Annotated in this window: 197 protein-coding genes, 8 tRNA genes, 1 other RNA gene and 6 pseudogenes (2 of these 212 running past the window's edge); 138 read left to right on the forward strand and 74 right to left on the reverse strand. The window is 40.1% G+C overall.

The features are described from left to right. Both hisD and hisC read left to right on the forward strand, forming a co-directional pair. Positions 1-1260 carry the 3' portion of a histidinol dehydrogenase gene (hisD, locus tag M5E07_RS03050; protein ID WP_165495574.1) on the forward strand. It extends 42 nt beyond the left edge of the window, so 1260 of the gene's 1302 nt are visible here — the last part of the coding sequence; its start codon lies beyond the left edge, outside the window; its stop codon occupies positions 1258-1260. 157 nt (positions 1261-1417) lie between these two features. After that, positions 1418-2509 (forward strand): histidinol-phosphate transaminase, encoded by a 1092-nt coding sequence (hisC, locus tag M5E07_RS03055; protein WP_252221794.1) that lies wholly within the window; start codon positions 1418-1420, stop codon positions 2507-2509. Here the strand turns inward: hisC and pabB are convergent. Then, entirely contained in the window at positions 2506-3843 is a 1338-nt protein-coding gene (pabB, locus tag M5E07_RS03060; protein ID WP_252221797.1) for an aminodeoxychorismate synthase component I, read from the reverse strand. The two genes, hisC and pabB, sit on opposite strands and share 4 nt — an antisense overlap. A gap of 257 nt (positions 3844-4100) precedes the next feature. Between pabB and filA the strand changes: the two genes are divergently transcribed. From filA to filF, 6 genes are all read left to right on the forward strand, one after another. Further along, a complete protein-coding gene (filA, locus tag M5E07_RS03065; RefSeq protein WP_252221800.1) occupies positions 4101-5090 on the forward strand; it encodes a putative pilus system protein FilA in 990 nt (329 codons plus the stop codon). 199 nt (positions 5091-5289) lie between these two features. After that, the gene (gene filB / locus M5E07_RS03070; protein WP_116762808.1) at positions 5290-6123 is read left to right on the forward strand and encodes a putative pilus system C39 family peptidase FilB; all 834 of its coding nucleotides are present in this window, start codon (positions 5290-5292) and stop codon (positions 6121-6123) included. Between the two features lie 41 nt (positions 6124-6164). Then, positions 6165-7259, forward strand: coding sequence for a putative pilus system protein FilC (gene filC, locus M5E07_RS03075; RefSeq protein ID WP_252221803.1), 1095 nt, complete (start codon positions 6165-6167; stop codon positions 7257-7259). 12 nt (positions 7260-7271) lie between these two features. Next, positions 7272-8936, forward strand: a complete 1665-nt coding sequence (gene filD / locus M5E07_RS03080) for a putative pilus system OmpP1/FadL family transporter FilD (protein ID WP_044740840.1) — start codon at positions 7272-7274, stop codon at positions 8934-8936. Between the two features lie 32 nt (positions 8937-8968). Beyond that, a complete protein-coding gene (filE, locus tag M5E07_RS03085; RefSeq protein WP_252221805.1) occupies positions 8969-10327 on the forward strand; it encodes a putative pilus assembly protein FilE in 1359 nt (452 codons plus the stop codon). A 22-nt stretch (positions 10328-10349) separates the two neighbouring features. Then, positions 10350-12278, forward strand: a complete 1929-nt coding sequence (gene filF, locus M5E07_RS03090) for a putative pilus system protein FilF (protein ID WP_252221808.1) — start codon at positions 10350-10352, stop codon at positions 12276-12278. Between the two features lie 72 nt (positions 12279-12350). Here the strand turns inward: filF and M5E07_RS03095 are convergent, their stop codons facing one another. Then, positions 12351-12899, reverse strand: coding sequence for an NUDIX hydrolase (locus tag M5E07_RS03095; RefSeq protein WP_252223665.1), 549 nt, complete (start codon positions 12897-12899; stop codon positions 12351-12353). A 122-nt stretch (positions 12900-13021) separates the two neighbouring features. Here M5E07_RS03095 and M5E07_RS03100 point away from each other — a divergent pair, with 122 nt between their 5' ends. The 8 genes and pseudogenes from M5E07_RS03100 to fghA all read left to right on the forward strand — a co-directional run bounded on the left by M5E07_RS03100 (position 13022) and on the right by fghA (position 19626). Further along, positions 13022-13651, forward strand: a complete 630-nt coding sequence (locus tag M5E07_RS03100) for an NUDIX hydrolase (protein ID WP_434087793.1) — start codon at positions 13022-13024, stop codon at positions 13649-13651. Positions 13652-13653: 2 nt separating this feature from the next. Then, positions 13654-14184, forward strand: a complete 531-nt coding sequence (locus M5E07_RS03105) for a gamma carbonic anhydrase family protein (RefSeq protein ID WP_252221814.1) — start codon at positions 13654-13656, stop codon at positions 14182-14184. 132 nt (positions 14185-14316) lie between these two features. Continuing rightward, positions 14317-14985: a tRNA (adenosine(37)-N6)-threonylcarbamoyltransferase complex dimerization subunit type 1 TsaB gene (gene tsaB, locus M5E07_RS03110; protein ID WP_252221817.1), complete on the forward strand. Its 669-nt coding sequence runs from the start codon at positions 14317-14319 to the stop codon at positions 14983-14985. Between the two features lie 8 nt (positions 14986-14993). Next, positions 14994-15815 carry an undecaprenyl-diphosphate phosphatase gene (locus tag M5E07_RS03115; RefSeq protein WP_116762790.1) on the forward strand — a complete coding sequence of 274 codons (822 nt, stop codon included), beginning with the start codon at positions 14994-14996 and terminating at the stop codon, positions 15813-15815. Then, the gene (locus tag M5E07_RS03120; protein ID WP_165815721.1) at positions 15815-16627 is read left to right on the forward strand and encodes a class I SAM-dependent methyltransferase; all 813 of its coding nucleotides are present in this window, start codon (positions 15815-15817) and stop codon (positions 16625-16627) included. The genes M5E07_RS03115 and M5E07_RS03120 overlap by 1 nt, the downstream gene beginning before the upstream one ends. Before the next feature lie 117 nt (positions 16628-16744). Continuing rightward, positions 16745-18154, forward strand: coding sequence for a C13 family peptidase (locus M5E07_RS03125; protein ID WP_116762788.1), 1410 nt, complete (start codon positions 16745-16747; stop codon positions 18152-18154). A gap of 13 nt (positions 18155-18167) precedes the next feature. Beyond that, a pseudogene (locus M5E07_RS03130) lies at positions 18168-18608 on the forward strand (alpha/beta hydrolase-fold protein); the annotation flags it as partial. Positions 18609-18801: 193 nt separating this feature from the next. After that, complete coding sequence (gene fghA, locus M5E07_RS03135) at positions 18802-19626, forward strand: S-formylglutathione hydrolase (protein ID WP_252221820.1); 825 nt, start codon at positions 18802-18804, stop codon at positions 19624-19626. Between the two features lie 186 nt (positions 19627-19812). On the opposite strand, the gene drt3b is transcribed toward fghA, so the two are convergent. The 3 genes from drt3b to M5E07_RS03150 all read right to left on the reverse strand — a co-directional run bounded on the left by drt3b (position 19813) and on the right by M5E07_RS03150 (position 23753). Next, positions 19813-21777 carry an antiviral reverse transcriptase Drt3b gene (gene drt3b, locus M5E07_RS03140; RefSeq protein WP_252221823.1) on the reverse strand — a complete coding sequence of 655 codons (1965 nt, stop codon included), beginning with the start codon at positions 21775-21777 and terminating at the stop codon, positions 19813-19815. 9 nt (positions 21778-21786) lie between these two features. Next, positions 21787-23040, reverse strand: a complete 1254-nt coding sequence (gene drt3a, locus M5E07_RS03145) for an antiviral reverse transcriptase Drt3a (protein WP_252221826.1) — start codon at positions 23038-23040, stop codon at positions 21787-21789. 209 nt (positions 23041-23249) lie between these two features. Beyond that, positions 23250-23753: a hypothetical protein gene (locus M5E07_RS03150; protein WP_252221829.1), complete on the reverse strand. Its 504-nt coding sequence runs from the start codon at positions 23751-23753 to the stop codon at positions 23250-23252. Between the two features lie 75 nt (positions 23754-23828). Between M5E07_RS03150 and M5E07_RS03155 the strand changes: the two genes are divergently transcribed. Continuing rightward, positions 23829-24038: a helix-turn-helix domain-containing protein gene (locus M5E07_RS03155; protein WP_252221832.1), complete on the forward strand. Its 210-nt coding sequence runs from the start codon at positions 23829-23831 to the stop codon at positions 24036-24038. 30 nt (positions 24039-24068) lie between these two features. On the opposite strand, the gene M5E07_RS03160 is transcribed toward M5E07_RS03155, so the two are convergent. The 5 genes from M5E07_RS03160 to M5E07_RS03180 are packed head-to-tail and all read right to left on the reverse strand — an operon-like array spanning position 24069 to position 29959. Continuing rightward, positions 24069-24365 (reverse strand): hypothetical protein, encoded by a 297-nt coding sequence (locus tag M5E07_RS03160; protein ID WP_252221836.1) that lies wholly within the window; start codon positions 24363-24365, stop codon positions 24069-24071. A 19-nt stretch (positions 24366-24384) separates the two neighbouring features. Next, positions 24385-24792 carry a hypothetical protein gene (locus tag M5E07_RS03165; RefSeq protein ID WP_252221839.1) on the reverse strand — a complete coding sequence of 136 codons (408 nt, stop codon included), beginning with the start codon at positions 24790-24792 and terminating at the stop codon, positions 24385-24387. Continuing rightward, complete coding sequence (locus M5E07_RS03170; protein ID WP_252221842.1) at positions 24785-26785, reverse strand: site-specific integrase; 2001 nt, start codon at positions 26783-26785, stop codon at positions 24785-24787. The genes M5E07_RS03165 and M5E07_RS03170 overlap by 8 nt, the downstream gene beginning before the upstream one ends. Beyond that, positions 26778-28571, reverse strand: coding sequence for a hypothetical protein (locus M5E07_RS03175; RefSeq protein ID WP_252221845.1), 1794 nt, complete (start codon positions 28569-28571; stop codon positions 26778-26780). The genes M5E07_RS03170 and M5E07_RS03175 overlap by 8 nt, the downstream gene beginning before the upstream one ends. A gap of 5 nt (positions 28572-28576) precedes the next feature. Further along, complete coding sequence (locus M5E07_RS03180; protein WP_252221848.1) at positions 28577-29959, reverse strand: tyrosine-type recombinase/integrase; 1383 nt, start codon at positions 29957-29959, stop codon at positions 28577-28579. A 95-nt stretch (positions 29960-30054) separates the two neighbouring features. Between M5E07_RS03180 and M5E07_RS03185 the strand changes: the two are divergent. Beyond that, positions 30055-30456, forward strand: a pseudogene (locus M5E07_RS03185) (alpha/beta hydrolase-fold protein); the annotation flags it as partial. Between the two features lie 16 nt (positions 30457-30472). Here M5E07_RS03185 and M5E07_RS03190 read toward each other — a convergent pair. Beyond that, entirely contained in the window at positions 30473-30748 is a 276-nt protein-coding gene (locus M5E07_RS03190; RefSeq protein WP_252221851.1) for a DUF2218 domain-containing protein, read from the reverse strand. Between the two features lie 157 nt (positions 30749-30905). Here M5E07_RS03190 and rpe point away from each other — a divergent pair, with 157 nt between their 5' ends. From rpe to M5E07_RS03230, 8 genes are all read left to right on the forward strand, one after another. Further along, positions 30906-31592, forward strand: coding sequence for a ribulose-phosphate 3-epimerase (gene rpe, locus M5E07_RS03195; protein ID WP_252221856.1), 687 nt, complete (start codon positions 30906-30908; stop codon positions 31590-31592). Between the two features lie 380 nt (positions 31593-31972). After that, positions 31973-32443 (forward strand): hypothetical protein, encoded by a 471-nt coding sequence (locus M5E07_RS03200; protein ID WP_252221859.1) that lies wholly within the window; start codon positions 31973-31975, stop codon positions 32441-32443. Positions 32444-32492: 49 nt separating this feature from the next. After that, positions 32493-34631 (forward strand): multicopper oxidase domain-containing protein, encoded by a 2139-nt coding sequence (locus tag M5E07_RS03205; protein WP_252221862.1) that lies wholly within the window; start codon positions 32493-32495, stop codon positions 34629-34631. Then, the gene (locus M5E07_RS03210; RefSeq protein ID WP_252221865.1) at positions 34618-34929 is read left to right on the forward strand and encodes a hypothetical protein; all 312 of its coding nucleotides are present in this window, start codon (positions 34618-34620) and stop codon (positions 34927-34929) included. The genes M5E07_RS03205 and M5E07_RS03210 overlap by 14 nt, the downstream gene beginning before the upstream one ends. Then, positions 34916-35923: a copper resistance protein B gene (locus M5E07_RS03215; protein WP_252221868.1), complete on the forward strand. Its 1008-nt coding sequence runs from the start codon at positions 34916-34918 to the stop codon at positions 35921-35923. Before M5E07_RS03210 ends, M5E07_RS03215 begins: the two co-directional genes overlap by 14 nt. Before the next feature lie 253 nt (positions 35924-36176). After that, positions 36177-36494 (forward strand): DMT family transporter, encoded by a 318-nt coding sequence (locus tag M5E07_RS03220; RefSeq protein WP_016167297.1) that lies wholly within the window; start codon positions 36177-36179, stop codon positions 36492-36494. A 40-nt stretch (positions 36495-36534) separates the two neighbouring features. Then, the gene (locus M5E07_RS03225; RefSeq protein WP_252221871.1) at positions 36535-37017 is read left to right on the forward strand and encodes a methylated-DNA--[protein]-cysteine S-methyltransferase; all 483 of its coding nucleotides are present in this window, start codon (positions 36535-36537) and stop codon (positions 37015-37017) included. A gap of 36 nt (positions 37018-37053) precedes the next feature. Further along, on the forward strand, positions 37054-37707 hold the full coding sequence (locus M5E07_RS03230; protein ID WP_252221874.1) for a nuclease-related domain-containing protein: 654 nt from the start codon (positions 37054-37056) through the stop codon (positions 37705-37707). 54 nt (positions 37708-37761) lie between these two features. On the opposite strand, the gene M5E07_RS03235 is transcribed toward M5E07_RS03230, so the two are convergent. After that, a complete protein-coding gene (locus M5E07_RS03235; RefSeq protein ID WP_131322907.1) occupies positions 37762-38529 on the reverse strand; it encodes a hydroxymethylpyrimidine/phosphomethylpyrimidine kinase in 768 nt (255 codons plus the stop codon). An 82-nt stretch (positions 38530-38611) separates the two neighbouring features. On the opposite strand from M5E07_RS03235, the gene M5E07_RS03240 reads away from it, so the two are divergent. Then, positions 38612-39256: an HAD-IA family hydrolase gene (locus M5E07_RS03240; protein WP_252221877.1), complete on the forward strand. Its 645-nt coding sequence runs from the start codon at positions 38612-38614 to the stop codon at positions 39254-39256. Positions 39257-39316: 60 nt separating this feature from the next. Here the strand turns inward: M5E07_RS03240 and M5E07_RS03245 are convergent, their stop codons facing one another. Beyond that, positions 39317-40060, reverse strand: coding sequence for a sporulation protein (locus M5E07_RS03245; RefSeq protein WP_252221880.1), 744 nt, complete (start codon positions 40058-40060; stop codon positions 39317-39319). 112 nt (positions 40061-40172) lie between these two features. Beyond that, a complete protein-coding gene (locus M5E07_RS03250; RefSeq protein ID WP_116762760.1) occupies positions 40173-40637 on the reverse strand; it encodes an Lrp/AsnC ligand binding domain-containing protein in 465 nt (154 codons plus the stop codon). Positions 40638-40777: 140 nt separating this feature from the next. Here M5E07_RS03250 and M5E07_RS03255 point away from each other — a divergent pair, with 140 nt between their 5' ends. The 5 genes from M5E07_RS03255 (at position 40778) to M5E07_RS03275 (ending at position 46467) form a co-directional block, all read left to right on the forward strand. Then, complete coding sequence (locus M5E07_RS03255; protein WP_252221883.1) at positions 40778-42037, forward strand: D-amino acid dehydrogenase; 1260 nt, start codon at positions 40778-40780, stop codon at positions 42035-42037. A gap of 44 nt (positions 42038-42081) precedes the next feature. Then, complete coding sequence (alr, locus tag M5E07_RS03260; RefSeq protein ID WP_116762756.1) at positions 42082-43185, forward strand: alanine racemase; 1104 nt, start codon at positions 42082-42084, stop codon at positions 43183-43185. A 12-nt stretch (positions 43186-43197) separates the two neighbouring features. Then, the gene (locus M5E07_RS03265; RefSeq protein WP_116762754.1) at positions 43198-43557 is read left to right on the forward strand and encodes a RidA family protein; all 360 of its coding nucleotides are present in this window, start codon (positions 43198-43200) and stop codon (positions 43555-43557) included. Between the two features lie 186 nt (positions 43558-43743). Further along, positions 43744-45174, forward strand: coding sequence for an amino acid permease (locus M5E07_RS03270; RefSeq protein WP_171304986.1), 1431 nt, complete (start codon positions 43744-43746; stop codon positions 45172-45174). A 186-nt stretch (positions 45175-45360) separates the two neighbouring features. Beyond that, complete coding sequence (locus tag M5E07_RS03275; protein WP_252221886.1) at positions 45361-46467, forward strand: acyltransferase family protein; 1107 nt, start codon at positions 45361-45363, stop codon at positions 46465-46467. An 81-nt stretch (positions 46468-46548) separates the two neighbouring features. Here the strand turns inward: M5E07_RS03275 and M5E07_RS03280 are convergent, their stop codons facing one another. Beyond that, the gene (locus tag M5E07_RS03280; protein WP_005011820.1) at positions 46549-47001 is read right to left on the reverse strand and encodes a CopD family protein; all 453 of its coding nucleotides are present in this window, start codon (positions 46999-47001) and stop codon (positions 46549-46551) included. 23 nt (positions 47002-47024) lie between these two features. Next, the gene (locus M5E07_RS03285) at positions 47025-48254 is read right to left on the reverse strand and encodes a beta-ketoacyl synthase N-terminal-like domain-containing protein (protein ID WP_116762748.1); all 1230 of its coding nucleotides are present in this window, start codon (positions 48252-48254) and stop codon (positions 47025-47027) included. A gap of 271 nt (positions 48255-48525) precedes the next feature. Here M5E07_RS03285 and M5E07_RS03290 point away from each other — a divergent pair, with 271 nt between their 5' ends. From M5E07_RS03290 to rimI, 7 genes are all read left to right on the forward strand, one after another. Continuing rightward, positions 48526-49971: an EcsC family protein gene (locus M5E07_RS03290; RefSeq protein WP_252221889.1), complete on the forward strand. Its 1446-nt coding sequence runs from the start codon at positions 48526-48528 to the stop codon at positions 49969-49971. 154 nt (positions 49972-50125) lie between these two features. Next, positions 50126-50500: a 30S ribosomal protein S12 gene (gene rpsL, locus M5E07_RS03295; protein WP_002050319.1), complete on the forward strand. Its 375-nt coding sequence runs from the start codon at positions 50126-50128 to the stop codon at positions 50498-50500. A 177-nt stretch (positions 50501-50677) separates the two neighbouring features. Continuing rightward, complete coding sequence (gene rpsG, locus M5E07_RS03300) at positions 50678-51148, forward strand: 30S ribosomal protein S7 (RefSeq protein ID WP_016167282.1); 471 nt, start codon at positions 50678-50680, stop codon at positions 51146-51148. A 130-nt stretch (positions 51149-51278) separates the two neighbouring features. After that, entirely contained in the window at positions 51279-53417 is a 2139-nt protein-coding gene (fusA, locus tag M5E07_RS03305) for an elongation factor G (protein ID WP_116762744.1), read from the forward strand. A gap of 94 nt (positions 53418-53511) precedes the next feature. Further along, positions 53512-54702, forward strand: a complete 1191-nt coding sequence (gene tuf, locus M5E07_RS03310; protein ID WP_116763782.1) for an elongation factor Tu — start codon at positions 53512-53514, stop codon at positions 54700-54702. Positions 54703-55015: 313 nt separating this feature from the next. After that, positions 55016-55891, forward strand: a complete 876-nt coding sequence (locus tag M5E07_RS03315) for a metal-dependent hydrolase (protein WP_252221892.1) — start codon at positions 55016-55018, stop codon at positions 55889-55891. 110 nt (positions 55892-56001) lie between these two features. Next, entirely contained in the window at positions 56002-56463 is a 462-nt protein-coding gene (gene rimI, locus M5E07_RS03320; RefSeq protein WP_252221895.1) for a ribosomal protein S18-alanine N-acetyltransferase, read from the forward strand. Positions 56464-56512: 49 nt separating this feature from the next. On the opposite strand, the gene M5E07_RS03325 is transcribed toward rimI, so the two are convergent. The 3 genes from M5E07_RS03325 to trxB form a co-directional block, all read right to left on the reverse strand. Further along, positions 56513-57328 carry an arginyltransferase gene (locus M5E07_RS03325; RefSeq protein WP_131324904.1) on the reverse strand — a complete coding sequence of 272 codons (816 nt, stop codon included), beginning with the start codon at positions 57326-57328 and terminating at the stop codon, positions 56513-56515. Positions 57329-57347: 19 nt separating this feature from the next. Beyond that, positions 57348-58082, reverse strand: a complete 735-nt coding sequence (aat, locus tag M5E07_RS03330; RefSeq protein WP_252221899.1) for a leucyl/phenylalanyl-tRNA--protein transferase — start codon at positions 58080-58082, stop codon at positions 57348-57350. Positions 58083-58164: 82 nt separating this feature from the next. Then, positions 58165-59118, reverse strand: coding sequence for a thioredoxin-disulfide reductase (trxB, locus tag M5E07_RS03335; RefSeq protein ID WP_016167275.1), 954 nt, complete (start codon positions 59116-59118; stop codon positions 58165-58167). Positions 59119-59370: 252 nt separating this feature from the next. Between trxB and M5E07_RS03340 the strand changes: the two genes are divergently transcribed. Beyond that, a complete protein-coding gene (locus M5E07_RS03340; RefSeq protein ID WP_252223667.1) occupies positions 59371-62448 on the forward strand; it encodes a DNA translocase FtsK in 3078 nt (1025 codons plus the stop codon). Between the two features lie 52 nt (positions 62449-62500). Here the strand turns inward: M5E07_RS03340 and M5E07_RS03345 are convergent, their stop codons facing one another. Further along, entirely contained in the window at positions 62501-63382 is an 882-nt protein-coding gene (locus M5E07_RS03345; RefSeq protein ID WP_252223669.1) for a LysR family transcriptional regulator, read from the reverse strand. Between the two features lie 119 nt (positions 63383-63501). Between M5E07_RS03345 and M5E07_RS03350 the strand changes: the two genes are divergently transcribed. Next, positions 63502-64392: an AEC family transporter gene (locus M5E07_RS03350; protein WP_252221902.1), complete on the forward strand. Its 891-nt coding sequence runs from the start codon at positions 63502-63504 to the stop codon at positions 64390-64392. 50 nt (positions 64393-64442) lie between these two features. Here M5E07_RS03350 and M5E07_RS03355 read toward each other — a convergent pair whose 3' ends face one another. From M5E07_RS03355 to yihG, 6 genes are all read right to left on the reverse strand, one after another. Beyond that, on the reverse strand, positions 64443-64730 hold the full coding sequence (locus M5E07_RS03355) for a PA4642 family protein (RefSeq protein ID WP_252221905.1): 288 nt from the start codon (positions 64728-64730) through the stop codon (positions 64443-64445). Between the two features lie 96 nt (positions 64731-64826). Beyond that, positions 64827-65099 (reverse strand): cell division topological specificity factor MinE, encoded by a 273-nt coding sequence (gene minE, locus M5E07_RS03360; protein WP_116762020.1) that lies wholly within the window; start codon positions 65097-65099, stop codon positions 64827-64829. 2 nt (positions 65100-65101) lie between these two features. Beyond that, the gene (gene minD, locus M5E07_RS03365; protein ID WP_016167269.1) at positions 65102-65914 is read right to left on the reverse strand and encodes a septum site-determining protein MinD; all 813 of its coding nucleotides are present in this window, start codon (positions 65912-65914) and stop codon (positions 65102-65104) included. Positions 65915-65979: 65 nt separating this feature from the next. Beyond that, positions 65980-66708 carry a septum site-determining protein MinC gene (minC, locus tag M5E07_RS03370; protein ID WP_116762022.1) on the reverse strand — a complete coding sequence of 243 codons (729 nt, stop codon included), beginning with the start codon at positions 66706-66708 and terminating at the stop codon, positions 65980-65982. A 122-nt stretch (positions 66709-66830) separates the two neighbouring features. Further along, positions 66831-67880, reverse strand: a complete 1050-nt coding sequence (locus M5E07_RS03375) for a preprotein translocase subunit SecA (RefSeq protein WP_252221909.1) — start codon at positions 67878-67880, stop codon at positions 66831-66833. Positions 67881-67884: 4 nt separating this feature from the next. Beyond that, positions 67885-68823 (reverse strand): 1-acylglycerol-3-phosphate O-acyltransferase, YihG family, encoded by a 939-nt coding sequence (gene yihG / locus M5E07_RS03380; protein WP_252221912.1) that lies wholly within the window; start codon positions 68821-68823, stop codon positions 67885-67887. 268 nt (positions 68824-69091) lie between these two features. On the opposite strand from yihG, the gene M5E07_RS03385 reads away from it, so the two are divergent. The 10 genes from M5E07_RS03385 to M5E07_RS03430 all read left to right on the forward strand — a co-directional run bounded on the left by M5E07_RS03385 (position 69092) and on the right by M5E07_RS03430 (position 79128). Beyond that, positions 69092-69739: a YiaD family glycine zipper/OmpA-like lipoprotein gene (locus M5E07_RS03385; RefSeq protein WP_116762028.1), complete on the forward strand. Its 648-nt coding sequence runs from the start codon at positions 69092-69094 to the stop codon at positions 69737-69739. 147 nt (positions 69740-69886) lie between these two features. After that, positions 69887-71926, forward strand: coding sequence for a UvrD-helicase domain-containing protein (locus tag M5E07_RS03390; protein WP_116762030.1), 2040 nt, complete (start codon positions 69887-69889; stop codon positions 71924-71926). Positions 71927-71960: 34 nt separating this feature from the next. Continuing rightward, positions 71961-72413, forward strand: coding sequence for a dUTP diphosphatase (dut, locus tag M5E07_RS03395; RefSeq protein ID WP_116762032.1), 453 nt, complete (start codon positions 71961-71963; stop codon positions 72411-72413). A 206-nt stretch (positions 72414-72619) separates the two neighbouring features. After that, positions 72620-74044: a phosphomannomutase/phosphoglucomutase gene (locus M5E07_RS03400; protein WP_116762034.1), complete on the forward strand. Its 1425-nt coding sequence runs from the start codon at positions 72620-72622 to the stop codon at positions 74042-74044. 12 nt (positions 74045-74056) lie between these two features. Continuing rightward, on the forward strand, positions 74057-74956 hold the full coding sequence (argB, locus tag M5E07_RS03405; RefSeq protein ID WP_116762036.1) for an acetylglutamate kinase: 900 nt from the start codon (positions 74057-74059) through the stop codon (positions 74954-74956). A gap of 145 nt (positions 74957-75101) precedes the next feature. Next, a complete protein-coding gene (locus M5E07_RS03410) occupies positions 75102-75878 on the forward strand; it encodes a GNAT family N-acetyltransferase (RefSeq protein ID WP_252221915.1) in 777 nt (258 codons plus the stop codon). Between the two features lie 105 nt (positions 75879-75983). Further along, complete coding sequence (locus tag M5E07_RS03415; protein ID WP_252221918.1) at positions 75984-76832, forward strand: class II glutamine amidotransferase; 849 nt, start codon at positions 75984-75986, stop codon at positions 76830-76832. A gap of 261 nt (positions 76833-77093) precedes the next feature. Next, positions 77094-77549: a bacteriohemerythrin gene (locus M5E07_RS03420; RefSeq protein WP_116762109.1), complete on the forward strand. Its 456-nt coding sequence runs from the start codon at positions 77094-77096 to the stop codon at positions 77547-77549. Positions 77550-77722: 173 nt separating this feature from the next. After that, positions 77723-78805, forward strand: a complete 1083-nt coding sequence (locus M5E07_RS03425; RefSeq protein WP_252221921.1) for a hypothetical protein — start codon at positions 77723-77725, stop codon at positions 78803-78805. After that, the gene (locus M5E07_RS03430) at positions 78805-79128 is read left to right on the forward strand and encodes an RnfH family protein (protein ID WP_116762044.1); all 324 of its coding nucleotides are present in this window, start codon (positions 78805-78807) and stop codon (positions 79126-79128) included. The genes M5E07_RS03425 and M5E07_RS03430 overlap by 1 nt, the downstream gene beginning before the upstream one ends. Before the next feature lie 45 nt (positions 79129-79173). Here M5E07_RS03430 and M5E07_RS03435 read toward each other — a convergent pair whose 3' ends face one another. After that, positions 79174-79572, reverse strand: a complete 399-nt coding sequence (locus M5E07_RS03435; protein WP_116762046.1) for an outer membrane protein assembly factor BamE — start codon at positions 79570-79572, stop codon at positions 79174-79176. A gap of 114 nt (positions 79573-79686) precedes the next feature. On the opposite strand from M5E07_RS03435, the gene fur reads away from it, so the two are divergent. Then, positions 79687-80124: a ferric iron uptake transcriptional regulator gene (gene fur / locus M5E07_RS03440; RefSeq protein ID WP_116762048.1), complete on the forward strand. Its 438-nt coding sequence runs from the start codon at positions 79687-79689 to the stop codon at positions 80122-80124. 105 nt (positions 80125-80229) lie between these two features. Here the strand turns inward: fur and M5E07_RS03445 are convergent, their stop codons facing one another. From M5E07_RS03445 to M5E07_RS03455, 3 genes are all read right to left on the reverse strand, one after another. Then, positions 80230-83826 carry an AAA family ATPase gene (locus M5E07_RS03445; protein ID WP_252221924.1) on the reverse strand — a complete coding sequence of 1199 codons (3597 nt, stop codon included), beginning with the start codon at positions 83824-83826 and terminating at the stop codon, positions 80230-80232. 9 nt (positions 83827-83835) lie between these two features. Next, entirely contained in the window at positions 83836-85089 is a 1254-nt protein-coding gene (locus tag M5E07_RS03450; protein WP_252221927.1) for an exonuclease SbcCD subunit D, read from the reverse strand. A gap of 106 nt (positions 85090-85195) precedes the next feature. Further along, complete coding sequence (locus M5E07_RS03455) at positions 85196-85573, reverse strand: VOC family protein (protein ID WP_252221930.1); 378 nt, start codon at positions 85571-85573, stop codon at positions 85196-85198. Between the two features lie 307 nt (positions 85574-85880). Here M5E07_RS03455 and M5E07_RS03460 point away from each other — a divergent pair, with 307 nt between their 5' ends. After that, positions 85881-86327 (forward strand): ABZJ_00895 family protein, encoded by a 447-nt coding sequence (locus tag M5E07_RS03460; RefSeq protein ID WP_252221933.1) that lies wholly within the window; start codon positions 85881-85883, stop codon positions 86325-86327. A gap of 67 nt (positions 86328-86394) precedes the next feature. After that, a complete protein-coding gene (locus M5E07_RS03465) occupies positions 86395-87291 on the forward strand; it encodes a TIGR01777 family oxidoreductase (protein ID WP_252221935.1) in 897 nt (298 codons plus the stop codon). A 14-nt stretch (positions 87292-87305) separates the two neighbouring features. Here M5E07_RS03465 and M5E07_RS03470 read toward each other — a convergent pair whose 3' ends face one another. Continuing rightward, positions 87306-88424, reverse strand: coding sequence for an NAD(P)/FAD-dependent oxidoreductase (locus M5E07_RS03470; protein ID WP_252221952.1), 1119 nt, complete (start codon positions 88422-88424; stop codon positions 87306-87308). 16 nt (positions 88425-88440) lie between these two features. Next, positions 88441-89454: a porphobilinogen synthase gene (hemB, locus tag M5E07_RS03475; RefSeq protein ID WP_252221955.1), complete on the reverse strand. Its 1014-nt coding sequence runs from the start codon at positions 89452-89454 to the stop codon at positions 88441-88443. 108 nt (positions 89455-89562) lie between these two features. Here hemB and M5E07_RS03480 point away from each other — a divergent pair, with 108 nt between their 5' ends. From M5E07_RS03480 to M5E07_RS03490, 3 genes are all read left to right on the forward strand, one after another. Further along, a complete protein-coding gene (locus M5E07_RS03480; RefSeq protein ID WP_252221958.1) occupies positions 89563-90060 on the forward strand; it encodes a thioesterase family protein in 498 nt (165 codons plus the stop codon). A gap of 274 nt (positions 90061-90334) precedes the next feature. Further along, positions 90335-91468, forward strand: coding sequence for an HlyD family secretion protein (locus M5E07_RS03485; protein ID WP_252221961.1), 1134 nt, complete (start codon positions 90335-90337; stop codon positions 91466-91468). Positions 91469-91474: 6 nt separating this feature from the next. After that, a complete protein-coding gene (locus tag M5E07_RS03490) occupies positions 91475-92998 on the forward strand; it encodes a DHA2 family efflux MFS transporter permease subunit (protein ID WP_116762065.1) in 1524 nt (507 codons plus the stop codon). A 46-nt stretch (positions 92999-93044) separates the two neighbouring features. Here the strand turns inward: M5E07_RS03490 and glpK are convergent, their stop codons facing one another. After that, complete coding sequence (gene glpK / locus M5E07_RS03495) at positions 93045-94529, reverse strand: glycerol kinase GlpK (RefSeq protein ID WP_116762067.1); 1485 nt, start codon at positions 94527-94529, stop codon at positions 93045-93047. Positions 94530-94658: 129 nt separating this feature from the next. Between glpK and ssrA the strand changes: the two genes are divergently transcribed. From ssrA to M5E07_RS03525, 5 genes and pseudogenes are all read left to right on the forward strand, one after another. Beyond that, positions 94659-95017: a transfer-messenger RNA gene (ssrA, locus tag M5E07_RS03500) on the forward strand. Positions 95018-95196: 179 nt separating this feature from the next. Beyond that, positions 95197-96441, forward strand: a complete 1245-nt coding sequence (locus M5E07_RS03505) for a tyrosine-type recombinase/integrase (protein ID WP_252221964.1) — start codon at positions 95197-95199, stop codon at positions 96439-96441. 493 nt (positions 96442-96934) lie between these two features. Next, positions 96935-97795: a phage/plasmid replication protein, II/X family gene (locus M5E07_RS03510; protein WP_350464060.1), complete on the forward strand. Its 861-nt coding sequence runs from the start codon at positions 96935-96937 to the stop codon at positions 97793-97795. Positions 97796-98245: 450 nt separating this feature from the next. Beyond that, complete coding sequence (locus tag M5E07_RS03520) at positions 98246-99394, forward strand: HNH endonuclease (RefSeq protein WP_252223671.1); 1149 nt, start codon at positions 98246-98248, stop codon at positions 99392-99394. A 347-nt stretch (positions 99395-99741) separates the two neighbouring features. Further along, a pseudogene (locus M5E07_RS03525) lies at positions 99742-100547 on the forward strand (tyrosine-type recombinase/integrase); the annotation flags it as partial. Here M5E07_RS03525 and M5E07_RS03530 read toward each other — a convergent pair. Continuing rightward, a pseudogene (locus M5E07_RS03530) lies at positions 100533-101048 on the reverse strand (transposase); the annotation flags it as partial. The pseudogenes M5E07_RS03525 and M5E07_RS03530 overlap by 15 nt on opposite strands. 315 nt (positions 101049-101363) lie before the next feature. Here M5E07_RS03530 and M5E07_RS03535 point away from each other — a divergent pair. The 6 genes from M5E07_RS03535 (at position 101364) to M5E07_RS03560 (ending at position 113696) form a co-directional block, all read left to right on the forward strand. Continuing rightward, on the forward strand, positions 101364-104570 hold the full coding sequence (locus M5E07_RS03535) for a type VI secretion system Vgr family protein (RefSeq protein ID WP_252221970.1): 3207 nt from the start codon (positions 101364-101366) through the stop codon (positions 104568-104570). A gap of 73 nt (positions 104571-104643) precedes the next feature. Next, a complete protein-coding gene (locus tag M5E07_RS03540) occupies positions 104644-109629 on the forward strand; it encodes an RHS repeat-associated core domain-containing protein (protein ID WP_252221973.1) in 4986 nt (1661 codons plus the stop codon). Next, positions 109626-110096, forward strand: coding sequence for a hypothetical protein (locus M5E07_RS03545; RefSeq protein ID WP_252221976.1), 471 nt, complete (start codon positions 109626-109628; stop codon positions 110094-110096). Before M5E07_RS03540 ends, M5E07_RS03545 begins: the two co-directional genes overlap by 4 nt. 460 nt (positions 110097-110556) lie before the next feature. Then, entirely contained in the window at positions 110557-111117 is a 561-nt protein-coding gene (locus M5E07_RS03550) for a hypothetical protein (protein WP_252221979.1), read from the forward strand. Then, the gene (locus tag M5E07_RS03555; protein WP_252221982.1) at positions 111074-112414 is read left to right on the forward strand and encodes a type VI immunity family protein; all 1341 of its coding nucleotides are present in this window, start codon (positions 111074-111076) and stop codon (positions 112412-112414) included. Before M5E07_RS03550 ends, M5E07_RS03555 begins: the two co-directional genes overlap by 44 nt. Positions 112415-112460: 46 nt before the next feature. Next, positions 112461-113696 (forward strand): type VI immunity family protein, encoded by a 1236-nt coding sequence (locus tag M5E07_RS03560; RefSeq protein ID WP_252221986.1) that lies wholly within the window; start codon positions 112461-112463, stop codon positions 113694-113696. A gap of 202 nt (positions 113697-113898) precedes the next feature. On the opposite strand, the pseudogene M5E07_RS03565 reads toward M5E07_RS03560, so the two are convergent. Beyond that, a pseudogene (locus M5E07_RS03565) lies at positions 113899-114024 on the reverse strand (LysR family transcriptional regulator); the annotation flags it as partial. A 318-nt stretch (positions 114025-114342) separates the two neighbouring features. Between M5E07_RS03565 and M5E07_RS03570 the strand changes: the two are divergent. From M5E07_RS03570 to M5E07_RS03585, 4 genes and pseudogenes are all read left to right on the forward strand, one after another. Then, positions 114343-114774 (forward strand): hypothetical protein, encoded by a 432-nt coding sequence (locus M5E07_RS03570; RefSeq protein WP_252221989.1) that lies wholly within the window; start codon positions 114343-114345, stop codon positions 114772-114774. A 53-nt stretch (positions 114775-114827) separates the two neighbouring features. Beyond that, positions 114828-115085, forward strand: a pseudogene (locus tag M5E07_RS03575) (Fic family protein); the annotation flags it as partial. Positions 115086-115648: 563 nt separating this feature from the next. Beyond that, complete coding sequence (locus M5E07_RS03580) at positions 115649-115918, forward strand: hypothetical protein (protein WP_116763726.1); 270 nt, start codon at positions 115649-115651, stop codon at positions 115916-115918. 1159 nt (positions 115919-117077) lie between these two features. After that, a complete protein-coding gene (locus M5E07_RS03585) occupies positions 117078-117332 on the forward strand; it encodes a TIGR03643 family protein (protein WP_116760374.1) in 255 nt (84 codons plus the stop codon). 5 nt (positions 117333-117337) lie between these two features. Here the strand turns inward: M5E07_RS03585 and M5E07_RS03590 are convergent, their stop codons facing one another. Both M5E07_RS03590 and M5E07_RS03595 read right to left on the reverse strand, forming a co-directional pair. After that, positions 117338-117481 carry a DUF2256 domain-containing protein gene (locus tag M5E07_RS03590; RefSeq protein WP_252221992.1) on the reverse strand — a complete coding sequence of 48 codons (144 nt, stop codon included), beginning with the start codon at positions 117479-117481 and terminating at the stop codon, positions 117338-117340. Positions 117482-117484: 3 nt separating this feature from the next. Beyond that, entirely contained in the window at positions 117485-119008 is a 1524-nt protein-coding gene (locus M5E07_RS03595) for a cryptochrome/photolyase family protein (RefSeq protein WP_252221995.1), read from the reverse strand. 372 nt (positions 119009-119380) lie between these two features. Between M5E07_RS03595 and nudC the strand changes: the two genes are divergently transcribed. Then, on the forward strand, positions 119381-120154 hold the full coding sequence (nudC, locus tag M5E07_RS03600; protein WP_252221998.1) for an NAD(+) diphosphatase: 774 nt from the start codon (positions 119381-119383) through the stop codon (positions 120152-120154). Between the two features lie 255 nt (positions 120155-120409). Here the strand turns inward: nudC and M5E07_RS03605 are convergent, their stop codons facing one another. The 3 genes from M5E07_RS03605 to M5E07_RS03615 all read right to left on the reverse strand — a co-directional run bounded on the left by M5E07_RS03605 (position 120410) and on the right by M5E07_RS03615 (position 121217). After that, a complete protein-coding gene (locus M5E07_RS03605) occupies positions 120410-120607 on the reverse strand; it encodes a hypothetical protein (protein ID WP_116760182.1) in 198 nt (65 codons plus the stop codon). 70 nt (positions 120608-120677) lie between these two features. After that, positions 120678-120905 (reverse strand): hypothetical protein, encoded by a 228-nt coding sequence (locus M5E07_RS03610; RefSeq protein WP_116760184.1) that lies wholly within the window; start codon positions 120903-120905, stop codon positions 120678-120680. Between the two features lie 96 nt (positions 120906-121001). Beyond that, positions 121002-121217 carry a cold-shock protein gene (locus M5E07_RS03615; RefSeq protein ID WP_116760186.1) on the reverse strand — a complete coding sequence of 72 codons (216 nt, stop codon included), beginning with the start codon at positions 121215-121217 and terminating at the stop codon, positions 121002-121004. 483 nt (positions 121218-121700) lie between these two features. Between M5E07_RS03615 and M5E07_RS03620 the strand changes: the two genes are divergently transcribed. The 8 genes from M5E07_RS03620 to M5E07_RS03655 all read left to right on the forward strand — a co-directional run bounded on the left by M5E07_RS03620 (position 121701) and on the right by M5E07_RS03655 (position 129871). Then, positions 121701-122249, forward strand: a complete 549-nt coding sequence (locus tag M5E07_RS03620) for a lipocalin family protein (protein WP_252222001.1) — start codon at positions 121701-121703, stop codon at positions 122247-122249. Positions 122250-122384: 135 nt separating this feature from the next. Further along, entirely contained in the window at positions 122385-123371 is a 987-nt protein-coding gene (locus tag M5E07_RS03625) for an acyl-CoA desaturase (protein ID WP_252222004.1), read from the forward strand. Then, positions 123368-124651 (forward strand): NAD(P)/FAD-dependent oxidoreductase, encoded by a 1284-nt coding sequence (locus tag M5E07_RS03630; protein ID WP_252222007.1) that lies wholly within the window; start codon positions 123368-123370, stop codon positions 124649-124651. Before M5E07_RS03625 ends, M5E07_RS03630 begins: the two co-directional genes overlap by 4 nt. Before the next feature lie 9 nt (positions 124652-124660). Then, positions 124661-125449: a DUF1365 domain-containing protein gene (locus tag M5E07_RS03635; RefSeq protein ID WP_252222011.1), complete on the forward strand. Its 789-nt coding sequence runs from the start codon at positions 124661-124663 to the stop codon at positions 125447-125449. Continuing rightward, complete coding sequence (locus M5E07_RS03640; protein ID WP_252222014.1) at positions 125446-126651, forward strand: SAM-dependent methyltransferase; 1206 nt, start codon at positions 125446-125448, stop codon at positions 126649-126651. Before M5E07_RS03635 ends, M5E07_RS03640 begins: the two co-directional genes overlap by 4 nt. A 24-nt stretch (positions 126652-126675) precedes the next feature. Beyond that, positions 126676-127455, forward strand: coding sequence for a DUF1295 domain-containing protein (locus M5E07_RS03645; protein WP_252222018.1), 780 nt, complete (start codon positions 126676-126678; stop codon positions 127453-127455). A gap of 8 nt (positions 127456-127463) precedes the next feature. Continuing rightward, entirely contained in the window at positions 127464-128513 is a 1050-nt protein-coding gene (locus M5E07_RS03650; RefSeq protein WP_252222021.1) for an SAM-dependent methyltransferase, read from the forward strand. 35 nt (positions 128514-128548) lie between these two features. Continuing rightward, a complete protein-coding gene (locus M5E07_RS03655; protein WP_252223673.1) occupies positions 128549-129871 on the forward strand; it encodes a sensor histidine kinase in 1323 nt (440 codons plus the stop codon). Between the two features lie 17 nt (positions 129872-129888). Here the strand turns inward: M5E07_RS03655 and M5E07_RS03660 are convergent, their stop codons facing one another. From M5E07_RS03660 to M5E07_RS03675, 4 genes are all read right to left on the reverse strand, one after another. Further along, entirely contained in the window at positions 129889-130575 is a 687-nt protein-coding gene (locus M5E07_RS03660) for a response regulator transcription factor (protein WP_068911393.1), read from the reverse strand. Between the two features lie 11 nt (positions 130576-130586). Continuing rightward, positions 130587-131084, reverse strand: a complete 498-nt coding sequence (locus M5E07_RS03665) for a chalcone isomerase family protein (RefSeq protein WP_252222024.1) — start codon at positions 131082-131084, stop codon at positions 130587-130589. Continuing rightward, a complete protein-coding gene (locus tag M5E07_RS03670) occupies positions 131060-131632 on the reverse strand; it encodes a nuclear transport factor 2 family protein (RefSeq protein ID WP_252222027.1) in 573 nt (190 codons plus the stop codon). Before M5E07_RS03670 ends, M5E07_RS03665 begins: the two co-directional genes overlap by 25 nt. A 113-nt stretch (positions 131633-131745) precedes the next feature. Next, on the reverse strand, positions 131746-132639 hold the full coding sequence (locus M5E07_RS03675) for a LysR family transcriptional regulator (protein WP_252222030.1): 894 nt from the start codon (positions 132637-132639) through the stop codon (positions 131746-131748). 102 nt (positions 132640-132741) lie between these two features. Here M5E07_RS03675 and trpB point away from each other — a divergent pair, with 102 nt between their 5' ends. Together trpB and trpA are read left to right on the forward strand one after the other, a co-directional pair. Next, positions 132742-133953 carry a tryptophan synthase subunit beta gene (gene trpB, locus M5E07_RS03680; RefSeq protein ID WP_252222033.1) on the forward strand — a complete coding sequence of 404 codons (1212 nt, stop codon included), beginning with the start codon at positions 132742-132744 and terminating at the stop codon, positions 133951-133953. Then, positions 133950-134735 (forward strand): tryptophan synthase subunit alpha, encoded by a 786-nt coding sequence (trpA, locus tag M5E07_RS03685; protein WP_252222037.1) that lies wholly within the window; start codon positions 133950-133952, stop codon positions 134733-134735. The genes trpB and trpA overlap by 4 nt, the downstream gene beginning before the upstream one ends. Before the next feature lie 122 nt (positions 134736-134857). On the opposite strand, the gene ribA is transcribed toward trpA, so the two are convergent. Beyond that, positions 134858-135460 carry a GTP cyclohydrolase II gene (gene ribA, locus M5E07_RS03690; RefSeq protein WP_252222040.1) on the reverse strand — a complete coding sequence of 201 codons (603 nt, stop codon included), beginning with the start codon at positions 135458-135460 and terminating at the stop codon, positions 134858-134860. A gap of 424 nt (positions 135461-135884) precedes the next feature. Further along, positions 135885-137222, reverse strand: coding sequence for a D-serine ammonia-lyase (gene dsdA / locus M5E07_RS03695; protein WP_252222043.1), 1338 nt, complete (start codon positions 137220-137222; stop codon positions 135885-135887). Between the two features lie 246 nt (positions 137223-137468). Between dsdA and dsdC the strand changes: the two genes are divergently transcribed. From dsdC to M5E07_RS03715, 4 genes are all read left to right on the forward strand, one after another. Beyond that, on the forward strand, positions 137469-138380 hold the full coding sequence (gene dsdC, locus M5E07_RS03700; protein WP_252222046.1) for a DNA-binding transcriptional regulator DsdC: 912 nt from the start codon (positions 137469-137471) through the stop codon (positions 138378-138380). Between the two features lie 353 nt (positions 138381-138733). Next, a complete protein-coding gene (locus M5E07_RS03705) occupies positions 138734-141829 on the forward strand; it encodes a type VI secretion system Vgr family protein (RefSeq protein ID WP_252222049.1) in 3096 nt (1031 codons plus the stop codon). A 71-nt stretch (positions 141830-141900) separates the two neighbouring features. After that, a complete protein-coding gene (locus M5E07_RS03710; RefSeq protein ID WP_252222052.1) occupies positions 141901-146724 on the forward strand; it encodes an RHS repeat-associated core domain-containing protein in 4824 nt (1607 codons plus the stop codon). An 18-nt stretch (positions 146725-146742) separates the two neighbouring features. Further along, positions 146743-146994, forward strand: coding sequence for a hypothetical protein (locus M5E07_RS03715; RefSeq protein WP_350464050.1), 252 nt, complete (start codon positions 146743-146745; stop codon positions 146992-146994). 96 nt (positions 146995-147090) lie between these two features. Here the strand turns inward: M5E07_RS03715 and M5E07_RS03720 are convergent, their stop codons facing one another. Further along, the gene (locus M5E07_RS03720) at positions 147091-148023 is read right to left on the reverse strand and encodes an IS5 family transposase (protein ID WP_252222058.1); all 933 of its coding nucleotides are present in this window, start codon (positions 148021-148023) and stop codon (positions 147091-147093) included. Between the two features lie 68 nt (positions 148024-148091). Here M5E07_RS03720 and M5E07_RS03725 point away from each other — a divergent pair, with 68 nt between their 5' ends. Continuing rightward, positions 148092-148586, forward strand: coding sequence for a hypothetical protein (locus M5E07_RS03725; protein ID WP_252222061.1), 495 nt, complete (start codon positions 148092-148094; stop codon positions 148584-148586). A 160-nt stretch (positions 148587-148746) separates the two neighbouring features. Here the strand turns inward: M5E07_RS03725 and M5E07_RS03730 are convergent, their stop codons facing one another. Next, positions 148747-149562 carry an IclR family transcriptional regulator gene (locus M5E07_RS03730; RefSeq protein ID WP_252222064.1) on the reverse strand — a complete coding sequence of 272 codons (816 nt, stop codon included), beginning with the start codon at positions 149560-149562 and terminating at the stop codon, positions 148747-148749. Positions 149563-149703: 141 nt separating this feature from the next. Here M5E07_RS03730 and pobA point away from each other — a divergent pair, with 141 nt between their 5' ends. Next, a complete protein-coding gene (gene pobA / locus M5E07_RS03735) occupies positions 149704-150918 on the forward strand; it encodes a 4-hydroxybenzoate 3-monooxygenase (protein ID WP_252222067.1) in 1215 nt (404 codons plus the stop codon). A gap of 75 nt (positions 150919-150993) precedes the next feature. Here the strand turns inward: pobA and M5E07_RS03740 are convergent, their stop codons facing one another. From M5E07_RS03740 to paaZ, 3 genes are all read right to left on the reverse strand, one after another. Beyond that, a complete protein-coding gene (locus tag M5E07_RS03740; RefSeq protein WP_116760235.1) occupies positions 150994-151545 on the reverse strand; it encodes a GNAT family N-acetyltransferase in 552 nt (183 codons plus the stop codon). Between the two features lie 532 nt (positions 151546-152077). Continuing rightward, the gene (locus M5E07_RS03745) at positions 152078-153523 is read right to left on the reverse strand and encodes a spinster family MFS transporter (protein ID WP_252222070.1); all 1446 of its coding nucleotides are present in this window, start codon (positions 153521-153523) and stop codon (positions 152078-152080) included. 191 nt (positions 153524-153714) lie between these two features. Then, the gene (gene paaZ, locus M5E07_RS03750; RefSeq protein ID WP_252223675.1) at positions 153715-155799 is read right to left on the reverse strand and encodes a phenylacetic acid degradation bifunctional protein PaaZ; all 2085 of its coding nucleotides are present in this window, start codon (positions 155797-155799) and stop codon (positions 153715-153717) included. Between the two features lie 285 nt (positions 155800-156084). Here paaZ and paaA point away from each other — a divergent pair, with 285 nt between their 5' ends. From paaA to M5E07_RS03815, 13 genes are all read left to right on the forward strand, one after another. Further along, positions 156085-157029 carry a 1,2-phenylacetyl-CoA epoxidase subunit PaaA gene (gene paaA, locus M5E07_RS03755; RefSeq protein WP_116760380.1) on the forward strand — a complete coding sequence of 315 codons (945 nt, stop codon included), beginning with the start codon at positions 156085-156087 and terminating at the stop codon, positions 157027-157029. Positions 157030-157059: 30 nt separating this feature from the next. Continuing rightward, the gene (gene paaB / locus M5E07_RS03760) at positions 157060-157350 is read left to right on the forward strand and encodes a 1,2-phenylacetyl-CoA epoxidase subunit PaaB (protein WP_116760241.1); all 291 of its coding nucleotides are present in this window, start codon (positions 157060-157062) and stop codon (positions 157348-157350) included. 17 nt (positions 157351-157367) lie between these two features. Next, positions 157368-158123, forward strand: a complete 756-nt coding sequence (paaC, locus tag M5E07_RS03765) for a 1,2-phenylacetyl-CoA epoxidase subunit PaaC (RefSeq protein ID WP_252222073.1) — start codon at positions 157368-157370, stop codon at positions 158121-158123. A 25-nt stretch (positions 158124-158148) separates the two neighbouring features. After that, on the forward strand, positions 158149-158649 hold the full coding sequence (gene paaD / locus M5E07_RS03770) for a 1,2-phenylacetyl-CoA epoxidase subunit PaaD (protein ID WP_131262808.1): 501 nt from the start codon (positions 158149-158151) through the stop codon (positions 158647-158649). Between the two features lie 67 nt (positions 158650-158716). Then, positions 158717-159775 (forward strand): 1,2-phenylacetyl-CoA epoxidase subunit PaaE, encoded by a 1059-nt coding sequence (gene paaE, locus M5E07_RS03775; RefSeq protein ID WP_252222076.1) that lies wholly within the window; start codon positions 158717-158719, stop codon positions 159773-159775. A 22-nt stretch (positions 159776-159797) separates the two neighbouring features. Next, entirely contained in the window at positions 159798-160568 is a 771-nt protein-coding gene (locus M5E07_RS03780) for an enoyl-CoA hydratase-related protein (protein ID WP_252222079.1), read from the forward strand. Further along, entirely contained in the window at positions 160568-161359 is a 792-nt protein-coding gene (gene paaG, locus M5E07_RS03785) for a 2-(1,2-epoxy-1,2-dihydrophenyl)acetyl-CoA isomerase PaaG (protein WP_252222082.1), read from the forward strand. The genes M5E07_RS03780 and paaG overlap by 1 nt, the downstream gene beginning before the upstream one ends. 3 nt (positions 161360-161362) lie before the next feature. Then, entirely contained in the window at positions 161363-162919 is a 1557-nt protein-coding gene (locus tag M5E07_RS03790) for a 3-hydroxyacyl-CoA dehydrogenase (RefSeq protein ID WP_252222085.1), read from the forward strand. Positions 162920-162932: 13 nt separating this feature from the next. Beyond that, complete coding sequence (gene pcaF, locus M5E07_RS03795; RefSeq protein WP_252222088.1) at positions 162933-164144, forward strand: 3-oxoadipyl-CoA thiolase; 1212 nt, start codon at positions 162933-162935, stop codon at positions 164142-164144. Between the two features lie 60 nt (positions 164145-164204). Further along, positions 164205-165497, forward strand: a complete 1293-nt coding sequence (paaK, locus tag M5E07_RS03800; RefSeq protein WP_116760257.1) for a phenylacetate--CoA ligase PaaK — start codon at positions 164205-164207, stop codon at positions 165495-165497. A 65-nt stretch (positions 165498-165562) separates the two neighbouring features. Next, positions 165563-166504 carry a phenylacetic acid degradation operon negative regulatory protein PaaX gene (paaX, locus tag M5E07_RS03805; RefSeq protein ID WP_131322374.1) on the forward strand — a complete coding sequence of 314 codons (942 nt, stop codon included), beginning with the start codon at positions 165563-165565 and terminating at the stop codon, positions 166502-166504. A 35-nt stretch (positions 166505-166539) separates the two neighbouring features. Beyond that, on the forward strand, positions 166540-167142 hold the full coding sequence (locus tag M5E07_RS03810) for a gamma carbonic anhydrase family protein (RefSeq protein ID WP_252222091.1): 603 nt from the start codon (positions 166540-166542) through the stop codon (positions 167140-167142). 313 nt (positions 167143-167455) lie between these two features. Further along, positions 167456-168064 (forward strand): DUF805 domain-containing protein, encoded by a 609-nt coding sequence (locus tag M5E07_RS03815; RefSeq protein ID WP_252222094.1) that lies wholly within the window; start codon positions 167456-167458, stop codon positions 168062-168064. A 302-nt stretch (positions 168065-168366) separates the two neighbouring features. On the opposite strand, the gene M5E07_RS03820 is transcribed toward M5E07_RS03815, so the two are convergent. Together M5E07_RS03820 and metG are read right to left on the reverse strand one after the other, a co-directional pair. Next, positions 168367-169767 carry a DUF2971 domain-containing protein gene (locus tag M5E07_RS03820; protein WP_252222097.1) on the reverse strand — a complete coding sequence of 467 codons (1401 nt, stop codon included), beginning with the start codon at positions 169765-169767 and terminating at the stop codon, positions 168367-168369. 62 nt (positions 169768-169829) lie between these two features. Further along, entirely contained in the window at positions 169830-171887 is a 2058-nt protein-coding gene (gene metG, locus M5E07_RS03825) for a methionine--tRNA ligase (protein WP_252222126.1), read from the reverse strand. Positions 171888-172075: 188 nt separating this feature from the next. Between metG and M5E07_RS03830 the strand changes: the two genes are divergently transcribed. From M5E07_RS03830 to M5E07_RS03840, 3 genes are all read left to right on the forward strand, one after another. Next, positions 172076-173317: a PDDEXK family nuclease gene (locus tag M5E07_RS03830; protein ID WP_252222130.1), complete on the forward strand. Its 1242-nt coding sequence runs from the start codon at positions 172076-172078 to the stop codon at positions 173315-173317. 82 nt (positions 173318-173399) lie between these two features. Then, positions 173400-174200, forward strand: a complete 801-nt coding sequence (locus tag M5E07_RS03835; RefSeq protein ID WP_252222132.1) for a hypothetical protein — start codon at positions 173400-173402, stop codon at positions 174198-174200. 142 nt (positions 174201-174342) lie between these two features. Beyond that, positions 174343-174816, forward strand: a complete 474-nt coding sequence (locus M5E07_RS03840; protein WP_252222135.1) for a hypothetical protein — start codon at positions 174343-174345, stop codon at positions 174814-174816. Between the two features lie 67 nt (positions 174817-174883). On the opposite strand, the gene M5E07_RS03845 is transcribed toward M5E07_RS03840, so the two are convergent. After that, positions 174884-175195, reverse strand: coding sequence for a hypothetical protein (locus tag M5E07_RS03845; RefSeq protein ID WP_252222138.1), 312 nt, complete (start codon positions 175193-175195; stop codon positions 174884-174886). 328 nt (positions 175196-175523) lie between these two features. Between M5E07_RS03845 and apbC the strand changes: the two genes are divergently transcribed. Beyond that, positions 175524-176777, forward strand: a complete 1254-nt coding sequence (gene apbC, locus M5E07_RS03850; RefSeq protein ID WP_252222141.1) for an iron-sulfur cluster carrier protein ApbC — start codon at positions 175524-175526, stop codon at positions 176775-176777. 68 nt (positions 176778-176845) lie between these two features. Here apbC and M5E07_RS03855 read toward each other — a convergent pair whose 3' ends face one another. Beyond that, positions 176846-177385 (reverse strand): DUF2062 domain-containing protein, encoded by a 540-nt coding sequence (locus M5E07_RS03855; RefSeq protein ID WP_252222144.1) that lies wholly within the window; start codon positions 177383-177385, stop codon positions 176846-176848. 371 nt (positions 177386-177756) lie between these two features. Between M5E07_RS03855 and M5E07_RS03860 the strand changes: the two genes are divergently transcribed. The 6 genes from M5E07_RS03860 (at position 177757) to M5E07_RS03885 (ending at position 184975) form a co-directional block, all read left to right on the forward strand. Next, positions 177757-178350 carry a LysE family translocator gene (locus tag M5E07_RS03860; protein ID WP_252222147.1) on the forward strand — a complete coding sequence of 198 codons (594 nt, stop codon included), beginning with the start codon at positions 177757-177759 and terminating at the stop codon, positions 178348-178350. A gap of 128 nt (positions 178351-178478) precedes the next feature. Continuing rightward, entirely contained in the window at positions 178479-179048 is a 570-nt protein-coding gene (gene dcd / locus M5E07_RS03865) for a dCTP deaminase (RefSeq protein ID WP_099338403.1), read from the forward strand. 279 nt (positions 179049-179327) lie between these two features. Further along, the gene (locus M5E07_RS03870; RefSeq protein ID WP_252222150.1) at positions 179328-180725 is read left to right on the forward strand and encodes a hypothetical protein; all 1398 of its coding nucleotides are present in this window, start codon (positions 179328-179330) and stop codon (positions 180723-180725) included. A 10-nt stretch (positions 180726-180735) separates the two neighbouring features. Beyond that, the gene (locus M5E07_RS03875) at positions 180736-181353 is read left to right on the forward strand and encodes a hypothetical protein (protein ID WP_252222153.1); all 618 of its coding nucleotides are present in this window, start codon (positions 180736-180738) and stop codon (positions 181351-181353) included. 23 nt (positions 181354-181376) lie between these two features. Beyond that, positions 181377-183614, forward strand: a complete 2238-nt coding sequence (locus M5E07_RS03880) for a DUF6160 family protein (protein ID WP_252222155.1) — start codon at positions 181377-181379, stop codon at positions 183612-183614. A 26-nt stretch (positions 183615-183640) separates the two neighbouring features. Next, positions 183641-184975: a hypothetical protein gene (locus M5E07_RS03885; protein WP_252222158.1), complete on the forward strand. Its 1335-nt coding sequence runs from the start codon at positions 183641-183643 to the stop codon at positions 184973-184975. A gap of 58 nt (positions 184976-185033) precedes the next feature. On the opposite strand, the gene M5E07_RS03890 is transcribed toward M5E07_RS03885, so the two are convergent. The 4 genes from M5E07_RS03890 to M5E07_RS03905 all read right to left on the reverse strand — a co-directional run bounded on the left by M5E07_RS03890 (position 185034) and on the right by M5E07_RS03905 (position 191725). Beyond that, positions 185034-186749 carry a proline--tRNA ligase gene (locus M5E07_RS03890; RefSeq protein WP_252222161.1) on the reverse strand — a complete coding sequence of 572 codons (1716 nt, stop codon included), beginning with the start codon at positions 186747-186749 and terminating at the stop codon, positions 185034-185036. 89 nt (positions 186750-186838) lie between these two features. Beyond that, positions 186839-189943 (reverse strand): efflux RND transporter permease subunit, encoded by a 3105-nt coding sequence (locus M5E07_RS03895; protein WP_252222165.1) that lies wholly within the window; start codon positions 189941-189943, stop codon positions 186839-186841. Positions 189944-189958: 15 nt separating this feature from the next. Then, positions 189959-191056 carry an efflux RND transporter periplasmic adaptor subunit gene (locus M5E07_RS03900; protein WP_252222168.1) on the reverse strand — a complete coding sequence of 366 codons (1098 nt, stop codon included), beginning with the start codon at positions 191054-191056 and terminating at the stop codon, positions 189959-189961. 27 nt (positions 191057-191083) lie between these two features. Next, on the reverse strand, positions 191084-191725 hold the full coding sequence (locus M5E07_RS03905; RefSeq protein WP_252222170.1) for a hypothetical protein: 642 nt from the start codon (positions 191723-191725) through the stop codon (positions 191084-191086). A gap of 283 nt (positions 191726-192008) precedes the next feature. Between M5E07_RS03905 and pilG the strand changes: the two genes are divergently transcribed. The 6 genes from pilG to M5E07_RS03935 all read left to right on the forward strand — a co-directional run bounded on the left by pilG (position 192009) and on the right by M5E07_RS03935 (position 200551). Beyond that, positions 192009-192392 carry a twitching motility response regulator PilG gene (gene pilG / locus M5E07_RS03910; RefSeq protein WP_116760298.1) on the forward strand — a complete coding sequence of 128 codons (384 nt, stop codon included), beginning with the start codon at positions 192009-192011 and terminating at the stop codon, positions 192390-192392. 20 nt (positions 192393-192412) lie between these two features. After that, the gene (locus tag M5E07_RS03915; RefSeq protein WP_116760300.1) at positions 192413-192781 is read left to right on the forward strand and encodes a response regulator; all 369 of its coding nucleotides are present in this window, start codon (positions 192413-192415) and stop codon (positions 192779-192781) included. 3 nt (positions 192782-192784) lie between these two features. Further along, positions 192785-193321 carry a chemotaxis protein CheW gene (locus M5E07_RS03920; protein ID WP_116760302.1) on the forward strand — a complete coding sequence of 179 codons (537 nt, stop codon included), beginning with the start codon at positions 192785-192787 and terminating at the stop codon, positions 193319-193321. 48 nt (positions 193322-193369) lie between these two features. Continuing rightward, positions 193370-195442, forward strand: coding sequence for a methyl-accepting chemotaxis protein (locus M5E07_RS03925; RefSeq protein ID WP_252222172.1), 2073 nt, complete (start codon positions 193370-193372; stop codon positions 195440-195442). A 158-nt stretch (positions 195443-195600) separates the two neighbouring features. Next, entirely contained in the window at positions 195601-200085 is a 4485-nt protein-coding gene (locus M5E07_RS03930; protein WP_252222174.1) for a hybrid sensor histidine kinase/response regulator, read from the forward strand. Positions 200086-200089: 4 nt separating this feature from the next. Further along, on the forward strand, positions 200090-200551 hold the full coding sequence (locus M5E07_RS03935) for a hypothetical protein (RefSeq protein WP_116760308.1): 462 nt from the start codon (positions 200090-200092) through the stop codon (positions 200549-200551). Between the two features lie 64 nt (positions 200552-200615). On the opposite strand, the gene dapE is transcribed toward M5E07_RS03935, so the two are convergent. The 3 genes from dapE to M5E07_RS03950 all read right to left on the reverse strand — a co-directional run bounded on the left by dapE (position 200616) and on the right by M5E07_RS03950 (position 202999). Then, entirely contained in the window at positions 200616-201749 is a 1134-nt protein-coding gene (gene dapE, locus M5E07_RS03940; RefSeq protein WP_252222179.1) for a succinyl-diaminopimelate desuccinylase, read from the reverse strand. A 115-nt stretch (positions 201750-201864) separates the two neighbouring features. Beyond that, positions 201865-202005, reverse strand: coding sequence for an entericidin A/B family lipoprotein (locus tag M5E07_RS03945; protein WP_016167063.1), 141 nt, complete (start codon positions 202003-202005; stop codon positions 201865-201867). Positions 202006-202120: 115 nt separating this feature from the next. Then, positions 202121-202999 carry a DUF1853 family protein gene (locus tag M5E07_RS03950; RefSeq protein ID WP_252222182.1) on the reverse strand — a complete coding sequence of 293 codons (879 nt, stop codon included), beginning with the start codon at positions 202997-202999 and terminating at the stop codon, positions 202121-202123. A gap of 96 nt (positions 203000-203095) precedes the next feature. Here M5E07_RS03950 and M5E07_RS03955 point away from each other — a divergent pair, with 96 nt between their 5' ends. The 11 genes from M5E07_RS03955 to M5E07_RS04005 all read left to right on the forward strand — a co-directional run bounded on the left by M5E07_RS03955 (position 203096) and on the right by M5E07_RS04005 (position 205743). Continuing rightward, a complete protein-coding gene (locus M5E07_RS03955) occupies positions 203096-203470 on the forward strand; it encodes a YbaN family protein (RefSeq protein WP_116760314.1) in 375 nt (124 codons plus the stop codon). Positions 203471-203511: 41 nt separating this feature from the next. Next, complete coding sequence (elsL, locus tag M5E07_RS03960; protein ID WP_252222186.1) at positions 203512-204018, forward strand: cell wall-recycling L,D-carboxypeptidase ElsL; 507 nt, start codon at positions 203512-203514, stop codon at positions 204016-204018. A 226-nt stretch (positions 204019-204244) separates the two neighbouring features. Next, positions 204245-204320, forward strand: a tRNA-Val gene (locus tag M5E07_RS03965). Positions 204321-204343: 23 nt separating this feature from the next. Further along, positions 204344-204420, forward strand: a tRNA-Asp gene (locus M5E07_RS03970). Between the two features lie 50 nt (positions 204421-204470). Beyond that, positions 204471-204547, forward strand: a tRNA-Asp gene (locus tag M5E07_RS03975). A 21-nt stretch (positions 204548-204568) separates the two neighbouring features. Next, positions 204569-204644 (forward strand) — tRNA-Val (locus M5E07_RS03980). Positions 204645-204657: 13 nt separating this feature from the next. Beyond that, a tRNA-Asp gene (locus tag M5E07_RS03985) sits at positions 204658-204734 on the forward strand. A gap of 100 nt (positions 204735-204834) precedes the next feature. Then, a tRNA-Val gene (locus M5E07_RS03990) sits at positions 204835-204910 on the forward strand. Positions 204911-204954: 44 nt separating this feature from the next. Continuing rightward, a tRNA-Asp gene (locus tag M5E07_RS03995) sits at positions 204955-205031 on the forward strand. A 94-nt stretch (positions 205032-205125) separates the two neighbouring features. After that, positions 205126-205201: transfer RNA gene (locus M5E07_RS04000), tRNA-Val, on the forward strand. A gap of 80 nt (positions 205202-205281) precedes the next feature. Then, positions 205282-205743, forward strand: a complete 462-nt coding sequence (locus M5E07_RS04005) for a DUF2750 domain-containing protein (RefSeq protein ID WP_252222189.1) — start codon at positions 205282-205284, stop codon at positions 205741-205743. A gap of 3 nt (positions 205744-205746) precedes the next feature. Here the strand turns inward: M5E07_RS04005 and M5E07_RS04010 are convergent, their stop codons facing one another. From M5E07_RS04010 to yccS, 4 genes are all read right to left on the reverse strand, one after another. Continuing rightward, positions 205747-206532, reverse strand: coding sequence for a YdcF family protein (locus M5E07_RS04010; RefSeq protein ID WP_252222192.1), 786 nt, complete (start codon positions 206530-206532; stop codon positions 205747-205749). Positions 206533-206665: 133 nt separating this feature from the next. Further along, a complete protein-coding gene (locus M5E07_RS04015; RefSeq protein ID WP_252222195.1) occupies positions 206666-209281 on the reverse strand; it encodes a PepSY domain-containing protein in 2616 nt (871 codons plus the stop codon). 161 nt (positions 209282-209442) lie between these two features. Next, positions 209443-210003 (reverse strand): 6TM ABC transporter family protein, encoded by a 561-nt coding sequence (locus M5E07_RS04020; protein WP_116760326.1) that lies wholly within the window; start codon positions 210001-210003, stop codon positions 209443-209445. A 160-nt stretch (positions 210004-210163) separates the two neighbouring features. After that, entirely contained in the window at positions 210164-212338 is a 2175-nt protein-coding gene (gene yccS, locus M5E07_RS04025; RefSeq protein ID WP_116760328.1) for a YccS family putative transporter, read from the reverse strand. A gap of 140 nt (positions 212339-212478) precedes the next feature. Between yccS and M5E07_RS04030 the strand changes: the two genes are divergently transcribed. Next, the gene (locus tag M5E07_RS04030; protein WP_252222198.1) at positions 212479-213696 is read left to right on the forward strand and encodes a multidrug effflux MFS transporter; all 1218 of its coding nucleotides are present in this window, start codon (positions 212479-212481) and stop codon (positions 213694-213696) included. Between the two features lie 72 nt (positions 213697-213768). Here the strand turns inward: M5E07_RS04030 and M5E07_RS04035 are convergent, their stop codons facing one another. Further along, the gene (locus tag M5E07_RS04035; RefSeq protein WP_252222203.1) at positions 213769-214326 is read right to left on the reverse strand and encodes a hypothetical protein; all 558 of its coding nucleotides are present in this window, start codon (positions 214324-214326) and stop codon (positions 213769-213771) included. A 245-nt stretch (positions 214327-214571) separates the two neighbouring features. Here M5E07_RS04035 and M5E07_RS04040 point away from each other — a divergent pair, with 245 nt between their 5' ends. Then, positions 214572-216071, forward strand: a complete 1500-nt coding sequence (locus M5E07_RS04040; protein WP_252222208.1) for a cation:proton antiporter — start codon at positions 214572-214574, stop codon at positions 216069-216071. 29 nt (positions 216072-216100) lie between these two features. Then, complete coding sequence (locus tag M5E07_RS04045; protein ID WP_252222211.1) at positions 216101-216445, forward strand: MGMT family protein; 345 nt, start codon at positions 216101-216103, stop codon at positions 216443-216445. Positions 216446-216499: 54 nt separating this feature from the next. Here the strand turns inward: M5E07_RS04045 and M5E07_RS04050 are convergent, their stop codons facing one another. Beyond that, entirely contained in the window at positions 216500-216940 is a 441-nt protein-coding gene (locus M5E07_RS04050; protein WP_116760338.1) for a universal stress protein, read from the reverse strand. A gap of 349 nt (positions 216941-217289) precedes the next feature. On the opposite strand from M5E07_RS04050, the gene M5E07_RS04055 reads away from it, so the two are divergent. Beyond that, positions 217290-218738 carry a KAP family P-loop NTPase fold protein gene (locus M5E07_RS04055; RefSeq protein WP_252222214.1) on the forward strand — a complete coding sequence of 483 codons (1449 nt, stop codon included), beginning with the start codon at positions 217290-217292 and terminating at the stop codon, positions 218736-218738. On the opposite strand, the gene M5E07_RS04060 is transcribed toward M5E07_RS04055, so the two are convergent. The 4 genes from M5E07_RS04060 to carA form a co-directional block, all read right to left on the reverse strand. Continuing rightward, positions 218735-219358: a CatB-related O-acetyltransferase gene (locus tag M5E07_RS04060; protein WP_252222217.1), complete on the reverse strand. Its 624-nt coding sequence runs from the start codon at positions 219356-219358 to the stop codon at positions 218735-218737. The genes M5E07_RS04055 and M5E07_RS04060 overlap by 4 nt on opposite strands. A gap of 424 nt (positions 219359-219782) precedes the next feature. Then, a complete protein-coding gene (gene greA / locus M5E07_RS04065; RefSeq protein ID WP_116760346.1) occupies positions 219783-220259 on the reverse strand; it encodes a transcription elongation factor GreA in 477 nt (158 codons plus the stop codon). Positions 220260-220353: 94 nt separating this feature from the next. Further along, complete coding sequence (gene carB, locus M5E07_RS04070) at positions 220354-223587, reverse strand: carbamoyl-phosphate synthase large subunit (protein WP_252222234.1); 3234 nt, start codon at positions 223585-223587, stop codon at positions 220354-220356. A gap of 14 nt (positions 223588-223601) precedes the next feature. Continuing rightward, positions 223602-224744 (reverse strand): glutamine-hydrolyzing carbamoyl-phosphate synthase small subunit, encoded by a 1143-nt coding sequence (gene carA / locus M5E07_RS04075; RefSeq protein ID WP_116760350.1) that lies wholly within the window; start codon positions 224742-224744, stop codon positions 223602-223604. A 307-nt stretch (positions 224745-225051) separates the two neighbouring features. On the opposite strand from carA, the gene M5E07_RS04080 reads away from it, so the two are divergent. Beyond that, on the forward strand, positions 225052-225507 hold the full coding sequence (locus M5E07_RS04080) for a hypothetical protein (RefSeq protein WP_252222237.1): 456 nt from the start codon (positions 225052-225054) through the stop codon (positions 225505-225507). Positions 225508-225573: 66 nt separating this feature from the next. Here M5E07_RS04080 and M5E07_RS04085 read toward each other — a convergent pair whose 3' ends face one another. Then, positions 225574-226113, reverse strand: coding sequence for a DOMON-like domain-containing protein (locus M5E07_RS04085; protein WP_116760354.1), 540 nt, complete (start codon positions 226111-226113; stop codon positions 225574-225576). Positions 226114-226122: 9 nt separating this feature from the next. Further along, complete coding sequence (locus M5E07_RS04090; RefSeq protein WP_116760356.1) at positions 226123-226446, reverse strand: YhbY family RNA-binding protein; 324 nt, start codon at positions 226444-226446, stop codon at positions 226123-226125. A gap of 185 nt (positions 226447-226631) precedes the next feature. On the opposite strand from M5E07_RS04090, the gene rlmE reads away from it, so the two are divergent. The 4 genes from rlmE to M5E07_RS04110 all read left to right on the forward strand — a co-directional run. Next, the gene (gene rlmE, locus M5E07_RS04095) at positions 226632-227282 is read left to right on the forward strand and encodes a 23S rRNA (uridine(2552)-2'-O)-methyltransferase RlmE (RefSeq protein ID WP_116760358.1); all 651 of its coding nucleotides are present in this window, start codon (positions 226632-226634) and stop codon (positions 227280-227282) included. Positions 227283-227418: 136 nt separating this feature from the next. After that, positions 227419-229308: an ATP-dependent zinc metalloprotease FtsH gene (gene ftsH / locus M5E07_RS04100; protein ID WP_116760360.1), complete on the forward strand. Its 1890-nt coding sequence runs from the start codon at positions 227419-227421 to the stop codon at positions 229306-229308. A gap of 143 nt (positions 229309-229451) precedes the next feature. Next, the gene (folP, locus tag M5E07_RS04105; protein ID WP_252222241.1) at positions 229452-230303 is read left to right on the forward strand and encodes a dihydropteroate synthase; all 852 of its coding nucleotides are present in this window, start codon (positions 229452-229454) and stop codon (positions 230301-230303) included. 135 nt (positions 230304-230438) lie between these two features. Next, positions 230439-230686: the start of a vWA domain-containing protein gene (locus tag M5E07_RS04110; RefSeq protein ID WP_434087804.1), read on the forward strand. The gene runs 1345 nt beyond the window's last position; 248 of the gene's 1593 nt are visible here — the first part of the coding sequence; its start codon is at positions 230439-230441; the stop codon falls past the right edge of the window.

The following is a 230686-nucleotide window of genomic DNA, read 5'->3' on the forward strand; positions in this document are numbered from 1 at the left end:
TTCAAGCAGGCTTTTGCTGACTTGTTAGCTTTTGAAACTGTAAGTGATCCTGAACTTTTAAAAACTGTAGACCAAATCATTGCTGATGTTCGTCAGCATGGTGATGCTCATGTTCTTAAACTTACCCAACAATTCGATCGACATCCAGCGCATCAATTTTCAGATCTAGAACTGACCCAAGCTGAATTAAAAGCTGCATTTGAGGGTTTAAACTCGGAAGTGCGTGAAGCACTGGAGTTTGCCGCAGAACGTATTCGAGAGTTTCACCAAGCGCAAAAACAAGAGGGTTGGACCTATGTGGATGCTTTGGGCAATACCTTAGGTCAAAAAGTTACGCCTTTAGATCGCGTGGGTATTTATGTGCCCGGAGGTTTGGCGTCATATCCATCTTCTGTATTGATGAATGCTGTGCCAGCTCATGTGGCAGGTGTCCCTGAAATTATTATGGTCGTACCCGCACCGAATGGTGAGCTGAATCCATTGGTCCTTGCTGCGGCACATTTGGCTGGGGTAACTCGCGTGTTTACTATTGGGGGGGCGCAAGCAGTTGCTGCCTTGGCTTATGGTACGGAAACGGTTCCATGTGTAGATAAAATCACTGGACCCGGTAACCGTTTTGTCGCTGCTGCGAAACGTGCGGTGTTTGGTCAAGTTGGCATTGACATGATTGCAGGTCCTTCAGAAATTCTGGTTTATGCTGAGGGTGAAAATGATGCGAAATGGCTCGCTATGGATGTATTGTCTCAAGCCGAGCATGATACCGTCGCTCAAGCCATTTTCATTACGCCTGATGAGCAACTATTGAATGAAGTTGCTCAAGCGGTAGAAGAGCATTTAGCGGTATTGCCCAAAGCTGAAATTGCGCGCACTTCAATTGCAAATCGAGGGGCTTTGGTCTTGGTAAAGGATCGTCAAGAAGCGATTGATTTAATTAATCAGGTTGCACCAGAGCATTTAGAGCTTTGCTTAGATGAAGCACAGGAAATGGCCGAAGAGATTCGCCATGCCGGTGCAATCTTTATGGGGCGATATACACCTGAAGCGATTGGTGATTACTGTGCAGGCCCGAATCACGTGTTACCGACTTCAGGTACGGCGCGTTTTTCATCACCACTCGGTGTGTATGATTTTCAAAAGCGCTCAAGTTTAATTATGTGCTCTCAAGCAGGGGTAAAACCTCTGGCAAAAACGGCAGATATCTTGGCACAGCAAGAGAATTTAGATGCCCATGCCCGCTCAGCACGTTATCGTTATCAATAAATTATTTTAAAACTTCTTCCTAAACCTCTCCTAAAAGGAGAGAGAACGCATCGATGAAATCAAAAATGAGGCGTACCTCCTCTCGCTGAGTAAGCTTTAAGGATTCCTTTAAGGCGAAGCGCAAGAGAGGTTAGGAAAGGAAATATAGAGAAATAAAATGTCAAATATTAGTCCAGCACAAATGCGTTTTTGGAGTCCTGAAGTACGTGAATTAGAACCTTATGTACCAGGTGAGCAACCCAAAATTCAAAATTTATTAAAATTAAATACCAATGAAAACCCGTATCCGCCATCTCCGAAGGTGGTAGAAGCTGTACAAGCGGTACTAGTAGATTCTGCGGATGCTTTACGTTTATATCCAGATCCTGATGCTTCTGCATTAAAGCAAGCAATTGCTAAACAGCAGCAGATTGATGTCGCGAATGTTTTTGTCGGGAATGGTTCCGACGAAGTTTTGGCACATATCTTTAAGGCTTTTTTTGTCCAAGATAAACCCATCCTTTATTCTGATATTACCTACAGTTTTTACCCTGTTTATAGCCAGTTTTTTGGTGTCAAAACCAAAGTTTTACCCTTGAACGATGCTTTTGAAATTGTGGTAGATGACTATAAGCAAGCCAATGGCGGCATTATTATCACCAATCCGAATGCACCCACCAGTATTGCTTTAGGGTTGGAAGCCATTGAAGAAGTTTTGCAAGCCAACCCAGATTCAGTGGTGGTAATTGATGAAGCTTATGTCGATTTTGGTGCTGAATCTGCTGTTAAATTAGTGGAAAAATATGAGAATTTGGTGGTTTGCCAAACCACATCTAAGTCTCGTTCATTGGCAGGTTTACGAGTTGGTTTTGCCATTGCACAGCCGCATTTAATTGCTGCATTGGAAGCAGTGAAAAATAGTTTCAACTCTTATCCAATAGATCGCTTTGCGATTGCCGCAGCCGTGGCCTCTTTTGAAGATCAGCCGTATTTTGAACAGCAATGTGAAAAAGTCATTCGTAGCCGTGAAAAATTGGTCAATGAACTACAAGAGCTTGGTTTTGCGGTATTGCCATCTAAAGCCAACTTCATTTTTGCATCTTTACCACATAAAGATGCAGGTGAGTTAGCCGCTGCATTACGTGAACGAGGCATTATCGTGCGCTATTTCAATAAGCCGCGGATTAATCAATTCTTGCGTATTACCGTTGGTACCGATGAGCAAAATCAGCGTTTGGTTGAAACCTTAAAGCAAGATATTCTGGCTTAAGATTGCGGCTTCTGCCATGTGTTGAGAAAATCCAGCATGGCAGAAACTTTATCAAAACATTCTTGATATTCAGCATCGCAGTCAGAGGCAATCGTGATGCCACCGCCTGCCCACAAAGAAATATCCTGTTGATATTTCTGAATAGAGCGAATCAAAATATTCCATGAACCTGTGCCATTAAAATTAAAATAACCTAATGATCCACAATATGCACCGCGTGGCGCACCTTCTAATTCCTCAATAATTTGCATGGCACGAATTTTGGGTGCGCCTGTAATTGAGCCACCAGGTAGGGCCGCCAACAATACATCTAACGCTTTGACATCGGGTTTCAGGGTTGCTGTGACTTCACTGACCATGTGATGAACTTGATTAAATGATTCAATTTCAAATAATTTTGGGGTTTTAACCGTCCCTGTTTCCGCATAAACACTTAAATCATTACGTAACAAATCTACGATCATGACATTTTCAGCCTGATCTTTAGGAGAGTGTTGCAATTGGTATTTCGATTGTGCATCGCGCGCTGCATCTGCATAACGTGGCATAGTGCCTTTAATCGGTTTAGTGACCAGTTTTTTTTCTGCTAAAAACTCGATAAAAAGCTCAGGAGAGCAGCTCAATAACTCGAAGTCTTCAGTTTTTAAATAACCTGAATACGGTGCATCAGTTAACTGCCAGAACTCTTGTGCCACGGAAAGTAAACGTCCTTCGGCTTGTCCGCTAAATTCTTGGGTCAGGTTAATTTGATAGCAGTCTCCTGCTTTAATATATTCTTGTACCTGCGTAAAAGCATGTTGATATTGTTGCTTATTCCAACGTGCTTGACAGGTTTGAGTAAGCTGTAATGGAGTGACTTTGGATGTAGATTCTAATTTGTTCTGAATGAATGCGAAAATTTGTTCAGCTTCTGGCTCATCACTATAAAAATACCAAGCATCATCTTGAAATTTTAAATAAGTTTGAAACAAACCCAGCCAAAAACTAGGTTGATCTTTTGAGTGAACCTTCACATGTTGCGCACTGGCAAAATCATAACTGATGAAGCCCATTAATCCGCCCTGAAATCCATCAGAATTGGATTGATTATTTTCGAACTGTTTAAAACTTAAACTGGATTCAATGGAGATATATTGATCAAGCTGTGTTCTTTGGTAAGTTTGACGGACGCCATTTTTTACACATTCAAATTGATTTGGAAGAAAAGCAATGACCGGGCTTTGATTGTTTTTTAAATAAATTAAATGCGGAAGATCATCGAGACATGAAAGAATTTCTTGAACATTAACAGGTTGATCACAAATCACATTTTGGAAAAGAGAAGGGCTGGTCATATGCTTAATAAAGCTGGCATTAAAACTATATTCTATATTTTACTCGAATGTGAAGGAAACAACACAGTAAATACCGTTTGTCGGCAAGATTCACATTACGACCAACAGCAGTTGAACAAAAAATAACAGACCTATAACGTTATGGGTGCCAACGGATCACTCAAGGAACTATGTACTGTTGTCGAAAAACAAATAAAACAACAGATGCATCGAGTGGTTGACATTAAAGAAAAAGAATACTCTTGGGAGAGTGGAACATGAAAAAATTAACTAAACTTGTTTTAGTTTCTTCAATGGCTATTAGCGCGAATGCGATGGCTATGCAAGCAATGGACGATGCTTCATTAAGCGCGACAACGGGTCAAGATGGTTTAAATATCGGAATTGGCATTTCTAAGGTTGAAATTGAAAAATTATTCATTCACGACAATGATGGTTTGGCAACAACAGCATTGGGTGGTACTTCAACCGCGGGTGCAATCGTGATTAAGGGCAATGGCAAAACAGGTGATGCCAATGAAACCAACGGTATTGTGATTGGTGCCAACTACGATAATGCAGGTGCATACTTACTTGCTTCACGTAACCTTGCTGACTTAACCATTGATACTGATGCAGGTACAACAGGAACAGGCGGTGCATTCCTGAACATTGGTGCTCAGGTTTCTGGTTTAGATATTAAAATTGGGGAAATTGGGGTAACAGGTTCAGGCGCGCTTCCAACAGCAGCTTCAACCAGTATTCGTCGTGGCGGAGATGATACCAACTACAATGCAATTTTATCGGGTCTATCTTTAAAAACGGGTCCTATGTCTGCCAATATTCAACTGGGTGCAGCGCCACAAGGGGCTATGGTGAAGTTGAATGCACAGATGATCGGTGGTCTAGAAATTACCAACCTTGGTATTTTGGATAACTCAACCAAAGAAGGTACTGGTGATGGTACGACGGGTAACCGCGCAGCAGGTCAAATCTTCGTAGACAGCATTAAAGTTGCAGATGCAAATGCGAAGGATTTAACCTTGAATCAATCAATCAGTGTCATTGGTACAGAAGGTGCAAACAAAGGCTATTTACGTATCATTAGCTCTAGTGGTGCAGTCGATAACTATGTGAAAGGTGTACATTTGGGTAGCCAAGCGGCTGCGTCAATTGGGGATGTAGAAGTACAAGGTCTACAAACTTATTACAGCCCGTCAATGGGTGTTTACACACCAGGTGCTGTGATTACGATTTCAGGTCACTAATCATTTTCTAAGAAAAGCGCGTGAATACACGCGCTTTTTTTTACAAAAAACTTATGAAAAGTATCGAAAAAGTAAAAAAAAGCTGTTTATTTTTGAAAAAACAGGTATGTTGTCAAAATACAAGGAAGTATAGAGTGTTTACTCTAGAAAAATAATAAATTTCAGGCACGTCATGCCGAACACCAGAAAGTTAGGGAATATGTTAGAGATCGCATTTGGCTCGGCATTGATGTATTATTTTGCCACGCAAGCCTTTGAAATAAAAGAAAAACCTCCTGAGGCAGTTTATTACACTGAAACATTGGATTCACGGCAAGATTCCTTTACCCGCATGCACCGTGAAACCGTTCAAATTCAACCTGCATTAATCGATCAATTTCGTGGCATTGTACGTCAAGCCTATGACTATAGCTGTGGATCTGCTGCCTTAACGACATTGCTCAATGGTTATGTCGGCACACAGTTGACGGAACAACAGACCATGACTGGCTTACTCAAGTTCGGTGAGTCAGAGAGGATTATTGAGCGTCGCAGCTTTTCACTACTGGATATGAAGCGTTTTGTCGCTGCTCTAGGTTTAGAGAGTGGGGGCTATAAAGGTGAGTTTTCAGATTTAGTCGCACAGGGACAGCCAGCCATTGTTCCAATCTCATATGCAGGGTTTAAACATTTTGTGGTGTTTAAAGCCTATAAAGATGGCCGCGTTTATGTGGCAGATCCTGCTTTGGGAAACATTAGTTTTGATGAGGAACGCTTTAAGCAAGTTTGGGAAAATAACACCTTATTTCTAATTAGTGTTCCACCAGAACAACGTAAAAATTTATTGGCATTACAGGATAGTGATATGCGCCATGTTGAGGATGCAACAGTAAACCGTTATGCACTGGTTGATATTCAATATCCTCAGTTTTATATGGAAAAATTGGCGGATCGGGGGGCGACGATCTCAAGAATTGTCAATAATAACCCAGAATCAGAGATGAACGGCCAATATGTCGATCAACATTTACGCCTATATTACAAGAGCAAATAGAGCGGTTTAAAGCAAATAAAAAAAGAATAGAGTGGACGGAAATGAAAAATCAATGGATGAATAAAACTTTATTGGTGCTGAGTATTCAAATTTTGATGGGGACTGCTTATGCAGCCGATACGACAGCTGAAACACAGGGAACAACCGTTGGAACTCAAGAAACAGCAGTTGCATCAAGTGTAGAAACCAATACCACACCACCACCACAAGCTTCGAGTGCCTTACAGCAACAAGAAGGTGATGCGACTAAACAGACCAATCTTGAAGAAGTATTTACCTCAAACGAGCGTCAATACTCTTTAATTAAAAAAGGGGATATTTCTGCATTTTACGATGTGGATTATACCTATTATCGCGATACCCAATTAGATTTAGAAATGGCACAAGGTAGTCTGTATCAATTACGCGTACAGGAAAATGCCAGCCACACCTTAACCAATACTTTTACCATGCAGTATGGGGTACTTGATAATTTAACCTTCACGGCTTCATTACCTCTCGTTGCAAAGACGGACAATTTAAAAGACACCTCCACCGCAGGCTTAGGGGATATCTCTTTAGGTACACGTTGGGAACCGTTCCCGCTTAAAACTGGACGTTTACCTTTGATTTTATTTGGAAACATCTCGACCAAAACAGGGGATAGTCCTTATGAAATTAATCCAACTTCCGACTTAGCCACAGGTAAAGGTTATTATTCAGCAGGTGTGGGTGCGAGCACACGTAAGTATATTGATCCTGTGGTACTTTTTGCTTCTGTATCTGCGAACTATGGTTTCAAAGAGTCGGGTTTAGATCAGCGTCGTGGTCCGCGAGTTATTGAAGAATTTGATCCCGGCATTAGCGGAGGTTTTTCATTCGGTTTTGCCTACTCATTTAACTATGATGTATCTATGACCATGTCATACCAGCAGAGTTTCAATACGGGTGCAGAATTTACATATACCTCAGGTGAAAGTTACTCACCAGCCGATCAAACCAGTTCAACCTTTGCGATTTCATTGGGGGTACGTGTTTCACCAGAAACCATTGTGAATGGCACTTTAGGCATTGGCTTAACTGAAGATGCACCCGATGTATCTTTAGGTTTGTCCTTCCCATTAGATATTGCAGGTTTCGGTAAAAAAATCAGCTAAGAGGGCAGTCGCATGTACAAGGTACGACTTAGCCCGTTAGTTTCAGCGATAGTTTTATCGGGCTGTTCAAGTATGGCTTTTGCTCAACTCGGGCAAAATTTGTCAGTAGATATTCGATCACTTGCGATGGGGAATGCGGTCACAGCCGATCCTCCAGGGGTAAGTGCGGTACATTATAACCCTGCGGCATTGACGAAAATTGAAGGTTTGCAAACCGATGTACAGGGGATTCTGGCAGACTTTAATATCAAACGTCAGTATTCAGTACCTGAAGGCTATAACGTTTTTGGTTATTCAGATGACCCTTTGGTGTGTAATGATGGTCCTGAAGTGGCTTCAGACATCTGTACAGATTACAAAGGCTCTGTAAATGGCGATGTAGAATATATCAGCCTGTATGTGCCTTTTTTAAAGAAAGTCGTCGATTTAGGTGAAGGTATGCCTATGCTTGCACCAACAGCGGGTGCAGCATATAAACCGCCTGGTTCGAAAACCACTTTTGCCACAGCATTTTATGCACCCTTAGTGGCTGGATTTGGTGCAGAAAATGGCAATCCAAGTAACTTTATGGGACAACAGGTGGCATTGGAGCGCTTTACCTATTTGTCACCATCGATCGCCTATGAAGTCAATGATGAACTTTCCATTGGTGCATCTGTGGGCATGTCTTATCAAGCTTTTGCCTTAAAAACAGATTTGCGTTTCCCGAATGAAATGATTGGGATGTTACGCATGATTGATGAGGTGGTTTGTACCCCATTTAAAGACAACTCGGATGTGATTACCGATATTTTATTACTCGGGATTTGTAATGCTCAAGAAGGAATGAATCCATTTGGCCGTTTTGGTCGGATGGAAGTCGCGATGGAGCAATCATTGAGTCCGAGTTTTAACCTTGGGGTCATGTGGGAACCCACCGACGAATTTAGCTTTGGTATGGTGTATCAAAGTGCTTCAAAAATGCGTTTGAAAGGGAAATACACGATTGATAACTCAAAAGCGCCACGTGAGTTGATCAATGGTTTGATGTCTTCGCCTACAGGGCAGATTCTTGCGGCAATTTTAGGTTTTCCACAAAGTATTCCTGCGACTGAATCAGGTCTGGTGTCAATGGACTTTGAATATCCACAGCATATTCAGGCAGGGATCAAATATATGCTTCTGCCCGATTTACAAGTCAATGTGGATGTGGGCTGGACAGATTATCGCGCATGGGACAAGTTCAAATTTGAGTTTGACCGTTCTATCTCAGCATTAAAAATTGCCAAACTCCTTTCGCCAGACATTACTGACAACAGTTTGTCATTGCCTTTGAAGTTTGATTCACCTTGGAACTATGGCATCGGGATTGAATATTCAGCAACTGATCGTTTGAAGTTACGGGCTGGATATGAACCAAGAACCAGCGCCATCCCTGATGACAAACGCAATACCATGGTGCCTATTAATAATGCGCAATTATTTGGTTTGGGTGTGGGTTATCGCTTCGATGCCGATACAGACTTAGATTTATCCATTGGTTATTTACGCAGTAAAGACAGTATTCCTGCCAATACCAGTACTTTATCGAACCAAACTGGGGTGAATAATATTTTACTCAACCCATACGCGGGCTTAAACGTAAAAACCGAAACCAATATCACTATTTTAGGCTTGAGTTATCGTACAAAATGGTAAGACAAAACAATAAAGCTAAGCGGTTTACGTGGGTGTCATCATCGACTTGGGTTTTATGTGGGATGATGGCACTGTCTGTAAATGCGGGTGAGTTTTATACCATCATTGGGCCAGATGGTCGTCCAATGGTGATTCCACGTGTGCCTGCTGAAACCCAAAAAGTGGAAGCTCAATCTCAGGTTGAGCTTCCATCAAAGCAAAAAACAGAACGAGAAAAAATGAAAGTAAAGGATGTACCGTCTGTTCAGGTGGTTCAACCGATGCCAAAAGTACAAGTTGTTGTACCACCAACTATTGCCGTTGAAAAAGTTGAATCTCAAGTAAAAACTAAACCTCAAATTGCTGAAGTACAAAAAAATCCTGTCGTGGTACAGCCAGAAATAGTTGATAAAAGTAAATCTATTCCATCAACAGATCATGCAAAAACAATAAACGATGTTGAGCCACAAGTCGCTGTAACAGCAAAATCTACTGAAATTCCAAAACAAGTGAATGAGCAGCTCAGTCAGCAAATTACCACGCCTCAAACACCGCCTGTGGAATTTGTTCAATCCGCTGTAACTCAGAAAGCAACTTCTGCACAGGTTGAGCGAGCACTTCATAAAATTGAAACCAATGTGGCCATTGAAAAAGCCACACAATTAAAAAGCAAACAAGAAACCAGTTCGATGTCTTCCGAACCCTTGCAAGATGGATTTTTAGACATCAATGGGGATCGTTATGTGAAAAATGAATATTTAGAGGGGCAAGAATTTAATTTAGAAAATAAAAAACGCTTTTACATCATGCCTGAAGGTGTGGTTGATAAAGAGTTAGGCCCACCTCGTTTACAAGTGGTTGAACGCGAAAAAGGAGTGAATCAAGGTGTACTCGACCGATTATTTAAGAAGAATAATCCAGTTGAAAACTCAGTGATTACTTTATCGACCCAGTATTATCCAATTGCAAAAGATCAAGTGGTACAGAGTTTGGGGCAAAGCTGTTATCGCGATAAAAAAATACAAAAAGCAAAATTACTCAAAGCTCAGCAAGACGTCAATTTATGGCCTCGCCAACCGTTAAAGGACCATTTTGATTATGAAGTGGTGGAAGTACAGACGGGTATTAAAAATGTGCAACTGAGTTCTTATGCCTCGAGTCAAAATCAACCGAGTTATTACTGGCCTTTTGTGGCTTTTCTGGATGAATCTGGTTGTGTCATTGAAGGCGTGACTGGTTTTAAAAATCAGGACCGTGCCGAAAACAAATATCGCCATGCTGTGATAGACGGCATGTTACAGCTACCTGCACAAACTCGATATATTTTTATGACCCCTTTACTTTCAGCAGTGGATGTTGAAGAGCAAGCATTAAGCAATCAAGGACAAATCAAACTGACCGCGGTTCGTTAGTTAGAAAAATAGAGTAATAGGAATGAAAAATAAATATTTATTAACCATCGCACTTTCAACGTTAATGTCAGGACTAACTGCTTGTGGTGGGGAAAGTGCCAATATTATTCCAGAGAAAAATAATAACAGCACGGTGAATGGCAGTTGTACTGCTGGTGCGAGCAATTGTATTCAGTTCGCACTGGATTATCCTTTTGATGGTTTAAATTTTTCCTGTAGTAGTGATACACAAAATACCTTTGTGACTTTAATGGATTTGAAGAATGGCGTTGCTACAGGCACTTGTAATTATAGTGATAAAGTCAATGTGTTCTTATTGGGTAAAGCGGATAAACGGATTGCTTTAGGGGCTTTCCCAATCAGTAATATTGCCTTGGTCAGTACCGATCAAATTCCGCGTTTGACGGTATTAGATATTGCTAAAGGGATGACTAACCGTGATGCGACTGTACTCGATCCAAGTGATGCTACAGTCAAAACAGCCATGAACTTGGTTAAAATTATTCAAGCATTGGCTTTACAGCAAAAAAGTATAAACACGAAAACGGATATTCAAGCGCTGTATATGAATGATTCGATCCGTGAAAGTTTAGATAAAATTACCATCTCTGTAACCGCACAACAGATGGTGAATGGAGAGTACGCTGCCATCATTAAACCGTGGTTAGATGTTTCTGTCATTTCAGATGCAGAAGCTTTTGCGGTGGTCAGTCAATTATTGAATATTAGCAATGCAGCGGTATATCAGCCTGAATTTTCTTTATTCTCGACATCTGGCAGTGTGATTAGTAGTTTAACAGGGTCGGATGGTTTAACTGGTTGTAATAAAGACGTTTGTGCTGCGAATGATACGACCACTAAACATTTGTTTGGGCATTTTATGTTGTTGACGGACCGTCAAGGCTATACCTTCGGCAGCGGTTTGCAATGGAGAGGTTTGGCAAAATCAGGACTGACTTCGATAGCCGGAGTAAATGCCGAATTACTCCGGAGCTATAAACCCACCCGTATGACGGCATTGCCACAAAATCATTGGATTAACCCGCTGAATAAACGCATTGATCAAAATTATTATATTGGTGTGGATGACCCGAATTCTGATGATCTGATTATCAATCAAGGGAAGCTGTATAACGATTATATGATTGCGGGTAAGGAAAAATTCTACAAACTACTGACACAAAAAACTACGGTCACTGCTGAGGACCTGAAAGACCTCGGACAATGGCAACAGCGTTATGGTATCTCAGATACGTTTAAAGGTTCCTTAGATCTTTTTAAAGTTTATCCAATTACCTATTTAGATAAACAAGTATTTAAATCGAGTAATAATGTCTCCACTGGTGAAAATTACATTTTCCCATTGTATGCAGATTTAACGTTCAAATTCACCGATACCAGTGTATCAAGTCTAAAATTGGGTATTGTGATTGATGAGAAAGGCGACATACGAACCAATATGAAGCCTGCTGCGACCGATACTGATATGAGTACAGGAAGCTGTGATACAACAGTGGGTAGTAATCTGAAAGACAGTAATGGTGTGCAGCAATATCGCTTAGGCACAACATCACGTGCATTTATTGATGATCGTGCCATTTCTATTCGTATGATTTTAGGCGATGAAGCATTAAAGTCAGTCAATGGTGCTTTGATTGGCGTGAACTCAACTATTCAAATATCTGCCACAGGTGAAAAAATCGTGGTGGGTGGTGCTTTAGTTCACTTACAGAATTTATTAAATGCATCGACGGGAAGTACAGGGCGTATCACCTTTACCGACTCTGCTGGTGGTGTAGTCAAATGGGCGAACAGTTATGCCAGTTTTCAAAAAGTATATAATGCCAATAATACCGATGAAACGACGGATGACACCGCTTTAGCGAAATTAAGTGGCGGAACTTTAGAAATGAGTTTGGCGCCTTGCTATAGCGTTAAAGCCAAAAGCTAAATCTCGAGATTCTGAATAAAAAAGCCGATTCAAACGAATCGGCTTTTGTTTTTATCAATGCATTAAGCTGGTTTAGCCAGTATGGTCTAAGCGTGTACCTAAGGTTTCTAAATGTGTAATAAACTGATTGGTTTTTCGATCGGAAAAATAGTGCTTAAGTGTTTGTTCTACACTTGGGAATGCTAATTCTGTCCATGGAATTTCATGTTCTTCAAACAGGCGACATTCAATACTTTCTTCACCTGCACCAAAAGTTCCATCGACCAGTTGGGCTTTAAACAACACATAAATTTGCCCGATACGCGGAATATTGTACATGCAGTAAAGTTGCTCAATTTCGACTTCTGCTTGTGCTTCTTCACGAGTTTCACGTGCAGCACCCTGTTCCATGGTTTCAAATAGTTCCATGTAACCTGCGGGTAAGGTCCACAAACCATAACGTGGTTCAATGGCACGGCGGCAAAGCAAGACTTTATTGTCCCAGAGTGCCAAAGCACCACAAATGACTTTGGGATTTACATAATGAATATGACCACATTCTGTACAAACGCGACGTAATTGATGATCGCCAAGTGGAATTTTTTCAGTCGTTTTATGTCCACAATTTCCGCAGAAGTTCATATTCATCGTCAATGATAAAGTTGCCACTCAGCATAACTGAAAAAAACAAGTTTGACATCTATTCTCTCCAATCCGATCAAAATTCAGCTATGATGAAATGAAGAAGAATAGAGGTGAGTGATATGGATAATCGTTCATTAACACATATATTACAACAGCATTTAAGATTTTCGACCCGTAAGCGAGAAGCTGAAGCTGCCGTGTTAATTGCGATTACTGATGAAGCTGACCCCAAAGTGCTCTTAACCCGCCGTTCCGTATACTTGTCCAATCATGCAGGTGAAGTGTCTTTTCCTGGAGGCAAACGAGATCCGCAAGACACCAGTAATATTGTGGTTGCGCTGAGAGAAGCCCAAGAAGAAACGGCTTTAAACCCGTTTGATGTACGCTTGCTCGGGGATTTACCCATGCAAAAAGCCCGTAATGGTATGTTGGTCAAACCGATTGTTGGGCTTATTCCACCTCAGGTTGAACTGATCGCTCAGCCTTCAGAAATTGATCGAATATTTTTTGCTTCTCTACAAAATTTAATGGAAGCACCGCCAACGCCACATGAAGTCCGTTATGCACAACAATCGCTGTATTTTCCAAGCATGCAGGTTGAAGATGAAATTGTGTGGGGGCTCACGGCAAGAATGCTCATTTCACTGTTTCAATATGGATTGAATTATCAAAAAGAATGGCCTTTTTTATTAAATTCGCCATTATTCTATGCCCAGCAGGCATTACTCAAAACCAAAGGACGTAATTGAACATGATGTACAAATTTGCCGGACATGCACCCAAAGCTATGCATGTTCCTTTTGATGGTTGGGTGGCGGACAACGCAACCGTGATTGGTCAAGTTGAATTGGGGCAACAGGTCAGTGTTTGGTTTGGGGCGGTGATTCGCGCAGATAACTGTCGTATTCACTTGGGCGATTTTACCAACGTACAGGAAAATGCGGTCTTGCACACCGATGCGGGTATTCCAATGCACATTGGAAATTACGTCACTATTGGACATCAAGCCATGCTACATGGCTGTACGGTGGGCGATAATTCTTTAATTGGTATTAATGCTGTGATTTTAAACAATGCGGTAATTGGGAAAAATTGCATTATTGGCGCAAATGCCTTAATTCCAGAAGGAAAAGTGATTCCTGATAATTCTTTGGTGATGGGTTCACCTGGTAAAGTCGTGAAAACTTTAGAGAGTGATGTAGAGGCGAAATTAAAACTCAGTGCATTGCATTATGCTGAACATTATAAGAAATTTACCCAACTGGAAGTTTTTGAATTCTAACAAAAGCGTTGTTTTTTAAACCAAGCCGATGCTTGGTTTTTTTGTATCTAGACTGGGAAATTCTCGCGTCCAAGAATTGAGTAGAGTATGATAGCCCTCGTTTTTTAATATAAAGTTGAAGCAAGGTTGAGCATGAAATTGCTGGCATTAGAAACAGCCAATGAACAGTGTTCTGTTTCTATCGTAGATGAAAATCAAGAGCTGTTTTTCCAATTAGATACGCGTGCAAAGGCTCAAACGCAAACCATTTTACCTATGGTTGAACAGGGCTATGCTCAATTAGGTGTAACGACAGAAGATTTAACTGCGATTGCTTTTAGTCGTGGTCCAGGTTCATTCAGTGGTGTGCGTATTAACGCAGCCGTGACCCAAGCACTTGCATGGGCACATGATTTGCCTGTGATTCCTGTATCAACTTTACAAGCTTTAGCGCAAGCGGCTTATCGTCTGCATGGTTTGACTGCTGTGACGACAGTACTTGATGCGCGTATGAATGAAGTCTATATCGCGAGTTTTCAACTGAACGATCAAGGCATTATGCAGGCGGTTGATGCAGAACAATTATTAGATTATCAACAGGCCGCCAGCATCACTCAATTTACCTTGGTGGGTTCAGGTTCAGCTTTAATTCAGCCTGATGCTTTAGAATTTAAAGATGTGGTCGCAACGGCACAAGATATTGCTCAAATTGCGCGTGCAGCGGCGCTCAAAGCACAATGGGTCAAGGCAGAAGAAGCCCTACCTGTGTATTTACGTGATAATGCGTGGAAAAAAATTCCAGAACAAATTAAAGCAACTTAAGGTTAGATATGGATCTTTTATTATTATTTAAAGCGGCCATAATGGGCTTGGTAGAGGGGATTACTGAATTTCTACCGATTTCAAGTACTGGGCACTTAATCTTAGCTGGTCAACTTTTAGATTTCTGGTCTATTGAAAAAAGAGATATGTTTGCTGTTGCCGTGCAGATTGGTGCGATTGCAGCCGTGATTTATGAATACTGGGGTAAACTTTGGGGCGCTTTAATTGGTGGTCTAAAAGGCCAAGAGCAAGGTCGCCGTTTAAGCATTAACTTAATTATTGCCTCTATACCGATTGTGATTGTGGGCTTAACTTTTGGCGATGTTATTAAAGCTTATTTATTTAATGCGATTACCGTTGCGATTGCTTTAATTGTCGGTGGTTTTATTATTTTATGGGCTGAACGCCGTCCACACACCATTCAAACGCAAGAAGTTGATGATTTAACCTATAAACAAGCGACTTTAATTGGTCTAATTCAATGTTTAGCCCTGTTCCCAGGGACTTCACGTTCGGGTTCAACCATTATTGGCTCTTTATTTTTAGGTGTATCGCGTAAAGCAGCAGCGGAGTTCTCTTTCTTCCTTGGTATTCCTGTTTTAATGGGTGCAGGTTTACTGGATATGTATAAAATGCGAGCTGATTTGCACAGTAATGATATGGCTGTTTTGGCTGTTGGGATTATTGTGGCATTTATTTCTGCACTCATCGTCATTCGTGCCTTGATTCGTTATGTGTCTAAACACGACTTCACTGCATTTGCGTATTACCGTATCGGCTTTGGTCTATTTATTTTGGCAACTTGGTGGACAGGTTGGGTCACTTGGTAATGCATTTATTTACAGAACCTCAGTTTCAAGTTCAGGCACAGCACTATGCGGCTGTGCTTGGATCACGCGGTGTTGAGGTTCAGCTTGAATTAATTGAAAAACTGAATGCTCGTTTTTTACGTTTGAACCCTGAATTGGCCTTGTGTGTCGATGAACAAGGGCTTTGGTTATGTGCCAATGGCATGAAAATGCAGCCCGACTGGCAGGCAGAAATTCCGCGTTTAAAACGTGCATCGCTCAAATCAGAAATGATTGCCCGTGCTTGTCAGTTGGCGGAAAAACCACGTTTAATTGATGCGACTGCGGGTTTAGGGCACGACAGTTTATTGTTGGCTGCACTGGGTGCAACGGTTACTTTGGTGGAACGGCACCCGATTTTATTTACGCTGCTAGAAGATACGCGACAGCAAGCATTGACCGATTCTTATCTTGCCCCGATTGCAGCACGGATTCATTTGGTTTTTTCAGATTCAGCAGATTATTTAAAGCAATGTGCAGAGCAACAGCAGCACAGTGATGTGGTGTATTTAGATCCAATGTTCCCGCAACGTGATCAGAATCAACAAGCCATTAAAAAGCAAGCTCAGGTCAAAAAGCAGATGCAATTGTTGCATTTACTTCTGCCAGAGCATGGCGAAATGGATTTGGGGGATCAACTGTTGCCTCTGGCTCAACAGATTGCAAAACGTGTAGTGGTGAAACGCCCTCGTTTGGCGGTATTTTTGAATGAGCAGCAACCCGATACGCAATGGCAGGGTGATGCTTGCCGTTTTGATGCGTACTTTCAGCTTGATCATCAGACCTTAGGATAATTGCTTCAATATTGGGCAAAGATTTGTTATATAGTTAAAAATAATATTGATAAAAACCCGATCAAGCATAAACTAGCTATGCAATGAAGCGAGTAGCACTAGCCACCTGAAAACCTTATGAAGATTGATTTTAAGCCCTCCATTAATTTTTGGCACGATTTTAAAAGCAACCAAATGGCGGGATTGTGGCTGTTTTTGGGTTCACGACGTGCATTACAAATTGTCCATCCTTCAATTTTACAGTTGATTTTCTGGGGGATATTAGGCGGTTGTGCCAATACCTTATTTAGTTGGCTCAGTGCAGGTGAAGTCGGTGAGTTTAACTCGCAAGGTTTGGTCAGTTATGCGCTATGGCCTTTCATTGCACTGATTGTCGGTATTTTCTTATCCCAACGGGTAAATAATCCACGTTTAATGTTGGTTCCGGCTTTATTGTGGTTGGTTTTAGATACCCATATCGCACTGCTACAAAGTTTCATCCAATATTTGGGCATGATCGATATCTTGCCTTATGCTTTTTATGATTATTTGCCGACCATTTTTATGGTGCTGTTTGTCTGGCAAAGTCTGGCTGTGGTGTGGGTGTTTGCCCGCGAATTAAAATGGCCGTGGTGGGAACGTGCGCTGATTATGTTAGCAACACTATTTACTTTGGTGGTGTGGCAGATGTCAGTGAAGAGTCAACCAATCTGGAAAGTTGAAGATGTCCCGCCAACTTTTGCTGAAGATGCCTTTTACGCCCAAAGTCGACTGCTGAATAAGAATTTACAAGCCATTGAATATGGAGAGTTTGCTCAGTCACATTGGTACTTTCTAGGAGTGGCGGGTGCCAGTTACCAAGATGTTTTTATGTCTGAAGTGAAACGCATCCGTGAACAATTTGATACTCGTTTTGGAACCTTTGGTCGTTCCATGATTTTGGTGAATAACCCTGCGACACGCACTGAAATTCCAATTGCTTCACGAACCAGTATGGAACTGTCATTAAAGCGTATTGGTCAGCAGATGAACCGTGAAAGTGATGTGCTTTTCCTTTATATGACCTCGCATGGTCTGCAAAATCAGTTTGAAATGGAAAATGCACCACTCGATTTGGCACAAGTTGATCCAAAATGGTTAAGAGATGCGTTAGACCGTTCGGGCATTCGTTGGCGCGTCATTGTGATTTCAGCCTGCTATTCAGGCAGTTTTGTCTCGGCATTACAGAATGATAATACCTTGATTATTACGGCTTCTGCAGCCGATCGGGCTTCATTTGGTTGCTCGAATGAAGCGGATTATACTTATTTTGGTCGTGCTTTCTTTGATCAGGCCATGCGTGAACAACATTCGATGAAAGATGCTTTTGCACAAGCCAAAGACACCGTGGCGCAATGGGAAAGTGCTCAGGGCTTTGACCCTTCTGAACCGCAATGGTCGATTGGTAAAAATATGGAATTGATGCTGCCACAATTGGAGCAACGTCTGTTCCCTCCGACAACAACCACACCACCAGTTCAAGCGCAAGCGGTTGCGCATACACCCTAAAAAGGAATTCAAGATGGAATTATTACAAAAAAATCGCTGTTTTGATGGTGAGCAACGCATTTATCGTTTTAATTCCCAAACACTCAAAGGCGATAGTCGTTTTGCTGTGTATTTACCCCCGCAAGCGCTTGATGGTAAAGCATGTCCTGCGTTATTTTACCTTGCAGGCTTAACCTGTACTGAAGAAACTTTTGCCATTAAAGCACATGCACAACGCATGGCAGCACAATTAGGTTTGATTCTGATTATGCCTGACACTTCACCGCGTGGTGAGCAAGTGGCGCAAGGTGATCATTGGGATATTGGTCAGGGTGCGGGTTTCTATATCAATACGACACAAGCACCATGGGCTGAACATTATCAAATGGAAAGCTTCATTGTTCATGAGCTTTATGATCTAGTGTTGCAACAATTCCAGATCCAGCAAAACCGTATTGGTATTTTTGGACATAGCAAACAATGTTTTTTTGAAAATATGGAAAATATTTTAGTTTGTTGATTTTTATAAGTTTTAATAAGTAAGTTAAAAATTCCATAAAAAAATCCATATTTCAGCAGAATATATCAAATTTTCTTGTTAAAAATTCCATACTTTTTCATATCCACGCTACTATATTCAGTAATAAAAATTATTGGAGTATTTATCCGTGGAAAGATTAGAAAGACATGCTTCATTTGGCGGTTGGCAGGAAGTATATAAGCATGAGTCGGAAGTGTTGAAGTGTTCAATGAATTTTTCAATTTATATTCCACCACATGATAATAATGAAAAACTACCCGTAATTTATTGGCTTTCAGGTCTTACATGTAATGAACAAAACTTTATTACAAAAGCAGGAGCACAAAAATATGCCTCTGAACATAAAGTGATTATTGTTGCTCCTGACACGAGTCCAAGAGGTGAATTTGTGCCAGATGATGAAAGTTACGATCTAGGTCAAGGCGCAGGTTTTTATTTGAATGCAACTCAAGAACCTTGGTCAAAAAATTATAGAATGTATGATTACATTGTTGATGAGTTAAGAACTTTAATCGATCAAAATTTCCCTACAAATAAAGTTCAAAGCATTATGGGGCATAGTGCTGGTGGGCATGGGGCATTAGTCATAGGATTAAGAAATCCTGAGATATATAAGAGTATTTCTGCATTCTCCCCAATTGTTGCACCTTCTCAAGTTCCTTGGGGTCAAAAGGCATTTACTGCTTATCTTGGTACAGATCAGACTTTATGGTCTGACTATGATGCTGTCGAGCTAATCAAATCCAGTTCCGTGAAGATGCCTATTTTAGTTGATCAAGGTAGTGACGATTCTTTCCTAAAAGAACAATTGAAGCCTGAAATCTTAGCAGATGTCTGTAAAGAGAAAGACTATCCAGTTACTTTAAACATGAGAGATGGATATGATCATAGTTATTATTTTATAGCTAGTTTTATAGAAAAACATATAAAGTTTCATATGAATAATAGGTAGGAAACAAGTAGCTCTCTGGGTGTGTGGATAACCTAAAGGCTACCGCTCATAAAACTTAAAAAGCTATCAAAACAATAAAGTATGATAGCTTTTCTTATAATAGAGACCTGTTTTTGCAGGTGAGCACATTAAATTGCTTCAATGTGAGAAGAGAACTACTTGCTTCCTGATCGTAAGTCTATATTACTAATATGCTCGCTTCAACTCTTTCTTTTCTAAAGAGTTAAGCAAATCTATCTCAGCCCAATTGATTTGCCATGTACTTCCAATCATCTGAGTAGTTATATTATTTACGTCAGTATCATTTAAAGAGGGGGATATGTGAATTTTTTTTGAGATGGCTTTAATCCATTGTTTTCTAAACTTTGATGGTATATATGGACAACTTAGTACATCTAAAAGTAAGTGTGCTTTTTCACTATTGGTTGTTATATCACTTAAATCTGAAAATTGTGAGCGTAGATACTTAATTAATTTATCGCGTATATTGCTATAGCATGAAGCATCTTTGATATAAAAAAGATATGAAATAACAGTGAAGTACGAATAAGATTCTTCATTTGAACAAATATCATTTATAACCGATTCGGGGATGAGATAAGACTCTCCTAGTTCGCGTACTGATAAAAGTATATTGAGATTCTCTAAATGAATAAAACCTGACGCAGGTGTTACGTGATGTCCTTGTGATTCATCCTGAATGAGTTTAATTGTAAGATCGTAAATTTTATGGCAAATTTCTTCCTCATAATCTACCAATTTAAGCCTGACAAACCTTATTATTAAGATAATACTCGTGCTTAATTTATAAGAAGAACTTACAGAAGGGGCAACACTATATAAGAAAAATAGTACATCCAATATAGTCTTTAAAGCTTTGGCATAATTTTGAATTTCTATTAATTCAATTTCACCATCTACATCAATCAATCGTTTTATACGTTCATTAATTGAAGAAATAAAAAATGAAGATATTTCATTGTATGTGACTTGGTTAATTCCACATAAACTTCTAACAGAATCAATAAATGATCTATTAAGTCTCCAAGATGAATATATAACTTTAGGTTTTAATCTATTATTTTCATCTTTTTTTAAAAATTTCTCAAAGAATGAATCAATAAGATCATTAGCACCATAAATTAATTGAGACTTTTTACTAGAGAATGGTCTAAATGTAATTGTTGATTTTGAAGAATTAGTATGAAGGTTAAATTTCATTAATATATCTGAATATGTTGAATATACTTTTTTAGCTAATTCTTCATTAGTTGCAAAGATGTAAACATCATCGACATACCTGCGGAATACGTAGTGGTTGTCAAATAATATACTATTCTGACTTAGATTATTAATAACTATATTATCAATTTTTTGAAAAATAATTTCAGAAAATATCCTACTAACTTCAGGTCCTATAGGAATACCATTTGTTTCATTATCATTTCCATGGCGAATAACTATATCAAAATCATTACCAAATGAACTAGATTTTAAATTTTTTTTGATAAACTCTTTCTCTTTAGTAGCCCATGCCATTGAGTGTGTATAAATACTGTCAAAACATTTTGATACATCTAATGTCATTTGTACTTGATATTTCTTTTCAAGTGAAAAATAATCAGTTGAGTTAAAAAACTTATAAAGACGGTCATATCCCTTGTACGAGAAGAACGAAGGAGTATGTTTGGCATAGCCATCAACAGTCTCTGAGGTAAATGAAGAAGTTTTATATTTATAAATATTTTCCCAAGAACTTTTAGAAAAAAAAGAGCTGGCAATAGATTTAGGTGTTCTTATGGAAGCAGGGCTATTATTACAAAAGTAGAGTATTAATTTACTATAATCTTTATAAAAATCACGTATCTTCCATTGAGATAATGGGTGCAATAGAGCAAGCCTTCGATATTCTAAAGCATTTTTCCTAATTTTATAAAGATAAGGTTTAGTTGACTTGTACTTCAATTGGTCATTATCACCAAAAACAATACTCTTTATTAATTTTCTTTCAAAATCTGAAGAGTTTTCAATATTTTTAACACGATTATATAAACCATCATTTGAAAATATTATAGGTGTTTCATATGGTAGGGTTTCTGTTATGAGAACTCTATCAAAATCACTATGCTTAATAAGGTTTTTCTGTGGCATAATTTTAACTCAGTATTTCCAACATTTCTTAATTTCACCAATACGACTTTGAGAGAAATGAATAAATTTTTTATCAGTATGACCTTTAATAAAACTATTTAGGAGAAGTTCTCTTTTCATTTTAGAAGTAAGTAATGAGTTTAGTAAGATAGCTAACCTTCCATGTTTTGATAAAACTATTCTTCTAAAATAATGGTCTAAATCTTTTAAGTTTTTCACATTATTTTGAATTTCAGGATAATTATAAAAAATCCCTGCTAATTTTGTTTTATTTATATGAGGATTGAAAACTCGAAAGTTTCCAGTTAGAAATTTAATACGGTCTTTTAATAAATTCCAGTCTTTGGTCTTTGTGAAATCATAAAATGCTCGTGATATTCTTTGCTTATATTTATTAGCTTTCTTTGTTGCAATATCAATATCAATGACACGAAAGTCACTCTTGATTTTTTTATATGGGTCACTCACATTAAATTTGTAGCCAAGATATTCAAAACTATAAATAATTTTTTGGGGGTTGGTATCTTTGACAGTCACCAAAGGTAAAATTTTATGGGAAATTTCTTTTTTTAATGAATTTAAAATTAAACCATTTGGCAAAGAGTTTCCTATATATTTTAAAAATATTTTTTGATCTTCATCTCCAGTAGAAATTAAAATAATATCATCTACATATCTTGAGTAAAAAAATATATTTTTATCATTATTCATTCTTAAATCAAAATCTTGCATTATTAGTTCACTAATGCAAGAGCTTATAGGTAAACCTCTTGGAACACCACTTCCACCATTATTTTGGTGCATTACTAAAAGATGTTTGATAAGTGATTTAGTTTTAGGTGATAGGGCATGATTAGTGTGAATCTTATCAAAAATAATATTATGAGGAATAGATTCATAAAATTTACTAATATCTAAACGGTAGATTCTGTAAGGAGTACCTTCTCTTAATAATAATTTAAGATTTTGAATGATATTTGAACGATTTGTTGTCTGAATGCTACATCCCTTACGAAGATTAAGAGCAAGTTTTCTTTCAACAATTCTATCACTGTGTTTGTATAGCTTATATACTAGATTATTTTTTATTTGAAATGTCACTAATGGATTCATTGGGAATCCAAATTTTGTTTGTGCTGATATGACTGATTCTTCTAATAAAGTTTCTCCGTAAGGAGCTTGATTTATACTAGGTATGCCAAGAAAATCACTTTTGCGTATAACCTTAATCAGACCTTTTTTACAAAATGTTTGGTTTTCCATTTTAGGTAAACTTCTATATCTTAAAGGGGGTGTATAAATAGTTAAGATTTTCATTAATTTTAAAATATAAAAATTATCTAGGATTAAATTCATATTCAAAAACTTATGCTTCAGATCAGCTTGAATTATTTATGCTGTTGACTACAGCGTGTAATTAAGCTGTTGAATATAATACTATAATTAATCCGATAAACCTATGATTCTGAGCTTTAAAATTTCTTAAAGATGATCTGATTTAGCACATCTAATTTAGTTTTAATAGTTTTGAGCTCTATTCTCTTTGATGCGCATGTATTGTTCAGCTCTAAAGCGAATAATGGGATTTCCTTTTTCAATTCTTCAATAGCTTCAATTTGATCGGTCAAAATTTCTACTCTCATTCTTAGTGTTTGGCAATGATTATCAAGTGCGGAAATCTTTTGATCCTCTTTTGGGCAAAAGAGTTCACGAAATTCTTCCATTTTTAATGTCTCTGAGTAGGTGGTACAACCCATTTCATTCTTATCAGAGTCGATAATTAAAAATTTTCCTCGTTCCAACCTAAGTACAAACCTGTAAACATTCTGGTAATTGATGTTTGTTTTTTCAACATCAAAATCTTGTCTGATTTTTTTCCAAAAATCATTAGCTTGCCAAGAGGTAATGTGATTTGTCCTAAGGACTGTCATCATTTCATTGAAAAATGGAAGCTGAGAATATGGTAGTAGTTTCATAATTAAAAATGAGGATTATAAACCGTGGATTAAAAACCTTCAATTATTGATAGTTCTTGTATTTGGACAGTAGTCATGAATCAAGGGCTTGCGCAATCAATAGGAGTTTTAATTAGAAGCACTCGCAAGCAAGAAAACATTAGTCAAGAGCAATTGGCGCTTTTGACAGGCATAGATCGGAGCTACTTAGGTAGAATAGAACGAGGGGAGGTGAGTGTGACAGTTGAAAAATTGGCTCAGATTGCCGTGATATTAAACGTAGATATTAAGAGTTTAATACCTTAGCATATGCTTCAATTGAACATCTGTTCTGTTCTAATAATGTCTTTTTCTCATTTTTAAATATTCTTTAATTGCCCATAAGAAGCTACCAATTAGAACTATCTCGAAAAAAGCGATACGACGCATTTTTTCGTAGTGCTTTACAAAAATGGGTGTGAAATCAATGATTGACTTTGATGCCTTATTTACAGTTTCTAAAAGCAAGTGTTGCATCCATGTGTCTAGCAAGATAAACAGAATCATACCTAGACAAGGTAAAAGTAAAATAGCTTTCCGCCTATGTACAATTTCTATAAATGTATAAAACTCAGTAATCAACCAATCTTTCACTAAGAAATTCACTATTTTATTAATTTTTGAAGTTTATGATTTTATTATTATTTTCTTCGTTTAGGAACTGAATTTCTCGTTTTAACTGATGATTTTCAAATATTAAAGAATTGATTTGGCTAAGCTGAGCATCATACTTGTCCTGAAGTTCTTTCAATTGTTGCTTGAGCTTTAATGTTTCAGTCTGCAATACAATTTTTGAGTTTTTCTTACTATATTCTTTGCCCAGCCTTTTCGCTTCTGCTTCTTTAATATCATCCAATAATTCTGCTAGCTCTGGACGTGAGCGCTTAACAGCACCTCTTTTAAGCCCTGCTTCTAATGCTACAGTATCGTTATTAATTTTAGAGCCTTTAGGTACACGGATTGGTGTATTTGAAATTAAACGATTTAAGGCTTCATTTAAATTAATTAACGCTTTAGACATTTTTGACCTCTATATATTTATGACGAATTTTTTCGAGGAGTTGATCTACAGCTTTAACTTCTTGCATGTATTGCTCATACAAAAGAGTTTGACCATTATCCAATTTTAATTGAGCAATTCTAGCGTATGAGTCTTTTGCTAATTCAAGTGCATCGATAGAATCTTCATTAAAGATTGAATAGGAGCAAGGAATACAAGCGGTAATGTATGAAAAGCCTAATTTATTACAACCTGAGACACGAGAGCAACCACCTAAAACTGTTTTTCGATAGGCGACTTTTCCTTCAAAAATATACTTTTCTGTCTGTTTCTTGTCAGTTAAGAATAGGGGAGCCTTTTTTTGGTCTTTGAGTACTTGTAGACGTGTACCTTCGCCTCCAAATAAAAGTGAATCTTTTTGAATTACATCTTTTGTAAAATCGGATAATTGCTCGTATAGAGTTTGATTTCTATATTCTTTAATTAAGCTTGATTCATATTCTACCTCACCAAGATTGGCATCTTGAATAATGTTATGAGCATTCATATAATTTTTACTGTAGTACAAGGTCATATCGTAAGTGATATGTTTCAACTGACGTTTTAAAGTAGGAATATTAACTAACCCACTTCGAGCGCAATACACTGTCAAAGACCTTCTAAATTGATGTGTGGTAAATTTCCAAGGCTTGCCAATTTCAAGTTTGTATTCGCCTAACCAATCAATCATGGGATTGAACGTGCTTAATTCATGTAAATCATCCTCTGTGAAAATGATGGGTTCAATTGTCCTATATATTGAAAGTCGATCTTCCATAAAACCACCTAAAGGCATTCCAAATATTGGATGTAAAGACTTTTCATGTTTAATAGCAAATGAAGGAAGTAGAGGATATTTTTGGATTTCTAGGTTTGAGGGAACCCCTCGTTTAGTACTCCATGTTTTATGTATCTCTCCTAATTTACGTAATGTATTAATTACATTATGTATGATGCTAGATGAGACCCAATAGGTTGCTACAGCTCCAACTTGTGTAAACTTACTCGTGGTACCTTTTAGAATCCATGCGGAGGGCAAATTTTTTCTTGGTACTTCCTGAAATGATTGATAATTTAAATTTAAAGCCTCAGATTTACGCATACCACTAAAACTAAGGATTAAAAAAGCTCCTAAATTCTGAATAGCCTGTATAAAGAATAAAACACGCTGACTAAATATTAAATTATATTTTTGCCCTAGCTCTGTTAATCCTGATTGTTTTAGCATGGCTTGAAATTTTTTTGGTTTTTCACTGAAATTAGTTCCATCTTTGTATGTGTAAAAATCATCGTTAAGCATCAAAAGATGGAGTCCATCCATAAAAGGCTGTATTTCATCAAAAAAATTTAAGCCACTATCAATAAATTTTGCATAGATTCTTGATGGAATAAGGAGAGTTTGCTTATGCTCTTTCATTTCAGAAACATGAGAATTTTTTATATCCTGAATAAATTTTTCATCAAATCCAAAATCATTTATTTGATAAAGCATTCCTGCTTTATTAATTGAATTTAGTATGCTCACGTATTTCTTTTTCGTTTCCCAACTAACATTAGATAAATGAACTTTTAAAGCTTTAAGAAGTAATCCATTTTTTTTAATCTTTGTGAAATCACATTGGAAATCAAGACATAAGTATGCAATTTTTCTCAACATAAAAAAACTATTGAATACCGTTGCTAACGTAATATTGTTATCACGTCGTTTTCTTGAGAATATAATGAAAAAAAGTGTTATTTTTATTTGATTTATTAAAATATTTGTATTGCTAGAATGATGGCTTAAAGTGAAATCTATTTCTGTATTTCCAGTATAGTTATGGGCATAACAACCTAATTCCCAAATTTGACTTTCAAAGTAACTTAGTGGCTGTCCTAGTGTATCTAGGCTGACAACCGTATCATTTTGAGGGTGGAGGTTAAAATCAAATTTAGAGGCTCCAAATATTTTGGAAATAGCAGTTGTTCTAGTCATAAAAATCTATACCTAAATCAGTAAGTGTATTTAGCATAATTTCGAAGAAAGGGCTTAGAATCCCTTTATTTATTAATTTTCTCCCTGAAAGTATGACTCCATGTTTTTCAGGGTTATTCGTGATTATAAAATCTAAAATCTCATTAATTTTTTGTATAACTAGATAAATGTTTTCCGAATTTGGAGCTGAACTTGCCATTTCAAATACTTTTTTTGCAGATAACAGTTTATGAATATCTTCTTCATCACTATGTACAACGAAGTTTTCACAGAATAAGCAAGAAATAGGATTTGAGCAGTTAGGTGGTTCAAGGTCTAAGTTATCATAAATAGTATTAAGACTAGGATTTTTAGAAGAACAATGTCCCATATCTGTATTCAAAGTATTGGGTAAATCTAATTTTATATCTTTAAATTTATTAGCAATAATAGGAGCAGAATTTGCAATACTTTGAAAGGTATCAGTCATCTCTGACAAAACTTGTTGTTCTGTAGCTTCATTGTAGGCAGTGCTAACAGTATGAGGTGTATTTCCTAACTTTTTAGCTACAACTTGAATATTTTTACTCTCATTATGATAGATATTTGCAATGGTACTTCTAATATTACTAATAGGTATCCATTCAATTTTTTGAAATTTTATTTTGAACCATTTTCGATAGAGATTGTGCTGATTCTCGCTGTAAGAAATTAACTTATTTTTTTTATGGATAGTCAAAGGGTTACTTAGTCCAAAGAACAAAAAATTTTCTTCATTTGATAAGTCTAAATTATCTTTAACCCAATTCCGAAACAATATAAAGTCATTTAAAAGTTTTTTAAATTTCAGTGGAATTGATAATTCAATCTTCTTATATCCAGCTCTAGGTTTAACCGTGATTACTCTTATACCTTTTGTTGAGGAATCTAAGTTTTTAAAATCATCAATTTTTAAACTTAAAATTTGAGAGAAATTAATGGCTGTAACTGAAGCAAAGCAATTTACAAAAGCAGAGCATGCTAAATTAATCATTTTTATTTTATTTTTATGAATAACCTTGAGAATATCTCTGTGTGATTCAGGAGTTTTAAAAAAACTTTCAATAATTAGTTTGGTTTTTAAGTCTTGTATGCTAAATGATATTGGTAAATGGGAGATCGCATTAGTAGTTAATATTAAATTTAAAATTAAAAAAATACTTTCATTCGCCTTATAGAATGACTGAAAATCATGTTCTGGTTTAGGTTGATTGTGTGCTTTATGTTTTGATGCTATTTCTATATAACTATTTTTTATTAACTTGATATCTACTTCGAGTGAACGTGATAGAATTTCAGCCAAAACCGTTTGCTTTCTATTATATGCCCCCATATCTGCAATAGAGTTTTTGAGCTTACTTGCTCTAGTCATAATTAAATTTTGAGTATAATCTTGATAAATTTTAAAAGCTTTATTCTTATTATAAATTCCTAGCTCAATCTTATTTGAATACAGATCTTTTGTAATACTTCTAATGATCTTGAAATAGTGTTGAAGTGATGCGTGAGAATATATTTTTGCCATATGTAGCACATATTCATGTAGTGGCTTAATTAATTCACTTATTAGTGAGTTATCTTCTACAAAAGGACTGGCATGAATTCTACGATCAACCTTGGAATGTTCTAAATATAAAATTGTTCCAAAATCAATGTAGTGATTTGTTCCGCGTAGTTTTAATTTTAAAACTACATTAGGCAGAAAGGCTTCACTTAAAGCTTCATATTCTTCTGGATATAGATATTGAATACTTCTTTCAACTAGCATAGTTTTTATTTCATCTCATTAATATTAAATAATATTTTTTCAAAATTTTCATCTGTCTTATTAGTAAGATTTGAAAAAGCTATATATCGTACATAATGAATAGTACTCATGATATTTCTATGCCCCATTCTGCTTTGAATGTAGGGTAAAATTTGATCAATATCATTAACATGCTTTGAGGCAGATAAAAGCAAGTTGACTCCAAAAGTTGCACGTAAATCATGTAATGTGAATGTTCTTATATCCTCTTTATTTTTGTGCATTAAATTTATTAATTTAGTTAGTGCTTGCCGTGCGGAATTACCTTTATGTATTGATGATTTGATATTGTTTGGTATTGTTTTTAGGTTTCTATCTTCGATTTCTTTCATTGAGGTGTAGTATGGGTTTCCATATTTAGTGAGAAAGATATAATTTTCATCAGTAGCTCTATAAAAACTCTGAGATGCTCTTTTTTTCCAAGACTCTGAACTCAAGTATTGGTTTATATCTTTAATTAACCATGTTGGTACTTTTAAATTTTGCGTATAGCCACCTTTAGTGTCTATGATTGATTTTCCACCAATTTGAATACTGTAGGTATCATCAAAACTATTTGGCATTTGTTTTTTTAGTAACTCTTTTATATGAAATACTCTCAGCGTACAGATAGTCTGCAATCTTGCCCCTGTGTATAGAGCCATATAGCAAATAAGTTGAAAATCCCTAGAACTGTATTGTTCTAAATACTTAAGAAAAATTTGTTGTTCAATCATAGAAAGAGGGTGAAGCCGTCCTCCATCGATAATTTCATCACCATATGAGGGACGGGGGCTATGTCTAATTTTTAAATTTGAAGTATCAATCTGTTTTTTATAGACATCACCTGTCGATGAAATACAAGATACATATGTCCTAATTTTCTCATATGGTCTATTTTTTAGTTCTTCTGGTGTAAAGACATTTTCTGAAATTAAGAAATCATAAAAGCGCAGAATCCTATTCATCCTCTGACGAGCCGTACTTGGTGAAATTAAACCTAGTCGAATTCTTTGTAGGAGTGATGTATGGAATTGATAAGTGACTCTTTTTTCAGGTTTAGGTGGTAAATATAAAATGTCTAATTCTGTACTTTCAAGAAATCTAAGAAAATCTATCAGATCGGATGCAACAGATTCTAACAATGCTGTGCTCTTTCGCTGATCTATTAGTAAATGATTAAAATATGCAGAAGCAAGATGCCAAACAGTATTGTCGCTTTTGATTAAAGAGGGAAATTTCGGGCAATAGATGCTTACCATCGGATCAAAGCTATCACTGGCAGAATTAAAATTGGTCGGACGATATTCAGTAATGAAGTTGATGTGAGCTTTTGATTTTGAAAAATAAGACTCTGATTTGTTACTCATCTATCCTTTCTCTATGTAATTTGCTTGTTCACAAGATGCTGAAAATTCCATATAGTTTTTATAGCACGTTGCAGAAGCATACTACACAAAGTACATTGTCAATGGGTGGGCATGGTGCTTTAACTTTAGCATTTAAATATCCTGAAAAATTTAAATCAGTTTCAGCATTTGCACCTATTTGTGCACCAAGCCTATGCCCTTGGGGAGAAAAAGCATTTTCAAACTATTTAGGTAAGGATCAAGTGGTTTGGAAGCAGCACGATGCGACAGTATTGGTGGGCGAAAAAGGTGCTTTATTTAATGAAATATTGATTGATCAAGGTTTGGATGATCAATTTTATAGCCAGTTAAATCCTGCATTATTCCAACAAGCCTGTGCACAAGTCGGGCAAACTTTGACCTTACGTGAGCATGCTGGCTATGATCATGGTTATTATTTTATTCAAAGTTTTATGGATGATCATCTACAATTCCATGCCGTACAACTTGAATCTTAATCCAAACGGGCGGAGTTTAACTCCGCTGCCATTCTGCTTCGAATTCTTGCTGTGCCATACGGCTTAAATGATCGAGCACCACTTTTTCCAAGTGATCCATTTTTTCTGCGGACGCAGTAATTTCAACCGCTAAGTATTCTGCTTGTGGCACAAGGCTGACCTGTGCTTCAGGCATAATAATCTCAAATTGCTGTTCAATTTCTTTCACTTCAAATTTATGTTTCCAGTGATTATATAAACGCTTGGCAATACGGGCAGATTCTAGTGTGGCAATTTGACTCGAGCTTTTCATTTCTTTTCATCAGGAGGTTGGAACTTTACCATAACAAATCTAGCAAGCTTGCATAGCGTATCACTGCAACGCAATGTTGCAAAAATGAAATGTCACAGACCTCGGTCGCAGTTTGCTATAATGATGCCATTAAATTAATGAACAGCCAGGTTAATCCATGTCCAAGCCTTATTTAATTGCACCTTCTATTTTATCTGCTGATTTTGCACGTCTAGGTGAAGATGTTGAAAAAGTATTAGAAGCAGGCGCTGACGTGGTGCATTTTGATGTGATGGATAATCACTATGTACCGAATTTAACCTTCGGTGCAGGGATATGTAAGGCATTAAAAAACTATGGCATTAAAGCGCCGATTGATGTGCATTTAATGGTTTCTCCTGTAGACCGTATGATTGGTGATTTCTTGGAGGCAGGGGCAGATATTATTACGTTCCATCCAGAAGCCACTGACCATATTGATCGTTCTTTACAGTTGATTAAAGCTGGTGGTGCTAAAGCAGGTTTAGTCTTTAACCCAGCAACACCTTTACATTATCTTGACTATGTTTTGGACAAGGTCGATCAAATCTTATTGATGAGCGTAAACCCAGGTTTTGGCGGACAAAAATTTATTCCAATGACTTTGGAAAAATTACGTCAAGCGCGCAAGATTATTGATGCCTCAGGTCGTGATATCCGTTTAGAAGTTGATGGTGGTGTTGGTCCTGCCAACATTCGTGCAATTGCAGAAGCTGGTGCGGATATGTTTGTCGCAGGTTCAGCCATTTTTGGTAAACCTGATTATAAAGCTGTGATTGATGAAATGCGTGATGAACTTTCGAAAGTAGGTTCAGTTACAGTTTAAGTCTTATCAATAAAAGTTGTGCAAGTTGTGGATAACTTTGTGGGTAAGCTTGTAGATATCTATGTAGATAACCATATGGATAACTCGTTTAAACAATAAACAATTTCGCATCAAGTGTTTATAGATTAGACTTTATATGTATAAAAAGAGCACATTTGTGCTCTTTTTATTGTTATTAAGCCTTGAAAAAATAGCTGCTTTATTCAGCTAAGCTTAAAAAGAATACAGATTAAAAAATAACAAAGATGAGTGAATTTTTTTAATGAATAGAACGGTCATTGTGAGTGAAAAATGAGAAAAAATTGTGTCTCACTCATTTCTTGAGTATGCTGTATATATGCATTTTGCTGTAATGACCGTCCTCATTTAGGAATCTTAAAGTGTCAACGACTCTCCGCAGACAGTCTTGGTTTGTTTGCTTCATGGCTTTTGTCATGGGGTGGAGTAGTTTCGTCTTTGCCTCTACAATGCCGATGCATGCCAAAATGCTGCAACAGCAAATGGCGGATGCGCAACAAGTCACAGCAGTTGTTGTTTCTGAACATGAGCAGCATCAAAGTGTGGATAAGACACAATCTAATTGTCACTCAGCAACAGCAGCCATGCAGCATCATGCACATATAGATGCTCAAAAGAACCATTGCGAAAGTGGTTTGCATGGTAGTGCAGGCAAACAATGTGCGGACTGTGCTCAATTACATTGCCAGACCTTAAGCGTCTGGCTTGATACGGCTGTCACTGATCCGCTTCAATATTTTCATCCAGATACATTAACCAATCTACATAGCCGTTATACGGCTCAGCATTTAATTGGTTATTGGCAAGAAATTTTACGCCCTCCCAAAGCTTAACTTTATTCAAAAAGCAAAATTTTTATTAATTTCGAATAAAGGTTAAGTCATGTCTATTTTATTTCGTCAAAGCCTTTTGATTGGGCTATGTATATTTTCATCTTCTTGGACGTTGGCTGCGGTTAGGGAATATCACCTGACCATTGATGAAGGTTTGGTCAATGTTACTGGAAAACCACTGAAACGTATTACCGTGAATGGCAAGTTTATAGCGCCATTACTTGAATTTGAAGAAGGTGATGATGCAGTCATTCACGTACATAATAATTTAAAAAATCAGGATTCATCCCTACATTGGCATGGGTTGTTGTTGCCTGGTTTGATGGATGGTGTACCTGGTTTTAATGGGTTTACAGGCATTAAACCCAATCAAGATTTTGTCTACCGTTTTAAAGTTCGCCAGAATGGAACTTATTGGTATCACGCCCATTCCAAAGGACAGGAACAAGATGGTTTATATGGCGCTCTGGTGATTTACCCGAAAAATAAGCAACCTTTAGCAAAGCATGAAAAAACTGAGCGTGATTATGTGGTCATGCTGTCGGATTTTCATGAACAAAAAAGTGACCAAATCCAGAAAAATTTAAAAATTTCTGCCGAATATTATCAAAACCAACGTGAAACTTTGGGGAATGTATGGCAGCAAGTTCAGCGTGATGGACTCAAAGCTACATGGTCTGACCGTTCCATGTGGAACCAGATGCGGATGCTGAAAACGGATCTGTCCGATGTGACGGGCTATACCTTTTTGGTCAATGGTAAAACGCCTGAACAAAACTGGACAGGCATGTTTAAGCCAAATGAAAAAGTCCGTTTACGCATTATTAATGCCTCTGCCATGTCCTTTTTTGATGTGCGGATTCCAAATTTAAAAATGACGGTGGTCAGTGCGGATGGTCAACCTGTTCAGCCAGTGAATGTTGATGAATTTCGTATTGGAACGGCGGAAACCTACGATGTGATTGTTGAGCCAAAACAAGCGAATTATCAGATTGAAGCAGAATCTATTGATCGTTCTGGTTTTGCCATTGCCACTTTGCAGAATGAACTTGCTCCTGTGAAGCCAGCTATACAGATGCCACAAGCTCGACCGCGTGCCTTGTTGAATATGGCAGACATGGGACATGGCAGTGGTGATCAATCTTCTGGTATGGATCATTCGAAGATGAATCATGCAGAGATGCAGGGCATGGATCATTCGAAGATGAATCATGTAGAAATGCAGGGCATGGATCACTCGAAGATGAATCATGCGGAGATGCAGGGTATGGATCATTCGAAGATGGATCATGTAGAAATGCAAAGTATGGATCACTCGAAGATGAATCATGCAGAGATGCAGGGCATGGATCATTCGAAGATGAATCATGTAGAAATGCAGGGCATGGATCACTCGAAGATGAATCATGCGGAGATGCAGGGTATGGATCATTCGAAGATGGATCATGTAGAAATGCAAAGTATGGATCACTCGAAGATGAATCATGCGGAGATGCAGGGTATGGATCATTCAACGATGAACCACGCAGAAATGCAAAGTATGGATCACTCGAAAATGAATCATACTGAAATGTCAGCAACGAATCATTCACAGCATCAACAGATGACATCGACTCAGAAAAATACTGTGGTTGAAGGTTGGGCAAATGCTTCTACACCCGCAGGTGATAAGGCTTTGCAATATAGTGATTTAAAATCATTAACCCCACAACCAGATACCCGTGAAGCAAGCAGTGAACTGGTGATTCGTTTAGGCGGAACTATGGAACGCTATATATGGACCATCAACGGGAAAAAATTTAGTGATGCTGAACCGCTGAAAGTAAAGTATGGCGAACGTATTCGCATTAAATTTATTAATGACAGCATGATGGCGCACCCGATGCATTTACATGGCATGTTTATGCAATTGGAAAATGGGCAAGCAGCGGTTGATATGCCGAATAAACACACCATTGTGGTTCCACCTGCAAAAACTGTGACGGCGTTATTAACTGCGGATGAACTCGGTGAATGGGCGATTCATTGTCATTTGCTGTATCACATGAGCGCAGGCATGATGAATAAATTAATTGTTGCCAATGTGACAGATGGGAAAGTATCGACCACACCTCTATCAGAAGCGAGCCAATCTAAAGTTCAAAATTCAAATACGGAACAACAAGGAGAGCAACATGCACATCACTAATTTATTGCCAAAAATGGTTCTCCTTAGTTCATTAATATTGAGCCAAGTGGCTTTCGCACAAGAACAACAGGCACATGCTACACATCAGTCCATGACTGAATCAAAGGGTCATCACGCTGAGATGGATCATTCTCAAATGCAGCATGAGATGCACAATATGGATCATTCCAATATGCAGCAGATGACAATGCCCGTCAGTTCGAAAGAACCATCTTCAAAACAAGAATCTAGCGACGCTAAAACTGAAAAAGCGAATACTGAACAGCAGGAACAGGGAGATCAACATGCGCAGCATTAATGTATTTCCACAGACTGTTCTGGCGGGTTCTTTGTTGTTGCTGAGTCAGTTGACCTTAGCACAAGCACAGCAAGACCATACCGTGCATCAACAGCAAAGCGAATCACAGGGTCAGCAGGCTGAAATGGATCATTCTGAAATGCAGCATAATATGCCGAGTATGCATCATTCCAGTATGCAGCCAATGGCATCTCATGGCATGACTTCAGCTCCTGATTCGGTCAAACCAGTACAAGCATCACAATCAACCGATCATTCACACCATCAACAAATTCAGGGGAAAGAAGAACCATCTGAAAACAAGCACTCACAGCATGATCATCGTGCAGAACACGGTGCACAGGTTTATATGGTCAATACTTTTGATAATAAGTGGTTGATTGATGAAGGGGGGACAGGCACTTTAAAGTCTGAGTTTGAAACCCGTATTGGTACGGATGAAAATAAACTTTTTATTAAAGTGCACTTAGATAAGCATGAGTCAAATGCGGCTGAATATGAGGTGAAGACACTTTATAGCCGAATGATTTCAGACTTTTGGGATGCACAAATCGGTACACGTTATCGTGTCGAAAAAGTTGAGTTAGATCAGCACCGTAAAGATACCGAAGAAAAATGGGATGCCGTAATTGGTTTACATGGTCTGGCGCCGTATTTCTTTGAAACAGATGCCTATTTATATGTAGGTGAAGATCATTATTCAGGCTTGAGTCTGGAAACAGAGCGAGACTTGTTGTTGACACAAAAGCTTATTTTCCAACCCTATCTAGATGTAGATCTTGTGTTTAGTGATGATTCTAAATATGCCCAAAAAACAGGCTTGAGTAATGTGACAGCAGGTTTGGAAACGCGTTATGAAATCAGTAAAAAGGTCATGCCTTATATTGATATTGCGTATGAATATTCAAAAGGTAATGATGCAACACCTTGGCAGACAGAGAGTGGTTCTGAAAAAGGCTGGCTTTACGGTGCAGGCATTCGTTTTAAGTTCTAAGATCTGAGTTTACTCACATTTTATTCAGTTTAATAAATTCATAAGGCTTTAAAACTGCGGTTTTAAAGCCTTATTTTTTATAGGTGTATTTAATGTTATTGCACGACAGTTTCGCACCATAAAAGCGCGGCATTTAGTATAATTGAGCGTAATTATAAGGAGGAACGACCTCCCTTGGTGCTTAAATTTTAAAAGGTGCACCAAGAAAATTCCTCAGGACGACCTGATTTTTGATTCAAATTTGGAGGTCGTCATGGCTTGGATTGTACTTATTTTTGCTGGTATTTTTGAAATTGTCTGGGCATATTCCATGAAGCTGTCAGAAGGCTTTACCCGAATTGGTCCGAGTATTATCACCCTCATTTTTATGATTTTAAGCTTTGCATTATTGGCGTATGCGATGCGCACTTTACCCTTGGGAACAGCCTATACGATTTGGACGGGGATTGGTGCAATCGGCTCTTTTCTGGTCGGTATTTTTATTTTAGGTGAGCCTGCGACGGCTATGCGGATGCTTGCCGCCATCTTAATTATTTCAGGGCTTGTATTGATGAAGCTTTCATCTTCATAATCAGTCCTCTATTTATTTCTAAAGACCGCAGGAGCAGACAATGAAACTTGCATTTATGTATATGGCTTCTCCTGTTGGACAGTTAAAATTAGTTGCGCATGATACCGCGTTGGTTGCAGTACTCTGGGAAAGTGAAAATCCTAAACGCGTACGATTGGCGGAATTGGTCGAACAGCCCGATCATCCAATTTTGCTGCAAACACAACAACAGCTCATGCAATATTTTGCAGGCACACGTCAGCAGTTTGACCTGCCTTTAGATTTTGAAGGAACAGAATTTCAAAAGCAGGTTTGGCAAGCTTTGTTGAATATTCCTTTTGGTGAAACTCGCAGTTATAAAGACATTGCAGAACAATTAGGTAATCCCAAAGCGGTACGTGCCGTGGGAGCAGCCAATGGTAAAAATCCAATTTCCATTATTGCGCCGTGCCATCGGGTGATTGGTTCAAGCGGTAAATTGGTGGGTTTTGCAGGTGGTTTAAGTAATAAAGAGATTCTTTTAAAAATAGAACAACTTCAATAAACTGGATGACTTAATTCTTGAAAATAACTAGTCAAAATGATTGCACAGATTTTTGCACCGCTCTTGTCCACATTTTGGTGGATATTATTGCTATTTATCGTTATAGGCATCATCAAAGCATTTAAACCTTATTTAAAAGGAAAAATGGGGGAATTTGCCGTTGCAGCCCATGCCAAACTTTATTTAGATCAAGATCGTTATACACTACTTAATGATTGTACTTTGCCAGATGAGCAAAATCAGACCACACAAATCGATCATATTTTGCTGAGTCCTTTTGGTATTTTTGTGATTGAAACCAAAAACTATAAAGGTTGGATTTTTGGCAGTCAGCATCAAAAAATGTGGACACAGAAAATTTATAAAAAGAGTTTTAAGTTTCAAAATCCATTACATCAAAACTATAAACACCAAAAGGTGTTAGAGGCGGTGTTATCGGATATTGTTGAGCCTCAGTTCATTCATTCACTAGTGGTATTTATGCCTGATTGTGAATTTAAAACCCAGATGCCACAGCATGTTTTTCGTGGAGCGGGTTGGACGGATTATGTGAAAACTTTTCAAGAGGTTACGATTCCACCGATGAAGTTGAAACGTATTCAATTGCGGATTGAAAAAGAAGTACTCGAAAAGTCGTGGAAAACCAATCGTCAACATATTGAAAATTTAAAGATCAAACACAGTGAATAAAAATAAACCCACAGTTCAAGCAAGAGCTGTGGGTTTATAAATGAAAGCGAAAACTTAGAAACGTTTTGGAATTTTCTGTCCATTCGGAACAGGTGTTTCGGCTTGTTTTAATACGCCAAATAACCATGTTTCTGCATGTTGCACCGCAATTTTTAACTCATCGCCCATCGCGAGACGACCTGCAATAAAGCTCGCGAGTGAGCAACCTGAACCATGATATTCGCCTGCCAAACGTGGGCAATGACTTTCAGCCACAAACTCACCATCGATATATAAGGCATTGCGAATATAGTCGGCGGTATCTTCATGCCCACCTTTCACCAAAACTGCTTTTGCACCCATGGCAAACAATTTCTGTGTGGCCGCTTCCAAGTCCTGTTCGCCCGTTAAAGCACGTAATTCAACTGTATTTGGGGTAAGAATAGTGGCCAATGGAATGAGTTCGACAAAAGCTTTGACCAGTGTGGCTTGATCTCCTAAAGAACCACCGCTATTCGCCACCAACACTGGGTCAAGTACATAACGATACTCTGGATGTTCACGTAAAAATTCAGCCAGCGCTGCAATATTGTCGGTGGTACCGAGCATCCCAGACTTCACACACTGAATCGGTAGATCACCGACGACGGCATGTGCTTGAGCCAAAAGTAATTCTTTGGAGGTTGCTTCAAAGCCAAAGACTTGTTGTGAGTTTTGAATGGTCAGTGCGGTACATGCAATTGCGGCATGCGCACCACTTTGACCAATCGCTTCAATATCCGCTTGTAAGCCAGCACCGCCAGAAGGGTCTAAACCCGAAAAGCACAGTACAGTCGGGCGCATGTACATTTCCTTCATTCATGAGATTTGCGATAGTATAGGCAACTTTGAGCGAAGTCTCGAGCGTAATTTATTGGGTTGGACAATGATTAAGAATATCTTGATTGATTTAGATGGAACACTGACAGATCCCAAAGTCGGGATTACCACTTCTGCACGTTATGGTTTGGCAAAAGTAGGGCACCCGATTCCTGAGTCTGAGAATATTGACTGGATTATTGGTCCACCACTGAAAGCATCTTTGGCTAAAATTTTAAATGTTGACCCTCATGATGTGTTAGCGGATCAGGCCTTATTGGGCTATCGTGAGCGTTTCTCGGTCACAGGTTTATTTGAAAATCATGTGTTTGAAGATGTTGCACACACTTTAGCGACATTAAAAAGCAAAGGTTATCGCTTGTTTTTGGCAACGGCAAAACCCGAAGTTTATGCACGTCAGATTCTAGATCATTTTGATTTATTACAGTATTTTGAATACCCTTATGGCAGTGAACTGAATGGTGAACGAACCAATAAAGGGGAGTTAATTGCTTATATTCTAGAACAAGAGCAGCTTCAAGCCGAAGAGTGTTTTATGGTGGGTGACCGTGAGCATGATATTTTCGGCGCACGTAGCAATGGCATTGAAACCATTGCCGTGGAATATGGCTATGGCTCTATGGCTGAACTTGATGCAGCTCAACCCAAGGCTCGAATCCAACGCTTTGCAGATTTGCTGAACCTGATTTAATCAAGCATTGATCCATTTAAGCACCTTACTTTCCCTTGTTGAAAAGTAAGGTGCTTGGTTTTATATGCCTAATGTTCTACGAATTTCATTGGCTAAAACTGTGGGATTGGCATGTTGATGTGGAATACTAAAACTTTTAAAGCCATCCCCTCTAAATTTACGATCTACTTCTAATAACACGTGTGTTTGATGTTGCTCTGCCACAAATGACACTTCAATTTCATTGATGCCGCTAAAGAACTGCGCAGGTTTAAACTCTAACTCTTGATAACAGCCGAGGGTCGAGTAAAAACCATTGCCACGAAGTTGCCCTTTTTCAACATCGGCAGTCACCAAGTGAAAACCACATTGTTGCATGGCTTGAAGAAAGCTGTGCATGGTAGGCGTCGGGGTGATCTGTAGATAGTCTTTATCGGTGGCATCGAGTCCCCAATCGACATCTAAATGAGTATGTAACCAAACACGGGTTTTATTGCTGTGGCAAGCCAGATCGGTTAACGGCGTTTCAAAAGGCAATTGAATTGAAAACGGGAAGGTGTGGGTCTGGTTGGCTTGTAATTCAAATGCACCACTAATATGCCATTCCGCAATCGTCAAATTGGTGTTGTATTCTGAGTCATTCGATTCGACTTCGGCTGTGGTCATTAATTTTAAATAGATGCCATTGATATGTTTATTGGAAGAAGCACCAGTAAAAATTACTTCTCCATTCAGGACTTGACCTGCTTGTAATTGGCTGTTGTGTATGCGGGTGTCTACCTGAATGCCTTGTAGACCTAGGCTCGACATGAGTTTATTCAACATGATGCAAAAATTCCTAAAAAAGAAAGATATGAAAATTAAGAAAAATTAGAAAATGAAAAATAAGTGATTTCTAAAATAAAGCTGCTCGAGATTAGCATAATTTAGGCGAGGCTTAGCGCATATCTAAATATAAAGTTTCTTTAATTTCTTCCATCACAATATAGCTATGCGATGAAGCAGATGAGGGGAGTTTTTTGAGTAAATCCCCCAGTAAGCGACGGTAAGCACTCATTTCTTTTAAGCGTGCTTTGACCAGATAATCGAATTCGCCTGAGATTAAGTGACATTCCAAAACCTCAGGAATTTCGACCAAATCACGTGCCACTTGGTCAAACACATCGCCTGACTTGGCAGAGAGTTTAATCTCTAAAAACACCAGTAAATTTCGGTCGACCAGCGCAGGATTAAGCCGCGCGTGATAGCCCGTAATAATGCCATCACGCTCGAGTCGTTTGACTCGTTCTGAACAAGGCGTGGTGGATAAATTGACCCGAGAAGCCAATTCACTAATCGCAATCCGTCCTTCTATTTGCAGAATATCCAAAATCAGGCGATCTACACGGTCTAATTTACGCATAAGTTTTTCCCTATTTTTAGCCTTTATTTAGTGAAATTGGCATGAATATATCTCAACTATACCTATTAAATCAGTCAAATTCACTATTGATGTAGAAATATACTAGTTAAATAAACTGGTGAAGCAGTGAGAGAAAGGAAATGCGCGTAATCGTTCTAGGTAGTGGTGTAATTGGTGTAGCAAGTGCATATTATCTTGCGCAGCAGGGAGCAGAAGTCACTGTATTGGACCGCCAAGCAGGTCCAGCAGAAGAAACAAGTTTTGGTAATGCAGGGCAAATTTCGCCAGGGTATTCGACCCCTTGGGCAGCACCGGGCATTCCATTTAAAGCCGTGAAGTGGATGTTCCAGCATCATGCACCATTGGCGATTAATATGGATGGCAGCATGTGGCAGTTACAGTGGATGGCACAAATGCTGAAAAACTGTAATGCGCAAAGCTATTCAATCAATAAAGAACGTATGACCCGTGTGGCGGAATACAGCCGTGATTGTTTACGTGAATTGCGTAAAGACACAGGAATCAGTTATGAAAACCGTTCAAAAGGCACATTACAGGTGTTCCGTAATGAAGCGCAATTAGAAGCGGTACAACGTGATATTCAAGTATTAAAAGAGTGTGGCGTACCACATGAATTGTTATTGAAAGATGACTTGGCTCGCGTAGAACCTGCACTGGGCTTTGCCAAAGATAAATTAGTTGGTGGTTTACACTTGCCAAATGACGAAACGGGCGATTGCTATAAGTTCACCAATTCGCTTGCAGATATTGCCAAAGCCAATGGTGTGAAGTTCTTGTTTAACCAGAACGTCGAGCGTTTAGTGGTTGAAGGCGATGAAATCAAAGGTGTAGTGGTGAATGGTCAAGTATTGACCGCAGACCGTTATGTGTTGGCATTCGGTAGTTATTCACGTGATTTCTTAAAACCACTTGAGTTAAATCTACCTGTCTATCCAGTCAAAGGCTATTCATTGACGGTGCCAATTATCGATCCTGCATTTGCACCACAATCAACCGTACTGGATGAAACTTACAAAATTGCGATTACCCGTTTTGATCAACGTATCCGTGTCGGTGGTATGGCAGAGTTAAGCGGTTTCAACTTGAAACTGAATGATGATCGCCGTGGCACACTAGAAATGGTGACCAAAGATTTATTCCCTGGCGGTGATTTACCTAATGCAACGTTCTGGACAGGCTTACGCCCAATGACTCCAGACAGTACGCCAATTATTGGGGCGACTCGCTTTAAAAATCTGTTCTTGAACACAGGACATGGCACCTTAGGTTGGACCATGGCATGTGGTTCAGGCAAGCTGATCAGTGACTTGGTGATGAACCATAAACCAGATATCAGCATTGATGGTCTGTCGATTGAACGTTATTTAAGTGCAGCATAATTCCTGAATTCAGGGAATTGTTTGAACTTTAGGGAAGAAGGGTTATGCCACGTCCAATTACTGCGGTGATTCATCAATCCGCACTCAAACATAATCTGGCAATTGCGCGTGCCGCAATGCCAGACAGCCAAGTTTTTGCCGTGGTCAAAGCCAATGCCTATGGGCATGGCATTGAACGCGTATATCAAGCATTTAAATCTGCCGATGGTTTTGCATTGCTTGATATCGAAGAAGCCAAACGTATTCGTGCTTTGGGCTGGACAGGAGAAATCTTGTTACTGGAAGGTATTTTCTCGCCGCAAGATTTATATGATTGTGCACAGTATCAATTGAGTTTTACTGTACATAATGAACTGCAAATTCAATGGTTACAGCAGTTTCCTGTTGCAGCACAATTTAAAGTGTTCTTAAAAATGAACAATGGCATGAATCGTTTAGGATTTACGCCAGAACACTACGTACACGCGTGGCAACAACTGAAAGGTTTAGCTTCGGTTAAAGACTTGGTACACATGATGCATTTCTCAGATGCCGATGGTGAACGTCAAGGGCAATCAGGGATTGAATATCAGCATCAAGTGTTTCAGCAGATTTTGCAACAGTATCCAGGGCCATGTTCGGTCAGTAATAGTGCCGCAATTTTAAGATACTCTAGCCAGTTACGCTCGGATTATGCGCGTAGTGGCATCATGCTATACGGCAGTTCTCCAGATTTTCCACGTCATACGATTCAAGACTGGAATCTACAACCGAGTATGAGTTTACGCAGTGAAATCATCTCGATTCAACAGTTAAATCCAAATGACAGTATTGGCTATGGCTCTAGTTTTGTCGCAGACCGACCGATGCGGGTTGGTATTGTCGCATGTGGCTATGCCGATGGTTATCAACGCATCTCACCGACAGGCACCCCTGTACTGGTGAACTCCATTCGTACCCGTACTTTAGGGCGTGTCAGCATGGACATGCTTGCCGTTGACCTTGATCCAATTCTGGATGCCCAAATTGGCAGTGAAGTGGTGTTGTGGGGGCAATCGAGCACTGGGGCGGTATTGCCGATTGATGAGGTTGCAGCAACCTCTGGCACCGTTGGCTATGAACTGATGTGTGCAGTCACTGCACGCGTCAATTTTTCAATTCAGGAATAAGGAATTTTAACCATGTCACAACAAGATATTCAGCGCTTTAATACCACTCCTGTAATGAGTGCTGTGACGGTTTTTAACAACGTGGTGTATTTATCGGGTCAGGTGCCTAAAAATCCTGATTTGGATATTACGGGGCAAACTCAAGATGTATTAAACACCATTGATCAGCTTTTGGCACAAGCCAACAGTGATAAAAGCCGTATTTTGTCGACACAACTTTTTCTGAAAGATTTGGCTGATTTTTCAGTGGTGAATGAAATTTGGATTGACTGGTTAAAAGACCATGCAACGCCTGCACGCGCTACCATTCAAGCCGATTTGGTCAATCCAAAATGGCTCATTGAAATTGCGGTAATTGCGGCACAAAAGTAAGTAATCATCCATGGAATGGAGGACGCAAGTAATGAGCAAAGTGATCAACTGACTAACCACGAAGGTTAAGGATTACATTGTTAAGGATAAGGGCTTAGCCCTAGATCAATGTTATTGCTCGAGAGGAGCTAGATCTGGGTTAAGTCATATAAAGGAATTAAAAAAGGATGTTGAGTTATGACCACAATGCGTGAGCCAAAAGCTGAACAAGCGACCCACGAGTTGCAACGCAAGCTCTCTAATCGTCATTTACAATTGATTGCAATTGGCGGAGCTATTGGTACAGGTTTATTTATGGGTTCAGGGAAAACCATCTCCCTCGCTGGACCTTCAATTTTACTGATCTATATGATCATTGGTGGTATGTTCTTTTTCCTTATGCGTGCATTAGGTGAAATTCTACTCTCCAATCTGCATTACAAATCTTTCATCGATATGGCACACGATTTAATAGGTCCTGCAGCGGGCTATTATATCGGCTGGTCGTATTGGCTAGGTTGGGTCTTGGTCGGTATAGCTGACCTTGCTGCCATTATTAATTATCTGAATTTCTGGTTACCGCCCGATATGGCGTTTACGCCCATAGGGCAAGCGTTGATCAGTGCGGGTTGTGTATTGTTTGTACTTGGACTGAATCTTTTAACCGTCAAGCTCTTTGGTGAGATCGAATTTTGGTTTGCACTGATCAAAATTTTAGCCATTTTAGGCTTGATTGTCATCGGCGGCTTTATGGTATTCAGCCATTTCCAAGCACCACAAGGCTCAGTTGCCAGCTTTAGCAATGTCTGGGCAAATGGTGGAATGTTCCCTAAAGGTACCAGTGGTTTCTTGGCAGGTTTCCAGATTGCACTCTTTGCTTTTGTGGGTGTGGAATTAATTGGAACCATGGCGGCTGAAGCCAAAGATCCAGAAAAAAACTTACCGAAAGCGGTGAATGCAATTCCAACCCGAATCATTTTATTCTATGTGTTGGCGTTATTTATTGTGATGTCAGTAACACCTTGGAATCAGATTCCAGCGGATCAAAGCCCATTTGTGAGCTTATTCTTACATGCGGGTATTCCCGTTTCTGCCATCATTATGAACTTGGTGGTACTGTCTTCCGTCATGTCTTCGATGAATAGTGGCGTGTTTTCGACCAGTCGTATGCTGTTTGGCTTATCTCGCGATGGTCAAGCACCTAAAGGTTTGGGTGAATTATCTAGTCGTGCTGTTCCAGCCAAAGGCTTGTTATTTTCTTGCATCTTTATTATGGCTGGTGCGGCGCTACAGTATTTCGTGCCGAACACGGTGGAAGCCTTTACCTTAGCAAGTTCATTGTGTGTAATTCTATTTATCAGTATTTGGGGACTCATTATGGTGTGCTATTTACGCTACCGTAAACTGCGTCCTGAATTACATGCACAATCGAAGTTTAAAATGCCAGGTGGGGTGTGGATGTCTTATGTGGTATTGATTTTCCTTTTCTTTACCTTGGTCATTTTAAGTTTAGAACCTGATACTTTACGTGCCTTAATCATTAGCCCTGTGTGGTTAATTATTTTGGCCACTACTTATCGTGTGTTGTATTTACCACGTGTGAAAAAACGTATGTTAAGACAGCAACTCGATAGCTAAGTAAAACTGATCCTTCACTAGCGATATCTGAGAGAAAGCCCGCGTAAGCAGGGCTTTCTTTTTGTTTGAGCTGAATAAATAGATGCTAATGGAGTGTTAGATAATTGTATGATTTTATGCATAAAAGCTGTTTAAATCAGGTGGTTTAACTTTTAATGAAGCACTTTAAAATTTTAACAACGGTTTATGCGTAATTATAAAATCGACATCCTGCGCGGCGTGTCCATCCTTTTGGTATTGATTCACCATTTTAATATTCCATATAAATTACACGATACCTTTCTCGGCATCCCAATTGGGGGCGAAAGCTTCAGTAGCTTAATTGCAAGGAATGGCAACTATGGTGTGACCATGTTTTTTGTCATTTCGGGTTTTTTGATTACCCAACATACCTTGCAGCGCAGCGGGTCTTTGGCGCAGATTAAGCTGAAAGATTTTTATATCCGTCGTATTGCCCGAATTATGCCGTGTCTGGTGTTATTGGTAGCGCTGGTCAGTGTGCTTGGGAGTTTAGGATTACAACCTTTTCTCAATCAGTCGCCCAATGGCGTAGAGGTGTCCTATGCTGTGACTGTCCTTTCCGCTTTTAGCTTCTGGATGAATCTACTGATTATCAAATACGGTTGGGTCAACTATGCTTTGGGCGTATTGTGGTCTTTATCGGTTGAAGAGGTTTTCTATTTAGTATTTCCTGTACTGTGTTTAGGGCTTGGTCGAGGCAAAGGCTTTATTGTTTTTTTACTCGCGGCAATCGCTTATGCTCCGTATTTTCGTGCTTTACATTTTGGCGAGGAAAGCGGCGCTTATCTGTATCACTATTTTTCTAGTTTTGATGGCATTGCGATTGGCTGCCTCACCGCAATGTATGTACAGCATTTTAAAGGTGCAATTTACAATCAAAAAATGATTGTTGTAGTAACAGCGTTTCTGATGACCGCTTTATATTTTTATGCACCAATCAAAGAGGTAAGTACATGGGGTATCAGTGTATTTGCGTTACTTACAGCATTACTGATATTTTGTTTTGCCCAAGATCCCAAAGTTAAACCTGTCTCATACGCGGCACGGAGTTTGGTCTGGATTGGACAGCGTAGCTATGAAATGTATCTGTTTCATTTGATTATTCTCGGCTTAATGAAAGTGGTGTATTTCCCCAAAGAAACTGTAGCGGCTGAAAAGCTGATGTTGTTGCCTGTTTATTTTATCGCAGTGTTTATTTTGAGTTGGGCGATTGAAAAGTATTATTCGACCCCGCTCAATTTAAAAATTCGTCAAGCTTGGATACGGTCATAGCGCTGATCTTTAGCTGTGCTGTTGATTTTTTACAGACATTAAAAAGCCCCGAATCAATCGGGGCTTTTTAATTGTGGGATTTTAAAATGTCGGTTTGACTACGACTAAAATCACCACAGCAAATAAAATTAGGGTCGGCATTTCATTAAAGAAGCGCCAGAACTTGTGTGACTTGTAATGTGCGTGACCAATTAATTTCTTACGGTAATAACCGCAGACAAAATGGTAAATCACCAACAGTCCAACCAAGCCGACTTTCAGATAAAACCATAATGCTTCATGGTAGTGGCGCGTTGCATCACCCCAATCCACCAAAAAATGTGCCGTGATCAATGTCGCAATCATCGATGGCCACATAATGCCACGGTACAATTTACGTTCCATGACCTCGAAACGTTGATGACTAACGGCATCATCACTCATGGCATGGTAAACATAGAGCCGTGGTAAGTAGAACAATGCAGCGAACCAACACACCACGGCAATAATATGTAATGCTTTTACCCACAAGAAAGCATCAGAAGGAGCATCCATCAAGTCACCCTAAAATGGGCGGCTTAGCCTTCCCACTTTTTGAAAATGAGACATGCATTTACGCCGCCAAAACCGAAACTGTTACTCATCACAGTATTCAATTTTGCGTCACGTTTTTCAAGCACGATATCAAATGGTTTTGCGCCTTCATCTAGTTCAGTCACGTTGATGTTTGGTGCAATAAAGTCATTTTGCATCATCAGTACTGAGTAGATCGCTTCTTGTACACCAGCAGCACCCAAGCTATGACCTGTCATTGACTTGGTCGAGCTAAGTGGAGGAACTTGACCTTCACCAAATGCACGTTCCATTGCCAATAATTCAGTCACGTCACCCGCAGGTGTCGACGTACCATGCGTATTCACATAGTCAATCTTATCTACGCCGTGTTGTTTTGCTTCTTCTAGCGCCATAAGTACACAACGTGTTGCGCCTTCACCAGATGGGGCAACCATGTCTGCACCATCACTGTTTGCAGCATAACCCACTACTTCGGCTAAAATGTTGGCACCACGTGCTTGAGCGTGTTCAAGCGATTCAAGCACCACGAAACCGCCACCGCCAGCGATGACAAAACCGTCACGGTCTGCTGAATATGGACGAGAAGCTGTTTCTGGCGTGTCATTGTACTTCGAGCAAAGTGCGCCCATCGCATCAAACAACAAGCTTTGAGACCAGTGATCTTCTTCACCACCACCTGCCAGCATTAAGTCTTGTTTACCCAATTGAATCAGGTTGTAGGCATAACCAATTGCATCAGCAGAGGTTGCACAAGCGCTAGTAATGGTATGAGCAACGCCTTGCATTTTAAATGCCACACCGACGTTTGCAGTGATGGTGTTCGACATGTTACGTGGCACGAAGAAAGGACCAACTTTACGCGCACCTTTAGTGTCGAGCAATTCTTTCATTTCGATGACAGATGCTGTTGAACCACCACCTGAACCACCTGCAATACCGTAGCGAGGATTGCCACCAATTTGCTCTGCAGTCAGACCAGCATTTTCTACCGCAGCAACTGCAGCGTTATACGCATACATTGCACATACGCCCATAAAGCGTTTTAATTTGCGGTCAATGTGGTCAAAATTTTGTTCTGCTGCTGCGCTGATGTGACTTTTGAAATTAAGTTCAGCATAAGTCGGGTTAAAACGTGTTCCAGAAATCCCGTTTTGCAATGAATGAGTGACATCTTCTAAAGTGTTACCGATGCATGAGTTGATACCCATACCCGTAATTACAACACGTTTCATCTACAGATCCCTTATATGGTGATATTTCGCATGACTGTATGCAATCAGGGGAGAGCCTTTATGCTACAAGTCTTCATATGTTTGATTTGCAATCATGATAGCAGAAAGAATTTTGAATTCTTATGGCAAATATGATGTGTATTTGGAAGAAAGGAAAAAAGTGAATTTAGGCAAAGTTCTTAACTAAAAGAAACAGTTTGATGTTGAGATAAACTTAGACTATACCTAGTATTTAGCGAGAAATGAAAGAATTGAACAAGAAGGGTCAAGAATGACAGAAGCTAATAATAAACAATCAACAGGATTCCTCTCAAATGCCTTTGGAGTGGCTAAAAAGCTCAGCCAAACTGGAATCGATGTTTTGCAACATGTTGCACCAGGCTCTATTTCAGCTTATCCGCAAGGCGCGGGAAATTCAGCGTTTATTGAGGGGAAAGCACATTCTAAATCTGCTTTTGAGACCCAAAAATATCAAGATGCACAGCAGATTTTACGAGAACATTTTCCGCAAGTTTCCCGACAACTTTTAGGGCGTCATTATTCAAAAGCGAATAATGTGGCGAATTTTGTTGCACCACAATATACCGATAAAATTAGCGACTATTTTTTTGAAAAACTGAATGCCTTTAGTTCAGATATCAGTTCTGTCGATGATGTTTTGGATCAGGCCGGGGTACGTGATCTGGAAAGCTTAACGCAAGATATTGATCGTTCTAAACGCATTAGTCAGGCTTTAGCAGAACAAAATAAATGGATTGCCTCTTTACAAGGCCTGCTTACAGGGGCAACGGGAACCATTGGCTCAAGTGTCGATATTCCATTGTCTTTAATTTTGTCACTGAGAACCATTTATCAGGTCGGGCGATCTTATGGCTTTGAGCTGAATAAAGATACTGAACAAGAAATTATTCAATTTATTTTCAAACAAATTGATTTAGGAATTATTGCAGAGAAGCAAGCCTTATTAATGGCGGTTAAAACCGTGTCTAAAATGTTGCAAACACATGATATTGGGCAGTTGCAGTATTTATTGGGCTCAAGCAATGACATTGAAATGCTTAGAAAATGGCTACATAATGAGCAGGGCGATTATAAATGGGCTTGGATGAATAAAGTCCCGAACTATAGCTTCCTAAGCAAATTGACACCTGTTGCAAGTGCAACGTTAAGTGCAGTATATAGTTGGAAACTAATAGAAGATGTCAATCAAAAAGCACAAGTGGTTTTTGCTCAAGCACGTCAATATATCCAGCAACATAAAGACCTTGAACTCTCAGTGGTCACTGCCTATGAACGTTCATTGACGTTATTGTCACAAGCGACACCAAAACTATTTACCGAAACGGTTCAACCAAGTTTACTTGAGGCAGAGTCTATCAATGCTGTAGTTGAGACCACATTGGAAAATAATAAAAATATTACCAAAGTTCACGTAAAGAAAAAAACTACGCCAAAACCAAGCCATGAAGCTGAGCAGCAACAGAAAATTGAGCAAGGCTTAGAAAAATTGGCCGATCATTTGGTTGAACCACGGGCAGAAGTAAAGCTTCAACAGCCTGCATTAACCTCAAGTAGTGATGCTATAGAGGTTATTGTGGATGGTGTTTCGGAAAAAATTGAAAACCCTTTGGCAGAGCCAATAGTGGCTGCAAAGCGTCCACGTAAGGTACCTACAAAAAGGGTTACAAAAAAGCCAATCCCGCCCAATGAAAAATAAATCTCGAAAATTGTTCAAAAAACGTTAAGAAAAGCAAGATGGTTTACGGATAAAGGGCTCTCGAATGTTGACCATTTTTGCATCTTGACTTACAATTGCATGCCCTCAAAAAGTAGTATTTTTTGGGGCTTTTTATTAACGGGAGAATTGCCATATGGCAACAACAAATCAGTTGATCCGCAAGGGTCGTACGACTTTAGTTGAAAAATCTAAAGTTCCTGCGTTGAAGGCTTGTCCACAACGTCGTGGTGTTTGTACACGTGTTTACACAACTACACCTAAAAAACCTAACTCAGCAATGCGTAAAGTTTGCCGTGTTCGCTTAACTTCTGGTTTTGAAGTTTCTAGCTACATCGGTGGTGAAGGCCATAACCTACAAGAGCACAGTGTTGTTCTTATCCGTGGTGGTCGTGTTAAAGACTTACCAGGTGTACGTTACCATACCGTTCGTGGTTCTTTAGACTGTGCTGGCGTGAAAGATCGTAACCAGTCACGTTCTAAATACGGTACTAAACGTCCTAAGAAATAATCTTTCGAGATTAAAATCTTAGTTCATTAGAACTGCAATCCTTTATCGTCTCGCTTGTCTGATTTCTGCATTTATTTTGTGAAATTCAAGCGACGTGTAGTAAGGCCAGCGAAGGTACATGACACTTTGTACCACTGCTGGATTAACCTGAAGTGTCATATCTATAGGTAGTTTAAAATGCCAAGACGTCGCGTAGTTGCTGCTCGTGAAATCCTTCCGGATCCTAAGTTCAGTAGCCAAACAATCGCTAAATTCATGAACCACGTAATGCAAGATGGTAAAAAATCTATTGCTGAAAGTATCGTTTACGGTGCTTTAGACCGCGTTCAAGAAAAAAACAAAGTAGACCCAGTTGAATTTTTCGAGACTACTCTTGAAAAAGTTCGTCCTATGGTCGAAGTAAAAGCTCGCCGTGTTGGTGGTGCTACTTATCAAGTACCTATGGAAGTGCGCCCATCCCGTCGTACTGCCTTGGCTATGCGTTGGTTAGTAGATGCTGCTGCTAAGCGTTCTGAAAAAACTATGGCTTTACGTCTTGCTGGTGAGTTGCTTGATGCAGCTGAAGGTAAAGGCGCAGCTGTTAAAAAACGTGAAGATGTGCACCGTATGGCTGAAGCCAACAAAGCCTTCTCTCACTACCGTTTCTAAGCGGATAAAACAGGCCTTAATCAGGACAATGACAATTATGTTTTCACATAATTGTCATCAAATCGCTTTAAGTTGCTAAGCAGCTTAAAGCGTCCTGTTTTAACAACAAAATTTAGGAATGCTAGAAATCATGGCTCGTCAAACTCCAATTTCTCGTTACCGTAACATTGGTATCTCTGCGCACATTGACGCAGGTAAAACAACTACGACTGAACGTATTTTGTTCTACACAGGTGTATCTCACAAAATTGGTGAAGTACATGATGGTGCAGCAACAATGGACTGGATGGAACAAGAGCAAGAACGTGGTATTACCATTACTTCTGCTGCGACAACTTGTTTCTGGTCAGGTATGAGTAGCCAATTCCCACAACACCGTATCAACGTAATCGATACACCGGGACACGTAGACTTCACAATCGAAGTTGAACGTTCTATGCGTGTTCTTGACGGTGCGTGCATGGTTTACTGTGCGGTAGGTGGTGTACAACCTCAGTCTGAAACTGTATGGCGTCAGGCTAACAAATATAAAGTGCCTCGTTTAGCATTCGTGAACAAGATGGACCGTACTGGTGCAAACTTCTTCCGTGCTGTTGAACAAGTTAAAACTCGTTTAGGCGGTAATCCTGTTCCTATCGTTGTGCCAATCGGTGCTGAAGATACGTTTGCAGGTGTTGTTGACCTTATCGAAATGAAAGCGATTATCTGGGATGAAGCATCTCAAGGTATGAAGTTCGAATACGGCGATATTCCAGCTGACCTCGTTGATACTGCTAATGAATGGCGTACCAAGATGGTTGAAGCTGCTGCTGAAGCTTCAGAAGAATTAATGGACAAGTACCTAGAAGAAGGCGATCTTTCTAAAGAAGACGTCATCGCTGGCTTACGTGCTCGTACATTAGCATCTGAAATTCAAGTAATGCTTTGTGGTTCTGCGTTCAAAAACAAAGGTGTTCAACGTATGTTGGATGCTGTAATTCAATTCTTACCTTCTCCTACAGAAGTTAAAGCAATTGAAGGTGTTCTTGACGACAAAGCTGAAACTAAAGCATCTCGTGAAGCATCTGACGAAGCTCCGTTCTCTGCGTTAGCGTTCAAAATCATGAACGACAAATTCGTAGGTAACTTGACATTCGTACGTGTTTACTCTGGTGTTCTTAAACAAGGTGATCCTGTTTATAACCCAGTTAAATCTAAGCGTGAACGTATCGGTCGTATCGTGCAAATGCATGCGAACGAACGTCAAGATCTTGATGAAATCCGTGCAGGTGATATCGCAGCGTGTGTAGGTCTTAAAGACGTTACAACGGGTGATACATTATGTGATGAGAAAAACATCATTACGCTTGAACGTATGGAATTCCCAGAGCCAGTAATTTCATTGGCTGTTGAACCAAAAACTAAAGCTGACCAAGAAAAAATGTCAATTGCTTTAGGTCGTTTGGCTAAGGAAGATCCATCATTCCGCGTTCGTACAGATGAAGAATCTGGTCAAACCATTATTGCTGGTATGGGTGAGCTTCACCTTGACATCATCGTTGACCGTATGAAGCGTGAATTCGGTGTTGAAGCGAACATTGGTAAACCAATGGTTGCTTACCGCGAAACAATCAAAAAGACTGTTGAGCAAGAAGGTAAGTTCGTTCGTCAAACAGGTGGTAAAGGTAAATTCGGTCATGTATATGTTCGTTTAGAGCCTATGGATGTTGAAGAAGCTGGTAAAGAATACCAATTCGCTGAAGAAGTTGTAGGTGGTACTGTACCTAAAGAATTCTTCGGTGCGGTTGATAAAGGTATTCAAGAACGTATGAAGAATGGTGTCTTGGCTGGTTACCCTGTTGTGGGTATTAAAGCGACATTATTTGACGGTTCTTACCACGATGTCGACTCTGACGAATTGTCGTTCAAAATGGCTGGTTCTTACGCATTCCGTGATGGTTTCATGAAAGCAGACCCTATCTTGCTTGAACCAATCATGAAAGTTGAAGTAGAAACTCCAGAAGACTACATGGGCGATATCATGGGTGACTTAAACCGTCGTCGTGGTATGGTTCAAGGTATGGACGATTTACCTGGTGGAACTAAAGCAATTAAAGCTGAAGTACCATTGGCTGAGATGTTTGGTTACGCGACTCAAATGCGTTCTATGTCTCAAGGTCGTGCGACTTACTCTATGGAATTTGCTAAATACGCTGAAACTCCACGTAACGTGGCGGAAGGCATTATCGCTAAGTTCCAATCTGGCGGTAAAAAAGGTGACGACGAGTAATCTTTCGATTACTATAAGCCCAAACTAATTTTTTAGTTAATAACCAGTTGCTCATGCAGTAATCCTGCATGAGTAGTTTAAAAAGGAAAATCAAATGGCTAAGGCTAAGTTTGAACGTAATAAGCCACACGTAAACGTGGGCACAATCGGTCACGTTGACCATGGTAAAACTACTTTAACTGCTGCGATTGCAACTATTTGTGCAAAAACTTACGGCGGTGAAGCGAAAGATTACTCACAAATCGACTCTGCTCCTGAAGAAAAAGCACGTGGTATTACAATTAATACTTCACACGTAGAATACGATTCTCCAATCCGTCACTACGCGCACGTAGACTGCCCGGGCCACGCCGATTATGTTAAAAACATGATTACTGGTGCTGCTCAGATGGACGGCGCGATCCTTGTGTGTGCTGCGACTGACGGTCCAATGCCACAAACTCGTGAACACATCCTTCTTTCACGTCAGGTTGGTGTACCTTACATCATCGTATTCTTAAACAAATGCGACCTAGTTGACGACGAAGAGTTACTTGAATTAGTAGAAATGGAAGTTCGTGAACTTCTTTCTACTTATGACTTCCCAGGTGATGACACTCCAGTTATCCGTGGTTCTGCTCTTGCTGCGCTTAATGGCGATGCTGGTCAGTACGGTGAGTCTTCAGTTCTTGCTCTTGTTGAAGCGCTTGACTCTTACATTCCAGAACCAGAACGTGCTATCGACAAAGCATTCTTAATGCCAATCGAAGACGTATTCTCTATCTCTGGCCGTGGTACAGTAGTAACTGGTCGTGTAGAAGCTGGTATCGTGAAAGTAGGCGAATCAGTTGAAATCGTTGGTATCCGTGATACTCAAACAACTACAGTTACTGGCGTTGAAATGTTCCGTAAACTTCTTGATGAAGGCCGTGCGGGCGAGAACTGTGGTGTTCTTCTTCGTGGTACTAAGCGTGAAGACGTACAACGTGGTCAAGTACTTGCTAAACCAGGTACAATCAAGCCACACACTAAATTCGACGCAGAAGTATACGTACTTTCTAAAGAAGAAGGTGGTCGTCATACTCCATTCCTTAACGGTTACCGTCCACAATTCTATTTCCGTACGACTGACGTAACTGGCGCAATCCAATTACAAGAAGGCGTTGAAATGGTAATGCCTGGTGACAACGTTGAAATGTCAGTAGAATTAATCCACCCAATCGCAATGGACCCAGGTCTACGTTTTGCGATCCGTGAAGGTGGTCGTACAGTTGGTGCTGGTGTTGTTGCGAAAGTAACTGCATAATCACTTATTGTGTGAAAAAAGCGCTCCTTTGGGGCGCTTTTTTTATGCCTATAAAATGTATAAATTCCAGACTTTTCTATTCTGCATGAGATATTTTTTTCGTGTACCCATACAACCGATAGATCAATAGGTTTCTATTGAGATAAAAATAGAATCATAAAATTGTTAGACAATTCACCTGTAAAACTGTCCTTAACTGATACTTCCTTGACCTTATCTGCCCTTATCGCTTGTGGTGAAAACCGTAATATTAGAATTAAGAAAAAACAAACATAAAGATAGTTAGACCTTATGGGTCTGTAGGAGTCTCAGGATGAATGCTAAAGTAAATATTTCAAATCGTGCGGGTGCAAGTTTTCCTGTTCGTCGCATGGATTTTGAATTTGGTGAAGTGGCACGTTATTGGGCAGGCGGTGATGCGGGACTTACGCATTTTATGACGGCATTATCTGCCTTATTTCCTGAAGGTGAGCAGTTTTTTGTGGATAGTACTCGTGCGGTACGCAAAAATCCAAAACTCAGTGATCTTGATTTACAAAAGGAAATCAGTGCTTTTATTGGCCAAGAGGCTATGCATTCTAAAGAGCATTTGGCTTTTAATTCTTCTGCCCAAGCATATGGCTATGATGTTAGAACGATGGAAAATCAGACAGCAAAAGTCATTAAAACAGGCACAAAAGTCGTTGCTCAATTACTAAAGCCATTTGGTTTTAGCAAGGAAATGATTGATTTAACAGGAACGTGTGCGTTAGAGCATTTTACCGCAGTCATTGCTGCTGAATTATTACAAAATGAAGATGTTCAGGCCATTTTTAACAATAAAACCATGTATCAGTTATGGATGTGGCATGCAATTGAAGAAAATGAACATAAAGCAGTTGTGTTTGATGTTTATACAGCAATGTATGGGCGTGGTCTGAAAGCATATGCAATGCGTGCAACAGCCATGATTCTTGCTATGACACTCATTTTTATAACACAATCTTATTTTACCGCTCAATTAATGAAAACTGACGGGAAATTGACATTGAAAGACAGTAAGCGCATGTTGAAATTTATGTATGGCGGTAAAGGTTTTATCACTCGCCAAATTCCTGAGCTATTAGATTTCTTCCGCCCTAATTTTCATCCAAATGATAGCAATACAGATCAGTTATTGGCAGAATGGAAACTAAAATTGGGATTCTGATTCGAGTACTTATATTGTAAAGGGCAAACAAAATTGCCCTTTTTTTGTATTTGTGTTGTGAGTTGATGTTTTATAATATAAGCGACTGAATTAAAAAGTTGTTTCTACACATGATACGTTCAATGCATCCCTCTGATCTCGCGGCAGTGACCGCAATTGAACAACTGGTTCAAACCCATCCTTGGAAGGAACAACAATTTAAAGAATCGATAGATTCTTATCACAGTACCGTGATTGAACAGCAAGGGCAGGTGGTTGGTTTTTGTATCTTACAACCTGTTTTGGACGAAGCAAATTTATTATTGATGGCGATTCATCCTAATCAGCAGGGCAAGGGTTTGGGTTATCGGCTTTTAGATGAGTCAATTGCTTTACTGAAGAATCAACCCGTGCAAATTTTCTTGGAAGTACGGGAAAGCAATCAAGCTGCAATAGCTCTGTATGAGAAGTCAGGTTTCCATCAGATTGATTTGCGTAAAAATTATTATCCAAGCTCAAATGGTGGGCGTGAGCATGCCATTATTATGGTTAAAGCTTGTACGGACGATTTTTCTCAGTTATTCAAATCATGATTTAAATACTTATGCGATGGGGTGAATCGACTCCATCAAAATATCAAGCTTATTTAATGATTGAATTGTTCCAACCAGAGGGGAGTGTGGTCATTAATGAGTTTCCCAAAAGTTGAATCTCTTCTGCACTGAGTGAGCGATTAATACGACGCCATTGCCCATCGAGCAATAATTCTAGTGGCGTGTATTGCGACTTATAATTCATTTTATTGGAATGTGGCACCCAGTAACCTAAATAGACATAGTCCAATTGCTGTTGTTGTGCATATTCAATTTGTTTCATGATGGCAAAAGCCCCTAATGAGCGGCGATTTTCATCGGGGTCAAAAAAGGTATATACCGCAGACAGACCATCATCAAGTTGGTCACAGGTCGAAACGCAGAGCAACTGCTCATCTTTCCACAGTTCCAGAAAAAAACTTTCAGTGCAGGTATGAATCAGAAATTTTTCAAACTGGTCGTAGCTAGGGGGGAACATATCACCGTCGGCATGGCGTTCACGAATGTAGCGTTCATATAAAGCATAATGTACATCACCCGCATCTTTCGGTTGAGTAATTTTCACCGTCAGATCTTGATTGCGTTTCCAAGCTTTTTTTTGCTTGCTGTTCATTTGAAACTCTTGGACAGGAACGCGACAAGACAAGCATTGACGACATAAATGGCATTCGGGACGGTAAACAAAGTCTCCACTACGACGAAAACCAACGCGTGAAAGTTCAGACAAGGTCACGACATCAATCCGATGTGCAGGATCTAGAAAAACCATACGGGCAGATTTCTTTTCAAGATAACTGCATTCATGCGGTGGCGTAATATAGTACTGTAAATCATTTAACAGGGACTTCGGGTGATATGAATTCATAAAGATCCCTCTATTGTTTTCATTCGATTAATTGCGAAGATAACGCTATTCTTTTACTTGAAAATACACCCTCTTGATACTTTTTCCAATCGAGAGAGGGTTGTTTTATAATATCTTGTAACGAATTTAAATACGCTTGTCGAGAAATTGTACAAGCGCCAAGGCTAAGCAAATGATCATTCACCAATTGACAGTCAATCCAAGCTAACTGATTTTCTTGCCCAAGCAACATCAGGGTATAAAATGCCATTTTAGACACGTCAGTACGGATGCTGAACATCGATTCGCCAAAGCAGCCTTTGCCGATGCTCACACCATACAGCCCACCGACAAGCTGATCCTGTTCCCACACTTCCACACTATAGGCATAACCTGCTGAAAACATACCTAAATAACCTTGAATGATATCTTCGGAAATCCACGTGTCATTTGCATAACTGCGAGGCAGGGCACAGGAGCGAATGACTGATTCAAAAGCATGATTAATGGTGATTTTATAGTCATGCTTTTTCATATTCCGCAGCAGGGATTTACTCGGATGATATTGCTCAGGTCGAATAATGCAGCGCGGCTCGGGACACCACCAGCAAATAGGTTCACCTTCAGAAAACCATGGAAAAAGACCGTGGGTATAGGCTTCAAAGAGGGTAGAGGGGGAGAGATCTGCGCCAATGCAAATCAGTCCATGTCCTTCTGGATCTGAATCAATCGGATCGGGAAATAAGTATTCGGACGGTGCTAAAGTATGCTGCATGATTGAGTTCAGGGAGTTATTCTTTACGCTATCATACATAAAAAAACCGCCCTTTTCGGACGGTTTTAATAGATGCAAAAGATTATGAACCTAGCGCATCTAAATATTTTTCAGCATCAAGTGCAGCCATACAGCCTGAACCTGCTGAAGTGATTGCTTGGCGGTAAATGCTATCTGCAACGTCGCCTGCTGCGAATACACCTGCAACCGAGGTTGCAGTCGCATTGCCAGAGGTGCCACTTTGCACTTGAATGTAGCCATCACGTAAGTTGAGTTGACCTTCAAACATGCCTGTATTTGGTTTGTGACCAATCGCCACGAATAAACCTTGGACATCAATATCTTGTGTGCTTGCATCTACAGTTGATTTTAAGCGTACCGAAGTTACACCCGTGTTATCACCTAAGACTTCATCAACTTGGTTGTTCCAAAGAATGCTAATTTTGCCTTCTTTTTCTTTTTCAAATAAATGGTCCTGTAGGATTTTTTCTGAACGTAAGCTGTCACGACGATGCACAAGCGTCACGTGTGAAGCAATGTTAGACAGGTAGAGTGCTTCTTCGACTGCGGTATTACCACCACCGACCACCATGACTTTTTGGTTTTTATAGAAGAAACCATCACAAGTTGCACAAGCACTGACGCCTTGCCCCATGAATTTTGCTTCTGACTCTAAGCCTAAATACTGTGCAGTTGCACCCGTTGAGATAATCAGTGCATCACAAGTGAACTCTTCCATATCGCCTTTAAGAACAAATGGGCGAACACTCAGGTCAACTTCATTGATGTGGTCATACACGATTTCTGTGCCAAAACGTTCTGCATGGGCTTGCATACGTTCCATTAAAGCAGGACCCGTTAAACCTTCTGGGTCACCCGGCCAGTTATCCACTTCCGTTGTCGTGGTTAATTGACCACCCAATTGTAAGCCAGCAATCAGCATTGGTTTTAAATTGGCACGTGCAGCATAAACTGCAGCGCTGTAACCTGCAGGACCCGAACCTAAAATAATTAATCGTGAGTGACGAGCGCTCATTCGCGACATCCTTTTTTTCTTTCAAAATTTATGAAATTATACGTGAAAGTGTATAACAGTTGTGTGTGTTCAATGTGGGTAATATTGATCATGCAAATCGGTTTGAGCTATATAGAATAAAGTTAACAACAAGCCCTCATAATCTTGCATCTTTTTTACGTGAACAGGTGCATAATATCAGGTTTTATTAAGAAACAAATTCAGGTTGTTTTCCAAAAAAACATGAATGAAAAAATGCTTACAGGACAGAGTATGACTGCGGTGTCAGGTGCTTATGCACAGCGCTTAATGATGACATTATTTTTAGTCTCATTTGGGATTTATCTGTTCCTTGCAACAGTCACTTATACACCTTTTGATCCAGGTTGGATGCATATCTCCAGTGATACCCAACAGGTTTCCAATGCAAGTGGTGTCGCTGGAGCATGGATTTCAGATTTATTGTTTGGATTTTTAGGTTGGGCAAGTCTGCTCATCCCACTCTTCTTATTTATTGAAGCAATTCAGGTGTGGTGGCCGCGCAGTTTTCTGAACCGACCATTTCGTTATGCGGCCCAATTTTTTATTTTGTTGGCGACAGCAACCTTATTATTTTTATTTTGGGAAGTGCCTGCGGATACTTTAGCCAATGCCTCTGGTGGCATTATTGGCTATGAGTTGGGGCAAAGCCTGAGCCAACTTCTGACTATTTATGGCGCTGTGCTGTTCTTAATTGTGTTTTGGCTGGTGTTATTTACTTTGGCCTTTGGGGTAAAGTGGAACAAAACATGGGATACCTTGCGAGCTACGCCTGCGTATTTACAAGATTTATTTTATAAAAATGTACCAGAGAGTGAATCTGATTTTGACCGTACCACACCTCAAGTCAAAAAACAGGTGATTGCAGTCGCACCAAGTAAAGTCTCAAATCAAACCGAATTAGAGGATACCAATCTATCTAAAGCCCCTGTGGAACAACCATTTATTGCAGGTGTGGCGGCTGAGCGTTTGTTTGATGATATGGTACAGAAAGAGTCTCAATTGAATCAACCGAATGAGTTCGATTTAGACGACGATGAAGAGTTTGAAAAAACCATCGCCAAAGCGCATCAACTTGAACAAGACAGCCAGCGCACTATTGCCACAGGTGAAGTTTGGCGTGCCTTAAATACCAATAATGATCAACTACATAAACAAGATATTGAGGCATTATTAAAAGCCGCTGAAGATGAAACAGTTATTCCTAAGCATGATTTCAATTCTGTCGTAGAGCGTCAATATCCTGTTGATGTTCAACTTGAACCTTCTCCAAAACCAGTCAAAAATAATCTTGATTGGGATGATGATGAGATTTTTGATGAGCTACTTGCTGCGGTACCTAGTGGTAAGGTGGCTTCGGATGTACATAGCCCATTCCAACGTAGCGAAGTTCAAGCTATTCAGTCTACAACAATACCTGATCTCGCTGTAGTAGATGCTTCAATTTTGAGTATGCCTGCTGTAGCAGGGGTTGCAGAAGAGGCTGTTAAGGCACGCTTATTGAACGATGAATTAGATCGTTTTCTGGATGATTTTGATGCAAAAGAACAACATGCAGAGTCCACTGTGGTCGAGCAGCGTACAGCATCTTCTTATGCACAATCATCAGCCTTTGTTCAAACGCCAATACAGCACACTGCTGTAGAGGTGTCAGAGCGTTTTACTGAACAGAGCAAAGCTGAGTTGTCAAAAGAGGCCTTCATTGAAGCTTGGCAAGAAACTGCAGGTAAACCTCAAGAGGAAGATGAGTTTGATTTTGATGCACCATTGACGGATGCTTCAGGACGACCCATGTCTCGTGCTATGCAGGTCGCACAAAAACGTCGTGATTTGTCTACGCTACCTGGATTGGATTTGCTCGATCGTGTCGATCCGAATAAAAAAGTCAACTTCACTGCTGAACAATTGGAACGTCTTTCAGAATTACTAGAAATTAAATTGCAAGAGTTCAATGTTAAAGCCAAAGTAATGGAAGCTCAACCTGGACCTGTCGTGACGCGGTTCGAATTGGATTTAGCACCTGGGGTTAAAGCCTCTAAAGTCACCAATATTTCGAAGGACTTGGCACGTTCGATGTCGATGGCTTCGGTGCGTGTAGTAGAAGTAATTCCGGGTAAGCCTTACATTGGAATTGAAGTTCCAAATAGTGCACGTGAAATGGTGCGTCTTATCGAATTATTGGAAACACCGACTTATCGCGATCCAGCGGGTTTACTTTCAATGGCCATGGGTAAAGACATTTCGGGTAATCCTGTGATTACCGATTTAGGTAAGGCGCCACATATGCTGGTTGCAGGTACCACAGGTTCAGGTAAGTCTGTTGCTGTGAACTCGATGATCTTATCGATGCTGTTGAAATATACACCCGATCAATTGCGCCTCATTATGATTGACCCAAAACAATTAGAACTGGCCAACTACAATGATATTCCACATTTACTCACCCCTGTCGTGACAGACATGAAAGATGCTGTCAGTGCATTGAATTGGTGTGTGAATGAAATGGAGCGTCGTTACAAGCTCATGTCATTCCTTAAAATTCGTAAACTGGCGGACTATAACCGTAAGGTTGAAGAAGCATTGGCGAATGGGGAAGACCTAATTGATCCGACATGGAAAGCCAGTGACTCTGTTGTGGGTGAGCGCGCACCACGCTTGGCGCCGTTACCTTCGATTGTGATTGTGGCAGATGAATTTGCCGATATGATTATGCAGGTGGGTAAAAAAGCTGAGGAAATGATTACACGTTTGGCACAAAAATCGCGTGCTGCTGGTATTCATTTGCTGTTAGCGACCCAACGCCCATCCGTAGATGTCATTACAGGTTTGATTAAAGCGAATATTCCTACGCGCGTTGCATTGCGTGTAAACAGCAAAATTGACTCTCGAACCATTTTGGATGCAGGTGGCGCGGAAGATATGTTGGGTCATGGCGATATGCTGTTTTTAGGGCCTGGTAAAATTGAACCTGAACGTGTGCATGGTGCCTTTATTTCCGATGATGAAGTCAACCGAATTTGTGATGCATGGCGAGAGCGTGGTGATCCAGATTATATCGATGAAATTTTGACTCCGTATGACGAAGAGCCGACTTCACGTGGTTTTGAAGATGGTGATGGAGGTTCAGACCGTGATGCTCTGTATGATCAATGTGTGGCCTTTGTTTTAGAAACGCGTAAAGCTTCGACCTCATCTTTACAACGCAAGTTCAGTTTAGGCTATAACCGTGCGGCACGTATTATCGACCAGATGGAAGAAAATGGGATTGTGAGTGCGATGGGCGCGAACGGTAAGCGGGATATCCTCGTGTAGTGCTCATCTATTAAAAGCCTGCCTGAGCGCAGGCTTTTTTATGCGGTTCAATTTAATAATAGAACATGGTTTGTGCTAGCTCAATAAAGGCACGTGTGGCAGGACTGATCAGCTTTTGATTACGGACTGCGAGTCCAATTTCACGTTGTGTATTCGGCAGTAAGGGTCTTTTGACAACATTCGGATGTAGTGCAAGCAGCTCTGGCGTCATGGCCATATCCGCCACAATCGAAATGCCTTCATGCTGATTGACCATATTCAGAATCGTTAATAATTGCGACAGTTGATACTGAATCTTGGGCTGTATGTCATATTGTTTGAGGAGTTTTTCAATATGCGTCTGGCTGCCTGCCTTGGTTAAAATAAAAGGATAGTATTTTAACTGGGTAATATCCACCTGACTCATTTGCGCAATAGGGTAAGAATTGGGAATAAGCGCAATAAAAATATCTTTAATCAATGGAAAAGTATCCAATTGATGGTTGGGTAAAACGGCAAATCCAACATCAACCTGTTGGTTCAAAATCCATTGCGTGACTTCATCGTCTGTACCTTCTTCAACAAAAACTTCAATTCGAGGGTATTCGGTTCTAAAGGCTTGCAGTAGTTCAGGCAGAAGATGAATCGATGCGGATGCCCCAAATGAACCGATTCTTAAAGTACCTTGTTGTAGTCCATGTGTTGCGGCAACTTGCTGTTGCATGACTTGTGCTGTATTTAAAATTTCTTGTGCATGGATACGAAGCTGTTGTCCTATCGCGGTCAGCACCACCTTATTTTGTTCACGGCTAAACAGTTGTACACGCCAAAAATGCTCCAGACTTTTAATGGCATGCGAAACCGCAGATTGAGAAATCCCGAGTTGCTTGGCTGCGTTGCTAAAACTTTGATGTTTAGCAACCAGTAAAAAGATTTCAAGTTGGCTAAAAGTCATTTGAGAGTATGAGTAAATACTCATTTTATTATGAGGAAGAATAAGGATTATATTCTGTTTCCAAAATGAGTCAAAGCTGACTAATGTGCAGTAATTGGAAGAAATGAATGAACATAATCATGGCACTGTTTCCGTTGGTTTTTCTGATAGGAATGGGATATGTGTTTAAGCGGACAGGTTTTTTGCAGGAGGCGTTTTGGGCAAACTCTGAAAAATTAAATTATTTCATTCTTTTCCCAGCTTTATTGTTTAGCAATCTTTCTAGCGTAAAGCTAGATTTAGGTTCTATGCTCATGCTTTACATGGCATTGATCGTGGTCATTATTTTGATCAGTGTGTTGTTATGGGCACTGAAGTTTTATTTCCACATTCCAGTGCATCGTTTTGGGGTTTATATTCAAAGCCAGATTCGATTCAATACCTATATTGGGCTTTCTTTGATGAGCTTAATGTTCGGCACAACAGGTATGCAATTATTCTCTATGATCATTGCTGTGGCAATTCCGTTGGTCAATATTGTTTCGGTTTGCTCATTTACCCAAAGTGCACAGGGACAGTTGCGTTTTACGCTGATGTCGATTGTAAAGAATCCGCTCATTGCTGCTTGCTTATTGGGTATCGTATTTAATTGCTCTGGCTTGTTGATGCCAGAGGGCATATCGCAATTATTGAAGTTATTAGCGAGTAGCAGTCTGCCATTAGGTCTGATTTCAGTCGGAGCGGCGTTACAGTTTAGTCAGCTCAAGCCCGATTTCGGCCGTGTCATGTTAAATAGTGTATCGCGGTTAGTTGGGGTACCTATACTGACTTATTTTGTGGCACAAGGATTTGACTTAGCACCCTTACATATTGCGGTCTTGGTGGTTTTCTTTGCTTTACCCACAGCGTCGGCATCTTATATTTTAACGCGCTATTTTCAAGGGGACAGTCAACTCATGGCAGCCATTATTAGCTTACAAACCCTTTTATTCGCATTGAGCTTCCCATTGCTGATGCAGCTATTGTTCTAATTTTTAGGTTGAAGATCATAAAAAAGCCTACACAAGGTAGGCTTTAAGGCTTAAGCAAATTTTGCTAAGACTTCTAAGAATCCATCGCATTGGCGTGGGTATTCAGCAATCACATCATGAATCCGTTGACCTTGCGGATTGGTTGCATTGACATTGCGACCATCTGCGACAAATTGAGTTAACAAACGTTGGTAGTCCGTTGGGCGCATATGTTTGAATGCGTGGTAAAGAACATGAAAGTCAGCATTAACTCCTGCAGGAGGAAGCTGATTTAAATAGGCAAAAACGCGCTCATCCGACCATTCTTCATTAAACGTTGCTGGCTGAGATAATGCCATCGCAAACTCCTTGGTATATTCTTTTCAAACTAAAAAGGCAAAATAGCTGACGCTATTTTGCCTTGAATCCATTTGCTTGACTAATCAGATTTCAGATTATCGCTCTTCAGGCAAATTGATATTCATCTCCAACATTTCAATATTCGCTTCTGAGCGAACAGACATTTGGATATGTTCTTCATCGACCCCACGAACATAGCGGTTGACCACTTGCATGATCTCTTTTTTCATTTGGTCAATTTTATCTTGGCTTAAGCGTTTACCTAAGCCTTGTTCAGAAGCAACAATGACTTTCAAACGGTCTTTTGCCATTTGTGCACTTGAAGGTTTTTCGTCATTACTAAATAATTTACTCCAGAAGCCTGCCATATTTACGCTCCAAATAATCGTGCTAACCAGCCTTTAGGTTTGACTGTGATGTGACGGTAAGGACGTTCTTCACCAAGGAAACGTGCAACCAAGTCTTCATAAGCTTGTCCAGCTTCTGCATCTTGGAACAAAATGACAGGTTTACCTTCGTTAGATGCTTGTAAAACGCTTTTACATTCAGGCACAACACCCAGTGTAGGTACACGTAAAATGTCTTTCGAAATGTCATCAATGGTGAGCATTTCTTGCTTGTCTGCACGTTCAGGATTAAAACGAGTAATACACAAGTGTTTGCGTATACGTCCTTCATTCTGTTCTACTTTTTTAGTTTTACTGTCTAACATGCCAATAATGCGGTCAGAGTCACGGACTGAAGAAATTTCAGGGTTGGTCACAATAATCGCTTCATCTGCATGATACATGGCTAGAATTGCACCACGCTCAATCCCCGCAGGAGAATCACAAATAATGTAATCGAATTCTTGAGATAATTCGTCCATTACACGTGCAACACCTTCATCGGTTAACGCATCTTTATCGCGCGTTTGTGATGCCGGTAAAATGTATAAGTTCTCAATATCTTTATCACGAATAAGTGCTTGTTGTAATCGTGCTTCGTTATTTAAAACATTCACAAAATCATACACAACACGACGTTCGCAGCCCATAATGAGGTCAAGGTTACGTAAACCTACGTCAAAATCGATAACAACAGTTTTGTGACCACGAAGGGCTAAACCTGTTGCAAAAGATGCACTGGTCGTAGTTTTTCCTACGCCACCTTTGCCTGATGTTACGACAACAATTTTCGCCACCGAATCCACTCCTGTTATGGTAAATCCCCCCTTTAATTAGCGGGGTTTTGGTGTTTATTTATACATTAAAATTCCAAAGCTTTGAATTCGAGCTCTTGGTTTTCATTTAAATAAATGTGTACGGACTTCTTTACGACATGGGGTGGAATATCATCGGCAACACAATATGTCCCTGCAATTGAAACCAATTCGGCTTCAAGTGAGTGACAGAAAATGCGAGCAGCACTGTTTCCACCAGCACCTGCGATAACTCTACCACGAGCACTGCCATAAATATGTATATTTCCTGAAGCAATTACTTCTGAACCGCTATTTATACCTGCATTGACGATAATATCGCCATGATCTTGGATTAAACATTGGCCTGTTCGTAAGATTTCATCGTGATACGAGGTAATATGTCCAATATTACGTGGAAATGGAGATGCCTTTTGTGTATTTTCGATTGCTGCTTCTGGTGCTTGCACAGCCGTTTCAACCACTTGTTCTTGAGTGGCTTTAATACGTTGTAACGATTTACTGTCGGCAGGGAGTACTGGAAATTGAATTGCACGTGCTTCATCCCCCAGTAAACCTTCAATCACCGCCATGGGTTGTAAATCTAAATCGAGCAGCAGTTGAATTAGGGCAATCAGCTCTTGTTCAACAGTACTGTCTAAAATCACCAGAGCACCATGCGTTGTGCTGTCTTGAAGTAATTGGGTCAGTTGTTGACGAATGGCATTATGGTCATTTGTGTCGAAGGTTAATCTACTAAAGTTAACCATTCTACCGGTGATCCGAATATCAGCCATATTTTATCCTTAAGACTTCGAAGCTATTGGTTTTATGCCGAAGCGATGTTGTAAATAGAGCAAATCCTAGAACAAATTCTTTGAATTCTCTAGCCAAGTTTGTAACTTTTTTATCTTAATGCTTATTCTTTAGCTTGATCGAGCTCTTCAAGGTCTTCTAACCATTGTTTTACTTTCACTTGCTTGCGAATAGCGTCCAAACTTTCATATACAGCAGACTCAACCAATTGTTCTAATGCCTGATTATCAATATTTAATTCGCTGACTTTTTCAGCAATCAGTTTATAGGTATGGTTGGGCTGTTCGGGGCTGCCAGATATCAGCGGATCCAATATTCCATAGGTAATATTTTCTCCGAGACGTTGCCCAATGCTCTGGATTTGATGTTCAATTCGCCCACCGACAATCGGGATTAAGCGTAATAGTTGAGTGAGTTCAGGGGTATCTTCAATGGCTTGATTCACAATGGCGCCAATATTTTGAGCAATCAACGTTTGGCGTTGCTGTAATTCCGTTGCCAGTGACTCTTGTAACAGCTCTGCTAAAACTTGAGCAAATAGGGTGCGATGATGATCGACCAAATCATGAATGATTTTTTTATGGGTTGAACTGGTATTCAGTTCATGTTTTACCCCATCCAATACCGTAATAACCACTCGGTCAGACAGTTCTTCCATAATCACACGGTAATAAAATTTTGCTCTTTTTTGAATGGATTCAGGAATAACGTTATAACCCAATTCATGTAGATGAAAAATAATAATCCCCGCACGAAATAATCGTAGGAAACGCAGATGTGGAATAATTGCCAGTACTTCATACCAATGGATAAACGGAAAGAAAAACCAGCGGCGATGATGGCGATAAATGATAGCAATCACCCAACGCACCACAAGCTCAGTAATTAAGAACAAAATAAACCAAGCTTCGGTGGTAATGACCCACGGATGTAGATGAGTACGATAAAAATTGAGTACTTCATCTAAATGAATCGAATTTAGGAACCAGCCACCAATATTGCTCATTAAGAAAAAATTGGCAGCTAAGCAGAACAAGTTAAAAATGATCAGGAATACCATGAAGGTGTCATAGATCAGATAGAGTTTGAATGACCAACTCTGTGGATCGACACGATGATACTTTGATTTGGGTACTGACTTGTTCTGCTTCATAGGATTACACCGTACTCATTTCAGCAGTTGTTAAATATTGCGCTTTCATTTGACTAATTAACTGATCTTTTTCAGTCCAGAGATGATCGACCCATGCTTGGAATTGTGCACGATATTCATCATCATCTTCATAATTTCCGCCTAGAACCCAGTCAGGAATTTCGATTTTGCGTAAATTCACAGCAATACGACCCACTTCACCTAGCCAGAATTCGCCATAACCTGGTGCACCATCTGGATAAACAATCGTCATATCCACAAACGCATCAATTTGATCACCTAAAATATTCAAGGCCAATGCAAGTCCGCCTGCTTTGGGTTTAAGGAGATTTTGGTAAGGTGAGTTTTGTTGCTGATGTTTTTCAGGAGTGAATCGTGTTCCTTCCAAATAATTCAGTAAGGTAAAAGGTTGGCTTAACAATTGTTCACAGGCTTTACGCGCTTCTTCCATGTCTCGGGTTTTAAGCTCAGGATTTTTCTCAATTTCTTGTTTAGTATGTCGCTTCATCATCGGGAAGCCCAAAATTTTGAAGGCTTGTCCAACAAAGGGAATAAAAATGAGTTCCCATTTGGTGAAAAACCGCGTTAATGGCATACGCGTTAGTCCAAAATATTGATTCACTGTTGTGTCGACCCAACTTTGGTGATTACAGGTCATTAAATAACGACCTTGCATGCTTAAGTCGAGGTTTTTATCGACTGTAATGTCCCATTTTAGATGGGGTAGGACATGATCAATGAGCCAGTTATTGACGCCTAACCAGCTATTGGTAATTTGAATATTGGTTTTATCGACTTTCTGCGATTGTTTAACTAATTTAGTTAAACCGAGTGCGAGTACTGGTGGTCCATGAAAAAAAGTGCTGCCTGTCATGACAGAGCCAACAGTGAGTCCACGTGTGATTTTTTTTAATATGGGTTGTTTGTTTGCTTGAGATGACATATAAAAAATAATCCTGAGTAAAATCATCCATTATCGTTATTGAATATAGTTGCAAATTCTGAAAATAAAACAAGCGTTGTATTGGGTAAATTATCTCTCATGATTTAATAAACATGTAGGGAATGTGATGAATGTACATTCAGAGTTGGAATTGATTATTACAAAATGTAACCATACAAGCGATTATTTACAAAAAATCAATGGTCTAAGCCATGTTTTTAGGACACCATTTCAAACATAAACAAAACACACAAAATGGAGGCATGTCATGCGTGCACTATTAATTTCATCAGCAGTAGCAGGGGCGTTAGTTCTTTCAGGTTGTCAATCTACTGGCAATGGTATGGAATATGACAAAGCGGCAATCGGTGCAGGTCTAGGTGCATTATTGGGTGCAGGTCTTGCTTATTCAAATGCAGACAAAGATAAAATGGGCCAAGCAGCAGCGATTGGTGCTGTAGTGGGCGGTGGTGCTGGTCTGTTATTAGACAAAAAAGAAAAACGTCTTCGTGAAGAACTTGCGGGTACCGGTGTTGATGTAGACCGTAACCAAGATGGTTCGATTAACTTGGTTATGCCAAGTGTTACCTTCGCAACCAACTCTTCAACCATTCAACCGCGTTTCCAAACAGCATTGAATGATGTTGCGCGTGTATTACGTGAAGATGGTACAGCGAACAAACTTGCACTTGTTATTCATGGTCATACTGACAACACTGGTACAGATGCGATTAATAATCCATTATCTCAAAACCGTGCGAACTCTGTGTTGAACTATTTATCCTCTCAAGGGATTGCAAGCTCACGTATGACTGCACGTGGTTACGGTTCTTCTTCACCAATCGCGAGCAATGATACTGCTGCGGGTCGTGAACAAAACCGTCGTGTAGAAATTACAGTGTATGAAACAAAATAATTAATATTTTGTTTGCTTAGAAATCATTGAGTTTCGAAAAAGCCACCTAAAGGTGGCTTTTTTTATGAACAGATAATCGTCATTTTAGGTTAGGCATCTGGGGGTTTGATGTCTATAATCTAGTTCGGATCAAAAAGAGGAAACACTATGTCGCTGGCAAGTCAGTTAAACGACAAGCAACTTGAAGCCATGAAATATACTCAAGGACCCTTGTTAGTACTTGCAGGGGCTGGTTCGGGTAAAACTTCAGTCATTACCCGTAAAATTGCTTATTTGGTCAAACACTGCGGGATTCCTGCTTATCGCATTACCGCGATGACCTTTACTAACAAAGCCGCACGTGAAATGAAAGAACGTGTGACAAAGTTGTTGTCGCGTGAAGAAGCAAAAGGGCTCTCGGTTTCGACCTTTCATACCTTCGGTCTAAACATGTTGCGTTTAGAGCTGAAACACACACCATTAAAAAATAATTTTTCTATTTTAGATGCAGATGACTGTAAGCGTATTTTGATGGACTTGATGCACCGTGACAATTTATCTGGTGCTGAAAGTAAAGAGCTGATTGCCAAAGCCATGAAGATGATTTCAGACTGGAAAAATGATTTGATTCCACCTGAACAGGCACACATTACCTGTGAAACTGCTGAAGATGTTCAGTTCGCGCACTTGTATCAACTGTATGAGCGTAATTTACGGGCGTATAATGCAGTAGATTTTGATGATCTGATTGTAATGCCAACGCGCTTGTTGCAAGAAAATCAAGAAGTAAGAGATCGTTGGCAAAATCGCATTCGCTATTTGTTAGTCGATGAATATCAAGATACCAATACAGCACAGTATATTTTGGTGAAACTCTTGGTCGGTGTGATGGGGCAGTTTACGGCTGTGGGCGATGATGACCAATCGATCTACGCATGGCGTGGGGCGAAGCCAGAAAATATGGCTTTGCTGAATGAAGATTTTCGCAATTTAAAAGTGATTAAACTGGAGCAGAACTATCGTTCGACCAGTCGTATTTTAAAAGCGGCGAATACTGTAATTGGTAACAATCCGCATATTTTTGATAAAAAACTTTGGTCAGATAAAGGCCATGGCGAAGTAATTCGTGTCATCACTTGTCGTAATGACGATGATGAAGCAGAACGGGTCGTTAAAGACCTGATTACCCATAAACTGATGAATGGCAAAAATTGGAAAGATTATGCCATTCTGTATCGGGGTAATTTCCAAGCACGTATTTTAGAGACGCAACTGCGTCAAATGCAGATTCCATATAAGTTATCTGGTGGTCAGTCCTTCTTCGCCCGTGCAGAAATCAAAGATATCATGAGTTATCTGCGCCTGATTATTAATCCTGAAGATGACAGTGCTTTTTTACGTATTATTAATACGCCAAAACGCGCGATTGGCCCTGTTACTTTAGAAAAACTCGGTTTATTTGCCCAAGAAAATCATTTGTCTTTATTGACGGCGGCGGGCGACCAACGCTTGACCATGGTTATTCCGAAAAAGGCCACCACGCAATTGGCTGAATTTGCCGAATTTATTGCCAATTTTACGCGCGAATTGCTAGAAGATGATGAACCAGTACCGATTATTCGCCAAATGATGTTTGAAGCAGGCTATATCGACTATATCAAAGAGTCTGCTGCTACACCTGCACAGGAAAAAACCAAGCTCGACAATATTGAAGTGCTGTATACCAGTATTCAAAGTTTGATTAATCGTGCAGAAGATGTCGATGAGCGCAATATTGAGAGTGTGATTCGCAAAATGGTGTTGCTCGATATGTTAGAGCAGCAACAGGAAGAAGAAGACACCGATAAAGTCAATTTGTTGACTTTGCATGCTTCGAAAGGCTTGGAATTTCCATTCGTGTATTTGATTGGTTTAGAAGAAGAGTTACTGCCTCATAAAAACTCGATTGCGGCTGAAACGGTCGAAGAAGAACGCCGTTTGATGTACGTAGGAATTACTCGAGCACGTCAAGGTTTAACCATTACCTTGGCAGAGCAACGTAAAGCGGGTGGGCAAATGCGTCAAATGACTCCAAGCCGCTTTTTAGATGAATTGCCACAAGATGAATTGGAGTGGTTGGGACGCAAGAAAAAGCTCGCGGGCAATGTCGATCCGAAGCAGCAAGCACAACACTACCTCGAAAATTTACGCGCTTTAATTAAGCGTTGATTGCGATATTAATTTTGAAACAGTAGGAAAAAATATGAAGGTTCAAGTTAAAGTTCTAGATGCACGTTTAGGACAAGAATGGCCAATGCCAACTTATGCAACGCAAGGTTCTGCTGGTTTAGATTTGCGTGCATGTGTGACTGAACCCACTGTCATTGAACCAGGTCAAACGGTACTGGTTAAAACAGGTTTAGCTATTTATATCGAAGATACAGGCTTTGCAGGTCTGATCCTACCGCGTTCAGGTTTAGGACATAAACACGGTATCGTTTTAGGTAATTTGGTGGGTTTAATCGACTCAGACTACCAAGGTGAGTTGATGGTTTCGGTATGGAACCGTGGTCAAAATGCGTTTACTTTGGAACCTGGTGAACGTTTAGCCCAGTATGTACTTGTGCCTGTGGTGCAAGCAGAATTTGAACAAGTGGATGAATTTGTGGCGACTGAGCGTGGTGCAGGTGGCTTTGGGCATACAGGTAAAAACTGATGTTGATATGAAAGAGCCTTCGGGCTCTTTCATTCTGAAATATAAAAGATTTTATTTAATTTCAATTTATAAGTTGTCCACAACACTTAAATAGTATTAACAGTTCAATTCTATTCAGATATAAACTAGAAATATTTTAAAACATTTACGTTGTATGAATAAGACGAATTTTTAAAGTGTTCGTTGGATTCAGAAGTTACAAATATATGAATATTCAACAACCTATATTTCCATGGCAGGTCTTTCGTGCCTATGATATCCGTGGAAAAGTAACCTTATTAACACCCGAATTGGTTGAAGCGATAGCTCATGGTCTGGCCTGCCAGTACCAACAAGCCGCTCAAACCACAGTGGTGATTGGCTATGATGCTCGACTGAGTAGCCCAGCTTACGCCCAAATAATACAAAAAATATTTGAAAAGAAAGGGTTTCATGTCGTGAATGTGGGGTGTTGCTCTAGCCCAATGTTGTATTACTCTGCGCGCCAATTTGCAGGCAATGGTATTATGGTGACTGCAAGTCATAATCCGAAAAGTGACAATGGCATCAAATGGATTATGCAAGGTGAACCGCCGTGTCCTGAAATGATCCAACAAGTGGGTTATGTCGCGAGTTTACAGTTTTCTCCTCAACGTAAAGTCCCTTTAACCCATGTTCAGCATCAGTTTGATGTGAGCTATTGTTTGAAGTATCAGCAAGCGATCTTAGAAGATATTCAACTGAAACGTCCTTTCCATGTGGTGATTGATGGTTTACATGGTTCGGCAGGGCGCTGTGCCGTTTTGGTTTTACAAAAGTTAGGTTGTCAGGTGACGGCACTGCGTTGTGAATCTAATGGAGACTTTCCTGATCATGCCCCTGATCCATCGCAAGCCAGTCATTTAATTGCTTTGACCGAAACAGTTCGACAGCAACACGCAGATATTGGCATTGCGCTAGATGGGGACGGTGACCGACTGGTATTGGTCGATGAGCATGGCAGTATTATTGGTGCGGATCGTTTATTGTCTTTATTTGCCGAAATGTGTCTTGCTACGCATCCTCAGCATGAAGTGGTGTTTGATGTGAAATGCTCGACCATGGTACGCAATACCGTGTGTGAATTGGGTGGGCAAGCCAAAATGATTCGTACAGGCAGTAGCTTCTTAAAGACATATCTCATGCAATCGCGTGGAAAGGCGGTGTTTGGTGGGGAATACGCTGGACACTATGTGTTTAATGATGGTCGTGGTTTTGGTTATGATGATGGCTTATATGCGGCATTACGTGTACTTGAATTTTTAAGTCAAGATCCAGATTTCACGCTTTCACAAGCACTAGCCAAATATCCTGAGCGTTGTAGTACCGAAGATACCTATATCAGTACTTATAGTACTGATCCTAAAACATTATTGGCCGATATCGAAGTCCAGAGCCATCATATTGCTGCTCAATTGAGTAAAATTGATGGTGTACGGCTTGATTTTGAAGATGGTTTTGGCATTATTCGAGCATCCAATACTGGCGAATATTTTACTGTTCGTTTTGATGCCGATAATCCTGCTCGTTTAAATGATATTCGGCAATCATTTGTTTCCATGTTAAGTGATCGATATCCTAAAATCGCGCACGACATTTTAAATGCTCATTGAGGAGAGAGGCGAATGCCACATCAGCAGACTGGCATCGACAAAGCACAAATTTTGACTGAAGCTTTGCCGTATATTCAACGTTTTTCGGGTAAAACGCTGGTCGTAAAATATGGCGGCAATGCAATGACCGATCCAGAGCTAGAAAGCTCATTTGCACGTGATATTGTGTTGTTAAAAACCGTAGGTTTAAACCCGATTGTGGTGCATGGTGGCGGCCCTCAAGTGGACTCTTTCCTAAAACAATTGGGTCGTGAGTCTGACCGTATTGATGGTATGCGTGTAACTGACCCTGCTACCATGGAAGTGGTGGAAATGGTGTTGGGTGGCAGTGTGAATAAATCCATTGTGAACCTAATTAACCAACATGGCGGTCGTGCCATTGGTTTAACAGGTAAAGATGGCAATTTAATTCGCGCACGTAAATTGTTGATGCAGAAAAACCAAGAAGATGGTTCGGTAAAAGAAATCGATTTAGGTTTGGTGGGTGAAGTCGTTGGTGTGAAAACTGATGTACTGGAAATGTTTACCCAAAGCGATTTTATTCCCGTCATTGCACCGTTGGGTGTCGATGATCAAGGCAATACCTACAATATCAATGCTGACCTTGTAGCAGGCAAAGTGGCTGAAGCACTGGGTGCGGAAAAGCTGATTTTACTTACCAATATCACAGGGGTATTGGATGAAAATAAAAACTTACTCACGGGCTTAACCACGCAGGAAGTTGACCGTCTGATTGAAACAGGCGTGATTTATGGCGGCATGATTCCAAAAGTGGGTTGCGCCTTAGATGCTGTAAAAGGTGGTGTAGTGAGTGCACATATTGTGGATGGTCGTGTTCCACATGCAACCTTGTTGGAAATCTTTACCGATCATGGTGTGGGTACATTAATTACCAATCGTGCCAAACACTAATCCATTCGGTTTATCTTGTGTTTAAAGCCAGTCCTTAAGGGCTGGTTTTTTATTGTGGAGATTATTTAACAGTCGTCATTTTTTGGTCATTGTATTGTCATCTGCATTGCCTAGTGTATGAAAAAAGCCAGAAGAGCGCATAACAATGTTTGAAAAGTTGAATCTATATCGTCAAAACTTTACTTTTCCATTACAAAAAAAAGCTGAAAAACAAACGCATCAATACCGCTTTGAATGGGTGGAAGATTTAAAACAATTACATGAAGTCCAGAAATTCCGAGCAGCACAATTTTCCCAACAATTCGGAATTACATTCGATCAAAACATCGATCAGGACTTGTATGATTTTGGCTGTGAACATGCAGTACTGCGTGATAAATACAGCAATGAAATTGTGGCCTATACACGCTTAAAACTCTTGCAAGGACAAGATTTGGCACAGAGCTATAGCGCGCAAGAATTTAAAATTATTGATGAACTGGGACATTTATCCAATATTGTAGAAATTGGACGAACTTGTGTACATCATCGCTATCGTTCTAGTCGCGCCTTATCCATTTTATGGCTCAATCTCGTTCCTAAAGTACTTTGGGAGATGCGGGCGAAATATTTGATTGGTTGTGTCAGTATCCGCCTACAAGGCAATCAGGCACGTGCTTACTACACGCATCAATATTTAAAACAACTCAGTCCTACACAGACTTGTGCGATTCAACCTCAAATGGCGTATGAGCCCACATATCCTGAATACAGTTTTGCGCAAGATGAAAAAATTCCAAAATTATTTGATGTGTATTTAAAAATGCATGCCAAATTATCACAGCAGGCATTTTATGATCGTGAATTTAATTGTCTGGATTATTTTGTTTTACTCGAAGTGAATAAAATGGCGAAGAGTTTTGTCATGAAAAAACAGCTTTAGCGTTAAGCATTAAAATTACTGAACCTAGCATAGATTAAGATTTACAAGCCTTGCTGTCGTCATGCACAATAAACCCATAATCTATTAAAGTGTTTATAGTTGCTTATGTGTCAGTTGCTCGGAATGAATTGTGCGACCCCAACGGATATTACGTTCTCTTTCCGTGGTTTTTCACAGCGTGCGGGCATTACTTCAGATCATTGTGATGGCTTCGGCATTGCTTTTTTTGAAGACAAAGCTTGTCGCTTATTTGTGGATAATCAGTCTGCGGTTGAATCTCCAATTGCGGAACTGGTACGGAATTATCCGATTAAATCACGCAATGTGATTGCACATATTCGTAAAGCGACTCAAGGCAAAATTAACTTAGAAAACTCACATCCGTTTATGCGTGAGCTATGGGGGCGTCAATGGATTTTTGCCCATAATGGTGACTTATTGGATTTTGATCCGCCATTAACTGGACATTTTACCCCGGTTGGCAATACGGACAGTGAACGTGCATTTTGTTTTCTATTGGATCAATTGGTCGCTAAATTTGGTTATGTCGAGCCATCTTTAACCCAAGTATTTGAGTTACTGTTAGAAATTGCGCCAAAAATTGCAGAACACGGAACTTTTAACTTCTGCTTATCTAATGGTCAGGCATTATTTAGTTATGCCATTACCAAATTGCATTGGTTGGTACGTGAATATCCATTTAAACCTGCACAGTTGATTGATCTCGATGTCGAAGTCGATTTTAGTCAAGTGACCACTCCTGAAGATCGTGTTGCCGTCATTACGACTGAACCGCTGACGCAGAATGAAGTTTGGCAGGCATTTCAACCTGGCGAAATGATTTTATTCCAATACGGACAACCCATTCAGCGTGCATTTACTCAGGTCGATCGCTTAGTTCGTGAGCAAGCCAATCCGACGTTAAAACGAATTACTCGCGCTGATCAATATTGAGAGTGGCGCGAGAATTGCAAAATGATGCAATTTGATTGTTAAAATTAACATTTTCATAATTAAAGAAAAAATAAACTTTTGGTTAAAAAATATCTTATTCTTTTAGTCGGGTATAAACAAATTAATATATACATATCATTGTCTTAGCCTATAATTTTCGCTAAAAACTGGAATCCAGACTGATTTACTTGTTTTTTATTTAAATTTAATACCGTTACTATCCTTTTCAAGTAACGAATGATGAATTTTAAATGGGAGCGTATCAAGATGAAATGGGTTCCAGAATATAATACTGGTATCGATGTGATTGATGATCAGCATAAGCGAATCCTTGATTATATTAATGAAATTAATGATATTGCTCTTCACACAGAGCGTGACCGCATTAAACAGATTCTCGATAATATTATTGATTACACCCAATCGCATTTTACTTTTGAAGAATCTCTACAAGAAGAAGCGGGTTATAAATACCGTGTGCCGCATAAACGTGTGCATGACTTATTTATTAAAAAAATTGAGTCTTATCGTGACCGTTTTGAAATGGGGCACTCGATTGAAGCTGAATTACATGAAGTCTTGGCGAAATGGTTGATTAACCATATCCAACACGATGATGCGGATTATGTTGGCGCTGTTAAAGAGAACATGATGGGAATTATTAAAGAAAAAGAAAAGAAAAAGGGCAAGAATTGGTTTGCTCGCTTCTTCTCTTAAGTACAGTAAGGTCTAGAATTCAGCAAGGACATGCTGTGCAAAAGAATTAAAAAGTTAAAAAAGAAATAAAAGTATTGGCGCAGCAAGCCATCGAATGCGGTGGTTTGCTTTTCTTTTTGATTTTCACGCATGAGAAAGGCAAAATAGCGATAGATTTTTATTAGGAATGCATCATGCAGGACAATGCTATGTCACGATGGTTATCGCCGCTGATGGCTTTTTGTTTGTCATTCATCATTATTGCCACTGTGGCACCAATAGTGGGAATACAAACAGAGCGTCAACTCGATTTCTGGTTGCTTTGGTTAGGCACTATGTTGGTTTTGGCTTTGCCAATTTGCTATTTAGAAATTGCTTTAGCAAAACGTTCGAAAACTACAGCATTAAATGCACTGTCTAATTTAACGCGTGATGCGGATGCATCTCCAAGATGGCGTCTAGTTGGCTGGATGGCAGTGGTGTTTATTCCATTTCTAGCCGGTGCGATGTTATTTAGTGTCAGTCAATACAGCGCACAATGGGTGGTTCAAGGAGTTGCCCCACAATATCTGTTTGTGGGATCCGCTGTTGCCGCCGTTATTTTATCTTTAGCACCACGCATGATTTTGGCATTAATCACCGCTGTCGGTGTCATTGCAGCGCTGATTTTTTCACAAGTCAGTGGAACAGCTTTTCCTGCTTGGCAAATGACTGCACTTGAGTTTAGCGAGTGGGGTAGTGCGACTGTATTGGCATTGGTGGCGAGTGGTTTAGGCTTAGGACTGTATTGGCAGACCAGCTTAGTTCAAGCTAAACAAGATACTGCCGCCAGCAAAACTGTATTGCCGATTTGGGTTGCACAGTTGCTTGCCGTGTTGGCATTCGCCTATTTTGCTTTGGTTGCACAATTACCTGTAATTGCTTTATTGGTTGCAACGGTTGCAGGAGCGGCATTACTGCTACAACTGGCACGTGAACAACTGGCACAACGTCAGATGATAGTAGCTGTACAATGGGCGATCATTGTAGCTACAGTTTTGGTGTGGACAATTCCAGAAATCACTCCAGTTTTTCATATTGTCTTGGTGCTTTGGGGGTTAGTGATTTGCTTAATTTATGCGATTTTTGCGGGCTGGATTATGAAAATCAGCCATTTGCGTAAAGCCATGAATTTTAGTAATGAGCTGTTTTACAATATTTGGCGTATTGCGGTGCGTATTGTGCTGCCACTGGCTATCATTCTTGCAATTGTGTCGGTATTAGGACAATTGATCTGATGACGGAGCAAGCCAAAGTTTGGGTGGCTTATGCGACCTCGGAACAACAGTTTCATCTGGAAGTTCCCTTTCAATCAGGTATGACTGCATTAGATGCAATTGAGCAAAGTGGAATTCGAGAGCAAATTGAACTACCTGAAATTTTGCAGTTGGGGATTTTTGGTGTCCGTTTGCAAGAAGCTACACAATTGCTGCAAGCGGGTGATCGGGTTGAAATTTATCGGGCGTTGACCATCAATCCAAAGGATATTCGACGTAACCGTGCAGCCAATAACCCTGTGGGACGCTATGCTAAAGGCAATCGCTTTAAAAAATTGAAATGATATGAAAAACCCCTCAATGAGGGGTTTCTTTTTATTTTAAAGCGTCTATAGTGGGGGCGCAGTTAAAATCGCTTCTTTCGATCCAGGTAAACCAGGTTGTGATTCTGGAATCGTTTCTAGACCCTCAATTTTGTTCACAATACCGTTTTGATCGAAGTAAATTTTCAAATGCTGACCATGCGCTGCTGGAATCTTGGCTTTTTTAGCATAAGTTCCTGGGATATAATTGTAGACGTAGTCCCATCGTAATGGATTCAATGGATCTGTAATGGTTGGACTACCGAGTAAGAAACGCACTTGTTGGTGACTCATGCCGACTTGGATTTTTGAGGCTTGGGCTTGTGTTAATGGTGTTCCTTGAGGAATATCTACTTTATAAACGCCCAAGGTCGAACAGCCCGCGAGCAGTGAAGTGACGAATAACGTCAACATGATTTTTTGCATTTTGCTACACTATCCCAAATTAATTTTGATGCATTTGATCCACGGATAGATCATACTGCATCTTAACTTTGTTGCATATTCCAACTTTAAATTTGTTGAGAGAGACCTTTTTACATGCCTATTTCAAACCAAGACTTACGCAAAGCTGGACTTAAAGTTACACTTCCACGAATTAAAATATTAGAATTATTAGAAAATTCAAAACAACATCATTTAAGCGCGGAAGATATCTATAAGACTTTACTCGAACAGGGTGAAGATGTCGGTTTAGCAACTGTTTATCGCGTGTTAACGCAATTCGAAGCTGCTGGTATTATTCAGCGTCACCATTTTGAAAATAATCATTCTGTTTTTGAAATTATGCAAGATGATCACCACGATCACCTCGTATGCCAAAACTGTAATAAAGTTGTTGAATTTACTAACGAAGTTATTGAACATGAACAACATACAGTGGCAGAAAAACATAACTTTACTTTAACAGGTCATTCATTAAATCTGTATGGCTACTGTGATGAGCAAGAATGTCAGGATGCATTACGTAAAAAGTAATGTAACTTAATCACTTGGTGAACATAAAAAAGGCTTCTAAATGAAGCCTTTTTTATTGTTTGATGGGAGTAAATTTTAAATTGACAGAAGGTTACGCATAGCCAATTAAGACACAATTTGAATACGGCTAGAACCAGAACCTATTGGCTGTACCTGAATTTGAACAGGAATGCGCTCATGCATTTCTTGAATATGTGAAATGAGAACCACTTTGCGTCCTTGATTTTGTAATTGGTCAAATGCATTCATCACCATGTGTAAAGATGAAGCATCTAAAGTGCCAAAACCCTCATCAATGAATAGTGATTCAATTTTCATGGAACCTGCCGCCATATTGGCAATTGCCAAGGATAAAGCCAAAGCGGTCAGGAAAGATTCTCCTCCTGAAAGAGAAGAAACCGAACGGGTTTCACCATCCATATCATGGTCAATAATGGCGAGACTGAGCGAGTTATCCAAGCGCTTTAAGGTATAACGTTGTGATAGAAGGGCTAATTGCTGGTTGGCATATTCAATTAAAATATCGAGGTGATATTGCTGTGCCAAATCGCGGAATTTTTTCCCTGTGGCATCACCCATCAAGCCCGAAATTTTAGCCCAACGATGTTCCTGTTGCTGAATTTGTTGTATTTGGGCTGCGAATTGCTGCTGCTTGGCTAAATTTTGCTGATGTAATTCCAGTGATAATTTGAGTTGATCACGGTGTTCAGTTAGTTGTTGTAATTGCACAGCATTTTGTTCAAGTAACTGCAACAATTGATCATGATTGGTCTTGGATTGATATTGCTGATGTTCATGTAATTGGTTTTGTAGTGTTTTCAATGCATAGACAGCTTCGCTCAATTGACGATCTGCCTGTTGCAAGGATAAACGCAGTTGTTGTTCCTGAGTTGAGGAAATCGCAAGCAGCGTTTTTAAGCGTGGCTCGGAAAATTCACTGTGCTGCGTTAACCACCTTGAAATTTCTGTTTGAGCTTGCTCCAGTGCATGGAGCTGTTGCTGCTGTTGTGCTTTCAATTGTTCCAAGGCATTTTTGTGTTGTTCGAAGTTTTGACGCGCCTGTTCAAAACTGAGTTTGAGCTGTTGGTATTGCTGTTGTAGCTGTTGACGTTGTTGATCATGCTGCTGAAGCCATTCATTGGCTTTAAGCTCGGTTGAGCCTGTCATGTTGATAATGAGTTGCTGAGCCGCTTCAGCATTGTGCTTCCCTTTGGCTTCAACCTCTTTCAGTTGTTGCGCGAACTCGATGTGCTGAACAGTCAAACTGCTGAGATTTACTTTGATAATATTCAGTTGTTGTTCAGTTTGTTCTTTTTGCTTATTGAAGCGATCACGCTGTTCAATTTGCTGCACACGTTGTTGTAAATACTGCATTGTTTGTTGTGCCGTAGACAGCGGATGCTCGACCCACGCAGCTTGTTCATGTGGCGCTAGACAATCAATAATCTGCTGAATTTGCTGTTGCCATTGTTGTACGGATGCCAGTTGATGGGTGTGGTATTGAATGTTTTGTGTCAGTTGTAACTGATCTTTATGTGCTTGATTGAACCGTTGTAAATCCAGTTCCGCCTGCTGTTTAAGCTGAGTACTTTCTGCAAGGCAATGTTGTAGTGTAGTCAAGATTTCCTGTTGAGGATGAGTTAAATCTAGAACTAGCTCGGATAGTGCGAGATGTTGTTGTAATTCATTTTTTTGTTGTTCTGATTTTTCATTGAGTTGTTGTAATGAATGTTGCAGTTGGACGTGCTCGGCGCTCATTTGAGTCAGTTGTTGTTGAGCTGTTTGCCAAAGATGTAGACATTGTTGTTCCTGTTGAATCGCCTGTTGTTCTTGCTGTTGTTGCAGTTCATACAATGCCTTCGAGACTAGATTTTCATCATCACGATAGGGGTGTTCTGTACTGCCACAGACGAGGCAGGCTTCGCCTTGTGTTAATGCTGCACGTAAATGTTCAATATTTTCGGTATGTAATAAGCGCTGTTGTTGTAAGAAACTTTGTAATTTTTCTCGTTCGGCTTTTGCCGCCTGAAACTCGATTTCTGCTTGTTTGGTGCTTTGCTGAAGTTGTTGCTGCTGTTGTTGAATGCTGTGCAATTTGTCCGTCAGATTCAGGATTTCATCGGTTAAGGTAAAGAAATACTCCAGTTTTTGCTGAACTGAATCCAGTTGGTTGAGTCGAGAGAGTTGTTGCTCTTTGTTTTTCTGTTGTTGTTCTCGTTGCGTTTCAATTTGAGCCGTCGTCCCAAATTCTGCGACTAATTTTTGTAGCAGAATTTTGTCTTGATCAAGCTGTTGCTGTGCTTGCGGGATATTGCCTAAAGTATTTTCAACTTTTTGATAGTGTTGAATAAATTGCTTGAGTTGCTGAAGATGAGCATTTAAACCTTGATCTAAAGTTGCAAACTGATCGCTATTTTGTAGTTGAGTTGCACAAAATTGCTGTTGTGTGATCAAGTGTTGTAATTGTTGTTCAAATTGCTGTTGCTGTTCGAGTAAAGGTTGCTGCTGCATATCCAATTGTTGCAAACGACTTTTGGTCTTTTTATATTCATCGGCAATATAGTCACGTTCTTGTACATATTTACGAACATCACCCAGTTCTTGTTGATGTTGTCGTTCGAAATCTTGTAATTGGTGCAATGCAGTTTCAGCTTGGTTAAACTGATTTTTCTCTTGTTCAAATTGAGTGACTAGGGCAGTAAAGTGCTGTTGTTGTTGCTGAATTTGTGGTTCAAGCTGTTGCAGGCTGTTTAGAATTTGTTGTTGCTGAAATACGACGGGACGTATCGCAGAAAAAGTTTCGAGTTGGCTCAGTTGTTGGCGATCTTGTGCTAAGGCTGTATGTGCTTGTAGTTGGGTTTCATGCTGTTGCTGTTTAAGCACAATATCTTGTTCTAATTTATACAGTTGCGTAAACCATTGCTGTTGTTGAAGATACTGTGATTTTTCCTGCTCGAGTGTTTGATAATGCTGTTGTGCAGTTTCATATTGAGTGCGTAGCGCCGTAATTTCTTCTTCGGAGCGAATTTCAATATGACCTAAAACATTTTCCAGTTCCTTGCGTTGGGTTGCAATCGATTTGGTTTTTTCATAAGCCAGTTGTCCAATTTTACCGAAAATGCTGGAATTGGTTAGATATTCCAATAATTCGCCCCGCTCATTGTCGCGGGCTTTTAAAAAAGCAGTCACTTCAGACTGTGCCAATAACACTGCACGGGTAAATTGTTCAAAACTGAGTTGGGTAATCTGTTGAATATGGGTTTCTACCGCTTTACTTTTATCGGCAATCACCACATCGTCAGTTAAGCATTTTAAATAGCGTTGTACATTTTGTAGTTTTCCTGAAGCACTTTCACGTGCACGTTTGACTTCCCATCGTGCCAAATAACATTTTTGGTCTTGTGCGATAAAACATAATTCGGCAAAACCATGCCCTGTACCACGACGCAAAACCGTGAGTGGCGAATTGGTCAGTAATTCTGAGCCATCACTATCGAGTAACTTACCATCACTGTCTTTTAGGCGTGGAATTTTATTGAATAGCGCTAAACACATGGCATCTAAAATAGTAGATTTCCCCGCACCTGTTTTACCTACAATAGCGATTAAACCTGCACTGGCTAGCGGTTCAGCATCAAAATCAATCAGATGTTCACCCGCGAGGGATGCCAGATTTTTAATTCGAATAGATAAAATTTTCATGGCAAGCCTTTAACCGTTGTGTTCGTCTTCTAAAGTTTTTTCTGCTTCGTGTACCAAACTCATAAAATCATTTAGGACATCATCATCGGCAGCATAACCTTGTTTTTCCCATACATTTTGGAACAGTTGTACTGGGGTCGGCGGTTCAAGCTGTATGCTTTGCGCATTCGAGGCATCTTGCTCTGAAGATAAATATTGGCGTGAAATTCGGACCAAACGATAGCGATTTTCAGGTAACGCCTGTTCAAATTGCTGGCGTAAATTGGGAGGAGGCGGTGTCAAGCTATGATATTCAATGTCGACATATTCACGTTGATCAATATTTTCGATTTCACCTGTCGCTAAATTGCTAAGTTGTTGCAGCACCTCATGCATTTCGCCGCGAATGCGGTGTAGAGCAATACTGCGTGGAATAGGCAATACTTCAAGCTGTAAGCGTTCTGGAGGTGCGAGTTGTGGATCGATGGTAATTTCTAAGACTTGGTGTTTGTAATTGACTTCACTGAAGGACAATGGAATGGGAGAGCCACTATAACGAATATGGTCTTGTCCAACCTTTTGCGGTTTATGCAAATGACCTAATGCCACATAATCAATTACCTCATCAAACAGCGCCGTTGAAAGTGCTTCTTCATTGCCAATAACAATCGGGCGTTCTGAGTCTGAGGTTTCCGCACCTTGCATATGGGCATGCGACATCAGGATTAGGGCTTGATCATTCGTTTTACGTTGTTTGGCTGCCGCAATGAGCTGTTGATGTAAATGGGCGATAGCAGCTTTGCTGTCACTGGTTTGCTCATTGATTCCTGTAATTTCGGCAGGACGTAAAAATGGCAGGCTTAAGCACCAAGCCACAATCTGCTGCTGTTCATTATAAATTGGAATGAGTAAACGATTTAAATTGAGCTGTCCTTCGGTATTTTTATGAATGACCCCAACGGCTTTGGCATTGTATTTAGATAACAGTGGCTCCACTTGTTCAATACGATAACCTGAGTCATGGTTCCCTGCAATCATGAGGGTTTGCATGTGCGGAGCCACCGCATGTACATCTGCCAAAAATTGATAGAGTTGCTTTTGCGCACTGGATGCGGGGTTAATCACATCAAAAATATCTCCCGCAATTAGTAGGGCATGTGGCTGTTTTAATTTAATTTGATCGACTAACCACGTTAAAAACTGTTCGTGTTCATACTGACGGGAGTGGTTATAAAAAAATTGTCCCAAGTGCCAGTCAGAAGTATGAAAAAAGCGAACAGTCATGTGATCTCAAAGCGTGAAAATACCGTGTATAACTTAGCATATTTTACATGCCCAGATATGCAGTAGATGATTAAGGCGACGGTTTTAGTCGCAAGAAAATCGTCCTTTAAGCTGCGTTTGGGTCGAGTTGTACCAAGCCAAACGTGTTGTGATCTGGGTCGATAAAATAGCCTTGCCAGCATTTATTCGGAATAACGAATTTGGGCATGGCTTCTTGTCCTCCCAGCGCCAAGATTTTTGCCGCGGTTGCATCAAAATCTTCGACTTGAATGGAACAGGTAAAGGCATTGGTGCCGCAATGTGTCGGAGGAATTTCCACAGGGCGCTTTAATAAACCGCCATGTATATTCGCTGTATCAATTTGATAATATTCGATGGGTAGGCCTGTAACCTTGGTAAATGTCCAACCAAAGATTGCTTGGTAAAATTGAAGATCACGTTCGGGGTTTGACGATTGAATTTCAAAGTAGACTAAAGGTTGCATGACCTTCATTCCTATTTTTATTGTTCTGAAAAATAAAGACCGACGATTCGAGTGATGATGAAATCGTCGGTCAAAAAACGGTGGATACATCAAACTTTTAAGCTGCTGTTTTAAAAGTTTAACGTTCACGCCAAGCTTATTGCTTTTGGTAGAAGGTCGCCGAAAATATTGTGGATGCCGGTACAAATTGACGGTTTCGAACCTTGTACTCTTAATAACGTGGACAAGTTTGAATTGGTTGACAAGAAAATTAAAAAAGTTTGAATTTTTTTTTATAATAGCGTTTTGCCCTTGTTGAGCTGTACTCATGATACCACTGCGCTGCTATTTTATTTGGTTTTTTGTACTGTGCTTTCTGTTCACATGTATTTGCGGTGTGTTGGCAGCATTAATGCCAAGAGGGATGGGGAGTATACTTACCATAGTGCCTTATTTGGTGGCAATGAACTGGGTATTATTCAAATTCCTGAAACAGCAAAAGCGTGCTCCAACGCAAGCAGAACGTAAACAGTTGACGCTGGGTTTTAGTCTAATTTTCTGGGGTTATAACTTATTGGGTTTACTGGGCGGAATTTATTTCTTCTCACGTAGCAATCCAACGATTTGGCAAGACTTGTTGTTGTATTTGCAACAACCGCAATTTATGGCAGTGGTATTGATGATGTTCTTGCTGATTGCCATTCCATTATATCTTTTAACTTATTGGTTTTATGGTGCTCAAGCACAACGTATGGTAGACAAAATGTTGGGTTAATGCACATAAGCTTGTATTTGTTGTCTTTCTCATTTATAGATAAATTATCTAACCAAGAGATTGTTTTATGTACAAGCCTGTGGTGTTGATTACTGGAGCTTCTGGGTTTATTGGTTCTTATTTAGTGCCTTATTTATTAAAACGAGATTTTCAAGTCATTGGAATTTCAAGGAAACCACAAGCTCAAACGCATCCTGATTTAAGTTGGATTCAGCATTTTGATGAATTGAAACATCAAACCATTGATTATGTCATTAATTTGGCAGGGGAAAGTATCGCCGAAGGTCGATGGAGTGAACAACGTAAGCAGAAGTTAATTCAAAGTCGAGTGAAAATGACAGAAGCCTTGTACCGTTATTTACAACAACGGCAAATTTTCCCGAAATGTATTTTGTCGGGTTCTGCGGTGGGATACTACGGTATTGATGCTTTGGAGCAATGGCAGCAAGTTTGTACAGAAGAATCACCTGCTCAAAACATTTTTATGTCGCAACTTTGCCAACAGTGGGAACAGACAGCGTTGGCAGATACTCAACAAAATACCAAGATTATGCGTTTAGGTATTGTGTTTGGACGTGGCGGTGGCATTTTGCCCAAAATGCTGTTTCCAATTAAGTGGAATCTGGTCGGACGTATTGGCCATGGGCGGCAGCCCGTGGTTTGGGTACACATCCAAGATGTATTACGTGCAGTAGAATTTATTCTGACCCATGAGACCGAACAGAAAGTCTTTAATGTGGTAGCACCAGAAAAGGTGATACAGAGTCAATTTGTGAATATTACAGCAGTCAGTTTAAAACGACATCCTTTGCTAAGTATGCCCGCTTGGGTTTTTAAAAGTCTATTGGGGGAGCAATCACAATTGATTTTAAATGGTCAATTTGTGCAACCCAAAGCCCTTCAACAAGCAGGGTTTGAGTTCAAGTTTCCGACTTTAAAAGAAGCATTAAATGATTTACTTTGATGTGGAGCAGTGTTTTAACTGGTCATTATTTCAGGGTTGAGCAATTGTGCAGGGCTATAAGTCGCCGCATTCACATATGTTGGCTGCTTCAGCATAAGCTGACGTAACAGTTGTGCCGAAGCAGGCCCCATACATAAACCGTTTCTAAAATGTCCCAAATTGACCCAGACATTGTTGAGATGAGGTAGTTGACCAATATAGGGAATACCTTCGGGTGAACTTGGGCGTAAACCAGCCCAATTTTGCACTACAGGGAATTGGGCTAACTCAGGCACCATTTCATAAGCAGCTTCTAAAATATTCTGTTGAATCTGCTCGGTGGTTTCGGCATTGAACCCACACTCTTGCATGCTGGAACCACAGACAATATGACCATCCATCCGTGGAATGAGATACATGACTCGATTCATACACATGGTTGGTAGCCAGTGGGCAGGGGTTTTAATCAGCGCCATTTGCCCTTGTACTGGGCGAACGGGTAGTTCCAAACCCAGTTGCGCTGACCATAAACCAGACCAAGCACCTGTTGTTAGCACGAATTGATCGGCATAGACTTTCTGTCCTGTTTCAGTTGCTACATATTCAACTTTGTCCTGCTGAATATGAAATTTCTGAATAGGCATTTGATCGAAAAATTGAACCTTCGGATGCTGTTCTAAATAATGACGTAGCGATTGTAAGAGTCGAGGATTGCGTACATTGGCGATTTCTGGAAAGTAAATCGCATGTTGAAACTGCTCGGAAAGCTGCGGATTGATCTGATCTAATTGTTCACGCTGCAAGTATTCGCAGTGCTGCATGGGGTCTTGGAATTGAGTTTTATAATTTAAACCGACTTCAAAATCGGTTTCATCCAAAATTAACATGCCTGTTTCATGAATCTGAAAATCAATCCCTGTGACTGGCTGTAATTTTTCATTCCATGTTTGGTACAGGGCTTTACCATGTTGCGCCAAGAGATTGACTGCACGAGGATAGCGCCAAGGATACATTGGGGAAAGAATACCGCCACCTGCCCATGAGGCTTGCCCTGCATAGCTTTGGTTATAAATACTGACCTGACAGCCTTGTTCGACCAGTTCTAAAGCTGACAATAGGCCACTAATGCCAGCACCAATAATGACGATATTCATAAAAATTTGAGATCGATTAGTTCATGGCTTTGAGTTTAAGCGCTGCTTCTTCCGCGAAATACGTCCAAATACCATCAGCACCCGCACGACGACAGCTCATCAAGGATTCAATAATGACTTGATCGGATAACCAACCATTTTGAATGGCACCCGCTAACATCGCGTATTCACCACTGACTTGATAAACAAAAGTTGGAATACCAAAGGTATCTTTGACTTCACGCACGATGTCTAAGTACGGCATTCCTGGTTTAACAATGACCATGTCTGCACCTTCCTGAATATCCAGTGCAATTTCATGTAAGGCTTCCGCGCGGTTGCCGACATCCATTTGGTAATTGTATTTATTGCCAGCTTTTAGGTTGCTGGCAGACCCAACCGCATCACGGAATGGACCATAGAAGCTCGATGCATATTTCGCCGAATACGCCATGATATTGGTATAGATATGTCCATTGGCCTCTAAAGCATGGCGAATAGCACCAATACGACCATCCATCATGTCACTCGGTGCAACGACATCTGCACCTGCTTCTGCATGACTCAAAGCTTGTTTAATGAGGCATTCAACGGTTTCATCGTTCAGAACATAACCTGTGTCATCAATAATGCCATCTTGACCATGCGTAGTGTAGGGGTCGAGGGCACCATCGGTAATCAGCACCATTTCAGGCAATTCTTTTTTGAGTAAGCGAACGGTATTTTGCACTAAGCCATCGTCGCGCCATGCTGCTTCAGCCGTTAAACTTTTATCTTCTTGTGGCGTAACAGGGAACAGTGCCAATTTAGAAACACCCAGTTCTAATAACGTTTCCGCTTTTTTTAATAATAGATCAGCAGAAAGGCGCTGAATCTTCGGCATGCTTGGAATATCTTGGGTTTGGTTTTGACCTGGCAGTACAAATACAGGATAAATCAAGTGATCAGTCGTGAGTTGAGTTTCCCGAACCATGGCGCGTAATTGGTCATTCTTTCGAATACGACGCATACGGGTGGCAGGAAATGCTGGGCGATTGAACGTATAAGTCATAACAATCTCACTGATCAGTATTAAACTAGGCAGTATTGTAGACCCATCACATAGCTTTAGGGGCAAAATGCGGTCGTTTTTTCAAAATTTTAGGTGTTTGAGTAATTTATGAGCGATATGGAAAAGAAATGGACGGGAGGGATCCACTTGGGTTCGAAAGTCGATATTGATGTGGTATTGCAACAATTATGTCATGCCTTTAATAGTTCGCCATTTTTCTCCCATAATGGCATGACGATGCGTGTGGTTGATCAGCAGATTGAAGGCTATATTGAAATGCAGCCGTACATGATTGGAAATGTTGCTTTTCAAATTCTACATGGTGGCGTTGCTGCGACAATTCTAGACAGCGTTGGGGGAATCGTGGCTATGGGTGAGTTGTATAAACGCGCTGAACCTGAGCAATTGCCTGACACCATTAAGAAGGTAACGCGACTAGCAACAGTCGATATGCGAGTCGATTATTTAGCCCCTGGACGTGGAAAATTCTTTGTTGCTCGTGCAGAAACCTTACGCTTAGGGCGTAAAGGCTGCACCATGCGTATGACTTTGGTAAACGATGAAGATAAAGCAATTGCGACGGCGATAGCGTCTTATGCGTTCTAAAGTAGTTGAAAAGTAAATTATTTTGTTTGAACGGTTCTCTCAAAATAAGTTTTAAGCTGCCAAGATAATGGTGGCTTAAATCAATTAATAAACCAATCAGTCTAAAAAATCATTTCTCATATCATGAGTTTTTTATTTAAAATTCCCAGCCAAATTTATATTAAAGAAATGACTTTCTCATCGACACGAATCTTCAGTTTTTAAAAATAAGTAAAAAACTGTTTGAGTTGTGGATTTTGTGGTGACCAAGTCTGTCTGGCTGAAGGAAGAAACGATGACAGAAGCTTCAACGATTCCACCACAATCGAATGCCGCAAATATGCAAGCTAAACGTAAAAAGTCCTTTGCGATATTTGGAGCAATACTGGCGATTATTGCCGTGGTTTATGCAGTTTTGGCGTTATTTTTAAACCATTTTGTCAGTACGGACAATGCCTATGTTGGTGCAGAAACAGCTTCAATTACCTCAATGGTGAATGGTCAAGTACAACAAGTTTTGGTTAAAGATACACAAACTGTTAAACAAGGTGATGTGCTGGTTCAAATTGATGATCGCGATGCCAAAATTGCAGTTGCCGCAGCACAGGCAGAACTCACCAAAGCCAAGCGTCAATATAAGCAAACGCGTGCCAACAGTAGTGCATTGAATTCACAAGTGTTTGTGAGTGATGATGGTATTCACAGCGCTGAGGCACAGGTGCAAAAGGCACAAGTGGATTTAGGCAAGGCGGAAAAAGAATTACTGCGTCGTCAACAACTGAGTACTTCGGGTGCTATTTCAAAAGAAGAATTAAGTACGGCACAAATTGCAGTAGAAAATGCACAAGCAAGTTTGGCGGTTTCACAAGCGACATTGGCCCAAGCAAAATCAAATCAAAAAGCGGCACAAAGTACTTTGGCGGCTAATGATGCTTTGATTCAGGACAGTAATGAGAACTCAACTCCTGATGTGTTGATTGCCGAAACCAAATTAAAACAAGCGCTACTAGATTTAGAACGTACTCAAATTAAAGCTCCGCTTGATGGGGTAGTGACACGCCGAAATATTCAAGTGGGTCAACGTGTTGCCCCTGGTACTGTGATGATGATGGTCGTACCTGTGTCACAACTCTATGTCGATGCCAATTTCAAAGAAAGCCAGTTAGAAAAAGTTCGTGCAGGGCAAAAAGTCAGTTTAGTTTCTGACCTGTATGGGGATGCTGTTGAGTTTCACGGTACGGTTCAGGGATTCTCTGGCGGAACGGGTGCTGCTTTTGCCCTCATTCCTGCGCAAAATGCGACGGGTAACTGGATTAAAGTGGTACAACGTTTACCTGTCCGAATTGCCCTTGATTCACAAGAGTTGGCGAAACATCCGCTACGTGTTGGACTTTCAATGGAAGCCAAAATCGATTTGCGTTCGAAGTAATTTCTTATGAACCAGTATCGTCCTTTTGGTGATTTACAAGGTAGCCGCTTAATGCTCGCTGCCTTTGTACTGGCATTGGCGAACTTTATGGTGGTGCTCGACATGACCATTGCCAATGTCTCGGTTCCGCATATTACTGGGAGTTTGGCCGTTTCAAGCTCGCAGGGTACTTGGGTGATTACCTCTTATGCAGTTGCAGAAGCAATCTGTGTGCCTTTGACTGGTTGGCTGGCAGGACGTTTCGGAACAGTACGATTATTTGTGATTAGCCTGATTGGTTTCACCACTTTTTCAGTTTTGTGTGGATTATCCACCAGTTTAGAAATGTTGGTGTTTTGCCGTATTGGTCAGGGGCTGTTTGGTGGTCCGATTATGCCGCTCAGTCAGACCTTGCTCATGCGTATTTTCCCACCTGAAAAACAATCTCAGGCGATGGGTATGTGGGCCATGACTACGGTTGTTGGTCCCATTTTAGGTCCAATTCTGGGCGGTTCGATTAGTGATAATTGGTCATGGCACTGGATTTTCTTTATCAATATTCCCGTCGGTATTATTTGTGCCTTAGCGGCAATACGTTTATTAAAACCTGCAGAAACAGATAAATTCCGTTTGCCGATTGACGCCATAGGTTTAGGTTTATTGGTGCTCTGGATTGGGGCTTTACAGCTCATGCTCGATTTGGGGCATGAAAATGACTGGTTTAACAGTACTTTTATTTGCTTCCTTGCAGTCATTACGGTCATTGGTTTAATCGCATTTATCATCTGGGAGCTGACTGAGCAGCACCCGATTGTGAATATTGCAATTTTCCGTTATCGCGGTTTTAGCGTTTCAGTGTTGTCCTTGGCGTTTGCTTTTGGTGGCTTTTTTGCCAGTATTGTCTTAATTCCACAGTGGGTACAGATGAATTTGGGCTACACCGCGACGTGGGCGGGTTATCTGACTGCCACCATGGGCTTTGGTAGTTTGACCATGTCACCGATTGTGGCAAAACTGGCAAACAAGCATGATCCGCGTGCTTTAGCCAGTTTTGGCTTGCTGCTGATGGGGATTGTAACCTTGATGCGTGCCTTTTGGGTGACCGATGCCGACTTTATGACTTTGGCAATGCCTCAGATATTACAAGGTTTTGCTGTACCATTCTTCTTTATTCCATTGTCGAATATTGCACTGGGTTCAGTCTTGCCACAAGAAATGGCTTCGGCTGCCGGCTTAATGAACTTCTTAAGAACCATGGCAGGTGCCATTGGGGCTTCCATCGCCGTAACCATTTGGGATGACCATGCCAAAGTGGCACGGACTGAAATGGTCGCAAATTTGCACACCAGTGAAGTCCAAAATACGCTCATACAAAATGGTATGACTCATGAAACGGCTTTAGGAGTAATTTCTAACTTGGTCGACAAAGAAGCCATGACCATGTCGGTCGATCATGTTTTCTTTATCTTAACCTTGGTGTTTGTTGTGGCAAGTTTATTGATTTGGCTTGCACCTAAACCGAAAACCAAAGTCACAGGACCGAGTCATTAAGCTTTAGCCCGAGCACCGCAATAGAATATTCGCGGTGCTCAAAAATCTAAATTTCAGATTTTGCTCGTTTTAATGCTGTACGCCATTGATGTAAATGTTGCTGACGCTGATCTTCCGACATTTTAGGCTCGAACATTCGATCCAATTGCCAAGATGCAGCAACCTCAGAAACATTAGAAAAAATCCCCATCTTCAATCCTGCCATTGCAGCCGCACCCCATGCCGTAGATTCCAGCATTTTAGGGCGTAGCACAGGGACATTGAGCATATCGGCTTGAAATTGCATCAACATATCATTGTGACTGGCACCACCATCAACTCTTAACTCTTTTAAGGGATGTGTGATATCAGCTTGCATGGCATTTAGAACATCAGAAACCTGAAAGGCAATGGATTCTAATGCAGCTCGGGCGATATGTGCCTTTGAGGTTCCTCGTGACATACCACAGAGCAATGCACGCGCATTACTGTCCCAATGTGGCGCGCCTAATCCTGTGAATGCAGGAACCAACACGACGCCGTCAGAATCTTGTACTTGGCAGGCAAGTTTTTCAACTTCTGAACTGTGCTGAATAATCCCGAGCCCATCTCTGAGCCATTGCACAATCGCGCCTGCCATAAATACACTGCCTTCCAGTGCAAAGGTATTTTGTTGGTGACATTGCCAAGCCAGTGTGGTGAGCAATTGATTTTGGCTGTATTGAATTTGGTCACCCGTATTAAACAACATGAAGCAACCTGTACCATAGGTATTCTTCGCAGTGCCTGCCTCAAAACAAGATTGTCCAAACAGTGCCGATTGCTGATCCCCTAAAATTCCTGCAATTGGAATTTCTGCACCCAATAATCCTGAGGCAGTATTGGCAATGTAACGATCTGACGAAATGATGGTTGGAAGCACTGAAGCAGGGATGTTGAATAATTCTAATAACTCTTCATCCCATTGTTGGCTTGCCAAATTCATGAGCATGGTACGCGAGGCGTTACTGGCTTCAATCACATGTTCTGCGCCACGCGTGAGATTCCAAACCAGCCAACTATCAATCGTGCCAAAAGCAACATGTCCTTGATTTGCCAGAGTTCTTAAGCCATCGACATTTTCAAGTAACCAAACCAGTTTACCTGCACTAAAATACGGATCGATTCTTAAGCCTGTTTTTTTGTGAATGATGGCTAACAAGTTGCGTTTGGTGAGTTGATCACACCATGCAGTTGCACGACGGTCTTGCCAAACAATGGCTGGTGCAAGTGGAATGCCAGTACGTTTGTCCCAAACCACAGTCGTTTCACGTTGGTTAGTTACCCCAATGGCTTTAATATCCTTTGCAAAGAGATGTGCCGAGGCGATGGCTTGTTGCACCACAGCAATTTGAGTGCTCCAGATTTCTTGGGCATCTTGCTCGACCCAACCTGAATGAGGGGTACGAATTTGAGTTTCACGTTGAGCTGTTGCGTAGATTTTTCCTTGTTCATCAAAAATAATGGCTCTACTCGAGGTTGTTCCTTGATCAAGTGCAAGTAAATAGCTCATGTTTTTATTTTTTAACTCTTGAAATATGAAAGATTACCGCAATAATGTAATAGAACGCAGTTGCTTCTGTAAATACTGTGAAATTACCTCGTAATTTTCGATATTTATGTTATGATTGCTATACACTTTGGGGGTGTTTCTGGCTTCGACGCTGGTGATGAAACTCATAGATGCATGTCGAGAGCGCATTTTCTCTCGTAAATCAAATTTGCATTTTTTAGTCGCAAACGACGAATCATACGCTCTAGCTGCCTAAGGGCAGCTTGTCCGCCTCTCCGAATACTTGTGGTTAGAGAGTCCGACTGAAGCGCACGCACACAAGTCCGTATAAAACCAAGCCTCGGGGTTTTGTACTAAATTAAGAGGATCGCGATTTGTACCCTGTTCGTCGGGTCACAAAGAGTTAAAACAATAGACGATATCTAAGCATGTAGTATTCTCGAGCGTAGTGCTGGCGGACGCGGGTTCAACTCCCGCCACCTCCACCAAATACTTAAATTTGTATAACGCAATATGACGTTATATAAGTAAATAAAGCTTAAATCTTAATGGTTTAGGCTTTTTTTATGCCTGTTTATGCCGTTATATGAAGTTTCTTATAGCTTGTTGCTGTGTATGGTAGCGTGTATAGTGTGAGTTAGCGAAAAGCCACCATACAAGACATGCGATGAAAAAATCAGATGTAAAGTCTTATCCGATGCGAGATACCGTATTAGGTTCATTGGAAGCAGAAGAAAAAGAGTACCGCATTAATGACGGAAATAACTTACATTTTGTAGTTCACCCTAAAGGCAATAAGCGATGGGAGCTAAGGTATAAAAAGCCTAGCACTGGTAAGTGGTCATGGGTTGGTTTAGGTACATATCCTGAAGTTGGTGGAAGCTTTGCAAGAAAGAGAGCTGATGAAGCTCGTAAGTTAATTGCTCAAGGTGTTGATCCAGTTGTACAGAAAGCGGAAGTTAGACTAGCGACATTGGAGCAAGGGGCTTTTACTTTTCAACAACTCGCTGAAGAGTTTTATCTTACAAAAACATGGACACCAGATACTAAGGCTAGGAATTTAGGTGCATTAAATAACCATGTCATGCCTGCAATGGGTAAGAAAGATTACCGAAATATCACTAAGCAAGAATGGCATGCTCTCTTTCAAGAGATACAAAACAAGCTGAATCCTCGTACAGGTAAACCGATTATTGAAACAGGGCAGCGCGTTACAGCATTGGTGCGTGAAATTTATGATTATGCTGAGGTAACAGGGAAAGCAACTTACAATCCTATTACTAATTTGCATAAGTATCTGAAAAAGCACGAAAGTAATGGGATGAAGCATGTAGGTGATGAGGAGCTACCAGCATTATTACGAGCTATAGATAAGTATCCAGCATTGGATACACGTATTGGTCTTAAATTGCTTTCAATACTCTTTAACAGACCATCGGAGTTGCGAGAGGCGGTATGGGAAGAGTTTGATTTGGAAAAGGGTATATGGTTAATTCCAGCATCAAGAATGAAGATGGGAAAAGAGCATAAAATCCCATTGGCAAAGCAAGCTTTGGAGTCACTTCAAGAGTTAAAACAATTAACAGGTCATTCACTTTATTTATTTCCCAGCAGAAGCAGTAAAAATAAACCTAAGTCGGATACGGTCTTTATCGAAGCTTTAAAGAGAATGGGCTATGGTGGAAAGCAAAACCCTCATGGATTTCGTCATATTGCCAGTACAATTTTAAATAACCAGTTTAGTGATAAGCCTCAAGTGGTGGAAGCTTGTTTAGCACATACTAAAAATGGTGTTAAAGGCACATACGATAAAGCGACTCATTTTGATGAGCGAAAAGTCATGATGCAATGGTATGCCGATTATTTGGAAAAGCTAGCTGATGAAAATGTTATTCAATTTAAGAAGGCTTGATATTTTAAAATCATGCCTAAAACGCCGTTGGGTGTAGTTCAGATTGTTAAACCCTGTGTATACAAATTGTCGATATGTTCCTAATGTCAGGCATGCTGGTTCCCCACGCTCACTGTTAATTATTTAAAATTAGGGATAGGTTTTTAGTGATGGAAAGGGTTTAATAATGAGTCCAAGTGATTAAAAAACAATCGCATAACAGTTGAAATATTTTGATGAATGAATTATATTGAAAAGTCTTATGTTATGTGTTAACGCAACATAACGGAATGATTGTGCAATTGCATAGTTAATTTCTAAATTATCCAAGTCAGGGTAATTCAATCTAAAACTTAACTGCTCTACATCTAGTTCAAAAAGAACTATCGAGGTGTGGGGTTTTCTGCATTCTAAATTTTATTAAAGGAGAAATACCATTCTAAACCTAAACCTTAACTTATTAACTGATGAGGAAAAGCCTAAGTTAAATTTATACGCTATAGATTACTTAAAAATAGAATTACAACTAACAAATAATCCAAAGGAATTATCAGAGAAAGTAGTAGTTCCTTTTACTAAATTTGATGGTGTGTACTCAAGACAACAAGAATCATATGGTCAGCAATGGGTACATGGTTCTCATAATGATCGGATACAAGTTAAAGCTAAAAATGCTAATACGATCGTCATTCAGGGTAACTTGTTTAAGTGGTTATACGGACATAATGTCACAGGTAGTACCGATTTAATCCAATTAGTTTCAGATACAGTTGATGAGTTGACTCATGTATTTGATGCCTTAACTCCGACAAATGACGAGCTAGATAATATCAAGCAAGGGCTGTTTAAGATTCATCGTATTGACTTGAATAAAGCGATTCTATTTGCTGATAAACAGCAAGCTCAAGTGTATTTGGCAAAGATCAAAGAGCATGGTACTTATCCACGGCGTAAGAAAGAAACGCAGGGTAATGGTACTTACTTTGGTTTGAGGAGTACACGTACAACTCTGCTTTATTACCATAAAGGCACTGAGGTTAGTACGCACAAGAAGCAGCACAAACGTATCACAGCAGAATTGCAAGCCTATGCAGATTGTATGGTTCGATGTGAAGTACGTTTATATAGTCAGCATTTACGTGATAACAATTTAAATTATGGTCATGTTTGGGATGATGATTTAGTTGTGAAAACAGTTGATGAGCAGCATGCACTTTTGAATTTACCACCTCCGATAGCTGAAAAGGACTTGCCTCCGAAGTATGTAAGATTCTTGGCAACCTATAAGCAGGGAGCATTGCCAATAGCCTATACAGCATCTACTACAGTGCGATTTAAGCGCGATTTAGCTAAGAAGTATGGAATATTGGTATGAATGGAAAACGAGGCTATAACACGCAATATAACGGTTTTAAGGGGGTATAAATAGGATGCAAAAACTAAGATTAACAATGAACGAAACTTGCCATTTTTTATCTGTACAACGCGATAAGTTGAATAAAATGGTTAAGGATGATGCGAGTTTTCCTCGACCAATTAAAGAGGGTACAAGCAGGCAAGCTGCTGTGTACTTTGATCGTGTAGAGATCGAGGGATGGTGGGAAGAGAAAAAGCAGGCTCGATACAGTTGATGTTTTATAGAGACCAAGGTTGCGTAAGTTGCCTTGGTTTTTTTATTTATGGGTAGATATCACAGTAATATTAAAATTTAAAAAATAAATTATAAGATATAGAAGTAATTATATGGCTGATTTCAGTATAACTTTAGTTAGATTTAGTGATATCAATTAAAATTAGTTAGTCTAAAGGGGCTTTGGTTGTGAAGATGTGCATTTATTGTAGGATAGATAAAAGAGAGGATGAGTTTACATTAGAGCATGTAATCTCACAATTCTTGGGCGGCTCACAAGCACCAGATTATCTGAAAACAAGAAATGTATGTCGGACGTGTAATAGTAATCTCGGGTTATTTGTTGATGCATCCTTTGAAAAGGACTTCCTTGTATTTAATGAATTGAACGAAGCCGCATATTCTTTTTTCGATCCTGATAACCCAACTCCACTTCCTTTAAGAAATATGGGGATCTCTGACCTTAGCCCGCCAGACATGGAGGAAGGGGAAGTTTGTGAAAGCTGGATTGGGCCTTTAGGTGAGCAAATATATTGGATTCGTCCTTCGGATGAACGAATGTATTGGTACTCTGGCGGCAACCCAAGAACAGTAAAAAAACTAAGGACTAGAGCCTATTTCATGTGGTCAGAGCGCTCACAAAAGAATCCATTAATTACGTGGCTATCTTTTGGAGATGCTTTTAATGGTAGAAAAGTTCGAAAGGTGTCATGCACTCGAGTATCAGGGGCTAATTTAGCAGACATTGGCTTTTCTGAGCCTGATGAGTTGGATTTGAGACGGATGGAGTATTTTAACGAGAGGTGCAGCAAAGGTCAGAAACGAAATAACAGGCTATCAATGTATCTTCGTTATGATGTTCGGTTTATGGCTAAGCTGGCAATTGGCCTTGGTCATGTCTTATTTGGAGAGAAATTCGATAATTCAAACTATACAAATGAGCTACATAAGGCACTTTGGTATAAGGAAGAAGATCCAGATCCTCGTATAGTGGGACAGAGCAACTTAGGTCAAACCAATGATTTCCTAAAAAAAGAGTGCGGTATAAAGCACGGAGTAACGATTACACTCTTACCGTCCTCTAAGTATTTAGTTCTTAACTTGAATATTTCAAGGAAAATGAATTGGGTAATAGGGATTACTGAAATAGAAAATGTAAAAGAGTGTATTGGGATTGATTTAGAACATGGGTTGTGTGTGGTGCTATTTAAGACCCTTGGTAGAGGCATTAGTCTATCACTACCTGAGCTTATTGCTCATAACTCTAATAATATCCCTCACCCAGAATTAGTCCAAGTTGAAAATCTTTCTAAAAGGGGTGCTGATTACTTTGAAAAACTTTAAAGAGCTTAATAAACTATTTAAACACGTATCTTTTTAAGACTAAATTTGATCCAAGTATCAAAAAATTATTTGTATGGTATTATGTATGGTTGTAAAGTTTAATTAAATTATTTGTAGTAATTTCAATATCTTATTGTTTAAGCTTAATTGACGCCACCCCACCAAAATTCTTTCCGAAGTAATCCATCGGAATTTTAAAAAGCCTTTAAACTCAATGTTTAAGGGTTTTTTTATTGGCTGTATTGTCCGATTCTGTCCAAAGCTGTTTGACCCTATTTTTGCTTTTTGGGGGGCAAAATTGGGACAATTTGACCCAGAAAATAACACTTAATATTCTGGTTAAAGTTATGGCACTCACAGATACTGAATGTAAAAAGTCTCAACCACGAGACAAACAATATCGTCTTTCAAATAGCAATGGACTTTCGTTAAGAATTGATCCGAATGGAAACAAATATTGGAATATTCGAATTTCAGTCCAAGGGCAGCGTAAATCTGAATCGCTAGGAAAGTACCCTGAAGTAAGTCTAAAGAAAGCCCGTGAGTTGGCTTATGAACTTAAATATAAATATTCTAAAGCTGAAAAATTGGATGAGCTTAAACCCTTATTTCGTGAAGCAGGTGAAGATTGGTTTAATAACCAAAAGGATACGTGGTCGCATAAACATATTTTGAATGTTCGAGCATCTCTGGATGAGCTTTATGTATGTTTAGGAGATAAAAGAATCAATCACATTACAGCCCCTGAAATATTAAAAATCATCAAAAAATCGAAGCACGTGGTTCTTTAGAGGTAGCGAAACGAACATTGTCACGTTGTGGCATGGTGATGAAATATTCGATTGCACATGGCTATCGCTATGACAATCCAGCAGGGGATTTAGTGTACGCGTTGAAGTCGAAAAAGGTCACTAATTTAGCTTCTTTACCTGCGTCAGAAATGCCTGAGTTTCTCAGAAAGATTCGTGGGTATCCATGTGATGCTCAAACTCAGCATGCGATTATGTTGATTATGATGACAGGCGTACGTGTCGGTGAGTTATTACAGGCACAATGGGATGAATTCGACTTAGAAGGCCGTAAATGGGATATCCCTGAAGAGCGGATGAAAAATCGTTTACCTCATCGTGTACCTTTAGCTTATATGCCCATTTGATAAAGCTGTACTGAGCATTTCACCAGACTGATTCATAAGCACATGCAGTTTACAGCCAAAGAACCACCCCATAAAACTGTTACCACGTGATGCAATTTTGGCTAATGATTTATGGCGTTGAATCCGTTAATTTTTACAGACCGGTAGAGTGGTTGAATCAACCCATAAATATTGGCTGCGTTGGTCTTTCATTAAGGCGACATGTAATGCATGTAGTGCCAATTGATGCATATTGATGAGGTGAATCATCCGTTGGTAGCAGGGTAAGCTTTTAAATAAATGATTTTTATCCTGTTTCAACCATGAAAAGAATGCTTTGAAATTGTTGATATGAGAACACTTATACCAAATGGCGATAAAATTGATTTCTGAGAGGCTCAATTGAGCTGGGCGAATTCTTACGGAGTGACGACTTTGTTTGAGAAATTTCCAATAAGTTGCTTCAAATTTAAGAAAGAAATCATCAATTACGCAGAATAATTCGGTACTATTGAACATTAGGACTAGAGCTTTAGGTTTGGTGTGGTAACTCAACTGATGGCTCTAGTTCTTCTATTTTTCAAGTCAATTCCTTATCCGCGATTCGGGTTATTTATATTCAATATTTTTTCAGTTAAATGTTTAGCACATTTTCATTCACGAAATCATGCACCTATAGCATAAACAATACTACATAATTTCCTTTCTATATTGTCAATTTACGTCATAAAGTGCCATAAAATTCAGCTTAGCGCTGGTCAAAAATGCTAAATTTTTATACTATACGGCAAACTTTATAATTACGACATTCACTTTATATTTATTAAAAACATTATGTTGAATCATATTTATGCTGCTTTTGAACAGTTGGGATTCACTACACAAAAACGTGTATTGCATATCCAGTTTGCCAATGCGTTGCTGAATCAGCAGGTCTATTTACAGCGAATAGACGGTACGCATGGCTTAAATCAAGGCCTAACCGCCAGTTTAATTTGCTTGTCAACACATGCGTTTATTCCGCTAAAACAGTTTATTGGCTGTCAGGTTGCTATAGACCAAGTGACTGACACAGGCCAATTGAGCCGTATCACAGGCATCATCACCCAAGCTCAAGCTGGAGCAAGCGATGGTGCACTGACATTGTATCGCCTCACACTTGAAGACCCGACCACATTATGGAAACAACGCCGTAACAGTCGTGTGTTTATGAATAAAAATGTGGTGGATGTGGTCAACATACTGTTCCAAGAGTGGCAACAAAAAAGTCCGCTATTTGCGGCGAGCCTGAGCCTTGATTTAGCAGGGCTAAGCCGAGAGTACGACATTCGACCTTTCATCATGCAAAGCAATGAAAGTGATTATGATTTTTTAACGCGTCTCCTCAGAAGTGAAGGAATTAGTTGGCTGATTGATGAAGCCCAAACACTGCTTGCCCAAATTCATCAACCTATTCAAGCACAAAAGCTACGCTTAATTGATGATAACCAGCACTACCAAGCCCTGCCACGACGCAGTGTCCGCTTTCATCAGAGTAGTGCCGTTCAAGCTGTAGACAGCATTACCCATTGGCAGGCACAACGGCAGTTACAGCCCACAGCAGTGCATGTTCAGCGCTGGCAAGCTGATGCACTGACACAGGATGATGGTGCAGGCAGCGTGCAAAGCAAACATCAGCAGAGTGAGCAATATGATGTTGCAAGTTTAGGGCTAGAGCAAGCATGGCATTTTTCACCCGCATGGATGCAAGATCTGAATGGGGAGGATGGTGCAACAGCATCGGGCAATCCGCAACTGGAACAATTTAACCAGCAGCTATCGGACTACTACAATGCACAAGCCAAGCATTTCTGTGCACAGTCTACAGTGCGAGATGCTCATGTGGGTTACTGGTTTGAACTGCAAGATCATCCTGAAATTAATCAACACAGCGGTGCAGACAAAGAATTTCTCATTACCGAAAAAACCTTTTATAGCCAAAATAACCTGCCTAAAGATTTAAACCAACAATTGGAGCAACTTCTCCAACAAAGTCATTGGCAATTCACTTCTACACTGAGCAGCATTGCAAGTGAACAGCGCCAAGGCAATCTGCTGAGCTTACAACGTCGACATATTAAAACTGTACCCGCTTATCATCCTGAGCAGCATCGCCCAACTGCCCACCCGCAACGTGCTCAGGTGGTTGGGCCGAATGGTGAAGAAATCCATGTCGATGCATGGGGACGCATTAAAGTCCGCTTTTTATTCACAAGAAATGAAGACCATACACATGATGGTGGTGCGGGCAGCAATGATAACGATACGGACTCTGCTTGGGTGGATGTACTGACCCCATGGGCAGGTGAAGGCTACGGGGCACGTTTCTTGCCGCGTATAGGGGAAATTGTAGTCATTGACTTCTTTCAAGGAGACATAGATCGTCCTTTTGTGGTGGGACGTCTTCATGAAGCACAGCGTTCTCCTACAAAATTTGATAATGCAGGACAACTCCCTGATACCAAAAAACTGGCAGGCATTAAATCTAAAGAATATCAGGGAGAGGGCTTTAACCAGCTTCGATTTGATGACACTACAGGGCAAATTAGTGCACAGTTACAAAGTAGCCATGCAGCAAGTCAACTCAACTTAGGTAAACTGAGTCATCCCAAAGCCACCGAAGAAAGTGAAGACCGTGGTGAAGGTTTTGAACTGCGTACTGACCAATGGGGAGCAGTACGTGCAGGACAAGGCTTACTCATCTCAACTTACAAACAAGACCAAGCAAAAGGTGATCACCTTGATTCAGAGCTTGCCAAAAAGCAACTTGAGGGTAGTCAGACCAACAGTAAAGCCTTGAGTGATATTGCCAAAAACCAGCAAACTGATGAAATCGAATCGATTGAACAACTCAAAGAATTTGCAGATCAAATCCAAGAACAGATTGCAAAATTTGAAAAGGCGCTATTACTTTTAAACTCGCCAGATGGGATTGGTTTAAGCACCAATGCAGACATTCATGTTTCGGCTGATGGACAAATTAACCAGTTTGCAGGTGACAGCATCAATTTCACTACTCAAAAAAATCTGATTACACATGTCAGTGGTAAAGCCAGTTTATTTGCAGCACAGGGCGGCATTAAGCAAGTCGCTGCCAAAGGTAAGTTTGAAATGCAGGCTCAAAGCGATGCCTTGAGTATTTTAGCCAAACAAAACATTCAGATTGTTTCTACAGAAGACCGCATTGAAATTACCAGTCCGAAAGAGATTGTGATTACCGCAGGTGGTTCACAACTTAAAATTGATGGTTCAGGTATTTTTCCAACGACCAGTGGCAAGTTTGAGGTGAAAGCGGGGCAGCATGTGTTTACATCAGGGGCAAATGTTAATAGCAATGCACCACAGTTGCCAAAGTCGAAATCGCTTAAAGGTGCTTTAGAGTTATTGAGAACTTATGGTGGTGACAATTTCTTTAAACAGAATAGCTATAAGGTCATTGATTCACTTGGTAAGCAGCTTATAGGTAAGCTCGATGCAAATGGTTTTGCTAAAGTAACAGGAATTGCCCCAGGTGCAGCTAAAGTTATTTTTGAGAAAGATGAGACTAGTGCATGGGCACCAAGTAGTGATTTTAAACGTGATTATACTTGGGCAGAACCTGTAGAAAAAGTTGCAGCGTCGTTAAGTAGTGCATTAGGACAGAACATGAAACAACAACTGACCAGCAGTTTACTTTCGATGGATAAAAATAGTCTTAAAAACATAGGAAAAAATACCTTAAATGATTTAGCTGAGCAGACAGTTGGACAAATCAAGGATCAAGTCAGCAATACCGCTTTAAATGCCGTTTCAAAGCAACTGAACGTTAATATTTCTCCAGATCAAATGAAAAGTTTGGTACAGATTGCCATGAATCCGAGCCAGTCAGTTGACATGATCAAAGCACAGGGTGTGGGCTTTGTAAAAGATCAAGCGACTACAAAATTGGCGAAGGCTACCAAAATGGATTCGATTCTTCAGCAAGGTATCGTTGATCGTTTTCATAGTAAGAACGATGGTTAGGACAGATTTGAATTAACGCGCAGCAATTTAAAAAATAGATGTATTGAAAAAATAAATTAAGGGTTTGAGATAGATGGCTACGGAAAAAACACAACAGGCAACAGATAAAAAAGCATCGAAGGTTGAACTTGCTATTTTTAATTTAGATAGCGTAAACACGGTGACTGACCTGCAAGTGATTGCCAAGCAAATCCAGCTTTATTTACAGGTATGTGGCAATACCAGTTTAGAACAATTAAAAGGTAGCGCGAATACTGCAACGGTAGCCAATATTTTTGCTTTAACAGGTAGTGTACTGGATTTAATTTTATACGCGACAGATAGTAAAACGGAGGAAGCTGCGGTACAACAGGGGGCATTGCTTGCTGCAAATTTAATAGGTCTATTTACAGAACCAAGCAATGAAGCACATGCGCGGATGGCATTACGTCCGATGTTTGGTCTAATGTCGCAATGTTTATATCCTGAAAATGGAAAAATTAAAGATGCGGATATTAAACGTTTGGGGCTGCATCTGAATGCGATGATCGCAGGGGATTTAGAGAAATTCTTGCAAGAAACACAAGCCAAATTAACGGCTTTATTATCGCAAGCAACAGTTTTAGGAAGTAGCATTCTTAAGAGCTTATCACTACCTGCTACACCAATAAGTACAAGTATGACCGCAATATCAGCAGGTGCGACAGCAGAGAAAAGAGATCCGACACTAAAATTCAGTAATTGGGCTGCACCACTTATTGATTTAATTGCTCAGTCAAGTCAGGCAGATTTAACACCTAAGCTTCAGCCAAATATTCAAACACGCTTACAACAAAAAGCAACACAAGCAATTGCCACCTTAAGCCAGACATTGCAGCAGCAAGCCAACGCTGGACAAAAATACAGCTTAGCTTGGTTATTACAACAAACTTTAACTGCGATTCAGGCCAGTGAAAATAAAGGCAATGCCAGTGTGCCGATTAACCAGACAGGAGAATATGAGCGCCATATTAAAGGGGATACCTTGGAGTTTGTCAGTTTACAGGCCGATGCGTTAAATGCACCGCCTTGTGAGGGTAATGGTTCAGACACTGGCAAGAGTATCAGTTATTCAATTGGCGCAGAGCGGGTTCAGCATGCCGATTTCTATTTACCGAAAATCGGTTTTGTATTTAGTCGTCAATATAACTCGCAAATGGATGAGTTTGATCGAGGGATAATTGGTGCTCGTTGGATGATGCCATTTTCCAATGTGATTCTGCCAAAGCAACAAGGTTATATCTTTATTGATGCGAAAGGGCGTAAACATACATTACCATCTACGATTTTGCAGCAGGCGTATACTGTTCCTTATGAAGGAATGACGGTTCATCCAATTGAAAATGGTGATTTGCTATTAGATTTTGGTGGTGAATGGAGTTTCCATTTTCATCAATTTAGTCTTGGTCAGCCCTATCATTTAATTCAACAATTCAATGAAATCACCAATGAAAAAATTAGCCTAAGTTATCTTTTGGCAGATGGAGTTGCTTATCTTCAAACCATTAATTTCCAGTTTAAACAGGCGCAGCATCAACTAAAATTTGCCTTTAATGAGCAAGTTAAGATTATTGCTGTATTTGTGGATGATCAAATTGAGTCTTGGGCACGCTATCACTATGATGTACAAGGCAACTTGACTACAGCTTTCGATCAAAATGGGCATGTACGTCAATACGAATATAATCAGGTGCATCAGTTAACGCGCTATACTGATCGTACTGGCCGTGGGCAAAATGTTCGTTATGAATCGATTTTGCCAAATGCCAAAGCTATCGAAGAATGGGCGGATGATGGCAGTTTTCATACCAAACTAAAATGGCATCCGCGTTTACGCCAAGTCGCAGTTTACGATGCTTATGATAATCCGACCTATTATTATTTTGATCTGGATGGTTTTACCTATCGTACCCGTTTAGGTGATGGACGAGAGTCTTGGTATTCTCGTGACGGTGAAAAACGCATTACCCGACAAATTGATTTTGAAGGTCGAGAAACTCAACAAGAATATAATGATCAGGGACAACTGGCGAAAATTGTACAGCCGAATGGTGGAGTGATTCGGTTTGCTTATGATAAACAAGGCAATTTAACCGAGACCAAAGATCCAGAAGGCAATATCTGGAAACGTGAATATGATGCACAGGGCAACGTCAGTAAAGAGATTAATCCTTTAGGTCATGTTACCCAATATAAATACAATAACAATAATCAAGTTGTGGAAGTAATTGATGCCAAAGGAGGCATCAAAAAAATCCAGTACAATGATCAAGGACAAATGCTGTCTTATACCGATTGCTCAGGTAAAAGCAGTACATGGGAATATGATGAAGAGAGTGATCTGAGTGCCCAGCAAGCGGCGAATGAGCAGAAAGTTCAATATCTTTATAGCACACGAGGCAAAGACAAAGGTCAGCTTCAAGCTATTGTTTATCCAGATGGATTAAAAGAGCTATTTGAGCATGATCAAGAAGGACGTCTGCTTAAACACACGGACACCAACGGCTTAACCACTCAATATCAATACAATACTGTCGGCTTACTAGAACAGCGGATTGATGCCAATCAGCACCATGTGGGTTATCAATGGGATAAACAAGGCCGTCTTCAAAAGCTCATCAATCAGAATCAGGCTGAATACCAGTTTGGTTATAACAAATTTGGCCAATTAGTTCGAGAACAAGCATTTGATGGTGAAGAAAAGCACTATAGCTATAGTGAAAATGGTCTATTGTTCCAGATTCGCCAACCCAATATTCTGACTGAATTTAGCTATTATGACGATGGGCAGATTGCTTCTAAAACATATACGCATCTACATACTCATCAAAGCCAGACAGAGTACTTTGAATATAACTTAAATCAACAATTAAGCTCAGCCAGTAATGCAGAAAGTCAGGTTCAATTATATCGTAATCAGCTTGGACAATTGGTGCGTGAACATCAGCATTATAAGATGTTGAATCTAACTGCTGTACTGCGTTATGAATATGATGAATTAGGTAATCTGGTCAAAACTGTTCGTCCAGATGGGCAGGAACAGACGAATCTAAGCTATGGTTCAGGGCACATCTACGGGATTGCTTTTAACCGACAGGATGTTGTTTCTTTCCAGCGTGATGATTTGCATCGTGAAACGGTACGTTTTCTGGCAAATGGTTTGGTGCAAACCAAGCATTATAATGATGTCGGATTACTGATTTCTCAACAGATTGAGCATGAGCAAGAAACCTCAGATTATTTACGTTATCAAGCACATAGACATTATCAATATGATAAAAACTATTTGCTCACCCAAGTTGAAGACAGTCGTTTAGGACAACTCAATTATCAATATGATCCGATTGGACGTTTGATTTCAACCCAGAGTCAGCATAAAAACGAAAGTTTTAAGTTTGATCCAGCCGGAAATCTGGTTGATCCAATGAATCAGACAACACATGTCAAAAATAATTTAATCAAACAGTATCAAGGCAAGCATTATCAATATGATGTACAAGGTAATGTGATTGAAACCACGCAAAATGGCAAAACCTTAAAGCTGACTTGGGATAATCATAATCGTTTGATCCAAAGTAACTTAAATGGGCATGTAACTTACTATGGCTATGATGTCTTTGGACGTCGTTTATATAAGAAATCATCAAACCAAGACTTAACCTTATTTGGTTGGGATGGTGATTTGATGATTTGGGAATCAAGCCAAAATTCGAACAATCCTGAGAAGAGCTATACCAAACATTACGTTTATGAGCCTGATAGCTTTGTGCCGTTAATGCAGGCAGGTTATCAAGGTTTTATTGAACTAATTGAAACCCCCGATTATAGCAAATACCTCAACAAGCCTTATTCTATTTATAAAGACCCGATCTGGAGCACAGATACACGTAAAAACCGTGTGGCTTTAGAGCAAACTGTTTTTTATCATTGTGATCAGGTGGGAACACCACAAACATTGAGTAATACAGCAGGTGAATGTGTTTGGGAAATTACTCAGGATACGTGGGGGACTGCACTCGAGATTCAAATGCTAAATAAAGACAATCCATTTGAACAGAGTAATCTCAGATTCCAAGGCCAGTATTACGATAATGAAACTGGACTGCATTATAACCGTTATCGTTATTATGAGCCGTATAGTGCAAGGTATATGAGTAAAGATCCGATTGGATTATTTGGTGGATATAACACTTTTGCTTATGTAAGTGATCCAACTCAATGGGTCGACCCTATGGGGTTAATGGCTGAGAATAAGAGTAGAAAAGACCCTTTTAGAATACCTGAAGGTTCTTCAGAATGGCTCAAAACCGAGAGTGAACGCCTTGAGCAACAAGCTCAGCGTGCAAGACAGGTAAAGCTTGCAAATGAGCAAGCAAAACAAAGAGCAGCGGAAAAAGAAAGACAGCAGAAACTAGCAGACGAAGCAAAGGCTAAAAGTGCAGAAGAGTTCTATAGCAGCACAGTCTGTGAAAGCACACCTAGACCTAGACAACCAGGTGGATTACGCTCAAGAGCAGTATTGGGTAAAAATGCTTATACTCCTTATGTTTGTCCACCTAGTGTTGATTATGCTATTTGTTCTGGTGGTGTTGGTCCATTAGCAGGTGGAGTTGTAATTAATCTTCATGATGGAAGTGTTTATAAAGCTAAAGCATTAAGCCTTTCAACTGTTGCTTCGGGAGTTACTGGAATAATTGAAAATCGAAATAAAAATCCATTTGAGTTTGGAAAATCAATTTTAAAAAGTGTAACTGCTAAAGGAGGAGGTTGTAGCTTTGGTACAATTTCAAATAAACCCAAAGAAGAAGACACAGCTAATTTTGTCAATAGATGGCTCCCAGGTAGGGGCTTCACTATTACAGGCGGATTGTTAGGTTTAACTGGAGGAGTAACAGTTCCTGATGGGCAAAAGCTATTTTCTACGAAGAGTCAAGTTGGTTTGGAAAGAGGGTTTGGTACAACAATCTTTGATTATTCAGAAACGGAAACTATAGATTTAGATTTTAAATTACCAAATTTTAACAAGGCAGGAAAGAAATGAAATATTGGTTTGTAAGAAGTTTAATAATATTCTTGACTATATGTGTTTCTTCTTGTGCTAGCGTTGAAGAAACTCAACAAGGTAAGTATTTTACACATGTCATTACTCAATACTTTGGGGAATATCAACCAAATGAAAAAATTTGGGTTGATAAGCCAGAAAGTAAATATTCAATTACTAAAATAAAAAAATCAAATCTTTCTTTAAATGATTTTTCTAATATTCGTAAGAAGTTGGAAGTTGATGGTTGGAAACTTATTTCTGATCAAGATAGCTACTATGAGTATTGTTTGGGTAAGAAAATACATATAGGTATACTTTATCCAATACGACTACATCATTACAACTCTGAAGGGCGTGAAGTTAAATATACAGATATTAATGACTGGTTGGTAGGTTTATCTTATGGAGAAAGTGGAGTGAATCAATGTAGGAAAGATGAAATACCCGTAATTAAATTAGATTAACCTGAATCTTAGATAAGTAATTGGCTTGAAAGAGCAATCAATATAATTTCAGAAATACTGAGCTGAGCGGGTCGATGTCTTTTGCGTTGAAAGTTCTATTTTAGAAGTTTTCAATAGAATGATTCAAATTTTAGAAAAAAACAACAATGACGCAAAATAATTGGATATGAGTTATATATAGTGCAAGGATATAAGGACTAGAGTTGTGAGTTTGGTATGGTAACTCAACTGATGGCTAAAGTCTTTCTTTTTTCCAAGTCAATTGCTTATCTAAGATTAAGGTTAATTAAGTAGTTTTATGTATGTTGTTAAAAACAATTTTATTTTTTATTTTGGCTGTGTCAATTATTGCATGTGATAATAAAGATATTCTAAGTGATTCTAGAGTTGATAATTATGTAATTAAATCTTTTGAAAAAGATGCAAATTACATTTTTCAGGTTTAATTTTATCCGAGATTGTGAATGAGGATATTGGAAGTGAGTTCTTAGTCGCCCGTTTAAAGCAATTAGCAGCTTCCATCATATTTGAATTTGTGGATGAGATTTTGGGTTGGAAGGCACCACTTAAAACAGAGGTATGTTTTGGAGCAAAGTTTGAAGACCCTCAATTGATTTTACCTGGCAATCCTAAGCTTAAGAGAACTGGCGCATTTGACCAAAACCCTTTTTATCCAAGTCCCTATAATAATCAAAGAGGTAGTATTTCTGCAGATCTAATTATTCCAGAATCTCGCTTGGAACCGATATCAAAAACCAATCTTTTTGCGATTGTCGAAATTAAGTTTCAAGGGGATTCTATTAAAGATAAGCAGTTTAACCAATATGATCGATTATTAGGTGCATGTAAAACTGCGAAAGAGAAAAAGTATGGTAAACATAACAACCATTCGGGTAAGGGCTTAAAAGAAGGTGGGTATATTTCTTTATTTCGTTACCCTGAAGATATTGCTTTAGAGGAAGGCAAGGGTAAACCGAGTGAACAATCAGGAACAAAGAAAGCTGGAAATAGAGGAAAATGAGATGAGTACCATAACACCTTACTTAACAGAAGAAGAGCAAGTTGAGTGGATCGAAGAGATTAAAGCTACGGATAAGCTTTGGGTGACTGGATATGAAGGGGAGGACGCTTATGGAATTGGTCCCTATGTTACTTTTTATATTTACCACTCAGCGGAAGAGGCATCTCAACTAATAACTCAATTTGTCGAAATTTTTAATGAGTTTAACCAAATTAAAAATGAAGAATGGGTTTCTTTCAAACATCCTGTTAAAGATATTTTTATTAAAGCGGAAAATGCCCAAACATTATTAGAAGATTTAGAGCAGACTTGCCAAAGGCAATATACTAGAGATGATTTTTTATCATTTGCTGCAACTGCATCAGATGATACTGAAATTAGCTCAGCAGTATGGGCTACTTATTTTAGAGTAACGCCTTATTCTGATACATATAGCGTATTAAAAATGAACTTTAGATATGCATGGTATAAGGAAAGTGAGGAAAACAAAGAAAAGTGGCATCGGTTTGTTGAGCGATGTATTGATAAGTTAAAACCTAGACATGCTTATAGTGGTTTTGAGATTGCTCAAGCCGCTTCTTTACACTTAGGCAGTTATGAGATTAATAGTCTAGAAAAGATTGTTACTCAGGCTTTTTATGGCGTAGATATTGATCATCCGAGTTTTAATGGTAGCAATACTCATGACGATCCTGATGGGTATGTCAATGAACGTAAATTGGGCTCGGGTGTCCGAACACCAGTTTGGAGTTTTTTACTTGATCCATATTGGATTACAAAATTAAATAAAACTGCTGAAGAGATCAAAGCTTACTTTAGCTGCTTTAAAGAGGTAGAGGTTAAGGAAATCGAGTATCCAGAAAATCAAACAGGCTTATGGATTCGACTCGGGGAACTCGCCATGTATCCTGTTGAAGATGGTGTGCCTGTTTTGCCTATCTATGCCAATGCTTTAATCAAGCCAATACGTTGTGATGAATTAAAACTGGTAGGTTATGCACAATGGGATGATGATCCAAATGAGCATTTAAGTTATGACGAAGGTATAGCGTGGATGCGTCGTTTTGATGAAGACAGTAGTTGGCCTGAAGGGAAACGAGTTAATAAGGTTAATGGATTATCGCTAGAAGAAGAGAAACTTAAAGAGAAAGGTGGAGCGTTATGTCCACAAACTGGTTATTGGCAAACACCAGCACGACCAGATTTACGACAGTATTTTGAACAAGGTGAAATACTTCCTACATTTTCTGAACTAGATTGGGGAGAGGTTTATTGGTATTGGGCGGGTAGAGAGTAGTTTGTTTTAGGAAGTTTCTACAGAGTATTACCGCTTGGAATTGATTATGCATTTAGTTGAAAAACGACTTCCTTCTGAGAAAGAGCTTATTCAACAAATAAAAGAAGCTGAACGTGAATTGTTGATGCTAGATAAGGAAGATCGAGTTTTAGCTCAATTATCTTTAACTATACAGCTCTATTATCTCAATGGGGGGAATGATGAAGGGAAGCAGAAAGCCCTAAATATCATTGATAAATTCAAGAATACATATCCGCTGAAATCGCATTTTCCTTTTAACGCTTCTGGTTTTACTGAGTTTACTGAAAAAAGTTATCAATCTGCTTTTAAAAATGCCAAAAAGCCAAATGTAATGGAATGGTATTTATGCTCAGCTGAATCTAATGAGTTCACCGCTAAGTACGCTTTAGGTATATTTACGGCAAGGGATAATTACGGGTTATCTCATTTGCAGTTGAACTTTCCTCTCTCATTTGTTTATGAGGAGGATGGGCGAAAAGAATTTAATGCTTGGATTGAAGAATTGTTAACTCAATTTGAGGTATTTCATGGCTATGCGGGCCTAAGTATTCAATTACCTTATGATCGTCATCCTTATCAATTTTATGAGTATGGGGTTACTCGACAATATTGGGGTATAACACATGATGGTGCTAGTTTCCTTAAACGAGATTGGTATGAGGGGATCCGGAGTATTAATTGGTATACATTTATTGGGAAAGACTTAAAAGATAAGTTTATTCATCAGCCCTTCTATGAGACTACTTTAAAGAATGCTCCTGATCTAGAGCTAACAGAAATAAATGGCTGTATGGTTATTAAAGCTGGAGAGTTACCTCGTTTAGGCCATAAAAATAAACCATTGCCATTAAGCTATGTTGTCGTTAATCAGCTTTGTAAAGCAGTACGTACCGAAATGCCAACGGATGCTATGCATACCGCATATCGTGGGCCACGTTATTCATTGTCACAGGTCTATTATTGGATTCGAAGATGGGATAACGCAAATTTTACTAAAGGTGTTTTTGACTTTGAGGGGATCAAAGAAGATTTATTGCCGATTTTAGGAGAGTATGGCAATGAAGATCGGATCGTTCCTTACAGTGGGGTATGGACTCCATTTGACTTTGAGGGATTAGCTCAATCTTTAATACAAGGCCAAGAGTTTCCAGAAGAAGCCGAATATGATTGGGACAATCGAGAATTAGATAGTAAACCTGCAGTTTGGAAATTAGTCTCAAGAGATGATGGTGGGATTGTTCTGGAACCTAATCCGTTTTAATGAATTCAAGAATAATTAATAGATGAGAAAAGCTCTAAAGGGCTTTTCTTTATCTATATTAGATGGATGTAAAACTGCGAAAGAGAAAAAGTATGGTAAACAGAATAATCATTCGGTGATCCTAGACAAAATAATGGACACATAGTCCCTCTAAAGATAACGTAACGTTAACTTTGGAGATGTAAAAATGGCTAAATGTTTTTTAAAAGCCTATAACCATTTGATAAGGTTTAAACCCTTCTAGCACTGCATCGGAAACTAGCTGAATGAAAGGCTCAGTCTTTCCATAAGCCATCCATTGATTCAAAGCTTCATAGTAAGCTGAACGATAAGTTGCAACTGAGATAGTTGCCAAAAATATTCAATTAAAGCAATTAAAGTTAGGGCGTCAGCTCACCCCGAGAGAAGCAACCATTTTGCACAATGCAGGGGAGAGTGGCTTGGATTCTTTTTTGGACCCAGCAGAAGATAAGACAAATTTTGAAAATCCTAAAAAAGTCTATAATCGCTCAAGAAATTGGCAGGAATCAATCAGGCAAGCTTTACGAGGAATTATTTACTCTAAGCCAGACCGTTGCCCAGCTTGTACTGTGACTCCACGCACATTACATAAATATTGGACACCCAGTGAGGGTTATTCAGGACTATGAAAAATTTAACATTAAAACATTACTTGGCGCTTATTCTGATTCTTTCAGGTATCTTGGCTATTTGTTTTGAATCTCTTACAAAAGGTTTTGTCACTTACATGCCTTATGGCGGAGGGGAATTTGTCTATTTGAGGGAAATGGAAGGCTCAAATGAAGACGAAAGCGTACTCCTTTGGTTCTTTGGTATCGTAAGCGTTATTCTTGGTACTATAATGTTCTTTGTGAAGAATATTACTTATGTTCTGAGAATTGGCTTTTTTGCTTATGTATTCCTGTTCTTATGTGCACTCATGATCGATAGCGATCCTTTAAACCAACTCATTATCAATACAGTTAAGTTTGATCACAATATCTACTTGATTTTATGGTGTATTTTTTTAGCTCTTTATACTGTAGTTTTTACAATATTAAATATGAGAAATGACTGATTTTTAATAGTAGTTAATTTGAAAATGATCGTCCCTTTGTAGTTGGTCGGATTATTGAGTTTATTTTGCAGATGATTCTAGATGCAATACTCAGTTCCGATGCCAGCGATCAAGTTAAACGTCTCATCCAGAATATGGAGCAGCAGGAATATAGCCTAACTGAGCTGATGGCTCTTTTAGGCTTGTCCCACCGGGCAACTTTCCCAAAAAATTATTTAACTCCAGCATTAGAAGCAGGTGTGGTTGAACGTACCCTTCCTGATAAGCCTAAGAGTCCTAAGCAAAAATACAAATTAAAAATTGAGCTATAATGACCGTACGCCATTTCAAATCCAAATTCAGGATTTGAATAAGATATTAAAGTGATTCAATGCATTAAATCGAAGTTGGGTCAATGAAATATATTTTTTCTTATAAATTACATAAAAACAGTTGCTTGGGTTTTGAGTTCAATTGACGACACCCCACCAAATACTTAAATTTGTATAACGCAATATGACGTTATATAAGTAAATAAAGCTTAAATCTTAATGGTTTAGGCTTTTTTTATGCCTGTTTATGCCGTTATATGAAGTTTCTTATAGCTTGTTGCTATGTATGGTAGCGTGTAGAGATCGAAGGATGGTGGGAAGATAAAAAGCAAGCTCGATATTGTTGAGGTTTGATGAAGAGCAAGATAGCGTAAGTTGTCTTGGTTTTTTATTTCTAGTTGAGTAATTTTACTGTTTAAAAGCGGTGGGTGACCTATTATTTTTCATGAGATTGTTTTAATATCAAACTCTTATGATAAAATTCAAAGGTTCGATTTGAATTAAAAATTAATAGTACTTTATAACTTTAATAATGTTTCAAAATATATTTATAAGGATTTCCTATGTCTGCGATCATTCTCATTGTTTACAATATTTTGTTCTTCGCTACATTTGCTTGCTTGATAAAACCGAGTTTGCTCGCTAATTTTATAGGTAGGGAACCATTACCACGATGGATTTTTGCTGTAGCACTTGTAATTATAGTTTCAGTGAAGCCAAACCCTCATGAGCCAGAAAAAGATGATGCTAAAATACAAATAGCTACTCAGAACTTAGCTACGACAGCAGAAGCAGCTCCTATATCAGTAGAGGCGGCAGAAATTAAACAATAATTTAGAATAACATTGTAAGGTATAGCTTGTATGGTTGTTTTGTTTTTGTAAATAAAATTTTTATATATTAGTTGTTTGGTTCAATTGACGCCACCCCAAAATTTAATTCAAAGCTGTTCGACTGAATGTAAAAAAGCCTTTAAACGCAATGTTTAAAGGCTTTTTTATTGCCATACTATCCTAAGTGATTTGACCTAATTTTTGCCTTGTGTGGGTAATTATTGGGATAATTTGACCCAGAAATTGATACTTAATATTCTTGTTAAAGTTATGGCACTTACAGACACTGAATGTAAAAAGTCTCAACCAAGGGACAAACAATATCGTCTTTCAGATTATCCAATAAGAAGATCAGAATCGAAATTTACTGCATCAATATCTAACTCAGCTAACCCTACATCGTTCTGAAAAATTATTTGTACGTGTTGATTTCGGCTAACTGAGCATGCACGTAGAATTGGTGAGCAATCGTTGAATGTAACCAATCACTATGGCGCAGTCTCATTTGAAGAACATGATTTGAAAGGTATCTCGGTAAATTGTTTGGATGACAAGCAGATTCAACGTACTTTGTAAGCTCTAAAAACTCGTTTCTTCGACCTATAGAGCTAATTAATAATCAAAAAGGCTAGTATAAAACTAGCCTTTTTATATGCATCTCTGCCAGTTTGAAAACTTAGGTGGGGGTAAGCAAGCCCAAACAAGAGAAGCGTTTAGATGATTCTTTCATTTGACCAATCAAAACTATAGTTTTAGTCCTTATCTTTGATAGGAGTAATAATGAATATCTTAACGTCATAAAAGCCATATAGGCGTGGATATACTTAATCTTCGTGACGATTTTGACTGTAGTCGTGAGTAGAACTGTGAATGCCTTTATCTTCAGATAGTCCCGTAATCACGGTGTCAGTTGCATTATCAAATTTTCATAAAATTATCCTGCCTTTTATCTCTTTTAAGTAACGTGATGTGAAAAAATTCTAGTAGTAAAACGAGCTTAAAGATGAAAAAAATCACAAAAAATTCATGTCTTTATTTCTATGCTCGTAACCGAATCAAAATAGATCCAAGTTGTACACGTGAGTTGATTGAGTTTGTTGATGCTGTAAGTGTTAAAAAATCAGCTTTTTACTATTATTTGATTAAAAATGAGGATGGCGTGAATAAATTTGCTGAACAGGATTTATCAAGAATTATCGAAATGGCTTGGGAAGATCGAACCCCATTTGAAGCTATTCATCGTGAATTTGGTTTGAATGAGACTGCAGTGATTCGCTTAATGCGTGAAAATATGAAACCTTCGAGTTTTAAAATGTGGCGTAAAAGGGTAACGGGTCGAAAAACAAAGCATGTGCAGTTGCGTTCACCTGATGTAATTCGGGCTTATTGTTCGAGGCAGTACAAGCGTTTCTAAGTACTTTACTTTGGGCGCTGTTTGGACTCACGTTTACATCGTTCAGAACAGTATCTGACTTCTTCCCAGCAACGTTGCCATTTCTTACGCCAGTTAAAAGGGCGTAAGCAGTGAATACAGATTTTTTCAGGAAGATGCTGCTTTTTCATGGTTTATAACTCATCAATCCGACTGAGCAGTTGCTGCGCATGAGTGATAATCTGCTGCCGATCTTTAAGTTTATCGAGTTGCCGATAGATCATGCCCATACGTGGATGAGTACGAAATATCGCTTCATGTCGGATCATAAAATACCAGTATAGACTGTTAAATGGACAGCTATCTGGCTCAGTACGAGTTTTGACATTGTAGGTACAGTGCTTGCAGTAATCTGACATTTTATGAATGTAATTGCCCGAAGCGGCGTAGGGTTTGCTGGCCATTAAGCCGCCATCGGCGTGCATCACCATGCCCAGCGTGTTCGGTAGTTCTACCCATTCATAGGCATCGGCATAGACCGCCAGATACCATTCACTGATCTGCTGCGGGTCTACACCACTTAACAGGGCAAAGTTGCCAGTAATCATCAAACGCTGGATGTGATGCGCATAGGCATTTTGGAAAGTATTGCGAAAACATTCTGCCATACAGTTCATCTGGGTATGACCAGTCCAGTAAAATTGTGGCAGCGGTGACGAATGCTGTAGTGCATTGCGGTTGGCATATTCCGGCATGTACAGCCAGTAAATGCCTCGTACATATTCACGCCAACCCAGAATCTGTCGGATAAAGCCTTCAACTGCATTTAGTGGCGCATGACCGGCATAGTAGGCAGCTTCTGCTGCATCACAGACTTCTTTGGGCAACAGTAGACCACAGTTCAAATAAGGTGAGAGCAGGCTGTGAAACAGCGTATCCGTCCCTTGCGCCATGGCATCCTGATAATCACCAAAATAAGGCAAACTATGGGTAATAAAATGTTCCAGAACACGCTTGGCATTACTGCGCGTGGTGGCCCAACGAAAATTGGCAAGACTTCCAGAATGCTGGCAAAACTCACGTTCAACCAGTGCAAATACATCTACATCAATCTGATCCCGTTCAAAATTAAGTTGCGGGGGCAAGGGCGGACTGCCCGACCAAGCTTTGCGATTGGCACTGTCATAGTTCCACTGTTGTCCAATGGGCTGCTGACCCAGCATCAAGTAACCAGTCTGCTTGCGCATTTCTCGGTAAAAATATTCCATACGCAGTGTTTGGTAGCGACTGGCAAAGTGGCGGAACTGCTCCAGACTACAGAAAAAACGGTCATCATTCAGGCACTGTACGGGCAGTTGTAACCGTTGGCTCCAGTGCTGTTCAATCTGCTGTTGTAGGCGATATTCTCCACAGTGGGTAACTACCAGTTCTGTTACGGGGAACAGTTGTTGTTGTGACTGCACAAAATCCAGCAGGCTACGAATAGGACTACCAGATTCAAAAGCATGATAACGTACACGCCAACCATCGGCTTTAAGTGCCTTGGCAAAATGACGCATGGCACTAAAAATCAGCGCAATTTTTTGAGGATGATGGGCGACATAAGTGGCTTCCTCAACCACTTCTGCCATCAGGATTACATCTTGGGTGCGGTCCAGTACTTTGAGCGTAGCGAGCTGATGATGAAGCTGGTCTCCCAGAATTAAACCGAAACGCATACCAATCTCAAAGTCTATAAAACATACAACAGTGTAAATGTAGACAACTCAATTTTATGTGAAAATACAGATCACCCAACAGCGACCGTGTCAGATGCGGATCAGCTATTGCACAGAAATCATCATCACTTGAGCAAAGCTGTATTTATCTATAAAAATTTCAAGCCACTTTACAATACTCGAATTCAATCATTGTCTAATGCATAGTGGGTGTGAAAATTATGTGATTTTAATCAAATAGATACAAATTATTATTGTTGCGATTCAGGCAGCTTACGCCTAGTATTTGAATTGAAGTTACTCCATGTATGCTTCCTTGGTTTTGTCCCATACGCACCTTTGTATGGGATTTTTTTTAATTAGAGGATTGTCATGAGCATGCATTCAACAGCGTATATTTTTAAACAGCAGCAATTACTTGTGGATAATCATTTCCAGTTGCCGCAGGTAGCAAGACTTCAACATGATCTGAACCTATCGGAAAATGGCAAGATCATTGCACGGGATTTGAAAGAGGATGAACCTGTGCCAGAAGGTTACCAGTTGGTTCCGATCAGACAACTGGTACAAGTTTGGAGTAAACACCAGTTTGAACAAGCCAGTCGTGCGGTACAGTTACTGGAATGGCGCCGTAATCACCGCTTTTGTAGTAAATGTGGTCATGCCACCCAGCAGCATACCAGTCAGTATGCTATGGTCTGTCCATCGTGTGGTTATAACCAATATCCGCGGGTGAATCCTTGTGTGATTACCATTATTACCCGAGGTACAGATGAAGTTCTGCTGGCGAAAAATGCCCGCAACAAAACCCAAATGTACAGTTTGATTGCTGGATTTGTCGAAGTAGGGGAAACTTTGGAAGAAGCTGTACGCCGTGAGACGCTAGAAGAGGTCGGGCTTCAGATTAAAAATATTCAATATCTGGCCAGTCAGCCGTGGCCATTTCCCAGCAATCTGATGATGGCATTCAAGGCGGAATATCACGCAGGGGATATTCGGATTCAGGAAAATGAACTCAGTGATGCACAATTTTTCAAGTTTGATCAATTGCCCGAAATTCCGTTCAAGGGCAGTATCGCCTATGCCATGATTCAGCATGTGATGCATGGAACACCTGTGGCAGATGATACCCAAGCGTGGCTTTGAAATTTTAAAAGAGAAATGTTTGAATGATGATTTCTTGCTGAAATAAGAGCGGAAATCTAGGTCATCTAGAAAAGTAACTCTCTCAGCACTTGCCACGGACTTTGCCCGTCTTCACCCTATATGCTGAAATAAAGAGCTTGGCAATGATGGTGTTGCATGGTTTTTTGGTGCGGTGTGATCGGCTCGATCATTTGACTGTGGTGTATTTTACAGACCACTATAAACAGACAGCATTCTGAATAGACTGGGAATAATTTAGATAATCTTGAAAATTTTTCCACTTGAAGTACTTTGGAAAAACATATCAAAGCTAGGTCGAATATCTTCACCATCCACGGTTATATATTTGACATGGGAGCAAGACTGGCTAGCACCAAAATGGTGATCAACTGTGGCTTGAATAGAATATTTGATACCGAATTGATCTTTTATATTTAGATTTTGTTTAAGCATTTATATATACCTTGAATAATAGCGCGAAAGAGAAACGATTACATGGCTTAATCATTCAGAAGTTTTTTATTTAAATCACTTTATGATTTAACTTAAATAATTGATTCATGGAAATATAAAATGTACGGCCATCTAAATTTAAATCTACTTCAACGCCAGATTCTAGAAGCACTTTTTTACCAACTTCAATCGCTTTAAACCCTTCACGTGTATTTTGCATTTTATTTAAGGGGATTAACGAGACAATAATTTCAGTACCATTTGTAGATTTTGCCACTAATTCATTAATTTTTAACAATGTGTATCCTGTTTTTATGATTTTTTCGAAGAATATGATCAACAACTTTTGAATTAAAAAAGTACAGCGTCGTACTTTTTTAATTCATATAATTACTTAGATCGCAGTAATATTAACTGCGTTTGGGCCTTTTTGACCTTGAGCGATGCTGAATTGAACTTGTTGACCTTCAAATAAGGTTTTAAAACCTGAACTGGCAATTTCACTGAAGTGGGCAAAAACGTCTGGGCCTGATTCTTGTTGAATAAAACCAAAACCTTTAGTTTCATTGAACCACTTAACCGTACCTTTAACAATATTTGAGTTTGACATAATAAATCCTACTGATTTTTTAATAATTTTAGTCATTTTATTGACTGCTTATAACTTGGAAAATAATAAAGAATGAGACTTAAAATCTAAAAAAACGAAGGATTATGAATAAAACGACGATACTTAACAGAGATTCAATGAAACAAGACTTTTTTCTAGTTAAGTTCACTATACATTAAAAATAAAATTAATCAAGTTTTTTTATATGTATATTTAATTATCTTATAAAAGGCATCTGAATCGGGAAGGAGTCTGTTGATCTGGTTGACTTTTTTTTTTAACAAGTTCATGCACAGCACTGATACATTTAAACAGAAAAAAACAATTTACTGCTTTAAAATCGGATCTAAGAAAAAATGATTTTACCCATCTTCTCTGGCTATAGAATTAAAATTGCGCCAGTACTTATTCTGTATTTAATCTTCACACTTTGTTCACATCTACTTGGGTTATCTTAAGCGTGCATTAAAACAAGGCTTAAAAATGAAAACGCTATTCAAGTCACTTTTTGCCGCTATAGCGCTGGTCATCAACAGCTTAAGTGTAACCACTCGAGCAGAAACTGTTACGCCTCAGGCGGTAAATCAGGTGGATATTCAGAAGTATGCTGGTAAATGGTATGAAATTGCACATTTACCGATGTATTTTCAGCGTAAATGCGTATCGAATATCACGGCACAATATAGCGTCAATGCCGATCAAACGATTAGGGTATTGAATAGCTGCCGAATTGCCAATGGCGAGATGATTAGCTCTGAAGGTGTTGCCTATTCGCAAAATCAGGGCAACAGCAAACTGAAGGTCAGCTTTTTGCCTACAGGTTTAAGATGGATTCCGTTGACCAAAGGTGATTACTGGGTATTACGAGTAGACCCAGAATATAAAGTGGCATTGGTTGGAGGACCGAGTAACAAATATCTGTGGATTTTATCGCGTGAACCACAATTGGATGAAGCGACTTATCAGTCCTATTTAGATACAGCGAAACACTATGGTTATGACGTTACGAAACTAATTAAATTGCCGCATTAATCTGCTACCCCTTTGCCGAACTGATAAATCTCTCTACAGTTCGGCTTTTTTTCTTTACTTCACATAAAATTCATATCTAACTGATTAGACTCATCAAATAGAATAAAGACAGTCGCTTAAAATTAGGATAAGTCCATGTTGAAAAGTCTGATACGATGGATAGATAGCTGGTCTACAACTGCACAGCCTGAAATATTGAATGCTGAAAATAGCAAGATTCAGTGGTTGAGAATTTTGCCGTTTATTCTATTGCATCTGGCTTGTCTGGCCGTGTTTTGGGTAGGTGTGTCATGGTTTGCACTTGGCTTTATGCTGATGTTCTACCTGATTCGCATGTTCTCTATTACGGCTTTTTTTCATCGTTATCTGTCGCATAAAACTTTTCAAACCTCGCGCCCAGTGCAGTTCGTGTTTGTATTACTGGGCACCATGAGTGCACAGCGTGGCCCCTTGTGGTGGGCAGCCCATCATCGTTATCACCACCGCTATACAGATTCTTCACAAGACCCACATTCATCTACCCACGGTTTTTGGTATAGCCATGTGGGCTGGTTTCTGAATGAATATAACTTTGCCACACGTAAAGAAGTCATCAAGGACTGGTTGAAATATCCGGAATTAATCTGGCTCGACCGATTTAGTCTAATGGTGGTGCTGCTGACCGCGGGTGGGATTTATGTGCTAGGAGAGTGGCTGGCCATCACTTGGCCACAACTCGGCACTTCTGGCTTGCAATTACTGGTCTGGGGATTTGTGGTCTCTACCGTGCTACTGATCCATGCGACCTTATGTATCAATTCACTGGCACATCATTACGGCAGCCGTGATTTTGACACTGATGATCAAAGCCGTAACAATTTATTCTTGTCTATCATTACCTTGGGCGAAGGTTGGCACAACAATCACCATTATTATGCAGGCAGTACCCGACAGGGCTTTTACTGGTGGCAGATTGATGTGACCTATTACCTACTAAAAATTATGTCTTGGCTCGGGATAGTTTGGGGCTTAAAGCCAATTCCAGCGCGGGTCTATGACGTCAGTAAAATTGCACAAGCTCGAAAACAGAGAAAAGCAGCCAAAACAGGCGCTCCTACTATTCATTCGAAGGAATCACCATGAAAATTGCGATTATTGGTTCAGGTATTTCCGGTTTGTATGCGGCTTGGAAATTAAGTAAAGTGCATGACGTTACCGTCTTTGAAAAGAATAACTACTTTGGCGGCCATACCGATACCCATCAGTTGAATATAGATGGCGAACAGGTCGCGGTGGACAGTGGCTTTATTGTATTTAATGAGCATAACTATCCACTGTTCTGTGCAATGCTCAAAGAACTCGGGATTCAATCGCAAAGCAGTGACATGGGCTTTTCGGTGAACAATCAGGTCACAGGTTTACAGTACAATCCTTCAAAAAAATTCTCGCTCTTGTTTAGACCGCAAAACTTCTTTAATGCCGATTTTCGCGTGATGTTGTCGGATCTGTTCCGTTTCTATGCTGCGAATAAAGAGATTGAGGTTGAACAGATTGATGCACAGCTCAGTATTGATGAGTATCTGAATCAGCATGACTATTCCGAAGCCTTTCGTCAGGAACATCTCTATCCGATGTGCGGGGCACTGTGGTCTTGTCCAGTAGAGCAAGCCGGACAGATTCCGTATAAATTTGTGGTGAGCTTTTTTCAGCACCATCGTATGTTACAGCTCAAAGACCGGCCTTCGTGGCTTACGGTCAAGGGGGGATCAGCGCGTTACGTCCGTGCTATTCAGGCCCAGTCGAATATGACTTTCCGCAAGACCGGTGTTCTGCATGTCTCGCGGAGTGCCAATGATGTAGTGATTGAAACTGTACAGGGCAGTGAACGTTTTGACTGGGTAATCTTTGCCAGCCATGCTGATGACAGCTTGAATTTACTCAAAGACCCGTCAGCGCAAGAGCTGGAGGTACTTGGAAAGTTTCGTTATCAAGATAACCGTATGGTGGTGCATTCCGATACCCATATCATGCCCAAATCCAGACGCCAGTGGGCCAGTTGGCATGTGCATGTGACCCCCAGTCGTGCATCCGAATTAACGCCATTCCAGCATAGTGGCATGCATTACGGTTTCAGTTACTGGATGAACCAGTTGCAAAACCTAAACTGTAAAACCCAAATCTTTGCCACACTCAATCCTAACTTTAACCTCAATCCAGAAAAAATATGGGTGGAACGGTATTACCGTCATCCAGTATTTGATGCTGCTGCGATTGAAGCACAACAACGTTGGGCCGAAGTCAATGGTCAGAACCGGACATCATATTGTGGTGCCTACTGGGGCTGGGGTTTTCATGAAGATGGCGCGCGTAGTGCTTCATGGGTCGTAAATCAGTTACTGCAACAGACTGAGCAGGCGGCTTAGGAGCACAGAATGCAAATGTATCCACTGGCTATCGCCGCTGCCGAAATTCGCCATCGCCGCTATTTGCCCCAATCGCATGCTTTTGAGGCGGAGCTTAGCTATTTATGGTTTGATCCAGATCAACTGGCAACTTTTACCCAAAAATCTTGGTTCTGGTCCTCTAGCCGCTGGAATTTCCTGACCTTGGATGAGCGTGATTTTCTGAACATGGAATATGGCTCAATTCGGCAGAAAGTTGCACGGTTACTGATCAAGCATGAAAACTATTTGTTACCGCATACCGCATCTATTCGTGTATTGGCTTTGCCGCGCACACTGGGTTTTCGTTTTAATTCTGTGGTGTTTTATCTGATCTTTGATGCGACCGATCAACTGATTTTTGTGCTGAGTGAAATCACCAATACGCCGTGGAATGAACGTCAGGTGTACATTCACGATTGTCGGCACAATGCCACTGAACATGCGCCTTACCAGAGCCACCAGTTTGATTTTAAAAAGGCCTTTCATGTGTCGCCATTCATGCCGATGTCACTGGATTACCGTTGGCGTTTTAGCTTTTCAGAACAGCAAAATGTGATTCATATGCAGTTGTTTGAACAAGAAATATTGCAATTTGATGCCACCATGAAATTTAAGCTACAAGCCATCACACTTCCTTCACAGCAACATCGATATGCTGTATTAAAAGTTCTTGAGCCCTTTAGGATGGTGAGCGGGATTTATCTACATGCTTTGCGCTTATGGAAAAAGAAAATTCCGTTTTATCGGCATCCTAAAAAAGAAAAAGGAAAGACATGACTATGAAAACACTGTTAATGGGAGAGCATACCGAACTGCCGATAGTCCTACGCCATATGCTGAAATTGCGTCATGGTCAGTTGATATTTAAAGGTATCTGGAACGGTCTGGTTGGGGAAAACTACAGCGACTTGCATGCAGTAATTCAAGTTCACGACGAACGCCTTATCGATTTGCTGTTCCGTAATGGTGTACTGGGGGCAGCAGAAGGCTTTATTCGTGGTTACTGGAGCAGTGAAGATCTGGTCAATGTAATTCGTATTCTAGCGCGTAATCGTGATGTGCTTGATCGGATGAATCAAAATGTAGTGGCAAAAGCCAGCCAGTTGGTACTCAAGGCTTGGTATAAATCTCGCAAGAATTCGATTGATGGTAGTCGTCAGAATATTGCTGAGCATTATGACTTGAGCAATGATTTTTTTAAATTGTTCTTAGATTCCAGCATGATGTATTCCAGTGCGGTGTTTAAAGATCCCTGTATGAGCTTGGAACAAGCTTCAGATTATAAAAAAGAACTGATCTGCCAGAAACTTCAATTGCAACCGATGGACCATTTGGTCGAAATTGGCAGCGGCTGGGGCGGTTTTGCCATTTATGCGGCTCAGCATTATGGCTGTAAGGTGACCACCATTACCATTTCCAAAGCTCAGTACGATGAAGCACTCGCCCGAGTTGCTGAAGCAGGGCTGTCTCATCGGGTGTCTGTACAGCTTCAGGACTACCGTTTACTCGAGGGTAAATACGACAAATTGGTGTCCATTGAAATGATTGAAGCAGTCGGTGAGCAATATTTACCAACTTATTTCCGAAAATGCCGTGAGCTCCTCAAGCCGAATGGTCTAGCCTTGATACAGGCGATTACGATTGAAGATGCACGCTATGTTAAAGCTTTAAATACGGTGGATTACATTAAGCGTTATATTTTCCCCGGTAGTTTTATTCCATGTATCAGTGTGATGACGCAAACGGCTTCTGAGCAAAAACTTCGTCTCAAACATCTGGAAGATATTGGCCAAAGCTACGCACAAACCCTGAAGTGCTGGCGCCAGCGTTTTTTGGAGCAGCGTGATCAAGTGCTGCAACTCGGCTTTGATGAGCGCTTTATCCGCATGTGGGATTTTTATCTGTGTTATTGCGAAGGTGGTTTTAGGGAAGGTGTGATCAGTGATGTGCATTTGCTGTTTGAAGCCAGTGCTTACTAAGCACAGATAAAACCGGAGGGCGACATGCTGCTAGATTTATTTTTGCTCAATGTCTTCATCATGCTCTGTAGCTGGGTGTTGGTGACCTATAACCGCAGAGCAGGGCTGGTCGATGTCGCTTGGAGTTTCAGTATTGCCCTCAATGTGATTATTGCCGCTTGGGCGATTGACAGTGCACCGATGTTGGTTCGGTTATTTCTGGGACTGGCGAGTGGGATCTGGTTTTCACGGCTGACTTGGCATCTGTTACGGCGCTATGCCAATGAAACTCAAGAAGACACGCGTTATGCCAACATGCGCCGAGCGATGGGGGATTATCAGCATCTTGGTTTTCTGGTGTTTTTTATATTTCAGGCAGGTTTGGCGTTACTGTTTTCTTACCCAATGCTGAAGCTGTTGAGTCTTCCGACCGAGCAATGGAATGACTGGACTTCGGTCACTGTGATTGTGGCGGGCATGATCATGCTATCGGCTTTGATAGGTGAAAGCACTGCCGATCAGCAACTTTACCGTTTTAAGCTAGATCCACAGAATCAAGGTAAAACCATGGATCAGGGTTTGTGGAAATACTCGCGCCATCCCAACTATTTTTTTGAATGGTTGCATTGGTTTGCCTATCCAGTGCTCGGTCTGGCAGCAGGATGCTTTGAATTATGGATTTATCCACTGCTGATGTGGCTATTCCTGTACTACCTTACAGGTATTCCATTTAGTGAAAAACAGGCGCTCATCCACCGTGGTGAAAACTATAAAGACTATCAACGACGAACTTCAATGTTTATTCCGTGGCCACCCAAAGAGTAGGTAAATACATGGACTTTATGATTCAAAAATCCTTAGAACTGATCGAAAATGGCAAGGTACCAGACCCCGTGATTCGTGCTGGTATTAAAATCTTGAGCAAAAAACGTTTGGCACAAGAAGGTCGGTTTGACCCAGCACTGGCAGCACAGCGTTATATGGATGTGCTGACCATGCTGAAAAACAGCGAAATTGCCATTGAGACCGACAAAGCCAATGAGCAGCACTATGAACTGCCGACCACATTTTTTCAGGCAGTACTCGGTAAGCGCCTGAAATATAGCGCGAGTCTCTTTGAACATGCCGATACGACGCTAGATCAAGCCGAAGAAGCCGCTCTTGCCTGCTATTGCCAGCGAGCACAACTGAAAGACGGGCAGGATATTTTGGAAATTGGCTGCGGTTGGGGTTCTTTAAGTCTGTATATGGCCGAGCATTATCCAACGGCCCGTATTACGGTCGTGTCAAACTCTTCAACGCAGCGTCAGTATATTCAGGAACAGGCCCGTTTAAAAAAACTGGATAACCTTAATGTGATCACTTGTGATGTCAATGTGTTGCAACTTGAACCCGAATCTTTCGACCGTGTGGTTTCGGTGGAGATGTTTGAGCATGTACGCAACTATCAAAAACTGTTTGAAAATATCAGTATTTGGCTCAAACCAGATGGCTTATTGTGGTGTCATATTTTCTGCCATCGTTTCTTGCATTATCCGTTTGAAGTCAAAAATGAGTTTGACTGGATGTCGCAATATTTCTTCAGTGGTGGTTTGATGCCGGCAGCCTCAACTTTCCTACATTTTCAGCAGCATTTGCAGCTAGAACAGCACTGGCAATGGGCGGGTACGCAGTATGAACGTACCGCAAATGCTTGGCTAGAAAATATGGATGGTAAACAGGCCGAGCTAAAGCCCCTGTTTGAACAAACCTATGGCGCGGATGCCGCAATCTGGTGGCAGCGCTGGCGAATTTTCTTTATGGCCTGTGCCGAACTGTTTGGTTATGACCATGGACGCGAATGGGTCATTGGCCACTTTCTGTTGAAGAAGAAAGCCGTATAATTGAACAGTGGGATGGGCCAGCGGGGAATGCATCAATGTTAAAGCTGTTTAGGGACAAACGTGATCATCCTCTGGGTGAGGTGTTTAACCGCTACTACTGGCTGCAAATCGGATTCATTGCCCTGTCTGTGGTGATTGGGATTGGCTTCAGTGCCTGGGTGATTAAAGGTTCTTTGCTCAGAACGGCGCTAGAACAGGAAATGTCACACTACTGGCAGCGACTGGAACGTAACCCTGCCGCAGAATTGCCCGACACCAAAAACCTGTATGGTTACCGTTGGAATACTGTGCCACCCTCCCAATTTAAGAATATGTCGCTTGAGCAAGGGGTGAATCGGCATTTTGTTGATGGTAAGGAACGCATGACCGTTTATGGCGAAAAAGACGGGCAGCATGTCCTGTTGGTATTTGGCGAGAGTAATGTCAATAAACTGGTCTGGCTGTTTGGTCTGGCACCACTGATGGTCAGCTTGTTTGTGCTTTATAGTGTGCTGTGGTGGTGGAATCGCCGTGCTCGGCGTTATTTTTCTCCAATTACCCGTCTAGCCAATGCATTGGAGCATATTGATTGGGAACATCAAAAAAATCAGGCTTCACCGTTTCATGACATTCGGACTGACTCAAATCTGGAAGCGGAATATCTGAAGCAGGCGCTAGAAAAATATCATCAGGTATTAAGCGATTTTATTCAACGTGAACGTGAGTTTACCAGTGATGTCAGCCATGAGCTGCGTACCCCGCTGACCATTTTAAAAGGCAATGTACAGCTATGTCAGGCACGCTATGGCGATAACAAGTCATTTACTCGTTTGCACAATACCATTGAAGATATGCAACTGCTGGTTGATACCTTGTTAGCAATCGCACGCAACGCCACCGATACTTTAACCGCTGAACCGACGATGCTTTCAGAATGTCTGGAAAATCTGCTTCAGGATCTGGACAACGTTAGCCATAACAAAGGTATGCAGATTGATTTGCAAAAAGACCTCGATGAACAGCCACGTAAACTTTACCCGTCGATGACCAAAATGGTATTTGGTAATATTTTGCGGAATGCACTGAATTATTCACAAGGCACAGAAATTGATGTCATTCTGCAAAAAAATACAGTATTGATTGCAGATAATGGTGTCGGCATTCCTTTACCGAATAACTCCAAGGTGCAAGAACTGTCGGGGCAGCAATTGCAATTAGAGATTAAAGGTCATGGCATTGGACTGCAATTGGTACAGAAGTTGTGCAAGCAGCTTGGCTGGCGGGTGGAGTTGTTTGATCGGCAGTATTATCTCAATACCCATCAGGATGTTGATTTGGCGATGACGACTGGACTGATTGTCGTCGTGTATTTAAATTAAGGCTGGGTTTCGAAAGCTTAAGCTTCTAAAGTGATCTTTAACCCTACACCAGATATGGTATGAATGAGCTTTTGCTCAAAAGGCTTATCGACCATTTTACGCAAATTATAAATATGACTACGCAGGGCATCGCTTTCAGGCTCTTCATCCCCCCACAGCTCTATCATAATTTCCTGTTTAGTCAGAACTTTAGGCGAATGACGCATCAGTAGTTTGAGTAATTTGAACTGAATAGGGGGCAGTTCAATGGTTTGTCCTGCACGAGTCAGTTGCTGTGTTGCAGGGTCCAGAATCAGATCATGAATTTGAAGACGGCCAGAGGAGACTTCACCCAGTGAACGCTTGATTAAAGCTTTGACTCGAACCACCAGCTCGTTAAAATCAAAGGGCTTGACTAGATAATCATCCGTGCCTGAATTGAAACCTTTGAGTTTGTCATTCAGCGTATCGCGTGCGGTGAGCATCAGCACAGGAAGATCCATACCTTCTTTATTTCGTAGCCATTCACATAGTTCATAACCCGAACCATCAGGCAAGTTAATATCTAAAAGTAAAATATGATAGCGTTGCTGCTTGAGCAATTGGCGCGCAGCATTTAGGTTTCGAGCATGATCGACCACAAAACCATGCTCTTCTAGAAACTCGCATAAGGTAGATGCCAGTTCATAATGATCTTCAACCATCAAAATAAAATGTTTAGACATAACTGTAGAGACTACTTTATTAATTGCTGTTTTAATTTAGCACTAAATGGCTGAGGACCTAGCCATATATTAAAATATTGCTGGGCCTGCGGGTTTTGGAGTTGTCCCTGCATTTTCTGGTTTAAGTATAGGCTTAATGTGTGTGTGGCATGGATATACTTCAGTTGGTATAGATATCCTGACTTCACTGGACGATACAAATCGGTGATTGGATTGAAAACAGCCTGAATTTTTTGATCTTTGATATTACGTTGGAGTAGATGTGTGGCTGCACGTTTGAATGCCCATTCTGGAATATTCTGCGTATAGGTAAAATCCATCTGTATGTTTTGACCTTGCCAAGGCTGATTACAGTTTTGCGCAAAGTAACTGGCCACACCGACCTGTTTTTGTCCCACCATGAGTGGGCCATTACCACATTTATTTAAGCTCTGTGCATGCGCCCACGAACCGAAACTCCCGAACATCAGTACAGTGGTTATGGCTACTTTTTGAAAGGCAGTACCCATGAATAGGTTCCTCCTACATAGGGCAAAGAACGATACAGACCATTGGCTGGATCCCAGAAATCTTGTTGGAAAATAATCTGATGGTTTGGGTTGACCTTTATTTCACTGATTCCAAATGAATCCATTGTTCGTGTTTTGCCGAACATTTTAAAATCATAAATCATATGCCAATGCACATAGGCAGAGTCTTGATGATATGAAGTATTTAATAAACTGACAGTGACATTACTCACCCGCTGGTTCATACCCTGAAAATGTTCAAGCAGTTTTTTACGCGATGAAAATTGCGACAGAGTGTCGTTAATAAAAAGCTGATCTGCATACAGTACTCCAGCATTTTCAACGAATTTAGGTGTGCCCAAGGTATTAAATGCCGAAGTGAAGCGGGTGCCGATTTCTAGTGCTTTTGCATCATCTAAGGGTATTCCCTGAATACTCGCTCTGGCATTTGCATAATCAGATGAATAACGAGGAACACTTTTACATCCTGACAGGAAAAGCACTGGTAAGGATAAGGCAATTGCCATTAACGTTTTGACTTGATTCATGTTCACTGTCCATCTTCACAGTTTATCCTCCCACTTTAGAGAGGCTGAAGTGAACAGAATGTGAAGATAGATGCTAAAGACAGTACATTGCATAGAATTTTAGTGATCAAGGATTAAATTTCACTTTCTCTTTTTTCTTCAGTCATTAACCAATGAATGATATTCATGACATCACGATTTTCATTATTTTTTCTGACCATTGCATAAAAATTATAGTCACAATAGATAAAACCAAAAGGAGCAATGACCCTTCCATTTAATATTTCTTTTTCTACTAAAATTTGAGGGGCTATCGCAATTCCTAACCCAGACACAGCAGCTTCTATCATTAAATTGAGACGATCAAAATAACGATCATTCGCTTTTGGGGAAAAGTGAATCTTGGACTGATTAAACCATGTATGCCATGCGCTTTTATTTGAGTGGGTATGAAGTAATGGATAATTTAAAAGATCATTTTTTGTATGAAGCGGATTTATTTCACGATTACAAATAGGCCCCATGTTATCGGGAAATAAAAGATATTTATTCAAAAAGTTGGGAAGTATATGATTCTCACTGATGCTATTGATAAATATGTCAATTTTCTCTTTTTCTAACAATTTTAAGTCATTACATGTCATTAATTTGATATGGATATTGGGATAAATGACTTCGAGCTTTTCTAATCGGGGAATCAGCCAATTTGCCATAAAACTATGAGAAGCGCCTATTACAACTTCTACCTCTGATGTTTTATTTGTTAACTCAAAGACACATTGTTCTAAACGATTAAAAAGATGCGTACAAACTCGAGATAATTCTTCTGCGTCCGTTGTCAGAGAGATGGTAGAGGAATGCCGAATAAACAATTTTTTATCTAACCATTCTTCTAACTGCTTTATTTGATGACTAATCGCACTATGGGTGACACACAATTCTTCCGCAGCTAAGCTGAAACTTTTATTTCTGGCGACTGCCTCGAATGCTTTTAAAGCATTAAGGGGAGGTAATGTTCTGCGTTTCATGTTGTAAAATTTTCTAACACCCTAAGCTCAAAATATATCAATTATCAGAAAAATGAAAATATTTTAAGATCAAACAAGTTTTGATAGTAAAAGAGATATGAGATGACAACCCCTTATACAGGTAATGGTCCTGATGACTTGGGATTTTTTGGTAAATTTGGCGGATGTTACATGCCAGAAAGCTTAATGCCAGCACTTCAAGAATTAGAGCAAGCCTTTAATACTGTTCGGCACAAACCTGAATTTTGGGCTGAATATCAGCAGATTTTAACGGACTTTGTTGGACGTCCTAGTCCTCTTTTCTATGCAAAAAACCTAACAGCTTATGCAGGCGGCGCTCGAATATATCTCAAGCGAGAAGATTTGAACCATACGGGTGCGCATAAGATCAATAATTGTGTCGGGCAAATCTTATTAGCCAAATTTATGGGGAAAACTAGAATCATTGCAGAAACGGGTGCTGGACAACATGGTGTTGCAACAGCAACGGTTTGCGCACTGTTTAAGATGAAATGTACCATTTTTATGGGAGAAACAGATATTCAGCGCCAACAAATGAATGTTGAACGCATGAAATTACTCGGTGCTGAAGTCAGAAGTGTTCAAAAAGGTCGTGGGACTTTAAAAGATGCCATGAACGAAGCATTACGTGACTGGATTCGGCATGTGGATACAACCTATTACCTGTTGGGTACTGGCGCAGGCCCTCATCCATATCCCACCATGGTCAGAGAATTTCAGAAAATTATTGGTCTAGAAGCCAGAAACCAAATACTCCTCAAAGAAAATAAACTGCCTGATGCTCTAGTTGCTTGCGTTGGTGGCGGATCAAATGCATTAGGGCTGATGCATCCTTTTCTAGAAGACCTGAATGTCAAAATGTTTGGCGTTGAGGCAGGTGGAAAAGGAACAAATCACGGTGAACATGCCGCCTCTATTTGCAAAGGTCAAGTTGGTGTGCTGCATGGTAATTTAACCTATTTATTACAAGATTTAGATGGGCAGATTTTAGAAGGGCATTCTATATCAGCCGGCTTAGATTATCCTGGTATTGGCCCTGAGCATGGCCTTCTGTTTGAAACAGGACGTGTGACATATACGGCTATAACCGATCAAGAAGCTGTAAATGCATTTCAGCTTTTAAGCCAACAGGAGGGCATTATTCCTGCGCTTGAGAGTTCTCATGCGATTGCGTATGCGATTCAACTTGCTCAAGAAATGCAGCCAGAACAGATCATTATTGTTAATTTAAGTGGCAGAGGCGACAAAGACTTAAACACGGTCAAAAAATATCTTGCAGGAGCTACAGCATGAACCGTCTAGATCAAAAATTAGAGCAATTGAAACTGGAAAATCGAAGCGGTCTGGTCTGTTATTTTACTGCTGGAGATCCTAATTTTGCAGAAAGTTGTCGTCTGTTGAGCCAATTAGGTCAAGCTGGGGCTGACATTATTGAAGTTGGCATTCCATTTTCCGATCCAGTGGCAGATGGAGAGATCATTCAGGCAGCGCATCTTAGGGCTTTAGGTGCAGGTCAAACGGTAAAACAGACCATTGAGTTGGTAAAAGCAATCAGGCTACATGATGACCAGACACCAATAATTTTCATGACTTATTTAAATCCGATTATGCAATATGGTTTCGAGACACTTATCGCCGAAACAGAAAATCTTATAGATGGAATATTGATTTTAGATGCTCCATATGGATATCGAGAAAACTTTGAAGTGCAGTTAAATGAAAAAAATATGCATTTAATTGCAATGACAGCGCCGACTACCCCTATTGAAAGGTTAGAACAAATCTCAGCGCGCGCGACAGGTTTTTTATATCATGTTGCAGAAAATGGTTTAACAGGGGGAGATTTCAATCTGCCTAATCTTGAGAAAAAGATTGCTGAAATTAAGCCTATTTTTAATATTCCTGTTGCAATTGGCTTTGGGATCAAAAATGAAAGTCATGTTAAAGCCTTAGCCAATAAAGTAGATCTGATTGTTATCGGTTCAGCGCTTGTCGATACTTTTTTTAATAAGGGGATGAACGCGACTTTAGAAAAAGTCACAGTTTTTTCGCAAATCCTTAGAGAAAATAAATAATATCCTGTTTTTTTAATCACTATTTTTTGAGTTAATTTAATAATAACCATATGTTATAAAACCTTCTCCCGAAAGGGAGATGGAACTTTGTATGTGGATTTTTTTCTGAAAGTGATCGCTTTTTAAAAATCACTATTATCATACAGATGTGACATACGTTTTTGCTTTGTTTCTAGATAATTCTTATTAAAGCTATTTAAGCCTACTTTCAAAGGAATACGTTCAACAACATTAATTCCCAAATCAGTTAAAGATTTAATTTTAAGCGGATTATTTGTAATGAGTTTTACATTCTTTATTTTTAAATAATCGAGCATAATGGTACACATATCATACTTGCGAGCATCCGCTGGCAGGTTTAATAATAAATTAGCGTCAAGGGTATCATGTCCTTGATCTTGAAGTGCGTAGGCTCGAATTTTATTGGTTAGTCCTATGCCACGGCCTTCTTGGCGTAAGTATAAAATGACACCTTGACCTGCATCATGAATCATTTTCATGGTTGAGTGTAATTGTGGACCACAATCACATTTGAGTGATCCAAAAGCATCTCCTGTTAAGCATTCTGAATGTATTCTGACCAGTACAGGTTGATGTGGAGCAGCATTCATCCCTTTAGCAAGAGCGATATGTTCTTCACCAGTACATTTATCTTGAAATGCTATAATTTCAAAATCGCCAAATGCAGTAGGTAACTTTGATTTTGAAACAAATTCTATAGCCACTGGACTATCCACCTATATCTTGATAATAGATAAAATACGCTGAATTAAACTTTCAATTTAATAATATTCATTAGACAGTGAATTTTATGTGAAACAGCTTTGTTGAATGCACCTATTCTTTTTGTATTGCGCTAATCATAATTCTTATATGCATAAGCCTAAACAGTGAACATGCGTACACCGATGAGTCTACTTAAATTCAAGCATTTATCCATTTTGCTATATTAAATTGCTTTGATATCAATTTCCGCATTAAGAAAAAGAAACTGAAGTGCTGAATTTGATTCAGAATTTTGTCAAAGACATTTAAATTACGCAGTGATTGATTGTGCTTAATTTAGGTTGAGCGGAATGTGGAAACACCCCTTCGGTATATGTGTAGGAGGCGTGTTTCTAGACTTTTGGCGTGAATTTTCAGAAAAACTTAATTCGCTATGGCAGCCTTGGCTAAATAATTGGCCATCTCTTCTTGGGGTACCATGCCACCACCCGTGCCCCAAACAATATGATGGGCATTCTGCAATTGTTGTGCCGTGAAATGATGCATGGCCGCATATTCAGAATGTTTGCAAATGAGTACAGGTCCCAACATGCCTGCCAAAGCTGAAGGTTCGAGTTGCAGTGCTTCGGTTCGGTTCAGCAAACCCAGCAATTGATACAGGGTTTGATCATCCAAGGTATAAAGACCGTCCAATAAATGTTGCATGGCGCGACCGACAAAACCAGAAGCACGACCAACAGCGAGTCCATCTGCATCGGTGATGTTGTCGATCCCAATTTCTTGTACTGAGATTTGATCATGCAAGCCTGTGGCAATGCCCAATAACATGCAGGGAGAATGTGTTGGTTCGGCAAAAAAGCAATGAACATGATCGCCAAATGCCATTTTTAAACCAAAAGCTACACCACCAGGGCCACCACCGACACCACAAGGTAAGTAGACAAATAAAGGGTGTTCTTGATCGACTTGAATATCACGTTGTTGCAATTGTTGCTTTAAACGTTCCCCTGCGACAGCATAGCCTAAAAACAGGTTTTTGGAATTTTCATCATCAATAAAATAGCAGTTTGGATTTGTCAGTGCCGTTTTGCGTCCTGCTTCGACCGCAACTCCATAATCTTCTGCGTATTCAATTACCGTGACGCCATGTGCACGCAATTTGTCTTTTTTCCATTGACGAGCATCTGCCGACATATGCACAGTCACATTAAAACCCAGTTGTGCACTCATGATGCCAATGGATAGTCCTAGATTTCCAGTAGACCCGACCGCAATACTGTACTGACTGAAAAACTTTTTAAATTCAGAGGTGTTTAATTTGGCATAGTCATCTTGCAGGGTGAGTAAGCCTGCATCCAGTGCTAATTTTTCAGCAAAATAGAGCACTTCATAAATACCTCCACGAGCTTTAATAGAACCAGAAATTGGTAAATGGCTGTCTTTTTTAAGCCACAGCGTTCCCTCAATTTTTTGTCTGTATTGTGCTTCTAATTGTTGTTGCATCTTTGGAATTGATACCAGTTCAGATTCAATAATGCCATTGTTTGCGGCTGTTTCTGGAAATGCCGTCATTAGATAGGGCGCAAAGCGAGCTAAGCGGTCACGTGCATCATGAATATCTGCCTGATTAAGTCCAACATAAGGCAATCCTTCTTCTAGTGTTGTGAAATCAGGATTAAACCAAATGGTTTCTTTCAGTTCGATCAATGTTTTAACGATAGGATACTGTTTAGTGAGTTGCTGGATCTGTTGAGGATTCATGTGATGGCTCATATAGGTTTTGCAGGCTAAAAACAGAAATATTTAGTGGCAAGACAACGACTGTGAGCTTATTTCAATGCATTTACTATACTGGGTCAAATGATGATATTTGATTTATGCATGAAAATAATTCATCTGTAATGCGCCTTGGTGCTGAATAAAACATGTTTAGATGAATTGATTTTAAGTCAAAGCTTATGCTTAATTTCAATATCAAGATGAGAGCCATGAATAGAGATAAAACAAATGAGTATGTCCTATAACAACCTAACAGGTTTTCAGTTATCCAAACTTTATACTTTTGAAGTTGCTGCAAGACACGAATCATTTGCCATGGCAGCCGCTGAGTTATGTTTGACGCCGAGTGCTGTCAGCCATCAAATCAATCTGCTTGAAAAAGAACTCAATATTCAATTATTTGAACGCTTACATCGTAAGGTGGTCTTGAGTCATGCAGGGCACAGATTACTGGCGGCTTTACAATTATCTTTTGATCATTTAAGTACTGAAATAAAAGCAATTCAAAATCAGGCTTTGGCGGGTTCTCTCACCATTTATGCACGACCTTCTATTACCCAATGTTGGCTGATTCCTAAATTGCAGGATTTTATTCAGCAATATCCATTAATTGAACTGTCAATTTTAACAGGCAATGAGATGGTGAATTTTCAACGTACAGGTATTGATCTGGCCCTGTATTTTGGCCATCAACCATCACAACATTTGCATTATGATTACTTGATGGATGAACAAATTGTTCCTGTATGTAGCCCGCAATATGCTGAAAAGATGAATTTAATTGGGAAATTACAACAGTTACAGTATTGTACGTTATTGCATGATAGCCAAGCATGGAACAATGAGACTGGCATGGATGAATGGCAGAGCTGGGCGACTCATTTTTCTGTGGAATTGGGTTTATCGAAGGGGATGCTGTTTGACCGTTCGGATTTGGCATTACTTGCAGCAAAACAACATTTGGGCATTTGTATGGGGCGAAAAAGGTTAGTGCAACAAGACCTTGAAAGTGGGGCATTGATCATGCCATTTTCTGAAATGTTTTTAGCTTGTGAACAGCATTACTACACCATTTCTGGAAAAAATCCACGATTACCGAAAGTTGATGCTTTTATTCGATGGTTAAAAGTTCAAACCTAATTTTTGAATAATTGAATGTGGTTGAAGTGGAATAATTATATAAATATAAAAAGCCTGAATTAGATTGAATATTCTGTTCATCAGTAGGTTGTAAAATATCTTAGGGATTGGAGAGGTTTAAGAAAAAAGTTAACTATATATTTTTGATTTTTATTAAATATTCAAAGCATTTTCATTCACGAAATCATGCACCTATAGCGTAAATAATGCTGCATAATTTCCTTTCTATATTGTCAATTTACGTCATAAAGTGTCATAAAATTCAGCTTAGCGCTGGTCAAAAACGCTAAATTTTTATACTATACCGCAAACTTTATAATTACGACATCCACTTTATATTTATTAAAAACATTATGTTGAATCATATTTATGCTGCTTTTGAACAGCTGGGATTCACTACACAAAAGCGTGTATTGCATATCCAGTTTGCCAATGCGTTGCTGAATCAGCAGGTCTATTTACAGCGAATAGACGGGACGCATGGCTTAAATCAAGGCTTAACCGCCAGTTTAATTTGCTTGTCGACACATGCATTTATTCCGCTAAAACAGTTTATTGGCTGTCAGGTTGCTATAGACCAAGTGACTGACACAGGCCAATTGAGCCGTATCACAGGGATCATCACCCAAGCTCAAGCTGGAGCAAGCGATGGTGCACTGACCTTATATCGCCTCACACTTGAAGACCCGACCACATTATGGAAACAACGCCGTAACAGTCGTGTGTTTATGAATAAAAATGTGGTGGATGTGGTCAATATTCTGTTCCAAGAGTGGCAACAAAAAAGTCCACTATTTGCGGCAAGCCTGAGCCTTGATTTAGCAGGGCTGAGTCGAGAGTACGATGTTCGACCTTTCATTATGCAAAGCAATGAAAGTGATTATGATTTTTTAACTCGTCTCCTCAGAAGTGAAGGAATTAGTTGGCTGATTGATGAAGCCCAAACACTGCTTGCCCAAATTCACCAACCTATTCAAGCACAAAAGCTACGCTTAATTGATGATAACCAGCACTACCAAGCCCTGCCACGACGCAGTGTCCGCTTTCATCAGAGTAGTGCCGTTCAAGCTGTAGACAGCATTACCCATTGGCAGGCACAACGGCAGTTACAGCCCACAGCAGTGCATGTTCAGCGCTGGCAAGCTGATGCACTGACACAGGATGATGGTGCAGGCAGCGTGCAAAGCAAACATCAGCAGAGTGAGCAATATGATGTTGCAAGTTTAGGGCTAGAGCAAGCATGGCATTTTTCACCCGCATGGATGCAAGATCTGAATGGGGAGGATGGTGCAACAGCATCGGGCAATCCGCAACTGGAACAATTTAACCAGCAGCTATCGGACTACTACAATGCACAAGCCAAGCATTTCTGTGCACAGTCTACAGTGCGAGATGCTCATGTGGGTTACTGGTTTGAACTGCAAGATCATCCTGAAATTAATCAACACAGCGGTGCAGACAAAGAATTTCTCATTACCGAAAAAACCTTTTATAGCCAAAATAACCTGCCTAAAGATTTAAACCAACAATTGGAGCAACTTCTCCAACAAAGTCATTGGCAATTCACTTCTACACTGAGCAGCATTGCAAGTGAACAGCGCCAAGGCAATCTGCTGAGCTTACAACGTCGACATATTAAAACTGTACCCGCTTATCATCCTGAGCAGCATCGCCCAACTGCCCACCCGCAACGTGCTCAGGTGGTTGGGCCGAATGGTGAAGAAATCCATGTCGATGCATGGGGACGCATTAAAGTCCGCTTTTTATTCACAAGAAATGAAGACCATACACATGATGGTGGTGCGGGCAGCAACGATAACGATACGGACTCTGCTTGGGTGGATGTATTGACCCCATGGGCGGGTGAAGGCTACGGGGCACGTTTCTTGCCGCGTATTGGCGAAATTGTAGTCATTGACTTCTTTCAAGGAGACATAGATCGTCCTTTTGTGGTGGGACGTCTTCATGAAGCACAGCGTTCTCCTACAAAATTCGATAATGCAGGACAACTCCCTGATACCAAAAAACTGGCAGGCATTAAATCTAAAGAATATCAGGGAGAGGGCTTTAACCAGCTTCGATTTGATGACACTACAGGTCAAATTAGTGCCCAGTTACAAAGCAGTCATGCGGCAAGTCAACTCAACTTAGGTAAACTGAGTCATCCCAAAGCCACCGAAGAAAGTGAAGATCGTGGAGAAGGTTTTGAATTAAGGACTGACCAATGGGGAGCTGTTCGTGCGGGGGCTGGATTATTACTTTCCACGTATAAACAAGCCCAAGCAAAAGCAGATCATTTAGATGTACAGGAGACACAAAAACAACTTGAAAGTAGTCAGAAGAACACTAAAGCATTAAGTGATTTAGCCAAGAATCAACAAACGGATGAAATCGAATCTGTAGAGCAACTTAAAGTATTTGCAGAACAATTAGAAAAAGGTATTGCAAAATTTAAAAAATCTTTGATGCTCCTAAGCTCACCTGACAGCATTGCTCTGAGTACCCCTGAGGATATTCATCTATCAGCAGATGGGCAGATTAACTATTTTGCAGGGGATAGTATTAATCTTAGTACACAGAAAAACTGGGTGGGGCATGCGCTAAATAAAATTAGTCTATTTGCAGTTCAAGGTGATTTTAAGCTTGTTGCCGCACAAGGCAAATTTAGTATTCAAGCTCAATCTAATGCATTGGATATTTTATCGAAGTTAGGTATTCGTATTGCTTCTACTGAAGACCGTATTGAAATTAGTAGCCCCAAAGAAGTTTTGATTACTGGCGCCTCTTCACAAATTGCCCTAAATGGTTCTGGGATATTCCCCAAAACTGGTGGAAAGTTTGAGGTGAATGCTGGACAACACTTATTTAAAGGTGGTGCAGGTGCAAGTCAGTCTGCACAACTTCCAGAAGCAAAGCCATTAAAAGGTGCACTTGAGCTATTGAAAAGTTATGGTGGAAATGACTTTTTTAAACAAACCAGTTTTAAAGTTCAAGATTCATTAGGAAAGCAAGTTACGGGCACATTGGATAACAATGGCTTTGCAACGGTGACAGGAATTGCACCGGGTCCAGCAAAAGTCGAATTTGAGAAAGATCAACGGAGTTCTTGGGATCAAGGAAGCCATTTTACTACACGAAATTATACATGGTCTGATCAAGTCATTAGTCGTGTAACTCAAGGGGCGAAGGATGCAATGGGCTCGTTAGGACAAAATATGATGTCGCAACTCAAGAGTAATCTCTTTTCCGGACAATCTTTGAATCTTAAAGATATGGGTAAACAAGCTCTTAATGATTTAGGACAGCAGACGCTAGGGCAGGTTAAAGAACAAGCCGTTACTCAAGTTTTCGGGGGTATTTCTTCACAGTTAAATACCCATTTGTCGCCTGAGCAAATGATGATGGGGCAAGTTGGTTTTAATCCAAATCCAACTGGTAATAAAGAATAAAGTTCAACTGCATTTTAAAAGATAAACAGTATTACAGATATGCTTTTGCATACAGAAAAGGTTTTAGTTTTATGGCAACAAATAATATTAAGTCAACTTCAGAACAAAAAAAGCCTGCGGTTGAACTTGCTGTTTTTAATTTAGAAAGTATTACTGAAGTTACAGACTTACAATTGATCGCAAAACAAATTCAGCAATATCTATTTGTACGCGGTAAAACTAATTTAGAACAATTACAGACTCATGCTTATATACCAACTGTAGCAAATATTTTTGCATTAACGGGAAGTGTTCTAGATTTATTGCTCTATATAACTGATAAAAAGACTGGGGATGCAGGGACACAGCAAACAGCCCTATTGGGAGCAAATCTGATTGGATTATTTTTAGAGCCGAATAACCAAGCGCATGCCCGTATGGCTTTACGTCCTATGTTAGGACTCATGGCAGAGTGTTTATATCCAGAAAACGGAAAAATGAAGAGTACTGATATAAAACGCTTGGGCCTACATTTAAATGCCATGATTGCGGGAGATTTAGAAAAATTCTTACAAGAAACTCTAGCTAAACTCCCAGAACTTCTAACAAATGCCACAATCTTGGGTCTCAATATTTTGCGCAGTCTTGGTACTCCTCCTTCTGCTGATTTTCCTATTACAAGGATTGGTTCAGCAGGCGCAAGTGCGGAAAAACGTGACCCTAAATTAAAATTTACCAATTGGGCTATACCTTTAATCGATTTAGTGGCAGCACCTAGTCAATCAGATGATTCGGCAAAAATTAAGGTAGAAGCAAGTAGTGCACTTATCCAAGATGCTTTACAAGCTACGGCTACTTTAAGTTCAGCACTTCAGCAGCAAGCCAATGCTGGACAAAAATATACATTAGCTTGGCTTATACAAGAAAGTTTAAAGGCGATCCAAGAACAACAAAAAAAAGCGAATGCTAGTGTTCCTGCTAATCAAACTGGGGAGCATGAACAGCATACGAAAGGCGATATTTTGGAGTTTGTCAGTCTACAGGCGAATGCTTTAAATGCTGCACCTTGTACAGGTGTAGATTCACAATCGTCTAATAGTATTAGCTATTCAATTGGTGCTGAAAAAGTAGAACATATTGATTTTTCTCTACCTAAAATTAATTTCTCGTTCAGCCGGCATTATCACTCACAACGAGGTGAGTTTGATAACGGTATGATCGGTGCACGTTGGATGATGCCTTTTTCCAGTGTAATTAAACAAGACTCTAAAGGTTATATCTTTATTGATGCTCAGGGACGAAAACTGCAGCTTCCACCTTCAATACAATATGAATCCTATATTTCTCCTTTCGAAAATTTGACAGTTCAACCATTAGAAGATGGAGATTTAATCCTGAACTTTGGTACAGAGAGGAGTTTCCATTACCACAGCTTTAATGAGGGTAGAGACTATCAGTTAATCCAACAGCTTAATGGCAGTACCCAAGAAAAAGTAATTCTAAGTTACTTGTTAGTAGGACAGGATGCTTATTTACAGTCTGTCAGTTTTCAATTTAAAAGGGCGAAGCATACACTTAAATTTGCTTTTAATGATCAAGTGAAAATTATTGCTATCTTTGTTGATGATCAAATAGAGCCTTTAGCTAAATATGAATATGATCAATATGGTAACTTAATCAAAGCCTATGACCAAAATGGTCATGCTCGTCAATATGAATACAACCGAGCACATCAACTTACTCGTTATACAGATCGTACTGGGCGAGGGCATAACATTCGTTATGACTCCATAGCAGTTAATGCGAAAGCTATTGAGGAATGGGCCGATGATGGTAGTTTCCACACCAAACTGAAATGGCATCCTCGATTACGTCAAGTCGCTGTTTATGATGCGTATGAAACCCCAACTTACTATTACTACGATTTGCAAGGTTTCACTTATCGTATTCGTTTAGCAGATGGGCGAGAATCATGGTATTCCCGTGATAAATACAAGCGAATCACGAGACAGATTGACTTTAATGGTCAGGAAATCCAACAAGAATATAATGATAAAGGGCAATTAATTAAAATTGTACAGCCAAATGGTGGGGTGATTCGTTTTGCATATAATGAACAAGGACATTTAATTGAAGCTAAAGATCCGGAAGGAAGTATCTGGAAATGGGAATATGATACACAAGGCAATATCAGTAAAGAAATTAATCCTTTAGAGCAAATAACTCAATATAAATATAATAGTGATAATCAATTGATAGAAGAGATTAATGCTAAAGGTAACTCTAAAAAAATCCAATACAATGACCTTGGACAAATACTTTCTTATACAGACTGTTCTGGAAAAAGTAGTACATGGGAATATGATGAGGATGGAGTGCTTAAGGCCGAGCAAGCTGCTGATGAAAATGCCATTCAGTATCAATACAGTACACAAGGTAAGAATAAAGGGCAGTTACAAAGAATCATTTATGCAGATGGACTAAAAGAACATTTCGAACATGATGAAGAGGGACGCTTACTTAAGCATACAGATACCAAGGGTTTAGTTACTCAATATCAATATAACTCTGTGGGGTTGGTGGCCCAAAGAATTGATGCTAATCAATCTCAAATTAGTTATCAGTGGGATAAGCAAGGGCGTTTGAATAAGCTTATTAACCAAAATCATGCTGAGCATCAATTTGACTATAACCACTATGGGCAGTTAGTTCGCGAACAGGCATTTGACGGTGAGGAAAAATACTTTAGTTATACAGAGAATGGACAGTTGTCAGAGATTCGACAGCCGAATATCTTGAGTCGATTCAGCTATCATGATGATGGTCAAACCGCATCAATAATCTATACAAATATAGAAACAAGACAGAGTCAAAAACAAGAGCTTGAATACAATTTAAATCAACAGCTTATTAAAGCAAGCAATGAAGTAAGCCAGATTGATTTTTACCGCAATGCACTTGGACAAGTGATTCGGGAACATCAACACTATAAAGTTCCAAATTCTGTACCGCTAACAGCAGTCTTACGTTACGAGTATGATGAGCTTGGTAATTTAAGCAAAACGATTCGACCAGATGGGCAAGAGCAAAATCATTTGAGCTATGGTTCGGGACATGTTTATGGTGTTGGTTTCAATCACCAAGATATGGTGGCTTTTCATCGAGACGATTTACATCGTGAAACGACACGTATGCTAGCGAATGGGCTAATCCAAACCAAAAACTACAATACTATCGGTTTATTAAGTTCACAAATCGTACATCCTGAATCGGAAAGTCAAATACCATTACAGGTTTTGAAATATCAAACAGAGCGTCACTACGAATACGATAAAAATTATTTATTGGCTCAAATAAAAGATAGTCGTTTAGGGCAACTGAATTACCAATATGATGCAATAGGTCGATTAATTAGAAGCCAAGGACCACAGCATAATGACAGTTTTTATTTTGATCCAGCGAATAATTTAATAGATTCTAAAGGCCCTCAATCTTCTGAATTGAAAAGCAATTTAGTCACTCAATACCAAGGTAAGAATTATAAATACGATGCACAAGGTAATGTCACTGAAGTAGGTGAAACTGGAAAAACGCTCAAATTGAAATGGGATAATTTGAATAGACTCATTCGTACTGATCTTAATGGGCAGATCACTGAATATGGCTATGATGCATTTGGACGACGCCTTTACAAGAAATCATCTCATGAACTCACATTGTTTGGTTGGGACGAAGACTTAATGATTTGGGAGTCTGTGCAATATCAAGATAGTGAACGGAACTATACCAAGCACTATGTGTACGAACCGAATAGTTTTATACCGCTATTTCAAACGGGTTACAGAAGTTTTATTCAGTTAATTGAAACACCAGACTATTCTAAATTCCAAACAGAAGCTTATTCTATTTATAAAGATCCGGTTTGGCGTGATGATTCAAGACGTAATAGAGCTGAATTGGAGAGAGTCAACTTTTACCATTGTGACCAGATAGGTACACCACAAGCTTTGAGTAATGAACTAGGAGAGCCTGTTTGGGAAATTACTTTAAATACTTGGGGTAAGGCTTTCGATATAAAAACAATCAATGAAAGTAATCCATTTGAGCAAAGTAATATACGTTTCCAAGGGCAATATTACGATAAAGAGACGGGTTTACATTATAATCGTTATCGTTACTATGATCCGCATAGTTCAAGATATATGAGTAAAGATCCGATTGGATTAGAAGGTGGATTAAATACTTCGGCTTATGTAAGTAACCCAACTCAATGGGTGGACCCAATGGGGCTGCAGCCAGTAGGTGGAAAAAAATCAGGATTAGGTCTAGGTATATTATTACCTAATACAATGTCTGCTTTTGCTAAAAAGCCTGAAGATGCGAGAACTTTAAGATCAGTAGGTGCGATTAGAAATAATAACCTAAAAGCAGTGGCAGTGGCTGGTTATGGACCTTATGCTGTGGCAGGGACAGCCGCTACTGGGTCAGCTGTGGCTCCAGCAGTTGGAAGATTGGCAGCACCATATATGGGTACTGGAGCACAATTAGAAGGTGCAGGCTTAACTGCTAAAACAGTAGGTATGGCTGCTGCAAAAAGTGCTGGAGTTGGAGGAGGAATAGATGCAAGTATACAAGTATGGCATTGTAAATGCATAAAGGATATTAATTATGTTCGTGTAGGTGGAGTTGCTGTAACAAGTGCTATTGCTGGTGGTTGGGGGGCCGGAACATCATCAGCAGCAGGTTTTGGGCAAGTGGGTGGACTTAGTCTGGCTCAAAACTTACCTAAAATGGGGAAATTTGTAAAAAGTAATGCTTCTGGTCTTGTTATATTCGCAAATGAGCAAATGATTGGGCAAGCTGGTTCAAGAGCAGTTAAAGCTGCAACTGATAAAGATAAACCAGGTAAGAAATAAGGCGTAATGATGTTAACAATGTTAGTAGAAGTAATCATGAGTGTTTTTATAGCGAACTTTAAAGCATCAGAGCATCCTATTCTTAATATAGTTATTAGAGGCTTTTTAATTGCAATAGTAATATTTGTTTTGGGTATATTTTCTGATATTAAGAATAGCAAGGAAATTTTTTTTATATTTGGTTTATCTGTAAGTTTGATTGGTGGTTTTTGTATAAGTCTTTTTCTTTTTCTTATTGATAAGTTGTTTAGCTATTTTGATAAGAAATAGTAATGCTGACAATGCTAATTGAAGTGATCATGAGTGTTTTTATAGGCTTTGTTGCATAAAGCCTTTGACGGCAGAGTTTTCCTAAGTTGCTAAAATTTAGGTTACAACTTGGGTATGAGATCTGCCTAATTCTGTAAATTTATTTAATACGGCTACGCGTGCATGGATCTCATTCACTTGGCTGTCAAAATTCCTAGCACTGAGTTTATCGCCTAATAACTTGATGCAATACATCTTAGTTTCAACCAAACTTCGCCGATGATAGCCTGACCACTTTTTACATATTGTTCTGCCTAAACGTTTAACTGTTCGAAGTAATTCATTTCGCTCTAGCGAGCTGCTCTTTGTATCTTTCCATGGTTTCGCATTTTTTCTAGGTGGAATCACCGCATGCGCTTGCTGATCTGCAATGACCTGACGGCATTTCTTGGTGTCATAAGCTCCATCGGTATAAACAGAGTCAATCTGCTCATCTTGTGGAATCTGATCAAGTAAATCACCAAGTACCTGTGAATCACTGACATTATTGGTTGTGAGCTGAATAGCGCGTATTTGCAGGGTTTTAGCATCTATACCAATATGTAATTTACGCCATTGGCGACGATATTCAGGCTGATGTTTCTTACGTTTCCATTCACCTTCACCTAAAAACTTCAAGCCCGTGGAATCGACGAGTAGATGCAGTCCATTGCAACTCTTCTCATAGCTAATTTGAATATCAATATGCTTTTGTCTTCTACACAGCGTACTGTAATCTGGTGCTGCCCAATTTAATCCGCAAAGGTTAATCAGACTTTGAACAAAACCTGTGACCATGCGTAAAGAGAGTCTGAATAAAGATTTGATCATTAAACAGCATTGAATAGCGGTGTCAGAGTAAGTTTGATTTCGACCATGCTTGCCTTGTGATTGTGCATACCACTGGGTCTTTGGATCGAACCAAATGGCAATATTCCCACGATTAATGAGAGCTCGGTTATATGCGGGCCAATTGGTTGTGCGGTAGATTTTGTGTGTAGGCTTCTTCATTTGAAAATTATATTGCTGAAGAAGCCCTTAAGAACAGCTTTGTGCAACAAAGCCGTATGGACATGACAATGCATAGCTCGCATTCCGCCGATGATAAAAAAGCGATGATGAGTGCTATGAGTGCAGCACCAATGAATGTCAGTGCAGAAGCGACTATCATGGCAATGGACGCCAATGGAAAAATGCGTGTTTTGCATAAAGGAAAAAATAACTTTACCTGCATGCCTGATAACCCTGCAACACCTGGCCCAGATCCCATGTGTATGGACCCCGCTGCATTAGCATGGGCAGAAGCTTGGATTGGTCATAAAAAACCAGTAGAAGGTAAAATTGGTTTTATGTACATGCTTATGGGAGGGACTGACGCGAGCAATGTCGACCCTTATGCAACTAAACCAACCGCAAACAATCATTGGCTGCAAACAGGTCCGCATGTCATGATTGTAGGTGCATCGCAAAGTTTTTATGATATGTATCCGAAAAGCGCACAGCCTGATACCACAGTTCCTTATGTTATGTGGTCAGGAACCCCTTATCAACATCTCATGATTCCTGTGAAATAAGCGGATATAGCACTTATTTTTATCTCTTAAAATTGAAAAAGCCATGCCATTATCATGGCTTTTTCATGCTGAACACATAAGTACTATTCATTCAGTTACATTTTCTGGATTAAATGTCCAACATTTAGCTGTCTAAGTGGGGCTTAAGTCTGAGTATGACTTAAATTAAGCCGCGCAACTCATTTGCCGTATGTCTCAACAACGGTAAAACTTGCTGAATTAAATACTCTTCACTGGTACGGTTGCTTTGCGACATACAATTAATGGCAGCAATGGTCTGACCTTGTGCATTTAACACGGGCACGGCAAGCGCAATAATACCTAACTCATGTTCTTCTTTAGACAGGCAATAATCCGATAAAGCCACTTTATCGAGTTCGGCATAGAATTGATTGTTATCGGTAATGGTGAGCGGGGTTAAACGTTTAAGTCCATATTTATTTACCCAAGCGTGTTGTGCTTCTGTAGATAAAGCTGCCAATAAAACTTTACCTGTCGAAGTCGCATGTGCAGGCAGGCGATTGCCTAAATGCATACCATAAGGATTGACGCGAAACTGGTCTTGTTGTGGTAGATAGCTTCGGGCAATGGGCACCACTTCATGTTCATCTAGAACCACCATGGAAAAGGTCAAGGACGTTTGCGCGCAGAGTAAATTCAGTAAGGATTGAGCCACTTTAGGCAGATGTGCCGAGCTTAAATACGCACTGGAAAAACGTAAGACTCGTGGGGTTAACCAAAAATAATGTTCATCACTCTCTAGATAACCTAAAAATTTTAAAGTTTTTAAATGGCGTCGTGTAGCAGTCCGGCTGATGCCAGTGCGCTCAGCCACTTGGGTCACGTTCAGGCGCTGCCGATCTACCCCGAACGCTTCTAAAATATGTAAGCCTTTGGCCAATCCTGCAATGTAGTCCGCCTGCGGAATGACTTCTTGGGACAGCGGATGCAACATATGATCTTGTTCAGTTTTCATGCTGCTTTTTCCAAATATTGATATGGTTTTGTCCGATAGACGGACAACTCTAATGATATACGGTCAATTTCAATATGGCGATATAGCTCAAAAAAACATCCCAGCGTAATCTGAAACAAGGAATAAACAAGGATGAACAGCATGGAAATTGTAAAAACCAAAGTGGCAATTATTGGTTCAGGTCCCGCAGGGCTGTTACTCGGACAGTTACTTTATAAAGCAGGCATTGATCACGTGATTGTAGAGCAGCGCAGTGCAGACTATGTCTCTTCACGTATCCGCGCAGGAATTTTGGAACAAGTTTCAGTGGATTTGCTGACCGAGGCTGGTGTTGATGAAAATCTTAAAGCACACGGTTTGCCACACTCAGGTATTGAGATCCTGACCCAAGGGCAAAAGCATCGATTGGATTTAGCTGCACTGACAGGTGGTAAACAAGTGACTGTGTATGGTCAGACCGAAGTCACTAAAGATTTAATGCATGCTCGTGAGCAAGCAGGTTTGAGCTCATATTATGAAGCACACAATGTGCAGATTGATGATTTCTATACGCAGCCGAAAGTGACTTTTCAATATCAAAACCAGCCGTATCAAATTGAGTGTGATTTTATTGCAGGTTGTGATGGTTTTCATGGCGTGTGTCGTGCCAGTGTGCCTGAAGATAAGATTAAAACCTTTGAAAAAGTCTATCCTTTTGGCTGGTTAGGCGTGTTGGCGGATGTGCCACCTGTCGCAGATGAATTGATTTATGTGCAGTCAGAACGAGGCTTTGCCTTGTGCAGTATGCGTTCAGAAACCCGCAGCCGTTATTATTTACAAGTGCCATTAACCGATCATGTTGATAATTGGTCTGATGAACAGTTTTGGGATGAATTGAAAAATCGTCTAGACCCTGAAAGTCGAGAAAAATTAATCACAGGTCCATCGATTGAGAAAAGTATTGCACCATTGCGTAGCTTCGTAACTGAACCGATGCGTTTTGGCAAACTGTTTTTGGCAGGCGATGCGGCGCATATTGTCCCACCGACAGGTGCGAAAGGTTTGAATCTGGCAGCATCAGATATTGCCTATTTATCTAGTGCCTTGATTCAGTATTACTTAGATGGCTCCGAGCAGGGCATTAATGAGTATTCGGAAAAATGTTTGCAGCGGGTGTGGAAAGCAGAACGTTTTTCTTGGTGGATGACCCATTTATTGCATCGTTTTGAAACCGAAAGCGAGTTTGATCATAAGATTAAACAGGCTGAATTGAGCTATATCCTCGGTTCATTGGCTGGACAAACCACATTGGCCGAAAACTATGTCGGTTTACCCTATGAAATTAAGCATTTAAGTGAATTTCAGCAAGCTAGTTAAACCATTTTTTCTATTCTTAGATTCTAAAAAGAGAGCACAATGCTCTCTTTTTATTTTTAAACAATGGCATTGAGTTTAACCATCCTGAGGGTGTAGTGGGGTCGTAAGCGTCAGTTGGTAAAATGCGGCATCTAACCAACGTCCAAATTTAAACCCTGCCTGTTGAATCGTACCTGAATGGGTAAAACCGAGCTTTTGGTGTAATCGAATGCTGGCAGCATTCTCGGCATCGATACAGCCCACCATGACGTGCAATTGTTGCTGTTGTGCTTTTTCAATGAGTGTCTGCATCAGGATTTTACTAAGCCCACAACCACGATGCTCATGGTGAATGTACACACTGTGCTCAACCGTATATTTATAGGCAGGAAAGGCTCTAAAGCTTCCCCATGTCGCAAAGCCGAGTAATTTCCCAGTTGGGTTGATAATGCCGAATACAGGAAAATGCTGCTCTCGTTTGCTAGCAAACCAGATTTGCATACTTTGCAGTGTGCGTGGCTGATAGTCATATAGGGCAGTGGAATTTAGTATCGCCTCATTCAGAATCTCTAAAATAGCAACTGCATGCTCGGTTTCATTACATTCAATCAGTTTAAACTCGGTTAAAGAGGCTTCACTTTGTGACATCACAGGTTCCAAGCAGGTGTAAGGCGCATATTGTATGGGATTTTTCTATCTTCAATCGCTAAAACTTAACGATAAGGTTCTGCATTTAGATTGCTAAAAATAATCGGATGTTCTAAATGAATGGTAAGGTCAATCGCCCTGATTGAGTTGATCAGGTTACGCTCCCAATTGAATATCAAGTTTCCCATCAATGACTCAAATTTGTTGTTGAATGGTGACATCACGTTGAAGTAGATCATAGGTGATACGCCTCTGTGCGGGGAAAAGCACTTCGACCAGTTGTGTTGATGATATCCAACCCTGTGATGTTAAACTACTGCGAATATAAGCTGACTCTGGATCTTGCCAAACGGTTTAGTATATGAGAAGTAGTTTCATCTATTCGATTTATTGCATGCATAATGATGCCAAATAAATATTCTGCAATTCACAGCGTTAAGATCGTGAATTGATTTATATCAAGCATCTTCAGTGCAAAACATAAAAAAGCGAAAGGAGGACCTTTCGCTGAAGTGGGTTGAACAACATTGATTTATTGTGCGTGTTCAGCCTCTTTTTCCACTTGAATACTGTCACGGTAATATTGGCAGCCCTTATACAGTAAGAACGTACCAAGTACGCCCGCTACAGCATTCACAATCGAAATTGAATTACCCACCATCACAGTATTTTGGAAATATTTATCAGTAATTAAGGCAACTGCCGTGGTGCCAATGCCTAAAGCAATCAAGTTTGACACCAAAAGGAACTTGGCTGAGACTTGGGCACGTAACTGGTTTGGCGTGAGCATTTGGGTGGCTGCTGCTGACGCTGGAATTGGAAAAGTCGAGAAGAACATAGCCACAAAAATTAGCGCAAACGAAAGGTACATATTATCCACTTGGGTGAATAAAACACTGGGAATAATCAGGGCTGCACAGCCGATCATACCGCTACGAATCGCTGCATCGCTATAACCTCGTTTAGAGAAAAAGTCGATGAGCCATCCGCAGAATAATGCGCCTGATGTATTGGCAATCAAAATAATCGTGCCAAGGATGTAACCAGTTTGGCTGGCATCTAAACCATGATTACGCATATAGAAAGCAGGTGCCCAACCAAGTAATGCGTACAGCATCATGGTGTAAAAAGAGAAGCCGATAAAATGACAGAAGAAAGTCTTTTTATGGGTTTTAATAAAGGCAATCGAATTTTTGAAAGAAGCTTTTAGCACTTGACCATCTTGACCAATTTTCAAACCCTTACGCTCAGGCTCACGTACCGTCAAAATCATCAATAAAGCCAATAACACCCCTGGCAAACCCACAATCATAAAGGTCAGTTGCCAAGTTTTAATTTCACCAATCAAGGGTAGTGTCACCAAGTTTACATTTTTGAGTAAACCAATCACATAACCCCCGATCAGGAAGGCAAGCCCCGAACCGATGAATGCACCAATTGCATAAAGACCTAAGGCACGCCCCAGTTTTTCCTTTGGAAATAAGTCGGCAACAATGGAATAGAAGGCAGGAGAAAGTGCTGCTTCACCCGCACCCACACCAAGGCGTGACAAGAACATTTGCAGAAAATTCTTGCTTAAGCCGCAAGCCGCCGTAGCAAAACTCCAAAAGGCAATCCCAATCGCAATAATTTTAATCCGTGATTTTTTGTCGGCAAGTGCTGCAATCGGCACCCCCATAACCGCATAGAACAATGAAAATGCTAAACCTTGCAACAAGCTGAATTGGGTGTCACTCAGCATCAGGTCATGCTTAATCGGTTCAATCATCAAGGATAAAATTTGACGATCTACAAAAGAAAGAATGTAGGCCACCATACAAATGACCACCACATACCAATGGTAGGCGCTACTAGGAGTTTGCACCGTTTCATCATGCGTAGGTGAATGTTCTGGAACTGGATTGTGTTCAAAATTTTGTGCTTCTGGTTGAATCGTCCTTTCAACCAGTTCTATATCGATGGATTTATCGTTCATCATGCAACTTCCTGTGCTGACTGTTTGAGGTTATTTGATACTTCTATATTTATTTTGTTTTTATTGTGTATCGTCTTATTTTTAATCTACGGCTTAAATCAGGTGGGGTCAATCACTTTGTGATAAAAAGATACATTTATTTTTTATTATAAAAAAAAGAGAATCATATGATTCTCTTTTGTTATACGTCAGACTTAGGCCGCCCGTTCAACCAAGGTCAAAATGTCATAGGTTGCCACCAATTCATTACGTTGGTTTTTGACTTTAATGTCCCAAACCACCACACCATGCGGTTTTTGCTCTGGATCGCGTAGTGGTTTTGGGGTTTTTTGCTTACAGGTCAATTCGACTTGAATGGTATCTCCAATTTTCACGGGTTCGACAAAGCGTAGGTTATCCATACCATAATTGGCAATGACTGGACCTGCTGCTGCATCTACAAACAGACCTGCTGCTGCGGACACAATGAAGTAGCCATGTGCCACGCGATCACCAAACAAGGAGTCCGCAGCAGCAATTTTATCCATGTGTGCATAGAAGTGGTCGCCACTTAGGCAGGCAAAATTCACAATGTCTGCTTCGGTCACGGTACGACGTGCCGTGAGTAAACGTTCACCCACGCGGAGTTCATCAAAGTCTTTTTTGAACGGATGTACGCGGTCTTCAAACACTTGTGCACCTGCTGTCCAGCTATGACCGACTTGAGTCATGGCATTTGGTGAACCTTGCAAAGCGGTACGTTGCATATAATGTTTTACGGCACGTAAACCACCGAGTTCTTCACCGCCACCTGCACGACCTGGACCGCCATGCACCAAGTATGGAAGTGGCGAACCATGTCCTGTACTTTCTTTCGCGCTTTCCGCATCCAGAATGTGTACACGACCATGCCATGGAGCAATTTTGGTAATCAATGCTTCAATATTTTCATCGACATTACGCACCACGGAAGCCACCAAGCTGCCTTCACCACGCGCCACCAAATCTGCCAATTCGGCTAGATTTTGGTAGGGCATGAGGGTTGAAACTGGACCAAATGCTTCTACTTCGTGAATATATTGGGCTTGAGTCGGTTGTTCACACAGCAATAAAGTTGGTGGATAAAAAGCACCTTTTTCAGGATTTTTAGCTTGAATCTCGAAGTCTTGGCGTAAGTGGCTACCCAAGACCACTTTGGCATCTTGGCTCAGTTGTTCCACTTTTTCAGCGACACTGAACTTTTGTTTCACACTTGCCAAAGCACCCATGGTCACGCCCTCAATTTCAGGGTCGCCCACCACGACTTTTTGTAGCTTAGCCACTAAACGCGTTTGTACAGTTTCGAGTAAAGCTGCAGGAACAAAGGCTCGACGGATCGCCGTACATTTTTGTCCTGCTTTGGTGGTCATTTCACGGAACACTTCACGCACAAATAAATCAAGGGTTTCATCGTTGGCTTGTTCTGTCAAAATCGCACTGTTGACAGAATCGGCCTCCATACAAAATGGAATTGAGTATTGGTTTAGGTGTGGATTCGCGCGTAGGCTTTGCCCTGTGGCTGCTGACCCTGTAAATGTAACGGTATCTTGCGGATTTAACAGTTCAATTAAATCATAAATTTGACCACAGATGAGTTGCAGTGAACCTGCGGGTAGGAAGCCACTTGCCAAGATGTCTTTCACCACCGCATGGGTAAGTTCAGCACCTTCGGTTGCAGGTTTCACAATACATGGCACACCCGCTAAAAGCGTTGGTGCAATTTTTTCTAACATACCCCAGATTGGAAAGTTGAAGGCATCAATATGTAATGCCACACCCGCTTTAGAGGTCAGAATATGTTTGGCACCGAAATTACCGTGTTTAGACAATGGAATCCATGCATCTTCTACTAACGCAGTTTCATCACTCAGTTCACGACGTACAAGGCTAGAGTAGGCAAATAAAGTTCCAATGCCGCCTTCGACATCAATCCATGCATCTTTACGGGTACAACCTGTTGCCTTAGCCAGTTCGTAATAGTGTTCTTTACGCTCTAATAAATATTGAGCGACTTGTTTTAAGGCATTGGCACGTTGATGGAACGTCCATGTGGCAATTTCTGCCCCTTGCTTTTTTGCATAATCCACAATGGCTTTGGTGTTAATGCCATGGCTACTCACTTGATAAATCGCTTCGCCTGTAATGGCATGATAAACCGTACGTAATTCCGCCTGAGAAGAATATTCCTGTCCATATACCAAAGAACTTAAGGTTTTAAGGGGCTGGGCATGGTGCGCTTCAGTTGTATCGTGTTGCTCCATTGAGTTGTTGTCTAACTCTAGCATGGTAAAACTCCTTTTATGATACGTTTAAATCTATTTTTTAGTTTTGATGTTTCATAATTTGGTATTAAAACGTCTGAAAGTCAATCGTAATTCGTATGTAAAAAAATCAAACTAAAATTTAATTTCAACTAAATTTATTAAAAACAACACCTTACTTGAAAGTGTAGAATTTAATTAAATGATACCTTAAAATTAATATTGATTTTATTTATGTATCGTTTTAATTTAACTGTAACGACACTTGGGATAAGTGAGGGAAAAATGAATAACCAACAACAAGCTTTTGATCAGCGTATTGAAAAGGACATTTCAATTGAGCCAAAGGATTGGATGCCAGATGCTTACCGTAAAACTTTAATTCGCCAAATTGGTCAGCACGGACACTCTGAAGTTGTGGGGATGTTGCCAGAAGGTAATTGGATTACGCGTGCGCCAACCTTAAAACGCAAAGCCGTATTGCTGGCAAAAGTCCAAGATGAAGCAGGACATGCGTTATACCTCTATAGTGCCGCCGAAACTTTAGGTGCAGACCGCGATGACATGATGGATAAGCTCATTGCAGGGCGTATGAAATATTCATCGATTTTTAACTATCCAACACTCACTTGGGCCGATGTAGCTGCGATTGGCTGGTTGGTGGATGGCGCTGCCATTGTGAATCAGGTTGCGCTATGCCGTACTTCATATGGTCCTTATGCGCGTGCCATGGTGCGTATTTGTAAAGAAGAAAGTTTCCATCAACGTCAAGGCTTTGAAGCCATGATGCAGTTGGCAAACGGCACTGAAGAACAGAAGCAAATGGCACAAGATGCCGTGAACCGTTTCTGGTGGCCAGCGCTCATGATGTTCGGTCCAAGTGATGATAATTCTCCAAACAGTGCGCAAAGCATGCAGTGGAAAATCAAACTCTTTAGTAACGATGCTTTACGTCAAAAATTTGTCGATAACACTGTGCCTCAAGTCTTGCAACTAGGCCTAACTGTTCCAGATCCAGACTTAAAATTCAATGAAGACACAGGTCATTACGAATTTGGCGAAGTGAATTGGAATGAATTTTTTGACGTGATTGCGGGCAAAGGTCCATGTAACCACGAACGTATTGAAGCGCGTCGTAAAGCATGGGAAGGCGGTGCATGGGTACGTGAATCTGCCGCAGTGTATGCCAAGAAACAGCAAGAACAGCAGCAAGCACAGAAAGTTGCTTAAAACAGATCAGAGATGAAGGGAAATAAGGTCATGGATAACAAAAATAACTGGTCACTTTACGAAGTGTTTATCCGTAGTAAACAAGGTTTAAGTCATCGTCATGTTGGCAGTATTCGTGCATCAGATGATGAAGTGGCTCTGCAAAATGCACGTGATGTGTATACACGTCGCAATGAAGGCATCAGTATTTGGGTGATTAAATCTGAACTGATTAGATCTTCTCAACCTGATGAAAAACCAGAATTTTTCGATCCTTCTTTAGACAAGGTTTATCGCCATCCTACGTTTTACAACATTCCAGATGGCATTGAGCACATGTAAGGGAAGGGAGAAAAACCATGAGTAAGCAAGTTTTAGCAGAATTTCTGTTACATGTGGGCGATAGCCAGTTGATCCTGTCACACCGTTTGGCTGAATGGTGTGGACATGCACCAGAGTTAGAACTCGATATTGCTTTGGCCAATATTGGTCTGGATTTGTTAGGTCAGGCACGCACAGCCTTAAGCCTTGCAGGTCAGATTGAAGGTTTAGGTCGTGATGAAGACCAACTGGCGTATTTCAGAACAGAACGTGAATACCGTAATTTATTGTTGGCTGAACAGCCGAATGGTGATTTTGCACAAACCATGGTGCGTCAATGGTTGATGGATCATTACCACGCATTGTTGTTGGCAGCATTAACCAACAGCAGCCATGCCGATGTTTCTGCGTTTGCACTCAAATCTTTAAAAGAAGTGAAATATCACTTACGTTTCTCGACCACATGGATGGAGCGTTTGAGTTTGGGCACTGCCGAAGCGCATGAAAAAACTCAAAATGGGTTAAACCAGTTATGGCGTTTTACTCAAGAACTGTTCCAGCTTAGCGCTGATGAAATACAGTTGGTGGATGCAGGTTTAATTCCAAATCTTGAAATTTTAAAAGATCAATGGTTGGAGACTGTGCAATCAGAACTTGCCCGTATGCAACTCAGTCTTCCAGAAACAGGTGCCTACCGCAGTGGTGCAAAACAAGGACTGCACACGGAACACTTAGGTTACATTCTGGCAGAAATGCAATATCTGCAACGTTCATATCCAAATATGGCTTGGTAACACGAAATCACAGGGAGTGAGTCGTATGAATTTAATTCGACATGTCGCAGATGAATGCTGGAGTGTGTTAGCGCAGGTGTCTGATCCTGAAATTCCAGTCTTGTCGGTACTCGACTTAGGCATGATTCGTGGCGTTGAACTCAACGCGCAGAATGAAATTGTCGTGCGACTCACGCCCACCTATAGCGGCTGCCCCGCGACGGATGTGCTCACGGCAGATATTACCCAAGCCTTTGCAGCCAAAGGTTTGACCCCAGTAAAAGTGGTGGTGGATCTTTCCGAAGTGTGGACCACAGATTGGATGAGCGAAGCGGGCAAAGAAAAATTGCAGCAATATGGAATTGCACCGCCGCAGGGGAATGCTCACAGTTGTGGTACGCATGTCGCTTTGACCGATGGCATTCAGTGTCCGCGTTGCCACAGTCAGCACACCAAATTATTAAGTGAATTTAGTTCGACAGCATGTAAAGCCTTATATCGTTGCCAAGACTGCTTAGAACCTTTCGATTATTTCAAGTGCATTTAATTCAAGACATTTGCAAAGAACCCATGTCTCACACATTGAAAAATCGAAAAGAAAGAGGGAATTTTAGATGAGCCAATTTGTACCATTAACGATTAAATCCATTCAGCCACAAACTGAACAGGCAATTTGCATTGCATTTGATTTGGCACCTGAGCAGTTTGCTGCATTTGAATATCAACCAGGACAACACTTAACCATTCGTCATATGACGGATGAAGGCGAATTACGTCGTTGCTACTCAATTTGTAGTGATGTTGCTGAAGACATGAGTATTGCGATCAAGAAAATTGATCAAGGGCAATTTTCAACGTGGGCCAATGATCACTTAAAAGCAGGCGATGTACTTGAAGTGATGCCACCGCAAGGCGTGTTCTTCCAAAAAGCCGCCAAAGCGGGCGGTCAAAATTACCTTGGTTTTGCTGCGGGCAGCGGCATTACCCCAATCTTGTCGATTGTGAAATCGGTCTTAAACCGCCAAGCCGATGCACAGTTTACTTTGGTTTATGGCAACCGTTCTTGGAAACAAACCATGTTTGCAGAACAAATCATGGATTTGAAAGATCGTTTTAAAGAGCGTTTGCAACTGATCAATATCTTTTCTCGCGAAATGAATGATAGTGAAATTTTTAATGGTCGTATCGATGCAGAAAAATTACAACAACTGTTCAAGGCTGAATTGATTCAGGCAGACACAGATCATTGCTTTGCCTGCGGTCCAGAAGAAATGATGACAGCGGTGGAAACAGTACTGCCAGAATTCGGTATTGAGCGTAGCAAAATTCACACTGAACGCTTTAATACAGGTACAGCACCACGCGCGACAGCACAGCAAATCGAAAGCCGCAATGAAGAAAAGGTCAACATTATTCTGGATGGTCGTGAACTGATCATTGAAGTGTCTAAACAAGATGACAGCATTTTAGATGCAGCACTTCGTGCAGGTGCAGACTTACCGTATGCTTGTAAAGGTGGTGTCTGTGCAACCTGTAAATGTAAGGTACTCGAAGGTCAGGTCGAAATGGCGATTAACTATAGCCTTGAACAAGATGAAGTTGAGAAAGGTTATGTGTTGAGCTGTCAGGCATTGCCAACGTCAGCCAATGTTCGTTTGAGCTTTGACGAATAAGCCTGAATCTAGGAGCGGTAAGATGGAATACATTAAAACCAGTTCTCCAAAATCAGGCGTAATCCTGATTGAACTGAACCGACCTGAAAAACGTAATGCCTTAAACAATGCCACCTTGCAAGAAATTGCCGACTGCCTGCAACAGCTTGAAGCGGATAGTGCGGTGAAAACGGTGGTGATTACAGGTAATTCACAATGTTTTGCCGCAGGTGCAGACCTGAATGAATTGTCTAAGCTAGATGTGGTCAGTATTCAGCAAGACCTGCGTCCACAGTTGTGGAAGCGTATTGATGAGTTTTCTAAACCCCTGATTATGGCGATCAATGGCTATGCCTTTGGTGCAGGTTTTGAATTGGCACTGCATGGTGACATCGTGCTTGCAGGTGAAAATGCACAGTTTGCTTTGCCAGAAATTGGACTTGGTATGTTGCCAGGCGCAGGCGGTACGCAGCGTTTAGCCCGTTTGGTCGGGCAGCAACTCACCATGCGTTGGGCGATGACAGGTGAAATGATTTCTGCGCAAACCGCATTGCAACATGGTATTACCAGCCAAGTGTGTCCAGTCGGTTTAACCGTGCAATATGCCGTGGAATTGGCGGAAAAAATTGCCAAACAGGCACCATTGGCGATTCGCGTGATTAAGCAATCTTTGAAATCGATTCATGAAGTGACCTTAAGCCAAGGCTTAAAGCTAGAACGTCAGCATTTTGTTTGGTTGGCAGCAACGCAAGATCGTCAAGAAGGCATCAATGCATTTTTAGAGAAAAGAAAACCAGAATTTAGAGGTGTGTAATGGAATACCAAACCGTAATTGTTGAAGAAAAAAATGCAGTGGGCTATCTCACGTTTAACCGTCCACAACAACTTAACAGCTTTAATGAAACCATGCACAAAGAAGTCTCGAGCGTACTCAAAGCATGGTCTAAAGACAGCAATATTCGTGCAGTGGTAATTTCGGCGGAAGGTCGTGGTTTCTGCGCAGGTCAGGACTTAAACGACCGTGTGGTTGACCCAAATGCAGACGCACCCGATCTAGGGTTATCAATTGAAAAATATTACAACCCGTTGATCAAACTGATTACTGAAATGCCTAAACCTGTGATCTGTGCCGTGAATGGCGTTGCAGCAGGCGCGGGTGCCAACATTGCTTTGGCTTGTGACTTGGTGATTGCTGCAAAATCAGCATCATTTATCCAAGCTTTCTGCCGCTTAGGTTTGGTGCCAGATTCTGGTGGGACATGGTTCCTGCCACGTTTGGTGGGTCGTGCACAGGCAATGGGCTTAGCCATGTTGGGCGATAAAATTCCAGCAGAGCAAGCGGTGCAATTGGGCATGATTTGGCAAGTGGTTGAAGATGATGCCTTGAAAGCAGAATCACAAAAAATGGCTGAACATTTAGCGAAACAACCGACCTATGGTTTATCCCTGATTAAGAAAGCCATTCATGCGGCTGCACACAATAATTTAGATGATCAGTTGATTCTAGAACGTGATTTACAGCGTTTGGCTGGTCGTTCAAGTGATTACCGTGAAGGCGTACAAGCCTTTATGCAAAAGCGTACTCCAGAATATAAAGGTTGCTAAAACATGGATAAGATCAATTTACAGCAAGCGCCTGTCGCTGTAATTGGTGCGGGTACCATGGGAATGGGTATCGCCCAATTGGCTGCGATGTATGGACATCCAACCTTTGTGTATGACGTAGACGTGACAAAGACTGAAGCTGCGTTACAGCAACTTGCTGCGCAACTCACGAAACGTGTGCAAGCAGGAAAAATGACGCAGGAGCTGTATGACAGTACCTTTGCCAATTTAAGCATTGCACAGGAATTGTCACAGTTAGCATCCGCACAACTGATTATTGAAGCGATTGTGGAAAAGAAAGAAGTAAAGCAAAACTTATTTCAACAGTTGGCCGAAGTGTGCGCTAAAGAGACAATTTTTGCATCGAATACCTCTTCAATCTCAATTACTGCGATTGCGGCGGCAATTCCACATCCAGAGCGCGTTGTGGGTTTACATTTCTTCAACCCTGCACCTGTGATGAAACTGGTGGAAATTATCCTTGGTTTAAAAAGTTCAGCAGCAATTGCAGATGCTCTGTTGGAATTGATGAAGTCATGGAAAAAAGTGCCAGTCTTGGCAAAATCAACCCCAGGTTTTATTGTGAATCGTGTGGCGCGGCCATATTATGCGGAAGCCTTCCGTGCGTTACAGGAAAATGTTATACGCCCTGAGCAATTAGATTTTATTCTGCGTGAATGTGGTCGCTTTGCCATGGGTCCTTGTGAATTGACTGATTTAATTGGTCAGGATGTCAATTTTTCGGTCACACAAAGTGTCTATCAAGAATTCTTTTATGAGCCGCGTTATCGTCCATCGCTCATTCAAAAAGAATTGGTCGATGCAGGTTGTTTGGGTCGTAAAACCCAACAAGGTTTTTACGATTATACGCAAGCAACGCCAAGCCCACAGTTTGAATTGCCTGTACGTTATGCCAAATCGGTTGAGAAATTGGCGGTCACGGTCAAAGGTGATTGGAAGCATTCTTCTGGCTTGATTCAGCGTTTGGCACATGCTTCACACCTTGAGGTGAAGTTTCAAGAAGGCATGCAGGATGAAATCTTAGTTGGTGAAGTTTCAATTCGTCTTTCATTGGGCGAGTCGGTCGATCTGGATTATGCAGATCAGAAAGTTGTGTTGATGGATTGGCATGCAGATTGGGCGCAAGCCAAAGCGATTCCTGTTGTGGCTTCAGTGGCATGTTCGGAAGTTGATCAGTCTATTGTAGATATTTTGTTCATTGGTATGAATGTGATACCACTTTGGACACAGGATCATGCAGGACTTTATGTGTTACGAACTATTTCAATGTTGGTGAATGAAGCCTGTGAAGCAGTATTACATGGTATTGCATCTGAGCAAGATATTGATTCTGCAATGAAATATGGTGTGAACTATCCGCAAGGTCCATTCCAGTGGGTGGAAAAAATAGGATACAACACTATTTTAAAAATTCTTAAAAATCTGTATCGTGTTTATGGTGAAGAACGCTACAGACCAAGTATATATTTAGCGAAGAAAACTGCACGAGGACAGGTGCAAAATAGCCCGCAATCACAACAATTTCTTATTGCAGGCTAAAGGAAGAAGACAAATGGAACAAGTTTATATTTTAGATGGTATTCGTACACCGATTGGTCGCTATGCGGGTGGTTTAAGCGGTATTCGTGCCGATGATTTGGCCGCATTACCGATTCAGTATTTGAAAAATCAACATCCACATTTGCCTTGGAATGAATTGGATGAGGTGATTTTAGGTTGTGCCAACCAAGCTGGTGAAGACAACCGTAATGTCGCACGTATGGCATCCTTATTGGCGGGTTTACCCGATTCAGTTCCTGCCATTACCGTAAACCGTTTATGCGCCTCTGGTTTAGATGCAGTAGGACTGGCGGCACGTGCCATTAAATCAGGAGAAGTGCAGTTTGTATTGGCAGGCGGCGTGGAGTCGATGAGCCGCGCACCATTTGTACAATCTAAAGCGACGACGGCATTTAGCCGTACCCCTGAAATCTTCGATACCACCATTGGCTGGCGTTTTGTCAATCCAAAATTCAAAGCGAACTTTGGTGTCGATAGCATGCCTGAAACGGCTGAACACGTGGCTGAAAAGTATCAAATTAGTCGTGACGACCAAGACCTATTTGCCTACCGCAGTCAGCAAAAAACCGCAGTGGCGCAGCAAAATGGTATTTTGGCAGAAGAAATCTTGCCAGTGACCATTCAAGACCGTAAGAAAAACAGCATCACCATTGATACCGATGAGCATCCACGTGCGGAGACCACAGTTGAGACCTTGGCAGCTTTAAAAGCCCCTTTCCGTAAAGAAGGTGGTTCGGTGACTGCGGGCAATGCTTCAGGTGTCAATGATGGTGCTGCATGTATATTGCTGGGCAGCCCAGAGTTTGCAAGCAAGTATGGTTTAAAGCCATTGGCGAAAGTGATGGCAATTGCGCAAGCTGGCGTTGAAGCCAAATATATGGGGATTGGTCCTGTGCCTGCGGTACAAAAAGTGTTGAAACAAACAGGTTTAACCCTCGATCAAATGGATGTGATTGAACTGAATGAAGCCTTTGCAGCGCAGTCGCTTGCCGTGATGCGTGAACTGGGGTTGCAAGATGATGATCAGCGTGTCAACCCAAATGGCGGTGCCATTGCACTGGGTCATCCATTGGGGATGAGCGGAACACGTTTGGTAATTACTGCGATGAAAGAACTCAAGCGCCGTAATGGAAAATATGCGCTGTGTACGATGTGTGTAGGCGTAGGACAGGGTGTCGCACTGATTATAGAAAATGTGGATTAAGGACATTATCCCAAAATGAATTAACCCGCAGTCAGGAAGATTGCTTAAGGAATTAAAAATATGAATAACAATGCAATGGAAAAAATCGAAACGGTATCAGTGGATGAATTACGTAGTGTGCAATTGGAGCGCATGAAAAAGACACTGCAACACGCCTATCAAAATAGCCCAGTCTATAAAAAGAAATTTGATGAAGCAGGGGTACATCCTGATGATTTCAAATCTTTAGAAGACTTAGCAAAATTTCCATTTACCACCAAAAAAGATTTACGTGATAACTATCCATTTGGCATGTTTGCTGTGCCACAAGAACAGATTATCCGTATTCATGCCTCATCGGGTACCACAGGTCAGCCGACTGTGGTGGGTTATACCCAAAATGATATTAATGTTTGGTCAGATGTCGTTGCACGTTCATTACGTGCGGCGGGATTGTCAAATAAAGATATTATTCAAGTGTCTTATGGCTACGGTCTGTTTACAGGCGGTCTGGGTGCGCATTATGGCGTGGAACGTTTGGGCGCAACCGTGATTCCTATGTCTGGTGGTCAAACAGAGCGCCAAGCCCAGCTCATTCAGGATTTTAAACCGACGGCATTGATGGTGACACCATCTTATTGCTTAAACATTATTGAAGCGCTAGAAAAGAAATTTGGTAGCGCAAAAGACTGTTCAATCAAAACGGGAATTTTTGGTGCTGAGCCATGGACCAATGAAATGCGTCGTGAGATTGAAGATCGTCTCGGTATTGATGCTTTGGACATTTATGGCTTATCGGAGGTGATGGGTCCCGGTGTCGCAATGGAATGTCTAGAAAGCAAAGATGGTCCAACCATTTGGGAAGATCATTTCTATCCAGAAATCATTCACCCTGAAACAGGCGAAGTATTGCCAGATGGTGAATTGGGCGAGTTAGTGTTCACGACCATTACCAAAGAAGGGATGCCCGTGATTCGTTACCGTACCCGTGACTTGACCCGTTTATTGCCGGGTACGGCACGCACCATGCGCCGTATGGATAAAATTGTGGGTCGTAGCGATGACATGATGATTATTCGTGGGGTAAATGTGTTCCCATCGCAAATTGAAGAGCAGATTTTACATATTCCACAATTGGTGCCGAACTACCAAATTCAAATTTGCAAAAAAGGACACTTGGATACTTTGCATATTCGTGCTGAAATGCGTAGAGATGTGAGTGAAACATTGACGCCGCAAATAGCTGCTTTATTGAAAGCCCAAATTAAAACCATGGTCGGTATTTCAGTCATGGTTGAAATTTTACCGGAAGGCAGCCTGCCACGTTCTGAGGGGAAAGCGCAACGCGTCTTTGATATTCGAAAATCGGCATAAGTTTTAGTTGAATGATAGATCACATGATTTATCATTTTGGTCTGACAAGGTAATAGTTGAACGAAATGAATCTAAAATTAAAACAAGTTATTGATGATTTCATTAGCAACGAAGCACTGAGCGGTACCTCGCTAATTATGACCATCTTTGGTGACTGTATTTTTCACCGTGGTGGCATTATTAGTCTGGCCAGCTTAATTCAGTTAATGGATGTGTTTGGTTTTAACGAGCGTTCAGTTCGTACAGCCGTATTTCGCCTTGTCCAAAATGGTTGGCTGATTTCCGAGAAAATAGGACGTACCAGTTACTACCGTGTCACGGAAAGCAGTCGCCAACGCTTTATTATGGCAGACCAGAAAATTTATAGTTTCACCCAACAAGAGTGGGACCAAAAATGGGATCTGGTCTTACTCAGTTCTGTTGAGCTGGAAAATAAAGTCACTTTGAAAAAAGAGTTGGAATGGCTCGGTTTTGCCAATATCGCCACCAATGTTATGGCGTATCCGGGTTGTGATCATCTGAAATTACAAAATTTGTTGCTTAGTTTAAAGATGACCGACCAAGTGGTGATCTTTAAAGCTGAAGCTTTACAGTTATGGCAAGAGTCTTATCCAACTGTGAAGCGCATGGTCGAAATCAATTGGCCTGTACAAGAGCTACATCAGCGTTATGAAAAGTTCATCAGTGATTTCAGAGAATTCTTTAATTTGGTCGAAAGCGAAGAAGAACTGAATCCGATGCAAGCGTTTCAGATTCGAATTTTATTGATTCATCAATATCGTCGAATTTTATTGAAAGATCCAAATTTACCCTTTGAATTATTGCCATCGAACTGGTTGTCGCTGAATTCACGTAATTTAAGCAGTAATCTCTATCAAACCGTGGTGCTGGCAGGGGATGAATTCTTCCTTGACATCGCACGGACGTCAGAAGGTTCAATGCCACCTGCACATCCACAATTCTATAAGCGTTTTGGTGGCTTAAAGCAGGAAGAGCCGAGTTACTAAGCTCAAATATAGCCCTACAGTTTAAGGAAGAAACTATGCCGTGTTATGCCATCGATGGTGTCATTCCCGTGGTTAGCCCAAAAGCTTATGTGCATCCCACAGCAGTTTTAATTGGGGATGTAATTGTTGAAGAAGGGGCTTATATTGGTCCTTTTGCTGCATTGCGCGCAGACTTTGGCGGCATTCATATTCATAAAAATGCCAATGTACAGGATTCCTGCATTATTCATGGTTTTCCGAACAATGTCACCGTGGTCGAAGAGTTTGGTCATATTGGACATGGTGCAATTTTGCATGGTTGCCGTATTGCTAAAAATGTCTTAATTGGCATGAACAGCGTAATTTTGGATGAAGCTATTATTGGTGAAAATACCATTGTCGGTGCCAATAGTACGGTGAAAGCCAAAGCTGAAATTCCAGCAAATTCCTTGGTGGTCGGTAGTCCTGCACGTGTGATTCGTAGTTTGGATGAAAAAGAAATTGCGTGGAAATTTAAGGGTACTCAGCAATATATGGATTTAACCCTACGCTGTTTAAACAGTCTACAAGAGGTTGAACCCTTAACGGAAAACTCAGCAACGCGTTTAACGCATACACATTTTAATACTGACCATGTAATTAAGAGTAAAGCGGGTTAAAAAGAAGAGATTCGAATATATGGCTTCATATGGAGCCATAAAGTTGTTTAATTATCTATTTTTCCAAATTGTTATATTCAATATTCTTCAACACTTTAAATTTTAGATCGCGAAAATCGTCCTGTTCTGTGTTTGGGGTAAGACAACTTTTCGCATCAATTTTATGTGTAAAAAAGTTGAATGGATACAGCCTTTAAACATTGTCAGTAAGACATTTTAGAGCTGGTTACAGGAATTTGTTTTATAAAATAAAATGTTCCAGTATGATGAATCTTCCAACAATAAAATATTGAATATCAATTGGAACTTTATAATGAAAGGTACATTAGTAGATTTTAATTTCCAGATTAATGAAGGCGTGATTCAAGGGGACGATGGAAAGCGCTACAGCTTTTTTGGTTCGGAATGGAAAGACCAGACTTCACCTGCACGTGGTCAAAATGTCGATTTTGCTGTGAATGATTTAAATCAGGCTATTAATATTTATGTGTTGGCCGCACGCCAACCCGTGTTCGCAAAAACAAATAATCAGCATACAGAACAATTGCAAGCCGAAGAGAATTTTGGTTTATTCGATTGGACCATGAAATGTTTAAAGAATTATGCCAATTTCTCAGGGCGCGCACGTCGTAAAGAATATTGGTACTTTTATCTTTTCCAAATTTTAATTGGACTGCTGATTGGTTTGAGTCTGGGGATTATGGGCATGAGTGACAATGGAATAGATGCTATCTCAGGCTTACTTTCACTGTTTTTTTTATTACCAACACTTGCAGTCGGAGTACGTCGCTTACATGATGTAAACCGTTCGGGGTGGTGGATGCTTTTGATGTTTACGATTATTGGTCTTATTCCATTGTTGATTTGGGCTGTTTCTGAAACTAAGCCTGAATCGAACCAGTGGGGAGAGCCAGCGAAGTAAATATATGCATTAAGACTTGATCTGACAGTGACATTTTTCTAGTGTTGCTGTTAGGTGGGTTTGAGTTAGATCAAACAGAAGTAAGTAATTTATTTATAAAGTTTTACGTAGTTTGTTGAATTGTCTCTTTTTTATCATGTTAAGTAGTTTTTTCATCTAGCTTCTGGTGGACGTAAATAAATATGTTAATAAAAATTCCTTTTGGTTGAGTGAAATTAATAAAAAATCGTTAACTGTGGAGTACTTCTTTATATTTTGGGGGAACGAGTGATCAATCTCTTAGTCAGTCTCTTTATAAAGTATCAAATTTTAAATTTTATAAGATGCAGGGGCATATGTTGTATGGATTGAGTTTTATGGCAAAAATATGCTTGGTAAAACTTAAAATCAGTTCGCTTGTGTTCTATACACTTTTTATAGATTAGTTTAATGATTTTAATTTTATCTTTTTCAGGAGTATTAATTCCAAAAATTAGCCCGTGTAAAGAAGAAAATTCGTACCTTAATGTCCTATCTTTCGGATTTGAGTAGTCATAGCAAAACTCATCCAAAATCAATCTATATTCATTTTCATAACGCCAATCTTTTGATTTTCTAGTTATATTTTTGATAAAAGTATCATGATAGCTTTCATGCCAAACATTATAGTTTTGAAAAACTGAGCTTCGTAGATAACTGATTTCACCTTTAAAATTTATTAGCCAATTTCTATCTAAGTCAAGTGGGTTAATACGACCTAAAGATGTAAACAAATTAAAAGAATTAGGTTCTTTGCCATATTCGATACAATAAAACTTTTTTGGTGTAAGTCTTTGCTCATATGTATTGGATTCATTACTGAAATTAGGAGTATATAACCCTAAAGTTAAAGACTCATTTTTCATTTCTGAATTGAAGATTAAACAGATACCTGTATGGTTTGATCCATATGATCCCCAGACGGATGAAGATGTGCTGGATTCTTTATTCATGAAGCATGCTGAATACCATTTTTGATACAGTAAAGGCATTAGCTGTTTTATGTAAAAATTAGGAAAACCTTCAATTAAAAATTTACTTTTTGCTGTTAATTTTTTAATAGTTAATTTATATAAAATTCTTTGTTGTTCAATAATGGATAACATATATGGAAACATTAATTTCTCATCATTATTATTTTCACTTTGATCACGCAATAAAAAAAAATCTTTATTGAGATTGTTGTTTATATTTAATTTTCCCTTGAAGATTGGTAGACCAAGTTTAGAATAAATGTTATTTAAACTATTGATTGCGAATGAATGAATTGACGGAAGATACAGTTTTATCTCAGGTAACGAGAATTGTCTGTGATTCATACTTAATTCTGAAATTAAATCTTGAATTTCATTATTTGATAAAAAGTCTTCCAAAATATTTTTTAAGTGAGCTTGTCTAAACTTAGGTAATTTATTCCATTCATAAGATATTCCGATATGATTCGGTTCTTTAAATTGAGATCGAGGTTTTTGAGTTTGTATTTGAATAAAAACCTCATCTAATAAAAATAGATAGTTTTTAAAAAAGCTTTCCCACATGACACTATCGCCTTGAAAATAAATGTCATGATAGCCCTCCATAGGGTCATTTTGTTGCTCAGGTGAGGCAAAGTAAATTTCCTGATTTTCTAATTCTTTACGTTTACCTAATAAATTATCTAACGTTCTAAATCTATAAAATTGCATAATATTCTAAATATAAAAAGCCCTACTAAAATATAGCAGGGCTTTTTATAAGTGTCTAAATCTTAAGACACTTTATCACCTGGTTTAGCGCCAGATTCAGGTGAAATCACCCAAACACCTTCGCCATTACCTGCTGCAAGCACCATACCGTTAGAAATACCAAAACGCATCTTACGCGGTGCAAGGTTTGCCACCATCACCACCAATTTGCCTTTTAAGTCTTCTGGTTGGTAGAACTCACGAATACCGCTAAATACGTTACGTGGTTCAGCTTCACCCACATTTAAAGTCAATTGAAGCAGTTTGTCTGAACCTTCTACCATTGCGGCTTCTAAAACTTCAGCGACACGAAGGTCAACTTTCATAAAGTCTTCGATACCAATAATTTCAGCCTCGCCAACTTTTGGCTCTGGCTTCTTCTCGGCTTTCTTTTCTTTCTTCTTCTCAACTTTTACAGGTTCAGCCGCAGCCGCTAAAGAGTCTTTAGAAGCATCAACCATTGCAGCAACCGCTTTCGGGTCTACACGTTGCATTAAAGGTTGGAACAATGCAATTTCATGATCTACTAATGCAGTTTTCGCTGAAGCAAAGTCAAAGCGGTCTAGTTTTAAGAACTCTTGCACTTGAGAAGCTAAAGTCGGAAGTACAGGTGCCAAGTAAACGGCAAGTTGACGGAACAGGTTAATTCCCACCGAACAAACATCGTGTACTTGTTGCTCTTCGCCTTCAACTTTCGCTAAAGCCCAAGGTTTTTTCTCATCGATATATTGGTTGGCTTTATCTGCAAGCGCCATGATTTCACGAATCGCAGCAGAGAACTCACGTGACTCATATTGAGCGGCAATTGAAGCACCTGCATCAATAAAGCTTTGTACCAATTCAGGCTCTGCACAAGTTGCTGATAATTTATTATCAAACTTGGTGTTGATGAATTTTGCACAACGGCTGGCAATGTTGACTACTTTACCAACTAGATCTGAGTTTACTTTCTGAACGAAATCATCCAAGTTCAAATCAGAGTCTTCAACTTTGTCTGAAAGTTTAGACGCGAAGTAGTAACGTAAATATTCAGGGTTTAAATGCTCTAAATACGTTTCAGCTTTGATGAATGTCCCGCGAGACTTCGACATCTTCTGACCGTTTACAGTCAAGAAACCATTGACGAATAAACCTGATGGCGTACGGTAGTTTGCACCTTCAAGCATTGCAGGCCAGAACAGCGCGTGGAAGTAAACGATGTCTTTACCAATGAAGTGATAGACTTCTTTGTCAGAGTCTTTCTTCCAAAAATCGTCAAAACTTAAATCAGGACGTTTAGCTTTAATGTAGTTTTCAAAACTCGACATATAACCAATCGGTGCGTCTACCCAAACATAGAAATACTTGTTTGGTGCATCTGGAATTTCAAAACCGAAATACGGTGCATCACGAGAAATATCCCAATCCGATAAACCTGCTTCAAACCATTCATCCAGTTTGTTGGCAATTGAAACAGGGAGGCGACCTTGGTCACGCGTCCATTTTTGCAAATATTCTGAGAAATTCGGCAGTTTAAAGAAGTAATGATCTGAAGATTTCTCTACAGGCGTCGCACCACTTAAAGTCGATTTTGGGTTTAAAAGTTCAGTTGCGTTGTAAGTTGTACCGCAGACTTCGCAAGCATCACCATATTGATCTTCCGACTTACATTTCGGGCACGTGCCTTTAATGAAACGATCCGATAAGAACATGCCTTTTTCAGGGTCAAAAAGCTGGTTGACAGGACGGATTGCAATATTGCCTGCTTCACGGTTTTTCACATAAATTTCAGAGGCACGAGAGCGGTTTTCATCACTATGGGTTGAATCATAATGGTCGAAATGCACGCCAAAACCATCAAAGTCACGGATGTGTTCTTTTTGCACATTGGCAATTTGTTGTTCTGGAGAAATGCCATTGGCTTCGGCACGTAGCATAATGGCTGTACCATGAGCATCATCCGCACAGACATAAGTCACATCATGTCCCATCGCACGCATGGCACGAACCCAGATATCTGCTTGGATATAACCGAGTAAGTGACCCATATGGATAGGGCCATTGGCGTATGGTAGGGCGTTAGTGACTAAAATATTACGCACGGATATGACTCTCTCATTCGTATTTTATATAAGGTCAACGATTTTACCTGATGAATGAGGTAATACAAAGAGATGCTTCCTAAAAAGTAGAATAAAAACAAGAGATGATTTAATTTCTGCATGTTAGTCTAACCGCAGTTTTATTTATTTATTTAATTTAATAACATAAGGTAAATATGAGCATATTTTTGTTTGAGAATGGTCAGTTAAATGCCATACAAGGAACAACATTTATCAATGAATCTATTTTAGAGCGTCAGCATTTACAGCATGCTTTAAAGCAAAATATTAGTGTGATTGCAGCCGATTGTTTAGTTTTAACGGAGGAATATGCAGAATGGGATGCTTCACGTAAACGTATTGATTTATTAGCAATTGATAAACAAGCAAACTTGGTGATCATAGAGTTAAAACGAACGGATACGGGTGATCATATGGAGTTACAAGCTCTTCGTTATGCTTCTATGATTTCTACCATGACTTTTGAGCATGCATTGGATGTATTGGTGGAATACAGAAACAAAAATGGAGAGGAAGGCTTTACAAGAGAAAATGCTAGAGAAGCTATTGAGGATTTTATTGAATTAGAAGCGATTAATGAAACAAATTTTGGTAATGATGTTCGAATCATTTTGGTTTCTGCTGAGTTTTCTAAAGAACTCACTACATCAGTAATATGGTTGAATGAGAGAGACTTGGATATTACTTGTGTTCGAATGAAACCATACAAATATCAAGATCAAATTTTGATTGATATCCAGCAGGTGCTGCCTTTGCCTGAGGCTAAAGATTATCAAATACGAGCTCAAAAGAAAGCTGAAGAAAGAAGAGAAATACAGAAAAATCTAAATAATCGGGATTATTCTAAATACCTATTTAACGGATTGGAGTTAAATAAAAGAAAACTTGTATTAGAGCTAATTAAAACACATATTAAAAATAATAATATTTTATCTTTTGAAGATTTATTATTTGATTTTCCTCAAGAATTAAGAAAGGGGAGGAAGATGTATAAGCGTTATGATGAAGTGATTCAGACAAATGATAAGAATAGATATTTTTCTGAAGTTGATGAGATTCTAAATTTGAATGATGGAAAATTTGTTATTTCAAATCAATGGGGGGCTGGAAATATTCAGGCAATTTTGGATAGAGCTGATGAGTTAGGTTATGAAATAGAGATTGTTACTGACAATGTTTCAGTAATTAAAGAAGTAGTTTTTGGAGAGTATCAGATTCAACAATTATCAAACCTAAGTATTAACATAAGCAAAAATCAAGTGCTGCAATCGGTTGTAAAACCTATATTAAGAGAAATTGCTATTAGAATTAATGTTGATTTAAATAACTTGAAAGGTAATGAAAAAAATACAAGATCATTAGGTTCTGACGTGATTCAGAGAATCTCTCAATTGGAGAAAGAAAGATAGAAAATTAGAAATGGTTATGTATCCATTTTGAAATAACAGTGATAATACGTGCATTCAGCCCGTTTTTAAGAGTATGCAGTCCATGATCGATGATGATTTTGATTTCGACCAACCCGTGACCCGAATTCCGCAAAATCCACAAGCGACTAAACTATTGGGCAATCAACTTTTACAACAAGCTGAACAATACCTTGCCTCAATGGGGAGTCGACCACATGCACAATTGGTCGAGTCGCTACGTCAGCTCGAGTCTGAAGATCCGTACTTTGCAGTAATGGCCGATCAACTCGAGTATGAAAGTGATGAACCGATGGCCAATGACGTGCTCAATCTGTTGTATTTTTGGCAAATGGCCAATGAAAAAGAAGCGGATATTACTGAGTTTCAATTGCCCCATTTAATCCAAACGGATTATTTCCAAGCAGCTTTACTTGAAGCGTATGATGCGATGGATTTGGGCGCATTCCAAGCCCAACGCCGCAGTGTGATTGAAGAAACCTTAAAACTGTATCAACAGCAGTGTTATGCAGGTTGTATTACGGTTCTTTATGGTCAAATTGAAGGGATTTTGACGGATACACTGATTGAACATAGATATTTACAGCAAAATCAAACCAAGTTTGTCGATGTGTATAAAATCGTACCGGGTTTGAAAGGTCATGAGGTCAAAAGCTTATGGCATAAAGTCAAAATTGCCAGTGAAATCAATCCGTATTTTCTGAGCCTTGAAGCATTGAAAATGGATACAAGCTCAAGTGTTACCGCCAGCCGTCATAATATGGTACACGGTGCAGACGTTACTCATTTCACTCAAGCACGCAGTTTTATTTTGTTTATTTGGTTGTTTGCCGTCATTAGCTTTATCAGCACTTTAAAGCGTTAATCTATTCCTTATCGTGGTACAGGATGGCGTTTAAATTGCTGCATCCTGTACAGCTATTGTTTCAATATGCTGTTTTGTATTTTATTCAATTCAGATCACGGTATAACTATAGACGGGTGCTATAACAGAAAAGGGTGTAACAATGACCGTTGAAAATAAAATTGATGAATTAAAAGACAAAGCTGCGGAACTTGGTGATGATTTAAAACAAGTCGCAAAAGATGCTCAAATTGAAGGCGAAAATGCGATGGATGAATTAAAGAGTTCTGCTGTCGAAGTCAAACAAGCTGCCGAACAAAAGCTTGATGAAGTGAAGGACAAGCTAGATGAACAACAAGCTGCGGATGAAGATGCAGGTTTTGATAGCACCATTGAAGATGCCAAAGCCAAATGGGCTGACGTGCAGCATCAGGCGCAAGAAAAGTACGAGCATTTAAAAGCAGAAGCGAGTCATTTACTTGATGAAGCTAAGGTGAAATCAGCAGAGCTGAAACAGGAAGCTTCGGTCAAATTTGACGAATTAAAAGTTCAGGCAACTGAAAAATTTGATGAACTGAAAAAAGCCGCGACTGACAAGCTCAACAAATTTAAAAAAGATGATCATGATCAAACTTAATTTTAAATTATCTTGATCAGGTTAAATGAGTGAGCGTTCGACATGGACGTTGAGTGGCTTTAGGTCATTAATGATTTATGCTGACCCATTCGATTTGACGAATTCGGTCATTCACTACAGTAATGGTATAGCGTTTACCTTCTATTTCGTAAACATAGTGCATTGCAGTGTAGTTTCTTTGATTTTCGCTGATTGTTGAACTGCTCATGCCCTCGGGGGACTGTCCCATATGCGTTGCTAATTTTTGATAACTGTCGCCAACGTGTAGCACTACGCCTGATGAGGTTCGTAGACTGTTGAGTTGTTGTATAGCCGCCCAAATGCTTGAGGATATGCTGAAACATACGAAACTTAACACTAAAACATGCCGTATTTTCATGGCAATCTCCTGTTTTTATCTCAGATATGTTGGTTGCCTCGGTATTTTGAATAATGTGCTGTGAAGCTCAAATGAGTTAAAGCCTGTATTTTAAAATTTAATGCCTATTTATTTACAAAACAGCATGGAAATTGTTAATTGTTTACCCTTTTTAAGGGTATGGAAATCCTCATTTTCCAGTGATGAAAATAAAGTCAGATGATATCTGACTGAAACACTCGGTTTTTTCTGGCTTATTGCCAAAGTGGCGCGGTGAAATGCTTAACCTAACGGAAAATAACCGTTAAACTATGTCATTCAGCTGTATATCCAGACTTGGAGTAAATGTATGTCGTGGCTTTCTTCACTTAAATCTGTTTTTTCACCCGCTCAGGAGGTGAAAGAAGAAGAAATCCAGCAAGTTTTACAACAATATCTTCTGCCGAATTCAAATCACGCATTAAAAGACCGTATTTCGCAAATTAATGTGCAAGGTCGAGTCTTACAAATCACCATTAATACCTACCCTGAAGAAGCCGATCATTTACAGCAAATTCATGATGATCTGGCAGATGCCCTTGAAAAATGTGGCATTCAGGAACTCAATATGCATGTAATTCAGCAAAAAACAGGACATAAGGTGGGTGGCTGTGGGCATAATCATGCGCAAGGCGAAAGCTGTTCAAGCCCTGCTAAACCAGAAAAAACCAATTTACCGCCAGTCATGGATGCTGCTGCATCGACTCAGACTGAAACAGAAACCGATCCGAATAATCCTCCAATTGCCAAAGCAGCCCCGCAACAGCGCGATGTGCCGAAGCATCCACGTATTCAGAATGTGATTTTAGTGTCTTCTGGTAAAGGTGGTGTCGGTAAATCAACGACGACAGTCAATTTGGCGTTGGCATTGCAGCAATTGGGACTAAAAGTTGGTGTATTAGATGCCGACATTTATGGCCCAAGTATTCCTACCATGTTGGGCAATGCGGGTAAAACCCCAATGATTGAAGCGGAAAACTTTGTTCCGCTTGATGCGTATGGACTTGCTGTACTTTCGATTGGGCATTTAACTGGTGACAATAATACCCCTGTGGCATGGCGTGGTCCTAAAGCAACAGGTGCATTAATGCAATTATTCAATCAAACCTTATGGCCAGATTTGGATGTGCTAATGATTGATATGCCTCCAGGAACTGGAGATATTCAATTGACTTTGGCACAGCGTATTCCAGTGACTGGCGCAGTGATTGTGACCACGCCACAAAATGTCGCACTCTTGGATGCGACCAAAGGCATTGAATTGTTCAATCGTGTGCACATTCCAGTGATGGGTGTGATTGAAAATATGTCGACCCATATTTGCTCGAATTGTGGATTTGAAGAACAAATTTTTGGTACAGGTGGGGGAGATAAACTGTCAGAGCAATATCACATTCCATTGTTGGGACGTTTACCGCTCGATGCAGCCATCCGTGAAAATGCAGATGCAGGTCAGCCCTCTGTTATTGTTGGTGATGCTGCGGCAGAAAGCTACTTGGCGATTGCGGAAAAAATCGTGGCACAATTAACCAAGTCGGATAAAGATAAAAATCGAATTTTCTAAACTCGATAAAAAAGGGATGTTGATCGCAACATCCCTTTTTACATGAAAGTTTTGGCTGAGTATTTCTTTTAGGGATGAAATCTTTTATTCCATTTACGCAGAACTGACCAGCGCCAAATAATACGTGTGCAAATATAAAGAATAAATGCAGTTAACAATGCTTCTAATACTAAGCCTGTCATTAAAATTTTGGCAAGATGCAAGTCAATATGACCATGCCCAAAGTTTTTAACCCAGTTCAAAATCTGGTGTAATACCCCTAAAATCATATCTTTATCAATCATATTGACTTGAAAAATTTTACTGCCTAACCAGAAGCCCAAATATAAAATGGGTACGACAGTGAGCGGGTTAGATAACCATGCAAGGGTTAGGCTCAGTGGGAGGTTCACTTCAATCAATAATACTGTGAACACAATAAACACACTGTGAAATGGCACAGGTAGAATGCCCCAAAAAGTACCAATAAAAACGGCATGGGAAATAGATTTTCGATTGACGTACCAAAGCACAGGATTCAAGGTGCGTTGACCAAAAATCCGCATAAACTTCAGTTGATTGACTTTTTCAGGAGAGGGAAGCCACGATTGGAAAAATTTCTTTGCCATACGAAATCAGCTTTTCAGGACAGGGTATTGTGCATGATTTAAGTGAAAAACGATAGTTGATTCACCTTTTTGCTATAAGGAACTGTGCTTTAGAGTTACATACCAAACTGAAAGTAAACTTAAAAAAACTGCTGAATCATGGCTTTAAATTGTATAGCGCGACATAAAAATTAAATGAATTGTGACAAAAAATATAATATATCTTGATAGCGTGACCCACAGGTTTTATTGGACTTATTGTTGTTAAAATGATGATTTTTATCGAATATGTTAAAGTCGCAAAAACTTTCTCGATTTTCCTTTACAATATTTTTTTTGCTATATTGAAACAATTCAACTACGCTTCATTTGCTCAAATGTGAGGTAAGGGTATGGTTTCTTTGTTTTTTATAGGATTGGTGGTTTCTTTATTATTAACCCCAGGTCCTACCAATACTCTACTTGCTTCATCTGGTATTCAGGTCGGCATTCGAAAATCATTTCGTCTTATTCCTGCAGAAGCATTTGGTTATCTAATTTCTATAACCGTATGGGGTATCATTATTGGTACCGTATCGCGTCATTATCCTGTCATTCCGACTGCACTGAAACTTTTTAGCGCTAGCTATATTTTATTTTTAGCCGTTAAACTATGGAAAACGGCAGATGTAGAAGAAAGTTTTAATCAACCAACCATTCGTGCTCGTGAGCTATTTTGTGCAACTTTGTTGAATCCTAAAGCACTTTTATTTGCATCTGCTATTTTTCCAGCAGTTGTTTGGATCAATGTAGATGCTTACATTGCACATATGTTGGTATTTTTGATTTTGATTGTTCCTATTGCTTTTTTCTGGACTTTTATTGGTTCGATCTTGGCATCCAACCGAGTACGTTGGTTAACTAAATCTAATCTGCAAAAAACAGCATCGATTGTGTTGGTTAGTTTTTCTATTCCATTGAGTTATTCGGCTTTATTAAACCTTTAATTTTCTCAAGCACGCTGTTGAATTTGCATTTTTAAAGCATGCAGCATCACATGTGCCCGTATTTTCATTGGGGCTGAATTAAGTTAAAGTACAGCGCAAGAATTGCTTGAAGTTTTGGAAATAGAATAATGGCTATTAAGTCTGATCGTTGGATTCGCGAAATGAGCGAAAAACACGGCATGATTGAACCGTATGCGGAAAATCAGGTACGTTTGGATGAGAATGGCGAAAAGCTCATTTCTTATGGCGTGTCGAGTTATGGCTATGATGTTCGTTGTGCGCGTGAATTTAAAGTGTTCACCAATGTTCACTCTGCAATTGTAGATCCAAAACATTTCGATGAAAAAAGTTTTATCGATATCGAGTCTGATGTTTGCATCATTCCACCAAACTCATTTGCTTTAGCGCGTACTGTGGAGTATTTCCGTATTCCCCGTAATGTGTTAACCGTATGTCTTGGCAAGTCGACTTATGCACGCTGCGGTATTATTGTAAACGTGACGCCGTTAGAGCCTGAGTGGGAAGGTCATGTCACGCTTGAGTTTTCCAACACCACCAATTTACCTGCGCGTATTTATGCAGGTGAAGGTGTTGCGCAAATGCTGTTTTTTGAGAGTGATGAAGTGTGTGAGACTTCTTATAAAGACCGTGGTGGTAAGTACCAAGGTCAAACGGGTGTAACTTTACCGAAAGCTTAATTTGCAGTAAGTTGTATTATCACTAAAAACCTATTTGTTCAGTCAAATAGGTTTTTTTTATGGCTAAAAATGCATCAAGCTCTGAATCTTCATTCATCGGAAAATGTCGACATTTTCCGAGTTTTTTTTGCAATCGTGTAATTATTCAGCATAATGAGGGTTAAAAATGTCTTGGTGAAATGTACCTGATACGGAACATTTGACAGTAAAACAAAGCATAACCAAGTCTAGGATGAACAAAATAATGATGCGGAGCATCAAATAACAAGGAAGGTCGCGATGACGGATTGGCATACGACAATTTTGCGTAAAACATTGCTGGCGAGCATGATTGGGCTCTGTTGTTCTTATAGTTTTGCTTTAGAAGCACTTTCAGATCAGGTATTAAGTAATTCTACGGGCGAAGGCATTGCTATTCTGCCTGAAAATTTCAAAATGGTATTTCAAACTGCCGAAGATGGTTTGAGCGTGGCGCAGAATCAAACTCGTTTAGCCAATCGCAACTACGACACTGGTTTAATTCGCTTTATCCCAGTGGGACCACTTTCAGACACAGCCAAAACTGCGGGTGCCAAAAAAGCAGATGTCTTTTTTTATGGTTTAGCGTTATCGGCATCGGACAGTAATCTAAACTCTCGTTTTAGTAATATGGGCTTCAATTGGGGGCAAGAAACCAATCCTTGGGTATTTAGTGTGAAGTCTATTAGTACCACCGCCAACCGCGTGGTATATGACTTTGCAGGGGTTGCACAAGATTTCAGTTATTTATCTTTAGAGGCACCTTATGCTCTTGATGGTGCTGCCAATACCGCAGCGGATAATAATATTAAATTAGGCTTGTGGGGAGATTTCTTCGAACGTAATCCTTTGGTTGCTGCACCTGTCGATGCTAAAAACGGCGCACCTGCGAATTTAAATGGCTTAGACAGTCGTTTAAGGCTGCAAATGGTGGCCAATGGTTTGTCTTTGAATGGATCTAATTTAAAGTTATTCCAGACTTTGGGGGGAGCAGCCAGCTCATCACTACCGACGTCTTATAACAATACCTTAGGTTTGGCGGCACTCATTCGATTAAATACCAATGATAATCCAAGCACTGCAACTGAAGATAAATCCAAAGCATTACGCATTAGTACGGCAGAAGCCTTAGGCACAGATATAACCAATGATTTAACTACGCCTGCGATTTCTAAAACTTCTGCACCAAATTTTAATGAACATGATGGCGTGTTTTTATATAGCCCGAATATTAACTTGGTGCTAGGAAGTGTTTATCAACCCTTAATTGTTGATACAGCGGCAGATGGTCAAAACTTTGTGATTGAATTGACCCGTATTCCGAATAAAGCCAATGTTTATCAACAAATTTATACGGACTACACCGCATTGGCGAGTGGTGCGGCTTCGGCTTATAAGGGTTCAACCTGTAATGTTCAATACTGTGGTGATCCAATCAGCATGGGGCAAACTTATCAGGGCAATACAGCCACACACAGCAGTATTTCTATTGGTACGGTAGGCTTTACCAATAACAATAAATTTTTAAAAGCAGATACCAGTACCAATGCAGTAGGGGTGAGTTTTGTTACCCCAACAGGAACCAAGACCAATTTAGGATCCGCAGCGATCGATGGAATGTTAATTCAACATCTGAAAATTACGACAACAGGGCTATAAGGAGAAATAGATGAAACATTATATTTTTGCTGCCCTAATGTTAAGTTCTCAGTGTGCTTCGGCAGCGTTAGATGCATTAGATGCCAACCAATTATCGAATATACGTGGACAAGGCGGGGCAGATTTAAGCTGGTCATTTTCTTTAAATCATAACTTGCCGACCAATACTACAGAAGTCCCTTATGAGTATTCCTGTAATGGCGCAGGTAATGAATTTTGCCGTTTAGCCTTTAACGTGAGTAATCGTAAAGATGCCAGTGGAAACTTGTATTGGCTAGTTTTCAAAAAAATACAGGGCACAATTGCGATCGATAAATTTCAATTAGATGGCACCACTGTAACGACCAGTGCAGGCTATAAAACGGCAATGAAATTGACCTTTCTAGATGGCTATCCAATCCAGATTCGTAATTTTGGTTTTGAAGCACTGGCTATTGAAAAAGATTCAGGTACGAGTGATGCGCAAAAAGGTTATTTAAAGCAAACGACTTATAGTTCATCGCATGAGTCTGTGTTTGATCGTGGTTTAGAAACAGGCTTTACGGGCTTAAATATGCATGGAAATTTAGCCTTATCAGGAACAATGAAGTTTTTTAGTTGTAATTCTACTGCGACTTCACGTTGTTAATTCAATCACATAAGGAACTGTGAATGAGTACAAACAAAATTATAAAACTCAGTGTGTTGGCTTCGAGTGTTTTATTGGCGCAGCAGATTTATGCTTTAGAAGCACTTTCAGATCAAAGCTTGCGTACTGTCTCAGGACAGGATGGAATTAGCTTAAGTTATGAAACTGACCGAGTCACCATTGATCAATTGAATTGGAAAGACAATACCAATTTCTCGAATGGTACTTCAGGGAATTTGAATCTTTCCTTGAATAATATTGAAATCAATAAAATTGACAATAATAAAATTGGTGGGAAAGTTAAACTCGATGTGGGAACCAATGCCAATAAGACGGGCATGCGGATAGAGGCGGTGATTAATCCTGCCAATATACATATTGCCAAAGTGGCTGTGTGTGGTGATGGCACACGTGGTGCAGATTGCATGAACCAAAATACCTTGGGTGCTTTAACTCTGCAAAATCGGGCACCGATGAATTTTGTCTTAGAAACCCGAAGTGGTTTGTTTAACTCAAAAGATAAAGCCTATTTGGAATTTGGTCTGCAAAATGCCAATATTTTCCATACGCTAAAAAATGGCAATGAATATAACCAGCTTATTTTAAAAGACTTTAACTTTAATTTTAAAGGTACAGGTTATTTATATTTAGATGCCAATAAAGGCATGGTGTTATCGACCAACTCACCGAATGCTTCGGACAGTACGGTGAATGAAGTTGTTCTTGAGCGTGTTCAGGATTTGGATAATCCAGGCAAGACTCGACCTGGTTTTAATATTGATGTGCGATATAAAACCAATGTCGGCAATGATGGAAAAACGTATACCGCCAATGAAAATACAGACCAACTGAATTCTATTATCCGTTTAGGGGCATCTGGACGTTTACGAGATGCAGAAGTATCGGTCAATGCTGATCGAACAAATTTAGGTGGTGCAGAAGGGACTTCAACTTCTAGCACTCAAATGACAGGTTCAACAGGACTGCACCTGAATGTGAAAACCAGTTTTACTCGTGATGAGAAAAATTCATCTGGTGTAGTGACAGCAGAAGGCACAAAATTTGAGCTGGGGCATACAGGTAAGAATTCCTATGCAATCGAGTTTGGTAATTTAACACCGTTACAAATTCGTACTCAAAGCGGCGCTAATTTAGTTGCCAATAATAATTTGGCCTATATTAATTTTGGCGACATTTATATTAATGCAGTGCAAACCAAATCGTTGGAGTTTGAAATAGGGCAAAATATTGCCAAATTATTAGGCAAGCAAGCAGGCATTGGTCGTTATAACTTAAGCAATAATGCACAGAATGCTGTCGCAATTGCAGTACGAGGCATGGATTTTCAAGCGATTGCCCGAAATGCTAAATTTATTGCCAATAATAGCAATGACGCGAGCCATCAAATTACCTCCCAAAGTGCAACATGGGGATTGGGTATTCCCATTTATAATTTGAATGCCAATTTAGGTTTATATGGCACGACTTATGGGGAAAATAATGCTGAAGCGATTGGTTTTGGTTTAACTATGTCCACACAGGGGCGTGATGCAGTAGGCTCTAAAACGACCTCCATTATTTTGATTGATGGTGCTCCGAACAGTTTCAATACGGCGGAAGAAGTAAATTATTATACAGGTCTGCGCAATATTGATTTCTTCATGGATACGCAAGGCGTGTTGGCAATGGAGCAATCAGGCATTAAGTTAGACTTGCCTCGTTTAGTGATTGCAATGGGGGCTGAAATTGCATTGGGACAGTTACCAGGCAGTCGCTATGAGGCTGCTGCATGCGCGAATGCTGCAACAACCAGTTTAAATTGTTTTGTTCCAGCCAATAGTTTTACCAATACAGATGATGTGTTATTCGGATTGGCATTGCGCTTGGATTCTTCAGCACAATTGAACATTTTACCAGGGACAGCAGCAGATAATCATTTAGCCATTCAAGGCAATATTAAACTGAATGCTTCTGATGCAACCACCAATAAAAACTACCTACATTTGACCAATGTTCAAGACAATGCCACGATTGGTTTTGACCGAATTCAAGGTGAACTAGATTTGAATGCCAAAATTTTGGTAGAGAAAGATCAGGTTAAATTTAATAATAACATCCGTTTAAATCCGACTAATCAGGCTGCTGGGGTTTTCAAAGCCGATGTTAATTTATACCCGACAGCAGATCGAGCACAGAATTTAGGCACGATGGTGTTTACTGGTGGGAATATTCGCAGCAGTTTCGGCATTACACCAAGATAAAAAGAATGAAAGGAATCTAAGCGGTCATGAAGACGAAACTATTATTAAGCATTTTATTGGCTACAACTACACCCGTCATGGCAAAGAGTTTGCAAAGTCTTTCCGATCAGGAACTGTCAGATGTATCTGGTCAAGCTTTATTAACCTTGCAGTATTTACAGGGAACCTCACAAACCGATCAAAAAGGGGATACTTATAATCAATCCAATATTGGCTTTTATAAGTTGGGTCTTGAAGCGGTTATGGAGTTGAATGCCAATATCAATAAATTGGCATTGGGTTGCGGTGGGGTTAACAACAGCGTACGTGCCAGTAGTTGTGACATTGATATTGATAATATTTCTTTAAGTGGTTTACCTGCAAACTCCAACTATACTTCGGATGAGCGAGCAGCAACTTCGGCTAAAATTACCAATCCATTTTTACAATTTGCGATAAAAAATCCGAACTCAGCAGCTACGCGTGAAGTCGTAGGATTTCGAGTCAGTGCCGAGAAGATTTCAGGACTCATGACTTTGGGTACAGAAAACTCTGCAACACCAAATGGAATTAACACTTTTAGTGGTTATATGAAAACTAAAACTGCAACGGGTACAGCCGTGACACAGGCACGTAATATGACTTATGCTGATACAGGGTTAACGATCAATGGTATTGTGCAAGGTCGATTATTGGGAAGTAGTTCTGGAACAACGTGTGTCGATGGTTTTTTAGATCCTTGTTATGATATTTCTTATACCTCGAATAATTATAATTTAAGCCTTTCTTCAACTTCTGCCCCTTTTACGATTAACTCTACCATTGTGTCGGGAACGAGACTAAAAGATGTGGTTTTAAAAGGCAGCGGGACAGTTGGGCAGATTGACTTTAGTGGGCAATTAACGGCTAAAGTATTAAATTTATTAAACTTAGATAAGCAAGTAACAGGCAACATTACAGGGCTTAAAACTGATATTACAGTCAATCAGAACTTGGGTCTAATTCATGCGCTATATTTAAATAACCCAGCTTCACTATCGTTACAGTCACAAAAAATATTGTGGCCTGGGGCAGCGGTAGCTGCCAATCAAGGTTGGTGGCTGTCTATGGAAGATGAAGTGGAACTCGGGAGTTTAAGCCCAACTACACAAGTAGCGATTACCAATCAAGTTTTACAGCAAACCATTGCTGGGATTAATAAAGACTTAACTGAAAATCCACGAAATTGTGGAAACCTATTAACAGGATGTGTAGGGGGCTCTGCATTAGTCGTGGGTAATGTTCCGATGAATACCACGACTTTAGATTTTCCACTCACCAATTTAACTTTGCAAGGGCAAAACTTCCGTTCTAACTGCTTTGGTGGAATGAAGTTCTGTTGATTGCAAGACAATAAAAAATCCCGCAACTTGCGGGATTTTTTTATTTTACGAACAAAAATTACTTGGCAATTTTTACTAATAATTCATCTTTAGAAATGTTCACTGATTCAGCATCGGTACGACCTTTATATTCAAACGTACCTGCATCCAGACCTTTCTCGCCAATCACGATGCGGTGTGGAATACCTGTTAACTCAAGATCGGAGAATTTCACACCTGGGCGCTCATTACGATCATCCAGTAATACGTCATAACCCGCAGCAGTTAACTCCGCATATAAAGCTTCAGCAGCTTCTAAAGTACGTGGAGATTTGTGTGCATTCATTGGCACAATTGCGACTTCAAACGGTGCAATTGCTGCTGGCCAAATGATGCCTTTCTCATCAAAATTTTGTTCGATTGCAGAAGCGACGACACGTGTAACGCCAATGCCATAACAACCCATAGTGACAGTAAATGGTTTGCCATCTTCGCCCAATACTTTGCAGCCTAAAGCTTCTGAGTATTTTTGACCCAATTGGAAAATATGACCAACTTCAATTCCGCGTTTAATTTGCAGCGTACCTTTACCATCTGGAGATGGATCACCTTCAACTACATTACGTAAGTCATAAACTTCGGTGAATTGAGCATCACGTTCCCAGTTTACGCCAGTTGCATGTTTGTCTGCTTCATTGGCACCCGCTACAAAGTCAGACAGTACCGATGCAGCACGGTCAACAATGACCGTTAAACCTTTTTCAACTAAACCTTGTGGCCCACAGAAACCAGCAGTTAAACCAAGCGCTGCAAGCTGTTCTTCTGTTGCAAACGTTAATGGTGATGCAATCAATGGGTGCTTCTCAGCTTTAATTTCATTCAGCTCATGATCGCCACGCAAGAATAAAGCGATAACAGGAGTTTGGTCGTTCTCATCTGTTACACCTTGTACCAACAATGCTTTTACAGAGTGTGCAGGATCAGAATTCAAGAATGCAGAGACATCTGCAATGGTTTTTTGATTTGGTGTATCGACAACTTCCAAAGCTTGGGTTGGAGCAGCGCGTTCACCGACCAATACTGCTTCAGCCATTTCAATGTTGGCTGCATAGTCTGATTCAGTCGAGAAAGCGATATCATCTTCACCGCTTGAAGCCAAAACGTGGAATTCATGTGAACCTGAACCACCAATCGAACCTGTATCCGCTTGTACTGGACGGAAATTCAAACCTAAACGGGTGAAAATGTTGCAATAGGTTTGATACATCAAATCATAGGTTTCTTGCAAAGATGCTTGATCTGCATGGAAAGAATAAGCATCTTTCATAATGAATTCGCGTGAACGCATTACACCAAAGCGTGGACGAATTTCGTCACGGAATTTAGTCTGAATTTGGTAGAAATTGATTGGTAATTGCTTATAACTTTTTAATTCATTACGTGCTAAATCAGTAATCACTTCTTCGTGGGTAGGACCCAAAACGAATGGATTATCGTGACGATCTTTGAAACGTAATAATTCTGGACCGTATTGCACATAACGGCCAGACTCTTCCCAAAGGCTTGCAGGTTGCGCTACGGGCATGAATACTTCAAGTGAGCCTGAACGGTTCATTTCTTCACGTACAATCGCTTCAACTTTATTTAGCACACGTACGCCCATCGGCAGCCAAGTGTATAAACCTGAAGCCAATTTACGAATCATACCCGCACGGAGCATAAGTTGATGTGAAATAACTTCAGCATCGTTTGGGGTTTCTCTTAACGTTGCAAATAAAAAGCGACTCGCGCGCATGAATACTGTCCTAATATTAATCGTGAAGGATAATCCAATCTAAAATGAAACAGCCACTCGATGCTGACTGTCCATTGAACTGCCATGGATTATGCCATGATTTTCTGTTTGAGACGAAGTAGAAAATTCTTAAAGTCATCTAAGTAGGTAAAGATGACAGGAACCACCACCAAGGTGAGCAGGGTAGAGGTAATGACTCCACCAATCACGGCATGTGCCATCGGTGCGCTTTGCTCACCACCTTCACCGAGTCCGAGCGCTAGCGGAATCATACCCATGACCATCGCACTGGTGGTCATCAAAATTGGACGTAAACGGGTTTTACCTGCTTGTAAAATCGCATCATAACGGCTGCTGCCAGATTCCATGGCTTTTTTAATAAAGTCGATGAGTAAGATGGCATTTTTGGTGACCAGTCCCATCAGCATAATGATGCCAATAATGGAGAATAGATTCATGGTCGAATTGAACAAGAACAGGGCCAAAAATACCCCAATCAGCGACAGCGGGAGTGAAGCCATGATGGCGGCAGGGTGAATAAAGCTATTAAACTGCGAACCTAAAACAATATAAATAAACACAATCGACAAGGTAATAGCCGTGAGTGCATAGCCCGCCGATTCAGCCATATCGGCATTTGCTCCTTGAGTATCGAAGCTATAGCCCGCAGGCAGTTTAAAATTATCCTGAATTTTTTGTATATCGGCACCAATATCACCCGCAGGGCGCCCAGCCGTATTGGCTTCAACTAAGACTTCTCGTGCCAAATCACGACGATTAATCTGAGAAGCTCCTAAGCTTTGTTCTAGGCTCGCGATACTGCCAAGAGGCACTAAAATATTTTGTCCTGACTGATCTTGTTTTGCAGCGTTAATGTATAAATTGCCTAAATCACTTGGTAGGCTACGTTGGCTTTCAGCTAATCGAACATTGACCTCATAGGTTTCACCTTTGTCATCTTGCCAAGACGTGACATTATCTCCAGCAATTAAAGGGCGCACAACATTGGCAATTTGACTGACAGATAAACCTAAATCATTCGCCAAAACTCGATTAATGTGGACGGCCAAAGTGGCTTTAGGTTCTTTGAGCGAACTTTCTAAATCGACAACGCCTCGAACTTGGGCAACTTCTTGCATGAACTGATCTGAGATTTTTTGTAGTTGATTTAAGTCAGGTCCTTTAATCGAGATCATGATCGGTTTTTGTCCGCCAGAAACATTTTCATCGGCAGAGGCAACCGAAGTCACCCGAATTCCTGCAATGCTTTTAAGACGATCACGGAATTCATTATTTAGCTGAATGAGGGTTTTATCGCGTTGTTGGCGTGGGGTCACCGTCACATGCAGGCTGACATGGTTTTTCCCACGATCTGTAACGCCGTTAATTACGCCATAAGTACCGAGTACTTCAGGGTTCTGCCTTAGAATTTGCTCGACTTGTAACAGTTTGGCCTGTGAATATTCCAAAGATGCGTTAACTGGCGTTTCAAATTTGATCCGAATCTGAGCTTTATCTGGCGTAGGTACAAATTCGGTACCAATCATTTTAGATAAAGCGAGTGCACCGAAAAGGGAGGCAATCGCAATCATGAGCGTGATCAAGCGAAAGCGTAATGCCAACTTTAATAAGTACTCATAAACGTGGGTAATACGCTCTAGTAGATGTGCAATCGCATCAAAGAAACGTCTTAATAGGTTTGGTTTTTTAGATTTTTTGCCTGAATCTGTCCAATGCGCAGAAAGCATAGGATCAAGGGTGAAACTGACAAACATGGAAATCAGCACGGCTGTACTGACTGTGACCCCAAATTGGTAAAAGAAACGACCGATAATACCGCCCATAAAGGCAACAGGTAAAAATACCGCCACAATGGTTAAGGTCGTGGCTAAGACCGCCAAGCCGATTTCTTTGGTTCCATCCAAGGCAGCACTGACGTGATCTTTACCCATATCGGCATGGCGAACAATATTCTCCCTGACCACAATCGCATCATCAATCAGTAAGCCAATGCTGAGCGACAAGGCTAACAGCGTCATCATATTAATGCTAAAGCCGAAAGCCCAAATCATCGCTAAAGTACCCAATAAAGAGATGGGCAGGGTCATGCCTGTAATAATGGTAGAGCGGAAGGAGCCAAGAAAAAGTAAGACGATGAAAACGGCGAGTATTGCACCTTCAAGAATGGTTCGGCTGACATCTTGAATACTGCCACGAATGCCTTGAGAGCTATCGACCACAACTTTGACACTGACGCCCTTGGGGAGTTGTTGTTCAATCTTGGCTAAGGCTTTACGGGTGCCATCCACCACTTGAATAATATTTGAATCGGAGTTGCGTAATACATCAACCGCGACAGCAGGGTTGCCATTTAAAAAAGCGCTAGAGTCAAGTTCTGCCTGACTGTCTTCAACAGTCGCAACTTGTTTTAAAAAAATCGGACTGCCATTTTTGGTGGCAACGATTAAATCTCCAAAAGCATAGGGATGAATCACTTTGGATTTGATTTCGACCACAAGTTCGGAATTGGCTTGTTTGAGGGTGCCACCTGGAACTTCAATATTTTCACTTTTTAGGGTGTTGATGACTTGGTCGATGCCAATGCCATAGCTTTGTAATTTGTATGGATCAATGACAATTCGAATTTGACGCTGGCTATCGCCTAATAAGTTAACCGCACCCACGCCAGATACCGTTTGTAATTCTGGCACAATCCGCTGGTCAATATAGGTACTGAGTTCACGTAAGGACTGGGTATTGGACTCAAATACAATTGACATAATTGCACTGGCAGTTGGGTCATAGCGTTCTACTACAGGATCCTGAATTTCATCTCGAAATTCAGCAGTAACAGGCGCTATTTTGTCGCGAATATCTTGAGCAGCGACAGCAGAGGGAACGTCTAAGTTAAACTCAACAATGATGGTGGAAAGCCCTTCACTGGATTGAGAAATGACTTGTTTTAATCCTGAAATGGTATTGATCTGATCTTCCATTTTTTTGGTAATTTCAGATTCAATGGTTTCAGGCGAAGCACCCGGATAAGTGGTATGCACAACAACAAATGGAAAGTCGACATCAGGAAATTCCTCCACGCTCATGCGTTGCCAAGAAGCTAAGCCGAGCACCATCAGCGATAACATCATCATGATAGTAAAGACAGGATATTTTACGCTGATACGGGTTAACCACATTTTGAGACCCTAAACTTATTTAGTTCGCTGAATCGTAACGGTTTTATGAAGATCATCATCGTTGAACTTTACACGGCTAATTTGATCGCCATTGGTCAGTCCAGAGACAACAGCCATATTTTCGCTATAGCGTTGTTCAAGTATTTGTATAGGAGCGCGTTCAATTTTTTGTTGACGGATAACCCAGACATAAGGCTTTTGTTCAAGGTTTTGAATCGTATCTAAGGGAATTAATTGTCCCGATGCAGAAGGTACTGCCAGAATATTACCTTCGACAAATGCGCCTATACTTAATGGATTAAGCACTGAATTGGGTGTGGCATAAAATTCAATTTGACGACTGTTTAAATCCGCCAATGGTGAGATGCGACTGAGTGTTGCGGTCAGTGTTTCAGGACTTCCTTGTATGCGGTATTCAATTTTTTGCCCAGCTTTTAAAGCACTGCGCTGATCACTTGGTAAACGTGCTTGAAGTTCTAACCGTGTTGGATCAATGATTTCAAATAAGGTTTGACCCGCAGCAACGGTTTGACCGGGTTCAACCTGACGCTTGGTCACAACGCCTGTTATTGGGCTACGTAAAGTCCCATCTTGTTCAGCTTTCAGTGCAATATCAACAGTCGCTTGTTGCGCGTTGGCATTTTCTAATTGCGCTTGATAGTCTACCTGACTTTGTTCAAATTCAACTCTGGAAATAAAGCCCTGATCAAGTAACCGTTGCTTACGTTTCATCATATTCTGAGCAAGGTTGGCTTGTGCTTTAGCCGCAGCTAAATTCGCTTTCGCTTGAGCTAGACGAGCTTCATTATCTTGATTGTTGAGCTGGATTAAGATTTGTCCTTGCTGTACAGCATCTCCAATATCTGCACGCACAGAAGTTGCAGTTGCTGTCACTTGAGATTGCAGGCTGCTTTGATTCACGGCGCGAATACTGCCCGTAAATGAAGTTTTTTCTACAGACTGACCAAAATTAAGCGCAACTAAATCTTGCTGAATCAGCTCAATCTTCTTATTTTCACTGGGGGGAAGAGTTTCAGGTTGTTTTTGACAAGCTGCGAGTAAAAGACAAATCGTGAGAGCGGATGTTTTAAATAAACGGAGTACATACTGCATCAAAAAAGTCCTTACTACATTGCAGAATTAGTTTTCCATGGCTTTTAAGCGCGCAATGATATTCGCGTATTCAGCTTGCGTATTGCGATAGTTGGTTTGTAACGTCTGAATTTGCTCTTTTTTATTGCTGATATTGGTCGCATTATTGCTGAGATTGCTTTTTAAAATCGCTGGAACAGGATCACCTTTACGTAAATATTCCATTTCTTGTCGTTTAAATAAAATACGATCACTTTGTAATTGTTTGAGCTGGTCTTGTTGGAAGCGGATCTGCTTTTTGAGATAGGCTAAGGCATCATCACGTTTTTGGGTTGCAACTTGGCTGTTGGTATAGGCACGTTTTAAACGTAAATCAGCTTCACGCTGTTTAGCCTGAGCAGCACGTTGAGGTGCTTTTTTTTCTTCGGTTTCTGCATTATAGGGGCGATTACGTTTAATCACCTGCATATTGCGGTCGAGTGCTTCATAGCCATAGCGAATATGATTGGGGGTTACATTGGTGCTAATATTCGCCACACCTTTGCTATCATAGTAACGATACCAAACAGCCTTTACGCCTTCAGCAAAAGTAAATGCAGATTGGAGGAGCAATAGGCTAATCAGCAATACTTTAAATGCGATTTCCTTTTCTGCAATGAAAGCAAGTTTTCGACTAAACTGACTTTTCATTGAATCCCCCACAAAAGTTAAAGTTGACTAAATTACTTATTTTTAAGTAATAAAAAAGTTATATTAGAACTAATCTAGAGAAGAAAAAACCTTTATTCATCAAAAAAAATATTGGGGTGAATTAAAATGTGAAATTGTTTGTGAAATTGGGTGAAAATGTCGACTTAGTTTGAAACTGTTCATTGAAAATACAAGTAAATATATGTTAAAAATGTTAGCAACTTGTAATAAAATTTTTATATACCAAATGTATGTACATTCTAAAAATGGGACGGGTCATTAAATGGACGATAAATTTCAAAATCTAAAAGTCATGGTAATTGATGATTCAAAAACCATTCGTCGTACAGCCGAAACATTATTACAACGTGAAGGTTGTGATGTGGTCACCGCAGTAGATGGCTTTGAAGCTTTATCAAAAATTGCTGAAGCAAATCCAGATATTGTTTTTGTCGATATCATGATGCCGCGTCTAGATGGCTATCAAACTTGTGCACTGATTAAAAACTCACAAAATTATCAAAATATTCCTGTCATTATGTTATCGAGTAAAGATGGCTTATTTGATCAGGCTAAAGGACGTGTTGTCGGTTCTGATGAATATTTAACAAAACCATTCAGTAAAGATGAACTTTTAAACGCAATTCGTAATCACGTAACAGCATAAGTTTTGTATTGGGGAAGAGCATGGCTCGTATTTTGATTGTAGATGATTCGCCTACAGAAACATTCCGTTTCAGAGAGATATTAGGCAAGCACGGATTTGAAGTCATTGAAGCTTCAAATGGTGCAGATGGGGTAACAATGGCACAAGCAGAGCTTCCTGATTTGGTGCTTATGGATGTAGTGATGCCTGGTGTGAATGGTTTTCAGGCAACACGTCAAATTGCGCGTGGTGAAACAACCAAACACATTCCAGTTGTGATTGTGAGTACCAAAGATCAAGCAACTGACCGTGTTTGGGGTAAACGTCAGGGGGCATGTGATTACTTAACCAAGCCAATTGATGAACAGCAATTGATCGACACCATTAAGCAGCACCTCAACGCAGGATAAACTATGGCAGCGAACGGATTTATCGAATTACTTCGCCTAGCGAAACGTGGGAATAAAAACTACGTTTCGACTGAGAATGAAGTAAACCGATGGTCAGGGATTGCATTTGAAATGATGGGGCAATATTTCGTTGCCCCTCTAGGTGAGGTTTCGGAAGTTATTTATCCACCAAAATATACGCCTGTTCCAAATACTCAGTCTTGGGTGATGGGGCTAGCGAATATTCGTGGACGACTGCTTTCTGTTGCAGATTTGCCACACTATATTTCTGGACATCGAAGCCAATATTCACCGACACAAAAAGTCTTATGTATCAGTCATCATGATCATTATGTCGGATTAGTCGTCGATCAGGTTTTGGGCATTCAACACTTCAATAAGAAAAGTTTCTTTTCTAAACATAAAGATTTAGATAGTAATTTACAAGAATATTGCCAAGGGTATTTTCATCAACATAACCAACAATGGCATGTTTTCTTATTTAGTCGTTTATTGCAAAATCCAAAATATATGAACGCATCTATAAAACTTATAAATTAATATAGTCCCACTCATTAAGAATGAAGGCAAAATTCGGGGAGAAGCTGCATGGGCTTTAAGCTAAAAAAGAAAAATGCAGGTGAAAGTACCAACCGTTCAGGTGGTAATGCTTTAGTAGCAAAATTTCAATCACAGACGGAACAGTTTTCACGTGTATTCGGTGACAGTGAAAAGTCCAAACCATTAATTTTGGGTGCAGCATTTTGTATCATCTTGGCCCTATTCCTTCTGTTATATCTATTCTATAGCGTACCGCGTAATAATGAATTTACGCGTAGTTTGGGTGACTTACGTTTATTATCTCAAACGATTTCACGCCAAGCGACAGAAGCAACTGCTTCAGGTACGCCAGAAGCGATTAAAAAATTGACAGATTCGCAAAAGACGTTCGCTGAAAACCTTGAAACAGTGAATGATATTCATGCGAGTACTCCAGCACTACGTGAAGTAGATGCACAATGGAAAAAAGTTTCTGACAATATTGATTTAATTGCTTCACAACAAAAAATCATTAATCAGTTATATGACACTAACATTGCGATCAGTGAAAGTATTCCAGGTATTCAGGCTGAATATAACTTGATGGTTGACCAAATGGCACGTCAAAATATGCCAAGTAGTCAGGTTGTTATTGCGAAAAACCAGGTGTTTATTGCAGAACGTATTTTACGTTCGATTAACTCGGTATTAACAGGTACGACTAACTCAAGTGCATCAGCAGATGACTTTAGTGCAGATACTGAAACGTTTGGTTCGTATTTGAATGCACAAATTAATGGTAGTGCAGAACTGGGTGTACAACAGATTGCAGAACCTGCTTTACGTGAATCTTTAGATGGGATTAAAGCGGAATATGATGAAGTATTAAAATCTGCGGCAGCAACAGTTTTAAAGAACTCCACGCAAATTGTAAAAGTACGTCAAGCTTCTTCTTCAATTTTTGAACAATCAGATGCATTGTTAACAAACTTAAACAAGCTATCTGGTGGTACAGGCTGGTCAATTGCAATTCCTGCCTTGGGTCTAATTCTGGCACTGATTGGCTTCTTATTCTGCGTATTTAAATTACTGGTACTTCGTGGTGAAGCCGATAAGGTTCGTGTATCACGTTTACAAGAAGAATATGACCGTAACCAGAATGCGATTTTACGTTTACTTGATGAAATTGCCGACTTAGCAGATGGTGACTTACGTTCATATGCAACGGTATCTGAAGATTTTACAGGCGCAATTGCCGACTCGATTAACTTCGCGATCGACCAATTACGTGAGTTAGTTTCGCGTATTACTGAAACTTCAGCAGAGGTTGCACACTATACGCAAAATACTCAGGTCATTACTAACCAGCTAGCCGAAGCTTCTGAGCATCAGGCACAAGAAATTGCAGGTGCCTCTGCCGCAATTAATGAAATGGCAATGTCAATTGACCAAGTATCTGCCAACGCTTCTGAATCGGCTACGGTAGCAGAACGTTCAGTACAGATTGCAACCAATGGTGCAGAAGTCGTAAACCGTTCAATCGAAGGTATGGATATCATTCGTGAGCAGATTCAAGAAACATCAAAACGTATTAAGCGTTTGGGTGAGTCATCTCAAGAGATTGGTAACATTGTTGCCCTGATTAACGATATTGCAGACCAAACAAACATCTTGGCATTAAACGCAGCCATTCAGGCATCTATGGCGGGTGAAGCTGGTCGTGGTTTCGCGGTTGTAGCCGATGAAGTACAGCGTCTTGCGGAACGTTCTGCCTCTGCAACCAAGCAGATTGAAACACTGGTAAAAACCATTCAAACAGATACCAACGAAGCCGTTATTTCAATGGAGCAAACCACTTCGGAAGTTGTCCGTGGTGCGAACTTGTCTAAAGATGCGGGTGTTGCACTGGATGAGATTCAAAACGTATCGGGTAACTTGGCAAAACTGATTGCGAGCATTTCGGATGCAGCAAAACTGCAATCGGCATCAGCGGGTCATATTGCAACCACGATGAACGTTGTACAAGAAATTACGTCACAGACCACAACAGCGACTTTCGATACAGCACGTTCGGTTTCTGAACTTGCCAATATGGCAGAATCTCTGCGTGAATCTGTAACGGACTTCAAACTACCTGAATAAGTTAGCTATTCAAAGGGTATTCCGATCTGACACAGGTCGGAATACTTATCTAGTTTTAAGCATCGAACCGCTGTACTTCTAGAACAAAGTTCGGCGTGATGATTACACTCAGGTTTTAGCGCCTTTTATGGTGGCGAGAAACGTAAGAAGCCAAAGCTATGAAAGAAATATTAAAAAATTTAGTCGATACGACAACGCTTCCAGAAGATAGTTATCTTGAACAAGATGCTGAAATTCTAGAGATCTTTGTAGAAGAAATTGAAGAAATTTTTGAAGAATTAGATACTGTTTTTGAGCAGTGGTTAGCAAATCCTTCTGATCAGGATACTTTAACGACCATTCGACGCCATTTTCACACTTTGAAAGGCTCGGGTCGTATGGTGGGGGCAAAGTCTGCTGGTGAAGTGGCTTGGGCTGTCGAAGATACTTTAAATCGTGTTATTTTTGGTTCTGTTCCTTTAGAGCTTAAGATCCAGAAATTTGCAGAAATGGTTTATCGTGTTTTTCAGTTCAAGCTTTATCCGCAGTTTAAATCGGTCAAACCGATAGAAATTGATTTAAGACCTTTGGTTCTATTGGGGCAAGAGCTACAACAAGGTCGATCAATTGAGCCTGCACTTGAAGAGTTATTATCTTTAGCGGATCGACTCAGATCTTCGGATGATTTGACTGGACTGGAATTGGGTGCTTCTCAAGCAGATATTGCCTTGGTGGAAGAAGAGCTATCTACCGAATCTAGCGATTTGCAAGAAGAGACTACTTCAATTTTCATTGAAGAAGCGGAAGAACATCTTGCAACGATTGATCACTTCTTGAAACAAGAAGCTGGCGAAGTGCCTGATTATAATGGGTTGATTCGTGCCTTGCATACTTTGCGAGGTAGTTCATCTATGGCGCACATCCAGCAAATTTTTGATGCCAGTTCAAAAGTTGAGAATTTATTTAAGACGCTTTTACAAGAAGAGATTGTTTCAACTTCAAATGAAACAGTATTACTCATTCAGTATGCAGAATTTATGCGAGACTTTTTGCATATTCTACGTCAGGGTAAAGTCGAAAATTTAAGTCAAGTTGATCAAACTTTTAATCAAGCATGGGAAAATTACGGCTTTAATCAAGAAGAGTTTGAATCTAGTGCAAATCCACAAGGTTTAGTATCACAATTAATTGAATTGGATATTGATCTGTTATTGGATGCAGAGCTCGAATTTGAAAAACGGATTAAAAATGAATTTCCTACTTATGTCGAGCACTTAAGTCAAAAAGCAAATTTACTCGCGGAGCATACCAATAATCGTGCTTCACAGGGGATTCATGATTTTATTCAGATTTTAGATAAATGTTATCAAACGCTTTTAGCTAAACCGACATTACTCAATATTGACTATGCTTATGAGTTATTTGCTCAGGCGCATCAAGAATTTATCTATCTGTTTGATACTTTAGCTGCGGGGCAGCGCATAAGTTTATCTGCACCAGCAGAGCAAGTGCTTCAAAACTTAACGGCATTTGTACAGCAAGATCTGGAGATTTTTGATCCAGTTGAAGAAAACCTATCTGTAGAAAATACTTCTGAGCTTGAAGCAGATTTAACAACCGAATCTGGTCATCAGGTCGCTGCCGTTAACTTTGCGACTTTGTCAAAACGCTTGCACAGTGATGCGAAATTAGTGGATGTCGATGAAGCCAATCGACAATTTGATGAAGACCTGTTGGATATCTTCCTCGAAGAAGCTGATGAGTTGCTGATGGGGATGGATCAGGATGTTCATACATGGAGCAGTGATCAATCTAATACGGCGGCATTGAATAATTTAATGCGCTATTTGCATACCCTAAAGGGTGGTGCAAACATGATTCAAGCGACGCATATTGGTTTAATTGCACATGAATTAGAAACCATTTATGAGCGTATTATTAATCAGCAAATTCAAGCATCTCCTGCTTTGATTCAGATTGTTCGTTTGGTTCAAGACAACATTGCCGATCGTATTCAAACGATTCGAGAAGAAAAAGTTGATTATCCAGCTCCAGAAGCGATTGATATTTTAAATAATATTCAAGCTTTGGTTGCGGGATCTGTGGTATCTACAGCTACAGAGGTGGTTGCAGAACAAAAACTGCCTGCTGTTGAGCAGGTGGTTGCATATGAAGCTACGACCATTGAACCGCCAGTTGTACAGCCTGTGCACGCGGAAGTCAGTCCATTTGAAGAAGAACCTGAAACTTCCGATTGGGTTGAACCAGTATCACAATCGAACATTGTTGAGCCATCACTTCAAGTTGAATCTTTAGTACTTGATGAGAGTGTACGCTCAATTGTTGAAGAAACTTTCTACGAAGAAGCCGCAGAAATTTTCGATACCATGGAAAAGTTACTGCGGAATTGGTCCGAGCAGCGTAGTGATCGTAGTTTATTGCTTCAATTGCAACGTGCAGCACATAGCCTTAAAGGTGGTGCGCGCATGGCTGAAATTGAGCCAGTAGGGGCTATTGCATATCGTTTAGAAAGTGCTTTTGAACAGTTTGCAGTTCATCACTTCAATTCAAATGTTTATGATCCATTACTACAAACCACGATTACATGGTTAAGACATGCAATTTTTGACCATGATTATACTAATTTCGATAGTTTAAAAGCGGGCTTGGAAGCAATTGAATATGCAGATGTCACTGTTCAATTGCCAAGCCGTAATAACTCTAGCTACACGCAGATTACTGCGCCAAGCTTTGAATTTATTCAAGGGGATGGAGCAGAACCACCTGCAATGATGGGCGAGTGGGAAAGCTTTGGAGCCAATGATCAATCAAATGAGATGATTCGAATTTCAGCTGATTTGATTGAGAAGATGATTGATTTGTCGGGCGAAAATTCGATTAACCGTTCACGTATTGAAATGGACCTTGGTCAATTAGGCAATACATTGAATGAAATGGAATTGGCGATTAAGCGTCTTGCAGACCAGTTACGTCGAATGGAAGGTGAATTAGAGTCACAAATTATTGCCAAACATGGCAGTGAAGTTGGTCGATATGCTGACTTTGACCCATTAGAAATGGACCAATATTCATCGTTAAATCAGTTGTCTAAATCCTTGGCGGAATCTGCTTCGGACTTGGTCGATTTCAAGAGTACTTTGGCTGAAAAAATTCGTGATACGGAAGGTTTATTATTACAACAATCTCGTATTCAGGCCGAAATTCAAGAAGGCTTAATGCGAACACGCTTGGTGCCTTTCTCGCGTTTATTACCTCGTTTGCAACGTATTGTGCGCCAGACAGCTTCAACGCTAAACCGACCTGCTGAGTTAATTGTCAACAATACTGAAGGGGAACTGGATCGTACTATTCTTGAGCGTTTAGTGACCCCGCTTGAGCATATGTTACGAAATGCTGTCGACCATGGTATTGAAGACCCTGCACAGCGTCAGTCGGCAAACAAGCCTGAAATTGGAAAAATTGAACTCAATATTAGCCGTCAAGGCACAGATGTTGTAGTCGAATTCCATGATGATGGTAAAGGGATTGATGTAAATCGAATCAAAGAAAAAGCGATGTCTTTAGGTTTGATGAAAGCTGATCAATTACTTGAAAAAGAAGAGATTCTACAGTTTATTTTCCATCCAGGTTTCAGTACAGCGCAGCAGATTACCCAAATTTCTGGACGTGGTGTTGGTTTGGATGTCGTGCAAAGCTCGATTAAAGCGTTGGGTGGTCATGTCACTGTAGACTCAACACTTGGAAAAGGAACAAGTTTTAGTATCCGCGTTCCAACCACTGTGGCTGTAAGTGACGCCTTAATGGTGAAATCTGGCGATCAGCAATTCGCACTTCCTTTGGCGCACATTGAGCGTATTGTTCGAATTGCACCAGCAACTTTGGAAACTTACTTTAATAGTAAAGAAGATTATTTCAAGATTGATAACCAAAGCTATAAGTTACGTTATATTTCGGAATTTGTTTCCAGTCAGCCTTTACCGCGCTTAAGCAGTATTGCTCATTCGTTGCCTGTGCTGTTAATTAAGGGCAATAGTGGTCAAACCATTGCCTTATTGGTTGATCAGTTGATTGGATCACGTGCACAAATTGTGGTGAAACCAATCGGTCAGCAATTTGCTGCAATTGGTGCAATTACTGGTGCAACCATTCTGGGTGATGGTCAGGTGTGTTTGATTCTGGATGGTCAAAATATTGCCCGTCAAGTGCAAACGACACAACGTGTGAAACATGGACATGACCAACGTGATTCATACCGTTACAGTGATACACGTCGTTTAATTATGATTGTGGATGACTCGGTTACAGTACGTAAAGTGACCTCACGCTTGTTAGAACGACAAGGTTATGATGTGGTCACTGCAAAAGATGGTGTTGATGCTATAGAGCAGTTAGAAAACGTCAAACCAGATTTAATGCTACTGGACATTGAAATGCCACGTATGGATGGATTTGAAGTGACGAACTTGGTTCGCCATCATGAAGTTCATAAGCAATTGCCAATTATCATGATTACATCACGTACAGGTGAAAAGCATCGTGAACGCGCATTTAGTTTGGGTGTAACTCATTATATGGGCAAACCATTCCAAGAGTCTGAATTGTTGAATAACATTGAAAGTCTTTTGACTGTGAAACAGGGGTAATTTGATGAGTGAGAAAATCGCGAATAAATCGGTTTTAGACCAAATTAGTCAGCAAGAGTTACATCATCTTATTACAGTTTCTACTGGATTTATTGATGCTTACATCATTCAGTGCTATGGCAAAGTGGCAATGTTATTGCCACAAAATATTGTGCTTTCTGCGTTGGATAGCCAGACACACGTTTCTTCAGTGGAATGGCATGATGTCAAATTACCTGTTTATGCAGTGAATGATCCTGCAAAAGAAACAGGTGTTGCATTGGTGATTGAAGGTGATGAAGTCGATCAGCGTTTTGCCTTGATGTGTAATGAAATGCCGAAATCTGTGCGTGTTCGTATTTCTGAGGTGGTTGACGAAGAAATGACAGTCACTGATCCAATGGTGTTTCAGTACGTGAGAATGGGTGAGCAAACTTTTCAAGTGCCTAATGTTGTACAGATTCAAACCAGTTTAGGCATCAATTAGTCAAGCTTCAATAAAAAAACCCATGTTCAACATGGGTTTTTTATTGTTTGATTGATCCGAAATTTTAAGTCAATAAACCTTCCAGAATTTGTTCATAAATTTCAGCTAAAGGCTCTAAATCGGCCACATTTACGTGCTCATCAATTTGATGGATGCTGGCATTGAGTACCCCAAGTTCAAGTACTTGAGCGCCTGTAGGAGCAATGAAACGACCGTCCGATGTACCACCACTCGTAGATAATTCAGTTTCACGACCAGTCACATTACGAATTGCATTTTGAGCTGCACTAACCAACTCGCCCACTGGAGTGAGGAATGGTAAACCTGAATGTGTCCATTGAATTTCGTACGTCAAACCATGACGATCTAAAATTTCTAACACACGTGTTTTCAACTCTTCTGCTGTGACTTCTGTAGAATAACGGAAGTTAAATGTCACAGTCATCGTACCAGGAACGACATTGGTTGCACCTGTACCTGCTTGAATATTGGAAACTTGGAACGAAGTTGCAGGGAAGTACTCATTCCCATGATCCCAAACGGTATCGCACAGTTCAGCAACGGCTTTAGAAGCCATGTGAATTGGATTAATCGCAAGATGAGGATAAGCTACGTGACCTTGCTTACCTTTGACTGTGAGTACCGCATTTAATGAACCACGACGGCCATTTTTTACGATGTCACCTAAATGATGCGTACTTGATGGCTCACCCACAAGGCACCAAGTCATTTTTTCTTGGCGAGCCTCTAGGGTTTCAATAACTTTGACGGTTCCATTAATCGCAGGACCTTCTTCATCAGAGGTGATTAAAAATGCGATTGAGCCTTTGTGATTTGGGTGCTTAGCCACAAATCGTTCCGATGCCACCACCATTGCCGCCAATGCAGTTTTCATGTCTGCACTACCACGGCCATAGAGCTTACCATCCCGAATTTCTGGAATAAAAGGCTCTGAGTGCCAAGCATTCAAGTTGCCTGTTGGTACCACATCTGTATGTCCTGCGAAACAAAAAACAGGAGCTTCAGTCCCTTTACGTGCCCAAAGATTATCAACATCATCAAAACGCATAGGTTCAATGTTAAAACCAATTTTTGCTAAACGTTCAGCCATAATGTTCTGACAGTCATGGTCAACAGGTGTAACAGAAGGTTGGCGGAGTAATTGCAGACTAAGTTCGAGTGTTTCAGAGTGATTCATACAGAAAAGCAAATGAAAAATTTGCTGCTATGATAGGCGAATCGAATCAATAAAGGGAGTTTTGATATAAAAAAACCTTATCGTTTTGATAAGGTCTTGATGTTCTTTGGGGGGATTATAATTTGTCTGCACTTTTTTCCGCACTATCTGTAACGACATCCCCAACTTTGGAAACGTCTTTACCTACACCTGCGACGGTATTACAACCTGCCAGAAAAAAAGTGAGTAGTAATGAGATCGCAATTGCTTTTTTCATAGTGTTCTCCAAAACATGAATTATTATCTTGAGCACATATAGATTAAAAAACATTCAGCATAAACAGTACCATGATTTCATTATAAAAAAGTTAAAGAATGTATATGGCGTCATTTTACTGCTGAACGTAATGCTGTAGCAGAGGGCGGTTGCGATACATATAAAAATTTTGTTCCCCATCTTTATCCAAATAACAATACAAACCATCAGTCCAGAGCCGTGGTGTTATGCTGGTTGCAGATGCGTGAGGGCAGAGCCATTCATGTCGCTGTAAACGATAAGGTGATGCAGCGTGAGGAATCACATCATAGCCCCACAAGCCTATTCTACGGTGCTGATTCACCCAATGTGGTATTTGCTGTGTCGTTGCATGTAAAGGAATATACAGTTGACCTTTTAGGATAACGAAGCGTTGTTGTATTACGTAATTAAGTGCTTGATCAAATTGAAACTGCTTTTGGGTAAAATGGTTTAATTTACGTTTTAATGTATCTGTTCGATTGAGCCCATACCAATGCGGAAAAGAAAAATCACATTCTGCCAAATAATATTTTAATGCCACTTCCCAATGTTCAATTTGATTGGTCTGCGTATTCTTAAGTAAAAAATCTAATTCGCCTAAAGTTTTTGGGCCTGCAATTTGTTGGATGCTATGCCCTAAAAGCTCATAAGGGTGATAATTATGATCACGTAACCAAAACCAAATGAACATTTCAAAGCGTAATCCGAGTCGAGTGCTTTTTAATTGATTTAAAAAATCTTCTAATTCGCTCGGATGCTGATCTAAATACTGTAGTCGTGTTTGGTAAAGATGAAAATATTGTGTCCAAATAAGTGCAGTATGCAATTGAAATGATTGTTGGATATTAAATTGATCTGGATAAGCGCTCAGAATATTGGGACTGGCAAGGCTAAAAGCCAATTGCCGCACCAGTGGATTTTTAAAATACAGCCATGGTTCAAAAAGATGGTCTTGTTGTAAGGTCAAAAACATAGTGAAAACCGAAATGGCAGAATAATGTACAGAATTTAAAAAGGATAAAGTGTAAAAACATTTTATACTAGCGCAATTCTGGATTAGGGCTTGAAGATGAATATATTGTTTTGGCGAAGTTTAGTGGTGCTTTTTGTCATCCTTGGCTTTATTGGTGCTGTACTACCAGGTATGCCAACAACAGTATTTTTAATTTTAGCTGCTTGGGCAGCCTCAAAAGGTTGGCCGCAAGTGGATGATTGGTTATTGAATCATCCCAAACATGGCGCAACATTACGTGCTTGGCGTGAAAATGGCACTGTGCCACGCAAAGCCAAATGGATTGCATCGATCATGATGTTGTTTAGTGGTGCGTTGATGCTATTCACAACCGCCCCATTTGCAGTCAAAGTCTTTACTGACTTAACCATGTTGATTGTAGCGATTTGGTTGTGGTTGCGTCCAGAACCAGTTTCGCGTGAAGCACGATAGATGATGCTCATAACAAGTTGCACGTTTTTTAGGACAGTTCAATGCAATATTCATTACAACAAGCAGATATTTTAATAGATTTGGCAGAGCAAACTTTGCAACTGCCAAAGCATAATAAATTTTATGTGATTTCATCGGGTAAAAATGGGATTGGTGAACAAGAAAATAGCGGCAAGACGCCAAGAGGATGGCATCAAGTGGCATTAAAGTTTGGTGAGTTTGCACCAATCAATGCAGTCTTTATCGCACGTAAAGAAACAGGGGAGGTTTATGATCAGGCGCTTGCCACAGAATTTCCAGAACGTGACTGGATCTTGTCACGTATTTTATGGCTTGCTGGTTTAGAGCCACAGTTTAATCAAGGTGAGGGATGCGATACCTTCAATCGTTATATTTATATTCACGGTACACCAGATACCGAACCAATGGGTATTCCAATGTCGCATGGCTGTATCCGCATGCGCAATCAAGATGTGATTGAGCTATTTGAACTGATTCCTGAAAATGCATTGGTCTATATTTCTGAACAAACTTTAAATTTAAGTTAAAACACCAGTATTTTTGTCTATACGTTCAAAATGCTTGAAAATAAAGAGATGGTCGTGTGTGAAAAACAAGCATATTTTCTAAATAACTTGCAGGGTTTGCTTGTTTTTATAGCAAAACACTTATTTTTTAATCACTCAAACATAAAATTATGAAAACAGTGAGAAAAGCGTTTGACACTGGGTCAGGATTCTCTATAATGCACCACACAAACGATGAAGACGTTAAGGGCGCTTAGCTCAGTTGGTAGAGCGTCTGCCTTACAAGCAGAATGTCGGCGGTTCGATCCCGTCAGCGCCCACCAAGCCTTTACGTTAAACTCTCAGTGCAGCGGTAGTTCAGTTGGTTAGAATACCGGCCTGTCACGCCGGGGGTCGCGGGTTCGAGCCCCGTCCGCTGCGCCACTTGATGAGTTTAATAATTGTTTGTACCACAAATGCGATATTGTGTAAGTGCAGCGGTAGTTCAGTTGGTTAGAATATCGGCCTGTCACGCCGAGGGTCGCGGGTTCGAGCCCCGTCCGCTGCGCCATTTACACAAAATAGCTTTTGAGGGCGCTTAGCTCAGTTGGTAGAGCGTCTGCCTTACAAGCAGAATGTCGGCGGTTCGATCCCGTCAGCGCCCACCATAATCTTTGCGATGCAGCGGTAGTTCAGTTGGTTAGAATATCGGCCTGTCACGCCGAGGGTCGCGGGTTCGAGCCCCGTCCGCTGCGCCATTTCAAAGAAGTTTTACAGTCTGACAAGCTGTGTTTTAAAAGATAAGCTTTGTTGTTTATCTTGCATCATAAAAATAGTGATGCTATTTTTAATGCCTTAGGGCGCTTAGCTCAGTTGGTAGAGCGTCTGCCTTACAAGCAGAATGTCGGCGGTTCGATCCCGTCAGCGCCCACCATAATTTTGACAGATTATGGATTTTGGTTTTAAGAATTCCGTGTTGCAGCGGTAGTTCAGTTGGTTAGAATATCGGCCTGTCACGCCGAGGGTCGCGGGTTCGAGCCCCGTCCGCTGCGCCATTTTAATATCTTATTACCCTGAATAAGATGTTTAATCCAGATAAAGCTCCTTTATCTAGATATGATAAAAATAGATCTCTATTTTTATTCTTCAGGGCGCTTAGCTCAGTTGGTAGAGCGTCTGCCTTACAAGCAGAATGTCGGCGGTTCGATCCCGTCAGCGCCCACCATATATCTCCTTCATATTGTTTAAACTCAGTCTTTTATATAGAATTTATTATTCAATAATAATTCAATATATATCATTGATATGAGAAACCCTTATCAGCGTAAAGCTGCATCTAAAAGTCATAATTCTAGCCCGAGTGCGCAGAATATCTATCGGCAATTTATTGAAAATATGGTTGCTCAAGGATCTGTGAGTGCTTTATATCAGGATGGTTGGGCATTATGCGCAACCCCGACAGGGCAACGTGCATTTGCAATCTGGCAAAATAAAAATTTAGCTAAATTGTTTATTAGGGACAATTGGGCAGATTATCAATTGAAAGAGATCAGCCTCAAAGATTTGGTAGAAAAACTGATCCCCTATCTAAGAAAGGAACATACCACTATTTCTTTGGACTTAACGCCTGAGGGGCAAAATATCTTGGTTGCACCAGAAAAACTATTATTAGATTTAAAAAACTATTTATACCAAGTGTACATGCAAAAACCTGAGTTATTTCAGGACATGAAGCTTCCTTTACCTCGTCATATTCGTCTGAATTAATCCTTAAAATTCATTGAAGAGCCAGCCACTACCATAAGCAAAATATTCTCTGAGCCATGAATTATAACGGTTAATCAGAGGTGTAGGGGCGGCTACCGTAATGATATGACGATAGCCTTGTTTACGGGCAATCGCGGCAGCTCTTAGGGTATGAAAATCACTAGTAACGATGGCAATGGGTTCATTCAATTGAATATTGAGCTGAGCAAGAATTGGTTGACTATTTTTTAGATTTAAATCAGTACTGGTACTTTTGTCTTCAAGCCAAATACGGGTAGGGGATATAGAGAATTTTTTCTGCACATACTTAGACATAATTTCTGCTTCAGTGTATTTCTCTCTAAAATCCAAACCGCCCGTCATAATGAGGGGAACGTTGGGTTGTTGTTCTGCCAGTGCAGCAGCCTGATCTAAGCGTTGTGCTAAGGTGGCGGAAGGTTTCCCATTTTCTATGCCACTCCCCAAAACGATAATGGCTTTCACAGGGGCTTGCTGAGTATTGTTTTGAGTTGCTAGATGTAAATAGAGAAAAAAGCAAACTACACTCGTGCTCCAAAGTAGAAAACCTAAGCAGCCCACACGCCAGAGGATATTTCTCAATGGTGTTTTATGAATAGAAATTTGAATTTTAGGGTAGAAAATTGCAAAGATCAGTAGTCCTAATCCAATCAACAACGGCAGTATAGTACCTAAATGAATTTTATTGAGACTGATTAAGTAAGCCCCATCCATAAAGAGTGTAGTTCCAATAAGTACTGCCAATAGTCTTTTTAATAGTGTTGATTGCATAGGTATAGATTGGATTTATATATTTAAGATGAATGGTAACTGAGTTTAAGGCATTGCTGCTTATGATATTGAATTGATCAATAAAAAACCGAGCCTATTTAAGCTCGGTTTTTTGTTTTATGCTACTGCTTTTTTAGTACACATCGCGACGATAGCGACCTTCTTGACGAAGTTGTTCTACAGTACTTTCACCTAGAATATCAATGAGGGCTTGATCGACATCTTGGGCCATTCCCTGAATGCTACCACAGACATAAATGACAGCACCACGATTGAACCAAGAGATCAGCTCTGCTGCTTGATTACGCAGAACATGGTGTACATAGATCTTTTCAGCTTGATCACGTGAGAAGGCTAAATCCAGACGTTCTAACATACCTGTGCTTTGCCACGCTTCAATCGTAGTTTGATAGAAAAAGTCATGTTCTCGTTGCCGTTCACCAAAGATCAGCCAGTTTTGGGTGTAATCTGCACGGACACGCGCATGTAATAGACTCATCAGTCCTGCAATACCTGTCCCATTACCAATACAAATGATTGGGCGATTATCATCAATGAGGTGGAATGACTCATTATTACGAATACGTAGTGCAATCTCTTGACCGATTTCAGTGTGTGCAGTTAACCAACCCGAGCCTAAGCCAAGCTCACCAGTACGATCACTTTGCTGACGTACCACTAAACGTAGTGTTTGCTGTGATGGAATGCTGGCAATCGAATATTCACGCGAAGCCAAAGTGTGTAGTTGCTCAAGCAAATGTTCCATGTTGGCAAAAGGTTCAACATCGGTATTTAGTTGTTTGTCCCATAACGCCTGCTCAATTGAAACGGCTAAGGATTCCACCTGAGTTTGGGGTGCAATTTGATGTTTCGCCATAAATTCAGCAATACGCTTCGCACTATTGCCGGGTTGAATTTCTGCAATATCGCCCGCTTGCCAATGTGCCTCATGCTGGGCTTGGAGTTCGATATTAAATGCCGGTGCACCCAGACTATTAGGGTTTAATAAATCACGTTGGGTTAATGTCCAGCGATCAAATGTTTTATCGATGTGCATGGCTTGTAAATCAAGCTTGCTGCTTTTCGCAAGTGCGTTATTCCAACGCTGTATATCTTCATGGTTGGCATTATCGACTTCTATGGTGTCGAACAGTGCGTGTGCTTGGTTTTGTTTGAGCCAAGCCGCAATGGCATGTCCGAAGCTACAATAACTGTCTGGATATTCTTTAGACCCTAAGGCCAATACTGCAAAATGCACATGGCTTAAATCTATTTGACTATTCAGTATTTTCTTGGCAAAACCTGAAGCAAGATCAGGTGCATCGCCCGTACCGTAGGTACTTGCAACAAACAAGATTTGTTGAGCAGATTGCAGATCTTCTAGAGTCAGTTGTTGCACGGTTTTGACCGTTACAGGCTGGCGAGCTTCTTGTAAACTGGTGGCTGTACGCCAAGCCAGTTGTTCAGCCACACCTGTTTGTGATGCATAAGCAATGAGCCAAGGTTTTGCATTTGGATCTACAGTAATGCCGTGATGGCTTAAGCGAGCTGCTTGAGTTAATTTCTTCTGCTTGCGACGTTTAAGATAGAGCATCCATCCTGTGACAAAGAACAATGGCATTGCAAGTGCGGCAAGCATGGCAAAGAAGTGATACACAGGACCAAAGAAGCTACCACGGTGTACGGGCAGCATACTACTCATGATTTTCTCATTGAGCTTTTTGTCTGCATATAATTCAATATTTTGTATGGTCGCAGTTTGATAGTTATAGACGGCTTTATTTCGTGCTCGTTCATGTTGTGGAGCTGGATCGACAAAACCTAGTTCAACTTGACCATCTGCTTTTTTAGGCAGATTCAAGGTGAGTGTGGAATAGTCATGTCCCAGTTTAGCTTGAACACCTGTCCAAGTTTGTGAAAGTACCGTTTGCATCTGTGCTGGACTCAGCTCAGCGTGGCCTCGATTTTGTATATTGGTATTATGAGAACGACCTTGTGAGGCATCACCACGTTGTTCACCTGATGCTCCACGTGGACCTTGCTCTTTAGGTTTACCGCCTTGCATTTCTGGTTTCGGTTGTTCAACACCCATAACTTTAAACATGCCACTACGCCACCAATCATAAGACCAGTAGAGTCCTGTACATGCCATCAGTAAATAAAATATCACCACCCATGTACCAACAACGGCATGTAAATCCCACAGAAAATTACGACCTTTAAGTTTAGGCTTAACAAATAACCATTGTTTAATAGAGTGTTTTTTGGGCCAGCGTAAATATAATCCACTCAAGACGAAGAAAATCAGCATGAGTGTACAAGCGGCCGTAATTTGTTTACCTACAGGTCCAACAGTCAGATTACGATGCAATTGCTGCACAAACTGGAAAAAACCTTGTCCCTTTATTTCTGGTAGAACTTCAGCAGAGTAGGGGTTGACCATCATGTTATAGCCGCGTCGAGCGCCTTCTTTGACAATATTGACCGTGCTTGAAGCAGTAGGGTCTTTCGCAATTGTGATGCTGTTAATTTGGATATTGGAATCGACGTGCTGAAAATGTAAATAGAGTTCAGCTGGTGTCAGCTTGTCTCGATTTTCAGCCTGCACAACATAGCTATCCGTATTGATCCATTTAAGGATTTGTTGATCATAAGAATAAATAGCGCCAGTTACGCCCATGATGGACAGTATTAATCCAGCGGTAATCCCCATAAACCAATGAATTTGGAAAAATATTTTTTTCAACATGATGGTCAAGTGTTGGAAGTGTGAAAAAATTGACGAAATTATAACTTAAGATTTAGAAGATAATGTGGATTTTGAGGATAATATTTATTCTCATTATCATTTTTAATTTGTTTCGTAAAAAAGCCTTCATATTTCAGAAGGCTTTTTTTGTATTCGGCTGCTTAGATTTTCTTCGCTTCGCCTACAGATTCATTTAGATGTTTGCGAATGGTTTCGAAAGAGAAATTACGCGAGTCCATACGCTTAGGTAAAATATAGGCACCTTGTTGACCTTTCACTTTAAAGTTCAGCAACATAAATTCTGGTGTGTTATACCATTCGTAAATGTCTTTCCAGCCAATTGCACCAACACCTTCTTGCATGCCCATTTGTTGGCGCATCACGAGACCGTGAGGTTGTACGCCCAATTTTACGCCTTTGATTTCCTGTGCAGGAAATTCATTCATTTTGCGTTTAACATACCATTCTAAGCCATAAATACGAATTGCAAGGTATAAAGCCACCCCAACAATTGCCACCCAGCAGAAAATGGTTGAGTAGTTTTTTAATAAGATGATGCCCACAATCGCAAGAGCTACGATGGCACCCATAATCATCCATGCTTTGGTGCTAATTTTATTGGTACTACGCCAAATCACCATCTGAGCATGACGTTGCTCAGCTTCAGAGATTTCGTAGTTCACAGGTTGTAGCGTGTAAGCGTATAAATTTTTTGCGGTCATAGTGAAAAGAGCAAATTTAAAACTGGAGAAAGTTTAGCATTAAATAGTCATGGTTGATACGTTATAAATGCATTGTATTGCGGGGAAATTGCTGCTTTTTTAACAGCAATTTTTTAAATGCCCCGCAAGCCTATTTGTAATGTGTAGAATTTAATATCTTTTATAAAGATGCAAACTCGGTCGCCTGATCGTCACGTTCGTTGCTCAAGTTTTGTTTGAGGTGACTCAATTGCTGTAAGATGCTGAACATTAAAGATAATTGCTGCAAAATAATCAAAGACAATTGATCTTCTTTTTTATCTTGCGTCAGGCGTTGTCGAATGGTTTGCAGCATATTTTGCGTCGTTAAATCAGGCATTTCATCTTTAAGTAATGCCCCTTGAATATCCTCCTGTGCTTGATTCAGCAAATTTAGAATTTCAGGATCTGTGATTTGGGCACGATGTGCGCCAAGTGCAGCGATATAACTCAAGAAGGTATGATTCAGACAAAGAAACTCAAAGGCCTGACTTTTTTGCGTAGGGTCAAAGTCGGGTTCGGTCGCAAGGGTTGAAATAAGGGATGCTACATCAGCATCTGTATTGTGTGCGGCACGTCGGACCACACGATAATTCAAACCATTATTTCGACCTTGTTTATATTGTTGAATCACTTCATTTAAATAGTTACATTGAGCCTGTAAGCTACGTTGAATACTATGCGGCAGACGACGGAATTTCCAATCTGGAAAAATAAAGGTCACTCCTAGCCATGCAAGGGCGCAACCAATCAAGGTATCAATCATTCGTGGTACGGCTGCCGAAAATCCTAAACCATCTAAATTAAAATTAATTAAGGCCAAAATAGTGATAAAGGCAGTCGCTTGCGCATATTGTTTACTGCGTAATTCAAAAAACAACACGCCACTCAAAACTAGCAGCAGTAACTGACCTTCAATTGAAGGAATAAAGTACAGCACCGCTTCACCAATGATAATCCCGATGAGTGTGCCGACGATGCGTAGGCGGAGTCGCCGTTTGGTGGCATTAAAGTTGGGTTGGCAAACAAATAGGGCAGTTAAGATAATCCAGTATCCATATTGAATTTGGGTGACTTGTACAAAAATATAGCTGACCAACAGCACAATGGAGAGTCGAATGGCATGGCGAAATAAGACGGATTCAGGTGTAAGATGCTGTTTGATTCGAATGACAATATCATCCCAACCTTTAAGGTCATCATCCTTCAGTTGGTTTTCAATATGTTTGCTTTTATCAAAAACAATATTTTGTTCAGTTTCCAAGTTACGCAGTTGCGCATCAATGGACTTCAGGTTTTGGTATAGAGAAAACAGGGCATTGATCCAAATCGGATCGTAATGGTTATCGTCGCGTAATTTTTCTAAAGATACCTTTAGATTTTGAAAAGCATGTTTAAAGCGCTTGTTATGTTTATAGTTTTTCCGCAATAAAATGCTTTCACTTAAATCTTTACAGGCTTTACCTTGAATAGACAAGATGCGTTGAAAGCGAAACAGGATATCGCTGTGTTCAAAAACTTTGGTCAGAATTTGATAGTCAATGTGGGCGGAATCTGCACGTTCATGGATATCTTGTGCGACAAAATAATATTGTAAACTACGCCGAGTATCGCGTTGACCACGGTCACCTTTTAAGCGAGTGAGCAGGGCTGTTTTCATTTCGTTAAAAATGCCCACCAATTTGCCATTTTCCAGTGACAAATCAATCATGCTTTGCTGGTAGCTTTGTGGAGTCATATCGACATCAAAAAGATTGGATTTTGCAAACAGGAAATTGCCCAGTGAGGAATAGCATTCGGATAATTTGTCTTGCACCTGACGCACGGGGAATAACAAGAAGCTGATGGTTGAAATTAAGCCATACCATGCGGCGCCTGCAACCAATAGCGAGGGTTGCATATACCATTCTTCAAATAAATGTACGCCCAACATGGAATATACGGAAATGACCAAACAACCATAAGAAATGGTGGCATAGCGGCGCCCCAAAGAGCCCAATAAAATAAAACCAATACAAGAGATGATCAGCCCGATGGCGAACAAAACAGGATGTGGGAAAAGAAAATAAATAGAGGTTGCTGTAACAAAAAAACCGATATAGGTATAAACCAAATTTAAAAGACGCACCGAGAAGCGGTCATCAATGTCACTGAGACCCGCGGCAACAACACCTAAGGTGAGGGGGATGGTTGCCAGTTGATAGTCTAAAAAATAGGGAACAAAAGCAGTCCCTGAGAACGCAATAATCATGCGCACGTTATACATAAAAGAGGTGTTATAAGTGGTTTGCTTCAGACGAGTAAGCCAAGTGTTCAAGTGGTTTCCTTCAAGAGATGTACATCAAACCTTTATGTGAAAAGTAGGTTTGAGTCAGGATTTAATTTCACTTTTTTGATCAAGAAATAATACTATGGAGAGTGTAAGCTTGTCTTGTTTCTTCGTAGTTAAAATTAAATATGAATACTCTGCAATCTCCCGTAAAAAAAACATATTCGACTTCTTGGATCATGTTATTGGCCCTATTAACTGCTTTAGGTCCACTTTCCATTGATATGTATTTACCTGCTTTACCACAGATGGCAAAAGACTTTGGGGTCAGTACCCAAATGGTGGCAAATACTTTACCTGCTTATTTTCTGGGGCTTGCCATAGGGCAGTTAATTTATGGACCTTTGAGTGATCGGATTGGGCGGAAGAAACCACTGTACTTTGGCTTAACTCTATATGTGGTTGCCAGTTTATTGTGTGTGCTTGTAAGTAATGAATGGGCACTCATAGCTGCCAGAGTATTACAAGCACTTGGGGGATGTGTAGGGGTGGTGATTGCACGAGCCGCGATTCGAGACCGTTTAGATATGAATGCCTCTGCGCAGGCTTTTGCCAGTATGATGATTGTGATGGGGGTTGCACCAATTTTGGCACCCACACTGGGAGCATTGGTACTCAGTTATTTTAATTGGCATGCCATTTTTGTTTTTCTGATGATGATTGGTGTGGCTTGCTGGTTATGTATTCATTTCTTCTTTCAGGAAACCTTAGCGCCTGAACGTCGTCTACGTTTAAATTTAACCCAAGTTTTTCAGTTGTATGCGGCTATTTTTCAAGATCGTAGCTTCCGTGTCCCAATGCTTGCAGGCTGTTTCTCGGGTGGTGTGCTGTTTTGTTATATCAGTTCATCCGCAGCTATCCTCATGAATGGCTATGGTCTGAATCAGCAACATTTTGCGATTGCTTTTGGTTCCAATGCTTTTGGTATTATGTTGTTATCGACCCTAAACAAAAAAATGGGTAAACATCTTTCTGTCTTTACCCGTCTGAAAATTGGCGGATTTATTCAGCTTGCAGGTGCCTTAGTGTTAGTGCTTGCAGGTCTGTTGCAACATGCGCCGATTGGACTGGTGTATGCGGGTATGTTCTTGGCGGTTTCAGGGATTGGTTTTACAGGGCCGAATGCCATGGCATTGGCGATGTCAGAACAAGGTGCTCGTGCAGGAACCGCAAGTGCAGTAATGGGCAGCATGCAATTTGCTTGTGGCTTGCTGGGAGGGGTGATTCTGAATTTCTTGGTCTGGACAGACTTAATGAATATGGCGACTTTAATGTTGTGCTTTATTAGTATCGCGATGTTGGCAATCTTTAGTTTATCTCCAGAAAAAGTAATGGCTCAGTCATAGGGCTGAAGCGAAGTAAGACAGCCATCATCATGATTAAAAAAAGATGGCTGTCTTTGAATATGGAGCTATGGGCTATTTACGTAGAAATTGCTTAAAGTTACGTAGAATACGGTAGCTGACATACAACGCAATCAGCGCAAAGATGGCAATCCCGAAGACCACATACTTTAATTGCTGAATGTCTTGTTGGAAGAAATTTTGGATTTGCGCATCGCTATAATTAAAGCGGCTGACTTTCTGAGTTTGGCTGTCATGAAATTGAATATGTTGAATGTAATGCTGCTGTCCAATTTGTTTCAAACCAAGCGAGTCAATTTGACGTCGATGAGTTTGATTTTCAGCATCGATACACAGGTCTTGGGCATAATGCTCACAGCTTATTTTGGCAATAAAGCCTTGGTTGGCGACTAAAATAAAAACGGATTCGTCAGGTTTTTGATTGTTGGTGACCAAGACTAACGGTTTAGCTGTGCTAGATTTCAGCTCAAACTGCTGAGCTTGAGCCAAAGCCTGAGAGGCATTTTTAATTTCTAATGTTTTGACAATACATGTCCAGACCAATGCCAAGGTAATTAAAAAAATACTGGTTGCGAAACACAGGCGAAATACGGTTTTAATGGTCTGGTGCATAAATGAGTCAATATCCTAAAAGTTTAAAGCGCAAAATAGTGGGAGTCATTTGAATAGGGATTCAATCTAAACGCTTTGTTTAATTTTGCACAAGTTTTATGTTAAAAAAATTAACGAAACTAGGAGGCTAGCTTTAAAAGGCGGTACACTAAAAATGTAAAAAACAGTGTTTAATTCAATATTTAGTTTATAAAACATTGAGTTCATTCGCTTGATTTCACCCCTTGGTTAGCATCGGAACTCGCATGGGTAATTTTTTATTTCTTCAAATTTTCACCGTTATTTTTGCCTTATCAATTGCGACCACGATTTTTAACAAGCGAATTTTAGGTTTTCCACAGGCCATAGGCGTTCCTATCGTTTCTGCAATTTTTGTCTTTATTTTGCAGTGGGGAGCTAGTTTACTCAACGGTAATCAGTTTATTACCATCAATATTCATAATATCGAAAATGCTGTACGTCACATCGACTTTTATGACTTTCTGATTAATGGGGTGATTTGTTTTATTTTGACCTCCTCAGCCTTGAAATTCAAAGTGTCCGATTTACGCAGTTATTGGAAGCCAATCAGTATTTTAGCCAGTATCGCATTGGTGTTATGTGCTGTTTTTTTTGGTGTCGTACTCTATGGTTATCAATTTTTGGTTGGGAAGCATGTCGATCTGTTGGTGTTATTGCTTTTGGGCGCGGCTTTAGGTGCGACAGATCCGATTGGGATTAAAGGGGTATTAAGTTCGGTTCGTGCGCCGCATCATTTAATTGTTAAGTTGGAAGGCGAATCCTTATTTAATGATGCAATGTGTATTGCCTTATTCATGACCTTACTCAATGTCTTGCAAGGTGAGCATTTTAGTTTTATTGGTACACTACAAACCTTACTGTATGAAATTGTCGTCGCAATTATTATTGGTTGGGGTTTTGGTCTAGCCATTTTGAGATTGCTTCGTGGCAAACATGAAATGGAATCCCTTATTTTAACTACCGCTTTACTGGCATGCGGATCTTACTTGGTTGCACTGTTTGCACATGCTTCCGCACCAATTGCCTGTGTATTTGGTGGCTTAATTGTCGGAAATCGTTGGAAAGAAATTCTACAAGAACGTGAGATTCGGGAGGTCAATCACTTTTGGCATACCGTTGAGGGAATTATTAACTCCTTCTTATTTACCTTAATTGGTTTAGAACTCTTTATTCTAGATTTAAGCGTGAGTCTGATTTTGGGCGGTATTATTGCCTTTATTATTTTGCATGCATCACGTTTTGCAGCGAATTATCTTGCCTTTGCCTTTTTCCCAAGTTTCCGACACAAAAGTTATAACGGGAGTTTAGCGATTCTTTCTTGGGGTGGGGTACGAGGTGGAATTTCACTGGCTTTAATTCTTGCTGTTGCCAATATTCCACAATTGAGTGAATACAGCAGTATTCTGATTGGATACACCTTTATTAGCGTACTTTTATCGGGATTGGTCTGTGGATTAGGGCTACCTGCCGTGATGAATGCCTTTTATTACAACCCTAATGAAGAAACAGAAGGCTTTAAAGGTTGGTATCAGCGTTTGTGCCATAAGATGAACCGTAAAGGTTTTCAGTATATCGTCGGGGAAGATGCGACTGGCAATGAAACCATCACCATTTATAACCCCGATGCCTTTGTCGATGTAAAAGCAGATGATGGGGTTGCAGCGGTGCATAATCCAGAAAAAGTCCAAGAAGTGAAACGACTGGAGAGCCCAGGTAACTTCTAATTGATCTTCAGCCTAGGAATAAACTCCAAATGCCTATTGCTAAAACATCTTCCCAAGAATTAGCACTGTTAATTCTGCAAGTGGTTGCTTTAATTCCTTATGGAAAAGTTGCAACCTATGGGCAAATTGCCAAGATGGCGGGTTTGCCCAAACATGCCCGTTTAGTTGGGCGTGTACTGCAACAAGTTGAAGATCAGCATTTGCCTTGGCATCGTGTGATTAATTCGCAAGGTAAAATTAGCCTAAGTAAATTGGACGATCAGGGGGATAATCTTCAAATTGTAAAATTACAAGCAGAGAATATTGTTGTGATTGCGGGGAAGATAAATTTAAAGCTCTATCAGTGGAATGGAGAAATTTGTAAAGTTGGTTGAAGGGTCTTACACCCAATGCTGAGTATGAATGTAAGACCAAGTTGATTAATCAAATTATTGACGAACCACCAATACAGGTACACTTGTGTCGCCCAGAATTTTTTGTGCAACACTACCTAAGAAGAATTTTTTTAGCCCTGTACGACCATGTGAGCCAATCACAATTAAATCGGCATTGGTTTCTTTGGCAGCATTAAGAATTTCCTGATGGATCATTTGCCCTTCAAGTAAACGAGTTTCAACAGTTAAGCCTTCAGCACCAAATTTAGCTTTGGCATCTTCAAGTGTACCTTCAATTGATGTACGAGCACGTTCAATCAGATCGTTAGTCTGTGCCGCAGTAATATATTCGGCTGCAATGTAAGGGTCTAAAGCAAGTACTTGCACAACCGTAATTTTACTGCCAAAGACTTTGGCAAGTTCTGCTGCTTGCTTCACTGCTGCAAAAGAGGTTTCTGAACCGTCAACTGGAACTAAAATATTTTGATAAGCCATCTGTATTACTCCTTGTTTTCATTACAATCTTTTCTAAAACTGTTTTATCTGAGAGTTGCGACTCAAAACTATTGTTTATACTTTTATACTAACGCTAATTTTGATTTTATAAAACCTAGTATTTTCATAAGGATAAGGCTTTATAAACCGTCGATTCCATAACTTAACTTAGCATGTTTTTTGTCTAAAAAGTATGCGTTGTTGTACTAAAGTCGGGTAAAAATTGTGATAAAAATGAAACAGCTAAGTTAAAGCATATTTTTATTAGAAATAGGCTTAAATGAGTGAAACTTGGTCAGGTTTGTAAGGCATAGTATGATGTTGCTAACTTATTAATAACAAACAATACATGACTGATCAAACCCAATTAAACTGGAACAGAACAAATTTAGACAATATTGAAACTGCTTGGGAGGGTGACCTTTGGGATCGTAAGCGTCTAGGTATTCAACTGACGAGCTATGTTGATCGTTTGCAGTGTGGAGCTGTACTCACTTTAGATGCCCGTTGGGGTGAAGGGAAAACTTGGTTTGTTCGAAACTGGCAAAAGCACTTAGAAGATGAAAATCATCATGTGATTTATTTAGATGCATTTGCAAATGATTATTTGGATGATCCATTTTTAACTATCGCTGCTGAAATTAGCCAAACATTTAAAAATTCAGACAATATTGATGATGCAGATGTGAATAGTTTTAATGAGAAAACGGCATCTGTCTTAATTTCTTTAGCCGCAATACTTCCTGTAATCGCAGCAAAAGCTGGCTTGCATTGGATTGGTCTTGGTGGTGCAGGTGAGGCAATTCAAGAAGTTTATAAAGATGGTAAAGATATTTATGACTCAGTCAGTGATGAAATTACTGGTAAATTAAAAGAACATATAGAAAAGAAAATTGAAAATCATCACTTAGAGAAAGAGTTGATTCAAGATTTCAAAAGGGAGTTAAATCAATTAGCTGATAAGTTAGAAAAACCATTAGTTTTTATTATTGATGAATTGGATCGTTGCCGTCCTGATTTTGCAATTCGTTTGATTGAAAAAATTAAGCATTTCTTTGATATTCCTAAAATTGTTTTTGTTTTGGTAATGGATAAGACTCAATTTTCAAAGGTTGTTTGTCATAACTATGGTTATGATGAAGAGTCAGGTGAAGAATATTTAGATAAATTTGTGGATTTCACAATTAGACTCAAAAGCACATTAAATGAACCTGACTTTTATGCAGAGGTGATTAAACATTTATTCGTGAATGTGCTTGGCTATAAATATGAGTTGTTAGAAAGTAATAATTTTTATCATGAGTGCAGAGCATATAATCAAGCCACTGGATATTCCAAAAGAGAAATTATAAATTTAATCCATAGGTTTTCATTATTAGTAACAGGAGATGATAAGAAGGACTCTCTAGTTCTAGCAGCTTTATTTTTCAAAAACTCTGAAGATTTATTTAAAGATATTTTTTTAGCCATCCATAATTATACAGATTTTATAATTCGTAAAAATAATAGTGCTTTTGGAGATGTGTGGTATGAAACTGATAGAGAACAAAGATCAAATATTATGCTGAATGTGTGGAGTAATTCATTCGGTGTAACATCATCTATTGTTAACTTTATAAACTTAGTTAAACAAAATATTGGAGATCGTGAGTCATTCATCAGTAGCTCTATATTTACACAGAAAATTGATCAAAAAATATTGTCATTACTTCAAAGTTATTCAATAAATTCTTTGTGTCAATCAAACCAGTTTGATCTTAAATGGTTTCAATATATAGAGTCAGGTATAAAACATTAAGTAAGATTTATATAAGCCTTTAGTATTTCTACATCATCCGTCTGTAACTGCTCACGCATCTTTAAAAACTGCTTTTCATCTAAGTCATAAAGTTTAAGGGCAAGCAGTTTTTGAATATCATCTTCTGGAAAGCGGTATTTAATAATTTTTGCAGGTACACCACCTACAACCGCATAAGGTGGTACATCTTTGGTGACTACAGCACCCGTCGCAACCACAGCACCTTCACCCAGTGTGACCCCTTGCATAATCATGGCACGAGAGCCAATCCAGCAACCATCGCCAATAATAGTATTTCCAGCAGGGACAAAACTACGTGTATCAAAGGGAAAAGCTGAAATCCAGTCGGTACGATGTAGCTGATTCCCACCCATCATAATCACACATTCTGCGCCAAAACAGACGAAGTTGCCGATATAAAGTTGGTCAATCGGTTTTTCAGGAGTTGATGGCTTGTCATGTAAATAGCGTACAACACAACGCTCAAAACCCTGATCCCAATAGGCTGAATAATATGAATAATTACCTTTAATGTGAATATTCGGATTCTTCACGGTCTTTGAGATGAATTCAAATTCACACCAATGTTTGACAGGGGAGTTAATCAAAGGTTCAGACATAAAAGACATCACAAAGCATGAGGATGTGTATTATAGCGGATCATATGGCGTTTCCCTATTGGGTCATTTTGATGTGATTGTTTGTTGTATATCCAGATGACCATGCTGTGCTAACGAAAGAGATTCCAAAATAACCTAAACCCATGTTGGATAGAATTGGGAAAAAGAAAACCGGCAATAGCGGAAATTATGGTCGTCATCAGGATGATCATCACTGAGCTAGTACTGCTGTTAATATACATTGACCATGTGAATGCAAGCATTATTCCAAGGAAAATGCCACCAATTGCGTAGTAGAAAGCTTGGATGATTCTATTGTCCATTATTTGAGTAGTCGTTTTGAATATATGTTTATATTTATCTTAAAAGGTTTTGTACAAAAAAGCCCCTCAGCAGAGGGGCTTGAATCGCTAATTAAATAAAATTAGAGATATTCAACGCTAACAATTTCGTATTCAACTTCGCCATTTGGCGTTTGAATTTTTGCTTCGTCGCCTTCGCTTTTGCCCAAAAGGCCACGTGCGATAGGAGAGTTCACTGAAATTTTATTGATTTTAAAATCAGCTTCGTCATCGCCCACGATCATATAGGTCTTTTGTTCTTCGGTATCTAAGTTTTCGATAGTGACTGTCACCCCAAAAACCACACGACCGTTCTGTTCAAGTTCTTTTACATCGATCACTTGAGCCGCACCCAATTTACCTTCGATGTCTTGAACACGACCTTCACAGAAGCCTTGTTGCTCACGCGCAGCATGGTATTCCGCATTTTCTTTCAAATCCCCGTGCTCACGTGCTTCAGCAATTGCCGCAATAATACGTGGACGTTCAATACTTTTTAATTGATGTAATTCTTTCTCTAAGGCTAATTTGCCTTGGGGAGTCATAGGATAACGTTGCATTGTTGTCCCTCAAGTCTGTGAGTGTAAAAAAATATAGGTTTATAAATGAAAAAAGCCCGCCACCGAGAGGTGACGGGACTTCTCGGTAAACGAATTAACCTACAGTTTGTAAATCTTGCAAACGGTATACATCCATTGGCAATTGAATCGCAAAAGCTTGGCATACAGCATCAGCACCGTTCAAGGTCGTCGTGTTATACACTTTCGCTTGAAGCGCTGAACGACGAATCGAGAACGAATCTTGTTGAGCTTGTTTGCCTTCAGTTGTATTGATAATGAGGTGAACTTCGCCATTTTTCAAGCGGTCCACGATATTAGGACGGCCTTCAGTGACTTTATTTACACGTTCACACTCAATACCCGCAGCTTTAATGAACTCATAAGTACCGCCAGTCGCAAGTACTTTGAAACCAAAGCCTACCAGTTGCTTCGCAATACCAACAGCACGAGGCTTGTCTGAATCACGCACAGAGATAAATGCATGCTTCACTTCGCCTTCTGTAGGAAGACCCGGTACGCGTTCATTCGAGCCTAACACAGCTTTATAGAATGCTTCACCAAATGTTTTACCTACGCCCATTACTTCGCCTGTAGATTTCATCTCAGGGCCAAGAATAGGGTCAACACCCGGGAATTTGTTGAATGGGAACACCGCTTCTTTTACAGAGAAGTGAGTCGGGATGATTTCTTTAGTGAATCCTTGAGATTCTAAAGATTGACCCGCCATACAACGTGCAGCGACTTTTGCTAAAGACTCACCGATACATTTAGAAACGAATGGCACAGTACGAGACGCACGTGGATTCACTTCTAGGATGTAAACGTCTTCGCCTTTTACAGCAAACTGTACGTTCATCAAACCAACAACGCCAAGCTCTTTCGCCATAGCAACAGTTTGACGACGCATTTCGTCTTGGATTTCAACTGAGAGCGAGTATGGAGGAATCGAACATGCTGAGTCACCTGAGTGAATCCCTGCTTGTTCAATGTGCTGCATAATACCGCCAATCACAACGTCTTTACCGTCAGATACACAGTCTACGTCAACTTCAATCGCATCATCTAAGAAACGGTCAAGAAGAACAGGCGCTTCATTTGATGCTTGAACCGCATCACGTAAGTAGCGTTTAAGCTCTTCGTCGTTGTATACGATTTCCATCGCACGACCACCGAGTACATAAGAAGGACGTACCACAAGTGGATAGCCTACTTTAGATGCTTCAGCCATACCTTCTTCAGCAGATTTTACGATGCTGTTGTTGGGTTGACGAAGTTGAAGACGTTGAATCATTTGTTGGAAACGTTCACGGTCTTCTGCGCGGTCAATCGCATCTGGTGATGTACCGATAATTGGCGCACCCGCTTCTTCTAAAGCACGAGCCAATTTAAGCGGCGTTTGACCACCGTACTGAACGATAATGCCTTTTGGCTTTTCAGTACGTACGATTTCAAGTACATCTTCCAAAGTGATTGGTTCGAAGTACAAACGATCAGAAGTGTCGTAATCCGTTGAAACAGTTTCAGGGTTACAGTTCACCATGATGGTTTCGTAGCCATCTTCACGCATTGCAAGCGCCGCGTGTACACAGCAGTAATCGAATTCGATACCTTGACCAATACGGTTAGGACCACCACCGATCACCATGATTTTATCTTTATCAGATGGGTTTGATTCACACTCTTCATCGTAAGTTGAATACATGTATGCAGTGTCAGATTCGAATTCTGCTGCACAAGTATCCACACGTTTGTAAACTGGAGTCACGCCCAAGTTCCAACGGTGCTTACGGAATTGTTTTTGTGAAATACCCATCAAGTTCGCGATGCGAAGGTCAGATAAACCTTTACGTTTGAACGAACGGATGTTGTCTGCGTTTAGATCACCAAAACCTAAAGTTTTGATTTCATTTTCAGTTTTGATGATGTCTTCGATTTGGATCAAGAACCATTTATCGATTTTTGTCGCTTGGAACACATCTTCTAACGTGAAACCATGACGGAATGCATCAGCCACATACCAAATACGCTCTGGACCCGGAACTTTAAGTTCAACCAAGATCTTTTCTTTCGCGCCTTCAGTACCTACTGCGATTTTTTCATCAAAACCACATGCACCCACTTCAAGACCACGAAGCGCTTTGTTTACAGACTCTTGGAAGTTACGACCAATCGCCATCACTTCACCCACAGATTTCATTTGCGTGGTGAGCGTTGCGTCTGCTTGTGGGAATTTTTCGAAGTTGAAACGTGGAATTTTTGTTACCACGTAGTCAATCGCAGGTTCGAACGAAGCAGGAGTCGTTCCGCCCGTTATGTCATTTTTCAATTCATCAAGGGTATAACCGACAGCCAGTTTCGCTGCAATTTTTGCAATCGGGAAACCTGTTGCTTTCGATGCAAGTGCAGATGAACGCGATACACGCGGGTTCATCTCGATGATCACCATACGGCCAGTATTTGGGCAAATACCGAACTGAACGTTAGAACCACCTGTTTCAACACCAATTTCGCGAAGAACTGCTAAAGATGCATTACGCATCAATTGGTATTCTTTGTCTGTCAATGTTTGCGCAGGAGCAACAGTGATAGAGTCACCTGTGTGCACGCCCATTGGGTCAAAGTTTTCGATCGCACAAACGATAATACAGTTATCGTTTTTGTCACGAACAACTTCCATTTCGTATTCTTTCCAACCAATTAAAGATTCATCAATCAATAATTGTTTAGTTGGAGAAAGATCGAAACCGCGTTCACAGATTTCAAGGAATTCTTCTTTGTTATAAGCGATACCGCCACCTGAACCACCCATGGTGAATGATGGACGGATAATCACAGGGAAGCCGAAGCGCGCTTGGATTTCTAACGCTTCTTCCATGTTCTCAGCAATCGCAGCTTTTGGACATTCAAGACCAATTTTACGCATTGCTTCATCAAACAGTTTGCGGTCTTCAGCTTTTTCAATCGCTTCTTTACTCGCACCGATCAATTCAACATTGTATTTTTCTAAAATACCGTTGGCATCAAGTGCAAGCGCACAGTTCAGTGCTGTTTGACCACCCATTGTTGGAAGGACAGCATCTGGACGCTCTTTTTCAATGATTTGTGCAACAGTCTGCCACGTGATTGGCTCGATATAAGTTGCGTCTGCCATAGCAGGGTCGGTCATAATGGTTGCTGGGTTAGAGTTCACCAAAATAACACGGTAGCCTTCTTCACGAAGAGCTTTACACGCTTGTGCACCTGAGTAGTCAAACTCACATGCCTGTCCGATGACAATCGGACCTGCACCAATAATTAAGATACTTTTAATGTCTGTACGTTTAGCCATGATCGCTTCCTTAATTACTTCTTAGATGCTTCGATAAGTTCGATGAAATGATCGAACAATGGTGCGCAGTCATGCGGACCAGGGCTTGCTTCAGGGTGACCTTGGAAGCTGAACGCTGGTTTGTCTGTACGATGAATCCCTTGAAGAGTTTGATCGAACAAAGACTTGTGCGTAGCTTTCAAGTTTGCTGGAAGTGTTTCTGCATCCACTGCGAAGCCGTGGTTTTGCGAAGTAATCATCACTATGCCAGTTTCCATGTTTTGAACAGGGTGGTTGGCACCATGGTGGCCGTGAGGCATTTTCACCGTTTTTGCACCTGAGGCAAGTGCAAGAATTTGGTGACCCAAGCAAATACCAAAGACAGGTAGGTTGCGAGCGTCTTCTACAATTGTTTTTACAGCTTCAATTGCGTAGTCACATGCAGCTGGATCGCCAGGGCCGTTCGATAAGAACACGCCATCTGGATTCAATGCAAGCACGTCAGCAGCAGGAGTTTGTGCAGGCACGACAGTGAGTTTACAACCGCGGTCTGCAAGCATACGTAAGATGTTGGTTTTGACACCGTAGTCGTATGCAACAACATGGAATTTAAGTTCAGGTTGTGTGAAGCCTTTGCCTAATACCCAAGAACCTTCTGTCCATTCGAAACCAGTTGGGTCACAGCATTCTTTAGCTAGGTCTAAACCATTTAAACCACCGAAGGCACGTGCTTTTTCTAAAGCTTGCTCTTCAGTAATATTTTCACCAGCAAGGATGCAACCATTTTGCGCACCTTTGTCACGCAAAATACGGGTTAATTTACGCGTATCAATATCTGCAATTGCGACAACATTATGTTCTTTTAAGTATTCGCCTAAAGATTGCGTTGATCGGAAGTTGCTATGCAATAAAGGCAGGTCACGAATGATCAATCCGTTGGCCCATACTTTATGAATTCGACCTGACTCAGCGTCTTCATCATTACAACCTGTGTTACCGATATGAGGGTAAGTTAAAGTCACAAGTTGTTGTGCATAACTCGGGTCAGTCAAAATTTCTTGATAGCCAGTCATGGCAGTGTTGAAAACGACTTCACCAGTCGTACTACCCGATGCACCAATAGACGTTCCTTTAAAGATCGTACCATCGGCAAGGGCTAAAATTGCTGGGGTGCTCAAACCAAAGCTCCTGAAATTTAGGCTGTAAAAAAGCGAGTAGACGAAAAAAAAGGAAGGCTATCTAAAAACCTACCCTCCCTATGTCTGCTCGCTTGAACTTAACATGGCACTATACGCAACTTTACCCATAAAGTCCATGCCAATAAGACGGAATTAACAAGATAAAGGGTTTTTATTTTGTAGAGAAAGCAGTTTTAAGTTTTTAAAAGAAAAATGTAACAACAAATAATTGTCTGACAAATCAGAATCTAAATTTTATCAAATCACGTTAAGCTGTCGCTGTGTATATAACAACAGGAATAAAATCATGACTGAACAAGAAAAAGTGACCAAATCAAAGCCAGCGTTGAAAGAAGTCGTTGCAGAAAGCACTGAAAAGCTTGAGCAAGTGGCGAAAGAAGCAACAGAGCAGGTCACTGAAGCCGTAGTTGAAAGTAAAGAAAAGATTGAGGCAGAAGCGAAACAGCTTAATGCCAGTGTGCAAGATCAAATTCGTCAGTTGAAAGAAGATGTATTGCAGCGTATCGACAGTTTGAAATCACAATTAAATCTGTCTCAGAAAGATTTGACTGAGCTTAAAGATTTTGTGAAAACTGAAGTTAATGCTGTGATTGATGATTTGAGCAAATTTGGTAAAGAGTTAAAAGATGATGTGAGTCAGATTTCTGTCAAGCATAAAGATCAACTCACTGAAACTTTTAAACGTTCTAAAGAGCATACGCTTGAAGCTTGGAATAAAGTATCAAGTAAAGAAATCTCTTGAGCTTGTGAGTAAATAAAAACCTTTAAGCTTCACCTCTCCTTGTAAAGGGAGAGGAGTTGAATTGCTTTAGAGCTGATGTAGCCAATCACGCTTGTTGTGGAAGTCTGCATTTGGACTGCTATGCTGCATGGCGTAGAACTGTTCACCTTGAGCAGTTTTTAGCACAGCCGTTAAACCAATAAATAAGTCAGACCATTTCAACTTATGTTTCAGTATAAATTCGGTTAAATCTAAACTGACATTCAGTCCATAGTGCGTGCGCTTAAGTTGATTTAACTCAATATCATACGCAGCATGTGGCGGCATATCTTCAGGATAGCGATACTCTTCAAATTGATAAACTTGCCACGCTTGAGAAGGCGACAAATTGATTTCACGATAAAAATCTTCGTCTTTCACACCAATAAAAATCTCAAAGCAGGTGCTTTCCCAAAGAAAATCCTGACGTGGGTGAGCGGAAACCAATGCAGGCCACTCAATCCACTGATTCGGGTCACGAATCCAAAATCCGACATTTAGATTAAACGGGCTGACTTGTTCAATCGCGCCGACCACTGAAATCGCTTGAAAGCGACGATCAAATGCACTGAGCTCGTAGCTTGCCATAAATTGAAATTACTTAGATAAATGTGCGTGGCGAACAAGGTTCGAAAGTTTTGGATTTTGTTGCTTAGCTTTTTTATAAAGCAGGGCAATTTTACCAATCGTTTGCACGACTTCAGCACCTGTCACTTCCGAGATTTCAGCAATAGCCGCTACACGTGCTTCACGATCTTCACCAGCAATTTTAACTTTGATAAGTTCGTGATCATTTAATGCACGGGTAGTTTCCTCAACGACATTTTCAGTCAAACCTTGACCACCAATCATTACTACAGGATTAAGTGCATGACCAATTTGACGTAAACGCTTGCGTTCCTGAATAGATAAAGCCGCCATGAAAGATAACCTAATTTTAAAAACGACCTAGTATAGCAAAATTGAGTTGAAGCGGTTGAAATAATCGATCTTGTTGATTGAAAAAAACAGCAGGATAAAGTGGATTTTGATACAGATGTATACTGCAAGCACTTGGTTTTTCACGTACAATAAAAAATTAGAAGTTTTTATACGCATAGAGAGTTATGGCAACACGCATTACCAATCAAAAATTATCCCAAAGTAGTCGTGCGTGGATGAGAGAACATCTTGATGATCCTTTCGTGAAAAAAGCGCAAAAGGAAGGTTATCGAGCACGTGCTGCTTATAAGTTGTTGGAAATTCAAGAAAAATATAAAATTATTAAGCCCGGTATGACCGTGGTGGATTTGGGAGCTGCTCCAGGGAGTTGGTCTCAAATCGCAGGAAAACTGGTCGGTGACAAAGGTTTAGTCATTGCATCAGATATTTTAGAAATGGATGCTTTACCAGATGTGACTTTTTTACAAGGCGACTTTCGTGAGGAAGAAGTCTTCGAAAAATTGTTAAATATTTTAAATGGGCGCGTTGTTGACGTTGTAATTTCAGATATGGCCCCCAATACATCAGGTAATAAGGCTGTAGATCAACCTCGTCAAATTTACCTTTGTGAGCTTGCATTAGATTTTGCCAATAAGGTTTTAGGACCGAAAGGGCAGTTTGTGGTGAAAGTTTTCCAAGGCACTGGATTTGACGAATTCCGTAAACAAGTGGTCGATAGTTTTGACGTGCTGAAGACGGCTAAGCCGGCTGCATCACGTGCTCGTTCGAAAGAAGTTTTTTTAATCGGCCAAGGGCGCAAGAAGGCTTTGAAGTAAAGTTTACTTGCCAACGCGTTAAAAATTGTGCATTTTGTACTTTTTTACATTATTGAACAGCTGGGTTTACAGCTTACATTATTAAGGTCACCCATCCTTGGGCATGATCAAATTAGATTGATATGGGAATAAAGCTTTGAGCGATCTCTTCAAGAATGCCGTGTTGTGGCTCATTATACTGGGTGTGCTGATTTTAATTTTCAGCAACATCAGTGACCGTGATAAGCCAACTGCAATGAACTATTCAGAGTTCGTTACAGCGGTGAATGCTGGTCAAATTAAGCAAGTCACAATTGATGGTGAAAGAATTAGTGGCACTAAATCAAATGGATCTGAATTTGAAAGTATCCGTCCAGCGGTGCAAGATCCTGAATTGATGCCTAGCCTGATTAAAAACAATGTTGTCGTTGAGGGAACTGCACCACAACGTCAAGGTTTGTTGATGCAACTTCTGATTGCAAGCTTCCCTGTACTTTTAATCATTTTGTTATTCATGTTCTTTATGCGCAACATGGGTGGCGGAGCAGGTGGTAAAAACGGCCCAATGAGTTTTGGTAAGTCAAAAGCAAAAATGCTTTCTGAAGACCAAATTAAAATTACATTTACGGATGTAGCGGGCTGTGATGAAGCAAAGCAAGAAGTCGTCGAAATTGTAGACTTCTTGAAAGATCCTGCGAAGTTTAAACGTCTAGGTGCAACCATTCCAAAAGGCGTTTTGATGGTGGGTCCACCAGGTACAGGTAAAACTTTGCTTGCAAAAGCCATTGCGGGTGAAGCGAAAGTTCCTTTCTTTAGCATTTCTGGTTCTGACTTCGTTGAGATGTTTGTGGGTGTTGGTGCATCACGTGTCCGTGATATGTTCGAACAAGCTAAACGTCATGCACCATGTATCATTTTCATTGATGAGATTGATGCGGTAGGTCGTCATCGTGGTTCGGGTACAGGTGGTGGTCATGATGAACGTGAACAAACCTTAAACCAGATGTTGGTAGAAATGGATGGTTTTGAAGGTAATGAAGGCATTATCGTCATTGCTGCAACCAACCGTGCAGATGTATTGGATAAAGCATTGCTACGACCAGGTCGTTTTGACCGCCAAGTCATGGTGGGTCTTCCAGACATTAAAGGTCGTGAGCAAATTTTAAATGTTCACTTGAAGAAATTGCCGTCGGTGACTGGTGTAGATCTGAAAGTTCTTGCACGTGGTACGCCTGGTTTCTCTGGTGCACAATTAGCAAACTTGGTGAATGAGGCTGCATTGTTTGCTGCTCGCCGTAATAAAAATACGGTTGATATGCATGACTTTGAAGATGCGAAAGACAAAATTTACATGGGACCAGAGCGTAAATCGATGGTTCTACGTGAAGAAGAGCGTCGTGCAACGGCTTACCATGAAGCAGGTCATGCCATTGTTGCAGAAATTTTGCCGGGTACAGATCCTGTTCATAAAGTTACAATCATGCCACGAGGTTGGGCATTGGGTGTAACTTGGCAGTTGCCTGAACAAGACCAAATTAGCCACTATAAAGACAAGATGTTGAATGAACTTTCAATTTTGTTTGGTGGTCGTATTGCAGAAGAAATCTTTATTAACCAACAGTCAACTGGTGCTTCGAATGACTTCGAGCGTGCAACCAAAATGGCACGTTCGATGGTGACCAAATATGGTATGTCGGACAGATTGGGTGTAATGGTTTATGAAGATGAAAACCAAAATGGTTTCTTCGGTAATGTTGGTAGTCGTACTATTTCTGAAGCTACACAGCAAAAAGTAGATGAAGAAGTACGTCGTATTTTGGATGAGCAGTACCGTGTGGCGCGTGAAGTCTTAGAAAATAACAAAGATATTGCACATGCCATGGTGAAAGCTTTGATGGAATGGGAAACGATTGATCGTGATCAGATCCGTGACATTATGGAAGGTCGCGAGCCACAACCGCCTAAAGTGTATGTGGCGGAGAATCCTGTGATTGATGTGACTCCAACCAAGGGTCCATCTACTCCACCACCATTACCAGCAAGTTAAGTTTAAACGTTAATAAAAAGAGTCTCTACATGAGGCTCTTTTTTTGTGCTGAGGCTTTTGAAGTGATGTTTAGGTTAAAAACTTTTCAGCCAGAGAGAGCATTGAATTGCTACACTAATAGCACTTGTTTCAGGAGTGTTTTCATGCAAATTATGCCCTTACCCAATCGAGTTTTAGCATGTGGTCGTTTAAGTTTAGATTTGTCACAACCACATGTAATGGGTATTTTGAATGTTACACCTGATTCTTTCAGTGATGGTGGATTACATAGCACCAAGGATGCGGCAGTTGCACGTGCATTACAGATGCTCACTGAAGGTGCAACTGTGATTGATGTTGGTGGAGAATCTACGCGACCGGGAGCATCTGCGGTTGAGATCGGAGAAGAAATTCGACGTGTGATTCCTGTGGTGGAAGCACTTGCACAGCATAATGTGATTATTTCAATTGATACTTCTGAACCAGAGGTAATATGTGCGGCTGTAGCAGCAGGAGCACATATTTGGAATGATGTGCGTGCATTAACTCGACCACAGGCCCTTCAAACTGCTGCTGAGTTAAATATACCGATTATTATTATGCATATGCGTGGTGAACCAACTACGATGAATAATCTGGACCAATACCAAGATGTCACGGAAGATGTGATGATTGAATTGCAGCAACGAGTTGATGATGCATTGGCTGCTGGGGTTAAGCCTGAACATATTTTGATTGATCCAGGGTTTGGTTTTGCCAAAAATGCCCAGCAAAACCTCAAACTGCTCAATGAGTTTTGGAAGTTGAATGCAATGGGGTATCCAATACTATCGGCATTGTCGCGTAAGCGTTTTATTGGTGAAGCATTGGGAGGGGCTGACGCAGGGCAGCGAGCAATAGGTTCGGTCGCTGCGCATTTATTGAGTATTCAACAAGGGGCATGTATGGTGCGTGCACATGATGTTAAAGCGATGTCCGATGCAATTAAAGTGTGGCAAGCTATGCAATTGGCTTAGTTGTTGATTGAATTTTTTAAAGAAATAAAAGGATTATTGCTTTAATCTTTTTGGGTTGCCACGCAGTAAGTGTGTGCTGTAAAGATGTAGATGAGTTTGTTAAATATTTGAAATTAAAATAACACGGGAATAATGATGATTGTGAAACCGAAATTGTTGGTTGTGAGCATGAGTGGTTTATTGTTGGTGGCTTGTGGGAAAATGCCCAATCAACAGATGTCTATGAGCAAAATGGCAGCTGTGGAAGTGGGAATGCCTGTACCATCAATGGTAAATGCTTATGAAAGTATGCCCCAACCCATTGAGAATACTGAAAACTATCAGAAAATAGAAACTAATCCAGTATATGTGGTTGCGCAACAGCCCATCTCGACGTTTAGTGT

It is taken from the genome of Acinetobacter tibetensis, from assembly GCF_023824315.1.
GTDB lineage: Bacteria > Pseudomonadota > Gammaproteobacteria > Pseudomonadales > Moraxellaceae > Acinetobacter > Acinetobacter tibetensis.

Coding starts and splice junctions, on each gene's coding strand:
- M5E07_RS03505 (WP_252221964.1), top strand. CDS start 95,197: ATGAAAAAATCAGATGTAAAGTCTTATCCGATGCGAGATACCGTATTA.
- rpe (WP_252221856.1), top strand. CDS start 30,906: ATGTCCAAGCCTTATTTAATTGCACCTTCTATTTTATCTGCTGATTTT.
- M5E07_RS03745 (WP_252222070.1), bottom strand. CDS start 153,523: ATGATGAACGATAAATCCATCGATATAGAACTGGTTGAAAGGACGATT.
- rpsG (WP_016167282.1), top strand. CDS start 50,678: ATGCCAAGACGTCGCGTAGTTGCTGCTCGTGAAATCCTTCCGGATCCT.
- tuf (WP_116763782.1), top strand. CDS start 53,512: ATGGCTAAGGCTAAGTTTGAACGTAATAAGCCACACGTAAACGTGGGC.
- folP (WP_252222241.1), top strand. CDS start 229,452: ATGCAAATTATGCCCTTACCCAATCGAGTTTTAGCATGTGGTCGTTTA.
- M5E07_RS04090 (WP_116760356.1), bottom strand. CDS start 226,446: ATGGCGGCTTTATCTATTCAGGAACGCAAGCGTTTACGTCAAATTGGT.
- M5E07_RS03465 (WP_252221935.1), top strand. CDS start 86,395: ATGTACAAGCCTGTGGTGTTGATTACTGGAGCTTCTGGGTTTATTGGT.
- rlmE (WP_116760358.1), top strand. CDS start 226,632: ATGGCAACACGCATTACCAATCAAAAATTATCCCAAAGTAGTCGTGCG.
- M5E07_RS03215 (WP_252221868.1), top strand. CDS start 34,916: ATGCGCAGCATTAATGTATTTCCACAGACTGTTCTGGCGGGTTCTTTG.
- greA (WP_116760346.1), bottom strand. CDS start 220,259: ATGCAACGTTATCCTATGACTCCCCAAGGCAAATTAGCCTTAGAGAAA.
- M5E07_RS04040 (WP_252222208.1), top strand. CDS start 214,572: ATGGGTAATTTTTTATTTCTTCAAATTTTCACCGTTATTTTTGCCTTA.
- M5E07_RS03490 (WP_116762065.1), top strand. CDS start 91,475: ATGAACCAGTATCGTCCTTTTGGTGATTTACAAGGTAGCCGCTTAATG.
- M5E07_RS03645 (WP_252222018.1), top strand. CDS start 126,676: ATGCTGCTAGATTTATTTTTGCTCAATGTCTTCATCATGCTCTGTAGC.
- M5E07_RS03455 (WP_252221930.1), bottom strand. CDS start 85,573: ATGCAACCTTTAGTCTACTTTGAAATTCAATCGTCAAACCCCGAACGT.
- M5E07_RS03375 (WP_252221909.1), bottom strand. CDS start 67,880: ATGAAGCAGAACAAGTCAGTACCCAAATCAAAGTATCATCGTGTCGAT.
- M5E07_RS04005 (WP_252222189.1), top strand. CDS start 205,282: ATGAGAAACCCTTATCAGCGTAAAGCTGCATCTAAAAGTCATAATTCT.
- dsdA (WP_252222043.1), bottom strand. CDS start 137,222: ATGAATCCTCAACAGATCCAGCAACTCACTAAACAGTATCCTATCGTT.
- M5E07_RS03595 (WP_252221995.1), bottom strand. CDS start 119,008: ATGCGTTTCGGTTTAATTCTGGGAGACCAGCTTCATCATCAGCTCGCT.
- dapE (WP_252222179.1), bottom strand. CDS start 201,749: ATGAATCACTCTGAAACACTCGAACTTAGTCTGCAATTACTCCGCCAA.
- M5E07_RS03415 (WP_252221918.1), top strand. CDS start 75,984: ATGTGTCAGTTGCTCGGAATGAATTGTGCGACCCCAACGGATATTACG.
- M5E07_RS03345 (WP_252223669.1), bottom strand. CDS start 63,382: ATGACTTTTAGCCAACTTGAAATCTTTTTACTGGTTGCTAAACATCAA.
- M5E07_RS03670 (WP_252222027.1), bottom strand. CDS start 131,632: ATGAATCAAGTCAAAACGTTAATGGCAATTGCCTTATCCTTACCAGTG.
- dsdC (WP_252222046.1), top strand. CDS start 137,469: ATGAGTATGTCCTATAACAACCTAACAGGTTTTCAGTTATCCAAACTT.
- M5E07_RS03920 (WP_116760302.1), top strand. CDS start 192,785: ATGGCAGCGAACGGATTTATCGAATTACTTCGCCTAGCGAAACGTGGG.
- M5E07_RS03740 (WP_116760235.1), bottom strand. CDS start 151,545: ATGTCACAAAGTGAAGCCTCTTTAACCGAGTTTAAACTGATTGAATGT.
- M5E07_RS03640 (WP_252222014.1), top strand. CDS start 125,446: ATGACTATGAAAACACTGTTAATGGGAGAGCATACCGAACTGCCGATA.
- paaA (WP_116760380.1), top strand. CDS start 156,085: ATGAATAACCAACAACAAGCTTTTGATCAGCGTATTGAAAAGGACATT.
- M5E07_RS03325 (WP_131324904.1), bottom strand. CDS start 57,328: ATGAATTCATATCACCCGAAGTCCCTGTTAAATGATTTACAGTACTAT.
- M5E07_RS03810 (WP_252222091.1), top strand. CDS start 166,540: ATGCCGTGTTATGCCATCGATGGTGTCATTCCCGTGGTTAGCCCAAAA.
- M5E07_RS03425 (WP_252221921.1), top strand. CDS start 77,723: ATGCAGGACAATGCTATGTCACGATGGTTATCGCCGCTGATGGCTTTT.
- M5E07_RS03385 (WP_116762028.1), top strand. CDS start 69,092: ATGCGTGCACTATTAATTTCATCAGCAGTAGCAGGGGCGTTAGTTCTT.
- fur (WP_116762048.1), top strand. CDS start 79,687: ATGCCTATTTCAAACCAAGACTTACGCAAAGCTGGACTTAAAGTTACA.
- M5E07_RS03725 (WP_252222061.1), top strand. CDS start 148,092: ATGCATAGCTCGCATTCCGCCGATGATAAAAAAGCGATGATGAGTGCT.
- M5E07_RS03165 (WP_252221839.1), bottom strand. CDS start 24,792: ATGTCTAAAGCGTTAATTAATTTAAATGAAGCCTTAAATCGTTTAATT.
- paaB (WP_116760241.1), top strand. CDS start 157,060: ATGGATAACAAAAATAACTGGTCACTTTACGAAGTGTTTATCCGTAGT.
- M5E07_RS04020 (WP_116760326.1), bottom strand. CDS start 210,003: ATGACCGCAAAAAATTTATACGCTTACACGCTACAACCTGTGAACTAC.
- drt3b (WP_252221823.1), bottom strand. CDS start 21,777: ATGCCACAGAAAAACCTTATTAAGCATAGTGATTTTGATAGAGTTCTC.
- M5E07_RS03545 (WP_252221976.1), top strand. CDS start 109,626: ATGAAATATTGGTTTGTAAGAAGTTTAATAATATTCTTGACTATATGT.
- M5E07_RS03790 (WP_252222085.1), top strand. CDS start 161,363: ATGGATAAGATCAATTTACAGCAAGCGCCTGTCGCTGTAATTGGTGCG.
- M5E07_RS03835 (WP_252222132.1), top strand. CDS start 173,400: ATGATCGATGATGATTTTGATTTCGACCAACCCGTGACCCGAATTCCG.
- M5E07_RS03945 (WP_016167063.1), bottom strand. CDS start 202,005: ATGAAAAAAGCAATTGCGATCTCATTACTACTCACTTTTTTTCTGGCA.
- M5E07_RS03435 (WP_116762046.1), bottom strand. CDS start 79,572: ATGCAAAAAATCATGTTGACGTTATTCGTCACTTCACTGCTCGCGGGC.
- M5E07_RS03630 (WP_252222007.1), top strand. CDS start 123,368: ATGAAAATTGCGATTATTGGTTCAGGTATTTCCGGTTTGTATGCGGCT.
- M5E07_RS04080 (WP_252222237.1), top strand. CDS start 225,052: ATGACTGAACAAGAAAAAGTGACCAAATCAAAGCCAGCGTTGAAAGAA.
- M5E07_RS04045 (WP_252222211.1), top strand. CDS start 216,101: ATGCCTATTGCTAAAACATCTTCCCAAGAATTAGCACTGTTAATTCTG.
- M5E07_RS03620 (WP_252222001.1), top strand. CDS start 121,701: ATGAAAACGCTATTCAAGTCACTTTTTGCCGCTATAGCGCTGGTCATC.
- M5E07_RS04060 (WP_252222217.1), bottom strand. CDS start 219,358: ATGTCTGAACCTTTGATTAACTCCCCTGTCAAACATTGGTGTGAATTT.
- minC (WP_116762022.1), bottom strand. CDS start 66,708: ATGGCTGATATTCGGATCACCGGTAGAATGGTTAACTTTAGTAGATTA.
- M5E07_RS03225 (WP_252221871.1), top strand. CDS start 36,535: ATGAAACTTGCATTTATGTATATGGCTTCTCCTGTTGGACAGTTAAAA.
- M5E07_RS03175 (WP_252221845.1), bottom strand. CDS start 28,571: ATGCTAGTTGAAAGAAGTATTCAATATCTATATCCAGAAGAATATGAA.
- M5E07_RS03540 (WP_252221973.1), top strand. CDS start 104,644: ATGGCTACGGAAAAAACACAACAGGCAACAGATAAAAAAGCATCGAAG.
- M5E07_RS03780 (WP_252222079.1), top strand. CDS start 159,798: ATGGAATACATTAAAACCAGTTCTCCAAAATCAGGCGTAATCCTGATT.
- M5E07_RS03950 (WP_252222182.1), bottom strand. CDS start 202,999: ATGTTTTTGACCTTACAACAAGACCATCTTTTTGAACCATGGCTGTAT.
- M5E07_RS03105 (WP_252221814.1), top strand. CDS start 13,654: ATGATGTACAAATTTGCCGGACATGCACCCAAAGCTATGCATGTTCCT.
- M5E07_RS03125 (WP_116762788.1), top strand. CDS start 16,745: ATGAAGATTGATTTTAAGCCCTCCATTAATTTTTGGCACGATTTTAAA.
- M5E07_RS03820 (WP_252222097.1), bottom strand. CDS start 169,767: ATGCAATTTTATAGATTTAGAACGTTAGATAATTTATTAGGTAAACGT.
- M5E07_RS03885 (WP_252222158.1), top strand. CDS start 183,641: ATGAAGACGAAACTATTATTAAGCATTTTATTGGCTACAACTACACCC.
- M5E07_RS03815 (WP_252222094.1), top strand. CDS start 167,456: ATGAAAGGTACATTAGTAGATTTTAATTTCCAGATTAATGAAGGCGTG.
- M5E07_RS03875 (WP_252222153.1), top strand. CDS start 180,736: ATGAAACATTATATTTTTGCTGCCCTAATGTTAAGTTCTCAGTGTGCT.
- M5E07_RS03470 (WP_252221952.1), bottom strand. CDS start 88,424: ATGAATATCGTCATTATTGGTGCTGGCATTAGTGGCCTATTGTCAGCT.
- M5E07_RS03100 (WP_434087793.1), top strand. CDS start 13,022: ATGGATAATCGTTCATTAACACATATATTACAACAGCATTTAAGATTT.
- nudC (WP_252221998.1), top strand. CDS start 119,381: ATGAGCATGCATTCAACAGCGTATATTTTTAAACAGCAGCAATTACTT.
- hisC (WP_252221794.1), top strand. CDS start 1,418: ATGTCAAATATTAGTCCAGCACAAATGCGTTTTTGGAGTCCTGAAGTA.
- M5E07_RS03255 (WP_252221883.1), top strand. CDS start 40,778: ATGCGCGTAATCGTTCTAGGTAGTGGTGTAATTGGTGTAGCAAGTGCA.
- M5E07_RS03520 (WP_252223671.1), top strand. CDS start 98,246: ATGTGCATTTATTGTAGGATAGATAAAAGAGAGGATGAGTTTACATTA.
- M5E07_RS03190 (WP_252221851.1), bottom strand. CDS start 30,748: ATGAAAAGCTCGAGTCAAATTGCCACACTAGAATCTGCCCGTATTGCC.
- M5E07_RS03120 (WP_165815721.1), top strand. CDS start 15,815: ATGCATTTATTTACAGAACCTCAGTTTCAAGTTCAGGCACAGCACTAT.
- filD (WP_044740840.1), top strand. CDS start 7,272: ATGTACAAGGTACGACTTAGCCCGTTAGTTTCAGCGATAGTTTTATCG.
- M5E07_RS03205 (WP_252221862.1), top strand. CDS start 32,493: ATGTCTATTTTATTTCGTCAAAGCCTTTTGATTGGGCTATGTATATTT.
- M5E07_RS04085 (WP_116760354.1), bottom strand. CDS start 226,113: ATGGCAAGCTACGAGCTCAGTGCATTTGATCGTCGCTTTCAAGCGATT.
- M5E07_RS03905 (WP_252222170.1), bottom strand. CDS start 191,725: ATGAAAAGTCAGTTTAGTCGAAAACTTGCTTTCATTGCAGAAAAGGAA.
- carB (WP_252222234.1), bottom strand. CDS start 223,587: ATGGCTAAACGTACAGACATTAAAAGTATCTTAATTATTGGTGCAGGT.
- trpA (WP_252222037.1), top strand. CDS start 133,950: ATGAACCGTCTAGATCAAAAATTAGAGCAATTGAAACTGGAAAATCGA.
- M5E07_RS03285 (WP_116762748.1), bottom strand. CDS start 48,254: ATGAAACGTGTTGTAATTACGGGTATGGGTATCAACTCATGCATCGGT.
- M5E07_RS03400 (WP_116762034.1), top strand. CDS start 72,620: ATGAATATTCAACAACCTATATTTCCATGGCAGGTCTTTCGTGCCTAT.
- M5E07_RS04050 (WP_116760338.1), bottom strand. CDS start 216,940: ATGGCTTATCAAAATATTTTAGTTCCAGTTGACGGTTCAGAAACCTCT.
- M5E07_RS03355 (WP_252221905.1), bottom strand. CDS start 64,730: ATGGCATTATCTCAGCCAGCAACGTTTAATGAAGAATGGTCGGATGAG.
- M5E07_RS03170 (WP_252221842.1), bottom strand. CDS start 26,785: ATGACTAGAACAACTGCTATTTCCAAAATATTTGGAGCCTCTAAATTT.
- M5E07_RS03660 (WP_068911393.1), bottom strand. CDS start 130,575: ATGTCTAAACATTTTATTTTGATGGTTGAAGATCATTATGAACTGGCA.
- M5E07_RS03485 (WP_252221961.1), top strand. CDS start 90,335: ATGACAGAAGCTTCAACGATTCCACCACAATCGAATGCCGCAAATATG.
- alr (WP_116762756.1), top strand. CDS start 42,082: ATGCCACGTCCAATTACTGCGGTGATTCATCAATCCGCACTCAAACAT.
- M5E07_RS03275 (WP_252221886.1), top strand. CDS start 45,361: ATGCGTAATTATAAAATCGACATCCTGCGCGGCGTGTCCATCCTTTTG.
- M5E07_RS03655 (WP_252223673.1), top strand. CDS start 128,549: ATGTTAAAGCTGTTTAGGGACAAACGTGATCATCCTCTGGGTGAGGTG.
- aat (WP_252221899.1), bottom strand. CDS start 58,082: ATGCAGCATACTTTAGCACCGTCCGAATACTTATTTCCCGATCCGATT.
- M5E07_RS04055 (WP_252222214.1), top strand. CDS start 217,290: ATGACTGATCAAACCCAATTAAACTGGAACAGAACAAATTTAGACAAT.
- M5E07_RS03270 (WP_171304986.1), top strand. CDS start 43,744: ATGCGTGAGCCAAAAGCTGAACAAGCGACCCACGAGTTGCAACGCAAG.
- M5E07_RS03900 (WP_252222168.1), bottom strand. CDS start 191,056: ATGCAGTATGTACTCCGTTTATTTAAAACATCCGCTCTCACGATTTGT.
- M5E07_RS03315 (WP_252221892.1), top strand. CDS start 55,016: ATGAATGCTAAAGTAAATATTTCAAATCGTGCGGGTGCAAGTTTTCCT.
- dcd (WP_099338403.1), top strand. CDS start 178,479: ATGGCTATTAAGTCTGATCGTTGGATTCGCGAAATGAGCGAAAAACAC.
- M5E07_RS03845 (WP_252222138.1), bottom strand. CDS start 175,195: ATGAAAATACGGCATGTTTTAGTGTTAAGTTTCGTATGTTTCAGCATA.
- M5E07_RS04035 (WP_252222203.1), bottom strand. CDS start 214,326: ATGCACCAGACCATTAAAACCGTATTTCGCCTGTGTTTCGCAACCAGT.
- M5E07_RS03665 (WP_252222024.1), bottom strand. CDS start 131,084: ATGGGTACTGCCTTTCAAAAAGTAGCCATAACCACTGTACTGATGTTC.
- M5E07_RS03650 (WP_252222021.1), top strand. CDS start 127,464: ATGGACTTTATGATTCAAAAATCCTTAGAACTGATCGAAAATGGCAAG.
- M5E07_RS04010 (WP_252222192.1), bottom strand. CDS start 206,532: ATGCAATCAACACTATTAAAAAGACTATTGGCAGTACTTATTGGAACT.
- M5E07_RS03715 (WP_350464050.1), top strand. CDS start 146,743: ATGTTAGTAGAAGTAATCATGAGTGTTTTTATAGCGAACTTTAAAGCA.
- filC (WP_252221803.1), top strand. CDS start 6,165: ATGAAAAATCAATGGATGAATAAAACTTTATTGGTGCTGAGTATTCAA.
- M5E07_RS03445 (WP_252221924.1), bottom strand. CDS start 83,826: ATGAAAATTTTATCTATTCGAATTAAAAATCTGGCATCCCTCGCGGGT.
- M5E07_RS03560 (WP_252221986.1), top strand. CDS start 112,461: ATGCATTTAGTTGAAAAACGACTTCCTTCTGAGAAAGAGCTTATTCAA.
- M5E07_RS03535 (WP_252221970.1), top strand. CDS start 101,364: ATGTTGAATCATATTTATGCTGCTTTTGAACAGTTGGGATTCACTACA.
- paaC (WP_252222073.1), top strand. CDS start 157,368: ATGAGTAAGCAAGTTTTAGCAGAATTTCTGTTACATGTGGGCGATAGC.
- drt3a (WP_252221826.1), bottom strand. CDS start 23,040: ATGGAAAACCAAACATTTTGTAAAAAAGGTCTGATTAAGGTTATACGC.
- filA (WP_252221800.1), top strand. CDS start 4,101: ATGAAAAAATTAACTAAACTTGTTTTAGTTTCTTCAATGGCTATTAGC.
- M5E07_RS03430 (WP_116762044.1), top strand. CDS start 78,805: ATGACGGAGCAAGCCAAAGTTTGGGTGGCTTATGCGACCTCGGAACAA.
- paaZ (WP_252223675.1), bottom strand. CDS start 155,799: ATGGAGCAACACGATACAACTGAAGCGCACCATGCCCAGCCCCTTAAA.
- trpB (WP_252222033.1), top strand. CDS start 132,742: ATGACAACCCCTTATACAGGTAATGGTCCTGATGACTTGGGATTTTTT.
- M5E07_RS03250 (WP_116762760.1), bottom strand. CDS start 40,637: ATGCGTAAATTAGACCGTGTAGATCGCCTGATTTTGGATATTCTGCAA.
- M5E07_RS03450 (WP_252221927.1), bottom strand. CDS start 85,089: ATGACTGTTCGCTTTTTTCATACTTCTGACTGGCACTTGGGACAATTT.
- M5E07_RS03710 (WP_252222052.1), top strand. CDS start 141,901: ATGGCAACAAATAATATTAAGTCAACTTCAGAACAAAAAAAGCCTGCG.
- M5E07_RS03245 (WP_252221880.1), bottom strand. CDS start 40,060: ATGTTGAATAAACTCATGTCGAGCCTAGGTCTACAAGGCATTCAGGTA.
- M5E07_RS03635 (WP_252222011.1), top strand. CDS start 124,661: ATGCAAATGTATCCACTGGCTATCGCCGCTGCCGAAATTCGCCATCGC.
- filB (WP_116762808.1), top strand. CDS start 5,290: ATGTTAGAGATCGCATTTGGCTCGGCATTGATGTATTATTTTGCCACG.
- rimI (WP_252221895.1), top strand. CDS start 56,002: ATGATACGTTCAATGCATCCCTCTGATCTCGCGGCAGTGACCGCAATT.
- M5E07_RS03890 (WP_252222161.1), bottom strand. CDS start 186,749: ATGCGCGCGAGTCGCTTTTTATTTGCAACGTTAAGAGAAACCCCAAAC.
- M5E07_RS03220 (WP_016167297.1), top strand. CDS start 36,177: ATGGCTTGGATTGTACTTATTTTTGCTGGTATTTTTGAAATTGTCTGG.
- paaG (WP_252222082.1), top strand. CDS start 160,568: ATGGAATACCAAACCGTAATTGTTGAAGAAAAAAATGCAGTGGGCTAT.
- M5E07_RS03590 (WP_252221992.1), bottom strand. CDS start 117,481: ATGAAAAAGCAGCATCTTCCTGAAAAAATCTGTATTCACTGCTTACGC.
- paaK (WP_116760257.1), top strand. CDS start 164,205: ATGAATAACAATGCAATGGAAAAAATCGAAACGGTATCAGTGGATGAA.
- M5E07_RS03240 (WP_252221877.1), top strand. CDS start 38,612: ATGATTAAGAATATCTTGATTGATTTAGATGGAACACTGACAGATCCC.
- M5E07_RS03615 (WP_116760186.1), bottom strand. CDS start 121,217: ATGTCAAACTCAAATATTGTTAAAGGTACGGTTAAGTGGTTCAATGAA.
- glpK (WP_116762067.1), bottom strand. CDS start 94,529: ATGAGCTATTTACTTGCACTTGATCAAGGAACAACCTCGAGTAGAGCC.
- M5E07_RS03350 (WP_252221902.1), top strand. CDS start 63,502: ATGGCACTGTTTCCGTTGGTTTTTCTGATAGGAATGGGATATGTGTTT.
- M5E07_RS03095 (WP_252223665.1), bottom strand. CDS start 12,899: ATGAACTTCTGCGGAAATTGTGGACATAAAACGACTGAAAAAATTCCA.
- M5E07_RS03855 (WP_252222144.1), bottom strand. CDS start 177,385: ATGGCAAAGAAATTTTTCCAATCGTGGCTTCCCTCTCCTGAAAAAGTC.
- M5E07_RS03340 (WP_252223667.1), top strand. CDS start 59,371: ATGACTGCGGTGTCAGGTGCTTATGCACAGCGCTTAATGATGACATTA.
- M5E07_RS03880 (WP_252222155.1), top strand. CDS start 181,377: ATGAGTACAAACAAAATTATAAAACTCAGTGTGTTGGCTTCGAGTGTT.
- M5E07_RS03580 (WP_116763726.1), top strand. CDS start 115,649: ATGTCTGCGATCATTCTCATTGTTTACAATATTTTGTTCTTCGCTACA.
- M5E07_RS03870 (WP_252222150.1), top strand. CDS start 179,328: ATGACGGATTGGCATACGACAATTTTGCGTAAAACATTGCTGGCGAGC.
- M5E07_RS03390 (WP_116762030.1), top strand. CDS start 69,887: ATGTCGCTGGCAAGTCAGTTAAACGACAAGCAACTTGAAGCCATGAAA.
- M5E07_RS03705 (WP_252222049.1), top strand. CDS start 138,734: ATGTTGAATCATATTTATGCTGCTTTTGAACAGCTGGGATTCACTACA.
- M5E07_RS03675 (WP_252222030.1), bottom strand. CDS start 132,639: ATGAAACGCAGAACATTACCTCCCCTTAATGCTTTAAAAGCATTCGAG.
- M5E07_RS03460 (WP_252221933.1), top strand. CDS start 85,881: ATGATACCACTGCGCTGCTATTTTATTTGGTTTTTTGTACTGTGCTTT.
- apbC (WP_252222141.1), top strand. CDS start 175,524: ATGTCGTGGCTTTCTTCACTTAAATCTGTTTTTTCACCCGCTCAGGAG.
- M5E07_RS03840 (WP_252222135.1), top strand. CDS start 174,343: ATGACCGTTGAAAATAAAATTGATGAATTAAAAGACAAAGCTGCGGAA.
- M5E07_RS03860 (WP_252222147.1), top strand. CDS start 177,757: ATGGTTTCTTTGTTTTTTATAGGATTGGTGGTTTCTTTATTATTAACC.
- M5E07_RS03605 (WP_116760182.1), bottom strand. CDS start 120,607: ATGCTTAAACAAAATCTAAATATAAAAGATCAATTCGGTATCAAATAT.
- M5E07_RS03155 (WP_252221832.1), top strand. CDS start 23,829: ATGAATCAAGGGCTTGCGCAATCAATAGGAGTTTTAATTAGAAGCACT.
- minE (WP_116762020.1), bottom strand. CDS start 65,099: ATGGCAGGCTTCTGGAGTAAATTATTTAGTAATGACGAAAAACCTTCA.
- pabB (WP_252221797.1), bottom strand. CDS start 3,843: ATGACCAGCCCTTCTCTTTTCCAAAATGTGATTTGTGATCAACCTGTT.
- M5E07_RS04015 (WP_252222195.1), bottom strand. CDS start 209,281: ATGTTGAAAAAAATATTTTTCCAAATTCATTGGTTTATGGGGATTACC.
- M5E07_RS03955 (WP_116760314.1), top strand. CDS start 203,096: ATGAATATATTGTTTTGGCGAAGTTTAGTGGTGCTTTTTGTCATCCTT.
- paaX (WP_131322374.1), top strand. CDS start 165,563: ATGAATCTAAAATTAAAACAAGTTATTGATGATTTCATTAGCAACGAA.
- M5E07_RS03730 (WP_252222064.1), bottom strand. CDS start 149,562: ATGAAAACTGAACAAGATCATATGTTGCATCCGCTGTCCCAAGAAGTC.
- pcaF (WP_252222088.1), top strand. CDS start 162,933: ATGGAACAAGTTTATATTTTAGATGGTATTCGTACACCGATTGGTCGC.
- tsaB (WP_252221817.1), top strand. CDS start 14,317: ATGAAATTGCTGGCATTAGAAACAGCCAATGAACAGTGTTCTGTTTCT.
- trxB (WP_016167275.1), bottom strand. CDS start 59,118: ATGAGCGCTCGTCACTCACGATTAATTATTTTAGGTTCGGGTCCTGCA.
- M5E07_RS03915 (WP_116760300.1), top strand. CDS start 192,413: ATGGCTCGTATTTTGATTGTAGATGATTCGCCTACAGAAACATTCCGT.
- hemB (WP_252221955.1), bottom strand. CDS start 89,454: ATGACTTATACGTTCAATCGCCCAGCATTTCCTGCCACCCGTATGCGT.
- M5E07_RS03895 (WP_252222165.1), bottom strand. CDS start 189,943: ATGTGGTTAACCCGTATCAGCGTAAAATATCCTGTCTTTACTATCATG.
- M5E07_RS03570 (WP_252221989.1), top strand. CDS start 114,343: ATGAAAAATTTAACATTAAAACATTACTTGGCGCTTATTCTGATTCTT.
- pilG (WP_116760298.1), top strand. CDS start 192,009: ATGGACGATAAATTTCAAAATCTAAAAGTCATGGTAATTGATGATTCA.
- M5E07_RS03935 (WP_116760308.1), top strand. CDS start 200,090: ATGAGTGAGAAAATCGCGAATAAATCGGTTTTAGACCAAATTAGTCAG.
- rpsL (WP_002050319.1), top strand. CDS start 50,126: ATGGCAACAACAAATCAGTTGATCCGCAAGGGTCGTACGACTTTAGTT.
- paaD (WP_131262808.1), top strand. CDS start 158,149: ATGAATTTAATTCGACATGTCGCAGATGAATGCTGGAGTGTGTTAGCG.
- fusA (WP_116762744.1), top strand. CDS start 51,279: ATGGCTCGTCAAACTCCAATTTCTCGTTACCGTAACATTGGTATCTCT.
- M5E07_RS03265 (WP_116762754.1), top strand. CDS start 43,198: ATGTCACAACAAGATATTCAGCGCTTTAATACCACTCCTGTAATGAGT.
- M5E07_RS03480 (WP_252221958.1), top strand. CDS start 89,563: ATGAGCGATATGGAAAAGAAATGGACGGGAGGGATCCACTTGGGTTCG.
- M5E07_RS03930 (WP_252222174.1), top strand. CDS start 195,601: ATGAAAGAAATATTAAAAAATTTAGTCGATACGACAACGCTTCCAGAA.
- M5E07_RS03235 (WP_131322907.1), bottom strand. CDS start 38,529: ATGCGCCCGACTGTACTGTGCTTTTCGGGTTTAGACCCTTCTGGCGGT.
- M5E07_RS03150 (WP_252221829.1), bottom strand. CDS start 23,753: ATGAAACTACTACCATATTCTCAGCTTCCATTTTTCAATGAAATGATG.
- M5E07_RS03115 (WP_116762790.1), top strand. CDS start 14,994: ATGGATCTTTTATTATTATTTAAAGCGGCCATAATGGGCTTGGTAGAG.
- argB (WP_116762036.1), top strand. CDS start 74,057: ATGCCACATCAGCAGACTGGCATCGACAAAGCACAAATTTTGACTGAA.
- M5E07_RS03290 (WP_252221889.1), top strand. CDS start 48,526: ATGACAGAAGCTAATAATAAACAATCAACAGGATTCCTCTCAAATGCC.
- elsL (WP_252222186.1), top strand. CDS start 203,512: ATGCAATATTCATTACAACAAGCAGATATTTTAATAGATTTGGCAGAG.
- M5E07_RS03230 (WP_252221874.1), top strand. CDS start 37,054: ATGATTGCACAGATTTTTGCACCGCTCTTGTCCACATTTTGGTGGATA.
- M5E07_RS03720 (WP_252222058.1), bottom strand. CDS start 148,023: ATGAAGAAGCCTACACACAAAATCTACCGCACAACCAATTGGCCCGCA.
- M5E07_RS03280 (WP_005011820.1), bottom strand. CDS start 47,001: ATGGATGCTCCTTCTGATGCTTTCTTGTGGGTAAAAGCATTACATATT.
- yihG (WP_252221912.1), bottom strand. CDS start 68,823: ATGTCATCTCAAGCAAACAAACAACCCATATTAAAAAAAATCACACGT.
- M5E07_RS03925 (WP_252222172.1), top strand. CDS start 193,370: ATGGGCTTTAAGCTAAAAAAGAAAAATGCAGGTGAAAGTACCAACCGT.
- M5E07_RS03210 (WP_252221865.1), top strand. CDS start 34,618: ATGCACATCACTAATTTATTGCCAAAAATGGTTCTCCTTAGTTCATTA.
- M5E07_RS04030 (WP_252222198.1), top strand. CDS start 212,479: ATGAATACTCTGCAATCTCCCGTAAAAAAAACATATTCGACTTCTTGG.
- M5E07_RS03625 (WP_252222004.1), top strand. CDS start 122,385: ATGTTGAAAAGTCTGATACGATGGATAGATAGCTGGTCTACAACTGCA.
- paaE (WP_252222076.1), top strand. CDS start 158,717: ATGAGCCAATTTGTACCATTAACGATTAAATCCATTCAGCCACAAACT.
- dut (WP_116762032.1), top strand. CDS start 71,961: ATGAAGGTTCAAGTTAAAGTTCTAGATGCACGTTTAGGACAAGAATGG.
- M5E07_RS03410 (WP_252221915.1), top strand. CDS start 75,102: ATGTTTGAAAAGTTGAATCTATATCGTCAAAACTTTACTTTTCCATTA.
- pobA (WP_252222067.1), top strand. CDS start 149,704: ATGGAAATTGTAAAAACCAAAGTGGCAATTATTGGTTCAGGTCCCGCA.
- M5E07_RS03180 (WP_252221848.1), bottom strand. CDS start 29,959: ATGAGTAACAAATCAGAGTCTTATTTTTCAAAATCAAAAGCTCACATC.
- filF (WP_252221808.1), top strand. CDS start 10,350: ATGAAAAATAAATATTTATTAACCATCGCACTTTCAACGTTAATGTCA.